Below are 230,686 nucleotides of genomic sequence, written 5' to 3'. Positions count from 1 at the left end.
CTGCGTGCGTTTGGTGCAGAATTGATTTTGACTCCTGCTGCTGAAGGCATGGCAGGCGCTATCGCTAAAGCCCAGTCTTTGGTGGACGAACATCCAGATACTTACTTTATGCCGCGCCAATTTGATAACGAGGCTAATCCTGAAGTTCACCGCAAAACCACTGCCGAAGAGATTTGGCGCGATACAGACGGTAAAGTGGATATTTTCGTGGCCGGTGTGGGTACGGGTGGTACGATTACCGGCGTGGGTGAAGTGTTGAAAAAATACAAACCCGAAGTACAAATCGTGGCTGTCGAGCCTGAAGCTTCCCCAGTATTGAGCGGTGGCGAAAAAGGCCCGCATCCGATTCAAGGTTTGGGTGCAGGCTTTATCCCCAGCGTTTTGAATACGACTGTTTACGACAGCATTTCCAAAGTACCTAACGAGGCAGCGTTTGAAACTGCGCGTGCTATGGCCGAAAAAGAAGGCATTTTGGTAGGTATTTCTTCAGGTGCGGCAGTATGGAGCGCATTGCAACTGGCCAAAAAACCTGAAAACGAAGGCAAGCTGATCGTTGTCTTGTTGCCATCATATGGCGAACGCTATCTTTCTACACCTCTGTTTGCCGATTTGGCATAATATAGGATTGTTGTTAAAAGGCCGTTTTCAGACGGCCTTTTTTACGTATGGGCTTGAGATATCGTATGAAATCTGTTGTAATTCAGTAAATGAGCTTTGAATACCGTTATTCAAAAGTTGGTTTCTTCAACGAATCATGCTTATAATGCGCATTATGAAAAAATACATTCTTCCTATCCTTGCTGTGGCGGCACTTGCCGGTTGTGAATCGATTTATGTTCCAACATTGAAAGAAGTGCCAGTTCGACCAACCAATGTCAAAAAGCCTAAGGCTGATTCACAAGTTTCAGCTACCGGTTATCATTTGGCTCCTTCGCATTGGGCAGATGTTTCCAAGATTCATGATGAAGCACGTCGCTTGAGTACCCAAGTGAGCCAAGGTAGTCTGACCAAAGTTCAGGCTGCCCAATATTTGAACCGCTTCCGTATCCAACAAGTGGGACGCAACTCCGTCGATGACAGTATGTATGAAGTTTATCTGCGTTCCGCCGTTGACAGCCAACGTGGTGAGATTACTACCGAGCAATCCAAACAGTACATCCAAGGTGCTTTGCGCGGTTGGCAACAACGTTGGAAAAACATGGATACCAAGCCAAGCAATCCTGCGTTTACCAATTTCCTGATGGAAGTTATGGGTATGCAACCTTTGAAATAAAAAAGTCATAAACTGAGAAGGCCGTCTGAATATTCAGACGGCCTTCTTTTTGTATTTATATATGTGTAGTCAAACTTTATCCAATTAAGAACCAAACAGCTTGTCAGCCGCTTGACGGGCTTTTTCTTGAATATCTTCGGTTAGATAATTTTTCATCTGAGAATAAACCAACGCAATGACGGCAATGTCATCACTGAAGCCAAATGGAATCAGAAGGTCGGGAATACTGTCGATAGGGCTGAGGAAGTAAACCAGTGCGCCGACAATAATCATTTTGGCGCGTTTGGGTGTATGTTCGGATTCCCAGAGATAATAAAGCGCATAAAGCTGGCGGACGACAGGTTTGCCCAAGCGTCCGGCAAAGCGTCCGAGTTTTTTCATGAAGCCAGATGTGTCTAAGTTTCGACGGCGGAAGGAGGGGATGTAGTCTTCCGGATCGGGGGTGTTTTGATGAGGGGAGTGTGTCATGATGCAGCTTCCTTATAAGGTATGGAAACATTGTTGGTGTTGCACTGTATTTTAGTCCATCTAGGGATGGATGAAATGTCTTTGAATGTATAACTATGTAAGAGTAGTGGTGATAATGCAATGGTAATAAGTTAAGAATGGCTTATGCCTTTGTAAAGATTAGGTATCAAGAGTGAGAATTTATCTCACAATAGATACAATTCTCAAACAATAATGATGTTATCGTAAGTGCTTTGATGGGGAGATGGCTTAATTGCAGGAAAGTAACAAAAAAGGCTAGCCACGCAAAAAAAAATCTAAGAATGATTGTTTGATTTTATTAGTCTTTTGGTAAAAATCATTAGAGCATTCATAAATTGCACTGTTCAAAATGAGATAAAACAGGTAAATTATGGTTTATGTAGCTTATTGTAGTGCTGAGCTATAGGTTTTGAGCTGATAATAAATCTAGAGGAACTGACCATGTCCGCCAAATCACGCCCGGTATTTTTGGAAATTCCGAATATCCGATTGCCCATACCGGGGATTGTATCTATTCTTCACCGTATCAGCGGCGTCGGCTTGTTTGTGATGCTGCCTGTTCTCTTGTATTTCTTCTCTGGAACGCTGGATCGCGAAGCGTCGTTTGAAGCATATCGTTCTGCTATCTCCAATCCGTTTGTGAAGCTGATCCTTATCGGTCTGTTGTGGGCATATCTGCACCACTTTTTCGCCGGTATCCGCTTTCTGTTTTTGGATGTACATAAAGGCTTGGAATTAAATACTGCCCGTGCTACTGCTAAAGTTGTATTTGCTTCTGCTTTGATTCTGACCGTCGTTTTGGGAGCTTTGTTATGGTAGAACGTAAATTGACAGGTGCGCATTACGGTTTGCGCGATTGGGCAATGCAACGTGCAACTGCGGTCATCATGTTGGTGTACACCGTAGTTCTTTTGGTTGTTTTGTTCACATTGCCTAAAGAATATTCGGCATGGCAGGCATTTTTTGATCAAACTTGGGTGAAGGTGTTTACCCAAGTGAGCTTCTTGGCCGTATTCCTGCATGCATGGGTAGGTATCCGTGATTTGTGGATGGACTACATTAAGCCTTTCGGCGTGCGTTTGTTTTTACAAGTTGCCACCATCGTTTGGTTGGTAGGCTGCTTGGTGTATTCAGTTAAAGTAATTTGGGGGTAAATATGAGTTTTCCTGTTCGTAAGTTTGATGCCGTGATTGTTGGCGGTGGTGGTGCAGGTTTACGCGCAGCCCTCCAATTGTCTAAATCTGGTTTGAATTGTGCTGTTTTGTCTAAAGTGTTCCCGACCCGTTCTCATACTGTAGCGGCTCAGGGCGGTATTTCTGCTTCATTGGGTAATGTGCAGGAAGACCGTTGGGATTGGCACATGTACGATACCGTGAAAGGTTCCGACTGGCTGGGTGACCAAGATGCGATTGAGTTTATGTGTCGCGCTGCGCCTGAGGCAGTGATTGAATTGGAACACATGGGTATGCCTTTTGACCGCGTAGAAAGCGGCAAAATTTACCAACGTCCTTTCGGTGGTCATACTGCCGAACACGGTAAACGTGCGGTAGAACGTGCATGTGCGGTTGCCGACCGTACCGGCCATGCGATGTTGCATACGTTGTACCAACAAAACGTCCGTGCCAATACACAATTCTTTGTGGAATGGACGGCGCAAGATTTGATTCGTGATGAAAACGGCGATGTCGTCGGTGTAACCGCCATGGAAATGGAAACCGGCGAAGTTTATATTTTCCATGCTAAGGCTGTGATGTTTGCTACCGGTGGTGGTGGCCGTATTTATGCTTCTTCTACCAATGCCTATATGAATACCGGTGATGGTTTGGGTATTTGTGCCCGTGCAGGTATTCCGTTGGAAGACATGGAATTCTGGCAATTCCACCCGACCGGTGTGGCCGGTGCAGGCGTGTTAATTACCGAGGGTGTGCGCGGTGAAGGCGGTATTTTGTTGAACGCCAACGGCGAACGCTTTATGGAACGTTATGCCCCAACCGTAAAAGACTTGGCTTCCCGTGACGTGGTTTCCCGTGCAATGGCAATGGAAATCTACGAAGGTCGCGGTTGCGGCAAAAACAAAGACCACGTATTGCTGAAAATCGACCATATCGGCGCAGAAAAAATTATGGAAAAACTGCCGGGCATCCGTGAGATTTCCATTCAGTTTGCCGGTATCGACCCGATTAAAGACCCGATTCCTGTCGTGCCGACTACCCACTACATGATGGGCGGTATTCCGACCAATTATCATGGCGAAGTTGTCGTTCCTCAAGGCGACGAATACGAAGTGCCTGTAAAAGGCCTGTATGCCGCAGGTGAGTGCGCCTGTGCTTCCGTACACGGTGCAAACCGCTTGGGTACCAACTCCTTGCTGGACTTGGTGGTATTCGGTAAAGCTGCCGGCGACAGCATGATTAAATTCATCAAAGAGCAAAGCGACTGGAAACCTCTGCCTGCTAATGCCGGTGAATTGACCCGCCAACGTATCGAGCGTTTGGACAACCAAACCGGTGGCGAAAATGTTGATGCATTGCGTCGCGAACTGCAACGCTCCGTACAACTGCATGCCGGTGTGTTCCGTACCGATGAGATTCTAAGCAAAGGCGTTCGAGAAATCATGGAGATTGCCGAGCGCGTGAAACGTACTGAAATCAAAGACAAGAGCAAAGTATGGAATACCGCGCGTATCGAAGCTTTGGAATTGGATAATCTGATTGAAGTAGCGAAAGCGACTTTGGTGTCTGCCGAAGCACGTAAAGAATCGCGCGGCGCGCACGCTTCAGACGACCATCCTGAACGCGATGACGAAAACTGGATGAAACATACCCTGTATCATTCAGATACCAATACTTTGTCTTACAAACCGGTACATACCAAGCCTTTGAGCGTGGAATACATCAAACCGGCCAAACGCGTTTATTGATGAGTTTTCAGACGGCCTTTATCTTGGAGGCCGTCTGAAACCTAACCATACCCACATTGAACTGCCTGAATCCATAATACAAAATCATTGGGCAGTTTATGAGAAAAGGAACACTTCTCATGGAAAAAATGAGTTTTGAAATTTACCGTTACAACCCGGACGTTGATGCCAAACCTTATATGCAACGTTACGAGTTGGAATTGGAACCAACCGACGTTAAACTTTTGGATGCTTTGGTGCGCCTGAAAGCACAAGACGATACATTGTCTTTCCGCCGTTCTTGCCGCGAAGGTATTTGCGGTTCTGACGGTATGAACATCAACGGCAAAAACGGCTTGGCATGTCTGACCGATCTGCGTGGCCTGAAACAGCCGGTTAAAATCCGTCCTCTGCCAGGCCTGCCTGTTATCCGCGACCTGATTGTGGATATGACCCAGTTCTTCAAACAATATCACTCCATCAAACCTTACGTTGTCAACGATAATCCTATCGATGCGGACAAAGAGCGTCTGCAAACTCAGGAAGAGCGTAAAGAGTTGGACGGTTTGTACGAATGTATTTTGTGTGCCTGCTGTTCGACTGCCTGCCCGTCATTCTGGTGGAACCCTGATAAATTCGTTGGTCCGTCCGGTTTGCTGAATGCTTACCGTTTCATTGCGGATAGCCGTGATACCATCACTAATGAGCGTTTGGATAACCTGAACGACCCATACCGTTTGTTCCGTTGCCACACCATTATGAACTGCGTAGACGTATGTCCTAAACACTTGAATCCGACCCGAGCCATCGGTAAGATTAAAGAGATTATGTTGAAACGAGCCGTTTAAGAAATGATGGTTTTTGACGATATTGCCAAACGGAAAATCCGTTTTCAAACCCGCCGGGGATTATTGGAATTAGATTTAATCTTCGGCAGGTTTATGGAAAAAGAATTCGAGCACCTGAGTGATCAGGAATTGTCCGAATTTTCCGAAATCCTCGAATTTCAAGACCAAGAATTGCTTGCCTTGATTAACGGACATTCGGCAACGGACAAGAAGCACCTGATTCCCATGCTTGAAAAAATCAGACAGGCATGATGTGTTATAGAGCTTGTTTGCGATACCGATCCGAACAAGCTCTTTCCATACGGAGGCCGTCTGAAAAAAAGACCGTGCCGCTTAGACGGCAACGAAAGCCCCAACCTACAAAGGAGTTTAAGAATGTCTAAATCAGTCAAGCTCACCACCCCAAATCAAGAGACCTTGGAACTGCCAGTATTGGAAGCAAGTATCGGCCATGATGTGGTTGATATCCGTACTTTGACTAAAAATACAGGTCTGTTTTCCTTCGACCCCGGATTCGTATCAACCGCAAGTTGCGAATCCAAAATCACTTATATTGATGGCGATGAAGGTCTGTTGTATTACCGTGGTTATCCTATCGAGCAGCTGGCCGAAAAATCTGATTACTTGGAAGTTTGCTACCTGTTGATTTACGGCGAACTGCCTACCCCTGAACAGAAAAAAGAATTTGATGCCACAGTCAGCCGTCACACTATGGTACATGAACAGCTGACTTGGTTCTTCCGCGGGTTCCGTCGCGATGCGCATCCGATGGCGATGATGGTGGGTGTGGTTGGCGCGCTGTCTGCGTTCTATCAAGACAGCTTGGATATTACCAATCCTGAACACCGTAAAATTGCGATTTACCGCTTAATCTCCAAAATTCCGACCATTGCGGCAATGTGTTACCGTTATTCCAACGGTTTGCCGTTCAATTATCCAAAAAATAACCTTTCCTATGCTGAAAACTTCTTGCACATGATGTTTGCCACACCATGTGAAGAATACAAACCTAATCCAGTATTGGCCCGCGCACTCGACCGCATCTTTATTTTGCATGCCGATCACGAGCAAAACGCGTCAACTTCAACCGTGCGTTTGGCTGGTTCTTCCGGCGCGAACCCGTTTGCCTGTATCGCAGCCGGTATCGCTTGCCTGTGGGGTGCTTCACACGGCGGTGCGAACGAAGCCGTCTTGAAAATGCTGGACGAAATCGGTGATGTGTCTAATGTTGCCGCATACATGGAAGGTGTGAAACAACGCAAATACCGTCTGATGGGCTTCGGTCACCGCGTATACCGCAATATGGACCCGCGCGCCAGCATCATGCGCGAAACCTGCTATGAAGTCTTGAAAGAGTTGGGCTTGGAAGACAGTCCGAAATTCAAGCTGGCGATGGAATTGGAACAAATTGCACTGAAAGACCCATTCTTTGTCGAACGCAAACTGTATCCAAACGTCGATTTCTACTCCGGCATTGTCTTGTCCGCGTTAGGTATTCCGACCGAAATGTTTACCGTTATCTTTGCGTTGTCCCGCAGTGTAGGCTGGATTTCACATTGGCATGAAATGATTAGCGATCCGACACTGAAAATCGGCCGCCCACGTCAACTGTATACCGGTGCGGAACGTCGTGATTATGTTCCGGTAGATAAGCGCTAACAGACAATATATTAATATATTGTTGAAAAGTCGTTTGAAAAAATCGAATTGTTGTTTTCAATGAGGTTGACCCGTAATTAATTAATTAAGTTGATAACAGGTAATTTGATTTAAAATAGGGTAGAATAAAGTGTCATTTCAGACGGCCTGAATTCCGTTCGGAGAACACGGGATTCTACCCTTTGTTTATATTTTAAAGAAAAGAGCTCACGCCATGATGGACGAAAAACTCAATTTCTCTTATCTGTTTGGTTCTAATGCGCCATACATCGAGGAGTTGTATGAAAAGTTTCTGGAAAACCCGGAATCTGTCGATGAAAAATGGAAACAGTATTTTACAGATTTGAGTAAACAGCCGGGCGCAGTCGCTGTCGATGTTGCCCACACACCGATTCGTGAATCATTTGCCACTTTGGCTAAAAAGAAAATTGCATCTGCTGTTGCAGGCGGTGTGGATGAGGCAATGATGAAAAAGCAAGTCAGCGTTTTGCGACTGATTTCTGCCTATCGTATTCAAGGCGTGGGTGCAGCCCAACTTGATCCGCTCAAACGTATTCCCCCTCAAAACATCGAAGCACTCGACCCTAAATTCCACGGTCTGTCTGATGCCGACATGGCGCTTCAATTCAATATGGGCGAGGGCGACTTTTCCGGTCAAGGCAAATTGCCCCTTTCCCAAATCATCAGCAATTTAAAACAAACCTACTGCGGCCACATCGCATTGGAATATATCTATATTCCCAATACTGAAGAGCGTCGTTGGGTGCGCAATTATTTTGAAAGCGTATTGTCCACACCGCATTACAATGCCGATCAAAAACGCCGCATTTTGAAAGAAATGACTGCCGCCGAAACTTTGGAACGTTATCTGCATACCAAATATGTCGGTCAAAAACGTTTCGGTGTCGAAGGTGGTGAAAGCGCGATTGCCGGTTTGAACTACCTGATTCAAAACGCCGGTAAAGACGGCGTGGAAGAAGTTATCATCGGTATGGCACACCGTGGCCGTCTGAATGTTTTGGTTAACATTTTGGGCAAAAAACCGGCTGATCTGTTTGCTGAATTTGAAGGCCGTGCCGAAATCAAATTGCCTAGCGGCGACGTGAAATACCACATGGGCTTCAGCTCCGATATCGCCACTCCGCATGGCCCGATGCATGTTTCTTTGGCGTTCAACCCGTCACACTTGGAAATTGTTAACCCGGTAGTGGAAGGTTCTGCGCGCGCCAAACAAAAACGTTTGGGCGAAAACGGCCGCGATAAAGTTTTGCCGGTATTGATTCACGGTGACTCTGCATTTATCGGTTTGGGTGTTAACCAAGCAACATTCAACCTGTCTAAAACACGCGGTTATACCACCGGCGGTACCGTTCACATCGTGATCAACAACCAAATCGGCTTTACCACTTCCGATACCCGCGATACCCGTTCTACCGTACACTGTACCGATATCGCAAAAATGGTTTCCGCTCCGGTTATCCATGTGAACGGTGATGACCCTGAACGTGTTTGCTTTGCCATCCAAGCCGCTTTGGATTACCGCAAAAAATTCCATAAAGACATCGTGATCGACGTTGTCTGCTACCGTAAATGGGGCCACAACGAGGGCGATGATCCGACCCTGACCCAACCGATGATGTACAAAAAAGTATCGCAACACCCGGGTGCGCGTGCTTTGTACACCGAACAACTGATTGCCGAAGGCGTGGTCACCCAAGCTGAGGCTGACGGTTACATCCAAGCCTACCGTGATGCTTTGGACAAAGGCGAACATGTTGAACAAACAACGCTGAGCAACTTCCAACGCACACAAATCGACTGGAGCAAATACCAAGGCAAAGATTGGCGCGAAAAAATCGAAACCGGTTTGCCTGCCGCCGACATCGAGCGTCTTACCGAGAAATTCACCGCCGTACCGGAAGGCTTTGCCCTGCATCCAACAGCAAAACGTGTGATCGAAGCACGTAAAGCCATGGCATCCGGCAAACAGCCTATCGACTGGGGTATGGCCGAAACCCTCGCATACGCAAGCCTGCTGACCAAAGGTCATGGTGTGCGTATCTCCGGTGAGGACTCCGGCCGCGGTACATTCTCACACCGTCATGCCGTTCTGCACGATCAAAAACGCGAAAAATGGGACGACGGTACTTATGTTCCTCTGCGCAACATGGGCGAAGGCTTGGGCGAGTTCCTGGTTATCGACTCTATCTTGAACGAAGAAGCCGTGATGGCGTTCGAGTACGGCTTTGCCTGCTCCGCTCCTGACAAGCTGACCATTTGGGAAGCTCAATTCGGTGACTTCGCCAACGGTGCGCAAGTAACTATCGACCAATTCCTGTCTTCAGGCGAAACCAAATGGGGTCGTTTGTGCGGCCTGACTACCATCCTGCCGCACGGCTACGACGGTCAAGGCCCCGAGCACTCTTCTGCACGCGTAGAACGTTGGTTGCAACTGTGTTCTGAGAACAATATGCAAGTCATCATGCCGTCTGAAGCGTCGCAAATGTTCCACCTCTTGCAACGCCAAGTTTTGGGTTCATACCGCAAACCGCTGGTGATTTTCATGTCCAAACGCCTGTTGCGCTTCAAAGGTGCAATGAGCCCGCTGGAAAACTTCACCGAAGGTTCGACTTTCCGTCCGGTTATCGGCGATACTGCCGAACGCGCAAGCAACGACAGCGTGAAACGCGTAGTCTTGTGTGCCGGTCAGGTTTACTATGACTTGGAAGCTGGCCGTGCCGAGCGTAAACTGGAAGATGATGTTGCTATCGTCCGCGTTGAGCAGCTGTATCCGTTCCCATATGAAGAGGTTAAAGCTGAACTGGCGAAATATCCGAACGCAAAATCTGTGGTTTGGGCGCAAGAAGAGCCGAAAAACCAAGGCGCGTTCTACCAAATCCGCCACCGCATCGAAGGCGTTATCAGCGAAGAGCAAAAACTGTCTTATGCCGGTCGTCCAAGCAGCGCATCGCCTGCAGTGGGCTACTCAAGCAAACACATTGCTCAATTGAAACAATTGGTTGAAGACGCTTTGGCGTTGTAAGCCTAGCGGCATTCCGTCTGAGGCTGCTCAGGCGGAATGCCCATATGCAGAATTAAAAACACACAACAGGCCGTCTGAAAGGGCCATTGGAGACACAAAATGATTATTGATGTAAAAGTACCTATGCTGTCTGAAAGCGTATCTGAAGGCACGCTCTTGGAATGGAAGAAAAAAGTTGGCGAAGCAGTTGCCCGTGACGAAATCCTGATCGATATCGAAACTGACAAAGTGGTTTTGGAAGTACCTTCTCCACAAGCCGGCGTATTGGTTGAAATCGTAGCGCAAGACGGTGAAACCGTTGTTGCTGACCAAGTTTTGGCCCGTATCGATACAGCTGCCACTGCCGCTGCTGAAGCACCTGCCGCCGCGCCTGCAGAAGCTGCCCCAGCTGCCGCTCCTGCTGCTGCACAAAACAACGCCGCTATGCCTGCCGCTGCCAAACTGGCTGCCGAGACCGGTGTTGACGTGAACGCATTGCAAGGTTCCGGCCGTGACGGTCGCGTCTTGAAAGAAGACGTACAAAATGCCGCTGCCAAACCTGCCGCAGCCGCTGCTCCTGCCGTTGCGCTTCCTGCCGGCGCACGTCCTGAAGAACGCGTACCAATGAGCCGCCTGCGTGCCCGTGTTGCAGAACGCCTCTTGGCTTCTCAACAAGAAAACGCTATTCTGACTACATTCAACGAAGTCAACATGAAACCAATCATGGACTTGCGTGCGAAGTACAAAGAAAAATTCGAGAAAGAACACGGCGTAAAACTGGGCTTCATGTCCTTCTTCGTTAAAGCTGCTGTTGCCGCCCTGAAAAAATACCCGGTTGTGAATGCTTCTGTTGACGGCAAAGACATCGTGTACCACGGCTACTTCGACATCGGTATCGCAATTGGCAGCCCACGCGGTTTGGTTGTACCTATCTTGCGCGATGCCGACCAAATGAGCATTGCCGACATCGAACAAGCAATTGTTGATTATGCGAAAAAAGCAAAAGACGGCAAAATCGCTATCGAAGATCTGACCGGCGGTACATTCAGTATTACCAACGGCGGTACTTTCGGCTCTATGATGTCCACCCCGATCATCAACCCGCCTCAATCTGCGATTTTGGGTATGCACGCTACTAAAGAGCGCGCTGTGGTTGAAAACGGCCAAGTTGTTGTCCGTCCAATGATGTATCTGGCTCTGTCTTACGACCACCGTATCATCGACGGCCGCGAAGCTGTATTGACTTTGGTAGCCATTAAAGACGCATTGGAAGACCCAGCCCGCCTGTTGTTGGATCTGTAATCGTTTCAGACGGCCTTTTATTTATTAATGAAAAGGCCGTCTGAATTTTTATTTAGATGTAGCGTAATGTAGTATCGTGCTACAATAGGCTCAACGAACGATTGAGGCCGTCTGAAACATTTGATTCGAATGAATCGGCAGATATGGACTTTCAGACGGCCTTTTCTTAAAACCATCAAAACGCAGTCATTCAAAATAAAAAAGAAACAAAAGTATCGTTTTTATTTTGAGATACTGCCAAAAGCAAAGGATGACACGATGTCTCAATATGATGTAGTAGTGATTGGTGCAGGCCCGGGCGGATACGTTGCCGCCATCCGTGCCGCGCAACTGGGTTTCAAAACCGCTTGCGTCGATGCAGGCGTTAACAAAGCTGGCGATGCCCCTGCCTTGGGCGGTACTTGCTTGAACGTAGGCTGTATCCCTTCTAAAGCCCTGTTGCAATCCAGCGAACATTTCCACGCAGCGCAACACGAGTTTGCCGAACACGGTATCACTGTCGGCGACGTAAAATTCGACGCAGCCAAAATGATTGAGCGCAAAGATGCCATCGTGACCAAACTGACCGGCGGCGTGAAATTCCTGTTCCAAAAAAACAAAGTAACCAGCCTGTTCGGTACTGCTTCCTTTGCTGGTAAAAACGGCGATGCTTACCAAATCGAAGTCGATAACAAAGGCGAGAAAACCGTTATCGAAGCCAAGCACGTCATCGTAGCCACCGGTTCCGTACCGCGTCCGCTGCCACAAGTCGCCATCGACAATGTGAACGTATTGGACAACGAAGGCGCATTGAACCTGACCGAAGTGCCTGCCAAACTCGGCGTGATCGGTTCCGGCGTGATTGGTTTGGAAATGGGTTCCGTATGGAACCGCGTGGGTGCGGAAGTTACCATTCTTGAAGCCGCGCCGACCTTCCTGGCTGCCGCCGACCAACAAATCGCCAAAGAAGCCTTCAAATACTTCACCAAAGAGCAAGGTTTGAACATCGAATTGGGCGTGAAAATCGGCGACATCAAATCCGAAGGCAAAGGCGTTTCCGTTGCTTACGAAACAGCTGCCGGCGAAGCTAAAACCGAAGTATTCGACAAATTGATCGTTGCCATCGGCCGTATTCCAAACACCAAAGGCCTGAACGCCGAAGCCGTAGGCTTAGAAAAAGACGAACGCGGCTTTATCAAAGTAGATGGCGAATGCCGTACCAACCTGCCTAACGTATGGGCAATCGGCGACGTGGTCCGCGGCCCGATGTTGGCACACAAAGCCAGCGACGAAGGTGTTGCCGTTGCCGAGCGCATTGCCGGTCAAAAACCGCATATCGACTTCAACAACGTACCGTTCGTGATTTATACCGACCCTGAAATCGCTTGGGTGGGTAAAACCGAAGAGCAGCTCAAAGCCGAAGGCGTGGAGTACAAAAAAGGTACTTCAGGTTTCGGCGCAAACGGTCGCGCATTGGCCATGGGCAAAGCCAAAGGTACGGTTAAAGTGTTGGCAGATGCCAAAACCGACCGTATCTTGGGCGTACACATGATCGGCCCGGTTGTCAGCGAATTGGTTACCGAAGGCGTGACTGCGCTCGAATTTTTCGCCAGCAGCGAAGACATCGCCCGCATTATCCATGCCCACCCAACCTTGTCCGAAGTGGTTCACGAAGCTGCCTTGGCGGCCGACAAACGCGCTTTGCACGGTTGATAGACATTAAGGCCGTCTGAAACTTTTCAGACGGCCTTAAGGCCTTCGACAAATTGAATGTTTCGATAGCTTCGTTCTCTGATTTATAATTCCGTCAGACAAACACACAGCATTTACATTCATTATGAACAAAGAAATAGTCGGTATTTTCTTTATACCGGCGGGCATCATCAGCATGTGTATGGCTGCATTGTGGCAGATGTATGTGATGATGACCGAAACTTATACGCTCAACCGTTTCAAAGATAAAGAATTGGTTTGGCGCGTGGCATTGTTGTTTATCAGTTTCAGCCTTGCCGTTTATCTGCTCTGCCCGAATTCGCGTAAAAAAGGCATTGTCTTTTTTATTCTCGGAGGAGGCGGTGCAACCATGTATCTGCTGGCGCGGATGTGGTTGCCCTTCAGTAAATAGTAGGGCCGTCTGAAAATATGGGATTGGCCGCAGGGCGATTCCTAAAACCCACTCACCTTAAGGAGAAATCCATGAATTTACACGAGTATCAGGCTAAAGAACTGCTGGCTAGCTACGGTTTGCCCGTACAAGGCGGTATTTTGGCACACAACGGCGAAGAAGCCGCTGCAGCTTACGACAAATTGGGCGGCAAATTCGCTGTTGTCAAAGCACAAGTACACGCCGGCGGCCGCGGTAAAGCGGGCGGCGTAAAAGTCGTTAAAAGCCGCGAAGAAGCTAAAGAAGTGGCTGAAAGCCTGATTGGTACCAACTTGGTAACTTACCAAACCGATGCCAACGGCCAACCTGTCAACAGCGTTTTGGTTTGCGAAGACATGTATCCGGTTCAAACCGAGCTGTACTTGGGCGCAGTGGTTGACCGTTCTACCCGCCGTGTTACATTCATGGCTTCTACCGAAGGCGGCGTGGAAATCGAAAAAGTTGCTGCCGAAACTCCAGAAAAAATCTTCAAAGTAACCGTTGATCCGCTGGTCGGCCTGCAACCTTGCCAAGCTCGCGAAGTTGCCTTCCAACTGGGCTTGAAAGACAAACAAATCAACGAGTTCGTCAAACTGATGACCGGCGCGTACAAAGCGTTTGTCGAAAACGACTTCGCCCTGTTTGAAGTAAACCCATTGGCAGTCCGTGAAAATGGCGACTTGGCCTGTGTGGACGGCAAAATTGGTATCGACAGCAACGCGCTCTACCGCCTGCCAAAAATTGCCGCTTTGCGCGACAAATCTCAAGAAAACGAACGTGAGCTGAAAGCTTCCGAATTCGACCTGAACTATGTTGCCCTGGAAGGCAACATCGGCTGTATGGTTAACGGCGCCGGTTTGGCGATGGCCACTATGGACATCATCAAACTCAAAGGCGGCCAACCTGCCAACTTCTTGGACGTTGGCGGCGGCGCAACCAAAGACCGCGTGGTTGAAGCGTTCAAACTGATTCTGGAAGACAAATCCGTTAAAGGCGTATTGATCAACATCTTCGGCGGTATCGTACGTTGCGACATGATTGCGGAAGCCATCGTGGCAGCCGTTAAAGAAATCAACGTCAACGTGCCTGTCGTTGTTCGTTTGGAAGGTAACAACGCCGAACTCGGCGCGAAAATTCTGAACGAATCAGGTCTGAAACTGACTTCTGCAGACGGCCTGAATGACGCAGCCGAAAAAATTGTTGCAGCCGTAAACGCCTAAGGAGAAAAGAATGAGCGTATTGATTAATAAAGACACCAAAGTATTGGTTCAAGGTTTCACCGGTAAAAACGGTACTTTCCACTCCGAACAAGCTCTGGCTTACGGCACTAAAGTTGTCGGCGGCGTTACCCCGGGCAAAGGCGGTCAAACCCACCTGAACCTGCCCGTGTTCAACACCATGAAAGAAGCCGTTAAAGAAACCGGCGCGGACGCATCTGTAATTTACGTTCCTGCTCCGTTTGTTTTGGATTCTATCGTTGAAGCCGTTGATTCCGGCGTAGGCTTGGTTGTTGTGATTACCGAAGGCGTGCCTACTCTGGACATGCTCAAAGCCAAACGCTATCTGGAAACCAACGGCAACGGTACCCGCTTGGTCGGCCCTAACTGCCCGGGCGTGATTACTCCGGGTGAGTGCAAAATCGGTATTATGCCGGGCCACATCCACCAACCTGGCCGCATCGGTATTATTTCCCGTTCCGGTACATTGACTTACGAAGCTGTGGCACAAACCACCAAACTGGGCTTGGGTCAATCAACCTGTATCGGTATCGGCGGCGACCCGATTCCTGGCATGAACCAAATCGACGCACTGAAACTCTTCCAAGAAGACCCAGATACCGACGCCATCATCATGATCGGTGAAATCGGCGGTACTGCGGAAGAAGAAGCAGCCGAATACATCCAATCCAACGTAACCAAACCTGTTGTCGGCTACATCGCAGGTGTTACCGCGCCTAAAGGCAAACGTATGGGCCACGCCGGTGCGATTATTTCCGGCGGTAAAGGTACTGCCGAAGAAAAATTCGCCGCTTTCGAAAAAGCCGGTATCGCTTACACCCGCAGCCCTGCCGAGTTGGGCACTACCATGCTGGAAGTGTTGAAAGCAAAAGGTTTGGCGTAAGACTTAAGTCTTTAAGCTGAATTGAAGAGGCCGTCTGAAGTTTTCAGACGGCCTTTTTTAATTTCATTTGGTTGTTTTTACATATTTGATACTTAATTTGATTGGAATTAATGCGATAGTCGGAGAGAAATGTTTATAATTGACTAACAGATAAACAGTCTGTAACCATATCAACCTATCTCAAGGAGAAAAACATGAAAAAACACGATTTTGAAGCACGTCGCGAGGCTTTGCTGAAAGACATCCGAGAAGTGATGGATGATGTGGAAGAATTGTACCGCAATGGTGTTGAAGCCGGTTCGGAAGAGGGCAGCAAAGCCCGGGCCAAATTGGAAGAAAAATTGGCTGTGGCCAAAGAGCGTTTGAGCCGTTTTGAAGAAGAGGCCGGCGAGCGTTTGCGCCATCATGCCGAGCGTGCGCGTGAAAAATACGAGCAGTTTGAAGAGGCGGCTCAGGAGCGTTTTAAAGAAGGCAAAGAGCGTTTTGCCGAATTTGAAGCCGATGCGGGCGAGCGGTTGAAACGCGGTGCCAAACATGCTGATGAAGTGGTGCATGAAAAACCATATTATGCGATGGGTTTTGCCGCATTGGCCGGTTTGGTTGTCGGTGTGTTGTTGAACCGCCGTTAATGTGAATATGTTAAGGCCGTCTGAACAGGTGTACACATGAAATCATGGATTTCATTGCGCCGTACAGACGGCCTTAGCCTTATGTTTCCTGAGAAAAAGGATAATCGAGATGGGGATTCGCCAACGTTTTGAACATGGCAAGGCTTTGTTGAATCAGGGCGCGGATTTGCTGCTGTTGCGTTTGCAGGTATTGAGCTTGGATTTGACGCGTCAGGCGGAGAATGTGTTCCGTTTGGCGGTTTGGCTGGTGTTGTCCGGCGCGCTGTTGATGGTGGGCTTGGTCGGTTTGCTGTTCGGCTTGAACCGCGTGCTGTCGGATGTGGCGGCGTTGTGGGTGTTTTTTGGCATTTTCTTCGTGAGCCTGCTGATTATTGCCGTATTGTTTCGCAAAGTATCGGCAGATTATCGGGAGCAGGGCAGTCGTGTGGCTGAGACCTTGCAGGATATTCGGACGGATATTGCGTATTTGCGCGGTGAAATAGACAAGGGTGCGGACGATGAAGCAACAGGAGTATGAAGAAGCGCGCGAGCTGCTGATTTTGGAAGCCAAGCTGGTGCGGCTGCGGATTGAGGCGGAAAATTTGAAACTGCGTAAAGTGGAAGAACGGGAGGCGCGGCAGTCCGATCGTTTGATGATGTTGGCCGATGTGGCGTTTCAGTTGAGCCAAACACGTTTGCTGTCTCAACGCGCTTTGTTTTCTACATCGCGCCGGCGGCATTGGATTTGGCTGGTATTGGCGGTCATGTTGGGCTTGTCGAGATAATCGGGAGCGGAGGGGTAGTCTAAACATTGTCTGCGGCGAGGTGTCGGATTGTGTGAGCCGCGTGTTGAGGACGCTGTGTTGTTGTGTTGCCGAGATTTAAACTTTATCTATGTTGAGTATTTTTTACAAAAGACACCGGCCGTCTGAACATTTCAGACGGCCTCAATGTTTGGAGTTTCAGATATAATGGCGGCAATTTTGAAATTGTTAAATGAAGGATAAGTGATGAACCGTTTGTATCCCCACCCGATTATCGCCCGCGAGGGCTGGCCGATTATCGGCGGCGGTTTGGCTTTGAGCCTGCTGGTGTCGATGTGCTGCGGCTGGTGGTCTTTACCGTTTTGGGTGTTTACCGTATTTGCCCTGCAGTTTTTCCGCGACCCTGCGCGTGAGATTCCGCAAAATCCTGAGGCGGTGTTGAGTCCGGTTGACGGCCGTATCGTGGTGGTCGAGCGCGCACGCGATCCGTATCGTGATGTCGATACTTTGAAAATCAGTATTTTTATGAACGTGTTCAACGTGCATTCGCAAAAATCGCCTGCCGATTGTACGGTAACGAAAGTGGTTTATAACAAAGGCAAATTCGTGAATGCGGATTTGGACAAAGCCAGCACGGAAAACGAACGTAACGCGGTGTTGGCGACTACGGCTTCTGGTCGTGAAATTACTTTTGTTCAAGTGGCCGGTTTGGTGGCGCGCCGTATTTTGTGCTACACCCAAGCCGGTGCGAAACTGTCTCGCGGCGAACGCTATGGCTTTATCCGCTTTGGTTCGCGCGTGGATATGTATCTGCCTGTCGATGCGCAGGCGCAAGTGGCGATTGGCGATAAAGTTACCGGCGTCAGCACTGTATTGGCGCGTTTGCCACTGACTGCGCCGCAAACTGAATCTGAGCCTAAAGCCGCAGCTCCTCAAGTTGCGCCAGCTTCTCAAGCAGCCCCGGTTGAAACAGTGGCAAACCCATCTACCGAGCAGCAGCAAATCGAAGCGGCGACGGCTAAAATTCAAGCGGCTGCGCAAGATGTGTTGAAAGATTAATAGTCAGTTTTAAATGATTGGTTAAAAAAAGAAAAAGGTTTTCAGACGGCAGTCTGAAAACCTTTTTTGTTTGCCTATCAAGTTTTAAAACTTCACGTTCACACCGCCGGTAAAGCTGCGTCCCATTTGCGGCGTATCAGAGAGGAAGCTGCTATGTGCGTAAACGGATTGGTTGAGCAGATTGTCGGCTTTGACGTACCAATTCCACTCGCCATAGCGCGTATTGCGGCGGTAGTTTGCGCCGAGGTTGAGCATGTTGTGTCCGGGCGTGCGCGTTTCGTAGCGGGCGAGTTTGTTTTGGGCGAACACGCGGTAGTAGTCCAAATTGGCATCGATGTGGTCGGTCAGCGAGGCTTTCAGGTGGACGCCGAGGCGAGCGGCCGGAACGCGAGGGGCGTTTTGGTCGTCCTGTGCGATGAAAGGGCGGTTGCCGTAGGCATCTTCCCTGCCGGGTAGGGACGGTAGGTTTTTCAGACGGCCTCGAACATAGTCGCCGGAAACGCCGATGCGGTAGCGCGGTGTCGGTTTAAAGTAGATTTCGCCTTCCGCGCCGTAGAAGTCGGCGCCGGATTGGTTATAGCGTACGAGCTTCATTTCGCTGTCGTCTTCGATGGATTTGGGGCCGCGTCCGTCGTTTAAGGTTTGGGCGTAGATGTAGTTGCCGAAACGGTTGCGGTAGAGTGCCAGATTGTATTGCCAGCGGTCGCCTTCGTAGCCCAGCGCGAGTTCGATGTTATTGGAACGCTCTTTGTTGAGGTGTTTGTTGCCGACTTCGAAGGTGTTGGTGGCAACGTGTTTGCCGTGTGCGTACAGTTCTTGCGTTGACGGCAGGCGTTCCTGATGGGAGGCGGTCAGGCTGAGTTTGTGTTGTGGCGTGAAATACCAGTTGCCCGAAAGTGCGAACGAACGGGCGGTTTGGCGGTGCGCACCGAGGTCGGGCAGGGGCTGGTTGTAGTAGTTTTCCCGATCAATCAGGGCTTTGTCGTATTGGATGGAGGCTTTTTGTTTTTCCACGCGTACGCCGCCTTCAAGTGAGAAGTTGTCCCAGTTTGCCTGTTCTACGCCGAAAAAGCTGTAATGGCGGACATTGTTGTCAATCAACATCGGTTGTTGGACGGTTTCGGGGAGGGCGGAAAGCGCGCTGGATTTTTGCCCCAAATATTGCACTCCCCAGCTGCCTTTCAGACGGCCTATGGGTTGGTGGCGCAACTCGATACGGGCGTTGTGTGTTTTGTTGTTGAAGAAGTTTTCTACTGCATCGCCTGCTTTTTCGTCGTGGTGGTAGTCGTTGCGGTTCAGGTGTACGCGCAGGGCTTCAAAACCGGGGAATGGCTGCTTCCATTCGGCGCGGAGTTCGTAGCGTTTGTTGCGCAGGTCTATCCACGGTTTGCCGTTGTGTGCATGGGCGTGTGCATTATCGTCGTCATGGAAGCCGCAGCTCAAGCCCGGGTTGTCGTAATCGATGTCTTCTTCGGTCAGCAGGTGCGGATAAAGCTGCAAATAGCGTTTGTTAATCAAACTCTTCTGCCAGATGATGTCGGCGTGGCAGTCGTCGTAGAGATGACTGTGCGCAGGCAGGCCGTAGCGGTCGCGACGGTCGCTATACGCCACGCCGATAAAGCCTTTTTCGCCTACCCAAGACAGGCCGATGCTGCCGGTTTTTGAATCGGCATGGCTGTCGGGCAGGCGTTTCAGACGGCCTTCTTCTTTTTGATAGCGCGGTACGGCGTAATCGCCTGATTTGCGGTACAAGCCTTCGGTATGCAGCACGGAGTTTTTGCCCAAGCCGATATTGATGCCTGCGGATGTCAGTTTTTCCAAATTGCCGCTGCTCAAACGCAATCCGGCTTCGCCCGATACGCCGTTTTCAGGCATTTTTTCGGGGATTTTTCCGTCGGCAACATCGACCAACCCCGCCACATTGCCCGAGCTGTATAAGAGCGTAACCGGGCCGCGCAGGATTTCGACCTGTTGCGACAAGGCGCTGTCCACCATCAGGGCATGGTCGGGCGAGAAGTCCGCCATGTCGCCCGTTTCGCCGTGATGGTTCAACACTTTAATCCGTCTGCCTGTTTGACCGCGAATAACGGGAGCAGATGCGCCGCCGCCGTATTGCGAAGCATGAATGCCCGGTACGCCGTCCAAAGCATCGCCCAAGTTGACGGCTTTTTGGCGCAAGGTATCGCCGGAGATGATTTTGTCGGAGGCAGTCGAAGTGTGCAGCAGCCCCGAAGTGGCGCGCGGACGGCTTTTACCGACGACGGTAACCTCTTCCAAGTCAACCGACTGCTCGGTTTCATGCGCTTGGGAGAGGATAGGGGCGCTGATTAAAAGAATAGATAAAACAATGGGTTTGAGTGTGGTTTGTGTCATTTTAGTTTCTCATCATATTTCGGAAGGCTGTTATTATATAACATTGCGCTATTTATATGATAAGATTTTTGAGAAAAAAGGCCGTCTGAAAACGAAGCGTGGTTTTCAGACGGCCTTTGGCTTGTATACAGGTTTAAATGAAAACGGAACAATCTTTCTGCTGCCTGGTTTTATTAAGACAGAAAATCACGGCAGATTATTTGTTTTCATTGAAAGCATTACTTGGTTTCAGCGGCTTTAGCACCTGCGGTTTCGGCGATCAAATCCAAGAATACCAGCGGCTTTTTGCCGATATTTTTGAGTGCATGGGACTGGCCGGGGCGGGCGATGGTAATGTCGCCGGCGCCGACTTGGGTCTGTTTGCCCGTGCTGTCGGTAAACAGGCCTTTGCCCGATACGATGATGTAAACGTCTTCGTTGTCGGTGTGTTTGTGTTCGCCGATGGATGCGCCCGGTGGCAGGGTCAGCCAGCCGATTTCTTTGAATGCGTCTTGGTCGGCGGTTTGATGGCGCGTGAAGGCAAAGCTGCCGAGCAACGGGCCTTGGCCTCCGGCTGCGTTTTTGCGGTTCCATTCTGCCAAGTCGGCTTTTTTGTACACTTGGATGCTGCGGTCGGTGGGGGTGGTTTGTTCGGCGGCTTGAGCGTTTAGAGATGTGCCGAGCAGAAGGGCGACAGATAATGCGGCAAATAGTGGTTTCATGGTGGTTCTCCGTTTGTCAGGTTGAGTCAGATAATGCGGATTCCGTTTTCAGACGGCCTGAAGGGTTGAAACGATTAACCCCGCAGGCTTCCCCCAAGATTTATTTCACATTGCGCAGATAGTTCAACAATAATGGAACAGGGCGGCCGGTCGCGCCTTTTTCACCGCCGGATTTCCATGCCGTACCCGCGATGTCAAGGTGTGCCCACGGGTAATCTTCGGTGAAGTAAGACAAGAAGGTGGCGGCGGTAATCGTGCCTGCACCCGGCGTGCCGATGTTGGGAATGTCGGCAAAGTTGGATTTGAGTTGGTCTTTGTAGGTCTCAAAGAGCGGCAGTTGCCATGCTTTGTCGTCCACGTTGCGGGAAGCGGCCAGCAGGCTGTCGACCAAATCCTGATTGTTACCCATCACACCGCTGACGTCATGACCCAAGGCGATGATGCACGCGCCGGTCAGGGTGGCGACGTCGATAACGGCTTTAGGTTTGAATTGTTCGGCGTAAGTCAATGCGTCGCACAAAATCAGACGGCCTTCGGCATCGGTGTTCAATACCTCGATGGTCAAGCCTTTCATGCTTTTCACGACGTCGCCCGGTTTGTTGGCTGCGCCGGAAGGCATGTTTTCACAAGTGGCGACGATGGCAATCAGGTTGATCGGCAGTTGCAGTTTGACGGCGGCGCAGAAGGTGCTGATGACGGTTGCCGCGCCGCACATGTCAAACTTCATTTCGTCCATGTTCAGGCCGGGTTTGAGGGAAATGCCGCCGGTGTCGAAGGTAATGCCTTTGCCGACCAAGACGACGGGGGCGGCTTCTTTGTCGGCCGCGCCGAAATAGCTCAGTTCGACCAAATATGGATCCTCAACGCTGCCTTTGGCGACAGACCAGAACGAACCCATATTTTCTTTGATGTAGTCTTTTTCAATGATTTTGGCGTGTGCGCCCAGTTTTTCGGCTTCGGCTTTGGCGGTGCGCGCTAAAAATTCGGGCGTGCACTCGTTCGGCGCGGCATTGCCCAAGTCGCGGCAGAGGCTTTGTCCGTAAACTTGCGCTTCGGCAACGCGCAGGGCTTCTTTGACGGCGGCTTCGTGTGCGGTGTGGAACACGGCTTCTGTAAATTTGGCGGGCTTGGCTTCTTTTTTGTAGCGGTCGAAACGGTAGGCGGAGTTGCCGAACGCGATGGCGAAGGCTTCGGCAACGGCAGCAGCTTGCGCTTCTTCAAAGGCGTGAACGTCCACATTGACCGTTTCTTGGTTTTGCGCCCATTTGGCGGCCTCGGCGGCGGCTTTGTTCAATGCGGCGCGGTCGGTTTTTTCGAGGCGGGCGACGGCGACTGCCTGCAAACCGTTGTCCGTCGGGATTTTGGTGTCGGCGAAATTTTGACCTTCTTCAAGGGAAGCGAAGAGGGCGAGGGCAGTCGGGTTGCTCAGTTGCGATGCTTCGGCGCAGACAAATAATTGCGCACCTGCCTGTTGAGCCTGCAAAGTTTCGGCTTTTGTGCTAAATTTCACGTTTATTCTCCTGATTGGAACGGTTGTCGGTTATTCAGACGGCCTGTTGACCAACCGTCCGAACAGATGAAAATCATTGTACTCCATTTGTGTCATGCCGTCTGAAGCCTTATGAATAAATATGGGTTTCCCATAAACCGTAGACCACGCTCAATCTTATGATTTACCAAAGAAACTTTATTAAAGAACTTTCCTTTACCGCCGTCGGCATCTTTGTCGTCCTCTTGGCGGTATTGGTGTCCACGCAGGCCATCAACCTGCTTGGCCGTGCAGCCGACGGGCGTGTCGCCATCGATGCCGTGCTGGCCTTGGTAGGCTTCTGGGTCATCGGCATGACGCCGCTTTTGCTGGTGTTGACTGCATTTATCAGTACGTTGACCGTATTGACCCGCTACTGGCGCGACAGCGAAATGTCGGTTTGGCTCTCCTGCGGATTGGCGTTGAAACAGTGGATACGCCCGGTCATGCAGTTTGCCGTGCCGTTTGCCATTTTGATTGCCGTCATGCAGCTTTGGGTGATGCCGTGGGCAGAGTTGCGCAGCCGCGAATATGCCGAAATCCTCAAGCAGAAGCAGGAATTGTCTTTGGTGGAAGCCGGCGAGTTCAATAACTTGGGCAAGCGCAACGGCAGGGTTTATTTTGTCGAAACCTTCGATACCGAATCCGGCATCATGAAAAACCTGTTCCTGCGCGAGCAGGATAAAAACGGCAACGACAACATTGTTTTTGCCAAAGAGGGCAATTTTTCGCTGACCGACAACAAACGCACGCTTGAATTGCGCGACGGCTACCGTTACAGCGGTACGCCCGGCAAAGCCGATTACAACCGCGTTTCTTTCCAACACCTCAGCCTGATTATTAGCACCACGCCCAAACTTATCGACCCTGTTTCACACCGCCGTACTATTCCGACCGCCCAACTGATTGGCAGCAGCAATCCTCAACACCAAGCGGAATTGATGTGGCGTATTTCCTTGACTGTCAGCGTTTTGTTGCTGTGCCTGCTTGCCGTGCCACTTTCCTATTTCAATCCGCGCAGCGGCCACACCTACAATATTTTGATTGCCATCGGTTTGTTTTTGGTTTACCAAAACGGGCTGACCTTCCTGCGCAACGCCGTGGAAGACGGCAAAATCCATTTTTGGCTCGGACTGCTGCCCATGCACATCATCATGTTTGTGATTGCCGTCGTCCTGCTGCGCGTGCGCAGTATGCCTAGCCAACCCTTCTGGCAGGCGGTTGCCAAAAGTCTGACATTGAAAGGCGGAAAATGAACCTGATTTCACGTTACATCATCCGTCAAATGGCGGTTATGGCGGTTTACGCCCTCCTTGCCTTCCTCGCTTTGTACAGCTTTTTTGAAATCATCAACGAAGTCGGCGATCTTGGAAAAGGCAGCTATAACGGCGCAAAATTGGGGCAGTATGTTTTAATGCAGATGCCTGCGCGCGCGTATGAACTGATGCCGCTCGCCGTTTTGATCGGCGGCCTGATTTCCCTCAGCCAACTGGCTTCCGGCAGCGAGCTGACCGTTATCAAAGCCAGCGGCATGAGCACCAAAAAGCTGCTGTTGATTCTGTCGCAGTTCGGTTTGATTTTCGCCATTGCCACCGTCGCGCTTGGCGAATGGGTTGCACCCACGCTGAGCCAAAAAGCCGAAAACATCAAAGCCGCCGCCATCAACGGCAAAATCAGTACCGGCAATACCGGCCTTTGGCTGAAAGAAAAAAACAGCATCATCAACGTGCGCGAAATGCTGCCCGACCATACGCTTTTGGGCATCAAAATTTGGCAGCGCAACGATAAAAACGAACTGACCCAAGCGGCAGAAGCCGAATCCGCCGTTTTGAATCCCGACGGCAGTTGGCAGCTGAAAAATATCCGCCGCAGCATATTGGGCGAAGATAAAGTCGAGGTTTCTACTGCCGCAGAGGAAAACTGGCCGATTTCCGTCAAACGCAACCTGATGGACGTATTGCTCGTCAAGCCCGACCAAATGTCTATCGGCGAATTGACTACCTACATCGACCATCTGGAAAAAAACAACCAAAATACCCAAGTCTATGCCATCGCATGGTGGCGCAAGCTGGTGTATCCCGTTGCCGCATGGGTGATGGCGCTTGTTGCCTTCGCATTTACCCCTCAAACCACGCGCCACGGCAATATGGGCTTGAAACTTTTCGGCGGTATCTGTCTCGGTTTGCTGTTCCACTTTGCCGGACGGCTCTTCGGCTTTACCAGCCAGTTGTACGGCGTGCCGCCGTTTTTGGCCGGCGCATTGCCGACGGTTTTGTTTGCACTGTTGGCGGTGTATCTGATACGCCGTCAGGAAAAAAGATAAGGCAAAATAAACTTCAGGCCGTCTGAAAGGCAATCTTCAGACGGCCTGAGTATTTTGTGTGCAAAAAACAAAATGCTAAAGTAAAATAATACCTTTCCAAACCAATACGGCTATTGAAAATGTCCCAAACCATCTGCTTGAATATGATTGTCAAAAACGAAGCGGCAATCATCGAAGAAACACTGGCCAACATCACCGACCACATCAAACTTGACTACTATGTCATCAGCGATACCGGCTCGACCGATGATACCGTCGGCGTGATCCGCCGCTTTTTCGATGCAAAGGGCATCGCGGGCGAGATTCATCATGATGGTTGGCAAAATTTTGCATACAACCGCAATCAGGCGTTGAAACACGCAAAAGGTAAAACCGATTACGTGTTGATTTTTGATGCGGACGACCGCTTTGAAGGCAAATTGGAATTGCCCGAGCTGACCGCCGACCGCTACCGCCTCCGCATGAGAAATGCTACGGGCAGCGTGATTTATTACCGTCCGCTGTTGTTGCGCAATGACGGCACATTCTACTGGCGCGGCGTGTTGCACGAATTTATCGAAACCGACAAACAAGATACCAGCGAAGCCACGCTTCATGGCGACTATACGGTCCTCAGCGGCCGTTTCGGCGCGCGCAGCAACATGGCGAACAAATACCTGCTTGACGCCGTTTCTTTGGAAAAAGCGTTTTACAGTCCCGAAGATGAAGACCTGAAACCGCGTTACGCCTTTTATGCGGCGCGTTCTTATTGGGACTCCGATATGCCCGAGCGTGCAAGCGAATGGTTTAAAAAACGCATCGAGTTGGGCGGTTGGATCGAGGAAGTGTCGGTTTCTTACCAACAGCTGGGCGAGTGCTACAAATTAATGGGCAAACGCGATGAAGCTTTGGCGACTTGGTTGGCAGGCTACGATTACAACCCGCGCCGTGCCGAGTGTCTCTATCTTGCGCAAACCATGCTGCGTCAGGAGGGAAAATATCGCATTTCCCATGCAATCGGCCTGATGGCGAAACGCATTCCGTTTCCGAACGACGATATTCTTTTTGTCCAAAGCAATGTTTATCAGTTGGACATCGATTATGAATTGTCGGTTACCGCCTATGCGGCCGGCGATTTGCGCCAAGGCTATGAGTCTTGCCGACACTTGCTCTTGCTGAATGTACGCGAGGCATTGACCACAGTGACCATGCAAAATATGTGGCTCTACCGCGAATACGCGCAAACCGAAACGCGTGAAGTGTTGGAGCAGTTGGTGGCCGTCATGCAGCCTTATGCCGCGCAGGGCGGACGTTTGGCGGAAGTAACCGAATATTTTGCCGATATTTTGAAAAACCGTTAATCAGGACTTTGACCCAGCTGTCAGGCCGTCTGAAAGGAAATTTTTTGAGCAAGCGCAATCTGTTTTCCGTCGATAAATCTTTGGAAAAGCCCGAACGCGTCCTCTTGGTCGGCGTGATGCTGACGGCGGACTATTCCGGCGCAAACGAAACGCGCGAGCGCGGCTTTCAGACGGCCTTGACCGAAGCGGCAGAATTGGTGGGCGCGGCCGGCGGCGATTTGGTTTCTATCGAAACTTCGCGTCGCGATAAACCGCATCCGGCTTTGTTTGTCGGTACGGGCAAGGCGGAAGAATTGGCGGCAGCGGTCAAGCAGCATGATGTCGGGTTGGTCGTGTTCAACCACGAACTCACGCCGACACAAGAGCGTAATCTGGAAAAAGAGCTTCAATGCCGCGTCCTCGACAGAGTGGGTTTGATTTTGGCGATTTTTGCCAAACGCGCCCAGTCGCAGGAAGGTAAGTTGCAGGTGGAGTTGGCTCAGTTGAACCATTTGAGCGGACGGCTGGTGCGCGGTTATGGACATTTGCAAAGTCAGAAGGGCGGCATCGGCTTGAAAGGGCCGGGCGAAACCCAGCTGGAAACCGACCGCCGTTTAATCGGGCAAAAAATCACGGCATTGAAAAAACAGCTTGCCGATGTCCGCAAACAACGTGCCACGCGCCGCAAATCGCGTATGAGCGGCCGTCTGAAAACCTTTGCCATTGTCGGCTATACCAATGCCGGAAAATCCAGTCTGTTCAACCGTTTGACTAAAGCGGACGTATTGGCGAAAGACCAGTTGTTCGCCACTTTGGATACCACTGCGCGCCGGCTGTTCCTGTCGCACGAGGCGAGCGTGATTTTGACCGATACCGTCGGCTTCGTCCGCGATTTGCCGCACAAGCTGGTGTCAGCGTTTTCCGCTACTTTGGAAGAGACGGCGATGGCGGATGTGCTGCTGCACGTCGTTGATGCGTCCAATCCCGATTTTGAACGGCAGGTGGACGATGTCAACGACGTCTTAGAAGAAATCGGCGCGCATGAAATTCCGCAATTGGTGGTGTACAACAAAATCGATTTGCTGCCGTCGGGTATGCGTGAAGCAGGCATTTTGCGCGACAACTCAGGGCATGCCGTCGGTGTGAATGTTTCCGTTGCCGAAAGTTTGGGCCTGGACGGTTTGCGCGAAGCAATGATTGAATTGGCCGTACAGCCAAGTGCTTGATAGTATGGAATGAAACAAGGCCGTCTGAATCTTCAGACGGCCTTACCGTAAAATTCTAAATCTGAGGATTATGCCGACAGAGGGCTTTTCTTTTTGAACACGCTTTCGTAAAGCATCCAAGCGGCGAGGCTCAGGTATACGGTGCTGGACAAAATGCCGATAACGGCAAAAATAGGCATAAGGCGATCAATCATGGTGAGGTTTCCCAATAAGTTAGTTTTATAAGTAAATGTGTGTTTTTTGATTTCCGTCTTCGCGGAATGCCTAAAGTATGCTGCTTAAATGGATTGAGGTCAACAAAGAATGTATCGGGATTTTTAAAAAAGTTCCATTTTTACATTAAAATAATCGGAAGTTTTTAAAGATAAACGGTATTTATATATTACCGTTCATCGTTTGATGAACGGTCAATACTTTGTTTTCCATATTTTTTACAAAATCCGACAGCCTGTTAATTCAAAATTGAATGAAAAGAGGCGGAAAAACGCTTTTTGCTAAAATGTAACACCCTAGGACGGTTGTTTCAGGCCGTCTGAAAAATAAATCGAACACATGATGACATCTCCCACACATCCCCAAAAAAACTGTTTCCATTGCGGACTTGAAGTCCCCGAGCATCTGCATCTGACGGTTCGTTTTGAAGACGAAGAACATGAAACCTGCTGCGCCGGCTGCCAAGCGGTGGCGCAGAGTATTATTGATGCCGGTTTGGGCAATTATTACAAACGGCGTACCGCCGACGCGGAAAAATCCGAATTGCCGCCGCCGGAAGTGTTGTCGCAATTAAAGCTGTACGATTTGCCCGAAGTGCAGGCGGACTTTGTCGAGGTAGGCGTTGGGGATGAACGCGAGGCGGTATTGATGCTGGGCGGCATTACCTGCGCCGCGTGTGTGTGGCTGATTGAGCAGCAGTTGTTGCGCATGAAGGGCGTGGTGCGTGTGGATTTGAATTACAGCACACACCGCTGCCGCGTGGTGTGGGACAGCGCCCACATCGAATTGTCGGATATTTTGCTGAAAATCCGCCAAACCGGTTATACCGCTGCGCCTTATGATGCGCAAAAAATCGAAGCGCAGGCGCAGAAAGAGCGCAAGCAGTTTATCGTCAGATTGGCCGTGGCCGGTCTGGGCATGATGCAGACGATGATGTTTGCCCTGCCAACCTATTTTTACGGCGGCGACATCGAGCCGCTTTATTTGGAAATCCTGCATTGGGGCGGCTTTTTGATGGTGTTGCCCGTTGTGTTTTACAGCGCGTTGCCGTTTTACCGCGGCGCCTGGCGCGACTGGAAAAACCGCCGTGTCGGCATGGATACGCCGATTGCCATTGCCATTGTGATGACCTTTATCGCCGGTATTTACAGCCTGGCCACCAACGCAGGGCAGGGCATGTATTTCGAATCCATCGCCATGCTGCTGTTTTTCCTGTTGGGCGGGCGTTTTATGGAACAGATTGCCCGACGCAAAGCAGGCGATGCGGCGGAGCGGTTGGTCAAACTGGTTCCGGCATTTTGCCACCGTTTGCCGGCTTATCCGGAAAGCGAAGCCATCGAGGAAGCCGCGGTCGTCCGCCTCAATATCGGCGATACGATTGTTGTGAAGCCCGGCGAAGTCATTCCGGTGGACGGTACGGTTTTGTCCGGCGAGAGCGAAGTCAACGAAGCCATGTTGACCGGTGAAAGTTTGCCTATCGTGAAAAGGCCGTCTGAAAAAGTAACCGCCGGCACGCTCAACACCAGCAGTCCTTTAATCATCCGCACCGACCATACCGGCGGCAACACGCGCCTATCCCATATCGTCAAACTGCTCGACCGCGCGCTGGCGCAAAAACCGCGTGCCGCCGAGTTGGCCGAAAAATACGCGTCTAGTTTCGTGTTTGGCGAACTTTTGCTTGCTATTCCCGTTTTTATCGGCTGGGCTTGGTATGCCGACGCGCACACCGCCTTGTGGATTACCGTTGCCCTGCTGGTCATCACCTGCCCGTGTGCCTTGTCGCTTGCTACACCGACCGCGCTGGCCGCTTCGACCGGTGCGCTGGCCAAAGACGGCATTCTCATCAGTGGTAAACAAAGCCTGGAAACGCTTGCCCAAATTGACGATGTCGTGTTCGACAAAACCGGTACGCTGACCAAAGGGCAGCTTTCCGTCAGCCGTATGTTGTCCGCAGGCCGTCTGAACGAAGCCCAAGCCCTTGCCGTTGCCCAAGCATTGGAGCAGCAATCCGAACACCCCATCGCCCGTGCCATTTTAAACCATACGCTTTCAGACGGCCCTGTATCCGCGCTTGATGTGAAAGTGCAGCAACGGGTCAACCGCATTGGACACGGCGTCAGCGCGCAAATCGAATTGGATGGCGAAACCCAAGTTTGGGCTTTGGGCAAAGCGGCGTTTGTTTCGGAAATTGCCGGTAATCTGCCTGAAACATTTGCCCATATCGACCACACAGGCGGCATTATTTTCTTGGGTAATCAAAGCGGTTTTCAGACGGCCTTTTTGCTGGAAGACCAAATCAAAGACAGCGCCGCTGAAATGTTGCAAAACCTAAAACAACACGGTATCCGTCTGCACCTTTTAAGCGGCGACCGTCAAGCTGCCGTCGCCCAAGTCGCGCAAGAGCTGGGTTTGGATGCCTATCGTGCCGAAGCCACGCCGGAAGACAAGCTGGCCTATGTAGAAAATCTGCAAAAACAAGGACGTAAAGTCATGATGATCGGCGACGGGATCAATGATGCCCCCGTCCTTGCCCAAGCCGACGTGTCGGCCGCTGTGGCCACGAGTGCCGATGTGGCGCGAGACGGTGCCGATGTGGTTTTGCTTAATGACGATTTGAACGTTTTGCCTGTGATGATGGAACAGGCACGCCGCACCCATCAAATCATCCGCCAAAACCTGACTTGGGCGAGCGCATACAATCTGGTTGCCGTTCCGCTGGCTGTGTTTGGTTACGTGACCCCGTGGATCGCCGCGCTCGGCATGAGTTTCAGCTCGCTGCTGGTGTTGGGCAATGCCTTGAGATTGTTGAAAACCAAAAAGGCCGTCTGAAAACGGCAGATCCATTGCCTAAACGAAAGAATACGCCATGCCTAAAGCCACTTTTTATACACACGTCGCCCAACCGGCTGCCTTTGCCTGCCGCCTGATTGCGCGCGCCATACGCGATGGCGGGCAGATTTTGGTGTGGTCGGATTCTGCTGCGGCAGTGCAGCAACTAGACGTTGATTTGTGGCAGCAAATTCCCGAAAGCTTTATTCCGCATGAAGTCTGGTTGCCTACCGACCCCATGCCGTCTGAAACGCCGGTGTTGCTTGCGTTTGGAAACGCATTGCCGAATATTCCACAGGATTGCACGGTTTTAAACCTGTCTGCCGATTTCTGGAGCCAAGCCCCGGCCATTCCAAACCGTATCCTTGAAATTGTGGGCAACAGTTTAGAAGATTTGGCCGAAGCCCGAGACCGTTTCCGAGCTTATCGTCAGAGCGGATTTGAGATTGAGCATTTTTCGAGAGAAGGAAAGGATTGAGTGTTGAAGATATTCAAGGCCGTCTGAATATAAACAAAGGGACATTTTGATGATGTCCCTTTGTTTTTTAGATTGATTATCGGAAGGCTTCATGCCATATGCCATAAAATATGAGGCAACAGCAGAAAGCGTAGAAATAGTGGAAAAAGCGTTCGAAAAGGGAAGTATTGGCAAGATACCATTGAACAGACTGATGGTGGTGTTGGGGATTTTTGAGGATTAAGTTAGGGAAACGGACAATCAAAGGTACGGCAAGCAAGTCAAACAGATTGAGGAAGATAGTAACCAATAATGAAAAACCGATTGTCTCATGAAATACGTCGAATGGCTGCAATGACAGGGTGTGTGCAAATAGGGAGGTCAGGGCAGATTTGTTGGACATCCATAAATAAAACAGCCCACCGATAGACAGGTAAAGCGCAAACCGGACCCATATGGATAGTTTGCGTGGCAAATAGAGGATAAAGAATAAGTTGAGCAGGATAAAGAAAATAGGAAAAACGGATTTCATGGGTTTGTTTGCTTACAGTTTGGTATTTAAAGCTGCTAAGGGAAACGCATTACTGCTTGTATGAAGGGCTACCAGCCATTCTATTTTAGGCCGTCTGAAAAAGATTTGCGTAAGGGCAAGGGTTTCAGACGGCCTTAAGTTTTTTGAAGTCAAAATCCGATGGTTCAGAATTAGGTTTTTGCGACCGCATTGGCAAAATAGCGGTTGGATACCGGATTGAAGATGAGGAGCAGCAAAACAGGGTGGAGTATGGATTGAATAATGATTTGTTGAGAACTATAGCTCGCCATATCGCTATACACCATGATCAACGAAGCGGCCGCCAGCACAACAGCCAGCCAACGGGCAGAACGGTTGCCTGAAAGCAGGCCGACGGCAATAAATACCGGCAAGGAAAGGAGTATGAAGTATAGGGGCATAGACAGCCACCAAGGCAGGAAAGGGAATGCCGAGGCTGCAACCTCTATCAGTACATCGCCCGAATAAATCGCAAGAGCAACGGTGGTAAAGCAAGTAAGGGCAGTTAGGATGAAATAGAGAACGGTGGCGATGGTAACAGGGATTGGACGTTTCATGTAATAAAAGCCTTGGATAGAATATCGGGGATAAGGATTAAAATCGGTATCGGCCAAACCTTGTCATTGAAGGTAATGGCCGTCTGAAAGCAGGCTATTCGTCTTTCTCAAATGAAGAAAGCTTGATAATGGCAGGCTGGAAGACTGCAACCAAATAGAGAATGATAGGAAGGATGAGATACGTAAAAGGAATATCTGCGCGAAATATTGCAATTAGAAAGGCAAGGTATAAGGTCAGCAGGGCAAGGAAAATAACGCTCTTTTTCCATGTCGCTTGGCAGATTTCTTTTGCAGTCGGTTGCTTATAGCGGACTTTTTTGTGGCAGGTCGGACATTCTTTAATACTTTTCAATCCTTTGAATGCACTACCTCGAATCGGATTGGAACAATGCGGGCAAGAGAATGGGGATGGTTTCATTATTTTTTTATCGGGCTGGATAAGGCATTGCCCATCCGGAAAAGCGGGTTGGATGGGCAACGTATATGTTTATTCGTCTTTTTCAAAAGATGAAAGTTTGTTTTGAATCGGGATAATGTAGTAGACGAGAAAGCCGATAACTAATACCGTACTGATATATGGGGGGAATGTACCAAACAGGCTGATCATTATTGCCGCTACGATGCAGACAACGACTACAAAAATAGCGAAAGGTTTCAGCAAAGCTTTGAAATATTCGCCGACAGGCGGCTTTTTGAATTTGACTTTTTTATGGCAGGAAGGGCATTCTTTGACTGCGGCCAATCCTTTAACTAATCCGCCTTTGATTGGGGCATGGCAGTGAGGGCAGGGGAGAGAAGGATTAAGATTGTTCATTGTATTCAATCTGACTTAGGGTTTGGAAAGGTGGTATCGATATTGCCGATACCACCATTATTTATCGGAAACAATAGGCTTATTGGGAATATTTTTTACCTAAAGCTTCGGCTGCTTTTTGTAATTCTTGATTGGCTGCACGCAGGGTTTCTTGCAATTTTTGAGATTTTTCTTGGAAATCATTGGCAAATTTGAGCGAATCTTTATCTTTGCCGTTGATAGTCAGCTCAGAAGCATGTTTGCCGGCATAAATCATCATGTTGTTGGCAGCACTGCTGACTTGTAATGCACGATCCAGAACTGCTTTGATTTCAGGATCTTTGATGTCGAGGGCAGCTGCGCTCTGATGGAATTGTTCCAGTGCGGCAGTCAGTTTGTTCATCTGCTCCAAAGCTTCTTTTTCTTTATTTTGGTTAGCCAAGTTTTGCAATTCTAGGCCTAGCTGAGTAATTTTTTGAGCTTCTTCACCGGTTGTGAAGTGAATGAATTTTTGCAATTCGGCAAGACCGTCTGGAGATTTTTTATCGGAAATGACGATAGGTTCGGCCAGTTTAGGATCTGCTTCCGGGAATTCACTCAGGGCTTTTTCGTATTTGTTGGCCGAACTTGATTCGCTTTGGGCAACTTGTTCTGCCGGTTTGTCGCTGCTGCCTTTATTGCCGGAGTCGCCGCAGGCTGCCAGCAGGGAAGCGGACAAGATCAGCATACCGAATTTGTTTAATACGTTCATATTAGGATTCCTTCTTAAGTTAGGGGAAACGGGGAAATTTGTTTTTATTGATGAGTGTAGATAATTATTTGTACTTTTGTTCTATTTTATTACAAATTTGTTTATTTTTCATAAATTAGGTTAAGTGGTATGTTTTTGGAATTAAACGGCAAAGATGGATGGTCGTAAAATATTGAACATATAATGAAATTAACAAGGGTAATAAGGTTGGCTATGCTGTTTTGAACTAAAGTAGATTTTTTATTAAGATATTGTTGGTTGATGCGATAGGAATAAAAAAAGGCCGTCTGAAACAATAAAGTTTCAGACGGCCTTTTGATTGGCTGGAATTAGTTGCCCAAGTCGAATGCTTTATGCAGAACGCGGGTGGCCAGTTCCATGTATTTTTCGTCAATCAGGACGGATACTTTGATTTCGGAAGTTGAAATCATTTGGATGTTGATGCCTTCTTCTGCGAGGGTGCGGAAGATTTTGGCGGCTACGCCGACGTGTGAACGCATGCCCAAGCCGACTGCGGAGACTTTGCATACGGTGTCGTCGCCGTCGATGTAGGCTGCGCCGATGCTGTCTTGGCGTTGTTGCAGGATTTCGATGGTTTGTTTGTAGTCGCTGCGCGGTACGGTGAAGGAGAAGTCGGTTGTGCCTTCGCTGCCGACATTTTGGATGATCATGTCGACTTCGATGTTGGCATCGGCAACTGCGCCGAGGATTTGGTAGGCAACGCCGGGTTTGTCGGGTACGCCGCGTACGTTGATACGGGCTTGGTTTTTGTCGAATGCGATACCGGTTACGGCTGCTCTTTCCATGTTGTCGTCCTCTTCAAAGGTAATCAGGGTGCCGTCGCCGCCTTCTTGCAGGCTGCTGAGTACGCGCAGGCGCACTTTGTATTTTCCGGCGAATTCTACGGAGCGGATTTGTAAAACTTTTGAACCGAGGCTGGCCAATTCGATCATTTCTTCGAATGTGATCGTGTCCATGCGGCGTGCTTCGGGTACGACGCGCGGGTCGGTGGTGTAAACGCCGTCTACGTCGGTATAAATTTGGCATTCGTCGGCTTTGAGGGCTGCGGCAAGTGCAACGGCGGAGGTATCGGAGCCGCCGCGGCCGAGGGTTGAGATATTGCCTTCGCTGCTGATGCCTTGGAAACCGGCTACGATAACGACTTTGCCCTCGGCGAGGTCGGCACGCATTTTTTCGTCATCGATGCTTTCGATGCGGGCTTTGGTGTGGGAAGTGTCGGTTTTGAGGGCAACCTGCCAGCCGGTGTAGCTTTTGGCGTCAACGCCGATGTCTTTCAGGGCCATGGCCAGCAGGCCGATGGTTACTTGTTCGCCGGTGGCAAGGACGACGTCCAGCTCGCGCGGATCGGGATGTTCTTGCATTTCGTGCGCCAGGGCGACCAGTCGGTTGGTTTCGCCGCTCATGGCGGATACGACGACTACGATGTCGTGTCCTTCGGCGCGGGCTTTGGCGACACGTTTGGCTACGTTTTTGATGCGTTCGGGCGAGCCTACTGATGTGCCGCCGTATTTATGTACGATTAACGCCATGTTTCGTGCTTTCTTGTGGGGTTTGTCGGGCAGCTTGGTTTGCTGGAAAAAGGGTTATTATTACTATTTTTTACATGAAATTCAAGGATGGGACGCGCTTTTTTGAGTAAATGCGCATAAATGGGCGGGGTTAAAAAAGGCCGTCTGAAATCTTTCAGACGGCCTTGTTGCTTATCGGGACAAAAGGGCGGCCTTTTGGTGTTGGACCAATTCGGCAATGCCTTTATGCGCGAGGGCAATGAGTTTGCCCAATTCTTCGATGCTGAACGGTGCGCCTTCGGCCGTACCTTGGATTTCGATGATTTTGCCGGATGCGGTCATGATGATGTTGACGTCGCTGTCGCAGCCTGAGTCTTCGGGATAGTCCAAGTCCAGAAGCGGTACGCCGCCCACCACGCCGGCGGAAACGGCGGCAACGGCTTCGCGGATGGGGTTTTCGCTGATGAGGCCGTCTGAAAGGAGTTTGTCCACGGCGATTTGCAGGGCAACGTAGGCGCCGGTAATGGAGGCGGTACGCGTGCCGCCGTCGGCTTGGATGACGTCGCAGTCAATCAGGATTTGGCGTTCGCCGAGTTTTTCCATATCGACGACGGCGCGCAGCGAGCGGCCGATCAGGCGTTGGATTTCTTGTGTGCGGCCGGACTGTTTGCCTGCGGCGGCCTCGCGGCGCATACGGGAGGCGGTGGAAGCCGGCAGCATACCGTATTCGGCCGTTACCCAGCCTTGTTCTTTACCGCGCAGGAACGGTGGGACATTTTCGTCGATGGAGGCGGTGCAAATTACTTTGGTGTTGCCACACTCGATAAGGCAGGAACCGTCGGCGTGGGGAAGAAAGTTTGGGGTGATTTTGATGTCGCGAAGGCTGTCGGCGGCGCGGCCGGTGCGTGTGTAGTCGCTCATGATGGTCCTTTGGGGAAATAAAAAACAGGTTGCCTTGAATTATAGAGGAATTTGGCGGCAAAGGCCGTCTGAAAATCGTCGGTCGGGTGTGTTATAGTATCCGTACTTTCACTCGTATTTGGAAACGGAGTAAAACCATGGCTACAAGACGAAATATTCAAATCCACAGCATGACCGGCTTTGCCAATGCCGCAGGCGAATGCGGCGGCAAGCGGATTAATTTGGAAATCCGCGCGGTCAACCATCGTTATTTGGATGTCCAATTCCGTATGCCGGAAGAGTTGCGCTATTTGGAAGGCGCGTTGCGCGAACAGATTGCCGTGGCCGTGGCGCGCGGTAAATTGGAATGCCGTATCCAGCTGCAGGATGCCTCCTCGGGCGGACAGACTTTGGAGGTCAATCAGGATTTGGTTGCCCAACTGGCGCATTTGAACAAAACTTGGCGCAAGGAGCATGATTTTGCCAAATTGAGCGTGGCCGATGTTTTGCGTTTTCCCGGTGTTTTGGCGGGTCAGGGCGAAGATGCCGAAGCTTTGGCCAAAGGCGTTAAAGATTTATTGACCAGCGCGTTGAAAGAGTTTGCAGCCGCCCGCAAACGTGAAGGTAAAAAACTGGGCGAACACCTGCTGCAACGCCTGGACGGTATGGAAGAGATTGTGGACGCTTTGAACGAATTGTTCCCCAGCCTGCTGCAGGCGCATATAGACAAAGTCAAAGCCCGTTTGGCAGAAGCCGTCGGCAATATCGACAATGACCGTTTGCAACAGGAATTTGCTTTGTTCATTCAGAAATCCGATGTGGATGAGGAATTCAGCCGTTTGCGCACCCATATCGCCGAAGTGCGCCGCATCGTTACCGAAGGCAAGGGCAGCGTAGGCAAACGTTTGGATTTCCTGATGCAGGAGCTCAACCGCGAGGCCAATACCTTGGGCAGCAAAGCCATCGCCGCCGAATGCACGCAAGCGTCGGTTGAACTGAAAGTCTTAATCGAACAAATGCGCGAACAGGTTCAAAATATCGAATAAATCGATAATGAACAGATAAAACAAGGCCGTCTGAAAAGTTTCAGACGGCCTTAATGCTACTGTTTTGCTTTTGAAATTTGTTGCAAATCCCAAATCTGTATTAAAACAGGTGTAGATTGAGTGGAAAATCTAACAAATATCTTTGAATTTGGAAAAAGCTGGACAGGACTTAATAGTCTTTCAAAGTGCCATTATGATTCATCGGGCGTCAAATACCAAACCATAAATTTGTAAAAGCTACTCCAATGCCTTAGCTGATCTGTACCTAGCAAGTATTGCTCACCCAAGCCACAATCCCAAACGCTATTATCTTCAGTATTGTAAAAATAACCCCCTTCTCCTTCCCCGGTTGTAAAGAGAATATAATTTTTTGGGATATCCCAATACTCATGAACCATGATTGCTCCATCAAAGCTGTCAGGTGAACATGGATCAACAAGTTCACTATAGCTATCAATTAGTGATCCTAAAAAATATTTGGTATAAAGCTCATAAAATTCACTATCAGGTCTTACGCCCAAAGATAATAAAACATCATGGGTAAGTTTTTGGTCATCTAAATTTTTCTTTATTATTTCAGGATGTTTCTGCTGAGATAATAACAACTCAACCTGCTCTTTTAAATTCATTTTTTATTTCCTTTCAAGTTGTTGTAATTTAACTTCCCTGTATCGCTTTGGTCTTTTGCAAAATTAAATTGGAGGCATTTAAAACATAAGACATCACTATTTTTCTGGCGGCAAAGACTACTTGATACTTATAAGCTACGATTGTCGTTATATTTTATGTTTAATTTGATGAAATGACAGTTTTTCTATTTTCGTTGTCAGAGTTATATGAATAAGTTAATATCTGTTAAATTATGGCAATTATTGTCATGATAAGAACATACAAAGGAGTAAAAACATGAACTTTCTGACCGCAGTCAGTCGGCAAATGACCCGCTTCACCGCCCTGATCATCATTCTTGCCTCCATTATCGCCTTTATCGAACCTGCTACGTTTTCATGGGTAAAAGGCGATACGCAAGTCGTCGTACTCGGCATCATCATGCTCGGCATGGGCATGACTTTGGGCAAAGAAGATTATCAAATTCTGGCGCAGCGTCCGCTCGATATTTTTATCGGCGCAATCGCCCAATACACGATTATGCCCCTGCTCGCCATCGGTATTGCCAAAGCCTTCAATCTTTCGCCCGGATTGACGCTGGGTCTGGTTTTGGTCGGTACCTGCCCGGGCGGCGTTTCGTCCAATATCATGAGTTTTTTGGCTAAAGGCGATGTTGCTTTTTCGGTCGGCATGACCACGGTTTCCACTGTCCTCGCGCCTGTGATGACGCCGCTGTGGATGACTTATTTGGTCGGACAAACTGTCGAAATGGACGGCTGGGGCATGTTTAAATTTATGCTGCTCGTTACCCTGTTGCCTGTTGTCATTGGTTCGGTGGCCAATATTTTGCTGCACAAAAAACACTGGTTTGAAGACGTGCGCGCGATTATGCCGGCCGTTGCCGTTGCCGCATTCGCGTGTATTGTCGGCGGCGTTGCGGCCGTCCACGGCCACCGCTTCGCCGAATCCGCTTTGGTCATGATACTCGCCATCGCCGCACACAACATCGGCGGCTATATCCTCGGCTATTACAGCGGTGCGTTAACCGGCATGAATACCGCCAAAAAACGCACCCTTGCCATCGAAGTCGGCGTACAAAATGCCGGACTTGCTACCGGCTTGAGCGCTAAATTTTTCCCCGGCAATGCCGAGTCTGCCGTTGCCGCCGCCGTTGCCTGCGTTTGGCACTCTGTATCGGGAACGATTTTGGGCAATTTGTTTGCATGGTGGGACAAGCGTAAGCAATAAGCCGGTAAACATTGCCAAATAATAAAAGGCCGTCTGAAACATTTCAGACGGCCTTTTGATTGTTTTTGAAATCAATGCGCTTTATGTGTCGTGCCGTACACGATTTTGTCCGTTAACGCCATAGCGAGGGCGGAAATCAGGAAGCAGATGTGGGTAATGCACTGCCACATGATTTGTTTTTCGGTCAGGTTGGCGGCGTTGAGGAAGGTTTGCAGCAGATGGATGGAGGAAATGCTGATGATGGACATCGACAGCTTAACCTTCAAAACCGATGCGTTAACATGGCTGAGCCATTCGGGCTGGTCGGGGTGTTCGTTAACGTGGAGGCGGGAAACGAAGGTTTCGTAGCCGCCGATAATGACCATGGTCAGCAGATTGGCAATCATCACAACGTCAATCAGGTTTAACACGGCCATCATGATGGTGTTTTCATCCATGATGCCGAGATTGGTGACCAAATGCCATAAGGATTTGAGGAATTTGTAGGCGTAAATGCCTTGGGCGACAATCAAGCCCAGATAAATCGGCAGTTGCAGCCAGCGGCTGGCGAAGATGAAATGCGCGAAGATGCCCATTCGGTCGCGGGGCGTGTGTTTGGTCGGGGTAGAATGTTCCATAATATGTTGTGTTTGGGAAAGACAGGGGGCGGCATTTTAATGGAAAAATTTTCAAGCTGCAATTTGAGTGGCTGAATTTAAAAAGAAAGGCCGTCTGAAAACAGGATGTCGGCTTTTTGTTTTCAGACAGCCTTGTAGGTTGTCAGGTCGGGCAAACACGCGCAAAATGGCTTTGCTTTTTAGAGATGGACATTATGCTTGCAGATTCGTTTTTTTATTATCTGGTGTTGGTCGGCTTTGCCGCCGGGCTGATGGACGCGGCGGTTGGCGGCGGCGGGCTGTTGCAGATTCCCGGATTGTTCAACCTATTGCCAAACTCTACGCCTGTGGCTTCGGTGATGGGCATCAATAAATTTGCTTCCTGTTGCGGAACGTTGACCGCGACGGGGCAATACCTGCGCCGAATCCCCGTGCCGTGGAAAATGCTGCTGCCTGCCGCGGCGTTGGCGTTTGCCGCTTCCTATCTGGGCGCGAAAACGGTGGTGTATTTCCCCGTGCAATACATGAAACCGGCAATGTTGGTCATCATGATTGCCATGTGTCTGTACACTTTTTTGAAAAAAGACTTGGGGCAGACGGTGCGCACTGAAAAGCTGACGCGCCGCGAAACTTTATGGGGCTTGTTTTTCGGCGCGTTAATCGGGTTTTACGACGGCATTTTCGGGCCGGGAACGGGCAGCCTGCTGGCTTTCGTGTTCGTCCGCTTTTACGGCTACGATTTTCTGGCGGCAAATGCTTCGGCAAAGGTCATCAATTCGACCACCAATCTTGCCGCGCTGACGTTTTTTATTCCCCAAGGCCATGTTGCGTGGGCATGGGCGATACCGTTGGCGGTAGCGAATTTATGCGGCGGCATGGTCGGCGCGCGCTTGGCAATACGCGGCGGAACCAAGCTGCTGCGTTACGGGTTTATGTTGCTGCTGTGCCTGACCATTGGAAAGTTTGCTTGGGATTTATTGGGTTGATATCGAATGAAAAAAGGCCGTCTGAAACTTTCAGACGGCCTTTGGATTTTACAGTTTAACCGAATGCTCGCGCGTTTCGTGGAACACGATGTCCGGCCAGCGTTCCTGCGTCAGATTTAAGTTGACGCGGTTAGGCGCAAGGTAGGCGAGGTTGCCGCCTGCGTCTATCGACAGATTGCCTGCGTTGGCTTTTTCAAACTCCGCCAGCTTTTTCTTGTCTTCGCACGATACCCAGCGCGCCGACCAGATGGATGCGTTGTCGAACACGGCTTCTACGCCGTATTCGTTAGCGAGGCGCGAGGTAACGACTTCAAACTGCAACACGCCGACCGCGCCCAAAATCAAATCTGCGCCGCTCATCGGTTTGAAAACCTGCACCGCGCCTTCTTCGCCGAGCTGTTGCAAACCTTTTTGCAGTTGCTTGATTTTCAGCGGGTTTTTGATGCGGACGCTGCGGAACAGTTCGGGCGCGAAGAAGGGGATGCCGGTGAACGCCAGTTGTTCGCCTTCGGAGAAGCTGTCGCCGATTTGGATGTTGCCGTGGTTCGGGATACCGATGATGTCGCCGGCGTAGGCTTCCTCCACCAACTCGCGGTCGTGCGACATGAAGGTTACCACGCTGGAGGCGGCGATTTCGCGGTTGATGCGCAGGTGTTTCATCTTCATGCCGCGCTCGAATTTGCCGGAGCAGACGCGCAAGAAGGCGATGCGGTCGCGGTGTTTCGGGTCCATATTGGCTTGGATTTTAAAGATAAATCCGGAAAACTTCGGCTCGTCCGGCTCGACCATGCGTACGGTCGCATCGCGCGGTTTCGGCGCGGGCGCCCATTCAATCAATGAATTGAGGATTTCCTGAATACCGAAGTTGTTAATCGCAGAGCCGAAGAATACGGGCGTGAGTTCGCCGGCGAGAAATTCGTCGAGATTGAACTCGTTGGAAGCGGCCTGCACCAATTCGATTTCGTCGCGCAACTGTTGGATTTCCAACGGAAAGCGTTGTTCCAATTCAGGATTGTCGATGCCTTTGATGATGTCGAACTCGTGCGGCAGGCGCTCGCCGCCCGCTTCAAAGAGATAGATTTCATCGTTCAGGATGTGGTACACGCCTTTGAAGTTTTTGCCCATGCCGATTGGCCAGGTGACGGGCGCGCAGCGGATTTGCAGGATGTTTTCCACTTCGTCCAGCAATTCCAAAGAATCGCGCACTTCGCGGTCGTATTTGTTCATGAACGTGACAATCGGTGTATTGCGCAGGCGGCAGACGTTCAAGAGTTTGATGGTTTGCGCTTCCACACCTTTTGCCGCGTCGATGACCATCAAGGCGCTGTCCACGGCAGTCAATACGCGGTAGGTGTCTTCGGAGAAGTCTTGGTGTCCCGGCGTGTCCAAGAGGTTGACGGTGTGGTCTTTGTAGTCGAACTGCATCACGCTTGATGCCACGGAAATGCCGCGCTGCTTCTCGATTTCCATCCAGTCGGAGGTGGCGAATTTGCCGGTTTTCTTGCCTTTTACCGTACCCGCGCTCTGAATCGCACCTGAAAACAGCAACAGTTTTTCGGTCAGCGTGGTTTTACCCGCGTCAGGGTGGGAGATGATGGCAAACGTGCGGCGGCGGCGCACTTGGTCGAGGATTTCTTGGGACATGGTTTTCTTTGCAAAAAGTTTCAGGCCGCTTTTTCAGACGGCCTGAAGGATATGGGTGTTGGAAAACAGGCTAAAATAAGGGCGTGTGCGACACGCCCTGCAATAGATTGAAAGATGCGGAATTGTACAAAAAAATGCTTGATAATTCAATGTTTGCACCAAACCAAAGGCCGTCTGAAAAGTTTCAGACGGCCTTTGGTTATGAATCGATGATTAAATATCCATCGGTTTCCATTCCGCGCCTTTTACCGGCGGCAGCCATGATTGCGTACCGCTGGAGGCAAATCCCCACAAGGTGTCGGGGAGGCCGTAATGGTCGGCGCGCGTCGGGTCGAGTTGCGTTCCGATTTCAGCTTCGCGGCCTTCGCGGATTTGCGTGGCGATGTGCGGATTAATCATCACGGTTTTGCCCAATGCGATAAATTCTGCCCAGCCGGTTTCATAGGCGGCCAAAATTTGGTCGGCGGTAAACAGGTTGCCCACGCCGATAAGCGGCAGTTTGCCGTTGATGCGTTCGTGGATAAACTGCATACGGGTTTGGGCGGTATCGCCGCCGCGACGGATTTTTTTATCAAATTCCCACAGGGAAACGTGCAGATATTGCAGCGGTTTTTGTACCAATGAGTCAATCAGTGCGCCGGTTTCGGTCATGGTTAAGCCGTCGTCGCCTGGTTCTTCGGGGGAGAAGCGGTAGCCGATAATGAAGTCGTTGCGCTGGTGTTTTTCGCGGACGGCAACCACGGCATCGACAACGGCCAGCGGGAAGCGCATTCTGTTTTCCAAGCTGCCGCCCCATTGGTCGTTGCGGCGGTTGCTTTGGGCTGAGTAAAACTGTTGGATTAAGTAGCCGTTCGCGCCGTGGATTTCCACGCCGTCAAAACCGGCACGAAGCGCCAAATCGGCGGCTTGCGCATAAGAGGCGATGAGTGCTTCGACTTCTTCTGCGGTCGCTTCGCGTGCGTGTTCGGCTTCGCTGGCGGAAGCGCTGATTTTGTCGAGACCGTCCAAAAGTTCATCAATAGCTTTGGAACCGCCGTGATGGATTTGCAAAATCGCTTTTGCGCCTTGCTGTTGCAGGATTTGTGCGGTTTCTTTCAGACTGTCGAGGCAGTGTTCGCCTGTGGCTTCAGGTTGGCCGTGAAAGGCTTTGCCGTCTTTTTGAACCAAAGTGGCGGCAGTGATAAACATGCCCATATCGCCTGCGCGGTTGCTGAGGAAGGTGCGCTCTTGGTCGCTGATTGAACCGTCGGCTTGTGAGCCGAAATGGGTCATGGGGGCGACGGCAAGGCGGTTTTTGATGGTTACGCCGTTATTGAGGGTGTATGTTTGAAAGAGTGGGGCGTATTTTGGATTCATGAGATTTTGCTCTTGATAAGTGAATGGTTGGCAGAGGATTGGGCCATTCGGGAAATTATCAAGTAAACAGGCCGTCTGAAAGGTTTCAGACGGCCTGTTTATTCTTTAAGCCTTAGGATTAAAGATTAGGATTGACAATGATTTTTACTGCGGATTCGTTGTTGTGGATCAAGCGTTCGAAGCCTTCGGAAATCAATTCGTCCAGTTTGATGCGTTGGGTAATGAAAGGCTCAAGGTTGATTTTGCCTTCTTCAACCAATTTGATGGTTTCGGCGTGGTCGTTGCAGTAAGCGATGGTGCCGCGCACGTCCAGCTCTTTCATCACGACGCTGTGGACGTTGATGGTAGCGGGGTGGCTCCAAATGGATACGATGACGACTTTTGCAGTCGGACGGCAGGCTTCGACCATGGTGTCCAGCACTTTGTTCACGCTGGTGCATTCGAATGCGACATCTACGCCTTCGCCGTTGGTCAGTTTTTTCACTTCTTCAACGACGTCGACTTCGGACGGGTCGAGGATGTAGTCGGCCACACCGGCTTCGCGTGCTTTGTCTTTACGCGCTTTGCTCAATTCGGTGATGATGACTTTGATGCCTTTGGCTTTCAGTACGGCAGCCAACAGCAAACCGATTGGGCCTGCGCCGCCGACCAATGCGACGTCGCCTTCTTTCGCGCCACTGCGTACATAAGCATGGTGGCCGACAGACAGAGGCTCAATCAAAGCAGCTTGGTCCAATGGGATTTTGTCGGAAATAGGGTGTACCCAACGGCGTTTAACGGCAATTTTTTCAGACAAGCCGCCACCGCAGCCGCCCAAGCCGATGAAGTTCATGTCTTTGGAGAGATGGTAGTTGCTGCCTTCGCCGGTCGGTACGTCGTCGCGGATGATGTAGGGCTCGACAACAACGTGTTGGCCGACTTTGATGTCATCCACGCCTTCGCCTACGGCATAAACCACGCCGGAGAACTCGTGACCCATAGTGACTGGCGCAGACTCGCCGGAGATTGGGTGTGGGTGGCCGCAAGGCGGAATGAAAATCGGGCCTTCCATGAATTCGTGCAGGTCGGTACCGCAGATACCGCACCAAGCAACATTGATGCCGACAGTACCCGGAGCGACGGTTGGCTCGGGAATGTCTTCGATGCGGATGTCGCCTTTGTTGTAAAAACGTGCTGCTTTCATTGTAACGCTCCTTTTTTAAAGTGGAGGCCGTCTGAAAAAGACGGTCAATTAGGGAAAGGGAAGCAGTGTGGCGTGTGAAGTGTTTTTATTGATATGTTTTATATTTGTTATTTTACTACTGATAATATGGAAATGGTTTGTCTTTGCTCAAATTAAAGTTTGTAAATGAAAAAAAGGCCGTCTGAAATGGATAATCTGTTTTCAGACGGCCTGGGGTCAATGGTTTGAATGCGTTATGGTGTAGGATTGTTACTTTTGCCGCGCTTCAAATGTTTTTGGTAGGCGACGACGTAATCGGCCTTGCTTAAGCCCGCCAATACGCGGATGTGGGCGGCGGCGGATTTGGACATGGACTCCAAGGTATAGCCGCCCTCCAGTACGGAAACGACGCGTCCCTGACAGCTTGCCGTTGCTTGGACGATTTTGTGCGTCAGCCAGGCAAAATCGGCTTCATGCAGGTTCAGACGGCCTGTTTCGTCTTGTTTGTGCCCGTCAAAACCTGCCGAAAGCAACACTAACTCGGGGCGGAAGGCTGTGAGCTTGGGCAGCCATTGTTCGCGGATGGTTGTGCGGAAGATACGGCTGCCTGTGCCCGGTTTGAGGGGCGTATGCAGCATATTTTTATTTCCGGCGTATTGTTCCGCCTGAGGGAAGGGGAAGATGTCGGTTTCAAACAGGTTGAAAAACATCACGCGCGGATCGTCTTGGAGAATCTCCGCCGTACCGTCACCGAAGTGGGCGTCGAAATCGATGACGGCGATGCGTTGCAGGCGGTATTGGGCAATGGCGTGCATCACGCCGGCGGCAACATTGTTGATCAGGCAAAATCCGCCGGCGCTGTTGCTGTGGGCATGGTGGCCTGGCGGGCGGATGGCGCAGAAGGCATGCCAGGCCTTTTTGTTCATCACCATATCGACTGCCTTGACGACGGCGCCGGCCGCAAAACGGGCGGCTTGGAGGGAGTCGTGGCAGATGACGGTATCGTCGTCGATACGGTGGATTTTACCGGGGAGCGGCTGGGCGGCTTCCAACTCGTGCAGATAATTGCGCGAGTGGACCAATGCCAGCTGCGCATCTTTGATTTCCGGTGCTTCGGCGGTTTGCAGGCGACGCCAAATGCCTTCTTGTTTTAAGGCGGTTTGAATGGCGCTGATGCGTTCTGGCCTGTCGGGATGGTTGGGCCCCGGCTGGTGCTGTAGGAATATCGGATGCGAAATCCATACGGTGCGGGCGTTTTTGCCAAACAAACGGCGCAGGCGGGTGCTGATGCGCCAAAGGATTTTTTTGAACATGGAACGGTATGTGTCGGACAAGTCGTAAAGACTGCTAAATATGGTTAATAAATACGGAAATACTTGGAAATTTTTCAGACGGCCTTTAGAATAGCTCAATTTTGCAGTCCAACCAATGTGTTTGATTGCAGTGTGCAGTTTTTTACTTAATCTAAAACTTGAAAGAACGGATATATTATGAATCAAGCAGTGGCTCAATTTGCCCCTTTAGTGCTGATCATGGTGGTGTTCTACTTCCTGATTATGCGTCCTCAACAAAAGAAATTCAAAGCGCACCAAGCGATGTTGGCCGCTTTGAAAGTCGGCGATAAGGTTGTTTTGGCAGCAGGTTTCAGAGGTCGTATTACCAAAGTCGGCGAACAGTTTTTTACCGTCGACATCGGTCAAGGTGCGAAAATCGAAGTGGAAGTTGAGCGCAACGCGATTGCTGCGAAAGCCGAATAATCCGTTTTTTTGCAAAAAGCCGCCTCATTTTCCGAGCGCGGCTGTTTGCCTTTATAAATAAAGCAAAGGTTTACCATGAACCGTTATCCTTTATGGAAATACCTGCTGATTGCGTTCACGATTGTGGTTGCGGCTGTTTACTCGCTGCCTAACCTTTTCGGTGAAACGCCTGCCGTACAGGTATCGACCAACCGACAAGCCATCGTGATCAACGATCAAACCCAGTCTAAAGTGGATGCCGCGCTGAAACAGGCGGGTATTCAGACTGATGGTATGTTCATCGTCGACAACTCGCTGAAAGTGCGTTTCAAAGATACCGAAACGCAATTGAAAGCGCGTGACGTCATCGAAAATACTTTGGGCGAGGGCTATATTACCGCGCTCAACCTGTTGGCAGACAGCCCTGAGTGGATGGCGAAAATCAAAGCCAATCCGATGTTCTTGGGTCTGGACTTGCGCGGCGGCGTGCATTTCACCATGCAGGTGGACATGAAAGCTGCGATGCAGAAAACGTTTGAACGTTATTCCGGCGACATCCGCCGCGAACTGCGCCGCGAAAAAATCCGTACCGGCACGGTGCATCAGACTGAAAACGGTCTGACCGTGCCTTTGCAAGATGCTGCCGATGTACAAAAAGCCTTGCCTCAGTTGCAAAAATTGTTCCCTGAAGCCACGCTGCTGCCGGACGGCAACAATATCGTGCTGACTTTGTCTGAAGAGGCAATCAATAAAGTACGTTCTGATGCGGTTAAACAAAACATCAATACGTTGCACAACCGTGTGAACGAATTGGGCGTAGCCGAACCGGTTATCCAACAATCAGGCCTTGACCGCATTGTCGTACAGCTGCCGGGCGTGCAAGATACTGCCAAAGCCAAAGACATTATCGGCCGTACCGCGACTTTGGAAGTGCGCATGGTGGAAGACGATCCGATCAAACTGCAAGAAGCCTTGAACGGCAATGTGCCGACCGGTTACGAATTGCTGTCAAGCGGTGGCGATCATCCGGAAACTATCTTGGTCAACAAACAAGTTGAACTGACCGGCGACAACATCAACGACGCGCAACCTAGCACTGACCAAATGGGTGCACCTTCTGTGAGTCTGAGATTGGATAGTGCAGGCGGCAGTATTTTTGGCGAATTGACTTCGGCCAATGTGGGTAAACGTATGGCTATGGTGTTGATCGACCAAGGTAAATCCGAAGTCGTCACTGCACCTAAAATCCTCGGCGCAATTACCGGTGGTCGTGTAGAAATTACTGGCAGTATGACAAAAGCCGAAGCTGAAGATACTTCATTATTGTTGCGTGCCGGCTCGCTGGCTGCGCCAATGCAAATTGTCGAAGAACGTACCATCGGTCCGTCATTGGGTAAAGAAAACATTGAAAAAGGTTTCAATTCCACCTTGTGGGGCTTTGCCGCCGTTGCAGCGTTTATGGTGGTTTACTACCGCCTGATGGGTTTCTTCTCTACCATTGCCTTGAGTACCAATATCTTGTTCCTGGTGGGTATTTTGTCTGCCATGCAGGCAACGCTGACCTTGCCGGGTATTGCCGCCTTGGCCTTGACCTTGGGTATGGCGATTGACTCCAACGTGTTGATTAATGAACGTATCCGTGAGGAATTGCGTGCCGGTGTTGCACCGCAGCAGGCCATCAACCTCGGTTTCCAACACGCTTGGGCAACCATTGTCGACTCCAACTTGACCTCCCTGATTGCCGGTATCGCTTTGTTGGTATTTGGTTCCGGCCCGGTACGCGGTTTTGCGGTTGTACACTGTATCGGTATTCTGACTTCGATGTATTCATCCGTGGTCGTGTTCCGTGCTTTGGTCAACCTGTGGTACGGCCGCCGTCGCAAATTGCAAAATATTTCCATCGGTTCGGTATGGAAGCCGAAAGCTGAAATGGCAGAAGGCAAGGAGTAAAACATGGAATTATTTAAAATCAAACGCGATATTCCGTTTATGAGCTACGGCAAACTGACGACTTTTATTTCGTTGGTTACGTTTATCGCCGCCGTGTTCTTTTTGGTAACCAAAGGTCTGAATTTCTCCGTCGAATTTACCGGCGGTACGGTGATGGAAGTCCAATATCAGCAGGGCGTGGATGTGAATAAAACACGCGAACGCCTCGATACGCTGAAAATGGGCGATGTACAGGTTCAGGCATTGGGTACGAACAAGCACATCATGATCCGCCTGCCGAACAAAGAAGGCGTAACGTCTGCCCAGCTGTCCAACCAAGTGATGGATTTGCTGAAAAAAGACAATCCTGACGTTACCTTGCGCCAAGTCGAATTCATCGGCCCTCAAGTCGGTGAAGAATTGGTCACCAATGGTTTGATGGCATTAGGCTTCGTGGTGGCAGGTATTATTATTTACTTGTCCATGCGTTTTGAGTGGCGTTTTGCAGTATCGGCGATTATTGCGAATATGCACGATATCGTGATCATTCTCGGCTGTTTCGCCTTCTTCCAATGGGAATTCTCATTGACTGTCTTGGCAGGTATTTTGGCAGTTTTGGGTTATTCCGTGAACGAATCTGTGGTTGTGTTTGACCGTATTCGTGAAAACTTCCGCAAACCGCATATGCGCGGCCATACTGTTCCGGAGGTTATCGACAACGCGATTACCGCTACCATGAGCCGTACCATCATTACCCACGGTTCGACCGAGGCAATGGTTGTTTCTATGCTGGTGTTCGGCGGTGCGGCCTTGCATGGCTTCTCTATGGCGCTGACCATCGGTATTGTGTTCGGTATTTACTCTTCCGTATTGGTTGCCAGCCCGCTTTTGCTGATGTTCGGTTTGAGCCGTGAGAACATTGCCAAAGAAGTGAAGAAAAAAGAAGAAGTGGTAGTTTAATCGCTGCAATACTTCGATAAAGGCCGTCTGAAAATTGATTGAATCAGTTTTCAGACGGCCTTTTGTATTTAAATTTCAGAATGTTTTATTTTGATGAAATCAGAGGGGATAAATGTGAAAGAAAAAGAAAAAATAGGAACAATATAATTTTGTGATGAATCAAGTTTATTGTCTGATGTCCCCTTAATTGCTTGTCAGTCCCAATATTTTAAAACATAATACTTTTGCCCCCGATGCTGGAGTTTTACTACAAGTACATGATTTGCAAAAAATCTGTCGGGTGTGCAGACCCTGCCAATCAACCTCAAATAAGGAAGGTTAAGAATGAAAGTAACCAGTTTCGGCGAAGTGCTGTGGGACGATTTTCCAAACGGAAAAGTATTGGGTGGCGCCCCCTTGAATGTTGCTGTCCGTTTGCAGTCTTTGGGTATCGATGCTGCCATCATCAGCCGTCGCGGCGATGATGCCGATGGCGAGGAATTGCTGCGCCAGGTCCAAAGCAAAAACGTCAATACTGATTATTTGCAGGTTTGCCAAGAATGCGCGACCAGTTTGGTAAAAGTACACTTGGACAAGTCTGGCAGTGCGTCTTATGAGATTGTTTATCCTTGTGCGTGGGACAGAATTGCGAATAATAATGCGGCAATCAAGCGAGTGGCAGAATCCGATGCGTTCGTTTTTGGCAGCTTGGCAACCCGTGACGAGGTTTCGCGTAAAAGCTTGGACGCTTTATTAAAAGAAGCCAAATTCAAAATTTTTGACGTTAATCTGCGCAAGCCGCATTACGATATTGACCGCTTGTTGGAGACCATGAAACAGTCCGATATGGTCAAACTCAATGATGATGAGCTGTATGAGTTGGCTGCGGCTTACGGCTCTCCTTATCACAGTATCGAGCAAAATATCGGCTACCTTGTTAAGCTGACCGGTGTCAAAATCTTGTGTGTGACTTTAGGCAGCCATGGAGCGGTTTTGTATAAGGACGGCGAGGTGTACCGCCATTGTGGTTTCCGCGTTAAAGTGGTGGATACTGTCGGTTCGGGCGACAGCTTTCTTGGCGGTTTGACTTACAAATTGTTGAACAATGCTCCTCCTCAAGAAGCCATTACTTTTGCTTGTGCGTTGGGCGCGTTGGTTGCTTCGCGTCATGGTGCAACGGCGGATATTTCTTTGGAAGAAATTGAAGCGTTTATGAATCCGGCTTGATGCTTCGATAATAGATATAAAAAGGCCGTCTGAAAAACCATTAAATCAGGTTTTCAGACGGCCTGAGTATTTTCAGGCTTTACCAATAAGTGGTAAAGCATTCCAGGTTAGTATTTTTCGGGCCGCCGCCTTCTTCTGTCGGCGAGCCAATCATCATCAGGCCGATGATTTTGTCTTTGTCGGTACACTCAAACGCTTCGCGCAACAATGGGCTGTTGACCCACATGCCTGTAATCCAAACATTGTCGAAGCCCTGGGCTGATGCGGCCAGTTGTAATGCGTAGGCAGCGCATCCGGCAGTCAGCATTTGCTCCCATTCGGGTTTGGGTTTTGCCACTTCACGGTTTGGCACGAATGTAACGCCGATAATCATGGGCGCCATGTTGCCGACGCGTTCGGCTTTTTTCATGGCGTCATCGCCGAAGTTGAGTTCGGTAACGGTCTTGCTCAAAAGCTCGCGGAAACGTTGCAAGCCGGTCTCGCTTTGAATCACAGTAAAGCGGTAAGGGCGCATATTGCCGTGATCAGGAACTTGTGTTGCCGCTTGCAGCATTTGTTCCAGTTGCTCGGCATTGGGTGCCGGAGCCGTCAGTTTTTTGGAAGAGCGACGTGTGGTCAGAAGATTTAAGGCATCCATGTTTTATTCTCTCTTGTGAACTTGAATGAGAATAATTATATAGCGGAAAGATAAATAAATCAGCAAAAGACTGAGGCCGTCTGAATTCAGGTTTCAGACGGCCTTTGGGTTTTACAGGATACCGTTGTTTTGCGTATTTTCAGTAATCAGTGCTTTGCTGATTTCGTCGGCGGTGTAGCTCTTACCGCTTTCAAATACAAAGCTGTCGATATTATTGTTGGCAATATCATGGATGGTCAGGGTTTCGCCTGTATCTTTGATGGTTAAGACCCAATCATTGCCGGTTTTCAACTGTAAATCTTTCAGCGTCAGCCCTTCTTTGAAACGGACTTGGGTATCGCTGCCACCATACGGATTAAAGGTGTCGTTGCCGCTGCTTCTACCAAACATGATAACGGTGTTGTCGGCACCCGGGTCGGTAATGGTGTCGTTGCCGCCGGCCGTATCAACGATGTTGATGCCTCGGCCCAAAGTAATGGTTTCATCGCTGCGGTTGCCCCTGTATTCGACAACAGAAGTATAACGCGACAAATCTAAATCGCTGTTGTCACTATCGGCATGGATGGTGTGGTTGAAGTTGTTGTACACATCCCGGTTGAGTTCTTCAACGGGTTGGCCGGTGTATTGGACGATGTTTTTGTTGCCGATCATGTGCGGGATAGACAGTTTGAAGTGGTTGATCAGTTCGCCCGTGCTGTATGAGGCATTGCCGTCAAACTGAAACTCGGAAATCGCCCCATAAATACCGCTTTGATTTTTGATGGTCAAAACATCGTCTGTGCCTTTGATGTGGATATGCCAAGTGTCGCCATCCAGCAGGGGGGGAGATACAAATTGGTTGCTGTCGGGCAGGTCGGCAATATCGGTTTTGTCGTAACCTTTTTCAACGGTAATTTCAAGGTCGTCAAGGGTAATGCCGCCGCTAAATTTCACGGTGTTGGCGTTGAGCGTGTGCAGGCCGGCCTCGTTGTCGAAACCGAAGTTGTAGTCGAAAATGGTGTCGTGTCCGTAACCTTTTCCGAAAACATAGGTGTCGTTGTGTTCGCCGCCTTCCAGATAATCATTGCCTGCGCCGCCGTCGAGTAAGTCTGCGCCTACATGGGCATAGAGTTTGTCGTTACCGTTGCCGCCGTAGAGTTTATCGTCGGAAGCGGGTTCGTTGCCGTAATAGGTTTCGCTGTGTTCGCGCAAGATGTCATCGCCATCGTGGCCATAGAGGATGTCGCGGCCGTCATTGCCACCGTCGATTTCATTGTTGCCTGCATCGCCATGCAAGGTATCGTCGCCGTTTGTACCGACAAATTTGATGGTTTCGGCTTTCAGGGCTTGGAAGGCTTGCTGGAACTGCGCGGCAGTGTAGGTTTGGTCGCTGAACTGGAAACGGTCGATGGAAACGCTGCCATCTGCGCCGATTTGGTTTTGAATCAGGGCTGAACCTTGCTCCGACGTAATTTCCCAGCTTTGACTGCCGTCGTCATTATGAATGGTCTTCAGGTTGAGCTTGGTATTGTTCAGACCGTCTGAAAACTTGAGGGTATTGATGCCTTGGTTGTCGATAATGGTATCGTTGTCGCCGTAGATATAGGTATCGTTTCCGGCGCCGCCTTTCAGGATGTCTTTGCCGTTGCCGCCCACCAAAACATCATCGCCAGCATCGCCATTGATGGCATCGTTACCATCGCCGCCATCCAGATAATCGTTGCCGTCGCCGCCATTGAGGTTGTCGTTGCCGCCCATGCCGTAAACGGTATCATCACCGCGTCCGCTGTTGAGGCGGTTGCGGCCTTCGTTGCCGGTCAGGATGTTATTGCTGTTGTTGCCGGCGGCAAAAATATTGGCCGAGCCGGTCAAGGTAACATTTTCAACGTGGGTGGCAGCAGTATATGAAATGCTGCTGAATACGGTGTCTTCGCCGCCACCAGCTTGTTCGATAACCACGTCTTTTGCGTTATCAACATAGTAAGTGTCATTGCCGTCCCTGCCTTCCATGATGTCGGCACCGGCTTTGCCGTCGATAATATCGTCGCCGGATGTGCCGATCAGGTGGTCATTGCCGTCGCTACCATTGATAGTCTTACCGCTTTCGGTATGCTCAGTCAGGGAAATATCGAAATATTTGGCAAAGCTGTTTACATCCAGTTTTTGTGTGCCGATGATGAATTGGGAGACTGCCGGCGTTGTACCGTTTTGCGTGTATTGGTTTTGGATGGTTAAAACGGCATTGCTGTTTTTCACGGCAATCAGCCAGTCTTGACCGCCGGTTTCGTTGTTTCGGACTTCGACGGTTAAATTGTTAAGGCTCAGGTCGGTATGGAAGCGGATGCTGTTGTGGCCTTGGTTGTCGATGATGGTGTCTTGTTCGCTTTTGGCAGAGAAAAGGTAGGTGTCGTCGCCTTCGCCACCCTCAAGCACATCGTTGCCTGCTTCGCCGTTGAGGGTGTCATTGCCTGTTTCGCCGAAAAGACGGTCGTTGCCTTCGCCGCCGTTGATGAAATCGTTGCCGCCGCCGCCGTAAACGATGTCGTCGCCGCGGCCGCTGTTGAGTCGGTTGCGGCCTTCATTGCCGATGAGGATGTTGTTGCTGTTGTTGCCTGCGCCGAAGATGTTGGCCGTACCGGTCAAAACAAGGTTTTCAACGTAGTTGGGGAGGGTATAGCTGACGCTGCTGTAAACCGTATCATCACCGCCGTTTGGGTCTTCAATGATTGTATCGTCGCTGCGGGTGACATAATAAACGTCATCCCCGGGCGTGCCTGTGGTTGTTTGGGCAAGGAGGGAAGGTTGTAATTGCTCTGCATGTCGTAATTCAAATTGCGCATTGCGGATGCGGGTTGCTTTTTCGGTTGTCATGATATTTTCTTTAGATATTGATGAGAGTAACAAGGAAGTAAACGTATCCGGCATATGGCCGGTATTGCTTAATTTGTATTGTGTTTAGGCTATATATACTAGTGCCGAAATTTGATAAAAACAACAAAAACATTAAGATATGACAATAATTAGAGAGCCTTGTCGGGCCGTGTTTGCCGTCCCTTCTTTTACTAAATGGTTTTGCCTTGTTTGATTGTTTTGTGCCTTCTATACCACACATTGATTTCTATAGTTTCAAACTATGAAGAGTGTAAAAAGGCCGTCTGAAAAAAAGAAGCAGGTTTTGCATTACAAAACCTGCTTCTGATTTTTCAGACGGCCTGTCTGATTACAGTGTACGGGCAACTTCGACGATGTCGAAACATTCGAGTTGGTCGCCTTCCATAATCTCGTTGTAGCCTTTGATCATCAGACCACATTCGAAGCCCATGCGGACTTCTTTGACATCGTCTTTGTAGCGTTTCAAAGAAGACAGCTCGCCGGTATGGATGACCACGTTGTTGCGGATGAGGCGGACATGGGAATCGCGTTTGACCACGCCGTCGGTAACCATACAGCCTGCAATGTTGCCGACTTTGGAAACGGAGATGACCTGACGGATTTCGACCATACCGGTTACTTGCTCTTTCTCTTCCGGAGAGAGCATACCGCTCATGGCGGCTTTCACGTCGTCGATGGCATCGTAAATGATGTTGTAGTAACGGATTTCCACGTTTTCATTTTCAGCCAGTTTGCGTGCGGAAGCATCTGCACGGACGTTAAAGCCGATGATGAATGCGCCGGAAGCGATGGCCAAGTTGACATCCGATTCGGTAATGCCGCCCACGCCGCTGTGCAACACGTTCACTTTCACTTCGTCGGTGGACAGTTTTTTCAGGCTGCCCGCCAAAGCTTCGTAAGAACCTTGTACGTCTGCTTTGATGATGACCGACAAGGATTGGGCTTGGTTTTCGCCCATGTTGTTGAACATGTTTTCCAGTTTTGCGGCCTGTTGTTTGGCCAAGCGCACGTCGCGGTATTTGCCTTGACGGAAGAGGGCGATTTCGCGCGCTTTTTTCTCGTCGGCCAACACCATTGCATCTTCGCCTGCATTCGGTACGTCGGACAAGCCGAGGATTTCGACAGGGATAGACGGACCGGCTTCGTTAATGGCTTTGCCGTTTTCGTCAACCATCGCACGGATTTTACCGAATGCAGTACCGGCCAGCAGCATATCGCCTTTTTTCAGCGTACCGCTTTGCACCAAGAGGGTGGCAACCGCACCGCGGCCTTTGTCCAAACGTGCCTCAACGATGATGCCTTTGGCTGGTGCATCGACAGGGGCGGTCAGTTCCAAAACTTCGGCTTCGAGCAAGACGGCTTCGAGCAAGGCGTCGATATTGATGCCTTTTTTGGCGGAAACGTCAATAAATTGTACATCGCCGCCCCATTCGTCCGGCACGACTTCGTGTGCGGTCAACTCTTGGCGGATGCGCTCTGGATTGGCAGCTTCTTTATCGATTTTGTTGACGGCAACTACCATCGGCACGCCCGCTGCTTTGGCGTGGGCAATGGCTTCGATGGTTTGCGGCATCACGCCGTCGTCGGCTGCTACAACAAGAATCACGATGTCGGTTGCTTTCGCACCGCGCGCACGCATGGCGGTAAACGCTTCGTGACCCGGAGTATCCAAGAAGGTAATCACGCCGCGCGGGGTTTCAACATGGTATGCACCGATGTGTTGGGTAATGCCGCCCGCTTCGCCTTGTACCACTTTGGCGCGGCGGATGTAGTCCAGCAGGGAGGTTTTACCGTGGTCGACGTGACCCATGACGGTAACCACCGGCGGACGCGGCAATGCTTCGGCTTCCACGGCTTCTACGCCTTCATCCAAGAATGCCTCTGGATCGTCGGCAGCAGCAGGTTTGCCGATGTGGCCGAGTTCTTCCACCACAATCAGGGCGGTGTCTTGGTCAATGGATTGGTTGATGGTGACCATCATGCCCATTTTCATCAGGGCTTTGACCACTTCCACACCTTTAACAGCCATTTTGTGCGCCAAATCGGCAACGGTAATGGTTTCGGGAACCAAGACTTCGTGAACGACAGGTTCGGTCGGTGCTTGGAAGGCGTGTTGGTTCGGCTCGAGTTTGAGTTTCTTGCCTTTTTTACCGCTGCGTACACGCTCGTCGTCGCCGTTGCGTGCATTGTTGCGGTCGCGACCGCCTTTGCCGCCTTTGCCTTTGGCGTTGCGGCCTTGGTTCTCTTCGTCACGATCGCGGCGGTCGTCTTTTTTATTGCGCGCGTTGTGTTCGGATTTGCCTTCGCCGGTTGAGGCTTTGGTTTTTTCGGCAGATTTGTTGCGTTCGCCTGATTTGGATTTGGCTTCTTTGGCAGATTTTGCTTCTTGTTCGGCCTGTTGTTTCATGGCTTCGCGGCGTGCTTGACGCTCTTGTTTTTCTTTCAACAAAGCCTCTTGATGCGCACGCAGGGCGGCGGCACGACGGGCTTCTTCATCGCGTTGAGCCTGTTCTTCCTCGCTGACGACAGGTTGTGGTACGGCAGGCGCGGCAGGTTTGGCTGCCTTTTTCGCCTCTTTGCCTTTACCGCCTTTGTCTTGTTTGGCTTTGGCAGGTTTTTTGGCTTCGGCCGGTTTTTCAGATTCAACGGATTTTTCAGACGGCTTGTTGTCTGCTTTGGCTTCTACTTTAGCTTCTGCGGCTTCAACCGGTTTGGCTTCTTCTTTTTTGGCTTCGGCAGGCTTGCTTTCTGCTTTTGGTGCGGCTTTGGCTGCTTTCAGTCTGGCTGCTTCGGCCTCTGCTTTGGCGCGGGCTTCGGCTTTTGCGGCTGCTTCAGTTTTGGCTTTTTCTTCGGCAGCTTTGGCGGCTGCTTTTTCTGCTTCGGCTTTTTGGTTTTCAGCCGCTACTTTGGCTTTGGCTTCCGCAGCCAATTCTTCGGAAGAAGGAATGGTAACGGCACGGCTGCGGCGGCGTGTTTCCACTTTTACGCCGTCAACGGTGCTGACTTCGGTTTTTTTGCGGCGGATGCTGATGGTGCCGCTGTTGCTGCCGTTTTTCTTTTGCAGGTAAGCGGTCAGCAGTTGTTTGTCGTCAGTGGTCAGGCTGTCATTACCGCTGTTTTTGTTGACGCCGGCTTCTTTCAATTGTTTAAGCAAATCATCGACGGGGCGGTTTAGTTCGGCGGCAAATTGTGCTACGGTTGTATTACTCATTCAGTACCCCCTTAGTTGTTTTCTTCAGTAAACCAGTGTTCGCGTGCAGCCAAAATCACTTTTTTGGCTTCTTCTTCGTCAACACCGGTAATTTCGACCAATTCGTCAACAGACAATTCGGCCAGATCGTCGCGTTGGGTCACGCCTGCTTCGGCAAGCTTGCGCAACATATCGGAATCTACGCCGTCCAGATTGCGCATGTCTTCAGACACTTCACCCAGTTTTTCTTCTGCGGCGATGGTCATGGTCAGGATGGCGTCGCGTGCGCGGTTGCGCAGGGTTTCAACGATTTCTTCGTCAAAGCCTTCGATGGCGAGCAATTCTGCCGCCGGAACGTAAGCCACTTCTTCCAATGTGGCAAAACCTTCTTCAACCAAAATATCGGCGGTTTCGTCGTCGATGTTCAAGTGGGTAGTGAAGAGGTTGCGGATAACGGCGTCTTCGGCGGCATTGCGCTCGTCGGCTTCTTCAACGGTCATGATGTTCAGCTGCCAGCCGGTCAGGATGGAAGCCAGACGGACGTTTTGACCGCCGCGGCCGATGGCCAGCGCCAGTTGGTTTTCATCAACAATCACGTCAACGGCGTGTTTGTCTTCGTCAATCACGATGCGGCTCACTTCGGCAGGAGACAGCGCGTTCATCACGAATTGGGCTGGCTCGGGAGACCACAAAACGATGTCGATGCGTTCGCCGGACAATTCGTTGCTCACGGCGTTGACACGCGAACCGCGCACGCCGATACAGGTACCTTGCGGATCGATACGTTGGTCGTTGGCTTTAACGGCAACTTTGGCGCGTTGGCCTGGGTCGCGTGCTACTTCGCGGATTTCCAACAGGCCGTCTGCAATTTCAGGCACTTCGTTGGCGTAGAGTTTGGCCAAGAAGTCGCCGCTGGTACGGCTCAAAATGACTTGTTTGCGGCCGGTATTGCCGATTTCGTCCACACGCAGGAAGAGGGCGCGGATGCGGTCGCCGCTGCGGAAGTTTTCGCGCGGAATCATTTCTTCGCGCGGAATCAGGGCGTCAAGTTTGCCCGCGACGACTTCAACGATGATGCCGTGGCGCTCGACGCGTTTTACGGTGCCGGAAACAATGTCTTCTTTAGAAGCGAGGAATTCGTTCAGGTTTTGCTCGCGCTCGGCATCGCGGATGCGTTGCAGGATGATTTGTTTGGCAGTTTGCGCGGCTTGGCGGCCAAAGCCTTCGTTTGGCAACTGTTCTTCGTAGTATTCGCCGATTTGGATGGTGGTGCCGGGAATTTCTTCTTGGATTTCCTCGATGGTTTTTTCTACGTCGGGGTAGGTGTAGTCTTCATCGGCAACAATCAGCCAGCGGCGGAAGGTTTGGTATTCGCCGGTATCGCGGTCGATTTCGACGCGCACGTCCATGTGTTCGCGGTCGGCTTTTTTCTTGGCGGCAGTAGAGAGGGCGAATTCAAGGGCTTTGAATACGACTTCCGTTTCAACGTTTTTTTCACTTGCCAGCGCTTCGGCCAGCTGTAACATTTCGCGACTCATTTTCTAGAATCTCCAAGTAATCGGTTTTTAAAATTTAAATTCGGGGCGCAAACGGGCTTTGTCGATGTTGCTCAATTCGATTTGGGCGGTTTTGCCGTCGAAAGAGACGGTAACGATGTCGTTTTCGCAAGATTCGATGCGGCCGATGAAGTTTTTCTGACCATCAATCGGCAGGCGTGTTTTGATTTTGGCGTTCTGGCCGGCAAAGCGCACGAAATCGGCGGCTTTTTTCAACGGTCGGTCAAGGCCAGGGCTGGAGATTTCCAAGCGTTTGTAGTCGATGTCTTCAACCATAAACACGCGGCTCAGATGGTTGCTGACAGTGGCGCAGTCTTCGACGGTGATGCCGCCTTCTTTATCAATGAAAATGCGCAAATCGCCTTGCGCGGTCAGTTCGAAATCGACCAGCTCGTAGCCCAAGCCGGGCAGGGTTTTATCAAGAATGCTTTGAATATCCATGCTTCTCCAGAAGTACATAAACAAAAAAATGGCCGCGCGGCCATTTTTCGTGTGATTTGAAAAATTGGCCTATTATAACTGTTTTCCAGATAAAAGAAAAGCGTTGATTTGGCGTGGATTTTTTGAAGTGATTGCTTAAATGGAAGGGGTGGGGATGAGGCCGTCTGAAAAGGGAATTGTTGACAAGTTTTGATGTGGCTTTTCTGAAATTTTTTTGGAAAACAAAGAATTGGTATTGCTTTGTTTTCAGACGGCCTTGGATTTCTTGATTTTTCGTGCTTGCACAATGTGCAAGGCGGTTCTACAATTTCTTCATACCCTCCGAATAAGAAAGATGGCCGCTATGTCCGCACACCCGATTTATAATTTTTCCGCAGGTCCTGCCGTATTGCCGGAAGCCGTATTGCGTACCGCGCAACAGGAAATGCTCGACTACAACGGTACGGGTTTCCCCGTGATGGCGATGAGCCACCGTTCGGATATGTTTTTGAGTATTCTGCATCATGCCGAACAAGACTTGCGCCAGCTTTTGAATATTCCGTCCAACTATAAAATCCTGTTTTTACAGGGCGGTGCGACCACGCAATTCAATATGGCGGCTATGAATTTGGCACATGGTTTTGCGACTGCCGATGCGGTGGTAACGGGCAACTGGAGCCGTATTGCCTATGAACAGATGAGCCGTTTGAGCAATGCCGAAATCCGTTTGGCCGCGCATGGCGGCGAGCAATATGCCTATAAAAACCTGCCTGCGGTTGAGGATTGGGATGTCAACCCGAATTCCGCGTTTGTTCATTTTGCGATTAATGAAACCGTAAACGGCTTGCAGTATCAAAACGTCCCCAAACTTTCAGACGGCCTGCCGCCGCTGGTGTGCGATATGTCGAGCGAAATTTTGTCGCGTGAGTTTGATGTATCCGATTACGGCCTGATTTATGCCGGCGCACAAAAAAATATCGGCCCTGCCGGTGCGACTGTGGTCATTATCCGCGAGGATTTACTGGAGCGTTGTCCGAGCGATATTCCCGATGTGTTCAACTACCGTTCGCACATCAACCGCGACGGTATGTACAACACGCCGTCCACCTATGCGATTTATATGTCGGGCTTGGTGTTCCGCTGGCTGCAAACGCAGGGCGGTGTGAAGAAAATTGAAGCGGTCAATCGAATGAAGGCGCAAACCTTGTATGAGGCGATAGACGGCAGCGGCGGTTTTTACATCAACGATATTCATCCTGATGCGCGTTCCAAAATGAACGTGGTCTTCAAAACCGCAAGCGAGGATTTGGACCGCCGCTTTGTGTTGGAAGCCGAGTTGCAGGGCTTGTGCCTGCTCAAGGGCTATAAAACCGTCGGCGGTATGCGCGCCAGCATTTACAATGCGATGCCGCTTGAAGGTGTGAACGCGTTGGCCGAATTTATGAAAGATTTCCAACGACGTTACGGTTAAGATGAAGATATAAAAAGGCCGTCTGAAACTGGGTTTCAGACGGCCTTTTGATTTGGACAAGCCTTATTCGGTCACTTCTTCAGTAATGCTGTCGCGGTAAATAGTGCTGTCGTAAGTCGGAACAGGAGGCGGCAGCAGGCTGTCGAGTGTCAGCGCGGACGGGTTCAGCGTAGGATAGCCACTGAAGGTTACGGAATAACCGCCGTTGCCGGTACTGCGGACTTTGGCATGCGCGCCCAACGGGAAAGTGGTTTTGTTGGTGATGTGGCCGAATGGGAAGCCGGTCAACACAGGAATCTTGGCGGTGCGCGAAATGTGGTTGACGACGGCGGAGAAGTCGTAGCTGGAGTCGTACACGTCGCGGATGGTACCCATGCGGAAATCGCCGAAGATGATGGCGCGTTGTTTTTGCAAAACACCTGACAGATAAAGCGTATTGAGCATACGCTCGATGCGGTAAGGCTGCTCGCTGACGTCTTCGATAAAGAGGATGCCGCCTTGAATATCGGGCATGTAAGGCGTACCGGCGAGGGAGGCGAGAACGCTGAGGTTGCCGCCCCACAATGTGCCTTCGACGTTGACATCGGCGCGTTGGATGGTCGGAACATCAACGATGTTGACGTTGTTGGTCGTGCCGCGGATGAAGGAATCCATAGTAAAGACGCTGGGGTCTGCTTTGCCGAATTCGCTGTACACCATCGGGCCGGCAAAGCTCATCATATTGCCTTTGGCCAACAGGGCGAGTTGGACGGCGCAAACGTCGCTGAAGCCGAAGAACAATGTGCCGCGTTCGCGCATTCTGGCGCCGAGTGAGGCAAAGTCGATTTGCGGCAGGATGCGTGCCGCGCCGTAGCCGCCTCGCAGGCCCATCAAGACTTTAGGCGTTTCAACGCGGCCGCTGGCAACGTCTTGGAAGTCGGCGGCGCGTTGGGCGTCGCTGCCGGCAAAGCGTTGGTAACGGCGGCTGCCTGCCTGTTGGTTGGTTACGGTAAAGCCTGCGTTGTAGAGGCGGGTCAGGCCGGTGGTCACGCGGGTGGGGTCTTCGGCGAAGCCTGACGGCGCAACAACGCGCAGGAGGTTGTCGCCGGAACGTGGCGGATGGGGTTGCTTAGGTTGCACGGTTTGGGCTTTCGCGGTGGTGGAAGTAGTTTTGGTTTGCGGCGTGGTTGTCGTGCCTGTGCCGCAGGCTTGCAACAATCCTGCGCCTGCCGCGGCAGAGCAGGTGCGCAGGAAATGGCGGCGCGTGGTGGAAGTCATTGAGGTTTTCCTTTCGTTATATGTTCAGACGGCCTGAACTTGGCGTGTCGAGCCTTGCAGGCCGTCTGAAAGTTTAAGCGATTAAGTTTTTGATTTGTTGCGGCCAATTTTCGGGCAGGGTCATGCCGTGTTCGCGTACGGGCGCGGCCCAAATCGGCGCGGGGAAGTTGGCGTCGTTTTCAAAACGGGCGATGACATGCCAATGCAAGTGAGGCACAACATTGCCGAGGCTGGCCAGATTGATTTTGGCTGGGCGGAAGACTTGGCGCATTGCGGCTTCAACCTGATACACCATTTCCATGATTTCGTTGCGTTCGGCAGGAGAAAGGTCGGTCATCTCGGAAACATGGTTATTCCAAATAACGCGGCAGAATGCCGGTGCGCCGGCTTCGTTGTGAACGGCGATCACGCGCAGGTTTGGCGTTTGCAGCAAAATGTCTTCGTTGTCGGCAGTGCAGATGGGGCAGGTCATGGTTTTCTCTTTTTCAGTCTGAATAGGAATCGGGTGATTGCCATCAGGATTTTTAGAATGAGGTAAATAGCAGTCAGCGTGATGAATGTGAACAGCCACGGTTCAGGTATAAACCACCAAAATAAATAGGCGGGCGTGATTAAGTCGGCACATTCTTCGGCACTCTTAACGTGATCGCACAAGCCAAAGCGAAAAAAATCATCGACATCATGAAACGGTGAATAGGCGAACATAAGTGCTATTGGTGTCACACAAATCGATGCAATGATGGCAATCCAAAACAACGGCTTGAGATGTTTGAGTGCAGTCATGGACGAAGTGTTATGCAAATTTTGCCGCCCCTTGATTGGCGAGCTCGTCGGCTTTTTCGTTTTCAGGGTGTCCGGCGTGGCCTTTTACCCACGTCCAGCGGACATCGTGCTGTTGAACCAGACTATCCAGTTCTTTCCATAAATCATCGTTTTTGACCGGTTTTTTGGCGGCGGTTTTCCAGCCGTTTTTTTTCCAGCCGTGTATCCAGCTTTCCATGCCGTTTTTGACGTATTGCGAGTCGGTGTAGATGACGACTTGGCAGCGGCGTTTTAGGGATTTCAGGCCTTCGATGACGGCGGTCAGCTCCATGCGGTTGTTGGTGGTTTCGGCTTCGCCGCCGAACAATTCTTTTTCGTGTGTGCCGTAGCGCATAAATACCCCCCAGCCGCCTGCGCCGGGGTTGCCTTTGCATGCGCCGTCTGTGTAGAGGTAAACGGGTTTATCCATGGGCATGTCTTTGTCGAATAAGGCGGTATCATAACATAAGGCCGTCTGAAATATCGGCAAATACGGTTTGCGCGTGTAAAATACCCTGCACGTTATTGCTCGTTAAGTGGCGCGGGATTGGCGTTAGTTAAGGATAGAGGAATGTCGAAATCCAAGACTATAAATGTGGTTAATTAATCGGAAGATATGGCTAATTTAGGAGGAAATCGAAATAAAGGATTGAATGAAAGGATTTCTAATCGCCAAAAAGATCATTACATCAACGAGCAAGAAAATAAAAATGTTTATAAGGTAACAGCGCCAATTGATTTTAAGTAGAAAAATATGAGAATTATATTTGAGTATTATTTTAATGAAGTAAAAAAAGAATTTATTCCAACATGTGACTCAGAGTTCAAGGGGGATTATACACCGTTAATATCTTATTTGAATGATGACTTAGGAGATAAAAGTGAATATAAAGAATTTCTTAAGGATATTCTGAATATTTTGATAAATAATAGAGAAGAGGATATATCTTCTAATTCTTGGGGAGTGGATGTAGTAGGAGATGATGTTTATATATTCTTTTTATATGATTCAGATAATAAGCAATATCAAATTAAACTACCTAAAATAGAATTTATCTTTATTATTAGACGATGGATTGATTTTTTAAATAAATCGATTAAGGACCCAAACTACCAAGAAGTTATTGACTCAGAGGATGCTTATAAATGGCAGTCATGATCGGTAGACATTCCGCCTTGGGCAATATATGTATTGATCGGATTTCAAATGGTGTATATCTTGCACAAAGTGCGAGGCGCCAACCGAAACCTTGCAGTTTAAAAGCGACAAGAGCGTGATTGCCATTCAGAAAGCCTTGGCAGAAGCTGTGTTGAAACCGTCAAAATAGAAAGGAAATATGATGAGCGAACAGCAAGAATTGTTTTGTTACAAACAGATGCCGGTGTGGACGGAGGACGAGATTCCCGAAGCCTTGTTGTCCAAACACAATACTGCCGCCGGTACTTGGGGCTGCCTCAATGTCCTCCAAGGCCGTCTGAACTTCAATGAAGTGGACGAGGCGGGCAATATTACGGCCACGCACGAGCTGACGCCTGAGAGCGGCGATTGGATTATCCATCCGCAAGCATGGCACTTTATCGCGCCGCAAACGCAAGACACGGAAATCCAACTGTCGTTTTACTGCGAGGCGGCGGACTATTTCAATAAGAAATACGGCATGAGCGCGACGCATTCGGCCGTCCGCGCCGCCGAAGGCATCGTGCCTGTCGGCAAGGTTTTGGATATGGGCTGCGGTCAGGGCCGTAATGCGCTGTATCTGGGTTTGAAAGGTTTTGACGTTACCGCTGTCGATAATAATCCCCATGCGGTTCAAAACGTGGAAGAGCTGGCGCGTATTGAAGAGTTGAATGTCCGTGCGTTTGAATACGACCTCAACGCCGCCAATATTCAGGAAAACTTTGATTATATGGTGGCGACCGTGGTGTTTATGTTCCTGATGCCGCGTTATGTTCCTGACGTGATTGCCAATATGAAGGAACACACCAACCCCGGCGGCTACAATCTGATCGTTTCTGCGATGGATACGGAAGATTTTCCTTGTCCGATGCCTTTCCCGTTCAAGTTTGGCGAGGGCGAGCTGCGCGAATACTATAAGGATTGGGAATTGGTGGAATACAAGGAAGAGCTGGGTTCGATGCACGCGAAAGACGAATTCGGCAATCCGATTCAGTTTAAATTCGTTACCATGCTGGCGAAGAAACCGCAATAAAGGTTTTGCCGTCAAAAGGCCGTCTGAATTCAGTTTTCAGACGGCCTTTGCCGTAATCAATCCACAATCTTTTTACCCAAAATCACCACGTCTGCCAACATGGTTTCCAAATCGCAGACTTGCGGCAGCCGCCCCTATTCTTCAAAACCGAAACGGTGAAACAGGTTCAGGCTCGGATAGTTGTGGCCGAACACAAGCGCGATGACGTTGCGGATGCCTAAGGACGGCGCGCGTTCGAGCATGTGCCGCAACAGGATTTTGCCCACGCCTGCGCCGCGCATATCGTGGCGGACATAAACGCTGACTTCTGCGCTGATATGGTAGGCGTAGCGAGGATGGTAGTCGCTGAAACTGCCCCAGGCCAATACGGTGCCGTCGGTATCGTAAAGGGCGTAGATCGGGCGTTTGTCCGTGTGTGCGGCAAACCACATTTCGCGTTCGGCAACCGTGGTCGGCGACAAATCGGCCGTGGATTGGCGCGTGGCCACGGTGCTGTTGTAAATATCGACGATGGCGGGCAAGTCTTGGCGCAGGGCAGGGCGGATGGTGTATTGCATTTCAGACGGCCTTTTATTGAATCAGTTTGGAGATAGTCTTAAAGGCCGGATGTTTGGCATCGCCGAGCAGTTGGAACAAAATACTTTCGACATTGGAAACGGTAATGCCTTGACGGCTCATTTGCGCCAAACCATTGTCGCGGTTGGCCGTCGTGCGCGAGGCGGTGCATTCGAAAGGCAGGGATACGGCGTAACCTTGCGCTTTCAAATCCAAGGCCGTCTGAAGCATACAGATATGAGCTTCTGCGCCCACTAAAATAACGTTTTTGATGTCGTTTTTGCGTAAGATTTCCTGAATTTCAGGTAAAAACGCTGAGAATCGGGTTTTCTCGACAACCGGCGTGCCTTCGGGCAACAGCAGCGATACGGCGGATACAGTGTTGCCCAAACCTTTCGGATATTGTTCGGTTACGGCAAAGGGGATGTTCAAAGCCGTCAAGCCTTGAATCAGCGGGCGGCAGCGTTCCAACATTTCGTCCGCGCCGGAAAGGGTGGGCAGCAGGCGTTCTTGAATATCGACAATCAGACAAAGCGTATTTTTGGGGTTCATGGCTTTTCCTTTCAGACGGCCTTTACAGCAAAATCGTTGAATCAGAATGCAATCATATAACAAGCCGCTGGAAAAGTATTGCAGCTTGCCCTGTTTTAAAGCCCGAAATTCTTTTAAAATACCGCCTGATTTGAATTGATAGAGACCGACAACATGAATTTATACCAAACCGTCGAACGTGAAGCCCAAGCAGCCTTTGCCGCTGCCGGTTTGTCCGACAGCCCCATTGTTTTGCAGCCGACTAAGAATGCTGAACACGGCGATTTCCAAATCAACGGCGTGATGGGTGCGGCGAAAAAAGCCAAACAAAATCCGCGCGAGTTGGCGCAAAAGGTCGCTGAAGCATTGGCAGGCAACGCCGTGATTGAAAGCGCGGAAGTCGCCGGCCCCGGCTTCATCAATCTGCGCCTGCGCCCCGAATTTCTCGCCCAAAATATTCAGACGGCCTTGAACGACGCGCGTTTCGGCGTAGCGAAAACCGACAAACCGCAAACCGTCGTCATCGACTACTCTTCGCCCAATCTTGCGAAGGAAATGCACGTCGGCCATCTGCGTTCCAGCATCATCGGCGACAGCATTTCGCGCGTATTGGAATTTATGGGCAACACCGTTATCCGCCAAAACCACGTCGGCGACTGGGGTACGCAATTCGGCATGTTGGTCGCTTATTTGGTTGAGCAGCAAAAAGACAATGCTGCGTTTGAGCTGGCGGATTTGGAGCAGTTTTACCGAGCCGCCAAAGTGCGCTTTGACGAAGACCCTGCCTTTGCCGACACCGCGCGCGAATATGTTGTGAAGCTGCAAGGCGGCGATGAAACCGTGTTGGCGTTGTGGAAACAGTTTGTCGATATTTCGCTCTCGCACGCCCAAGCCGTTTACGACACACTGGGCTTGAAGCTGCGACCCGAAGACGTGGCAGGCGAGTCGAAATACAACGACGATTTGCAGCCCGTGGTTGATGATTTGGTCAAGAAAGGCCTGGCAGTCGAAGACGATGGCGCGAAAGTCGTGTTCTTGGACGAGTTCAAAAACAAAGAGGGCGAACCTGCCGCATTTATCGTGCAAAAACAAGGCGGTGGCTTCCTTTATGCTTCCACCGACTTGGCGTGCCTGCGCTACCGCATAGGCCGTCTGAAAGCCGACCGCCTGCTGTACGTCGTCGACCACCGCCAAGCCCTGCACTTTGAGCAACTCTTTACCACTTCACGCAAAGCAGGCTATCTGCCGGAAAATGCAAAAGCCGAGTTTATCGGCTTCGGCACCATGATGGGCAAAGACGGCAAACCGTTCAAAACGCGCAGCGGCGACACCGTGAAACTGGTTGACCTGCTGACCGAAGCCGTCGAGCGCGCCACCGCTTTGGTGAAAGAAAAAAATCCCGAATTGGGTGCGGACGAAGCGGCAAAAATCGGCAAAACCGTCGGCATCGGCGCGGTCAAATACGCCGATTTGAGCAAAAACCGCACCAGCGATTATGTGTTCGACTGGGACGCCATGCTCTCGTTTGAAGGCAACACCGCCCCCTACCTGCAATACGCTTACACACGCGTGCAAAGCGTATTCCGCAAAGCCGGCGAATGGGACGCAACCGCGCCAACCGTTTTGACCGAACCTTTGGAAAAACAACTGGCCGCCGAGCTGCTGAAATTCGAAGATGTGCTGCAAAGCGTGGCGGACACGGCGTATCCGCACTACCTCGCCGCCTACCTCTATCAAATCGCCACCTTGTTCAGCCGCTTCTACGAAGCCTGCCCGATTTTGAAATCAGAAGGCGCAACCCGCAACAGCCGCCTGCAACTGGCGAAGCTGACCGGCGACACGCTGAAACAAGGCTTGGAATTGTTGGGTATTGATGTATTGGATGTGATGTAAGTTTTTGAATGAAAACGATGAAAGGCCGTCTGAAACTTTGCGGATTGCAAGGTTTCAGACGGCTTTTTTTATGCTTTGAAAAATATTGTGGTACCGTTGTTTGAACCTAAGCGATTTTGAATTTGCTCAGGTAATGCGTTCAGACGGCCTTATCTTTATTTCAAATTGCTTGCCAACAGCCAAGCCTGTGCTTCGGTGGCGTCGCTGAAATATTTGGGATGTTGGTTGGTCAGGAGGCTGGAAAGGCGCGCGCCGAGTTTGATCCAAATGTCGTCGGTAATGACGGCAACGCGGCCAAAGTCGGTTTCGTGTTGGTTGAGGAATTTGATTTGCTCGACCGCCATATCGATGGTGAAGTCTTTCAGCATGGACAAATCCAACAGGATGTCGGGCAGATGGATTTTTTGTTTTGCGGCCAACAAGGCTTCTTCCAATTGGCGGAAATCGTCCAAAGTGAACTCGTTGTACAGCGCTACGTTTAAGCCGTAAGATTGTTCGCGGATGGAAATCATGGTGTTCTCCTTGTTAAATTATTGCTTCATCAGAAATTTTTTGATTGAGGCCGGAGTAAAGCTGCTGAACACGCCGCCTGCAACAATGATAACCATGCCGATAGCTTCCTGCCAAGTGATTTTATCGCCGAAAAGCAGTACGCCGGACAGGGCCGAGAAAACGACGGTCAGGTAGGAAAGCGAGGCAACGGTAAATTTCTTGCCGACCTTGTAGGCGCGGGTCATGGCCAATTGTGCAATCATGGCGGAGATGCCGATGCCGGCCAGATAGGGCAGGGAAGACACGGTCAGCGGATGCCAGCCTGTGATGGTGCTCCAGACTGCGCCCATAATCAGGCCGGTAAGCGAGAGGTAAAACACCACGCGCCAGCCCGGTTCGCCCAAAAGCGAGAGTTCGCGCACCTGCAAATACGCCCAGCCCGACATGGCGCCGCCTGCCAAACTGACCAGTGCGGCAAACTCCTGTCCGCCTTGAAAAGATGGGTTGAGCAAGAGGATAACGCCGATAAAGCCCATAACCAAAATGGCTTGGGTATAAAGTGTAATTCGTTCTTTTAAAATGAAAAATGAAAAAATGGCAAGCCAGATGGAGGACGTGTAGTTGAGCGTGACGCCTGTTGCCAGCGGCAGGTGCATGACGGAATAAAACGTGCACATCATGGCAAGCGTGCCGATGACGCTGCGGTTGAGATGGGTTTTCCAATACGGCGTGGAAAACGTGTTGCCTTGCGCTTTGGCCATGATGCCTAAGAACAGGGTGGAGACCAGCATGCGCCAAAAGACCAGCTCGCCGCTGGAAAAGCCGAATTGCGTTGAGGCGGCTTTGATGGAGAGGTTCATGACGGTAAAGCCGAGCGCGGCAATAACCATCCATGCCGAGCCGAGCGGATCTTTTCTGACGGTTTCCATTTGATGGTATGTAAAGCGGTTTTATTAATAAGAGAATATTATACAGGCCAATCAGGCCGTCTGAAAAATATCGTTGGGTTTCAGACGGCCTGTAGATTAAGAAATGAGAATTATTATTGAACAATATAGTGGTTTTTTGTAGAATGAAAGCCCTGTTTTCAAGAAAGGCTTGTTATGAAAGTTGCCAATATTGCTGCCGTATTGCTGTCCGCTTTGTTTTCCGTTGCCGTTTCTGCTGCGCCTTTGGGAGAGGTTTCTTCTGAAAACGGTAAGATTTTCAGCGGTGAAAATTACATGGTCGTTAAGAAAGACATGAAAAAAGGGGAACAGATTAAGCCGCACGATCATCCGGGTTTTAAAACGTTGATTTTTGCCGTTGGAAAAGGAAGCTTTGACGTAACCTTGAATCAGAAGGAAAAACATACGGTCGGAGCAGGCTCGGTGTTGCGGTTTGGCGGCGATGTCGTGATTGAGGCCGTTGCAACGGAAGATGCGGATGTGGCAATTACTTTAATTAAGTAAGCCGATTAATCATAAAAGGCCGTCTGAAAGATAATGTTTCAGACGGCCTTATTTATTCAGTCAACCGTTGCCATTAAGCACAAATCAAATAGATGAAACCGGAGCCGAAGATATCTGCCAAGGCGTGAATCAGGAAAAACGGCAGCAGGTTTTTGACTTTGTATTTGTAGAAGAAGTAGTACATCAAGCCGAAAACGACGCCGATAACGGTTGCCCAAAGCATGCCTTGGTAAGTATGGAAGGAGATGCGCACCAAGGTCGAATAAGCCAATGCCTGCCATTTGTATTTGTCTTCCACGCAGGTCAAAAGGCCGAGAAAACAGAATTCCTCATAAAAGCCGTTTAAAAGGCCGTAGAGGATGGCCATCGGTGCAAGGGCGGCAAATTTGTCGAAGATGGATAATGGTTTGATGTATTGGAAGATTTCAGTGGTAAAGTAATTGTAGCCGCCGCTTAATGAAGTTACCGCATCGGCGGTTAAGCCCATCAGGATAAAAATCACAGGCGTCCAAAACAACACGCCTAAATTAAAACGAATCGGCAATTGTTTGAAGTCGAAACGGCGGATAATGAGGTAAATCAGAGCAATAGCAAGCAGCGTCAACTGCAGGCTCATGTTTTCCGAATAAGCCACGCCGGTTACCGCAGTATCGCGCGCCTCTTCGGCAGCGGCGGCCGTTTCCACTTGCGGCATCAGGCTGGCGATATAAAGTTGGGTGGAGCGGTAGGCAAATTGACCGAACAGGATGGCGGTTACAATCAGCATATCAAACCAGCGTAAATGGCGCAAAGGCTCTTTAGGGTGGATGGCGGCGAGTATGCTCATATTCTCCTCTTTAATCTAATAAATAGCGGTGCGCAATAGTTACATAAATATACAAAAATCGTCAACAATTATCACAATAAAACATGAATTAAAAATCGAGCTGTTTCAGACGGCCTGAAGTGCTCACAAAATGCCGTATTTTCTAAAGGGTTTATCTTCAAAAGTATGGCATAATCACTTTATTGCAAACCAAGGAATCTTATCGTGAGTATTTCTCTGTCCCAATATCTGCTCTACCTGCAATATATGTTGGCAGGTATCGCCATGACCGTTGTTTTTGCTGCCGTATATCTGCGGATTACACCCGTTGAGGAATTGCGCCTGATTAAAAACGGCAACCTTGCCTGCGCCTTATCATTTGGCGGCGCGTTGGTCGGTTTCTGTTTGACACTGGCTTCAAGTATTGCCCACAGCGTCAGCTTCATCGATTTTATCCTGTGGGCCCTTGCCGCAGCCGTGATTCAGATTTTTGTCTATTTCGCCGCTACCATGATGATTAAAGGCGCTACCGCAGAACTCATCGGCAACAATGTCGCCGTCGGCGCGTTGTTTGGCGCAGTGTCCATTTCGATTGGCATTTTGAACGCTGCTTGTTTGACTTGAATGCCCATACCTTGAAATTTGTATCCTGATTTATTTTATTTATTTCATAAGGAGTTGAAATGTTCAACTTTATCAAGAAACAGTTTATCGACGTCATTCAATGGCCGAATCCTGACGACAGTCTGCTGATGTGGCGTTTTCCGATTGCCGATGAGGAGATCCAAAACGGTGCGAGCCTGACTGTGCGTGAGGCGCAGATGGCGATGTTTGTCGATGAGGGCGTAACCGCCGACGTGTTTGGTCCGGGGCGTTACACGCTTAATACGCAAACGCTGCCGGTGCTGACTAACTTGAAAAACTGGGACAAGCTTTTTGAGTCTCCGTTTAAATCGGATGTTTACTTTTTCAATACCAAACAACAGCTTGCACGAAAATGGGGTACGTCTCAACCTGTTACCGTGCGCGATGCTGAGTTTGGCGCGGTGCAACTGCGTTCGTTCGGTATGTATTCTTACCGCATCAGCGATCCGGCAAAATTCTTCAAAGAAGTCAGCGGTGTGGTGGCACAATACAGCGGCGTAGATTTGGAAAACCAGCTGCGCAATATTGCAGTCACCCAATTGGCGGCTGCGTTTGGCAGCTCCGGTATTCCGTTTTTGGATATGGCTGCGAACCAAGTTTTGCTGTCGCAAAAAATTGGCGAATTGCTCGGTGCGGAATTTGCCAAGCTGGGTTTGGCGCTGGAAAACTTTACGGTTGAAAGTATTTCCTTGCCTGCTTCTATCCAGGCTGCGTTGGATAAGAAAATTTCGATGGGCGTTATCGGCGATTTGGGACGCTACACCCAATATCAAACCGCCGAATCCATCCCGCTTGCGGCACAAAATGAAGGCGGACTTGCCGGAATCGGTGCAGGTTTGGGCGTAGGTGCCGGTATTGGTCAGGCGATGGCGGGTGCCATGTCTGGCATGATGCAGCCGAATGCGCAACAGGCTCAACAAAATGTTCGGCCGGCTGCCGAAGATCCGCAGGCGAAATTGTTAAAACTCAAGTCTTTGCTCGATGGCGGTTTGATTTCGCAAGAAGATTTTGATAAGGCCAAGGCTGAAGTGTTGAAACAGCTGATTGGTTAATCAATTGAAGGCCGTCTGAAAAATATCATTCAAAAGAAGCGTTGAGCTGCTTCTGTGAAGTGAAAAAGTTTTCAGACGGCCTTTCAAATGATTTGATTAAGCCTGTCCGATTTCAAAAACGTTAAGGCCGTCTGAAACATCCCAACTCATCCTGAAAAAGCAAACCCATGTCTCAAACTCCTTTCTTCAAAACCGACTGCCCAAGTTGCGGCGCACCTGTCGAAGCGCATTCTGCTTCCGCCGTGACGCTGGTGTGCGGCTATTGCAACAGCATGCTGGTGCGGCAAGATAACGGCGTTGTCGACTCCGGCCGCGATTCCGCGTTGCTGGAAGATTTTAGTCCGCTGCAAATCGGAACCAGTGGCACATTTGTCGCACAACGCTTTACCTTGGTCGGACGGCTTCAGGTGCAATACGACGATGGCGCGTGGAACGAATGGTATGCGCTGTTTGACGACGGCAGGGCCGGTTGGCTTTCTGAGGCGGGCGATTTGTATGTGATGACCATGCCGGTCGAAATCGATAGTCCGCCGAGATTTGAAGACACGCGAGCCGGGTTTAGCGAGCTGATTTTTCAAGATAAACGCTATATTGCCTCCGATGTCCGCAACATCAGCTTGAAACATGCGGCCGCGCAGGGTGAGTTGCCGTTTGTTTTGAAAGAGGATACAGAAAATCGGGTTTCCGACTGGCGTTGCGAAAACCTTTTCATCACGCTCGATTACAACAGAGAAACACCCGAAGCTTTCTTCGGGCGGATGGTAAACCTAGATGATTTGAAGCTGGAAAACACGCGCCACGAAGATGAAATTAAAGAAAGCGCAGGCCGTCTGAAAGGCAGTATTACTTCAGAAAACTGTCCTAACTGCGGCTCGTCCATTCATTGGGTGAACGGCCTGACCTCTCATCTGAACTGTCAAAGTTGCGGCAGCGAATTGGCAGTCGGCAAAGATAAAGCGGAGCTTATTACCGCCAACGCCATGCGAACGGCGCAGCAAAGCCTGTTTACCCTGCCCGTCGGCAGACAAGGCCGTCTGAAAAATCGCGAATTTTACGTTATGGGCGCAGTCAGATACGCCGAAACCGACGCACAGGAAACATTCGAAAACCTGTTCAGCGGCCTCAACCGTACGCTCACGCCCGAAGGACAATGGTCGGAGTATCTGCTTTACAACCCTACACAGGGTTTCTTATGGTTGGTTGAATCTGATGAAGGTTGGAATATTTCCGAAACCTTGAATGATTGGCCGCGCCTCGACCGCAACCGCCAACCGCAAGGCTATGGCAAACTTTATGACTATGGCGGACAGGTTAAGGTTGCCAGCGGAGCGTTTTATTGGCGTGTCCGAAGCGGTGATTTGAACTATTACAGCGATTACCGAGACGGACAAAGCCGTAAGATTGGTTCCGAACTAAACAGTCACGAAATGGCATGGACTAGAAGTGCCCCAATTGCTTATCGGGAGATTGCAGATGCGTTTAATCTGACCAGCCAAGCTCCGCATTACACTGCAAACATGGCAGCGGACGGCATTGATAAATCATTAAGAATCATAATGACCGCCATCTTGGTTGTCGTCAACCTCCCTGCGCTGCTGACCGGCGACAGTTCTGCTGCACTTACCGTCATCTTTATAGGATGCTGGTTGTTGTGGACCATGGGCAAAAAAGACGAGGACGAGGATTAATATGTCAAGAATCACTTACATCATTTTCAGTACCATCATCATCGTCATCTCCATGATCATCAGCTACGGCTCTTCCGACTCCGACGGCTCGCGTATGCACTCCGGCAGCCATTACGGCGGCAGCGGTTTCTCCGGAGGCCATAAATGACCCATGCGCCCGGTAATCATGGCCTATTGGACTTATACGGTTGCGATGAAGCCATCTTAAAAGATGAAGGCCGTCTGAAAACTGCTTTGATGGCTGCCGCACAGTCTGCGGAAGCCACCATATTGACCGAACATTTTCACACCTTCGGCGGCGCAGGCGGCGTAACCGGCGTTTTGCTGCTCGCCGAGTCACACATCAGCATCCACACTTGGCCTGAACACCGCTTCGCTGCTATTGATGCATTTATTTGCGGCGGTATGAAATTGGAAAAAGTGAAGGAAACCTTGTGCAGGGAGTTGGCGGCTGAAAGAGCTGTTTGGACGGTTGCGCAACGTGGCGAAGGTATACTGGACGATATACAACCATCGGTTGAACAATAAAATCTGTTAGGCCGTCTGAAAGCATATTCAATCCGTTTTCAGACGGCCTTAAACCTTGTGCTGATTAAACTGAAATATTGACGTTATATGGAAAAAACGCCTTTTTTTAAAACCGATTGCCCAAGCTGTGGTGCGCCTGTGGAGGCGTATTCCGCTACTGCCGTGACGCTGGTGTGTGGCCATTGTCACAGTATGCTGGTTGCTAGAAGCGGTAAGGGGAAGAGCGGATATTTTGTTGCCAATTCTGGGCGTAATTCTGCGTTGCTGGAGGATTTTAGTCCGTTGCAGATTGGAGCGAGAGGCGTTTTTGATGATCGGAAATTTACGCTGATTGGGCGATTGCAGGTACATTACGATGTCGGCGCATGGAATGAATGGTATGTCTTGTTTGATGACGGGCAGACCGGCTGGCTTTCCGAGGTTGGCGATTTATATGCGATGACATGTTTGCTTGCCCAGAAGAGGAGACGGGGGCCGAAAAATTTTAAGTCGGTGAAAGCCGGATCCAGTTCGTTGATCTTTAATGGCCAAACCTTTATTGCGTCAGACGTCCGCACCATACATTACCGTAATACCGATGCGCAAGGCGAGTTGCCGTTCAACCTATCTGGGAATCAAGCGACAGGCGAGGTTTGCGACTGGCGACGCGGCAATTTGTTTTTGACCTTGGATTATTCGACTTTTCCAATGGACTCCTACTTCGGACGCATAGTCAGTTTGGACAGTTTGAAGCTGGAAAATAAGCGTAGTGATGATGAAATCCGTGAAAGTGCAGGCCGTCTGAAAGGAGAGATTCTTTCTGAAAACTGTCCTCATTGCGGCGCTCCTGTCCATTGGCCAAGTAGTGTTACTTCTTTCCTTTTATGTCAGTCTTGCGGCAGCAGTTTGAACACGACAAAAGATACTGTTGCGTTGATGAAGGCGAATGTCCAAAGGAAAGAACAAGAAAACCTGTTTACGCTTTCCATTGGTACGAAAGGCCGTCTGAACGATACAGAATATCTGATTATCGGGGCTGTAAGATTTGCCGAAATATCGTCCTATAACCAAAATCAGTCCGAATACTGGACGGAATATCTGCTTTATAACACTCAACGAGGGTTTGCCTGGCTGATTGAGTCTGGAAAACGCTGGCGGCTGTCAGAAACCTTACACACATGGCCGGACTTTGATTCAAGTGGCAATCCTGCCGGTGAAATGTTGATTGATCATTACCGCGGGCGGGTCGAGGCAGCGGCTGGCGCTTTTTATTGGAAAGTCAAACAAGGCGATTTGCTTCATTACAAGGAATATAGCGGCAAGAAAAGTTATGGCCGGAATGTCATTCTGTGTTTCGAGCAGAGTAAGGATGAAATTGTCTGGAGTAAAAGCAGCCCTGTGTCTTACCGTCAAATGAGAAAGGCATTCGGCCTGTCTTTTGATACTAAGGAGATACTCTCTTACTGGCTGAAGGGCGATAATAGAAATGTTGGGAGTAGAGATAATGTAGCCCGTATCATTGCTATGCTGATTCTTATCATCGTCAACCTTCCGGCCTGGCTGTCGCCGCACCTACGTAGCCCTGTCGGCATAGTGGTCAGTCTGTGTGCGTTGGTATGGATATGGATTTCTGACAGATATAAAAACGATCGTGATTACGAAGAAGAACGGGTAGGGACGATTATTTTCTTTGCTTTCATCATTTTCCTTACCGTCTTGTTCAACTATGTCCAAGCTGAAGACAGCGACTCATCGCATTCCGGCAGCTCCTATCATGGTTATTCGGCAGGACATAAATAACGTGAGATCTGTTTAACTTCATTGTACCGTTTCATTTTTATTTTTTCAGACGACCTTTTTATAAAACATGCTAACCCGCCGTCAATTTCTCAGTTACACCGCCGCGCTTGGCGCTACTTCTGCTTTTTCTTGGCAAACTTACCAATACCTCAACCGCAAACCGCCGGTTTCTATTAACCGTGTCGGCTTGCCGTTGGGGCATTTGTTACGCGACGGGGAATTGCTCAGTCCGCCGACCCGTCGGTATGAATGCAATACGCTGATACTTGGCGGCGGTGCGGCGGGTTTGGGGGCGTTGTGGTATTTGGCGAAGCATAATCACCGCGATGTATTGTTGGCGGAAGGGTTTGAACGCAATGGCAACAATGCCGCCTATACGTCTTCAGACGGCCTGAAAGCGCCGAGCGGTGCGCATTATTTGGCTTTACCGTCGAAAGAAAGCGTGTATGTGCGCGAGATGTTGGCGGATTTCGGTATCTTGCAGCCGGACGGCAGCTTTAGGGAAACCGATTTGGTCTATGCGCCCGAATCGCGCCTCTTATATCAGGATAAATGGGTGGAACATTTATTGCCGAAAGAAGATGCGGATTCCAAACGGTTTTTTGATTTAATCGGCCGTCTGAAACAGGCTTACGGCAATGACGGTAAGAAAATTTTTGCCATTCCGATTGCGTTGTCATCGGTAGATGAAACATGGAGAAAACTCGATCATCTGACGTTTCAACAATGGCTTGAGCAAGAGGGCTACCACTCACCCGAGCTTTTGTGGTATCTCGATTATTGTTGCCGCGACGATTACGGACAGGGCATCGGGCAAGTGTCTGCCTTTGCCGGACTGCATTATTTTGCCGCCCGCAACAGCGCGGAAACCGTCCTCACTTGGCCTGAAGGGTTGGCACATCTTTCTGAAAACCTGCGCCGTCATGCCGGTTTGCAGGAAGGCTGGCAGTGGCCGTCTGAAAACCGTATCCGTTTGGAGAAACCTGCTTCCGTCAACGCATCCGCCGTCAAAATCAAACCGCTTTCAGACGGCCGGATTGAAGTGTGGCTGCGTGATAATGCAAAAGGGGAAACCGTTGCCGTCACTGCGCAACACCTTATCTCCGCCATGCCGCTGATGGTTGCCGCCCGTATTATTGAATCTCCCGAACAATTTGGTCTGGATATTCCCGAATACGCGCCATGGCTGGTTTCTAATTTTGAACTGCACAGTTTCCCGAAAGAAAAAAACAACAGCGAACTTGCGTGGGACAATGTGGTTTACGGCAGCCAAGGGTTGGGCTATGTTGTTGCGACCAACCAGTTTATCCGGGTTGCCCGTCCTGAACGCACGATTTTTACCGCCTACGCCGCGCTCAACCACGATACGCCACAAGCCGTCCGCCGTCAGCTGCTTGAAGCAAGCGACGAAGAGCTGCTCCGGCTAGCCGCACAAGATCTGCTTACCGTTTACGGCGAAGGCTTTTGGCGACACGTTTCCCATGTTGACATTACTGTCCGCGGGCATGGCATGAGCGTACCGAAACCCGGCTATTTAAGCGATGAGGCTTTATTAAAAATCAGAAATCGAAATGCTGGATTATTGTTTGCACACAGTGACTTAAGCGGCTATTCGGTATTTGAAGAGGCTTTGTATTGGGGTGTGGAAGCAGCACGGAAAGTGTTGGCTTAATTGATATAAAAAGGCCGTCTGAAATCATATTCAGACGGCCTTTACTCTTCTTTTAACCTATAACCTGATTAGGCTTTTGGTTTCAAAGCGGCAGCTTCACGAGCCAGATGGGTGATGGTATCCCAGTCTTTGTTTTTGATGGCTTCTTTCGGAGTCAGCCATGAGCCGCCGACGCACAAGACATTAGGCAGCGCCAAGTATTCGGGGGCAGTTGCCAGGCTGATGCCGCCGGTCGGGCAGAAGCGCACGTCGGCGTAAGGACCGTACAGGGCTTTGAGCATGGCTTTGCCGCCAACGACTTCGGCAGGGAAGAGTTTGAGGGTATCGATGCCGTGTTCCAAAGCCAGTTGGACTTCGCCCGGAGTGGCAACGCCGGGAATCAGGGGAATGCCGCTGTTGTGGCTGGCTTTGGCGAGGGATTCATGCAAACCCGGGCTGATGGCGAAAACCGCACCTGCGTCTTCGACGGCTTTGAGTTGCTCGGGGTTGGTAACCGTACCTGCGCCGACGATGGCGTTGGGCACTTCTTTGGCAATCAGGCGGATGGCGTCGAGGCCGACGGGGGTGCGCAGGGTGATTTCGAGGGTGGGGATGCCGCCTTCGACAAGGGCGTGGGACAAATCGACGGCGGTGCTTAAGTCGTCAATCGCCATCACAGGCACAACTGCGCCGGCGGTCAGGATTTCGCGTGGGGTCAGTTTGGACATTTCGGTTCTCCAAGTGGGATAGGGGCATTTTTGTTGAGGTCAAACGGGAAGGGGCTAGGTTTTCAGACGGCCTTTTTGAAAAATGGGAGACGTTGATTATTCGCGGGCAAAGCCCACGCTGCGTCTGGTCCGTTTAAACAGTTTCAATAATTTTTCAGACGACCTTCTGTTTTAAAAGGCCGTCTGAAACGGACATCAGGCAAATTCGCCGCCGAAGCTCATGGCACCGGTTTCTGCGCTGCTGGTCATGCTGCGGAAGTTGGCGAAGAGTTCGCGGCCGCAGCCTTGTTGGTTCGCGCTCAAGTCGATGTGTTCGACTTCACGGGCGTTCCATTCGGCTTCGTCAATTAGGACATTGAGTTCGCCGGTAACGGAGTCGAAGCGGATCAGGTCGCCGGTACGGATTTTGGCGATATTGCCGCCCATCAGGGCTTCGGGCGTCATGTGGATGGACGCGGGTACTTTGCCGGACGCGCCGGACATACGGCCGTCGGTCAGCAGCGCCACTTTGAAGCCGCGGTCTTGCAGAATGCCCAAAGGCGGGGTCAGTTTGTGCAATTCGGGCATACCGTTGGCGCGCGGGCCTTGGTAGCGGACAACACACACAAAATCGCGTTCCAACTCGCCGCGTTCAAATGCAGCCAAAACTTCGCGTTGGTCGTTGAACACGATGGCGGGTGCTTCGATGATGCGGCAGCCTTCGCGCACGGCGGACACTTTAATTACGCCGCGTCCGATGTTGCCTTTCATCAGGCGCAGACCGCCGTCCGGGGAGAACGGGTTGTCGGCTTTGCGCAGGATGTCTTCATTGCCGCTGGTTTCAGGGGCTTCGCGCCATTCGAGTTTGCCGTCGATGAGGAAAGGCTCTTTGGTGTAGTGGCGCATGCCGTGTCCGACGACGGTATCGACATCGTCGTGCAACAGGCCTGCGTCCAGCAATTCGCGGATAACGAAAGGCAGGCCGCCGGCAGCGGTAAAGTGGTTCACGTCGGCTTTGCCGTTGGGGTACACACGAATCAGCAATGGAATGATAGAAGAAATTTCATCAAAGTCGTCCCAGTTCAAAATCACGCCTGCGGCGCGCGCCATGGCAACGAGGTGCATGGTGTGGTTGGTCGAGCCGCCGGTCGCCATCAGGCCGATCAGGGCGTTGATGAACGATTTTTCGGTCAACATTTCGCCCAAGGGTTTGATGGTACCGTTTTTAATGCCGCGCGCGAGGTGTCCGGCAGCGTAGCGGGTCAGGGCTTCGCGCAGGTCGGTGTAAGGGTGGACGAAGGCGGCGGCAGGCAGGTGTACGCCCATCATTTCCATCATCATTTGGTTGGAGTTGGCGGTGCCGTAGAAGGTACAAGTACCCGGGCTGTGGTAAGAACCCATTTCGCTTTCAAGCAGGGCATCACGGCCGACTTTGCCTTCGGCGAAAAGTTGGCGGGTACGGGCTTTTTCCTTATTGCCGATACCGCTGGACATCGGGCCTGCAGGGACGAAGATGCCTGGGATATGGCCAAACGACAACGCACCAATCATCAAACCCGGTACGATTTTGTCGCATACGCCCATAAACAGGCCGCCGTCAAACATTTGGTGCGACAGACCGATGGCGGTACTCATAGCAATCACGTCGCGGGAAAACAGCGACAATTCCATACCGGCGTAGCCTTGCGTGATGCCGTCGCACATGGCGGGCGTGCCGCCGGCGACTTGGGCGGTCGCGCCGTTTTTTTGTGCTTCGTCTTTAATTTGGTCGGGGAAGTCTTTAAACGGCTGGTGTGCGGAAACCATATCATTGTAGGCAGTGATGATGCCTAAGTTGGGGACGGTTTCCTGAAGCATTTCGATTTTGATGCTTTTAGGCATGGAGGCGTAGCCGTGTGCCAAGTTGCTGCAGCCGAGCTGGTTGCGCTCTAAGCGTCCCATCTGTTTGGCGCTGCGGATTTTCGCCAAATATTTCTCACGCGTCGGGCGGCTGCGCTCGATGATGCGCTCGGTAATTTCGGCGAGTTTCGGGTGAATAGGAGTGGGGTTCATGTGCGGTCTCCTGGCTAAACGATATGATAGGGATTTTGTTTGCGCGTTTCTGATTTTTGTATTGGGTGTTTTCAGACGGCCTAGAGCTGTGGGAATAAATAATGAGTGCCGTCTGAAATGTTGAAGATTTCTCTTCGAAGCGTCTGTGTATTATAGTACAAATTCTGTAATTTTGTTGCAAAATAATTCGCTAAGTGGAAGAAATTTGATTTAAATCGAGGTATGGTCAATTCGTAAAATGGTGGGCTGCAAAAGTCATCAAACTTTTATGTTAAATCAAACAATTTGTAAAAATGAGAATGGACAAAATCTGTAGCCATGTGTAGTATTACTACTCATTAGCCCGCTTGTTTGAAATTTTGGTGCAGGCGATTGGTTTTTTACTGCTTATTGCTTAAAGGCTTTTGATTTTAATTGATTTTTATGGATGACGACAGTCCAAAAGTTTTGAAGCAAGCTTCCTCAACGAGAGATGAAACAATGAGTACACAGACAAATTTTGATTTGGTGTTGTTTGGCGCGACCGGCGATTTGGCAATGCGTAAACTTTTGCCTTGCCTGTATCAGGCGCATGTAGCCGGTTTGCTTCATCCCGAAGGTCGTATTTTGGGCGTAAGCCGCAGCGAATTGGATACCGCCGGCTTTTTGGCCAAAGTGGAAACGAATTCTAAAATCCATGTCAAACAAAACTTCTCAGATGAAGCGTGGGCGTCGTTTATCCAACGTATCGAGTATTTAAAAGTCGATGTTACAGAGAAAGGCGATTTCATTGCCTTGGGCGACTTGGTAAAAGCACGCAAGAATACTGAAAATGTCGTGATCTATCTCTCAACTGCGCCGAAATTCTTTGCACAAGCCTGTGAAAACCTTGCCGAAATTGGTTTGAATGCCGATAACGTGCGCGTGGTTTTGGAAAAACCGTTGGGTACGGACTTGGCCTCTTCCCAGCAAATCAATACAGATGTGGCCCGTTATTTCAAAGAAGAACAAATCTACCGTATCGACCATTATTTAGGTAAAGAAAGCCTGCAAAACTTGCTGGCCTTGCGTTTTGCCAATGTGATGTTCGAGCCTTTGTGGAACAACAAATATATTGAAAGCGTACAGCTGACCATCGCCGAACAGTTGGGCGTGGAAGAGCGCGGCGAGTTTTACGACATTACTGGCGCATTACGCGATATGGTGCAAAACCACTTGATGCAAATGCTTTGTATGACTGCGATGGAAGCTCCGGCGAGCTTGGATGCCGATGCCGTGCGCGACGAGAAAGTGAAAGTCATCAAATCTCTGAAACCGCTGACCATCGAATCCGTTAACGAAAATGTTATTCGCGGCCAATATGTTGCAGCAAACGGCATGAACGGCTATCTGGAAGAAGTCAACGTTCCGCAAGACAGCTTTACTGAAACCTATGTCGCCATCAAAGCCGAAATCGAAAACGAGCGTTGGAAAGGCGTACCTTTCTATCTGCGTACCGGCAAACGCATGGCAGGCAAAGTGGCGGAAATCGTGTTGAACTTCCGTCCGCTGCAAAACCATATTTTTGACAACAGCCAACCTGCGCCGAATCGTTTGGTTATTGAACTACAACCGACCGAATCCGTCCGCCTTTACACTCAAGTGAAAACCCCGGGTGCAGGCAACAAAGTTGAAGTTACGCCGATTGGCGTGGACTTGGGTACAGCCGTAGAGGGCCGCCGCGCCGAGGCTTATGAGCGCCTGCTGCTGGATGTAATTAACGGCAAACTCGCTTTGTTCAACCGCCGCGACGAACTCGAAGCCGCTTGGGAATATGTGATGCCGATTTTGGAAAACTGGGCGAACAATACAACGCCTCCACATGCTTACGAAGCCCATTCTTGGGGTCCTGAAGCTGCACGCGCGCTGTTGGCCCGTGACGGCAACAAGTGGCACGAAGAGCAATAATTTTTCTTTCAGACGGCCTTGTTTTCCAACAAAAGGCCGTCTGAAACCATGAAAGGACGAAACATGTTTGTTTGGCACGAACAAGAAAACGCTGCAACTGCCGCGCAAGCTCTCGCCGATGCCGTTGCCGCTGCATTGCAAGCCGCGTTGAATGAGAAAGGCCATGCGGTTTTGGCCGTTTCCGGCGGTCGTTCGCCGATTGCGTTTTTCGAAGCTTTGTCGCAAAAAGATTTAAATTGGCAAAATGTCGGCATCACTTTGGTGGACGAGCGTATTGTCCCGACCACGCATGCCGACAGCAATACGGGCCTGGTGCGCGAATATTTGCTCAAAAATAACGCGGCCGTTGCTACATGGATTCCAGTTGTTGAAGACGGAAAATCTGAAACTGAATTACAACCTGAAGTTGTCGTTGCTTACGCATTGAAACATTACAAGCAACCTGACGTGCTGGTGTTGGGCATGGGTTCAGACGGACATACGGCGTCGTTGTTCCCTCAAGCACCTCAATTACAGGCCGCAATCAATGAAGCCGATGACCCGACATTGATTCATACCACGCCGGTTACCGCGCCGCATGAGCGCGTAAGCATGACTTTGGGTGCGATTGCCAAAACGCCGAATGTGTTTTTGGCCATTCAAGGCGCAGAGAAAAAAGCAGTATTTGATAAAGCTGCCGCAAGGGCCGATACCGAATATCCGACCAGCCTGATTCTCAATCATCAAGGAATTAACTGCCATGTCTACTATGCACACTGAAGCTTATCCCCGCCTGGTCGCCGACATCGGCGGTACGAATGCCCGTTTTGCGCTTGAAACTGCCCCGCAAGTGATTGAGAAGGCTGAAGTTTTACCTTGTAAAGATTACGATACCGTTGTTGATGCCGCCAAAACTTATTTGGAACGCGCAGGCAGTCCGAAAGTTTTGCACGCCGCCTTTGCGATTGCCAATCCGATTTTGGGCGACTGGGTGCAAATGACCAACCACCACTGGGCGTTTTCCATCGAGACCACCCGTCAGGCTTTGGGTTTGGAAACCTTGATTCTGTTGAACGACTTTACCGCCCAAGCTTTGGCCGTGACCAAAACCGAAAAGAAAGACCTGGTACAAATCGGCGGGCAAAAGCCCATCGAATTTGCGCCTAAAGCCGTCATCGGCCCGGGTACAGGTTTGGGTGTCAGCGGTTTGGTGCACAGCGCCGCAGGCTGGGTGGCTTTGTCAGGCGAGGGCGGCCATACCAGCTTTCCGCCGTTTGACGATATGGAAGTGTTGATTTGGCAATACGCTAAAAACAAATACGGCCATGTTTCCGCCGAGCGTTTCTTGAGCGGCGCGGGTTTGAGCCTGATTTACGAAGCATTGGCCAAACGCGACAACATCAAGCAATACCGTCTGAAGCCGTCTGAAATTACCGATAAGGCATTGAGCGGGACTTCTCCGCTTTGCCGTCAGACTTTGGATATTTTCTGCGCCATGCTGGGTACGGTTGCTTCCAATTTGGCTTTGTCTTTGGGTGCGCGCGGCGGCGTGTATTTATGCGGCGGCATTATCCCGCGCGTGTTGGATTACTTTAAAACGTCCCCGTTCCGCAGCCGCTTTGAAAATAAAGGCCGCTTTGAGGCTTATCTTGCCGCTATTCCCGTGTATGTCGTATTGAGCGAGTTTCCAGGCATCGTCGGCGCAGCGGCGGCATTAGACAATCATTTAAATAACGTTTAAACACACAAACGGCGGTGCAGGGCAGGGGTGGAGAAAACCCTTGTCCTGAACGTCAAAAAATCAAAGGGTAGAGTATATGTTAAGCAAAATCAGCGAATCATTGTCCAACCTCTCCGGTGCAGAACGCAAAGTTGCCGAATCTGCGCTGGCCGAGCCGAAATGGTTCGTTCATGCCGCCGTGGCGGAAATCGCCGAGCGTGCGTCCGTCAGTCAGCCGACAGTAATCCGTTTCTGCCGCAGCCTGGGTTACAAAGGCTTGCCTGAGTTCAAACTTGCTTTGTCTGCCAGCATCGGCCACGAAGGCATGCCTTACGTTCATGAAGAATTGAACGCCGATGACAACATGAGCAGCGTGGTCGAAAAAGTATTGGGTAATGCCGCAGCCTCCCTCTTGGGCGAGCGCCGCTTCCTGAAAGAATCCGAGCTGGAAAACGCGATTGCCATTCTGATGCACGCGCGACGCGTTGAGTTTTATGGTGTCGGCAATTCCGGCATCGTTGCCCAAGATGCGCAACACAAATTCTTCCGCTTCGGTATGTCCACCGTTGCCTATGTCGATACGCATACCCAGCTGATGGCGGCTTCCGTATTGACCGAGCAGGATGTGTTGGTGGCGATTTCCAATACCGGCTCGTCTATCGAATTGCTGGATGCGGCCAGTATCGCCAAAGAAAACGGCGCATCCGTTATCGCGCTGACCCGCAATGATTCGCCGTTGGCCCAAATGGCCGACTGCGTATTGAGCATTGCCACTCAGGAAAATGCCGAGCTTTATACGCCTATGGTGTCCCGCCTTCTGCAATTGGCCGTTATCGACATTCTTGCCATCGGCTTGGCCTTACGCTTGGGCGATACCGCCAGCACGCAACTGCAAAAAAGTAAAAAAAGCATACACAACAAACACATCGAATACGATAAAGATTGATTCTTCACTGACATTTTCAGACGGCCTCGCCTCATATCCAGGCCGTCTGAAACCTCAAAAAACGGAAACCACACCGTTCCCGTTTCAGACGACCTCACGGCCGTTTTCTCAACAAAACTGTCCACTATCCAGGAGAGCATCCGATGAAACACCTTCACGATTTACCGGCTTGGTCAAAATTATGGATACATTTTGACGAAACCAAAGAACAACACATGCGCGAAATGTTCGATCAAGATCCCGAACGTGCCGAGCGTTACTGGCTGCAGGTTGGCGGCCTGACGCTGGATTATTCCAAAAACCGCATTAACGACGAAACCATGGCACTGTTGTTCGAGCTGGCGCGTGAAGCAGGCGTGCCGGAGCGGATGCAACAAATGTTCCACGGCGAAAAAATCAATACCACCGAAAACCGCGCCGTTCTCCACATTGCCCTGCGTAACCGCACCAATGCCCCCATCGTCGTAGACGGCGAAGATGTGATGCCTAAAGTCAACCATGTCCTGCAACGCATGGGCGAATTTGCACACGAAGTCCGCAGCGGCAGCTGGTTGGGCTATACCAACCAAGTCATCACCGACGTCGTCAACATCGGTATCGGCGGCTCCGACCTCGGTCCGCTGATGATGTGTACCGCGCTCAAACAATTCGGCCATCCGCGTTTGAACATGCACTTCGTCTCCAACGTGGACGGCTCCCAACTGCGCGACGTATTGTCCAAAGTCCACCCTGAAACCACCCTCTTCATCATTGCCTCCAAAACCTTCACCACCCAAGAAACCCTGACCAACGCCCTGACCGCGCGTAAATGGTTCTTGGATCATGCAGGCGATGAAAGCGCCGTGGCCAAACACTTCGTTGCCGTATCGACCAACCAAAAAGCCGTAGCCGAATTCGGTATCGATACCGCCAATATGTTTGAATTTTGGGACTGGGTCGGCGGACGATACAGCCTCTGGTCAGCCATCGGCCTGCCGATTATGCTGTATCTCGGCGAAGAGAACTTCATCGAAATGCTCAACGGCGCGCACCTGATGGACCAACACTTCATCAATACGCCGCTAGAGCGCAACATGCCCGTCATCCTCGCCCTCATCGGCATCTGGTACATCAACTACTACGGCGGCGGCAGCCACGTCATCGCCCCTTACGACCAACACCTCCACCGCCTGCCCAAATTCATCCAGCAGCTCGACATGGAGAGCAACGGCAAACAAGTGACCCTTGACGGCAAACCGGTCGGTTACGAAACTTCCCCGATTATTTGGGGCGAAACCGGTATCAACGGCCAGCACGCATTTTTCCAACTGCTGCACCAAGGTACGCACATCACGCCGATTGACCTCATCGCCTCCCTTGAGAAACGCAGCAATTTGCAAGGCCATCACGAAATCCTGTTGGCCAACGTTTTTGCCCAAGCCGAAGCCTTTATGCGCGGCAAAACCCCAGACGAAGTCCGCGCCGAACTCAAAGCCCAAGGCATGGAAGCAGAGCGCATCGAGGAGCTGGTTCCGCACAAAACCTTCTCCGGCAACCGCCCGACCAACCTCATCCTCATGGACAAAATCAACCCGCGCAATATGGGCAGCCTGATTGCCATGTACGAACACAAAACCTTCGTCCAAGGCATTATTTGGGGCATCAACAGCTTTGACCAATGGGGCGTAGAACTCGGCAAACAATTGGCCAAAACCATTCTTGCCGAATTGAACGGCGAGACTGAAGTGCAAAAACACGACAGCTCGACTACACGTCTGATTAATCTTTATTTGAACGCCAACAAATAAAGCATTTAGTTAAATACCAAGGCCGTCTGAAACTTTCAGACGGCCTTTTGTTTTATTCCGGATCATCCGTAAACGCATTTTCCCGAAATATCGGTACAAATGTGAAAAGATACAGTACGAATACGACGATGGTCAGAATCGCGGGGATGGTAATGAAAAATATCGGGTTCACGTTCATTAAAAAGGTGCGCGAGACGGCGGCCATAAAGAGCAGGGGAACGGCAATGCGGCAGAGCTTGGGGTAGTCGAGTTTGGTAAAACCGCTATGCCACAGACCGGCGGTCAGCCACACCATCATCACGCCGCCCATCATGCCGCCGAGGGTAATCAGGTGTAATGGAGCAGAGGAGGGCAGATTTTGCAGTTTCGCCGCACCTGTCCACAAATAGCCTGCGGCAGCAAAAAGTTGGAGCAGGTAATAGGTGCGGACGTAATGTTTGCGCAGGAGTTCGTGATGGTGAAGCTCACGCAGCTTGGCAAGCAAGATAAAGCCGACGGCAAGCGCGGTAAAACCGGCGGTTTGCGTTGGCAGCCAAAGTTCGGCGGCGGCGTGCAGCAGCAAGAAAGTAATAGCGATGTTTTTATAAACGATATTTGGAATAAAAACAGGGTCTTTCAGACGGCATTCTTTCAGGGCTTCCGCACCCAAAAGAATGCTGACGCGGACGGATACGAACATGACCGCCGCCATATTCAGATGCACTTGCGCGCGCAGCAGGTTTAAATCGCCGCTGACGGCATAGGCCGTCTGAAAAACGGTAAACGCGGCGAGCAGCATTAACAGGGCGAAGTTGTCAGTGTTGCGGTCGAGCCAAATCAGCCAAGCGCAAAACAGCAGCAACACCAGCCAATAGGCGGCAACGAAAAACGAGGCAGTTTGCGGCGAAAAGGGCAGTATGGTGGATGCGGCGAGCAACAATGCCGCCATCAAAGTAGCAACAGGTTTCAGACGGCCTTGATAGCCCGTCCATTCGAGCATGGCGGCAGTCAGGAAGCCGCCGTATGCCGCAGGCAGCATAAGTTCTAAGAAGATTTGGCGGTGCAAAATGACGGCACTAGGGCTGATGAAAAACACTAACGCGCCGAGTATGGCAAGTACTGCCGCACCGACAAAAAATGGCCGCATGGGGTGGGTGAAAAATTTATTCATAGCTTGGTTTGATTCTGCATGAAGATGCTTTCGGATATGGGTTTATTGGGTGGACAGGGCCGTATCTTTTGCCAAAGAGGCAAGCCTGTGGCCTGCTTGCCCTCTCCCTAACCCTCTCCCACGGGGAGAGGGTTAGGGAGAGGGCAACGAACCGCAAGGTTTGTCAGATACTCAAATGCCCGTATCATTCATATTATTGATATTATTGTTCGAATTGTATTATTTTCAATAATAATAAATAACCCTAAACCAATATAAATAACAGCCATTATCCAACGACTAAACTTCTCTATAATTTCACCAACACCTGAAATATTAGCCAATCTTTGTGCTGTATATACTAAAACAAAAATCAATATTAAAAATACAAGAAGAGTAACTAATAAGTCGACAAGATCTAAAGTCACAAAGTAAGGAACAAAAAGTCCAATATTATCTGCACCACAACTAGCAACTGTAACCAAAGCAACAATACCGACTAATTTTGACAACCCTTTTTCATCCAATTCTTTTTTAGCTCTTTTTTCGCCCTCACAATCGTCGTAAATAGCAACTTTAATACCTAAGTAAATCGGTATTAAACCTAATAAACCCAACACCCATTTTTCCGGAACATAATTCAAAACAAAAGCTAGAAATAGACTAACTAATATTAAAATTACAGAACCTAAATATTGTCCGATATAAATATCTCGATATTCTTTTCTAGTATTTGCTCTAGCAAAAAATATTAATAGTATTACCAACAAATCTACTGCTGTAGCAATATATAAAACAGCAGCAGTAATCACAGTCGAAAACATAAAGCACCTCATAATGAATCCCCTGCCTCCTTGGCACCACGGCTTTTTCAAAAACCGAATCGCGTTCGGATAACAGATTCGTATCTTTCGCTAAAGAGGCAAGCCTGCGGCTTGCTTACCCTCTCCCTGGCCCTCGCCCCGTGGGAGAGGGTTAGGGAAACGAACCGCAAGGTTCGTCAGATACTCAAATGCCCGTATCATTCATAATAACGAATCCCCTGAAACTCCCTTGCCACCACGGCTTCTTCAAAAGCCGAATCGCGTTCGGACAGCGGCGAGGGCAGGGTAATTACGTTTTGCACGTTCATGCCCTTAGCGGAAAGCAGCATGATTTCATGGCTCAGGCGTGCGGCTTCGAAGCGGTCGTGCGTTACCAGCATACACGCCATGTCCTGCCGCTCGATTTTTTCCACCAGCATGGCGACCAAAATATCGCGCAAATCGCGGTCCAAACCGACAAACGGCTCGTCCAGCAAGGCAAGGTCGCAGCCGCACAGCAGCAGGCGCAAAAACGCTACCCGTTTCGCCATGCCGCCGGACAATTCGGTCGGATATTTGTTCAAATCGCCCGCAGTCAGCCCGACTTTCGCTGCCAGCGCGATGATTTCGCCTTCATCGGGTTTGTCCATAAAAATCGCGATATTCTGCATCGCGGTCAGGTTTTCAGGCAGGCGGTTTTCCTGAAACAGAAAACCCGTTTTGCGGAAAGTATTGCGTATCGTGCCCGATTTCGGCGTTTCCAAGCCCGCAATCAGCCGCAAAACCGTCGTCTTGCCGCAGCCGCTCGGTCCGAACAAAGCCTTCACTTCGCCATGTTGCAGGTTCAAACTGAAATCGCGCACGATGGGGTCGCGGAGAATTTCAAAACGCACGTTTTCAAGACAGAGCATCATCTCCTCCACGGCATAAACAAAATTTCCAAAGGCTTGGTAATAAGGTATTCAAACAGCGACACAAACACGATAACCAGCACCACATAAGCCATCACCGTCGAAGTCTCCAGCATCGCCCTTGCGTCCGCAATCCGCGCGCCCACACCTTCGCTCGCACCCAAGAGTTCAGCCATAATCACCACCTTCACCCCCATCGCCACCGCCACGCCGATGCTGGAAATCACATAGCCCGTCAGATGCGGGATATACAGATAACGGATTTTTTTCAGACGGCCTAATTTATAAGCGTCAAACAACTCCTCATGCTGCTTGTTCACGCTCGCCATCCCGACCGCCGCACTCGCAAACGTCAGCGGCGCAACCAACACAATGATGGTAAACAACACGCTCGGATTGCCGAAACCAAACCAAAACAACGCCATCACCACCCAAATAATCGGCGGCATCGCCAACAAAACCGTAATCACAGGCTTGAGCAACGCCATCGCCGTCTTAAAACTGCCCGCCACCAGCCCCGCCGCCAATCCCGCCGCCAGCGCAACCGAAATGCCCACCACCGACCGCCACAGCGAAATCCCGATTTCGTTTTCCTGAAAATGTTTCAATAAATCCAAAGACTTTTGAAACACCTCCACCGGCGCAGGCAGCATAAACTCACCGAACACGGCACTGCCCCACGCCCACAACGCCACCACCACCATCGCCACACTCAGACCGGCAAAGCCGCTCCAAAGGTAGTCAATGATGTAAAACACCGCAGGCTGCGGTTTGCGGATTTTGTCGGTTTTAATCATGGTTTGTGTGTTGGTTGGTGGGGAAGGTTTGGGGATGATAGGCCGTCTGAAAAGGAAAGGCTGGGCTATACAGAACACTGTAATCCGGCAAAACGGCTTAGTTTCTCAATTGGTGTTTTTCAGACGACTTTGGTTTGGTATTTTGACAGGTTACAACTGCGGTAAAGCTAACCTACGGTTGTCAAACTTTAAACTTAAAAACTTGGGTAAACAAATCTCTCTTATCATCCGTAACATAAACAGGTAAATGGTAATCCGAAGTTAACTGTGTAATGACCGTACTTGATGGATGTCCATATAGATTCTTTGAACCAAATGATATTGGAGAGATTATTCTACGCCATCCTTCACTAAAGTCGTTGAAGAAGTCAATATCAAATCCATTTTTGCTGCCATGATGTGGAACTTGTATTGTATTAATTGGTAGATAATATTTATCCCCTTTTATCTTCGCTATAAAGTCATTACCAATTGTTTTTAAGTCAACATCACCAGTGTAAATACATCCAATATTGAGCTGATCATTCAGAGGATGAAAACAAAACTGATTAAACCAATATGAGTGGAATATAAAACATTTACTCATTAAATTCTTATTTAAATTATTTGGAATGATGTTAGAATATAAAACTAATGAATTTTGATTAATATTTCCACTTATTTTCTTATAGCAATCTCTAATTTTTTTTATATTTTTATTTGTGTAGTCAATATTTTTTAATTCTTTTATTGATATACTGTTTTTTCTAAATTCTCTTATTAATTCTTTATATCTTGTTTTGTCTTTGTAGTTGTATGGTTTATAAATCCAAAAGCTCTGTGTGTTAATAGAAAAGCTAATATTTTTTCCACTCTTAAATTTTGATTCATCTTCAATAATTTTAGTTATATCATATATTTCCTGATTGGAATTGTCATCTATATCAACAGCATCCTCTTCAATATGAATAATTTTCGTTCCTTCTCCAAAGAAGTCATTTGGATTGCTGATAATTTTTAAAGAATTTTCATAATCTTTGCCTAATGCCTTGTAGACTGAAATTAGGATAGATCTACACGTATTTGAAAGTAAAGGCATAATTACTGTTCTAATTTGATGTACACTTTTTTTTAAAATATCAATTTTATTAACATGGTCACTATCAAAGTGAGAAATAAATAAAATATCTATATTTTCATTTTTATTAAAACTACTTGAAATTACTGGATTAACATTGCTTGATACTGAGCCGCAATCATATATTACATTGAATTTTTTATTTTTTGTTGTAAATGTTTCACTATAAAATCCTCCTTGTCCTACAGGATAAAAAGTTCTTTGCATTTTTATAATCATAAAATCACCTGTAAAATATTTCTAATTAACTAGCAGGTTGTATCATGATGCAACATTTCGCACAAGTTTAATGGTTTTTTTGAGTTTGAGAACTTAACCGATAGTTCTGAATTTTTAAAATATTTGTGTACAGTTCCATGCATTATCTAAAAGGCCGTCTGAAAAATAGAAGATTGAATAAATACCCGCAATTATTCTACACTTTCAGACGGCCTTTCTCCCATTTTAAGCCAAGAAGAACCCATTATCCGGCAGCTTGCCGCCCAAAAGTTTCGGGTTGAACTGCATCAGGATTTCGTAAAATTTCAAAATCTCGTTCTTCACTTCGCTGCCTTTGGTTACCGTCAGCCGCGCGCCGTCCAAGCCTATGACTAGGGCGGGTTCGGGGGCGGGGAGGTAGTTTTTGCCGATTTTCGCCGCGCTTTGGCGGTTGGCCAGTATCCAGTTGAGTGCGTTTTTCAAATCCTGATGGAAGATGTCGAACTGCGCTTTGTGTGCGTGGAAATATTCTTCGTTGGCGATGATGCCTGCCATCGGAATCAGCGGTTTGGTGTCAAACGCCTGTCCCCATGCTTTTACCAAATCAAAACCGAGCACGACGTTTACACCCATGGTTTTGCCTTTAAGCAGGCTGGCGGTTGCCATCGGTTCAGGCAGGATGGCGGCGTGGTAGTCCTTGCTCAAAAATAGGCCGACTGCTTCGGGCGGCGTGGCGGTGTAAGTGATGCCGACTTTGTGTGCGTCGATTTTCAGTTTTTTCAACAAGGCTTGCAGCACGATGTCGGGCATGTCGTTTTTAAACGGCACAAGGATTTTTTTGCCGACCAAATCCTGCGGCGAGGTAATCGCGCTACCTTTGCACATCAGCTGCGTGATGCCGTTGGTTAAAATATTCACCATGCCGACTTTCTGCCCTTGGTTGCGCAGGTTTACACCGACATTGCTCGGGCTCATCATGACTTTAAATTGTCCGCTTGCTACGCCTGCACGCAGTTGGTCGGGCGAACGCCAAATTTTCAGCGATACATCCGCCTGCTTCGCCAGCTTGCCTTGCAACGCCGCTACGGCGATGGTAACGCTGGGCATCGCCGGTGCGCCGTATACGGTAAATTGTTCTTTACCGGCTGCCAACAATGAAGGCGAAACGCCTGCGGCTGCCAGCGCGGCGGTCATTTTTAAGAAATCACGTCTTTTCATGTCCATTTTTTATCTCCTAATTCTTAATAAGCCAGTGTAGGCATTCTTTCAGACGGCCTGATTTTAAAAAGCCGCATGCAAACTCAACCAATATGTCCTGCCCGGTGCATACACCACGCTGGGCGACAGGGCGAGGACGTGGTCGCCGCTGATGTATTCGGCGTATTTTTTGTTGAACACGTTGTTCACGCCCAAGCGCAAGCCGTATTTGTCTTTGATGTTTACGCCTGCGTATACGTCGGCAACGGTAAAGCCTTTGGCGGCTTCGCGTTTGTCTATGCCCAGACCGCTTGCCGCGTCAAAATCGCCGCGCGTTTGTTTGGCGACAAAGCGTGTTGCGGTGCCGATGTTGTAGCTGCCGTAGGCAAAGTAGTTTTTGTAGTCGGCTTGGACGGCGGCTTCAAACGGACGGATTTGATAGAGCGGCCTGCCGTCAGTTTCGTTGTGTCCGTAGTTGTAGGCGGCTTTGATGCCTGCCGCCCAATGTGGATTGAAGTTGTAACGCGCGTAGGCCTGCGCGGTAAACAATCGTGCGTCCACGTTGCGTGTGATGATGCCGCCGCCTTTGGAAGCCGTGCCGCTTTGTCCGTGGGCGCGGTCAAAAATAATCAAGTCTTTGACTTTGTCCGCCACAAGCGTGCCGCCCACGTTCCAGCCTGCGCCTGCGAGCGAGTTCATATAGCCGTTGTAGTAGTCGTTGCGGCTGTCGGCGGTGAGCTTGATGCGGTTGTGTTTTTCGGTTTTCAGTAGGGGATTGCCTGCGATGGCGGCGGCTGGGGTTCGGTTCATCAGCGCGCCGTTCATGCGGTTTTGCACGATGGCGGCAAGCGAGTTGAAGCGTTCGGTGTTGTCGCCGATGCGTTCTAAGTGAGCAAGGGAAACGCTGTATTTTTGCGTTTCAGACGGCGTGAAATCGTATTTGAGTTCGCCCGACAAAGCATGACGGCGCACTTTGCCGTTGAAGTCGTAGCCGTAATGGGTTTTCCAGATTTGTTGTGATGAGGCGAAGGCAAGGTTGCGGTTCATCGGATGGGCAGGCTGCGCCGTATTTTTGCGAACGTCCGCTTCGTTGATTTCGTAGCTTAAGCCCAAGCCCAGTTTATGTTGGTCGTCAAATTTGTAAGACAAGGTATCGGCGATGCGCCAGCGGTCGAGGTGTACATCGGCGAAACGGTAGCCGTTGAGGAAGTCACGCATGGCGGTGTGGGTGTTGCGCTCGCCGTTTTGGCTGTCGTTGCGGTAGCTGACGGCGGCGGTGTTGTGAAATTTGCCGAAGTCCGCATCGTGTTTGAGCGAGAAATCATATACTTTGCGGTCAAGTTCTACGAACACTTGCTGCGGCGTGTTGTTTGGGCGCAGGGAGTAATTGTCGGCGTGGCGTTTGAGTTTGATGACGCCCGCTTCCGCGCTGACCGTATTGCTCAAATCGGCATTGCCCCAACGCGCGTTGAGTTTGGCGATATGGCGTTCGGTATCCAATGCGTCGTTGACGAACTGCGGCTGGCGGTCGTTGTTGATGTCGTCGTGTAGGTAGGTGAGGCGGTATTCCTGGTTTTCAGACGGCACGAAACCGAGTACCAAAGCTTGATTGAAACGGCTGTATTTCCAATCGGTCTGATTGCCGTCGCCGTCTTTATAGCCGTTGGCTTTGGTGTGATTGAAGTTGGCCACGCCGTACACTTTCGCCCCGCGCGCTTGCGCGGTAACGGAATTGTAAAAGCTTTTGCCGTAAAAGCCGCTGTTTGCTTTCAGCGGACGGAAGGCTTGATCTATGTTTTCGGTAACAAAGTAATGATCGCTGCGGTCGGTGCGGTCGAATTGGTTTTCGGGGAAATAGCCTTGTGCAGCGGTCGGAGCAATCGGTTTGGGAGGGGAAAAGGTTTTGACAGGCTGGATTTCATCAGAGTCTGCCAAGGTTTCGGCAAAGCCGTTTGTGGCGGCAAAACTGCTCATTAACAGGTAAACCAAATGTTTTCGTTTCATCTTCATCTCCTGATAATCATTTTTATTCATTATGCTCTTGGAGAAAAACAAAGTAAAGAAACGATAAGGTATTTATTGTCGATAAATACCTAGCGTAGAACACAAATCGGCAAGGAGGAAAATTTTTAGAAGAGGGGAGTGGCGGCGCAGGTTGTATTTAATTCTGCAATCGGGTTTTATCTTCTATTAATATTTCAGGTTGATAAAGCAAAAGGCCGTCTGAAAACCTCTCTCTTTTCAGACGGCCTTTTGCTGGGTATAATAAATTTACGAATCATTATTATTTCTGTTTAAATATAGGAGAAACGCATGAGTACCCGTACCGAACACGACACCATGGGCAATGTCGAAGTCCCGTCCGAAGCCTATTGGGGCGCGCAGACCCAGCGCAGCCGCAACAATTTCAAAATCGGTGGCGAAACCCTGCCGCAGCCGTTGATTTATGCTTTGGCGCTGGTGAAAAAAGCCGCAGCCGCCACCAATGTTTCCATCGGTAGGATTAAGCCTGAGCAGGCGGATTTGATTACGCAGGCGGCGGACGACGTGTTGAACGGCAAGCTCGACGGGCAGTTTCCTTTAGTGGTTTGGCAGACCGGCTCCGGTACGCAGTCCAATATGAACATGAACGAAGTGCTGGCGAACCGCGCCAACGAAATCGCCGGTACGGGTTTGGCGGCGTATCAGCCCGTCCATCCCAACGACCATGTGAACCACGCGCAATCGACCAACGACGCGTTCCCGACCGCCATCCACGTCGCCGCCGCGATTGAAATCAACCGCCACCTTATTCCGGCAGTAAAAGCCCTGCGCGACACATTGGACAAAAAAGCCAAAGAATTTGCCCCCATTGTCAAAATCGGCCGTACCCATTTGCAGGACGCGACGCCGTTGACTTTAGGACAAGAGTTTTCCGGATATGTTTCCCAGCTTGATCACGGTTTAGGCCGTCTGAACGATGCGCTTAAAGATTTGTATGAACTTGCTTTGGGCGGCACGGCAGTCGGCACGGGTTTGAACAGCCATCCCGAATACGCCGAAAAAGCCGCCGCCAAACTTGCCGAACTGTCCGGCCTGCCGTTTGTCAGCGCGCCGAATAAATTTGAAGCCTTGGGCGGACGCGATGCCGCCGTTGCCGCTTCGGGCGCACTGAAAACGCTGGCGGCAAGCCTGAACAAAATCGCCAACGACATCCGCTGGCTGGCAAGCGGTCCGCGTTGCGGTTTGGGTGAAATCAAAATCCCCGAAAACGAGCCGGGTTCGTCCATCATGCCGGGCAAAGTCAACCCGACCCAATGCGAAGCAATGACCATGGTGTGCTGCCAAGTGTTCGGCAACGACGTCACCATCGGAATGGCGGGCGCGTCGGGCAATTTCGAGCTGAACGTCTATATGCCCGTTATCGCTTACAACCTCTTGCAATCCATCCGCCTGTTGGGTGATGCGTGCAACAGCTTCAACGAAAACTGCGCCGTCGGCATCGAACCCGTACCGGAAAAAATCGACTATTTCCTGCACCATTCCTTGATGCTGGTTACTGCGTTAAACCGCAAAATCGGCTACGAAAACGCCGCCAAAGTCGCCAAAACCGCCTATAAAAATGACAAATCGTTGCGCGAAACCGCCATCGAATTGGGCTTGCTGACAGGCGAAGAGTTTGACGAATTGGTCGTTCCTGCCGATATGGTTCATCCGCGTTAAGCTTTAATAATGAAACATGCCGTCTGAAAATGTGTTCAGACGGCATGTTTTTATGCTGCGCTTGTCTTTTGTTCAAATAGGGCAAAAATCATTGGCGTCAGATTGACGACCATTAGAAACATTATTGAGCTCAAAAATGTACGCCAGGCGTAATGCCACGCTTCCGTTCTGTCTGCTTGAGGTAGGAGCGATGCAGAATAGCGGTTGTGTAGGGCTTTTGCGGTGTCATTGTTTTCCAAATAGTCCAACGAAAGTACCAACAATTTGCCCGTGTCCTTGTGTTGTAAGAATTTGGCATGCTCAACCCAGATGCCCGGTTTGGCGTATTCGCATAAAGATTCAATGCCGACGCAAGAGGCTAAGCTGTTTTGGTTGTTTTGCAAAATCGACAGCTCGTTTTTTTCAGCCTGCATGGTGGCGGCGGAGGTTTGATGAAGGTATGCGCTCATGCCGTTGCGCTCTATTGCTTGGAAATCATGGAGCTGGCTGAATCCGCCATTTTTCCAGGCGACGAATACGGCATAGCAGCCGCTGAATAGGCAGATCATAGCCAATTTCACGACAATGTTTTTCATCCTCGCTCCTTTGTTTGAATGGGTGGCAAAGTCAGGAGGCGTGTTTTCTCGTTTGAAGGTAAGTTTGGGTTTTATCTGTTTTTATTGTGAGGTTGAGTGTAACACAGGTAATCAAAAGGCCGTCTGAAAATTTTCAGACGGCCTTTTATTATGTGTTTAGATGGGTTTAAGCCAACAATTCACGCCAGCGTTTAATTTGGAAACGGACTTGTTCAGGCGCGGTGCCGCCCAAGTGGTTGCGCGCGTTTAAGCTGCCTTCGGGTGTCAGAACAGTGTACACATCGTCGGCAATCAAACTGCTGAAACCTTGCAGGACTTCGAGCGGCAATTCGCTCAAATCAACACCTGCTTCATCGGCATGGCGCACGGCCTGGGCAACGACTTCGTGGCTGTCGCGGAAAGGCATGCCTTTTTTCACCAAGTAGTCCGCCAAGTCGGTAGCCGTTGCAAAACCCTGCATGACGGCGGCGCGCATATTGTCGGGTTTGACGGTTACGCCGCGCATCATGTCGGCGTAAATCCGCAGCGTGTCGATAAGCGTGTCGGCAGTGTCAAACAGCGGCTCTTTGTCTTCCTGATTGTCTTTGTTGTATGCCAAAGGTTGCGATTTCATCAGGGTAACCAGGCCGATAAGGTGGCCAATCACGCGACCGGATTTGCCGCGCACCAGTTCGGGCACGTCGGGATTTTTCTTCTGCGGCATGATGGACGAGCCGGTGCAGAAACGGTCGGCAATATCGATAAAGCCGAAACGCGGGCTCATCCACAAAATCAATTCTTCGGAAAGGCGGCTCAGGTGAACCATAATCAGGGAAGCGGCGGCGGTGAACTCAATGGCAAAATCGCGGTCAGACACGGCATCGAGCGAGTTTTGGCAGATTTGCTCAAAGCCCAACAGCTCGGCGGTAATTTCGCGTTGAATCGGGTAGGTGGTACCGGCCAGCGCGGCGGCGCCGAGCGGCATACGGTTGACGCGTTTGCGGCAGTCGGCCATGCGCTCGAAATCGCGGCCGAGCATTTCGACGTAGGCGAGCATGTGATGCCCGAAGCTGACGGGCTGGGCGACTTGCAGATGGGTGAAACCGGGCATGACGGTTGTGGCGTTTTGTTCTGCCAAATCAACCAAGGCCGTCTGAAGGTTTTGAATCAGGCTTTGAATAACGGTAATTTGATCGCGCAGCCACAGGCGGATGTCGGTAGCGACTTGGTCGTTGCGGCTGCGGCCGGTGTGCAGGCGTTTGCCGGCGTCGCCGATTTTGTTGGTGAGGCGGCGTTCGATGTTCATGTGGACATCTTCCAAATCCAGCGACCAGGAAATCGTTCCTTCCTTGATTTCTGCTATAATCTCGGCCATACCCTGACGGATGGCGGAGAGGTCGTCTTCGCTCAAAACGCCCGACTGTGTCAGCATTTGCGCGTGTGCCAGCGAGCCTTGGATGTCCCATTCTGCCAGTCGTTTGTCAAAATCAATCGAGCCGGTATATTTTTTGACCAGCTCGGAAACAGGTTCGTTAAAACGGCCTGACCAGGTTTTGTCCTTGCTCATATCAGCATCCTTAAAATATAAATAAAAAAACAGGGTCTACGTCTTCAATATAGCAGACCCGTCTATACATTATGAAAGAAAACGGTTGAAATCATGTCTATTATACGTCAAATAAACCAGAATTTCGCAGTGCCGGATTTGCGCAATTCCGCAACTTTGGTGCGCCTGCTTATTGTTTTGTTAATCAGTTTGTTTATCTTTCCGTTGATGACGGTATCGGGCGTGCCTTATCCGGAACAGATTTTCCAACATTTTTCATGGGCTTGCCCCGTCATCCTCTTAATTTTACTTAAGGTCTATTTTTTACAGGCATTTGCGCCGTCCCTGCTTCGCTCGCAGTACAGCGTCGTGATTTCCTACGTCTCCAACCTGCTGATTTTTTTGTTTGTCGATGTAGTGATTTTGAAGACAGAGATGTGGCCGCTGATTCAACACTTCTTTTTACTGACCTTTTTTTGTTTCAGTTTCATGTACATCGAAGCCGCCCGCCGCAACAGCCTTGCGCCTTCCATTTCCGAAGCCAGGCTGAGCGCGTTGACGGCGCGTATCCGTCCGCATTTCTTGTTTAACAGCCTAAATGCCGCCATCAGCTTAATTCGTCTGCGTCCGTATGATGCGGAAACTCTGTTGGAAAATCTGGCCAACCTGTTTCGCGCACAGTTGCGTGACGGCAGTCAAAATAGTACCTTGGGGCAGGAAATCGAGTGGGCGCAGGAATATATTGCCATCGAGCAAATCCGCATGGGGCATATGCGCGTACAGGTTATGTGGCAACACCATGCACCCGACGATGCGGAAACGCCGCATCTGCTGCTGCAGCCGCTTTTGGAAAATGCCGTATTCCATGGTGTCGAATCCACCCACCGCCCAGGAATAATTACGGTATTAACAAAATTGGAAAAATCCTCTATTTTCATCAGTATCGAGAATCCGTGCGGAACGGAACCTAATGAAAATACCAAGCCGCATAAAGGCAATTCTATGGCCTTACGCAACCTGAAAGAGCGCCTGACTTTGATGTATGACACCGATGCAAAAATCAGAAGCATCCAATCAGACGGCCTGTTCCGCGTTGAAATCATCTTGCCGTACCGTAAAAAATCAGCCGAAGTTTCCCGTTTGTTTGGTTAAAACGCGTAGAAGAGGGCGGCTTGAGATAAATTGGACTATTAACACATTAAATAAAATAGTTTAAATTTATTACATTCAGTAACATAACTGTTCCCATTTTTTGAAAACTGGTCTATGATGCTTAAAAGGATTGTTTACAATCTTTAACTGCAAATCATTTGCAACTGCCCAGAAGAAAAAACAGAAAAAGGAACAAAGAGATGTTAGAAGCCTATCGTAAAGCCGCCGCCGAGCGCGCTGCCCTTGGTATTCCCGCCCTTCCTCTGACTGCTCAGCAAACCGCTGATTTGGTTGAGCTGCTGAAAAATCCACCTGCCGGCGAAGGTGAATTCTTGGTTGAGCTGTTGGCTCACCGCGTACCGCCCGGTGTGGACGATGCCGCCAAAGTCAAAGCTTCATTTTTGGCTGCCGTTGCCGAAGGCAGCGCATCCAGCCCGTTGATTTCCCCCGAATATGCGACCGAACTGTTGGGTACCATGCTCGGCGGTTACAACATCCACGCCTTAATCGAACTCTTAGACAACAACAAACTTGCGCCTATCGCTGCAAATGGTCTGAAACACACTCTGCTGATGTTCGACTCTTTCCACGATGTTCAAGAAAAAGCCAAAAAAGGCAACAAATACGCGCAAGAAGTATTGCAATCTTGGGCAGATGCCGAATGGTTCACTTCTCGTGCCAAAGTTCCTGAAAAAATCACTGTTACCGTCTTCAAAGTTGACGGTGAAACCAATACAGACGACCTCTCTCCCGCGCCCGACGCATGGAGCCGTCCCGATATTCCGCTGCACGCGCTGGCCATGCTGAAAAACCCGCGCGACGGCATCACACCTGACAAACCGGGCGAAGTTGGTCCGATTAAATTGTTGGAAGAACTCAAAGCCAAAGGCCATCCGGTTGCCTACGTCGGCGACGTGGTCGGTACCGGTTCTTCACGCAAATCCGCGACCAACTCCGTCATTTGGCATACAGGCGAAGACATCCCATTCGTACCGAACAAACGTTTCGGCGGCGTATGCCTGGGTGGCAAAATTGCTCCTATTTTCTTCAATACTCAAGAAGACTCAGGCGCATTGCCGATTGAAGTCGATGTTTCCGCGCTGAAAATGGGCGATGTCGTCGATATCCTGCCTTATGAAGGCAAAATCGTGAAAAACGGCGAAACCGTTGCCGAATTCAGCCTGAAATCCCAAGTATTGCTGGATGAAGTGCAAGCTGGTGGCCGTATCAACCTGATTATCGGTCGCGGTTTGACTGCCAAAGCGCGTGAAGCACTGAAATTGCCTGCTTCTACCGAATTCCGTTTGCCTCAAGCGCCTGCCGAAAGCAAAGCCGGTTTCACCTTGGCCCAAAAAATGGTCGGTCGCGCCTGCGGTCTGCCCGAAGGACAAGGCGTACGTCCGGGTACTTACTGCGAACCGCGCATGACGACTGTTGGCTCGCAAGATACTACTGGCCCGATGACCCGCGACGAGCTGAAAGACTTGGCTTGTTTGGGCTTCTCCGCCGATATGGTGATGCAGTCTTTCTGTCACACCGCTGCTTATCCGAAACCTGTCGATGTGAAAACCCATAAAGAACTGCCCGCCTTTATTTCCACCCGCGGCGGTGTGGCTCTGCGTCCGGGCGATGGTGTGATTCACTCATGGCTCAACCGTCTGTTGTTGCCTGATACAGTCGGTACCGGCGGTGACAGCCACACCCGTTTCCCTATCGGTATTTCTTTCCCAGCCGGCTCCGGCTTGGTTGCTTTCGCAGCAGCTACTGGCGTAATGCCACTCGATATGCCTGAGTCTGTATTGGTACGCTTCAGCGGCAAACTGCAACCGGGCGTAACCCTGCGCGATTTGGTAAACGCCATTCCGCTTTACGCGATTAAACAAGGTTTGCTGACCGTTGCGAAAGCCGGTAAGAAAAACATTTTCTCCGGCCGCATCCTCGAAATCGAAGGCCTGCCTGATTTGAAAGTGGAACAAGCCTTTGAATTGACTGACGCATCTGCCGAACGCTCCGCAGCAGGCTGTACTGTGAAGCTCAATAAAGAGCCGATTATCGAGTACATGAAATCCAACATTGTGTTGATGAAAAACATGATTGCCAACGGCTATCAAGATCCGCGCACTTTGGAACGCCGTATCAAAGCCATGGAAGCATGGTTGGCAAATCCGGAGCTGCTCGAAGCGGATAAAGATGCCGAATACGCCGCCGTGATTGAAATCAACATGGACGACATTAAAGAGCCGATTATTGCCTGCCCGAACGACCCTGACGACGTGTGCTTCATGTCTGAACGCTCCGGCACCAAAATCGACGAAGTGTTCATCGGTTCTTGTATGACCAACATCGGCCACTTCCGCGCAGCTTCCAAACTCTTGGAAGGTAAAACCGACATCCCGGTGCGTCTGTGGATGGCGCCTCCAACCAAAATGGATGCGAAAGAGTTGTCTGACGAAGGTCACTACGGCGTACTCGGCCGTGCAGGCGCGCGTATGGAAATGCCGGGTTGCTCATTGTGTATGGGTAACCAAGCACAAGTACATGAAGGCGCGACTGTAATGTCTACTTCTACCCGTAACTTCCCGAACCGTTTGGGTAAAAACACCTTTGTTTACCTCGGCTCGGCTGAGTTGGCAGCAATCTGCTCCAAACTGGGTAAAATCCCGACTGTTGAAGAATACCAAGCCAATATTGGTATCATTAACGAGCAGGGCGACCAAATCTACCGCTACATGAACTTCAACGAAATCGACAGCTACAACGAAGTAGCCGAGACCGTGAATGTTTAATGTAACAAGGTAAACCGATTTTCAGACGGCCTTAAATAACCGAGGCCGTCTGAAACGGATAAATAAAGGACGTGTTCATCACGTCCTTTTTATTTTAGGTTTAATAAAAGGCCGTCTGAAAGTATATTTCAGACGGCCTTTTAGTACAAAACAGCGTGGTTTATTTTACGCCAAAACCAGGCTGGAGCAGGGCGCAAGGCTGACGCTCGTGACGGCTGCGGCGTGTTCTGCCGGCAATTTTGCCGCAGGCAATACCCGGGTCATTTTTGTCTTCTGTTTTTTTCGAGTTTTTGTCCGACTTGCTCGCATATTCGCTGCGTTTGTTTCTGTCATCGCGGCGGGAGCGGCTGTCGTTGTGTTGATTATGGTGTGTTTCAGCTTCATCTTGGTTGCCGTTGCCCCACCAATGCGGCTCGAAGCCTTCGATGCGTTCTACTTTCAAATCGCTGCCGGTCAGTTCTTTAATGGCTTCAAACATTTTTTGTTCGGTTTTATCCATCAAGGAAATCGCAACGCCGTCAGCACCGGCCCGGCCGGTACGTCCGATGCGGTGGACGTAGTCTTCGGGTTGGGTCGGCAACTCGTAGTTGATGACGAAAGGCAACTCGGCAATATCCAGGCCGCGCGCGGCAACGTCGGTGGCAACTAAAACGCGTAATGTGCCTTCTTTAAAGGCATTGAGGGTTTCCAGTCGGCTTTGTTGGGATTTGTCGCCGTGGATGGATTGCGCGGCGATATTGCGGCGGACGAGGTCGCGGGTAACTTGATCGACGCTTTGTTTGGTTTTGCAGAAAACAATAACTTGATTCATATGCAAATCAACAATCAGGCGTTCGAGCAGATTGCGCTTTTTAAGTGCATCAACGGCAATGATGTGTTGCTCGACATTGGCGTTGGTGGTGTTTTGCGCGGCCACCTCGACCATTTCAGGTGTGTGCATAAAATCTTGTGCAAGCTTGCGGATAGGCGGTGAGAAAGTGGCGGAGAAAAGCAGGGTTTGTCGCTGTTTGGGTAACATCTGCATGATTTTGCGGATATCGTCGATGAAACCCATATCCAGCATACGGTCGGCTTCGTCGAGTACAACGATTTCAACTTTGTTTAAATTTATGTTTTTTTGTTTGACGTGGTCGAGCAGTCGGCCAACCGTAGCAACAACGATTTCGCAACCGGCGCGCAAGTCGGCAGTTTGTTTGTCCATATTGACGCCGCCGAAGAGGACGGTGTGGCGCAAAGGAAGGTTTTTAATGTATGCCTGTACGTTTTGATCGATTTGATCGGCCAGTTCGCGGGTCGGGGTCAATACCAGCATGCGGACGGGGTGCATGGCCGGGGAGGTGCTGGATGTGGCGTAGCGTTTCAGGCGTTCGAGACTGGGCAGCATAAAGGCGGCGGTTTTGCCTGTGCCGGTTTGTGCTGCGGCCAAAAGGTCGTGTCCGGCCAACGCCTTAGGAATGGCTGCGGCCTGGATAGGCGTCGGGTTTTCATAACCCTGATCGGTCAGGGCAGAGACTAATTCGCTGCCTAAACCGAGTGAAGAGAAAGGATTCATGATAGCGGCTTTCTGTTCAGACGGCCTTTTGCATAATAAGGCCGTCTGAAAAAATCTGATTCTGAAATGGACAAACCGCAGTATGGTGTCGATTCTGCGGTTTGAAAAAAATGGGGTACGGAAAATCCGTCAAGTAGTCCATTATGCCATAAAACGAAGGACTCCCCAAATGATGGCGACAGCTTTGATTGGCCTGATTTTGATATTTTAGAGTCTAAGAGAAGAAAAATAAATTGATCGGCAAGGTTTTGAGTTTATTGAGGATTAAGCATTTGTCTTAACGTCAATAGGATTAATTTATCAAAAACTTACAGGCTAAAATGAAACTAAATTGGAATTGGGTACTCAATATTGAGGTGCAGGGCTGGTTGACAGCCTGTATCTCCCGTTTAACGGTAAACCATAAAATTAAAATTTAGGAATATACAATTATGAAAACTTTATTGATCGCTCTTGCAACCGGTAGCTTGATGTTGGCAGCTTGTTCTTCTTCCAAACCTGCTGAAGAAGCGGCAGCGCCACGCGTCACTGTTGAAGAAGCAATGACCCAATGCCAACAGGCATCTGGTGAAAATGCTGACCGCGCTGTGTTTGATGCCTGCATGAAAGACAAAGGCTATCAACGTACCGCTGAATCAGCTGCTTCCGAGCCTGCTGCCTCTGAACCGGTAGCAGCACCTGAGGCTGTTGCTCCTGAAGCTGCTGCATCCGAGCCTGCTGCTAAAGCCGCTCCTGCAAAAAAAGCTGCTAAAAAAGTGAAAAAATAAGCTTCATAAAATTCAAGGTAGTCTCGCTCATCAATACTCCGGATGAAAGCAGGCTGTAGAGCAACTTGAAGACAAAGGCCGTCTGAATATGTTTCAGACGGCCTTTGTTTTTCATGTATAAGGCCATCATTAGAAAATATGGTTTTGGTTTTATTAAGAAAATAAAAAAGACGTGTAATGGGTACACGTCTTTTTCGAAGAATAAACCTTATTGCTTGTATTCGCTGCCGTCTTCACGGAAAAGTTTTGGCTGATCGCCTTTTTCCACGACCTCTTTATTGATGACGACTTTGGCTACGTCTTTCAAATCTGGCAGGGCATACATGGTGTCTAAGAGGCAGCGTTCGACGATAGAGCGCAGGCCGCGCGCCCCTGTTTTGCGTTCCATTGCCAGTTTGGCGATGCTGCGCAAAGCGTCTTCTTCAAACTCAAGGCCGACATCTTCCATTTCAAACAAGGTTTGATATTGTTTGACCAAGGCATTTTTCGGTTCGGTTAAAATGTTAACCAAAGCATCTTCGTCCAATTCTGCTAATGTGGCAATCACAGGTAGACGGCCGATAAGTTCGGGAATCAAGCCGAATTTAATCAAGTCTTCAGGCTCGACGGTTTCAAACAGGGCTGAAATATCGGCGTTTTCATCTTTGCTGTGCACCGCTGCACCAAAGCCGATACCGCCTTTTTCAGTACGTTGGCGGATGACTTTTTCCAAGCCGGCAAATGCGCCGCCGCAGATAAAGAGGATGTTGGTGGTATCAACGTTGATGAATTCTTGGTTCGGATGTTTGCGTCCGCCTTGAGGAGGAACGCTGGCTACCGTGCCTTCAATCAGTTTCAGCAAGGCTTGTTGCACGCCTTCGCCGGATACGTCGCGCGTGATGGACGGGTTGTCGCTTTTGCGTGAAATTTTATCGATTTCATCGATATAAACAATGCCGCGCTGGGCTTTTTCAACGTCAAAATCACATTTGCCCAAAAGTTTGGTGATGATTTGCTCGACGTCTTCACCGACATAACCGGCTTCGGTCAAAGTTGTGGCATCTGCCATGACAAAAGGTACATCCAGTTTGCGCGCCAAAGATTGCGCCAACAGGGTTTTACCTGAGCCGGTAGGGCCGATGAGCAGGATGTTGGATTTGGACAATTCCACTTTGCCTTCCGCTTTCGGGTGGCGCAGGCGTTTGTAGTGGTTGTAAACCGATACCGCCAACGCTTTTTTTGCGTGTTCCTGGCCGATAACGTGGTCGTTGAGGTTGGCAACGATTTCGGCAGGGGTAGGCAGTTTTTTCTCGGCGTTTTCTTCTTTTGCTTTGGCAAATTCGTTTTCAATCTCGCCGGACTCGTTGTCTTGCAGCATCAGGCCGCAAGTTTCCACGCATTCGTTGCAGATGAAGGCGTGTTCGCCTTCAATCAGATTTTTAACGTCGTTTTCAGACTTTCCGCAGAATGAACAGGTGCGTTTTTCTTCAGACATAATAATTTCTTCGTATGGTTGTATGGAGGCTGTGTTGTAAAGGGGGAACAGATATTTCGGGCGTATTGCCGGATTGAGGGAATGCCTCTGACAAAGGTGCCTAAGTATAATGACTATCTTGTGTTTTTTCAAATCAGAGCAGGTATCGCGCCGTATCGTCTGAGAAACAGATGAGGGCACTGGATTTGAATATCTCGCAAACAAACGCAAAGTTTTCTCAACTCGCTTTACAATTGCCGAAAAATTTAACAGAATGTTGAATTAAATGTATTTTTTTGAATTGGCAGATATGAAATTCTATAAAACTTTAGGAATGGTATGGACAGGTGTGGCATTGGCCTTTGCTTCTGCGCCTGCCGTTGCCGATGATATGGATGTATTGGGACAATTTTTAGAGCAAAATTTCCCAGTTCAAAATGACCCGATGGAAGCTTTTGCGTTGAGCCATGCCGACCAAGTCGAAGCTCAGGCTGCTTTGGCCGGTCCTTTGCTTTCTTCGCAATCTGCTTTGATTTTCAATAATAAAACCGGTGAAGTGCTGTATCAGAAAAACCCTGATCGTGTCATGCCGATTGCCTCTATTTCCAAATTGATGAGCGCAATGGTGGTTTTGGATGCGCATCTCGATATGAACGAGCCTATCACGATTACCGAGGCTGAAATCGACCGTTTGAAAGGTACGGGCAGCCGTTTGAGCATCGGCACGACGCTGACGCGCGGCGAGTTGTTGCATTTGAGCCTGATGAGTAGTGAAAACCGTGCTACCCATGCATTGGGCCGTACCTATCCGGGCGGTATGAGTGCGTTTGTTGCGGCCATGAATGCCAAAGCGCAAAGCCTGGGTATGACCAGCAGCCGTTTCTATGAGCCTACCGGTCTGAATTTCCAAAATGTTTCCACTGCACGCGATTTGAACCGTATGGTTGCGGCAGCCAGCAAATATCCGTTAATCCGTAAAAATTCGACTTCAAATTACGGCTCGGTGTTGACGGCAAACGGCCGCCAAAACTACAAAAACTCCAACGCCTTAGTGCGTGAGGGCAGCTGGAATATCGAATTGCAGAAAACCGGCTATATCCGTGAAGCCGGACGTTCTATGGTGGTTAAGGCCAATGTACAGAATCAGCCGATTACCATCGTATTGCTCAACTCTCCGTCTTCTACAACCCGCGTGAACGATGCGCGTAAGATTGAGTCTTGGATGTTGCAGCGCCGTTCTTAAATGTTACGCTTAAAGGCCGTCTGAAACCGTTCAGACGGCCTTTTGTGTAAAGTGTATTAAATTTGGGTACAATGTCGTTACATTAACTTAAAAACACAGAGAGAAAACATGTTGAAAAAATGGAATAAAAAATATTGGGCCGGCATGGGCGTGATTTTGGCGTTGACCGGCTGTACTTCTGTAGCGGATATGGTTGGCTACGATACTGCGACTTTAAATGAAGACGCAGCTAAAAGTTACTCACAAGTCATTCAAAACGCACGTGGTCAAAAAGCTTTGGATGTTTCATCTCCAACCGCTCAACGCGTTCAACGCGTGTTTGCACGTCTGCGTCCTCATGCTGAGCGCGCCAACAAAACCGGTGTGCCTTTCAACTGGCAGATGAACGTTATCCGCAGTGATGAAATGAACGCATGGGCCATGCCGGGCGGTAAAATGGCCGTGTACACTGGCATAGTAGAAAAATTGAAGCTGACGGATGCTGAAATTGCCGCTGTTGTCGGCCATGAAATGACCCATGCTTTGTTGGAACACAGTAAAAAAGCTTTGGGTGGACAAGTATTGACCGGCTTGGGCGGTTCGATTTTGGCCAGCTCAACCGGCGTGGATGGCGATTTGGTTGGCTTGGGTGCAGATTTGTTGGCAACCAAACCGTTCTCACGCCATCAGGAGAGCGAGGCGGATGCTGGCGGTGTGCGTTTGATGGCTGAAGCAGGCTACAACCCTGAGGCTGCGGTAAGCGTGTGGGAAAAAATGAACAAAGTACAGGGCGGCAGCTCATTGTCTATTTTGTCGACCCACCCGACTAATCAGGCGCGTATCAATGCAATCCGCAAAATGTTGCCTGAAGTGATGCCGATTTATCAGAAAAACAAACGTTAATTCGATGTATTGATGATTTTGCCGGTTTGAACAGATGATTCAAACCGGCAAAGTTTTATGGTTTCAGTCTGACAGTTTGGCAAATTTATCCCAATTTGCTTGAACGTAGGCCGCTGCGGCTTCCAAGTCTTCGTCGGCAACGTCATAATAATCGCCGTCAAGCTCTTCAAAATCGGGGAAAGCTTTACGGATTTCGTCGAAATCCCTTTGCTCGTCTGCCATTTTTTCAATGGCTTCGCCGTGTTTTTCGTACAGGGCTTTGGCTTTGTCTAGGATTTTCGGTATCGGCTTGATGCGCCAGCGGCGCAGGCTGTCGGCAACCGGGTTGCAGAAGATGTATTCTCCGTATCCTGAAGCGATAAGCTGAACAAAGCCGCCTTCTTGAACTTGGCTGTCGAGGTAGCAAAGGGCTGTCAATGTATGCTGTTCGTCATTGAGGCTAGACATTTCCTCGTCGCCTGTCTGTTCGGTGTGATCCAAATAGGCTGCACTGAGTGTATAAAGAAATGAAGCGGAATCGGAAGTATCGAAATCTTGAAGGCGGAGCAGGGTAGTCATCATCAAAGGCCGTCTGAAAAAAGTGATTATATAATGTTTTCAGTCTGAACCTAGCGGCCGTTTTGCTTTACAATATCGGAAGATAAGAAAACATAGTGAGGAACCAAACCATGAGTACACAGTCTGAAAAAAACGTTGTAGTCATCAAGCCGCAGGATTTGCCGCTACATTGCTCCGGCCCTAATCATGAAACATGGAACGGCCATCCGCGCGTGTTCTTGCCGATTCAGTCCAACAGTGAGATTGAATGCCCGTATTGCGGCACTTATTACCGTCTTGATGGCGAGATTCCGCATCACCATTACTAATCTATGCCTATGTTGAACAAAATCATCTGCGCTTTGTGCGTGGGTTTGTGCGCTGCGTGCGGCTCGTATAAAGCCGTGCGCCCTGACGCGCCTTTACCGGTCATTGCACAGGCGCAGACGTATTCTGTCCGTTATCAATCCGCACAAGGTCGGACGATTACTGCAATTTATATCAACAGCCACAGCCCGATGATGGTTGAGCTGCGTGAAGGCAATACGGTTGAGAAACTGGTGCAAGTCCGCTTGCGCAGTCAGGGTGTCGAGTACGCCAATCCAAGCTCGCGTTGGCAGATTGGCGATGGGTTTGCAGTGCTGATTCGCGGCGGGAAAGAAGTTGTATTTAAAGAGATTGTGGAATAGGGCGGTTTAGCCTTTAGCCAAATATTTGATTAAAGGTTTGGGCAAACCATAATCTGCCAAATGTTCCGATGATACCCAAAGGCCGTCTGAAAGATGTTCAGACGGCCTTTGTTGCGTCTGAAAAGGGGTAATCATCAATAAGCGGTGGGTCAGGCGGTGGGTAAACGTGGTTTGTTCTTCGAGGCCGTCTGAAACAATGCCGAAGCGTTCGGCGTAAGCATACAAATCGTCTAATTTTTCAAAACAGGGTACGCAATACAGACCGCCCCAAATGCCCTTGGCAGGGCGTTTTTCAAGCAATAATGCGCCGTTTTGGTTACGAATAATCAGCCAGTAAAGCGGCAGGGTATGTACTTCAAGGGCGGTTTTTTTGCGCGGCAGCTCGTCAATACGGTTTTGCTTTTTTGCTTCGCAGATGTCTGCCATAGGGCATTGATGACACAAAGGTTTTGTCCGTTTGCAGACGGTTGCGCCCAAGTCCATCAAGCCTTGCGTGTAGGCAGGCATATCGGCGTTTTCAGACGGCAGCAGGCTTTCGGCGAGCGACCAAAGCGAGTTTTCAAATTTTTTGTCTTGCGGATTGCCGTCGCGGGCGAACACGCGGCAGAGAACGCGTTTGACGTTGCCGTCCAAGATGGTTTCGCGGCGGTTGAAAGCAAAGGCAGAAATGGCGGCGGCGGTACTTCTGCCTACGCCGCAGAGCGTTTCCAAGTCTTTGCGCTCCGACGGAAACGTGCCGCCGAATTGTTCGACGACTTGTTGCGCGGCTTTGTGCAGGTTGCGTGCGCGGCTGTAATAGCCCAAGCCCGCCCATAAAGATAAAACCTCGTCTTGCGGCGCGGCGGCAAGTGATTGTACGGTTGGGAATTTGGCTAAGAAACGCGGATAGTAGTCCAATACGGTAGCAACCTGCGTTTGCTGGAGCATGATTTCTGAAAGCCAGACGGAATAAGGATCTTTGACCTGCCAAGGCAAATCGTGACGGCCGTGTTGCCGTTGCCAATCAATGAGTCGTCGCGCGAAGGATGTGGGTGTGTTCATTAATATTTTCTTTTTAATTATTTATTTTAAAAACAGTATGTTACACTATAACATACAAAATAATAATCAGGATTGACTTATCTGGCGGAGGGGTATATAAATATAGTTAACGTGGATTTACGCAGTATTGTTAAAGTTTATTAACCACTCAAGGAGATTCACATGAAAGCAATGGTTTATCACGGCGCAAACGACATCCGTTTTGAAGAAAAACCCCGCCCTCAAATTATCGATCCGACCGATGCAGTCGTCAAAATCGTTAAAACCACGATTTGCGGTACCGACTTGGGTATTTGGAAGGGTAAAAACCCTGAAGTTGCCGACGGTCGCATTCTCGGTCATGAGGGCATCGGTATTGTAGAAGAAGTCGGCGATGCTGTAAAAAACATCAAAGTCGGTGATAAAGTCATTATTTCATGTGTCAGCAAATGCTGTACTTGCGACAACTGTAAAATCCAACTTTATTCACACTGCCGCAACGGCGGTTGGATCTTGGGCTATATGATTGACGGTACTCAGGCCGAATACGTCCGTACGCCTTATGCCGACAACAGCTTGGTTCCGCTGCCTGACAACGTCAATGAAGAAGTTGCCTTGCTGTTGAGCGATGCTTTGCCGACCGCCCACGAAATCGGCGTGCAATACGGTGATGTGAAACCTGGCGATACCGTATTCATCGCAGGTGCAGGCCCTGTCGGTATGTCTGCGTTGTTGACTGCGCAACTGTATAGCCCTGCCGCCATCATCGTTTGCGATATGGACGAAAACCGTTTGAAACTAGCGAAAGAATTGGGCGCAACCCATACCATCAACCCTGCTTCCGGCGATGTGAGCAAGCAAGTTACTGATATCGTTGGCGAAGACGGCGTAGATTGCGCCATCGAAGCGGTCGGTATCCCTGCGACTTGGAATATGTGCCAAGACATTGTGAAACCCGGCGGCCATATTGCTGTGGTTGGTGTGCATGGTCAATCCGTTGATTTCAAACTGGAAAAACTGTGGATTAAAAACCTTGCCATCACAACGGGCCTGGTTAACGCGAATACCACCGAAATGCTGATGAAAGCCATTTCCAGCAGCTCAGTGGATTACACCAAAATGATGACCCACCATTTCAAATTCAGCGAATTGGAAAAAGCTTACGATGTATTCAAACATGCTGCTGAAAACCAAGCCATGAAAGTGGTTTTGGAAGCGGATTGATTTGAAAATCGCTTAATATGCTGTTAATTAAAGGCCGTCTGAACATTCAGACGGCCTTTTTGTATGGTTTTATTTTTTCTTCAACCAAACGCCGCTTTCGATATGGTGGGTAAATGGGAATTGGTCGAACAGGGCGGCGCGTTCGATGGTATGGGTTTGACAGAGCGTGTCGAGGTTGGCACGCAGGGTCTCAGGGTTGCAGGAAATATAGAGAACGTTGTCGAATCGGGCAACCAATTTGAGCGTCTCATCATCGACACCGGCGCGCGGAGGATCAACGAAAATAGTTGAAAAATCATAGTTTTTCAAGTCGATGCCTTGTTCTTGCAGGCGGCGGAATTCACGGTTTTGCGTGTAGGCCTCAGTAAACTCTTCCGCAGAAAGGCGGGCGATTTTGAGATTGGTAATTTGGTTGGCTTCAATATTCCACTGGGCGGCGTTGACGGAAGTTTTGGAAACTTCGGTTGCCAGCACTTGATTGAAATGTTGCGAAAGCGGCAGGGTGAAATTGCCGTTGCCGCAATATAGCTCAAGCAGGTCTTTGCCTAGGTTTTGTGCGGCATCACACGCCCAAGTCAGCATTTTTTGACACACTTGGGCATTGGGTTGGGTAAAGCTGCCTTCGATTTGACGGTAGCGGAAGGTTTTGCCGTTGACCGTCAATGCTTCGGTTACGAAATCTTGGCTCAATACGATTTTTTGTCCGCGGCTGCGGCCGATGATGTGGATGCCCAAATCGTGCGCCAGCTCTTGCGCGGCTTGTTGCCATGCTTCGTTCAGCTTCTTGTGGTAAATCATGGTCACCAGCATTTCGCCGCTTAAAGTGGATAAAAATTCGACGGCGTACCAGCGGTTTTTCAGCTCGGGATGATTGGATGCGGCTTCAATCAGTTTCGGCATCAATGCATTGATGGATTCGGACGCGGCAGGAAATTGGTCACAACGGATCAGGCTTGCCCCGCTTGCCTTTTGCCCGCGTTCAAACATGGCGTAAAACATTTCGCCGCCCTCATGCCAGATACGGAACTCGGCACGCATCCTGTAATGCTGTTCCGGAGATTCAAAGACTTCGATTTCAGGGCAATCCAGTCCTTGGAAAAGTTGCTGAAGATATTGCTTTTTGTCGGCTAGTTGTTGCTGGTAGGCAGTCATCGGGGCAGTCTTTCAGAAAATAATGGCGAATTATAATATAGTTGGCGCAAAGATACGAAAGGCCGTCTGAAACATCGGTTTCAGACGGCCTTTGATTTCAAAGCATCAGCTTGTCAATCAGCCTTGCATTTGTTTGGCTTGAACGGCAGTCAGGGCGATGGTGAAGACGATGTCTTCAATCAATGCGCCGCGGGACAAGTCGTTAACCGGTTTGCGCAAACCTTGCAACAACGGGCCTACGCTCAGGACGTTGGCGCTGCGTTGTACGGCTTTGTAAGTACAGTTGCCGGTATTGAGGTCTGGGAAAACCAAAACGGTTGCTTGACCGGCAACAGCGCTACCCGGAGCTTTGGATTTGCCGATAGATGGAACGGTAGCTGCATCGTATTGCAACGGACCTTCGATAGCCAAATCAGGGCGTTTCTCTTTCGCCAGTTTGGTGGCTTCGATCACAGCATCGACATCAGGGCCGCTGCCTGAGTTGATGGTGGAGTAGGAAATCATGGCCACTTTTGGATCGATACCGAAAGCTTTGGCGCTGTCGGCAGATTGGATGGCGATGTCGGCCAGTTGCTCAGGCGTTGGGTTCGGATTAACCGCGCAGTCGGCAAATGCTAATACTTGGTTAGGCAGCAACATGAAGAATACGCTGGATACGAGGCTTGCACCCGGAGCGGTTTTAATCAGTTGAAGGGCAGGGCGGATGGTGTTGGCAGTGGTGTGGACTGCACCGGAAACCAAACCATCCACGTCGTTTTGAGCCATCATCATGGTGCCCAGTACGACGGTATCTTGCAGCTGTTTGCGGGCATCTTCAGGAGTCAGGCCTTTGGATTTGCGCAATTCGCACATTGGCTCGACGTATTGCTCAACCAAAGAAGCAGGATCAATGATTTCCAAAGAATCAGGCAGGGAAATGCCGCGCTCTTTCGCTACGGCTTCAACTTCTTCGCGGGTAGCCAACAGTACGCAACGGGCGATGCCTTTTTCGTGACAGATGGCGGCAGCGGCGACGGTACGCGGTTCTGCGCCTTCAGGCAGAACGATGCGCATATCGGCTTTGCGGGCAAAATCGATCAGGTTGTAACGGAATTGGGCTGGAGACAGGCGTTTGGCTTCGCGTTTAGCCAAAGCGGATACATCTTGCAGTTTGTCGCTGGAGCCGAAGAAAGTCAGGCCGGTTTGCTCGGCAACTTGTGCGCCTAAAGCAGCGGCTGCGCCGTCAATGATAAAGCCTTCCAATAAGCCCGGGGAGTTGGTGTAGAGCTGTTTGGTGAGGTTTAATTGTTGGGCGATGGCGGCTGCGTCGGTGTTGTCGGATTTCAGCGCCAATACAACGCCTGCGTCCAAAGACAGCGCCAATTCAACGTTTTTGCCTGCCAAGAACAATTTGTCTGCATCAGGAGTGATGCCTTCGATAACGAGGTTATCTGCGTTCAATGCTGCAACTTTACCGACAAGTGCGTCAAACCAGTCGTCGCTCTTGCCTTGAGCCAACAGGGCTTCTGTAGTGGAGTCAACGGCTTGGAAAACTTGTGCATTCAATGCCGCTGCAAATGCTTTTGCCGCTGCATCGGCGCTCAGGCCGGTAGATACCGGTGCGATCAGGATTTTTGCCATTTTGTGTCCTCTCTTTCGTTAATTGTAGAAGGGTGTTGCTGGGGCGCAGCTGGTGCTGCATTTTATCACTTTGGGATTAACATATATACGGTCATGCTGACATATGCCATCAGGCCGTCTGAAAAGTATAAACGTAACGGACTAAATCCATCAATCCCCCATTGCCGCCAAAAGCTCGGCTTGATGTTCGGCAATCAGAGCGTTGGTAATTTCTTCCAAATCGCCGTCCATCACGAAATCCAGTTTGTGCAGGGTGAGGTTGATGCGGTGGTCGGTCACGCGGCCTTGGGGGTAGTTGTAGGTGCGGATGCGTTCGCTGCGGTCGCCGCTGCCGATGAGGGATTTGCGTTCGGCGGCTTCTTTGGCTTGTGCTTCGCGTTTTTGCGCGTCGTTCAGGCGGGCGGCGAGGACTTTCATCGCCTGCGCTTTGTTGGCGTGTTGGCTGCGGCCGTCTTGGCATTCGACCACCATGCCGGTGGGCAGGTGGGTGATGCGGACGGCGGAGTCGGTTTTGTTGATGTGCTGACCGCCCGCGCCGGATGCACGGAAGGTGTCGATGCGCAGGTCGGCGGGGTTCAACTCGATGTCTTCCAGTTCATCCGCTTCGGGCATGACGGCGACGGTGCAGGCGGAAGTATGGATACGGCCTTGGCTTTCGGTGGCAGGGACGCGCTGTACGCGGTGGCCGCCCGATTCGAATTTCAGACGACTGTACGCGCCCAAACCGACGATACGGGCGATGACTTCTTTATAGCCGCCCAACTCGCTTTCGTTGGCGGAAACGATTTCGACCTGCCAGCGGTTGCGCTCGGCGTAGCGGCTGTACATACGCAGCAAATCGCCTGCAAACAGCGCGGCTTCGTCGCCGCCCGTTCCGGCGCGCACCTCGATGAAGATGTTTTTGTCGTCGTCGGCATCTTTGGGCAGCAGCAGTTTTTGCAATTCGGTATCGAGCGTGTCGATTTTGGCTTTCGCCGCTTCGATTTCTTCGGCGGCAAAGTCTTTCATTTCAGGGTCGGACAGCATTTCTTCGGCATCCGCCAAGTCACTTTGCGCCAGTTGATAGTTTTGGAACACTTCGACCACGGGCGTCAATTCGGCGTGTTCGCGCGTGAGTTTGCGGTAGTTGTCCATATCGGACGTGGCTTCAGGCTGTCCGAGCAAATGCGTGACTTCTTCCAGTCGGTCGCTGAGTTGTTGTAGTTTTTCTAAGATAGACGGCTTCATAAATTTTCCAAAATACGGATGCCGTCGAGTGGTCTGCAACGGCGAAATAAGGCGTTATTATAATGGGTTTGAATGAAAATTCAAAAAGATATGATGGATTGGAAAGGCCGTCTGAAACCTGTTTTGAAGTTTCAGACGGCCTTTTTTCATATGTACTTATTTAGGCGCAGCCAAGATGCCTGTTTGGTTCAGCAGGAACAAAACGGTAAAGCCGGTCAAATAAATCAAACCGATAATGGCGAGGAAGTTCATGCCCATGGTCAGTTTGTGGCGTTTGTCGCCTTTGACGAGGCGGTAGTTCAACCAAGCGAACACGGGAGCGGCAACGAAAGCGGTAATCATGGCGAATTTGAGCAGCTCGGCCATTGCGCTGTTGAACCAGAAAATCACGGCCAAGCCTGAGCCTGCTACCCAAATGTTCCATGCAAACAATTCGGCATTGCCGGTTTTGTCTTTGCCGCGCAGCAGGCGTACCGGTTCGGCAATCGCGCGCGCGTAGCCGTCCACTACGGTAATCGTCGTGCCGTACATACAGGCAAAGGCGATAAATGCCACTAATGGACGAGACCAGTCGCCGATGGTCACGGCGTACATATTAATCAGCTGGCCGACATATTTGCCGCCCGCCATTTGCACTTCTTCGCCGTTGCCGTATTGGACATATGCACCCAAGGCGAGGAAGACAACCGCCAAAATCGCGCTGGTAATGTAGCCGACGTTGAAGTCGAAAATGCCGTCGCGGTAGCTGGAAGGGTTGATGCGTTGTTTTTCGGTAACCCACAAAGAGTTGATGGCGGAAATTTCAATCGGCGCAGGCATCCAGCCCATCAGCGCGATGAGGAAGCCCAAGCCTGCCAGTGTCCACGGGGTAGGCTCGATAAAGTCGGGTTTCATCTGCATGCCGCGAGACATGGCCACGGCGGCTGCGGCGACGGTGGCGATGGTCAGGCTGACGATGATGATTTTGGAAACGTTGTCCAATGCTTTATAGCGGCCGCTTGCCAAAATCAGCAGGCAGGAAACCATAATCATGACGGACACCATGCCGGCATCGAAAGTCAGCGACGGGATCGCCATTTTGACGATGGCGGCGGTAACGATGGCGACCGCACCGGCATTAATCGTTGCCGATGCAATACACAAAATCAAAAATACCCACAAATAAACGCGGCTTTTTTCGGCATAGCCCTCAATCAGGCTTTTGCCCGTGTCCAGCGTGTAATGTGCGCTGAAGCGGAAAAACGGGTATTTGAACAGGTTGGTCAGAATAATAATCAGCGCAAGCTGCCAGCCGTAAAGTGCGCCTGCCTGCGTGGAGGCAATCAGGTGCGAGCCGCCGACTGCCGCCGAAGCCATCATGATACCCGGGCCGAGAGCATTGATTTTGCTCTTCCAGGTGGAAGCGTGTGTATGTTGTTCAGTCATAATTAGTTTCCGCCTTTTTCAGACGGCCTTATTATCAAAAAAAAGCATATTTTAACGTAAATAAAAAGTTTGCCCAATAATATGCGTAATACTTTTTATCAATCAAAAGGAAAATACGGTGTTAAAAAGCCGAGATGACGGAGTGAGCGATATTTTGTGCCAAAAACATTTTTTCAGACGGCCTTGTATCGCTTTTTATTCATGAACATGGGGTAGGGAGGGCTGAGTGTGTCCGTTTGGAAACGGAACGGCCGGGCAAGACTTTTTGATGCATTGAGGCCGGCATATTAAGGGGAAGTATGGAGCAGGGAATCCACGTTTTGCTCGGTTATCTCGGCCAGTTGTGCCAGCGGTACGCCGCGCAGTTCGGCGGCAATTTCGGCGATACGGCGGATGTTGGCCGGGGTATTGGTTTCGTGGCCGAGCATAAAGGGGCTGTCGGTTTCGAGAACAAAATCCGTGTCGTCTAAGGCTTGTAAGGCGGTACGGACTTTTTTGGCATTGGGATTGAGCAACAGCGAGCCTATGCCGATTTTAAAGTTGAGTTTTACCAAAATCCGCGCTTCTTCTACGCTGCCGGAGAAAGCGTGGACAATACCGCCTTGTGTGAAACCGGCGGTTTTGACGGCGGCGGCAATGGCGGCGGCGGCTTTCAGATTATGAATGATGACGCGGCGGTTGAGGTGTTGGGCGAGGATAAGTTGGCGGATAAAGACGTCGGTTTGTGTGTCGCGTTGCGCTTGGGTTTGCTCTTTTCCATAAAAATCCAAACCGATTTCTCCAACCCATGCTTGCGGATGTCGGATTAATTCGGACTCTAATTCTTGGAATGCAGCTTCGTTGAGGCTGTCTGAAAACCACGGATGAATGCCCAAAGCGATATGGATGTTTTCAGACGGCCTTTCCAACTGCGCAACGGAATGCCAATCCTTGGGGGATGTAGCCGGTACGATAAAACGAGCTACGCCGGCGGCTTGCGCTTCGGCAAGTACGGCAGACAGCGTGTCGGCAAGTTTAGGATCGGCAAGATGGCAGTGGGTGTCGGTGAAAGTCATGTTTAATGGCGGTTTACAGCAGATTTAATTGTCGTAATTCTTGTTGCACCTTATCTGCATTCCAGTCATGTGATACGGCAAGGGTCATCAGCGCAGTGGCGGTTTCAAGGTTGCATTTGCCGCCGTTGATGATACCTGCCTGACGCAAAGCATCGCCTTGGGCATAGACTGCGGCGGCGCAACCTTGCGGCACTTGGCTGATGTTGAGCAGTAACTTGCCTTGTTGTGTAAAGGTTTGGACGGCTCGGACAAACGCATCGTTGCTCGGTGCATTGCCGTGGCCGTAGCTTTGCAGGATTAGGGCTTGGGCGGAAAGTTGGGGCAGGCCGTCTGAAAGTTCTTGTGCGGCATAACCGGGAATCAGCGTGCGGACGGAAACTTTTGCTTCAGGATTTGGAAGACGCGGTTTGAGGCTGTCTGAATGTTGGGTCGGGGCGGTACGGATATTGTGCCAACCTTTGTTTTCCTCCCATTCGGCGAGTGCGCCAAAATGCAGGTTGTCAAAACCTGCGGCGGTTTCGGTGCTGACCTTGCTGCTGCCGACGGCTGGGAAGAGCTTGCCGTTAAAGGCAATCGCCACTTGTTTGAGTTTGAGCGAGAAAGAAGAAACGGCGGTAGCAAGGTTGCGCGGCGCATCGCTGTTGGCGGCATCGTAAGGCCATTGCGAGCCGGTCAGGATAACGGGTTTGTCCAAACCTTGCAGCGAAAGGGCGAAGAGGTTGGCGGTGTATGCCATGGTATCCGTGCCGTGCAGCACCAAAATGCCGTCATAGTCAGGCAGCTTGGCGATAATAAGCTCCAACCAGTCGCGTTGGTTTTGCAGCGTTACTGCGGAAGAATCGATGAGCGGCTGGCAAACGTGCCATTCGAAATCAAGGCCGTTTGAAAAGGGGGCAAGGGCTTTATCGACGAGAGCGGTGTCGGGGCGCAGGCCGGCGCTGCTTTGGGTCATGCCGATGGTGCCGCCGGTGTAGAGGACGAAGATTTTTTGTTTCATGGTGTTTCTGATGAATGATTGAGGCCGTCTGAAAGCGGGGAAGTGTTTCAGACGGCCTGGAATGGTTTATTGATTGGCTTGTATTTTGGCTTTTGCAGCGCGTTTTTCGTGCAGTTTCTCGCGGAAGAAGGTGTGGCGGCGGTGTTTTTTCCACCAAATCCAGCCGACAATGACTGCGCCGATGCCCAGTACGATAAAGATACCTGATTGCAGGCTGTGCATTTTTTTCATCAGCCAGTCGGTATTGCGTGCGCCGTATTCGCCCAAATAAATCCAAACCGGAACGGAAATCAGCGCGGCCAAACCGTCCATCAGGATGAAGCGCAGGTAGGAAACCTTGCGGCTGATGCCTGCGGTCACGAAAACGGCGGTACGCAGGCCGGGCAGGAAGCGGGCGACGAATAAAACCCAGTTGCCGTATTTGTCGAATTTTTCCTGTACTTGGGCATAGCGTTTGGGCGTCATCACGCGCGCAATCGGTTTGAATTTAAGGATTTTTTGTCCCCAAATCCGGCCGGCCGCAAACATAAAGCCGTCGCCTACCAATACGCCGAGCATGCCGACGGCAAACATAATATGCGAGTTGGTATAACCCAGGCCGGAAATCACACCACCGGTTACCAGCGTCAAATCTTCAGGAATCGGCACGCCGAAGCCGCAAATAACCAAAACGAAAAACACGGCCGCATAGCCGTATTCAACGAAAAAAGATTCTAAAAATGCAAACATGGCCGCCGTCCCACGATAGATATTGATTGATGACTGGATTAAGTTGGAATTCTACCAAAGATAAGGCCGTCTGAAAGCAATCACAAGCAGATATTGTTCAAATTTGACGGTAGTTTGCAAAAAATATGGAAATTCGGACGTGGAAAGTTGGGATTTGAACAGATTTGGCAGGTACAATAGCCGCTGGTTTATCTTTCAAACCCGAAATGGCGGTCTGCTTTCAGACGGCCTGTTCAGGAAAATGAAATCATGAAATACAGAGATTTGCGAGAATTTATCGCCGGATTGGAAGCCGATGGCAAACTCAAGCGCATTCAGCATCCGGTGTCGCCGCATTTGGAAATGACCGAAATCGCCGACCGCGTGCTGCGCGCCGAGGGGCCGGCGTTGCTGTTTGAAAACCCGATTAAGCCCGACGGTACGCGCTACGATTATCCCGTGTTGGCGAATCTGTTTGGCACGCCCGAACGCGTGGCGCTGGGCATGGGCGCGGACAGCGTGTCCAAGTTGCGTGAAATCGGTAAAACTTTGGCATATCTGAAAGAACCCGAACCGCCCAAAGGCATTAAAGACGCGTTTTCCAAATTGCCGCTGCTGAAAGATATTTGGAGCATGGCGCCGAACGTGGTGAAAAACGCGCCGTGTCAGGAAATCGTGTGGGAAGGTGAAGACGTTGATTTATATAAACTTCCGATTCAGCATTGCTGGCCGGAAGACGTTGCGCCGCTGGTCACATGGGGCTTGACCGTCACGCGCGGACCAAACAAAAAACGCCAAAATCTCGGCATTTACCGTCAACAGTTAATCGGCAAGAACAAGCTGATTATGCGTTGGCTGTCGCATCGCGGCGGTGCGCTGGATTATCAGGAATTCCGCAAACTCAATCCTGATACGCCGTATCCCGTCGCCGTTGTCCTCGGTTGCGACCCTGCCACCATTTTGGGCGCAGTAACGCCTGTTCCCGATACCTTGAGCGAATACCAGTTTGCCGGACTGCTGCGCGGTTCGCGGACGGAACTGGTGAAATGTATCGGCAACGATTTGCAAGTGCCTGCCCGTGCTGAAATCGTATTGGAAGGCGTGATTCATCCGAACGAAACCGCGTTGGAAGGCCCATACGGCGACCACACGGGCTATTACAACGAGCAGGATCATTTCCCCGTGTTTACGGTCGAACGCATCACCATGCGCGAAAACCCGATTTACCACTCTACCTACACAGGCAAACCGCCCGATGAACCCGCCGTTTTGGGCGTGGCGTTGAACGAAGTGTTTGTGCCGCTTTTACAAAAGCAGTTCCCCGAAATCACTGATTTCTACCTGCCGCCCGAAGGCTGCTCCTACCGCATGGCGGTGGTTAGCATGAAAAAACAGTACGCCGGACACGCCAAGCGCGTGATGATGGGCTGCTGGTCGTTCCTGCGCCAGTTTATGTACACCAAATTCATCATCGTGGTCGATGACGATGTGAACGTGCGCGACTGGAAAGAAGTCATTTGGGCGGTAACCACCCGCATGGACCCAGTGCGCGATACCGTTTTGATGGAAAACACGCCCATCGACTACCTCGACTTCGCCAGCCCCGTCAGCGGACTCGGTGGCAAAATGGGTTTGGATGCAACTAACAAGTGGCCGGGTGAAACCAACCGCGAATGGGGTCGTGTGATCAAAAAAGACCCTGCCGTTACGGCCAAAATCGATGAGATTTGGGAGCGTTTGGGTTTGTAGATGTCATTTCTATTGGAATTTATACTTCAAATCGTGATGGAAATGATTGGGGCAGTGTTTGAAGGTACGGTAGAAATATTGAGGCTTGATTGGAGCAAAAGAAAACTCTCCAAAGAAGGCTTGATAATGTTAACCGTATGGTCTGCCGTCATTGTTGCACTGATTGTGTATATAGTTATTCCTAAGTAAACATCTTATTCTGACAATACATCTGTTAAAAGGCCGTCTGAAACTTTTTGGGTTTCAGACGGCCTTTAATTTGAAAATTTAGCGTGGTTTGAGCCACTTCCATTGTTCTTGTATGGTTTCTTGCAGGGCTTTTTGTTTTTCTGCCGGTGTGTTCATGCCATTGGTCAAACGGCTGTAGTCAAGGGTAATGGAAGGGTTTTGTACGGTTCCGCCGATTTTGAGGGGAATCGGTTTGTTTTTGGGTTGCAGTACGTTGCTGATAAGCAGGTTTTCGGACAGCTTTTGGGTATTCAAATCGGTATAGCCGCTGCTGACAACGTGCAGGCTGTCGGAAAACAGTTCGGTATTGATATGATGGCTGATGCCTTTCTCGATTTCGCTATTGAGAATGAAATGATGGAAAGGGGTTTTGAGGTTGCTGTTGTCAATTTTTTCCGAAGAGATGCCGTTTTTCAGAATGCTGTCCATATCGATGCCGTGCCATGCGCCGTTGGTAATATCGAGGAGCAGGCTGCCGTTTAGGGCTTGTATCATTTGGGTGCGGTCGTTGCCGGAAGTTTGAATGTCGATAACGGCGTCGCCGCTGCCGCTGAAGCTGTGGAAGCCAAACAAGTCTTGCAGCAGAGGCTGAATTTGTATGCCTTTTGCGTTTTGTTGGAGGTGGTAGGAAGCGGGTTGGGTGGCTGCAATACTCAGTCCGCCCTCTGTTTTGCCGCCATAAAGCCCGGCTTTGAAACGGTGCAGGGCGATATGTTCTTTATCTGCGGTAAGCAGGGATTCGACGTTTTCAAGTTGCAGGCCGGCAGTTTGAATGGTGCCGATTTGGAGGTTGGCCTCAATGTCGGGCAGCCAGGATTTGGCCAGCAGGGAAGGAAGACTGAGCGACGGCTGGGTTTTCAGGTCTTCTAAATAAGGGGTCAGATTAAGTTTTTGTAAGGCGATACCGGCGTCAAGGTGCGGGCGCGGTTGGGCGTCGCGTTGGTATTTAAAAGCCAAGGCGAGGGCCTGCCTGTCAAATGCGCCTTTCAGACGGCCTTCCCATATATTCAGGCTGAAGTTGGCCTGCCCTTCGAGTGTGCTGATGAAGCGTGGACGGGGAAGGCGGTTGATGGTGTCTTGCAGGGTACTGAGGTGCAGTTTGGGCGCATCGATGCCTTTACCTTTTTGCCAAACCAACGGGCTGGAAAAGGTAAAGTTGGTTTGGAGGCGGTCGTTTTTATGGCTGCCTTTGAGTTCAAAATTGGCGGCGGTCAAAACGGTTGCGTAGAGGTTGGCTTTGTCCAGTTTGAATGAACCGTCCCATTGGTTGTTTTCACTGCCGGCGGTCAATGCGCCGTTGAGTGTGTTGAGGTGTAAATAGCCGTTTTTGAATTGCAATAGGGGTGAACGTGCGTTGATATGCAAGTTTTGAAAGCCGCTTTCGGCTTGCAGATTGAAGTCGCGGAGTAGGGCGGTTTGGTTTTGCCAATTAAGGCTGCCTGCAATTTGGGCATCCAGCTTGTTTTTGAGTAATACGGTTTGCAGGTTCAGCTTAAGGGCGGGAACACTCCAACCGGCATTGTTGGGTATCAGATAGCCTGCACCCTGCCAACTGATAGGATTGCCGATGTTTTGCAGTGTGCCGCTGATGTCGAAGGGGCGGCCGTCTGAATCGGCTTGCTGCAGGGAAAATTGCAGATTGTTTAAGGCAATATTTTGCTCTTTAGTGTGATAACGGATGCTGCCGTTATTGATGATGATGCGGTTGAGCTGGAAACTTTCTTTTGACGATGGGTCTTGTTGCAGGCAGGCGGGCAGATGGTGTTTTGAGTCCAGTGTCAGTGTCGGGTTTAAAAGAATCCATTTCTCAAGAATGGGGGCATCCGACCATAGGCTGCTCCAACCAAAGCCCATTTTGGATTCGGCGATGTTCAGCGTCGGTGTGTCAGGTTCGGAAGAGGAAAGGCTGAGGTCTTTTAAGATTAGCGTGGGACGCGGCAGCCATTTTCTGCCGATAGTGGCGTTGTATTTGATTTGGCAGCCATGGGCGGAAAAGTTTTTTTGTATGAATGCGTCGATGTTTTCTGTGTTGAATATGCGGAACATTAAGGCACTCAATACCGCCGCGAGGCATAAAAGCGCGGTAATGCCGAAAACCAGGGTTTTCAGCCAAAATTTTCCTGAGTGCAACATGGAATGAACAGACAATTCAGATTCTCGCTTTGATGGGAGCTTTAAGGAGTGATTGGGAGTTTAAGCCTTGCTGCTTAAGCGTGTGGAAGTATAACACAGAGTGGGCCTATGTTTCAGACGGCATGGGCATGTGAATAAAAACACCGCCCAAAGGCGGTGTTGATTTTAAGCATAAATTATTTACGCAGACCCAGGCGGGTAATCAGTGAACGGTAAGTATCAGGCTGAGTACGGCGCAGGTAAGACAGCAGGCGACGACGTTGGCTAACCATTTTCAACAGGCCGCGACGGCTGTGGTGGTCTTTAGGGTTGGCTTTGAAGTGAGGAGTCAGGTCGTTGATGCGGAAAGTCAACAGAGCGACTTGTACTTCAGAAGAACCGGTATCGCCTTCTTTGCGTTGGAAATCTTTAACAATTTGTGCTTTTTGTTCTACGGTCAATGCCATGATGGATAACTCCGAAAATAAAAGAACCTTTTCAGGTTCGGACAAGTTTGCCAAGCCAAACGACCTAAGCAAACTCCTAAGTGCCTTTTTATAAAGACGGGCGGATTATGCCACAATTTGTCTTTGTGTGCCACATCTTTTCAGACGGCCAAAAAAAGCGGCGATACCTTCCAGTACCGCCAAAGCTGCTTTGGTGATAAAACTAAACTTTATTTGCTTGCGCAGCGGAAGCCTAAGTTATTTAAAACATATTTGGATTGCAGGCTGGTACGGATGCCGTAACGCAAGAAAGCAGCATAGTTGGATGGGTCGCTTGAGCCTACGGATGCGCCGCTACAGAACATTTGTGTGTTGGATGAGCCGGCTGAGAGTTGGCTGCTGTTGAAGTCTTCAGTCCATTCCCAAATCAGGCCGTGCATATCGTATACGCCCCAGTAGTTGGGTTTGTTTTTACCGATGTCGTGCAGGCCGTTGCGGCCACCGTCTGCATACCAATCCAAGATGGTGCGGTTGTAGCCGGGTTCGGCAGAGCCGTCTTTTTGAGTGGCAGAGGCCAAGCCTGCAAATTCCCACTCGTCAATAGTCGGCAGGCGTTTGCCTTTGGAAACGCAGTAGGCATTGGCGGCAAACCATGAAACATTGGTTACCGGATGTTTGAGTTCACTGGCCTTAGGTGCATAACTGTTGCTGCCGTTTTTTACCCAATGTTTCAGGTAAGCTTTTTCAGCTTGTTTAGAGCTGATTTTGTCTTTTTGCCATTGTGGATGTGTTTTCAAAAATTCGGCAAATTCGGCATTGGTTACAGGATATTTGTCAAGTTGGAAGGGCTTGACTTTAATAAGGGAAGTCTCTTTTTTGAGATAGAGAGGGCGATAGCTGCCTCCTTCGATTTTTACCATTTCGGCTGCAAATGTATTGCCGCAGATTAAGGCACTGCCTAAGAGGAGGAGTCGTATGAGTTTCATGGTACGCCCTTATTATCGTTTGAAAACAGAAAATTTATTTTTAAGATAGCCTAATCATAATAAGGCCGTCTGAAAAATCAATCTGTCTGATTGAATAGGAAGATTAATTGTGATGGAAGCCACTGCGACTCTAAGAGAAGAGCAGCAGTGGCTTGGCGTATTAAACCGAGGGATTATTTAGCGGCTTCAGAAGCAGCAGGTGCGGCAGACGCAGCTGCTGGAGCAGAAGCGGCTGCACCGGCAGGTTGGTAAACGGTGTCGCTCAGTTTTTTGGTCATGATTTCAGGGTTTTCATCACCCTCAACTTTCAATTGACCCAAAGCACCTTTGTTGAACGCACGGAAGATAGAGTGGTCAACCAAAGTGTAGCTACCTGGAATGTCGACTTTGAATTCGATCATGGCGGCGCCACCGGCAGGAATCACAGTGCTTTGTACGTTTTCGTTAATCAGTTTACCACCTTCAACATATACTTTGTCGAAGATTTCGCCGATAACGTGGAAAGAAGATACCAAGTTAGGACCACCGTTACCAACGTACATACGAACAGTTTCACCAGCTTTGGCTTTCAGGGCATTGTCGCCGGCGATAGAGCCCACGTGGCCGTTGAATACAACGTATTCAGGTTGTTCAGCAATCGCTTTATCCATATCGAAAGGTTGCAGGCCTTGAGCACCTTTTTTACCTTTAGTATAGAAGTCGCCTTGTACGATGTAGAACTCTTTGTCCACTTTAGGCAGACCTTCTTTAGGTTCAACCAAGATCAAACCGTACATACCGTTGGCGATGTGCATACCTACAGGAGCAACGGCACAGTGGTAAATGTACAAACCGGCTTGCAGAGCTTTAAAGCTGAAAGTAGAAGTGTGGCCTGGGGCAGTGAAAGAAGCTTCTGCACCACCGCCTTGACCGGTAGCAGCGTGGAAGTCAACGTTGTGAGGAACGGTAGAAGAAGGATTGTTAGAGAATTCTACTTCTACGGTATCGCCTTCGCGTACACGGATCATTTGGCCCGGAACGTCGCCGTTGAATGTCCAGTAGTGGTATTCAACACCGTCTTCCATAGTCATGGTTTTTTCGACGGTTTCCATTTTAACGCGTACTTTAGCCGGATGATCGCGATCGATTGCAGGTGGAACTTCCGGAGCGTGAGTCATGATGGCATCGACTACAGGCAATTCTGAAGAAGGAGTCTCGGCAGCAGCTTGTGAGTCAGAAGAAGCAGCAGGAGCTTCGGCAGAAGCGGTGGCAGCCGGAGTTTCAGCTGGTTTAGCAGCTTGTTCGCCGCATGCGGCCAGTGCAAATACAGAAGCGATAAGTGCAGCTAAGGTTTGGCGTTTCATGTTTAAAGTTTCCTTATTGTAAGAAAAGTTAAGTATCCTGATAGGATGGTTTGAAATTTTGTATGATTATGTAGGCGCTTGTTTGGGTGTATTTTGACATAAATCAAATTGTTCAATGAATATGAATCTTTTAATCCTTAAATACTCCTTTAGTAGTATAAAAAACTAAACCGAAAAGTTTATTTTTGTGTGAAAATGTTAGTGTGGGCTTAACACAAAATATAACAAGGGAGGAGTTATACAGGATAATAGGAATCAATATCATATAAGTTAATGGTTTTAAAGGAATATTATTGACAAAATATTTCTTTACTTTTAAAACCGTGATACAATCTTTAACATTCATATTTGATGAATTAATACCCAACCACTTTTTACCAAAATCAAGGAGTACTCAAAATGGGACAGTACAAGAAGCTTTGGTACTTGCTGTTTGCCGTACTGGCAGTATGCTTTACCATTCTTGGTTATATGGGTAGCGAGGTCTATAAAAAGGCTCCGCCATACCCTGAACAAGTCGTTTCTGCATCCGGCAAAGTCCTGATGACCAAAGACGATATTTTGGCAGGTCAATCTGCATGGCAAACTACCGGCGGTATGGAAGTTGGCTCTGTATTGGGTCACGGTGCATACCAAGCTCCGGACTGGACTGCCGACTGGCTGCACCGCGAGCTGGTTGCATGGTTGGATCTGACTGCGCAAGAAACTTACGGTAAAAAATTTGACGAAGTTTCTCCTGAGGAACAAGCTGTTCTGAAAACCCGTTTGGCTGACGAATACCGCAACCAAAGCCGTATTAAGGAAGACGGTTCTGTCGTTATCAGCGATACCCGCGTGAAAGCGATCGAAAGCATTCTGCCTTACTACCACGGTGTATACAGCGACGATCCTAAGTTCCAAACCACTCGCGAACACTTTGCAATGAAAAACAACACATTGCCAAGCCAAGAAGCGCGTGAAAAACTGTTCAACTTCTTCTTCTGGACTTCTTGGTCTGCTTCGACCAACCGTCCTGACGAGAACTTCACTTACACTAACAACTGGCCGCACGAGCCTTTGATCAACAACGTACCGACTACTGAAAACTACATGTGGTCTTTCACCAGCGTGGTATTGTTGCTGATGGGTATCGGCTTGCTGATGTGGGGTTACTCTTTCTTGACCAAACACGAAGAGGTTGAAGTACCTACTGAGGATCCTATTTCCAAAGTACAACTGACTCCTTCTCAAAAAGCGTTGGGCAAATATGTATTCCTGACTGTTGCACTGTTTGTCGTACAAGTACTGTTGGGTGGTTTGACTGCTCACTATACTGTCGAAGGTCAAGGCTTCTACGGTATCGATACCGCACTGGGCTTTGAAATGGCCGACTGGTTCCCATATGCGTTGACCCGTACTTGGCACATCCAATCCGCTATTTTCTGGATTGCAACCGGCTTCCTGACAGCAGGTCTGTTCTTGGCTCCGATTGTGAACGGCGGTAAAGATCCTAAATTCCAACGTGCCGGTGTGAACTTCCTGTACATCGCCCTGTTCATCGTAGTCGGCGGTTCTTATGCAGGTAACTTCTTTGCTTTGACCCACATCATTCCGCCTGAGCTGAACTTCTGGTTCGGTCACCAAGGTTACGAATACTTGGATCTGGGTCGCTTCTGGCAACTGTTGCTGATGGTCGGCTTGCTGTTGTGGCTGTTCCTGATGCTGCGTTGTACTGTCTCTGCCTTTAAAGAAAAAGGTACAGACAAAAACCTGTTGGCTATCTTCGTAGCTTCTATGGTCGGTGTGGGTGTGTTCTATGCTCCTGGCCTGTTCTACGGTGAAAAATCTCCAATCGCTGTGATGGAATACTGGCGTTGGTGGGTGGTTCACCTGTGGGTAGAAGGTTTCTTCGAAGTGTTCGCTACTGCCGCCTTCGCATTCATCTTCTACAACATGGGCTTTGTCCGCCGTAGTACTGCTACTGCTTCTACTTTGGCTGCTGCTGCAATCTTCATGTTGGGCGGTATCCCAGGTACATTGCACCACTTGTACTTCTCCGGCTCTACCTCTGCTTCTATGGCAATCGGTGCATGTTTCTCCGCTTTGGAAGTTGTACCTTTGGTTCTGCTGGGTCGTGAAGCTTACGAACACTGGTCTTACCAACATCTGTCCGACTGGGCGAAACGTCTGCGTTGGCCTCTGATGTGCTTCGTAGCAGTTGCCTTCTGGAACATGATCGGTGCTGGCGTATTCGGCTTCCTGATTAACCCGCCGATTTCCCTGTTCTACATCCAAGGTCTGAACACTACTGCAGTTCACGCTCACGCGGCTCTGTTCGGTGTGTACGGTTTCTTGGCTCTGGGCTTCGTATTGCTGGTTGCACGTTACCTGAAACCTAATGCTCAATTTGACGACAAACTGATGACTTGGGCATTCTGGCTGTTGAACGGCGGCCTGGTGGGTATGATTGCCATCAGCCTGTTGCCGGTCGGCGTGATTCAAGCTTATGCTTCTATCACTCACGGTCTGTGGTATGCACGTAGCGAAGAATTCCTGCAAATGGAAATTCTGGATACCCTGCGTTGGGTTCGTACCGCTGCTGACTTGATCTTTATCGGTGGTGCTGTCTGCGTTGCTATCCAAGCTACCAAAATCGTATTCAGCCGCGATAAATAATCTTAAGCTGAATTAAATCGAAGGCCGTCTGAAAAGTTTTCAGACGGCCTTTCTGTTATAATTTCAATATTCTTAAATCGACAAGACAAAACATTATGTTTAACCAAGCTGCTCAAGAGCTGACCACTGTTCGCGATTTGCTGCGTTTCGCCGTCAGCCGTTTTAACGATGCCGGACTGTTTTTCGGACACGGAAGCGATAATGCCCATGACGAGGCAGCCTATCTGATTTTGCACACTTTGAATCTGCCGTTGGATACGTTGGAGCCTTATTTGGATGCCAAATTGTTGCAAAGTGAGAAGGAAGAAGTATTGTCCATTCTCGAACGCCGCGCAGTGGAGCATATTCCTGCCGCGTATCTGACACATCAAGCATGGCAGGGCGAGTTTGATTTTTATGTCGATGAGCGCGTCATCGTGCCTCGTTCTTTTATTTATGAATTGCTTGGCGACGGTATCCGTCCTTGGATTGAACATGATGAGTTGGTGCATCGAGCTTTGGATTTGTGTACCGGTAGCGGCTGTTTGGCCATTCAAATGGCGCATCACTATCCTGATGCACAAATCGATGCCGTTGATTTGAGCTTAGATGCTTTGGAAGTAGCGGCCATCAATATCGAAGATTATGGCTTGGAAGACCGCATCAGCTTGGTGCATACCGATTTGTTTGAAGGTTTGGATGAAACCTATGACTTAATTGTTTCCAATCCGCCTTATGTTGATGCGGAATCTGTAGAAGCATTGCCCGATGAGTACCTGCATGAGCCGGAATTGGCTTTGGGTAGCGGAGAAGATGGTTTGGATGCTACACGTCAAATCATTTTGCAGGCTGCGAAATATTTGAATCCGAAAGGTGTATTGCTGGTTGAAATCGGCCACAACCGCGAAGTATTGGAGGCGGCTTATCCGGAATTGCCGTTTACTTGGTTGGAAACCAGCGGTGGCGACGGGTTTGTATTCTTATTAATCCGCGAGCAATTGTTGGGTGAAGAATAAATTGTTTTAATGTAATTGAAATAGAGGTCGTCTGAAAAAAATTCAGACGGCCTCTATTTTGTAATGTCTTTAATGTTTTAAGAAAATACAAACGCCTATGATATGTCGGCTGTGAAATCCAAGCAGAGTTTGAAACTCTGGCTTATAATATTTGTCATAGATTTAAATGCCGGTAGATTTTTATTACTGACTTTTTGTAGAACATATACTGCCAAACCCAATATTATGAATAATTGTTTAAAATCAGGCCTGTTGGCTGCTGTTTTATTCAGTATGCCCGTTGCCGCCTTTGCCCAGCAATATACCGTTTATTTCAATCAAAACGGTAAACTGACGGCAACCATGCCTTCGGTTGCTTATGTCCGTCAATACAAAATTGCGGCAGGCAAGGCGCAGGTTCAGGATTTTTACTATCCATCAATGAAAAAATATTCTGATCCGTACGAGATACCTGCTGGTCAGATTAAGGTTTTTGTGCCGGCGTTGGACAACGGTACGCTGACTCTGTGGCATTTCAACGGGCAGAAAAAGATGGTTGGCAGCTATCGCAACGGCAAGCCGCACGGCGAGTGGATTAACTGGTATCCAAACGGCAAAAAATCTGCGGTCATGCCTTATCAAAACGGCTTGAGTGAGGGCGTAGGCTCTCGTTATTACCGCAACGGCGTTAAAGAAAGCGAGATCCAATTCAAGCACGATAAGGCCAACGGTCATTGGAAACAATGGTATTCAGACGGCAGCCCGAAAACCGAAATGATGATGAGCAATGATAAACCGACGGAGATTATCAGTTGGGATGAAAATGGCCGCATTGTGTCTGAATTGAGTATTCGCAACGGCAAACGCAGCGGCATTATTTTGGATTGGTATGATGATGGTGCGAAGAAATCCGAGTTGGTGTATAAAGACGACCAGTTGGTGAAAAAAACCTTTTGGGATACAGACGGATACGTTCTCGAATAATTTTAACAATAAAAAACCGCAGGCTGATCGGCTTGCGGTTTTTTGTGTGTTACATACAGCCTTTGTTTTGGCATAGGGTAAATAACGGCGCGCCGCTTTCGCGGATTTTTTTGCCGCCGTCCAAGTCGGTAAATTCCAAAATAGCAGCCGTTTCGATTACTTCGCCGCCCAGTTTGCGGATCAGCTCGACACCTGCCAGCATTGTGCCGCCGGTCGCCACCAAATCATCTACCAACAAAACGCGTGCGCCCGGCTTGATGGCATCGGTATGGATTTCTACCGTTGCTTCGCCATATTCCAAAGCGTAACTTTGAGAAACCGTATCAAACGGCAGTTTGCCTTTTTTACGAATGGGAACGAAGCCGACATTCAGTTGATAGGCCAAAGCCGCGCCAATGATGAAACCGCGCGCGTCCAAGCCTGCCACAACGTCAACTTTTTGCCCCATATAGCGGTAAACCAGCAAATCAACCAGCAGGCGGAAATATTCTGCGCTTTGCAGAACGGGAGTAATGTCATGAAACAAAATCCCTTTTTGCGGCCAGTTTTCAATTTTACGGATTTTGTCCGCCAAAGCTTCTACGCCCATTACTTCAGGATGAATCAACATTTCGACATTCCGAAATCAAAAAGTTTTTAACACGCCATTGTAGCGGTCATATGCAAACTTGCCAAATTAATCGATACAATAGCCAAATTTTGCAACTGGCCGTCTGAAATTCCGAGAAACATTGTGTTGTGTTATAATTTACAGATACATACCATCGGCTGAATTACCATGCAAAATCACAAAAAAGGCAATATTTTCATCATTTCCGCCGCTTCGGGCACAGGCAAAACGACTTTGGTGTCGCGCCTGTTGAAAAATCATGACGATATCCGTGTTTCCGTTTCTCACACCACGCGCCAGCCACGCGAAGGAGAGGTGCATGGCGTGCATTACCACTTTGTCCCCAAAGACGAATTTGAATCACTGATTGAGCAAAGGGCCTTTTTGGAACACGCCAATGTGTTCGGTAACTATTACGGCACCAGCATCGCCGGCGTAAATTCGTTGAGCGAAGAGGGCTATGATGTGATTTTGGAAATCGATGTGCAAGGTGCGGCGCAAGTGCGTAAATCGTTGCCTGAAGCCAGCAGTATTTTTATTCTGCCGCCTTCCTTTGAGGTATTGGCGCAACGTTTGATCGGCCGTGGTACGGATAGCGAAGAAGTCATTCAAACACGCCTGTCCAAAGCCCGTCATGAGATTGAACAATCTGTTTTGTTCGATTACGTCGTCGTGAATGACGATTTGGATCGTGCCGAAGCCGATTTGTTCCACATTATTAAAGCAGGCCGTCTGAAAAAATCCGCCCAGCAGGGATTTATCTCAAACCTGTTGGAAAATTCGTAAAAAACAGCGAAAATAACCGTTTTATTTGAAACATAGAAAGAAAGCAAGCAAACATGGCCCGTATTACTACTGAAGACTGCACAGGTAAAATCCCTAACCACTTCGACCTTACCCTCGTTGCCGCCCGTCGCGCACGCCAATTGGAAAACGGCAATACGCCTTTGGTTGACGACATCCGCAACAACAAACCAACCGTAACCGCCCTGCGCGAAATCGCAGCCGGACAAATCGGAACCGAGCTTTTGACACGCAACAAATAAAACAACCGGCAAACCGATAAAACCGCCGTGCGGACTGTATCGGTGCAATATAACAACCGATACAGTCTGACGGCTTAAAAAAATAGCCATAAAAGGCCGTCTGAAAATGCCAGCCCCACTGCCTACCGCTCCTTATGACCCGTTGACAGCAGAAGCGCGCGATCTTCTGTTTCGCACCGCATCTTATCTCAATGAGAATGAACAGGCCGAGCTTGAAAAAGCCATTGCCTACGCTTTTCATGCCCATGACGGACAAACCCGTAAGAGCGGTGAACCCTACATCACCCATCCCCTTGCCGTTGCCACGCAGCTTGCGATTTGGCACATGGATGTTCAGGGCCTTTGCGCAGGCGTTATGCACGATGTGTTGGAAGATACGGGTGTAACCAAAGTCGAAATGGCGGCGGAATTCGGCGATACCATTGCCGAAATGGTAGACGGCCTCTCCAAACTGGAAAAACTCAAATTTGAAGATCATGCCGAACATCAGGCGGAAAGTTTCCGCAAACTGATCCTCGCCATGACTAAAGACGTGCGCGTCATCGTCGTCAAACTGGCCGACCGATTGCACAATATGCGCACGCTCGGCTCTATGCGTCCGGACAAACGCCGCCGCATCGCCAAAGAAACCCTCGAAATTTATGCTCAAATCGCCAACCGCATCGGTCTGAACAACGCGTATCAAGAGCTTCAAGACTTATCGTTCCAAAACCTTCACCCAAGCCGCTACGAAACCCTGAAAAAAGCCATGGACAACAGCCGCAAAAACCGTCGCGATGTTGTCGGCAAAGTGCTGCGTGCATTCAGTCAGCGTTTGGTGGGTGCAAATATTGAAGCCAAAATCAAAGGCCGCGAGAAAAACCTATACAGCATTCATCAAAAAATGCTGGCTAAAAAACTGCGTTTTGCCGAAGTAATGGATATTTACGGCTTTCGGGTCATCGTCAACAGTATTCCTGCCTGTTATGCCGCATTGGGTGCATTGCATAATTTATACCAACCCAAGCCCGGCCGTTTCAAAGACTATATTGCCATCCCGAAAAGCAACGGTTATCAAAGCCTGCACACGACCTTGGTAGGCCCTTACGGTTTGCCGATCGAAGTGCAAATCCGTACGCGTGAAATGGATGCCGTAGCCGAGGGCGGTATTGCCGGCCATTGGATTTACAAATCCGGAGAAAACACTCCGGATCAGGCCGTCCTCCATATGAACCGATGGTTGAAAAATATTCTTGACCTGCAAGCCAGCAGCTCAAATGCCATCGAGTTTCTGGAACATGTCAAAGTCGATTTATTCCCCAACGAAGTCTATATCGTTACTCCGAAAGGCGATATTTTGACCTTGCCTAAGGGTGCAACGCCGATTGACTTTGCCTATGCCGTGCACACCAACATCGGTCATAAAACCGTTGCCGCGCGCATTAACAATGTCATGATGCCGTTGCGCACCAAGCTGAAAACCGGCGATACGGTCGAAATCATTACTTCCGAACATGCCAAGCCTAATGTGGCATGGTTGAATTTTGCTGTTTCCAGTCGTGCGCGCAGCGCCATCCGCCAATACGTTAAAAATCTGAATCGTCACGATGCCGTTGTTTTGGGTGAAAACCTGCTGCAAAAAGCTTTATCCAGCCTGCTGCCTAAAGATGTTTTGCTTTCAGACGACCTCAAAGAAAAATACCTTGCCGATTTGAATACCAAACAAACTTCGTTTGAAGAAGTTCTCTATAAAGTCGGTATGGGGCATACTTTGCCGATTCACGTTGCCATGCATATTGCCGAGTTGGCTGGCCAACATTTCGGCAGTGAGGTTAAACTCAGCCCGATTAAAGTCAACGATCAAGAGACCGGCCGGATTCATTTTGCCGAGTGTTGCCATCCGATTCCCGGTGATCCGATTCGCGCCTTATTGGTCAAAGACAAGGGCATGATTATTCACCGTGATACCTGCCAAACTTTGGTTAAAGCCGATCCGGAAGAGCAGTTGGATGCCGGTTGGGACAGTATGCGTAATCAAACGTATCGCACCATCCTCAACGTCAAATCCGAAGATGCTCATGGCTTGTTGGCTTCAATGGCGCAAGCGATTTCCAACTCGGGGGCGGACATCGAATCTGTCGATACGCCGACCAAAGCACAAGCAGGAACGGAAGGCTTTGTAGAATTTAAATTCACAATTAAAGTCAAGGACTTGGATCAGGTTAATCAGATTGTTCATGAGATGCATGCCAATCCGAATATCCGCAAAGTGATTCGAGGATAATCTCGTTATAAGCAAAGGCCGTCTGAAAGTGTTTTCAGACGGCCTTTTGAGTATGTACAAACAAACTTCTTTCAGTTTGTTTTGAAGAAAAATAATGCTTCAGATTGGATTTAACTCAACCAAAATCGGAAAACCAAGAAAAAAACTAAGACCAAAACGCCGGCCCAAACCAGCAACATGAATCCGGCCACTGCCTGACCCAAGCGGTAAACAGGGTTTTTGCGTTCGTCTTCGAGTAGGGGATTGGATGTATCGTGTGGTTTGTCGGACATGATGAAGCTCTGATTGGATTATTGAATGAAAGCGTAAGGGTACGCCGATAGCCGTAAAGATTCAAGTAGGAATGATTATTGATAGAAGTCTTCTTCATTCCACGCGGTTTTTAAGGCCGTCTGAATAGTGTCTGCACTAAAGCCGCGATACGCAAGGAAACGCGCTTGTTTTTGTTTTTCTTTCAAATCTTCAGCTTCTTGCTTGAATTTTTTACGCAAAACAGAAATGGCGGTTTGCAGCTCGTCCTCCCTGTCGGGCAGTAATTCCCGACAGTCATCCGCATCAATACCTTGTTGAGCCAAGGCTTGTTTGAGGCGGAGCGTGCCGTAACGGTTACTCTTGCTGTGAATATAGGCTTCAGCGTAACGTTGGTCGGATTGCCAATTTCGCTCAGCGAATTCGTCCAAAACCTTTTCCAATTCTTCTTCGCTTTCAGCGTGCGGAGCCAGTTTGCGTTTCAAACCGACGCGGCTGACTTCTTGACGGGAAAGAATATCCAAGGCGCGGGCACGTAAGGTTTTGGGAGGTTTCATGGGGATATGGAAGGGGAGGGATTTAACTACATTGAATTACATTTTCAGACGGCCTGATTAGGTAAAAGCACCGAAAAGGCCGTCTGAAAATAAAGCCGAATTATTCTTCGTCTTTGTTTTTTTGCGGTTGCAGATTTTCGTAGATTTCAGGCAGGGCGCGAATCAACAAATCAGGTTTGGTCGCTTTGTCTTGGGAGAGCAAGGTCATGTCGCCGTAGCCGAATGTTACGCCGACGCTGAAGCAACCGGCCGCTTTGGCGGCAATAATGTCATTTTTAGAGTCGCCCACCATCAGCATATTGGCAACGTCGATGCCCAAAACTTCGGCTGCATGTTGAAGCGGCAATGGGCTGGGTTTTTTCTCGGTCAGGCTGTCACCGCCGAGAACCAGGCTGAAGTAGCCGTCGAGATTGAGCTGTTTCAGCAGCTCTGCAGCCAGAATTTCATTTTTGTTAGTAATGACAACCAATGGAATCCCCAAGGATTTGAGCAGGCCGAGGCCGGCCTCAGTTTCAGGGTAGGGGCGGGTAAAGTCGCTCAAGTGCTCGCGATAATATTTCATAAAGAACACAAGGCCTTTTTCCCAGATTTCAAGATCGGCTTCTTTTTCGCGATCATGGGTAATGACGTGATGAACCAACTTGCCGATGCCGTCGCCGACATAACTTTCAACCGTTTGAGTGGGTAAAACAGGCAAACCCAGGTATTCGCACATAGCTTGGGCGGCGGCGGTCAAATCCGGAATGGAATCGCATAAAGTGCCGTCCAAATCAAAAGCAACGGCTTGAACGTGTTCTAAAGTAGCAGCGGTCATTAAATAGCTTTCTGTCATATCATTTAAGGCGTTATTTTAGCATTATTTCCCCGATTTGCCGATGTTTTGCCGATTTTTCAATGGCTGCTTGTTTAAATTGTTAACAATTTTTGCAGGCGTTGGGTTGGTTGTTTGTCGGGAAGGGTAGAAGTGATTTTGTCAACAAAAAGGGAACTCGGGTAGGTATTGAAAAACAAAGGGTTTGTATCGTTTTTGGAGAGGGTTTGAGAAATATTGGGGCTGAGCCGTCTGAAAAATTTGAGTCAAGGCGTCTATATTTTCAGACGGCCTCAAACTAAATTCATATATAAATGAATGGATTTGCTTTTTATTGACTACATGCTATTACATTTTCTCTCGTTTTTGTATATAGTAACAAGTATGGCTCTCGTCTAATCATGTGTATGAAAAGGAAAAATACATGTCCGCATCTGCTGTTAAAGAAACACTGAATCCGTTTGAAATTGCACAAAAACAAGTAAAAATTGCCTGCGATCGCCTGAATGCCGATCCGGCAGTATTTGAAATCTTGAAAAAGCCGCAACGTGTTTTGGAAGTGAACTTCCCTGTCAAACTCGACAACGGTACAGTAGAAAATTTCACCGGTTACCGTTCCCAACACAATAACGCCGTCGGCCCTTACAAAGGTGGCGTGCGCTTCCATCCCAATGTGAATCTGGACGAAGTCAAAGCCCTGTCAATTTGGATGACCATCAAATGCTGCGTAGCCGGTATTCCTTACGGCGGCGGCAAAGGCGGCATCACTTTGGATCCGCGCAATTATTCCGAAGCAGAATTGGAACGCATCGCCCGCGCTTATTCCGAAGCCATTTCTCCGCTGATCGGCGAGAAAATCGACATTCCCGCCCCCGATGTGAACACCAACGGCAAAATCATGTCTTGGATGGTTGATGCCTATGAAAACGTGGTAAAACATTCCGCACCGGGCGTATTCACCGGCAAACCGGTTGAGTTCGGCGGCTCTTTGGCACGTACCGAAGCCACTGGTTACGGCGTAAACTTCGCCGCCGTCCAAGCTTTGGAAAAACTGGGCAAAGACGTGAAGGGTGCCACTTACGCCATTCAAGGTTTCGGTAACGTGGGCTACCACACCGGTTACTATGCACACAAAGCCGGTGCGAAAATCGTTGCCGTATCTACTGTTGACGTTGCCATCTACAACGAAAACGGCTTGGATATGGAAGCAATCATCAAAGAATTCCAAACCAAAGGTTTCATCACCAACGAAGCCGGCTACGGCAAAGAAATCAGCAATGCCGAACTTTTGGCTTTGGAAGTGGACGTACTCGCCCCTTGCGCGCTGGAAAACCAACTGACTTCTGAAAATGCCGGTAAAGTCCGCGCAAAAATCGTGGTTGAAGGCGCAAACGGCCCGACTACTCCAGAGGCAGATGTTATCCTGCGTCAAAACGGCGTATTGGTTGTTCCTGATATTTTGGCAAACTGCGGCGGCGTGGTTGTATCTTATTTTGAATGGGTACAAAACCTGCAAGGCTACTACTGGGAGTTTGACGAAGTTCAAGAGAAAGAAACCGTGGTTCTGCGCCGTGCGTTCCGCGATATTTGGAACTTGGCTCAAGAATACGATGTTGACCTGCGTACCGCTTCTTACATGATGAGTATCCGTCGTGTTGAAAAAGCAATGAAACTGCGCGGTTGGTATTAATCGGTTGACCGATAGCTAAGACAAGGTCGTCTGAAACCTGTTTTCAGACGGCCTTGATGTTTTTGATAAGAGCCTTTACAAATTTTAATCCACCTTGATTCCATTTCAATCAAACTCAGCTATAATCCCCTTTTTTGACCTTTCCGGAAAAGACATAATCATGAACAAAACTTTCAAATTCAGCGCATTGGCTTTGTCTGCTCTGTTGGCGATGACTGCTTGCAACCAACAAAAAGACACTGCCGCCAAAGATGCTCCTGCTGCTTCCGCAGCTTCAAATGCGACTGCAGATGCTTCCGCCATCGGTTCTACTGCCCAACAAGCCAGCTACGCAATGGGTGTGGACATCGGCCGTTCATTGAAACAAATGAAAGACCAAGGCACAGAAATCGATTTGAAAGTCTTCACCGAAGCCATGGAAGCCATGTTTGAAGGCAAAGAAGTCAAAATGACTGAAGCCCAAGCTCAGGAAGTGATGATGAAATTCCTGCAAGAGCAACAAGAAAAAGCGGCTGCCAAACGTGCTGAAGATGCCAAAGCAAACTTGGAAAAAGGCGAAGCGTTCTTGAAAGAAAACGCGACTAAAGAAGGCGTGAAAACCAGCGCTTCCGGTCTGCAATACAAAATCACCAAAGAAGGCGAAGGTAAAAAACCGACTAAAGACGACATGGTTACCGTTGAATACGAAGGCCGTCTGATTGATGGTACCGTATTTGACAGCAGCAAAGCCAACGGCGGCCCAGTCAGCTTCCCTGTAAGCCAAGTCATTCCAGGTTGGACTGAAGGTATCCAACTCTTGAAAGAAGGCGGCGAAGCAACATTCTACATCCCGGCCAAATTGGCTTACCGCGAAGTTGGCGCCGGCGATAAAATCGGCCCGAACGCCACTTTGGTATTCGACGTGAAACTGGTTAAAGTCGGCGCGCCTGATGCTGCCGCACAACAACCAGTACAAGTTGACGTACAAAAAGTTCAATAATCCGAATCAAGGCTTACGCCCTTAAACAACGGATAAAAGGCCGTCTGAAAAAATTCCGTTTCAGACGGCCTTTGTTCCAAACCAACAAGGAATTATGATGAAAAATATCGTCATCCTTATTTCCGGACGCGGCAGCAATATGCAGGCGATTGTGAATGCCGATATTCCCGATGCCAACATTGCAGCCGTATTGAGTAACAACGAGACCGCAGCCGGATTGGCCTGGGCGGCAGAGCGCGGTATAGCCACCGACAGTTTGAACCATAAAAACTTCGACTCGCGTCTGGCATTTGATCAGGCCATGATGGAGAAAATCGATGCCTATCAGCCCGATTTGGTTGTATTGGCGGGCTTTATGCGCATTTTGACTCCGGAATTCTGCGCCCATTATGAAAACCGCCTGATCAATATCCATCCGTCCATCCTGCCTTCTTTCACCGGTCTGCATACCCATGAACGCGCATTGGAAGCAGGTTGCCGAGTGGCAGGCTGCACCATCCATTTCGTAACCCCTGAGCTGGATTGCGGTCCGATTATTTCGCAAGGCATTGTGCCTATTTTGGACGGCGATACCGCTGACGATGTTGCCGCACGCGTGCTGACGGTTGAACACCGGCTTTTCCCGCAAGCCGTTGCTGACTTTGTTGCAGGCCATCTGAAAATCGAGGGCAACCGCGTTTTGAATGCACAACGTAATGCCGCCGGTCAAAGCCTGCTGGCTTAATTAAAACACCATACACACAAGGAAAACATCATGAATCCGATTAAAACAACCCTGCTGACACTTTCCCTGCTCACTGCCTCTATCGGCGCACAAGCCGCTGAATTGCCGCAATCTGCCGTTTTGCAATACTCAGGCAGCTACGGTATTCCTGCAACCATGACCTTCACACGCAGCGGCAGCCAATACAAAATTGTTTCTACCATCAAAGTACCGCTTTACAATATCCGCTTTGAATCCGGCGGCAGCATCAACGGCACGACCTTGCATCCGTCTTACTACAAAGATGTACGCGGTGGTAAATTGTATGCCGAGGCCAAATTCTCCGGCGGCAACATCACTTACGGCAAAGCAGGTGATTTGAAAACCGAAAAATCCGGCCCGGCCATGGACTTGTTCACTTTGGCATGGCAACTGGCCGCCAATGACGTACGCCTGCCGTCAGGTTTGAAAATTACCAACGGTAAAAAACTGTACACCGTCGGCAGCATGAACAAAATCGGCAGCGAAAGCTATAAATTGAACGGCGGTACAACGCCTGTGAGCAAATATCGCGTCCGCCGCGGCGACGATACCGTTACTTACTCGTTTGCTTCCGATATCGACAATATCCCTGCGCAAATCAGCTATACCGATGACGGCAAAACCTACAACCTGAAACTGACTTCCGTCAAAATCAACGGTAAAGTAGTGAAACCGTAATCTTTGTTTATTCAAACAAGAAGGCCGTCTGAAAAGTTTTCAGACGGCCTTATCTTTACAGCAACACAATATCGTATTGTTCCTGCGTGTAGGCGGTTTCGACAGCCAGTGAAATCGGTTTGCCGATAAAGTCTATCAACATCGCCAGCGATTGCGATTCTTCGTCTAAGAACAAGTCGATGACATTCGGAGCGGCCAAGATGCGAAAGGCTTGGACATCGTAGCGGCGCGCTTCGCGGACGATTTCGCGCTGAATTTCGTAGCACACGGTTTGCGGCGTTTTCAGACGGCCCCGGCCTTGGCAGGAAGGGCAGGGTTCGCAGAGGATTTGGCTTAAGTTTTCACGCGAACGTTTGCGCGTCAGCTCGACCAACCCCAAACTGGTGAAACCGTTGAGGGTAACGCGGGTACGGTCGAAGGCGAGGGCTTTGGCAAGCTCTTGCAGGACGGCTTCGCGGTGGGCTTCCTGCGCCATATCGATGAAGTCGATGATGATGATGCCGCCGAGATTGCGCAGGCGAAGCTCGCGGGCGATGGTGTGGCAGGCTTCAAGGTTGGTGCGGAAGATGGTTTCATCAAAGTTGCGCGCGCCGACAAAGCCGCCGGTGTTGACGTCGATAGTGGTCATGGCTTCGGTGGACTCGATGATGAGATAGCTGCCGAAGTTGAGGTTGACGCGCGGTTGCAGGGCGCGGGCGATTTCCTGCTCGATATTGTGGGTTTCAAATAGGGGGCGTTCGCCTTTGAACAGCTCGATTCTGCCCAATGCACCTTGGACGTATTGCTCGGCAAACTGGGTCATGCGGCGGTGGTTTTCAGTGGAGTCAACCAGGATTTTGTGCGTATCGAGGCTGAACATATCGCGCAAAACGCGCAGGCTCAAAGGCAAATCTTGATACAGTAGGGTTTCAGGCGGTTGGATTTTCGCCTGTTTTTGAATGTGTTCCCACACTTTGGTCAGATAGTTGATGTCTGATTGCAGTTGGTCATCGGAAGCGTTTTCGGCGTTGGTACGGATGATGTAGCCGTGGCAGGCATTTTCGGGCAGCAGGTTGTTGAGGCGCTCCCTCAAACTGCTGCGTTCGGCATCATCCTCGATGCGTTGGGAAATGCCGATGTGGTCTTCTTGCGGAAGATGGACGAGGAAACGGCCGGCCAGTGAGATTTGGGTGGACAGGCGTGCGCCTTTGGTATTGATGGGGTCTTTGATGACTTGAACCAAGACGGACTGGCCTTCAAAGAGCATGTGTTCGATGCGTTGGGTTTCGTCCGGATTGCGGCGTTGTTCGAGGACATCGACGATGTGCAGAAACGCGGCGCGTTCTAAGCCAATATCGATAAACGCGCTTTGCATGCCGGGAAGGACGCGTTTGACGACGCCCAAATAAATATTGCCGACCAAGCTATGGCCGCTGTTGCGCTCGATGTGCAGCTCGCAGATATTGTTCTCTTCCAAAACGGCCACACGCGTTTCCTGCGGCGTGATGTTGACGAGGACGGTTTCGGGCGGACGCACGGCGTCCTTGGGGATGGGGATTCCTGAAAGCATGGGGATACCTGATTTTGAATAGAAAAACTTTTGCGAAGTGTTCTTCTTCAAAAAAACAAATGGCAAAAGTCATTCAGCGAAAGCGCTTATCATACTTTAATTATGGGTTTTCCGCATCTGCGCAGATGTTTATACCAAGAGGCCGTCTGAATGTTTTTTACAACCGTACGGCGGGAACACTTGTAAAATAACGCTTATGCCCATATAGTCATGAACATTGGTATTTTGGAAGAAATCATGCAAACTGTTACTGTTTATACCGGTCCATATTGCCCGTACTGCACCATGGCGAAAAGGCTGTTGCAAGCGGTGGGTGTGAAAGAAATCAACGAAATCCGCATCGACGGTAATCCGGAAGTTTTTGCCGAAATGCAGCAGCTTTCCGGCCAGCGCAGCGTGCCGCAGATTTTTATCGGCGACACCCATGTCGGTGGCTTTACCGATTTGTACCGCTTGCAGCAGGAAGGCAAGTTGGACGAATTACTGAATCCTTAACCCTTAACTTAGGAAAATAAAATGAGCGAAGAATTGCAACCCGTATTCAGCGTTGAGCGTCTGTATGTAAAAGACTTGTCTTTGGAAGTGCCTCACGCACCACAAATCTTCTTGGAACAAGGCGAGCCTGAAGTGGATATGCGCGTTTCTACCGGCAACACCAAACTGGAAGACGGCTTCTACAGCGTTGACGTTACCGTGACCGTGACTGCCAAACTGAACGAAGAGCGCACCATGTTCTTGAACGAAGTTACCCAAAGCGGCATCTTCCGTCTGGAAAACATTCCTGAAGAAGACGTACAACTGCTGCTGGGCGTTGCTTGTCCAAACATCCTGTTCCCTTACGCACGCGAAGCTATTTCCAACAGCGTAACCCGCGCCGGCTTCCCACCTGTACTGCTTGCTCCGATCAACTTCGAAGCAATCTACCAACAACAACAGGAAGCTAACGCTTAATCGCGTTATACCTAAATTAAGGCCGTCTGAAACATTGCGTTCAGACGGCCTTTTTTTATCTAAAAATCAGGACATAAGAAAAAATCTATAACAAAAAGTTCATATATTAATGCATCAGGTATATAATGATTCCGCCTATCATTACTATTATATTTTAATTTTATAGATTAAATATCATTTAAAATTAATAAATTATAATTTTTATCAAATAGGTAAGTAGATTTTATTAATTAAGGAAATAGTTGTGAAACCTGATTTTCAAATGAAAACAATCTGTTTGTTATTAGTACTGCCTTGCCAAACTGTTTTTGCAGATACGGGACATCAAGAAGTGGAACATGTAGACATGGATACGGTCAAGGTCAGTGGCAAACGGCAGGCACAAAGGAATACCGAGCGCAGTCAGTCTTATACAATTGGAACGATGGCAACAGCGACTGGCTTGCGTATTTCAGGCAAGGATACGCCGCAGTCGGTGAGCGTAATGACGCGTCGGCAGCTAGATGATAAAGCAATATATTCTTTAGAAGAGGCAATGAAAAACACTACGGGAATCAACGTGGTTCGCGATTCGGGCCTACAAACTCGTTTTTTGTCTCGTGGTTTCTATGTTGATCAGATTGGTGAAGACGGTATTACCACTAATGTGTCTGGACGTTCGGGCTATACGGCAAAAATCGATGTCTCTCCGAGCACAGACCTTGCTGTTTATGATCACATTGAGGTTGTCAGAGGTGCAACCGGTCTTACTCAATCCAATTCCGAACCGGGTGGAACCATTAATTTAATCCGTAAGCGGCCAACAGCTCTGTTTAAGCATACCGGTGAAATCAGTACTGACCATAGGGGCAGCAAGCGTTTGGCTTTGGATGTATCTGGAAGCTTGAATAATGAACATACGGTACGCGGTAGGCTGGTTGGTGTTCATGAGGACCACCGTTCTTTTAAAGAGGGTGTATGGAACAAGAAAGACATGGTTTATGGCGTGATCGATACGGATTTGAGTGATAACAGTATGCTGACTTTGGGTGGTACTTATCAGAAGAATAAAGATATTCCCGATTTTGCCGGCGTGATTTTACCTTGCGAGGATCAAAAAACTGCGGCCTTCAGCTCCAGTCCTGCCTGTAACAATCCTTTGAAATTGCCACGCAATACTTATTTGGGTGAAACTTCATGGTCACGCCTGAATGCTGATAAATACAATATTTTTTCCGGTTTCAAACATGTCTTTGACAATGGATGGCAACTCAATGCAGAAATTTCTTATACGCATAATGATTCAGATGCCAAAGTCGGACAATTTTTTCTGAAAAACGAACACGCGGCAGGTATTTCAGCATCTGAGGCAACGGGTTTCTTAACCGAGAAGGGGGAGGTTATCCCTTTTGAGCCTAAAGACAAGGCGTTGGCAAAATTAAAAGAATATCGTGATGGTGTCACTAAAACATATGAAGAGAAAAAAGCAGATTACATTGCCCATCGTTTCGATGCATCTGCTTTTGAACAATATCGCTCCCAAAGGGCGGCAGCACGTCGGGCAGGTTTTGATCAATGTATGCAGGACATTGGTTTGGATTTTCTGTGCAACGACTGGCAGGATCCGGGTGTAGAAGTAGATAAAAAAGAGTTTATTGATAAGGAGCTTGCAAAGCAAGGCATTGTTAACAATGCAGAAGGCCTGTTTCCCAACCGTCTATACGACTCAGCATACAATCTTCGCCACACATACAACCGCCGTTACAATTTCATGCCGTTGCACTATACCAAACACGATGTACAATGGGGTTTTAAGCTGGATTTAACAGGTAACTACCGCCTGCTTGGACGTGAACATGATTTCTTTGTCGGCTATGCGTATAACAATGAAAAAATCCGTTCTGCCTATACGGAAATATATCAAAACCGTTATTTTGTCCGTCCTCAAGGTTATGCAGGTGCAGGCAGTTGCGGCATTCATCCCGATGGTCCGGAGCGTAATCCTTTAGAAAAAGGTATTGTCGAGCCAGATTGGCATATTTATAATGAAAAAGGTAATAACAAAATCTATGTGCCGGAATGCAGTGGCGCGCATGTTACCAAATATACTCCCCGTTTGGATGCGGAGGGCAAGCCTGTCTGGACAGTCAACGACAATGGTGAGCGCGTAATGGTGCAAGATCCTGTTTACGAATTGGATGCAAATGGAAACAAAATACAGGAGCGGGATGAAGAGGGAAATTTGAAATGGGCAAACCAATATCTGAAAATACCGCTGTGGAAAACTGTTCAGGTTGCAGATGATCATGTTCCGGCGTTATACAATTATTCGAAATACCTTAACACGAATAAAACACATTCTTTGACTGTCAGCACCCGTTTTAATGCAACCAACCGTCTGCATCTCTTGGGCGGTATGCACTATACGCGCTATGAAACCACACAAACCAAAGAAATGCCTGTACGCTACGGCCAGCCTGCTACGGCATTTCAAACTGAGAGTAGTAACAAAATCGACAAAGAACACTACACCTCAAAAATGCAAAGTCATAGGTTCACGCCATATGCAGGCATTACCTACGACCTGACACCGCAACAAAGCTTGTATGCCAGCTATACTAAGATTTTTAAACAACAGGATAACGTTGATGTAACCAGCAAATCCGTTCTTCCACCACTCATCGGGACCAACTATGAAATAGGTTGGAAAGGGTCGTTCTTGCAAGGCCGTCTGAATGCTTCGCTTGCCTTATTTGTTTTACAGCAGAAAAACCGAACCGTTGTCGATTTCGGATTTGTTCCCGATACTAGTCGTAACGGAGGCTCATTCCAAACCATCGCCAAACCTGTGGGTAAGGTTAAGAGCAGCGGTGCAGAACTTGAATTGGCTGGCGAATTGTCGGAAAACTGGCGTATTTTTGTTGGCTACACATATAACAAAAGCAAGTATAAAAATGCTGCGGAAGTCAACGCGGAGCGGTTGGAGAAAAACACGAGTGCCGACCCGTATAACTTCAGTAACTTCACGCCGGTACATATGTTCCGCCTCGGTACAAGCTACCGCTTGCCTCAAACTAAATTAACCTTGGGCGGCGGAATATCCGCGCAAAGTCGCACAAGTAGCCTTTACAATATTCGCCAAGGAGGCTACGGACTTATAGATGGCTTTGTTCAATATGACTTTCACAAACACGGCAGAATCAGCCTGATCGGAACTAACCTGGCTGACAGGACGTATTTTGAAAACAACTACAACCGTACGCGAGGTCAAAACAATTTCTATGGCGAACCGCGGACAGTCAAACTGAAATTGGATTGGCATTTCTAGAGAGAATGGATAATGATTGGGTATGTAAACATTATTGGCTAAATTCCTGATAAAAGTATGGGTTGAATATCCTTCTTTTTTGAAAGCTGTTTCCTAACAATGGCTGAAGTTGATTCGATAGCCGGCGTATTTTCAAATATTAATTCGTTTCAAGTATTCAGCTTTGAAGGCCGTCTGAAACATTGCGTTCAGACGGCCTTTTTGTTTTCGGATAAAATACAGCAAACTTTCAATCAGCTGCCTTTTAAGATGACGCCCGAAACCCAAAAACAGCTCAAAATTACCGATGTTTCCGCTAAGAAGCTAGAGAAACTCAACCTCCATACCGCATGGGATTTGGTTTTGCATTTGCCGCTGCGTTACGAGGACGAGACGCACATCATGCCGATTAAGGACGCGCCTATCGGCGTGCCGTGTCAGGTCGAGGGCGAGGTCATCCATCAGGAAGTCACGTTTAAACCGCGCAAGCAGTTGATTGTCCAAATCGCCGACGGTTCCGGCAGTGTCCTTTTTTTGCGCTTCATCCACTTTTACGCCAGCAACCAGAAACAGATGGCGGTCGGCAAGCGCATCCGCGCCGTGGGCGAAATCAAGCACGGGTTTCACGGCGACGAGATGATTCATCCCAAAATCCGCGATGCCGAGAGCAGCGGTTTGGCGGAAAGCCTCACGCCGATTTATCCGACCGTAAACGGTTTGAACCAGCCCACTTTGCGCCGTATTATTCAGACAGCCTTGGACATTACGCCGTTGCACGACACCTTGCCTGATGCTTTATTAGGCCGTCTGAAACTGCCACACCTTGCCGAAAGCCTGCGCCTTTTGCACTCGCCGCCGCCGAGTTTCACCATCCATCAACTTTCAGACGGCGCGCTGCCTGCATGGCAGCGGCTCAAATTCGACGAACTTTTGGCGCAACAGCTTTCCATGCGCTTGGCGCGGCAGAAGCGTGTCAGCGGCACGGCAGCGGCATTGGGCGGAGATGGCACATTGACCCAAGCCCTGCGCCACGCTTTGCCGTTTGCCCTGACCGATGCACAAGAAAGAGTCGTGTCCGAAATCCGCCGCGACATGGCGCAAACCCATCCTATGCACCGCCTGCTGCAAGGCGATGTCGGCAGCGGCAAAACCATTGTTGCTGCTTTGTCTGCTTTGACGGCTATTGAATCCGGTGCGCAGGTGGCTGTAATGGCGCCGACTGAAATCCTTGCCGAACAGCATTTCATCAAGTTCAAACAATGGCTTGAGCCGTTGGACCTTGAAGTCGTCTGGCTTTCCGGCAGCCAGCGCAAAAAAGCCAAAGACGAAGCCAAAGCCAAACTCGCCGACGGCACCGTCAAAATCGCCGTCGGCACGCACGCCCTGTTTTCAGACGACGTCGAGTTTCAAAATCTGGGCTTGGTGATTGTGGACGAACAACATCGCTTCGGCGTCGCCCAACGCCTCGCCCTCAAAAACAAAGGGCGCGACGTCCACCAGCTGATGATGTCCGCCACACCTATCCCGCGCACGCTCGCCATGAGTTTCTTTGCCGACTTGGACGTATCCGTCATCGACGAATTGCCACCCGGGCGCACCCCGATTAAAACCCGCCTCGTCAACAACGTCCGCCGCGCCGAAGTCGAAGGCTTCGTCCTCAACATCTGCCGCAAAGGGCAGCAGGCATACTGGGTCTGCCCGCTGATTGAAGAAAGCGAAACCCTGCAACTGCAAACCGCCACCGAAACCCTAGCCCAGCTTCAGGCAGCCTTGCCCGAACTCAACATCGGCTTGGTACACGGGCGCATGAAGGCCGCTGAAAAAGCCGAAGTCATGGCGGATTTTGCCGCAGGCCGTCTGAACGTCTTGGTCGCCACCACCGTCATCGAAGTCGGCGTAGATGTGCCCAACGCCGCCCTGATGGTGATCGAACACGCCGAGCGCATGGGCTTGGCGCAGCTACACCAATTACGCGGGAGGGTAGGGCGCGGCGCGGCAGAAAGCGTGTGCGTCCTCCTGTTTGCCGAACCTTTAAGCGAACTCGCCAAAGCGCGGTTGAAAGTCATCTACGAACACACCGACGGCTTCGAAATCGCCCGCCAAGACCTCAATATCCGCGGTCCCGGCGAATTTCTCGGCGCGCGCCAAAGCGGCGTCCCTATGCTGCGCTTCGCTAACCTCGAAGAAGACCTGCACCTCTTGGAACAAGCGCGCGAAATCGCGCCCATGTTAATCGAACAAAACCCTGAAATCGTCGAAGCGCATCTGGCAAGGTGGCTTTCCAGCAGGGAAGGTTATTTGGGCGTATAAAATTTGCATGAAAAGAAAAAGGCCGTCTGAAAACAGACGGCCTTTGGTTTGGCTGGATAGAGGTTTAGAAACCTTGTGCCAACATAGCATCGGCTACTTTGACGAAACCGGCAATGTTCGCACCATTGACGTAGTTCACTTTGTCGCCGACTTTGCCGTATTTCAGGCAGGATTCGTGGATGTTGTGCATGATGTCGAACAGGCGTTGGTCGACTTCTTCACGAGTCCAAGACAGGCGGATGGCGTTTTGGCTCATTTCCAAACCTGAAGTTGCCACGCCGCCGGCGTTGGAGGCTTTGCCCGGAGCGTAGAGGATGCCGGCTTTGATAAATTGTTCGACCGCGCCCAAAGTTGACGGCATGTTCGCACCTTCGGCAACGACGTAGCAACCGTTTGCCAGCAGGATTTTGGCAGCGTCTGCATCCAATTCGTTTTGGGTGGCGCAAGGTAGAGCGACTTCGGCTGCGATGTTCCACGGTTTTTGGTTTTCAAAGTATTGCAGGCCTTGTTCTTTGGCGTAAGTGGCCACGCGTTCGCGGCGTACTTCTTTCAGCTCGATCAAAGCAGCCAGTTGTGCTTCGGTCATACCGCTATCAGGGAAGAGGACAAAGCCGTTAGAGTCGGAAACGGTCAATACTTTTGCACCCAGTTGGATGGCTTTTTCGGCAGCGTATTGCGCCACGTTGCCGGAGCCGGAAATCAACACGCGTTTGCCTTCGATACTGTCGTTGCGGGTTTCCAACATGGCTTGGGCAAAATACACGCAGCCGTAGCCGGTGGCTTCAGGGCGAATCAGGCTGCCGCCCCACTCGAGGCCTTTGCCGGTTAGGACGGAAGCAAATTCGTTGCGGATTTTTTTGTATTGGCCGAACAGATAGCCGATTTCGCGGCCGCCTACGCCGATGTCGCCGGCAGGAACGTCAGTATCGGCACCGATGTGGCGGTAGAGTTCGGTCATAAAGGCTTGGCAGAAGCGCATTACTTCGGCATCGGATTTGCCTTTAGGGTCGAAGTCGGAACCGCCTTTGCCGCCGCCCATAGGCAGGGTGGTCAGCGCATTTTTGAACACTTGTTCAAAGGCGAGGAATTTCAATACGCCCAAATCGACGGTAGGGTGGAAGCGCAAACCACCTTTATAAGGACCGATGGCGGAGCTCATTTGAATGCGGTAGCCGCGGTTGACTTGAACTTGGCCTTTGTCGTCCATCCAAGTGACGCGGAACATAATCACGCGCTCCGGTTCAACAATACGCTCAAGCAGGCTTTGTTGGGTGTATTTCGGGTTTTTCGCCAAAAACGGATCCAAACTCATGAATACTTCTTCAACGGCTTGGTGGAAGGGTTCTTGGTTGGGGTTGCGTTGTTTAAGATTGGTAAACAGGGTGTTCAGGTCAGTCATTTTTCAACTCCTATCGAGTGAGATGTTTCAATATTTATGTTTTGAAATATAACTGTAAAAAATTTACTTGCCAAGAAAAATTTTAACCGGATTGTTGACATTATTTTTTTACCAATTTGTAAAATTGGAATTATATTTTTAGAATTATTGAAAATTATGGATTATATTTCATATGTTAAAAATAATAAGCTATAAAGTTCTAAGTAATTAAACTAGAAAATTTCAAAATTTTTTTGTAAAAATTTTATTTGGCTCAAAATTTCTTGTAAATAAATGCTAAATTGTCAACATTATTAACGGATATACGCTAAGCCTAGAGGAAGGGTTGGTCCATTGCAGACAGAGAGGCAGGCTGTCTGAAAATTCGGTACAATACGCATCAAATTCCCACAACACATACATTAAGGAAACCCATGAAAGCCTATCACGACCTTATGCGCCATGTCCTCGACAATGGTATCGACAAATCCGACCGTACCGGCACCGGCACGCGTTCCGTGTTCGGTTACCAAATGCGTTTTGATTTGAGTGAAGGCTTTCCGCTGTTGACCACCAAAAAATTGCATCTGCGCTCGATTATTCATGAGCTGCTGTGGTTTCTCAAAGGCGATACCAACATCAAATACCTGAAAGACAACAACGTTTCCATTTGGGACGAATGGGCGGACGAAAACGGCGATTTAGGCCCGGTTTACGGCTACCAATGGCGCAGCTGGCCCGCACCCGACGGCCGCCATATCGACCAAATTGCCAATGTGGTGGAACAAATCAAGAAAAATCCCGACTCGCGCCGCCTGATTGTGTCTGCATGGAATCCGGCTTTGGTCGACGAAATGGCCTTACCGCCTTGCCACGCGCTGTTTCAGTTTTACGTTGCCAACGGCAAACTGTCTTGCCAGCTTTACCAACGCAGCGCCGATATCTTCCTTGGCGTACCGTTCAACATCGCCAGCTACGCATTGTTGACCATGATGATGGCACAAGTGTGCGGACTGGAAGCCGGTGAGTTTATCCATACGTTTGGCGATGCCCATTTGTACAGCAACCATATCGAGCAGGCCCGACTGCAATTAAGCCGCGATTTCCGAAGCCTGCCGACCATGAAAATCAATCCTGAAGTCAAAGACTTGTTTGCCTTCAAATTTGAAGACTTCGAGCTGGAAGGCTATGAACCGCATCCGCACATCAAAGCCGCCGTGTCGGTGTAATCCAAGCTAAAAAAACAAAAGGCCGTCTGAAAGTTCAGACGGCCTTTTGTTTAGGCAGGTTTATTGACGTTTCGCGCCATAGCCACCGATTAAATGTTCGGTTGCATCTTTGTTTTTCAAGCCGTAAGTGCCGCCAATTTCTGCAGCATTGGGACCGTAGAATTTGCCGTTCAGGTTGCCACTTAACTTGTCATCGGCCGTGCTGACTTTGCCGGAGAAGAGGTTGCCGTCTTTCCAGCTTGCCGTACCTTTGAAATCGTAGTTTTTATCTGCTTGGGATACACGCTTACCATTTTCCAAAGTATGGAAGTGTGAGTTTGACGTTTCAAAACGGACACCTTTGAGGCCGAAATCAACGATAGCCATGACATTGGAAGTCAACTGACGATTGTTCTTGTCGGTAACCACATAGGCAGTGGAAATACCTTTGTAGGTGGCTGTACCTTTAGCAGGCAGGGTAGTGAAGACAGTTTCATCGCCCAGGCTTTGGTAGCCTTGGTATACATGTCCTTTAGGGTCGGTGTAATGCGCGAAGGTTTGATATGTCCAGCCGGCCGCAGAAGGATCATGCAACACAATTTTGGTGCCGTCATCAAAATTGATGACATAGACACCGTCGAATTGTTTGTCAAAAACTAAGCCGTTTTTATCGGTGCGGAAGTAGGCTAAATTATCGCTGTCAATTTTATTAAAGGTTGCCAGATTAGTGCGATGTTGCAGATTTTTTTTGTATAAAGTGTCTAAGTCTCTAATTTTAGATTCAATTTCCTTTATTTTGTCATGATCAATTTGGCCAGACTCTGAGTTTTGTTCTTTTTTTAGATTTTCTTTTTCAGCTTCTAACTTTTTATAAAGTTCAACAATACGTTCATCCAAAGTTGATTTTCCGTATGCAAATTTGGTATTTTTCTCTTTGCCCGTTTGTTCGCTGACATCAGTTTGAGTATTGCCTTTTGAATATACTTTGGCAATAACAGAAGCGTAGCTTGTCCATGTAGGTTGGGTTGCGTTGCCATCAGTGGTCTTGTTAAATAACACAACGCCGTCCATTTTGACTTCATCATTGCTGTTAAAGTCAATAGAACTGATCAGACCATTTTGGTTACGGTCTTGATTGTCTGTTTGGAACATTTTGCCTGCGGCATCTTTGCGGATTTGTACGTTAGGGTTGGATTGCTGTGCACCTTTGGAGGAGATGAAATGTGTGTGCAAAGGCTGGCTAACGTTGGCCGGATCGATTGGATCTTCATCGGTCAGTTTGGCGAGGTTGTCGGCACTGTTGGTAAGCGTAGTAGACGGTGCTTTCGGAGTGTTGGCATTGTTGTTATTGTTGGCAGGATTGCCATTATTGCCGGCAGAGTTGCCGGTATTATTGGTAGGAGTCGCGCCGGTGCTTAAAGCAGATGAACCGCCGCCTCCGCCACCACCGCATGCGGACAAGATGGCCGCGCTGATGGCTGTAAAAACGATGGTTTTAAGTTTGGTTTGGATGTTTGACATGAGATTCCCTGTATAGTTATTCGCTTGATGAAAAGGTCGGAGATATCGTTTATCTGATTTTTAAACCTTTAAAGCCCGATAATAACCATAAATCATAAAAAAATAAACAGATTGTTTGCATTTCTGTACAAAAATTAATCAAAGGGCAGGTGGTTGGGTAGGTGTTTTTTTAGTTAATTGTTTTATATGAATTTCTTTTAAATAGTTTAGTGAGTTCAATACTAGTCTGTTTCTTTTTAACAAACTTTTCAGACGGCCTTTTGAGGATAAAAAAGCAGTCGGACTTTATGGATACTTTTCTCTCAACGGATAAGCGTATTTCCGTTAAAATACGCCTTCTTTTCCGATTCGAAACATTGCCATGCGCCTGACCCACATCAAACTTTCCGGCTTCAAATCTTTTACCGACCCGACCACGATTCATGTGCCGGGGCAGCTTGTTGCGGTTATCGGGCCGAACGGCTGCGGCAAGTCGAATGTGATTGACGCGGTGCGTTGGGTTTTGGGCGAGGCTTCGGCGAAGCAGCTTCGCGGCGAGAGTATGCAGGACGTGATTTTTAACGGTGCGGCGACGCGCCGTCCTGCGCCGAGGGCTTCGGTGGAGCTGGTGTTTGACAATAGCGACCACAGTTTGCAGGGTGCGTGGGGGCAGTATGCCGAGGTGAGCATCAAGCGGCAGCTGACGCGGCAGGGCGAATCAACTTATTTCATCAACAATCAGACCGTGCGCCGCCGAGACATTACCGATTTGTTTCTGGGTACGGGCGTGGGAGCGCGCGGTTATGCTGTCATCGAGCAGGGGATGATTTCGCGCATCATTGAAGCGCGGCCGGAGGAGTTGCGCGCCTATATCGAGGAGGCGGCGGGCGTGTCCAAATATAAGGAACGCCGCAAGGAGACGGAAGGCCGTCTGAAAGACACGCGCGAGCATTTGCAGCGTTTGGGCGATTTGCAGAACGAGTTGGCGCGTCAGGTGGAAAAGCTGGAAAAACAAGCCGAAACCGCCGAACGCTACAAATCCCTGACCGCGCAGTTGAACCAGCAACAGGATTTGCTCGATTACGCCCAATGGCAGCAATCGCTTGCCGCCGCCGACAAGGCGACCGCGCAGCATCAGTCTTTGCAGGCACAGCAGGACGAAACAGCCGCGCAGATTCAGGCGCTAAATGACGAAGTACACGCCTTGCAGACTGCCGAACAGGCGCAGCAGCAGGCGGTACATGAATTGAGCAACAAACGCAGCGTGTTGCGCGAGCAGATTGCTCGTTTGGAAGAACAAATCCGCCATCAGCAAAACCTGCACCAACGCATCGAACGCGACAAACAGGCGGCGCAGGCGCAGATGCAACGCATTCATCAAGAGCAGCAGCAAATCCGCGTCAAGCTGGAAGAAAACGAGTTGCAGGTCGAAGAAAAGCAAACTGAATTGGCAGAGTGGGCGATGCAGGTTGCCGAACACGAAGAGCGTCTGCCCGAATTGGAGGAAGCCCAAGCCACGCTCAACGCCGCCTTCCAAACCCAGCAGGACGAGGCAAACCGCATCCGCCGCGAGTTGGCGTTGAAGCAGCAGCAGCTTGCCCATGCCGAACAAACGATTGCCAAGCATGAAGAGCGTAAAGGCCGTCTGAAACAGGAAAACCAAGCTCTGAACCTGCCTAACGAGGCCGAAACCACTGCCGCGCAGGAAGCCGCTACCTTGTTGCAAAGCCAGCAAGAGCATTACGAAGAACAAATCATTGCCGCCGAAGAAGCCTTGCACGCAGCCCGCGAGGCGTTTCAGACGGCCTCAAACCGCTTCCAAAGCCTGAAGCAGCAACACATCACCTTGCAGGCGCAGCAGCAGGCGTTGGCGCAAATCCTGTCGCAACAGCAGGAAGCCGCCGACTTCTGGCAGGCAACCGACCACGCCGCCGCGCCGCAACTGTGGCAACACATCACCGCGCCCGCCGAGTGGCAGCACGCCCTGTCCGTCATCCTTGCCGAACGCCTGCACGCCCGCACCGTGCCGCACGGCTTCGTTCCGCCCGCACCTTTGCCGCAAGGGCAGGCGGCATGGCTTTCAGACGACCTCTCCGGCGGCATCAAAAAATCCCTGCCCGTACAGGCATTGCTGAACCAAATCCAAGCGCAGCCGCCGTTTCAGACGGCATTGCACCACTGGCTCGACGGCGTATTGTGCGCGCCCGATTTGAGCTACGCCCTCGTGCATCAAAGCGATTTGGGCGCACACCAAATCTGGCTCACACCCGAAGGCCATCAGGTCGATAAAGTCAGCGTCCTGCTCTATGCCAAGCCCGCGCAGGAAAGCCTGATTGCCCAAAAAGCGCGCCTCGACGGCATCGCGTCCGAACTGGAAAAACTTGCCCCCGAACTCTCCGCCGCCGAAGCCGCGTTCAAACAGGCGGAGGTTGCCGTACGCTCGTCCGAAGTGCAACACAAAAACCTGATGCAGCAGCAACAGCAGCACACGCGCCAATACAGCCAGGCGCAGCAACGCGCCGCCGAACTTCTGGCACGCACCAACCAAGGGCAAATCCGCCGCGAACACATCGGGCGCGAACTGGCGCAGTTGGCGGAAGAACAGACCGTGTTGCAACACGCGTCCGACGGTCTTTCAGACGACATCGTTACTTTGCAGGAAGCCGCCGCCGAACTCGAACACCAGCAGCAAACCACCGCGCACAGCCGCCAAGAGCAGCAAGGCCGTCTGAAACAGGCGCAGCTTGCCCTGTTGGAAGCCAACCGCCAATACGGGCTGGCCGAAGTCGCCGTCCACAAACTCAACCAGCAAAAACAAAACTACCAGCAGCAAATCGCCCGGCTCGAACAGCAAACCCTGGACTGGCAGGAACGCCAGCAAGAGCTTGCTCTCGCCTATGAAACCGAGTTCCAAAACGACGAGCAGCACATCAAGCTTGAAGAGTTGAGCGAAGCCGTACAGACTTTGGACGAAGAATATATTGTCGTACAGGAGAAACTCGCACAGATTCAGGAGCAGGGTAGGGAGCAATACGCTAAAGTGCAAACCCTGCAAACCCAGTTGCCACAGCTTCAGGCCGCTACCCAAACCGCCCTGTTGCAGCAGCAGGAAGCCCTGATTAACGCCAAACGCTACCATCAAAACCTGACCGAACGCGCCGCCGATTTGGACGCGCTCGAAGCGTTGGCGAAAGAATCGCCGAAAGTATTAAACAGCAGTATCGGCAGCCTCACCCAGCAAATCGAAGCCCTCGGCGCCGTCAACCTTGCCGCCCTGCAAGAACTCGAAGAAGCGCGCGAACGCGACGGCTACTACCGCAGCCAGAGCGAAGACGTGCAGGCAGCCATCACCCTTTTGGAAGAAGCCATCGCCCAAATCGACGACAAAACCAAAGCGCGTTTCAAAGAAACCTTTGACGCCGTCAACAGCAAAGTCCAAACCTTCTTCCCGACTCTGTTCGGCGGCGGCGAGGCCACCCTCAAAATGATAGGCGACGACCTTCTGACCGCCGGCGTATCCATCATGGCGCGCCCGCCCGGCAAGAAAAACAGCACCATCCACCTCCTCTCCGGCGGCGAAAAAGCCCTCACCGCCATGAGCCTCGTGTTCGCCCTGTTCAGCCTCAACCCCGCCCCGTTCTGCCTTCTGGACGAAGTCGACGCCCCGCTGGACGACGCCAACACCTCGCGTTTCTGCAACCTGGTCAAAGAAATGTCGGCGCAAACCCAGTTCCTCTACATCTCCCACAACCGCCTGACCATGGAAATGGCAGAGCAGCTCGTCGGCGTAACCATGCAGGAAAAAGGCGTATCGCGCGTTGTGGCTGTGGACATTAAACAAGCATTGGAAATGGCTGAGCCGAATTGAGGTAAGAACAAAGGCCGTCTGAAAGAATGAGGAAGAAATCCATAATTTCATCTTCCCATTTTTTCAGACGGCCTTTTTGTATTGGATAAAGCGTTATTGTTTTGACGTATTATCTTTGGCGCGTTGAGGTTGCCCCGAGCGTTGGTTGCTGCCGTTGACGGCATCGCGCCATGCTTTGCGTTCCGCTTCGATTTTGGCGGCTACTTCGTGAACCATGGTTTCTTGTTTTTTGACGGCCGGCTCTTCTGGAGTGTTGTCGGAAAAGTGGAGGCCGTACCACAAGGTGGCGAAAATACTGCAGACGAAGATAACGGCAATCAGGCCGATGATGGCCTGTTTGCCGGCGAGGGGTTTTTCGGGGGGAGGGACGAGGACATCGAAGCAGTCGGCGCAATCGAGGGCGAAGCAGACGTTTTCGGCTTCTTTGCGGCCGCGTCGGCCTTCTGTGATGTTGAAGGAGATGTGTTGCCCTTCGGCCGGAAGGCGGGTAAGGGTGGTGAAGGCGGCAAGGGCAAGAAAGATTTCTTGGCCTGTGTCTTCTATAGTAGCGGCTCCGAAGCCGCGCTTGTTGTTCCAGCGAGTAATCGTTCCGTAATAGCGCATAATGTATGTGGGGATATTATTGTAGGTAACAATTTTCGCTTTGACTGATTTTAAATCAAAAAGTTTAGTTATTGTCTTAATTTTACACTAGATTTGTCTTGTTGGAAGAAGACGGGCCGTCTGAAGGATTTCAGACGGCCTGTATGGTTTATGCCTACTTATTAAGCACTTTTTGGAAGGTGTCGATCAGGTGTTGCGCAATGGCACGGCTGCCGAATTGTTGCAGGCAATCTTGGCGCAAACGGACGGGATCGTAGTTGGCATAGTTTTTGTAGAGGGTGAGCAATGCTTTGGTCAGCTCCGGTATGTTTTCGATTGGCACCAGCAGGCCGTTGTCGGAAGTGACGATGGATTCGGGGCCGCCGCAGAGTGTGGCGATAACGGGTAAACCTTGAGACAGTGCTTCGATATAGACGACGCCGAAGGTCTCGGTACGGCTGGCGAGGACGAATGCGTTGCTGTGGCGCATGAGGTCTAGGGTTTGGTCGGTGGTCAATGCGCCGGTAAAGGTAACGGCGTGGTTGATGCCCAAGTTGCTTGCCAGCTGTTTCAGACGGCCTTCTTCTACGCCGCCGCCGCCGATTTTGAGTTTGAGCTGCGGATAGGTTTTGAGTGCTTCGGCAAAGGCAGGCAGGAGCAGGTCGTGGCCTTTGAGGTGGCGCAGGTGGGAGACGCTGCAGAAGGTAAAGTCTTGATTGTTTTTTTCGGGGAACTCGAAATCCTGTTCAAAATTACCGCCCAGCATATTGGGCAGGTATTGCCAGTCTGTACCGGCGTAGGTTTTTTCGAGAATGCGGCAGAAATCACGGCTGACGGCGAACCGGGCGGCGCTGTGGCGCACGGCTTCGTGCATGGATGGCCATTGGTTTTTGCGGACAAGGCCGCGTGAAATGGCGCTGCTGTGTTCGGTAATCACATAGGGAATGCCGTATTTTTTGAAGATGGCACAGGCCAAAATGGCGGCATAGTTGACGCAATGGGCATGAATTACGTCGGGTTTGCCGTTGTCGGCGATATAGGCTTCAAAAGCTTTCATGCCTGCGTTGACCCAGCGGATGCGGTCGATATCGACAACCGGACAGCGCGGGAAGAAATACATGCTGTCATAGGCGTAAGTGTTGAGTCCGCCTTGCTGATGGCGGCGCAGGCCGTAGAAGCGCGAGAAGATGGTTTTCGGCTGGCTTCTCAAGTAGCGGAACATGGGTACGACCATGCCGATTTTCATGCCTTCGCGTTGCAGGGCTTGGGCTTGAAGGCGGAAAAAGATTCCGTCCACGTCGGTTTCGGAAGAAGGATACCAAGAGGGGATAACGACAATATGCATGATGTGTTTTTTATGGAAGTAGATAACGGCGAGGCCGTCTGAAAAGAAAAGATATCTTTCAGACGGCCTTTTGTATATTTAGTTCAATCAGTTGCCGGCAACCGTCATTTTAGAAACCAAGATGGAGCCGATTTGGTTGGACGAACGGCGTAATGCGTCGTCTGCCACGCCGATGATGTCACGGTACATATCCTGCAAACGTCCGGCAATGGTGATTTCCTGAACCGGATAGGCAATGACGCCGTTTTCCACCCAAAAACCGGCCGCGCCGCGCGAGTAGTCTCCGGTAATGCCGTTGACGCCTTGCCCCATCAATTCGGTAACCAGCAAACCTGTCCCCATTTCTTTCAATAGGTCGGCCTGCGTGGCGTGGGTGTGGTTCAGATACAGATTGTGTGCGCCGCCGGCGTTGCCCGTTGTCTGCATGCCGAGTTTTTTCGCGCTGTAACTGCTGAGGAAATAGCCCTCGACGACGCCGTCTTTCACCACAAAACGCGGCTGCGTGGCCACGCCTTCGGCATCGAAATAAGTGCTGCGGAACGAGCGCAGGATATGCGGTTCTTCGCGCAGGCTGAGAAACTCGGGCAGCACCTGTTTGCCGATACTGTCAATCAGGAAGCTGCTTTGGCGGTAGAGCGCGCCGCCGCTGAGTGCGCCGATAAGGTGGCCGATTAAGCCGACGGCGACAGTGGTGTCAAACAGTACGGGATAGCTGCCAGTCGGAACGCTGCGGCTGTTCAGACGGCGTAAAGTCCGTTCGGCTGCGGTTTGGCCGATGAGTTCAGGCGCATCCATGTCTTCGTGACGGCAGGAAGAATCGTACCAATAGTCGCGCTGCATGCCGTGTTCGTCGCTGGCGACAACGCTGCAAGAAATGCTGTGGTGCGTGCTTTGCTGGTGTGCGGCAAAGCCGTGGGTGTTGCCGTAAACGTATTGGTAATGGCCGGTATGAACCGATGCGCCTTCGGAGTTTTCAATGCGTTTGTCCGTTGACAGCGCGGCCTGTTCGCATTGCTTGGCCAAATCAATGGCGGATTCGGTACTCAAATCCCATTCGTGGTAGCGGTCGAGGTTGCCGATATGGGTTGCCATCAAGGCAGCGTCGGCAAGACCGGCGCAATCGTCTTCGGCGGTATAGCGCGCAATATCGATGGCGGCTTTGACCGTATCTTGCAGGGCGCGTTCGGAGAAGTCGGCAGTGCTGGCGCGGCCTTTGCGTTGGCCGACATAGACCGTAATGTCTAAAGATTTGTCTTGTTGGAACTCGATTTGTTCGATTTCGCCCAAGCGCACGCTGACGCTTTGGCCGAGCGACTCGCTGAAATCGGCTTCGGCCGAGGTGGCGCCGGATTGTTTGGCCAAATCCAGCGTGTGTCCGCACAAGCGCAACAGCTCGTCCGGTGTGTGGTTAAACAGCATAAAAAGGTTTCCTGACAGGGTTTTGCGGCATTTTAACCGTTTCAGACGGCCACTGCAAAAATCGCACGGAAAGGCCGTCTGAAAACTGATAAAATAGGCAGATTCAGAAAATCAGGGAAACACAATGTTTGAACAAGAAGACGAATGGGTCAGCAAAACCCAAATGAAAAAGCAAATGAACGATTTGCAGGCTTTGGGTATGGAATTGACCAAGCTCTCCAGCGATACGCTGAAAAAAATCGGCTTGGACGAAGATTTGTTTGAAGCCATCGCCACCTATAAAAAAATCACGTCCAACAGCGCGCTCAAACGCCAAGCCCAATTTATCGGCCGCCTGATGCGCGATACCGACCCCGCGCCCATCGAAGCCTATTTGGCCAAACTGCGCGGCGACAATGCGGCACACAATGCCTTTTTGCAACGTGTCGAGCAGGCGCGTACCCGACTGTTGGCAGACGATGGCGCGATTACCCAATTTATGGCCGATTTTCCGCAAGCCGACGCCGGTAAATTGCGCACTTTAATCCGCAACACCAAAAAAGAGCAGGAACAAAACAAACCGCCGAAAAACTTCCGCGCGCTGTTCCAAGAAATTAAAGCAGTGATGGAGGCCGGTCAATCCGATGCTTCAGAAGAAGGGCAGGATTGGGAGGAATAAACCTTAAGGCCGTCTGAAAACGGATTGCGGTTTTCAGACGGCCTATATCGTAATACCGAAGGAGGATGACCATGAAATTTCGCCGCTTTGTACCCGCTTTGTTAATCAGTGCACTAATCCTGAATGGTTGTACTGCCTTTCTTTGGGGAGGGAACAACCCGTTCCATAAAACCACAACCGAAAAAACCGTTGCCAAAGACAAGATTCACGCATTTGGCGTGGTTGCCAAAGACAATACGCAATTGGAAACAGGCAGCTTGGTCATGATGGGCAAAAAATATTGGTTTGTCGTTAATCCTAAAGATTCGGCCAAGTTGAAGGCGGTCTTGGATGTTAAATTGGACAAACAGTTTCAAATGGTTCAGCAAAACCCAAGATATGCGTATGAGGCTTTGCCGGTCGAATTGAAATCCCCTGAAGCGCAAACTTTCCGTTCAAAATTCTGCCTGCGTTACGATACTCAAAAAGCCGCCGAGATTGCCAAGTTGAAACAGCTGGCGTTCAAGCCGGTCGAACTCGATGACGAAACTGTCTACACACGGTGTATTTCTACCGAAGGTCATTATTACGCAACGCCGAAAAATGTTGCCGAAGACCGCCGTTTTGATACTGCCGTCCCGGTCAGAATTTATTATACGGAAACCAAAAAAAGCACCGACGTTCAGAAGTTGACGGAGAATATCCTGCAAACACCATTCACATTGGCTTTGGACGCAGTCGGCGCAGTGATAGCAGTCCCCTATGTCGTAGTCAGTGAAATTATCGATGCTTCACGCAAATAATATCCAAGGCCGTCTGAAAACGGATTGCAGGTTTCAGACGGCCTGGCCCTTAAAATAAACGCTTAAAAATATTAATTTTTTCTCTTTAAACCCACACACCATGTCCGTCAAAATCCAAACACGTTCCATTAATCCGACTGTTTTTAACAACTTGCTTACTGCCGGTACCGATCCTTTGATTGCGCGGCTGTGTGCTGCACGTGATGTGCAAAGTCCGGCCGAGTTGGACGACAAGCTTGCTGCGCTTTTGCCGTATCAAACGCTGACAAACTGCGAAGCCGCCGCCGGCCGTTTGGCAGATGCGGTCGAGCGTCAGGAAAAAATCCTGATTGTCGCCGACTACGATGCCGACGGTGCAACGGCGTGTGCTGTCGGCATGAGCGGTTTGGCGGCGATGGGGGCGAAAGTGGATTTTCTTGTGCCCAACCGCTTTGAACACGGCTACGGCTTAACGCCCGAGCTGGCTGAAATCGCGGCAGAACAAGGCGTGGATTTATTGGTGACGGTGGATAACGGTATCGCCAGCATTGCAGGCGTGGCGCGGGCGCAGGAATTGGGTTTGGATGTGATTGTGACCGACCACCATCTGCCTGCCGAGACCGTACCCGACTGCATCATCGTCAATCCGAACCAAAAAGGCTGCGGCTTTCCCAGCAAAAGTCTGGCGGGCGTGGGCGTGATTTTTTATGTATTAATGGCTTTGCGTGCCGAACTGCGCCGCCGCAATTATTTTTCAGACGGCCTGAAAGAACCGAATCTGGGCGACCTCTTGGATTTAGTCGCACTCGGTACCGTCGCCGACGTCGTCCCTCTCGACCACAACAACCGTATCCTCGTATCGCAAGGTTTGAAACGGATGCGTTCGGGCAAGATGCGCCCCGGTATCCGCGCCTTGTTTGAAGTGGCGCGACGGGATTGGCGCAAGGCTCAGCCTTTCGATATGGGCTTTGCGTTGGGACCGCGCATCAATGCGGCCGGACGGCTGGACGATATGTCGGTCGGCATTGCCTGTCTGTTGGCGCGAGATGATGCCGAAGCGCAGGAACTGGCGGCCCAGTTAAACAACCTCAATATCGAACGCCGCGAAATCGAGCAGTCTATGCTGCAAGACGCGCTGAATGATTTTCCTGAAACCTTGCCTCCAGGGCAGACGACTTTGGTGGCGTATCGCGACGACTTCCATCAAGGCGTGGTCGGCATTGTTGCCAGCCGTCTCAAAGACCGTTTTTATCGTCCAACCATCGTGTTTGCGCCTGCCGACAACGGCGAAGTGCGCGGTTCGGGGCGTTCCATTCCCAATTTGCACCTGCGCGATGCCTTGGATTTGGTGTCCAAACGCCATCCCGATTTGATTTTGAAATTCGGCGGACACGCAATGGCGGCGGGTTTAAGCATACTTGAACACAATATTCCCGCGTTTCAGACGGCCTTTGAAGAAGCCGTGCGCGAGATGGTGTGCGAAGACGATTTGTCGCAAACCTTCATCACCGACGGCAGCCTGCCTGCCCACGATATTACGCTGGAACAGGCGCAGAACCTTGCCCGACACGTTTGGGGGCAGGGCTTCGCGCCGCCGAGTTTTACCGACGAATTTCACGTTGTCCGCCAGCAGCCTTTGGGCGCGGAGGGCAAACACAAAAAAGTCTGGCTGCAAAAAGACGGCTACGAATTTGAAGCCATGTTCTGGCGTTGCAGCGAAGACATTCCCGAATACATCCGCACGGTGTACCGCCCCGTTGCCAATGAATGGCGGAATAATCTCGAATTGCAGCTTTATATCGACTACTGGGAAGCCGCGTAAATAAAGGCCGTCTGAAGATGAAGAAACAAAAAACTTGGCTTGGCTTTTCTTTGGCGCTGCTTGCCACCATGACTTGGGGCTCGCTGCCGGTAGCGGCGCAACAGGCCTTAAAAGCCGTCGATGCGCCCACGCTGGTGTGGATACGCTTTTTAGTGGCTTCGCTGGTGTTGTTTGTGTTGTTGGGGCTGACCGGCAAGCTGCCGCGGCCGTCTGAATTTTCCAAGCAAACCTTATTTTTATTGGTGCTGGGCATTGTCGGTATTTCCGCCAACTTCGTGCTCGTTGCCATGGGTTTGCACTATATTTCGCCGACAACCACGCAGGTGTTGTGGCAACTCTCGCCCTTTACCATGATTTTGGTCGGCGTAGGCGTGTTTAAAGAAGCCTTTACGCGCTGGCAAAAAATCGGTTTGATGCTTTTGCTGACGGGTTTGGTCATGTTTTTCAACGACAAATTCGGCGAACTTTTCAGCTTGGGCAGCTACGCGGTCGGCGTAATCATGGCGGCTTCGGGCAGCATGATTTGGGTGTGCTACGGCGTGGCGCAAAAACTTCTGTCCAAACATTTCAATTCGCAACAAATCCTGCTCATGATTTATTTTTGCAGCAGCTTTGTTTTCCTGCCGTTTGCCGAACCGTCGCAAATCGCCCATATCGGCAATCCGTTTTTATGGGGCTGCTTTATTTATTGCTGCTTAAACACGCTGATCGGCTACGGTTCATTCGGCGAAGCGCTCAACCATTGGGACGCTTCAAAAGTCAGTATTGTTACCACGCTGATACCCGTATTTACCATGATATTTTCCACCATCGGCCATTATCTCGCCCCTGATTATTTTGCCGCTTCGGATATGAATATCGTCAGCTATGTGGGTGCCATGGTGGTTGTGGCAGGAGCCTTGCTGGCTGTGGCCGGAGAGAAAGTGATGGGGCTTTTTTTGAGAAAGATATAAAGCATTTATTGCGAAACAGAATAAACAAGGCCGTCTGAAACAGGTTTCAGACGGCCTTTTATGTTCTAAATCAGATTACTGTGAAACGCCGAATCAATAGAAGCCTTCGCGTTCTTCACGGGTGCTGATGTAGATATTTTTCACTTGGGTGTAGGCGGCGAGCATCATTTTGTGGGTTTCGCGGCCGATACCTGAAGTTTTGTAGCCGCCAAACGGTGCGCCGGCAGGCAGGCGGTTGTAGCAGTTTACCCAAACGCGGCCGGTTTCCAATGCGTTGGAAACGCGCAGGCAGCGGTTGATGTCGGTACTCCACACCGCGCCGCCCAAGCCGTATTCGCTGTCGTTGGCCATTTTGATGACTTCTTCTTCGGTTTTGAATTTAATCACGGTGGCAACCGGGCCGAAGATTTCTTCTTGGGCAACGCGGGCTTCGTTGCTGCTGGCCTCAATCAAAGTAGGCTCGACAAATTCGCCTTTGCCCAATTTGCCTTCGATTTTTTTACCGCCGGTAATGATGCGACAGCCTTCTTGTTCGCCGATTTTGACGTATTTCAAAATGGTCTCGAGTTGACCGGCATTGACTTGCGAACCCATTTGGGTGTCGTCTTCCCAAGGCAGGCCGACTTTAATTTTTTTGAATTCTTCAGCCAAAGCATTGACGAATTTGTCGTAAATGCCTTCTTGTACAAAAATGCGCGAACCGGCGCAGCACACTTGGCCTTGGTTGAACAAAATACCTTTTTGCGCGCCTTCGAGGGCTTTGTCGAAAGGCATATCGTCGAAGAAGATGTTGGCGGATTTGCCGCCCAATTCCAAAGTAGACGGAATCAGCAATTCGGCGGCGGCGATGCCGACGCGACGGCCGACTTCGGTTGAGCCGGTAAAGGCCAGTTTGTTGAAGCCTTTGTGGTGGAGCATGTATTCGCCGGATTTGGAACCGCGGCCAGTAATCACGTTCAACACGCCTTTAGGCAGCAAGTGGTTGATTTTTTGAGCGAAGGACAACAGGCTCAATGAAGTGCTGGAAGAAGGGTGGATGACGATGGTACAACCTGCGGCCAATGCCGGAGCGATTTTCCATGCGGCCATCAAGAATGGGAAGTTCCAAGGAATGATTTGGCCGACAACACCGATCGGTTCGCGTAAAACGATGGACAGGTCTTCGGCATCAAGCTGGGTTGCCGTGCCTTCTTCGCCGCGGATGACGCTGGCGAAATAGCGGAAATGGTCGGAAGCCAAAGGTACGTCGGCGGCGCGGGTTTCGCGGATGGGTTTGCCGTTGTCCAAGGTTTCTTGCAGGGCGAACAATTCGGCGTTTTCGTCAATTACATCGGCGATTTTGTTCAAAATGGCCGCGCGTTCGGAAGTCGTGGTTTTACGCCATGTTTTAAATGCTTCTTGCGCAGCGGCCACGGCAGCATCGACATCGGCGTCGGTTGCGTCTGTGAACTTGGCCAATTCATCGCCATTGGCAGGGTTGTAAGAGGATAAAAGTTTGCCTTCGCTACCTTTTGTCCATTCGCCGTTGATTAAAAGGCCGTATTCTTTATCAAACACATTTAAATCTTTTGCCATAATGCTGTCTCCTTAATGAATGGGAAGGCGTGTTTCTGCGCCATAAAAACAGCTTATGCTTTTTTCTTTTTAGGTTCAAGTACTAAAAATGAGAATATTCTCAAAATTTACGTTTGCAATGTTGTTTCATGTAGCAGGCCGTCTGAAAAATAAAGGATTTGATTGAAATGAAAGTATATTTGTTAATATATTTAAAGATTCAGACGGCTTGAATAGGATTTGTTATGGTATAACATCATAACTTATTGTTTTGAAAAAGATTATGGGTTGACGGTTTCGGACATGGGGAGTATTCTCATTTATAGCTAAACAGTTTTTTCGACACTCTAGGAGACGCTCCATGAAAATGCATGCTGTGGTAGTAAACAAAGATGTAGCAGGTGATGTAGAAGTTGTTGAACGCGAACTGCGTCCGCTGGAATACGGCGAGGCGTTGGTGGAAGTCGAGTATTGCGGCGTGTGCCACACCGACTTGCACGTTGCGGCAGGCGATTACGGCGATAAACCGGGTCGCGTGTTGGGACACGAAGGCATCGGTTTGGTTAAAGAAGTTGCCGACGGTGTGAAAAATCTGAAAGTCGGCGACCGTGTCAGTATCGCATGGCTGTTCCAAAGCTGCGGTTCGTGCGAATACTGCAATACCGGCCGCGAAACCTTGTGCCGCTCTGTATTGAACGCAGGCTATACTGCCGACGGCGGCATGGCGACCCACTGTATCGTGAGTGCCGATTACGCGGTCAAAGTTCCTGAAGGTTTGGATCCTGCGCAAGCTTCCAGCATTACTTGTGCCGGTGTAACCACTTATAAAGCCATTAAAGTTTCCGGCGTCCGTCCGGGCCAATGGATTGCGATTTATGGCGCAGGCGGTTTGGGTAACTTGGCAGTTCAATACGCGAAAAAAGTATTTGGCGCACACGTTGTTGCCGTTGACGTCAACGATGAAAAACTGGCTTTTGCCAAAGAAACCGGTGCAGATTTGGTAATCAATGCCGCCAAGGAAGATGCGGCTCAAGTCATCCAAGAGAAAACCGGCGGCGCACACGCAGCCGTTGTGACAGCCGTATCCGCTGCTGCCTTCAATTCAGGCGTTAACTGCGTCCGCGCAGGCGGTCGTGTCGTTGCGGTTGGCTTGCCACCTGAGTCTATGGATTTGTCTATCCCACGTTTGGTATTGGACGGTATCGAAGTGGTCGGCTCTCTGGTCGGTACCCGCAAAGATTTGGAAGAAGCATTCCAATTCGGCGCAGAAGGTTTGGTTGTGCCTAAAGTCGAATTGCGTGCTTTGGATGAAGCGCCTGCCATCTTCCAAGAAATGCGCGAAGGTAAAATTACCGGCCGTATGGTAATTGATATGAATAAAGAGTGCAGTTGCATTCATCACTAATCAAATGATTTTGTGACAAAAAGGCCGTCTGAAACTTTTCAGACGGCCTTTTTTATTGGATTGGATAACTTAAAGTGCAAAACCGCTTTCAAATACGCGTATTTCTCCGCTGACAGGATCGGTAAACTCAATTCTTTTGGCCAAAAGTTTTAAAGGTTTGTCGTAGTCTTCATCACCGGCCGCCAAGGGGGTAGGGTAAAGCGCATCGTTCATCAGCGGCATGTTCAAACTCATCATATGCACGCGCAGCTGGTGTTTCTTCCCGGTATGCGGCGTGAGGCGGTAGAGGCTGAATGCGCCGCGGTTTTCGATAAGCTCGATGGTCGTGTGGGCGTTGGGTTCGCCTTCTGTTTCACGCGTGAGGAAGAATTTTTCGCCGCGTTCCATTCGGGATAAAATATGCAGCGGATAGTCCAAATCCGTCCGCGTCGGCGCCACCGCTTCATAAGTTTTTTGCACAGTTTTTTCTTGGAACATGGTCTGATAATCGCGACGCGTGGCAGGGTTGAGCGAAAGCAGCATAACGCCTGCCGTATCTTTGTCCAAACGATGAATCGGCGTAATGTCTTCAACATTCAAATGCTGCAATTCCGGCCGCAAACGCAGGCGCGTGAGCAGGGTTTCCCGCAAAAATCTGCCGCTGGGGATGACAGGCAGAAAATGCGGTTTGTCCACCACAAGCAAATGCTCGTCAATATGCAAAATCTTTTCATCAAATGGAATACGCGGCTCGCTCTCACGGCTGGTTTCACGGTAATAAAACATCGTCTTGCCGGGTTCGAACAAAGTATTCTCATCAAACGGCACGCCATCTGCACCCACCACAAAACCGCTGTTCAGCCGCCGCCGCCAGTTTTCTTCGCCGACAAAGGTAAAATGAGCGCATAGAAAATGCAGCAACGGCAAGCCATAAAACTGTTTTTCATGTGGCAAAACCAAGTAGCTGGGTTTGACACCGTCTAAAAGGGGGAGGGGATTGGTACGTTTTTTCATGCGGCGGATTGTACTCGGTTTTTAGGATTTTTTCAGACGGCCTTGTTTTTATGGAAAATAAGTTCCTAATAATAGATATGTATTGATGCAGGTTTTGTGTTTAAATAGATTCTTCAAACGAGCAGAGAAACTGGTTTTGTTTGAGCTTGCTTTTATGGCATGAATTGAAGAAATGATAAAGAAGCAATATCTGAGAAAAGGAGAATATTATGCAGAGAAAAATCGGCATAATCATCATGTTATCCGTATTTTCCGTGTCCGCTATGGTGGGAGGGGAAGTTCTGCTTGGTAAGAATAATGCATACGATAATGAGTATGAACTTGTGGTAGAGCATGAAGTAAATGAAGAAGTTTCACAATTAAATCAAGACGAGTATGCCGCACATCCAATACGCAACGATAGCGGTGTCATGCAGTCAGGGAAAGCTGCTTCAGGCAGACAAGCTGTTTCCCAATACGGAAAACCTAATTTACCGCCTGTTCGCTTAAATCCGCATCCTTCACGACCTTGATTGCAAAATCAAAGGGCTGCTCCATTTGTTTGGACAGCCCTTTTGTTTTGTCGGCTCACTCACATTTTTGTTTGCGCAAAACAAGTTTGTAATCAGTTTTGATGCTGGTTTGATCGCCAATTATCTTAAAATCATCTATCAAACAACGGTTTTCTGTACATTTCAACGTGAAATCTGCACCGACTTTATGGCCGTCAAATTGTTTAAATGTCGCCCGGACGGTATGGGGAGAAGTGACCTTGACTTGCAAGGTTTTATGGAAGTTGTCAGGATGATCCTGACCAAAGCCCAAGTAGTAATGTATCGGCATGTCACATCCCATCTCCATATCGGGTTGCTTACGGATATTTGTGTCGAATTTATTGAATTGTCGGATGATTTTTTGTAGTTCAGGCGTGGTAATACGATTGTGTTCAGAGCCTAAATCCACTTTGGTCAGATAAACCTTTTTGACTAAATCTATTTTGGCTTGATTATTTGTGGCATTATTTGCAGCCATCGCTTGGTAGGATAAGCTGGTGGTTAACAAGCCGATAACAAAAAGAGAGCGTAGTGTTTTCATGATGTGCATAGGGATGAGATGAAAAGAATCCAAGTATAACGACATTGAATCTATATTGAATATATTTTTAAGAAATTAAAGTTGAAAGGCAGGGGAAGGATGGGAATCATTGAATATGATTCTGCAATCTGCTTTACAGGCCGTCTGAATGCGAAAACCGATTTTCAGACGGCCTTTTGATTTGTTCCCAAACTCACAAACCCTTAAAAATCAGCTATAATGCCCAACTATTTGATTTTCGCTTATCCCATATTGAAATGGCACAAAAAATTCAATCTGTAAAAGGCATGAACGACCTTTTACCTGTCGAGCAAAAAGATTTCAAACTGACGGCTGCGTTTTGGCAGGCGTTTGAAGATACGGTTAGTCGTTGGACACGCGCTTACGGCTATCAGCAAATCCGTACGCCGATTGTCGAGCAAACCGGTTTGTTTGTCCGCTCCATCGGCGAGGAAACTGATGTGGTCGGCAAGGAAATGTACACCTTCTCTGATTCAAACGATTCTTTGAGTTTGAGCCTGCGTCCTGAAGGTACGGCTTCTTGTCTGCGTGCGGTGGTCGAACACAACCTTCTGTACAACAGCCCGCAAAAGCTGTGGTATATGGGGCCGATGTTCCGCCGCGAGCGTCCGCAAAAAGGCCGTTATCGTCAGTTTCATCAGGTCGGTATCGAGGCTTTGGGTTTTGAAGGGCCGGATATTGATGCGGAAATCATCGCGATGTCTGCCGACTTGTGGGAAAAATTGGGCATTCGCGAATACCTGACTTTGGAAATCAACAGCTTGGGCAACCGTGAGGAACGTGCGGCACACCGTGCGGCATTGGTTGAATATTTGACCCGCTATGAAGCACAACTGGATGAAGACAGCAAACGCCGTCTGAAAACCAATCCTTTGCGCGTTTTGGATACGAAAAACCCTGATTTGCAGGAAATCTGCAATGCGGCGCCGCGTCTGGTAGATTACTTGGGCGAGGCTTCGCAAAACCACTATGCACGCTTCAAGGCGATGTTGGACGGTTTGGGTATCCAATATGTTGAAAATCCGCGCTTGGTCCGCGGTTTGGATTACTACAATCAGACGGTTTTTGAGTGGACGACCGACAAACTCGGTGCGCAGGCGACTGTGTGCGGTGGCGGCCGTTACGACGGTTTGATTGAAGAGCTTGGCGGCAAGCCTGCGCCGTCTATCGGCTTTGCGATGGGTATTGAGCGCCTGCTGCTTTTGGTGAGCGAATACGGCTCGTTGGAAGTGAACGCTGCGCCTGATGTCTATGCAATGCACCAAGGCGAAGGTGCGGACTTGCAGGTGATGAAATACGCGCAAGCCTTACGCACACAAGGTTTCAATGTGATGCAGCATTCCGGCTATCAGAGCCTGAAAGCGCAAATGAAAAAAGCAGACAACAGTGGCGCACGCTTTGCCCTGATTGTGGCTCAGGATGAGCTGGCAAACGGTACGGTTACTCTGAAAGATATGCAGGGCAAACACGAACAACAAACCGTTGCCGCCGCTGATTTGACAGACACTTTACAACAATGGAAGAACGCATAAATGGCAGCCCATTTGGAAGAACAACAAGAGTTAGACAACTTTAAATATTTTTGGAAACGCACCGGCCGTTGGATCTTTGCCTTGCTGATTGTGGCGGCTTTGGGGTATTTGGGTTACACCATTTACCAAGGCCAAAAAGCCTCGAAAGACCAGGAAGCCGCCGCCGTATTGGCGCAAATGGTGGAAAAGGCGCAGCAAAAAACCGACCCCAAAGCCATCAATGCCGATTTGGCCGAATTGCAAAAAAACTATCCTGATTCTATTTCGACAGCCCAAGCTACTTTGATGGTAGCAGCAACCGAGTTTGATGCCGGCCGTTATGATGTGGCGGAAGGTCATTTGAATTGGGTGCTGAAAAACCAAAATGCACCACTGGTTCAAGCTTTGGCGGCGCAGCGTTTGGGCGTTGTCCTGTTGCAGCAGAAAAAATACGATGCCGCCATCAATGCCCTGAATACTCAGGTTGAGGCTGATTTCGAGCCTTTGATGCTGGAAACCAAAGGCGATGTTTACGTTGCCCAAAATAAAACCAAAGAAGCCGTACAAAGTTACGAAGCTGCTTTGAGCAAATTGCCGCAAACCGCCGTGGGCCGCGAATTGCTGCAAATGAAAATCGACAGCTTGAAATAAGTTTGTTTGAAATCAAGGCCGTCTGAAGTTGCCATGACTTTTCAGACGGCCTACACTTATCCTTATCAACCGTGTTTTTAAAACACCTGCTTGTGTTCCGCTCCCGTTTTTAGGCGGCACTTGACACAGAAAGACTCCATCATGAAACCAACCATCGCGCTTGTCGGCCGCCCCAATGTCGGCAAATCTACCTTATTCAACCGTTTGACGCGCACCAAAGACGCGCTTGTGCATGACTTGCCCGGCCTGACGCGTGACCGACATTACGGTCATGGCAAAGTCGGCAGCAAACCTTATTTGGTCATCGATACCGGCGGTTTTGAGCCGGTTGTGGACAGCGGCATTTTGCACGAAATGGCGAAACAGACCTTGCAGGCTGTCGATGAAGCCGATGCGGTTGTGTTTTTGGTAGACGGCCGCACCGGTTTGACGCCGCAAGACAAAATTATTGCCGACCGTTTGCGCCAAAGCCCACGTCCTGTTTATTTGGCCGTGAATAAGGGCGAGGGCGGCAATAGGGCCGTGCTTGCTGCCGAGTTCTACGAACTTGCCCTGGGCGACCCTTATGTTATTTCAGGTGCGCACGGCGATGGTGTGTATTATCTAATTGAAGATATTTTGGAAACCTTCCCTGAGCCTGAAAAGGAAGAGGAAGAAGCGAAACATCCTGTTTTTGCTGTAATCGGCCGTCCAAATGTCGGTAAATCAACCTTGGTAAACGCCATCCTCGGTGAAGAACGCGTGATTGCCTTCGATATGGCAGGCACGACGCGCGACAGTATCCATATCGATTTTGAACGCGACGGTAAACCGTTTACCATCATCGATACCGCAGGTGTACGCCGTCGCGGCAAAGTGGATGAAGCGGTGGAAAAGTTTTCCGTTATCAAAGCCATGCAGGCAGTTGAGGCGGCAAACGTTGCTGTTTTGGTGTTGGATGCGCAACAAGATATCGCCGACCAAGATGCGACGATTGCAGGTTTCGCTTTGGAAGCAGGCCGTGCCTTGGTGGTGGCGGTCAATAAATGGGACGGCATCAGCGAAGAGCGTCGCGAGCAAGTGAAACGCGATATCAACCGTAAATTGTATTTCCTTGATTTTGCTAAGTTCCACTTTATTTCCGCGCTAAAAGAGCGCGGTATAGACGGTTTGTTTGAAAGCATTCAGGCTGCCTACAATGCGGCGATGATTAAGATGCCGACGCCGAAAATCACGCGTGTCCTGCAAAGCGCGATTGAACGTCAACAGCCGCCGCGCGCAGGTTTGGTGCGTCCGAAAATGCGCTATGCCCACCAAGGCGGCATGAATCCGCCGGTGATTGTGGTACACGGTAATTCGCTGCACGCCATTTCCGACAGCTACACGCGCTATCTAACCCAAACGTTCCGCAAAGCCTTCAATCTGCAAGGTACGCCGCTCAGAATTCAATACAATGTTTCGGAAAACCCGTATGAAAATGCGGAAGACAAACCGAAGAAAAAACCGCTGCGCCGTGTCAGCCTGAGCAACCGTATCGAGAAGCGCGAAGGCCGCAAGGAAGAGAAAAACCGCTTCAAGAAGAAAACCAAAGTCAGCGTAAAAAAACAATTCAGCAAATAAGCATAAAGGCCGTCTGAACGATTTCAGACGGCCTTTTATGATGGAATGTAAGTTATTTATTTTTCATAATATTTATCTATTGGATTTGCTGGAATCAAAATACATAAAATCGGGATTGGGAAGGGACGTGAAGATGAAAATGAAACAGTCGGTTTATCGGGAATTTCCCTTATTGCTGGATTCCTAAACGGTGTGATAGAAAAAAATAGTTGGTAATTTATTCTATTCGGGGCTACAATCCCATCAAACGCCGATTTTGGCGTCTTTACAATCATAATAATGGAGCTCAAGAATATGACAGCTAAAGGACAAATGTTACAAGATCCTTTTTTGAATGCGTTGCGTAAAGAGCACGTTCCGGTTTCAATCTACTTGGTAAACGGCATCAAGCTGCAAGGCCAAGTGGAATCATTTGACCAGTACGTTGTTCTGCTGCGTAATACTTCCGTCACTCAAATGGTTTACAAACACGCTATCTCAACAATCGTTCCTGCACGCGCAGTCAGCCTGCAACACGAAAACAAACAACCTCAAGCCGCTGCCGCAGCTGCTCCGGTTCAAGTTGAGACTGTGCAACAACCTGCCGAATAAATGATGTAACGCATTCCTGTTTTTCAATACCTTACCGCTTTTGCGGTAGGGTATTTTTATTTTCAGACGACCTTTATCATGCTGCTTGAAAACATTCTTCCCTTTGCCCACTCCCTGTTACGAAAAGCCTTAAAAGCAGGCGGCCGCGCTTTGGATGCGACGGCCGGAAACGGACATGATACTTTGCTGTTGGCGCAATTGGTTGGCGAAACGGGTAAGGTGTGGGCTTTTGATGTGCAATCTAAAGCACTGGCGCAGACTCAAGGCCGTCTGAAAGAAAACGGCGTAGATGGCCGGGTAGCCCTGATACATGACGGCCATGAAAACGTTTTATCTTATATCGACGAGCCTTTAGATGCCGCAGTATTTAATTTCGGTTGGTTGCCGGGTGGCGATAAAAGTTGTACGACTGAAGCGGCAAGCAGTATCCGTGCGCTGACGGATACTTTGGGTTTGCTGAAAGAGGGCGGCCTTGCTGTGGCGGTATTGTATCCGGGACATGAAGCCGGCCGAATAGAGGCTGAGGCGATTGTGCAATGGGCGGAAACTTTGCCGCAGGAAGCCTTTGCCGTGTTGCGCTATGGCTTTGTCAACCGCCGCAATGCGCCGCCTTATTTGCTGGCGGTTGAAAAGTTGCGTCAGAAATAGATGTTTGCGGTAAAATAGCCGCTTTCATTCCCTCTACCGACAAGAAACTGTTATGCAATACCTGTTCGTCAAATACAGCCACCAGATTTTTGTAACCATTACCATTTTGCTGTTTAACATCCGCTTTTTCATGCTTTGGCGTCATCCTGAAAAACCGTTGGCAGGCATTTGGAAAGCCATGCCGCATTTGAACGACACCATGTTGCTGTTTACCGGCTTGTGGCTGATGAAGATTACCCATTTTTCGCCGTTCAATGCACCGTGGCTCGGCATGAAAATCCTGCTGTTGCTGGTTTATATTGTGTTGGGCATGATTATGATGCGTTCGCGTCCGCGTTCGCCGAAATTTTATATCGTCTATATTTTGGCCATGTCGTGTGTTGCCACGATTGTTTTTCTTGCCAAAACCAAAACGCTGCCGTTTTAAAAGAGGCCGTCTGAAATGTATCCGCATTTTGCCGTTATCGCTTTGGGCAGCAATCTTGCCAATCCTGCCGAACAGGTTCGCGCCGCTTTGGCCGAATTGGACGCACATCCGCATATTCGGCTTGAAAAGGCTTCTTCCCTGTATTTGACTGCGCCGGTCGGCTATGACGATCAGCCCGATTTTGTGAACGCCGTGTGTACCGTGAAAACTTCATTGGACGGCGTGGCCCTGTTGGCAGAGTTAAACCGCATCGAGGCGGAATTTGGGCGCGAGCGTAGCTTCCGTAATGCGCCGCGCACTTTGGATTTGGACATCATCGATTTTGACGGTATCCGCAGCGATGACCCGCATCTGACCTTGCCGCATCCGCGCGCGCATGAGCGCAGTTTCGTGATGTTGCCGCTGGCAGAAATCCTTCCGGATTTTGAATTGGGCGAGCATGGCCGTGCGGCTGATTTGGCTCAGACTTTGGGCGGGCAGGGGATTCGCCTGTTAAAAGAATAAGGGCCGTCTGAAAAACAGGCTGAAACAAGAAAGGGCGTGTTGGACACGCCTTTTTTGCTATAAAATATTGTTGGAAAACACATTACAAAGAGTTACTATGAATCCTCGTTATATTGTTGTCGAAGGCGCCATCGGTAGCGGCAAGACTGCTTTGAGCCGCCGCTTGGCAGAGCATTTCAGCGCGTTGCTGTTGTCGGAGAATCCGGATCACAATCCGTTTCTCATGAAGTTTTACAGCAATGTTTCCAATAATGGCCTGGCCGCCGAGCTTTTCTTCCTGACGCGCCGCGCTGAAAGCGTGAATATTATTGAAGACCATTGTGCGCAAGGTGGAATGGTTGTGGCTGATTTTCTGCCGGAAAAAGACCGCATTTTTACGCCCATCGTTTTGAATGATGACGAGCAGCAGCTTTTTGCCGATATGAAGCAACGCATTCTGCCGCAATACGCGGAACCCGATGTGGTGATTTATCTGCAAACCGCTGTCGAAAACAACCGCAAACGCCTGCAAAAACGTCACGAAGGCATCATCAGCTTGTTTCCCGAAGGCTATTTGGGACGGGTGCATGACGAATACAGCCATTTCTTCCATTTGTATCAAAGCGCGCCTTTGCTGACCGTCAATGCCGATGAGTTGGATTTGGCCGGCAATGACGACCACTTCCAGCTTTTGTTGCGCGCATTGGAAGATTTTCAAGGTACGCGCAGTTATTTGAATTTAAGCGAAAAATAAACGCAGGCTAGGTTTAGGCCGTCTGAAAGGAATAATATGTCAAAATATCAATTCACACTCCCATCTTCTTCCGGCAGCGATTTTAACTCCGACGAACATTTGCCGTTGGTTGTCTATTTTTATCCTAAAGACAGCACGCCCGGCTGTACCACCGAAGGCTTGGATTTTAATACCCGATTGGAACAATTCAAAGCATTAGGCTATACCGTTGTCGGCATTTCGCGCGACGGCGTGAAATCGCATCAAAATTTTTGCACCAAACAAGGCTTTCAGTTTGAATTGTTGAGCGACAAAGAAGAAACCGTCTGCAAACTGTTTGATGTGATCAAGCTGAAAAAACTTTACGGCAAAGAATCCCTCGGTATTGAGCGCAGCACGTTTGTACTGGACAAAAACGGCGAAATCGCCCATGAGTGGCGCAAAGTCAAAGTGGCCGGACACGCGCAGGAAGTTTTAGATACAATCTCTCAAGCCTCTTAATAGGGCTTTGAAAACCTAAGGCCGTCTGAACGGATGTAAAGTCATGCCGTTCAGACGGCCTTTCAATCAGTTTGATGAATATGGACGATTTAATAGACAAATTGCTTGAATCCCTTTGGCTGCAAGACCGACTCAGCCACAATACGCTGCAAAGTTACCGCCGTGATTTGGTCAAAATCGCTGCGCGTTTGGCCGAGGGCGGACAGGATTGGTTGAGTGCCGATGAGTTTGCCCTGTCTGATGCCGTGTATGCGGAGGGGGAAAAAAACACGTCCCAAGCGCGGGCATTGTCGGCTTGCAAGCGCATGTACGGCTGGTTGGAAGAAACGGGCCAAAGGGCAGACAATCCCACCCGTTTTCTCAAAGCACCGAAATCGGAACGCAAATTGCCCACGCTGATTACCGAAGCCCAAATCGACGCGCTGCTGGCTGCGCCGGATGTGGACACGCCGCACGGACTGCGCGATAAGGCCTTGCTTGAAGTTATGTATGCAACAGGTTTGCGCGTGACCGAGGCCGTCAAATTGACGCTCAGCGATATCGATTTGCATCGCGGCAGTATCCGCACCATAGGCAAGGGCGACAAATTGCGTCTGGTTCCGCTGGGGCAGGAAGCGGTATATTGGGTGGAACGCTATTGCAACGAATCGCGCCCGGTGTTGCTGAAAAATAAAATTTGCGACGAAGTGTTTGTCAGCCAGAAACGCAGCGGCATCAGCCGTCAGCTTGCATGGATGATAGTCAAAGAATATGCCGAAGCGGCCGGTATTGCTTCGCTCAGTCCGCACGGTTTGCGCCATGCTTTTGCCACGCATTTGGTCAATCACGGCGTTGATTTGCGCTCGGTCCAGATGATGTTGGGACATTCCGACATCAATACCACGCAGATTTATACCCATGTGGCCAATATCCGTTTGAAAAACATGGTTGACGAACACCATTCCCGTTCATAAATAAAGGCGGCATTTTGAAGATGCCGCCTTTTGTTATCGTGGCCGTCTGAACGGTTATAAAGTTTACTATTTATAAAATAACAATCAAAATGCAAATTTACATAGAAAAATTTCAAAACAAAAGGACAGTGCCAATATTGCAATGCAAACCGTTTTTATTTATATTTACGTTCAAGAATAAATCCTACTCTCAATTACAGAGGGTAACAAAATTATTGGAGCACATCATGTTTGTCTGCATCTGCAATGCCATTACTGACCACGACATCAAAGAGACCATCGCCGCCGGTGCAACCACCATGAGTGATTTGCAGGCTCAATTGGGCGTGGCGACTTGTTGCGGTTGCTGCGGCGAATTGGCCGCATCGTTTTTGACTGCAAGCAGTGCTCAAAATACCGTGACTGCCGGTATTAACGTTCAGTCTTAATTTCAGAATATACACAAAGGCCGTCTGAAGGCGCTATCTCGCGCCTGCTCAGACGGCCTTTGTCATGCCTGTATGGTTTGGCGGCATTTTGCTATACAATGGCCGCTTTTGTCCCTCCGAGAGTAACCGCGATGAAACTGACCTTGATGTTTCGGGAATATTGCAGCCTGTGCCACAAAATGCGCGAACAATTAAAGCCTTATCAGGAGCAGTTTGGATTTGAGCTGGATATTGTCGATGTTGATGAAGATCCGGTTTTAGAAGAAAAGTACAATGAGCTGGTGCCTGTTTTGCTGGATGGCGATACCGAAATCTGCCATTGGTTTTTGGACGAAGAAAAACTGAAAGCGCATTTGAGCGCGTAACAAACCATTGACCATATTATCTTTCAGACGGCCTTTGGCTGTTTATGCCGTCTGAACCTTGATTTTATTATGACTGAAAAACTTTCTCCCGATGCGCTGATTGAAGCGGCGCTGTTGACGCAAGTCGAACCCTTAAATGAAAAAGCCATGCGCGAATTGTGCGTGCCGCCGTTGTCGCAAGACAAGCTGATTGACGTGTTGGCTCAACTAAAGGCCCGCTGGCAGGGCAGGGCTTTACAACTGGTGCATACCCATGAGGGCTGGCGCTTTCAAATTGCCCAAGCCGCATTTGAACGGCTGGGCAGCCTGCAAGAGCAGCGCGCGCCGCGTTATTCCCGCGCCGTGATGGAAACGCTGGCGATTATTGCCTATCAACAACCGGTAACGCGTGGCGATATCGAAGGCATACGCGGCGTGGCGGTGTCGCAAAATGTCATGCAAACCTTGCAGGATAGGGGCTGGATTGAAGTCATCGGCCACCGTGATTCTGTCGGCCGTCCGGCATTGTGGGCAACCACGGCAACATTCTTAAGCGATTTGCGTTTGGAAAGTTTGGAAGAATTGCCGCCGCTGACTGAATTGGGCGAGCTGGTGTTGCCCGATTTGATGGAAACGCCGCCGACAGGCGATGAGGAAGCTGAAGAATCAGTAGAGCCTGAAAGCAGGCTGATTAATTGATTTTTAAATGTAAAGGCCGTCTGAAACAATCGTGTTTCAGACGGCCTTTGTGTTGGTTATTCTAGCGTTTTATGGCATTAAATGAACGCTCTATATTATTGAATACGTCAGCCGGGGTAACAATATAGCGTGGTGTATTGGGCAGTTTCTTAAAAAATAATTTGTTTAAAATAAATATCTTAGATAAATTATAAGAAAAATCTGATTCAAACTACAAAAAATCTTAGTTATAATCAGCATATCTAAAGCTATTCCGCATAAGCGCGGGTGATTTACTAAGGAATACTGCAATGCTGTTGGCACTTTCTTTGCGTGATTTTGTCATTGTTGAAAACCTGAATCTTGATTTTCAAAACGGCTTTACCGTTTTAACGGGCGAAACCGGTGCAGGCAAATCGATTACTCTGGATGCGATTGGCCTGTTGTTGGGCGATAAAGCCGATTACAGTCAAGTGCGCAGCGGCGCCAAAGAAGCGCAGTTGTCGGCTTTGTTCGACATCAGCAGTTTGCCCGAATTGAAAGCGCAGCTGCAGGAGCAAGGTCTTTTGGAAGAAGATGCGGAAGAGCTCAGCATCCGCCGTATTATCGATGCCAAGGGTAAAAGCCGCAGTTATATCAATAACCAAGCGGCAACGCTGGCGCAACTGAAGGCCATTGGCGAGCAGTTAATCGATATTCACGGCCAAAACGCCCATCATTCGTTGAATCAAGAGTCTGCGCAACGCGAGTTGTTGGACGCATTTGCCGGCAGCAAAGAGCAGGCGGAAACGGTCAAGCAGCTTTATCAAAATTGGGTCAATGCGAAAAAAGCCCTGCAAGAAGCACAAGAGCAGGCAGAAACCATGGCCATCGAGCGCGAGCGTTTGGAATGGCAGTTTAATGAATTAAACCAATTGGAGCTCAAACCCAACGAATGGGAAACCTTAAGCCAAAGCCACGACAGCCTGGCGCATTCGGCCGAGTTGCTGCAAACCGCCGAGCAGGTGGGCGAAAGCATAGACGGCGACAACGGCATCCAACGTCAAATCTACCAATGCCAAAAACTGCTGGGCAATCTGCAAAACATTGAACCGCGCTTTGCCGAAAGCCTGAATATGTTGGCAAGCATTGAAGCCGAGTTGGGGGAAATCAGTGCCAATATGCGCGATGTGGCCGGTCGCAGCGATATCGATCCGAATGAATTGGCCGTACAAGAAAGCCGTATGAGCGAATTGATGAGCATGGCGCGCAAATACCGCATTGAGCCGGAAGAGTTGCCGCAAAAGTTGGCGGAAATTGACAAGCGCCTGCAAAATCTGCAAGCGGCTGCCGATTTGGAAGCCTTGGAAAATACGGTTGTGCGCAATCTTGCCGAATACCACGAAGCCGCTCACGTTCTCTCTGCCATGCGCCATCAGGCGGCCGGCCGTTTGGGCGAAGAGACCACCGAGCATATGCAGCATTTGGCCATGAAGGGCGCACGTTTTGACATCGTCTTGTTGCCGTCTTCGCCGACCGCGCATGGTCTGGAGCAGGTGCAATTCCAAGTGGCGGCAAATAAAGGCAATCCGTCCCGTCCTTTGAACAAAGTGGCTTCCGGCGGCGAATTGGCGCGTATCAGCTTGGCTTTGCAAGTGGTTGCCAGCCAATACACGCAAGTACCGACATTGATTTTTGACGAAGTGGATACCGGTATCGGTGGCGGCGTCGCCGAAATGGTCGGTAAAGCTTTGCGTGCCTTGGGTAAAAAACATCAAGTCTTGGCGGTAACCCATCTTCCCCAAGTCGCCTCTTGCGGTGAAAACCATTGGCAGGTGCGCAAACATAGCGAAGGCGAACAAACCGTCAGCGAAATCAGCGTATTGGATCATCATCAGCGCATTGAGGAAATCGCGCGTATGTTGGGCGGCGAAATCATTACCGACACTACACGCAGCCATGCCGCCGAACTCTTGCATCTGGCCGCCGCCTAAAAGCCTTAAGGCCGTCTGAAAATGAAATTCAGACGGCCTTTTCCGTATTTTGCGCTCTTTCAGACAAGCAGAATACAAGGTATGATTATAGCGTCTGTTTACAAGGAAATTTTGATGAAAGTCCTGTTTATCGCCGATCCGATGGCAAGTTTTAAAACCTATAAAGACACTACTTACGCCATGATGCGTGAAATGGCAAAGCGCGGTTGGCAGCTTTTTCATACCTTGAGCGGAGAATTATCCGTCCGTGAAGGCTGGGTGGTGGCTCAGGCAGCGGCATTTGAGTTTGTCGGTGCGAAGAACGATGACGATCACGAATGGTTTAAAGCAGAGGCAAAAGTTCAGACGGCCTTAAAAGATTTTGATGCGGTCATTATGCGCACTGATCCGCCGTTTGATATGCAATATTTGTACGCAACCCAATTTTTGACATTGGCACAGCAGCAGGGCGCAAAAGTATTTAACAGCGGACAAGCAATGCGCGATTTCAATGAGAAATTGGCTATTTTGAACTTCAGCCAGTTCACCGCGCCCACTTTGGTAACCACACGTTCTGCCGATGTCCGTGCCTTTTTGAAAGAACACGGCGACATCATCATCAAACCTTTGGACGGTATGGGCGGTATGGGCATTTTCCGCCTGACCGAATCCGACCCCAATATCGGCAGTATCCTTGAAACCCTGATGCAGCTTGATTCACGCACCATCATGGCGCAACGCTATATTCCTGAAATCGTACATGGCGACAAGCGCATTTTGATTATCGGCGGGGAAGTTGTTCCGTATGCTTTGGCGCGTATTCCGCAAAACGGCGAAACGCGCGGCAACTTAGCTGCCGGCGGTCGCGGCGTGGCGCAGGAATTGAGCGAGCGCGACCGTGAAATTGCAGAAACCCTTGCGCCTGAATTGAAGCGCCGCGGTATTTTGCTTGCCGGTTTGGATGTCATCGGCAGCAACCTGACCGAAGTCAACGTAACCAGCCCGACCGGTTTCCAAGAAATCATGAAGCAAAAAGATTTCGACGTTGCCGCCATGTTTGCAGATGCCGTGGCATCTTGGGCAAAATAATAAACCTTAAGGCCGTCTGAAAATTGACCCGACCGTTTCTTTTCAGACGGCCTTTTTATGTTGAGAATATGATGGAACCATCTTCCTACGCATCTGAAAAAAAAGGTAAAAACGGCATCAAACGCATCATCAATGCGTTTGGTTATTCCAAAGACGGACTGGCTGCCGCGTACCGTTATGAAAGCGCATTTCGCCAAGTTTTTTGGTTAAACCTGATTTTAATTGTCTTGGCTTTGTTCCTTGATTTCGGACCGGCCATCAAAATGGTGCTTGTTGCCGCATCGTTTATTTCATTGATTACCGAATTGTTTAATACCGCCGTCGAAGCAGCCGTTGACCATACTTCTACTGAAAAACACGAGCTGGCCAAACGTGCCAAAGATGCCGGCTCGGCCGCGCAATTGATGGCTTTGTTCATGTTGTTTATTGTTTGGATTATTGCATTAACTGCTTAAAAATGTGGTAATATGGTAATTCGTTAGGATTAGATAGTATTAATTAATCTATATCAAAGTTTTCAGACGGCCTTTGGTTGTAAGATGAAGGCTGTATATCCCAGCCATTTGGCAAACACAAGGAGCAAAACATGAAAAAATTAATGGCAACCCTGATTCTGGCAGGCTTGGCAACTTCCGTATCTGCAGCCGGTATCCATATCGAAGACGGTTGGGCGCGTGCCACTGTCGAAGGTATGAAAATGGGTGGCGCATTCATGAAAATCCAAAACGATGAAGCCAAACAAGACTTCTTGGTAGGCGGCAGCAGCCCTGTTGCAGAACGCGTTGAAGTACATACCCATATTAACGACAACGGCGTTATGCGTATGCGCGAAGTTAAAGGCGGCGTGCCTTTGGCTGCAAAAGGCGTAACCGAGCTGAAACCGGGCAGCTACCACGTTATGTTCATGGGTCTGAAACAACAATTGAAAGAAGGCGAAAAAGTGCCTGTAACCCTGAAATTCAAAAACGCCAAACCTCAAACTGTCGAGCTGGAAGTGAAAACCGCGCCTAAAACCGAAATGCAGCACGACCACGGCGCACACGGTGGCGCACATCAGCACTAATTGCTTGAATTTGCATATAAAGGCCGTCTGAAAGTCATTGGGCTTGCAGACGGCCTTTTCTGTCGTCAAATCAAAATGTGCTAAAATCACGCTTTAAAAAATGTATTTGAAACCCACATTCCCCTCATGAATACTCACAACACACCAGCAAACATCATCGTCGGCCTCTCCGGCGGCGTCGATTCATCCGTTACCGCGGCCCTGCTCAAACAGCAAGGCCATCAAATCAGCGGCGTGTTCATGCAGAACTGGGAAGATGACGACAACGACGAATATTGCAGCATCAAACAAGATTCCTTCGATGCCATTGCCGTTGCCGACATCATCGGTATTGACATCGACATCGTCAATTTCGCCGCACAATACAAAGACAACGTATTTGCCTATTTCCTCAAAGAATACAGCGCAGGCCGCACGCCGAATCCGGATGTCTTGTGCAATGCCGAAATCAAATTCAAATGCTTTTTGGACTACGCCATAGAGCAGGGCGCCGATACCATTGCCACCGGACACTATGCCCGCAAAGAAGTTCGCAACGGTGTGCATTACCTGCTCAAAGGCTTGGATCAAAATAAAGACCAAAGCTATTTCCTATACCGTCTCAAGCCTTTCCAACTCGAGCGCGCGATTTTCCCATTGGGCGAATTGGAGAAGCCTGAAGTCCGCCGTCTCGCCGAAGAATTCAAATTACCGACCGCAACCAAAAAAGACAGTACCGGCATCTGCTTTATCGGCGAACGCCCGTTCCGCGAATTTCTGCAAAAATACCTGCCGACCAATAATGGCAAAATGGTGACCCCTGAAGGCAAAGTGGTTGGCGAACACGTCGGCTTGATGTTTTACACGCTGGGTCAACGTAAAGGCTTGGGCATCGGCGGCGCAGGTGAGCCGTGGTTTGTTGCGGCCAAGGATTTGACCAAAAACGAACTGATTGTCGTACAAGGCCATGACCATCCTTTGCTTTATACGCAAAGCCTGGTTATGAACGATTTGAGTTTCACATTGCCCGAACGCCCGAAAGAAGGCCGCTATACCTGCAAAACGCGCTACCGTATGGCTGACGCGCCTTGTATGTTGCGTTACTTGGATGATGAAACCATTGAGCTTGTTTTTGACGAGCCGCAGTGGGCAGTAACCCCAGGCCAATCTGCGGTACTGTACGACGGCGATGTGTGCTTGGGCGGCGGCATCATCATGTCCACCGACAAGCCTGTCATCATTACTGCTTAACACAAGGGCCGTCTGAAAACGAAGCGGTAGATTAAATCAAGCCTTTCAGACGGCCTCCATTCTAAAAACGACTAAAACAAAGACTGATCAACATGGAAAAACTCTGGCTCAAAAGCTACGAACAAGGTGTCAATGCTGAAATCGACATCACGCAATACAGCTCCATCAGCGATGTATTCCGTCAAAGCGTCGAAAAATTTGCGGACAAACCGGCTTTTCAAAACATGGGCAAAACGCTGACTTATGCCGAAGTGGGCAAGTTGGCGACCGATTTTGCGTCTTACCTGCAAAACGTATTGAAACTGCCGCGCGGTGAGCGTGTGGCGATTATGATGCCGAACGTTTTGCAGTATCCGATTGCACTTTTCGGTATTTTGCAGGCAGGTTTGGTGGCAGTGAATACCAATCCGCTTTATACGCCGCGCGAATTGGAGCATCAGTTGAAAGACAGCGGCGCGACAACGATTGTCGTGTTGGAAAACTTTGCCAATACGCTGGAGCTGGTGTTGCCGCGTACACAAATCAAACATGTGATTGTCGCATCGATCGGCGAGATGTTCGGCATGATTAAAGGCGCGTTGATGAACTTCGTCATCCGCAAAGTGAAAAAAATGGTGCCGGAATACCGCATTCCCAATACCGTGACTTTTCAGACGGCCTTGAAGCAAGGTGCAGCAAATACGTTCAAGCCCGTCGAATTGACGCGCGATGACACAGCCTTGCTGCAATATACCGGTGGCACGACCGGTTTGGCGAAAGGTGCCGTCCTCAGCCACGGCAATATCTGCGCCAATATGTTGCAGGCAAAAGAATGGATTAGAAACAGTCTGCGCGAAGGCGAAGAAACGGTTATTGCCGCGTTGCCGCTTTATCATATCTTTGCCTTGACGGTAAACCTGATGATTTTTGCGAATACCGGTTCCAAAATCATCCTGATTACCAACCCTCGCGATATGAAGGGGTTTATCGGCGAATTGAAAAAAGAGCCGATCAGCGTGTTCATCGGTGTGAATACCCTGTTTAATGCGATGGTCAACCGTCCGGATTTTGCCGAAGTCGATTTTTCCCGTTTGAAGCTGACTTTGGGCGGCGGTATGGCAACGCAAAAAGCCGTGGCGGAAAAATGGAAAAAAATCACCGGTACGCCGATTGTGGAAGCTTACGGTTTGACCGAAGCCAGCCCGGGCGTATGTTGCAATCCTTTGAATATCGAGGCTTACAGCGGCGGTATCGGTTTGCCGGTTCCTTCGACCGAAGTCGAATTACGCGATGCGGACGGCAAAGAAGTGCCTATCGGACAGCCGGGTGAATTGTGGGTGCGCGGCCCGCAAGTGATGAAAGGCTATTGGAACCGTCCGGAAGAAACCGCCAAAGCAATCGATGCACGCGGCTTTTTGGAGACCGGTGATATTGCCGTGATGGATGAAAAAGGCTGGCTGAAGCTGGTGGACCGCAAAAAAGATTTGATTGTGGTATCCGGTTTCAATGTATATCCGAACGAAATCGAAGAAGTGGTGGCCAGCAACGACAAAGTCTTGGAAGTCGCCTGTATCGGCGTGGCAAGCGAGAAAACCGGCGAAGCGATTAAAGTTTTCGTCGTACGCAAAGACCCGTCTTTGACCAAGGAAGAACTGATCGATTTCTGCCGTAAAGAGCTGACTGCTTACAAAGTGCCGAAAGACATCGAATTCCGCGACGAGTTGCCAAAATCCAACGTCGGCAAAATCCTGCGCCGCGAGCTGCGCTGATATATAGAATCAGTATGATAAGGCCGTCTGAAAACGCTGTTTTCAGACGGCCTGAAGCTTTTGCCGTTTGCCAGAATATGCTGCTTCAAGTTAAAATCACACATTCCAACATGGGTATCACATCATGACTAAATTTATTTTCGTAACCGGCGGCGTTGTATCTTCTTTGGGTAAAGGTATCGCCGCCGCTTCTATTGCTACTATTCTCGAGTCGCGTGGCTTGAACGTGACCATGCTTAAACTCGACCCGTATATCAACGTTGACCCGGGTACCATGAGCCCGTTTCAACACGGTGAAGTATTCGTGACCGATGACGGCGCGGAAACCGACCTTGACCTCGGTCACTACGAGCGTTTCATCAACGCTACCATGACCCGCCGCAACAGCTTCAGTACCGGCCAAGTCTATGAAAACGTGATTGCCAAAGAGCGTCGCGGCGACTATTTGGGCGGTACCGTACAAGTGATTCCGCACATTACCGATGAAATCAAACGCCGCATCCACGAAGGCGCGGCCGGTTATGATGTGGCGATTGTCGAAATCGGCGGTACAGTCGGCGATATCGAATCGTTGCCTTTCTTGGAAGCCATCCGTCAAATGCGCAGCCAGCTCGGCCGCAACAATACATTGTTTGCCCACCTGAGCTATGTTCCTTACATTGCCGCCGCCGGCGAAATCAAAACCAAACCGACCCAGCATACCGTTAAAGAAATGTTGAGCATCGGTTTGCAACCCGATATCCTGATCTGCCGTATGGACAGAGAAATGCCTGCGGACGAGCGCCGTAAGATTGCCCTGTTCTGTAACGTTGAAGAACGCGCCATCGTGGGCAGCTACGATGTGGACAGCATTTACGAATGCCCGGAAATGCTGCACAACCAAGGCATCGACAATATCATTACCGAGCAGCTCCAACTGAATGTCAAACAAGCTGATTTGACCGAATGGAAGAAAATCGTTCACGCGATTCAAAATCCGAAACACACCGTCAAAATCGCAATGGTCGGCAAATACGTTGATTTGACCGAGTCCTACAAATCGCTGATTGAAGCCCTGAAACACGCCGGTATTCATACTGAAACCGACGTACAAATTACCTTTGTCGACAGCGAAAGCATCGAGAAGAGCAATGGCGACGTTTCCATGCTCAAAGACATGGATGCGATTTTGGTGCCGGGCGGTTTTGGTTCACGTGGCGTGGAAGGCAAAATTGCTGCCGTACGCTATGCGCGTGAAAACAAGGTACCATACTTGGGCATCTGCCTGGGCATGCAAATCGCCTTGATCGAATACGCCCGTGACGTTGCAGGCTTGAAAGGTGCGAACTCTACCGAGTTTGACTTAAAATGCGCCGCGCCTGTCGTTGCCCTGATTGATGAATGGCAAACTGCAGACGGCAGCGTCGAAACCCGTGACGAGTCTGCCGATTTGGGCGGCACCATGCGTTTGGGTGCGCAAGAAGTTGACCTCAAACCGGGCAGCCTTGCCGCAAAAATCTACGGCAGCGAACACATCCGTGAACGCCATCGCCACCGCTACGAGGTCAACAACAACTATGTTCCTCAGTTGGAAAAAGCCGGTTTGGTCATCGGCGGCGTATCCGCAGGCCGCGAGCGTTTGGTTGAAACCATCGAATTGCCAAATCATCCTTGGTTCTTCGCGTGTCAGTTCCATCCGGAATTTACTTCCAATCCGCGCAAAGGCCACCCTTTGTTTACCGCGTTTGTGAAAGCCGCGTTGGGTAACAAAAAAGCCTGATTGATGTGATTGAAAAAGCACCCGTTTCCGGGTGCTTTTTTGTTTTCAGACGGCCTTAGAAGTTATTTGTCTTCATTGACTTCGCGGTCGTTCAAAGGTTGTACGGGACGGTTGTTTTCGCCGCCGATAATGTCGCGCATGGCTTTGAACTGCGTCGCATCTGCTTGAACCGGAGTTTTTAAGACAACCCAAGTCACGTTTTCGCTGCAAGGCGGCGTTGTCAGCGAGCCTTTCAGCTGGAAGGACTTGCTATCTTTAGGCAGCAGGGCTTGGATATTCAAGTTTTTCAAATCTACGGATTCGCCCGCTTTCAGTTTTTTGGCAGTGAGTGCGGACAAGGCAGGGTTGTTTTTGCCCGGTTTAAATACAGAGCCGATGACCGCCAAAGTACCGTCTTCGGCTTGATGGACGAAATGCGCTTCCATCGGGAAATGTTTGCCTTTGAAAGTATGTTCGCTCGGCGTATGGAAGTGGAATTGCTTGAAGGTATAGGTTTTACCGTTAATCACGATGGTTTGGGCCTTGCTTTGCGGCGTAGCTTGAAGGGTATGGCCGTTATTTTCTACTTTGTAGTCGGCGACGTTGTAACGGTATGCCGGTTGTTTGCCTTTTACTGCTTTTGTTGTGGAGAAGTCCACTGGAGATTGCTGTTTGCCTGTTTTGCAGACAGCAAAGTCTTCACTCAAATCGCCCCAGTGTGCAGCATCGTTTTCACCTGTGTAAGACCAATGTGCATGATGGGTTTCAGCGGATACCGTTGCAGCGGAGACAGCCATGAGCAAAGATAAAAAGAGGTGTTTGTTCAACATAAAGGCTCCTATTTATTCACATTAGGTAAAAGGAAAAATTCATACCAAATAAATTGTTGATATAAAAAAACTTCTTCATAAGAAGAAAGTTAATGATAGTGGCAATTTGGGAATGTTGGGTTGATATATGGCAAACATTTATCAAGCAATCATTTTTGATTAAATGATTGCAATAAGAGGGTTGATTGTCTTTGTTGTCACTTTGAATAGGAGAGGCCGTCTGAAATTTCTTTCAGACGGCCTGTTTTATTTGATTATGTTGTAAAAAGTCTAAACTCTAATGAATAAAAGTATTTCTCAAGATGAAAGTAGTTGTTTGTAGCGTTGGAAAACATTAATATTGCTAAACGTGTTTTCACGAGATTTTAACTTTGTTTTGGAGAGAATAATGAAAAAATCAATTATCGCTTTGGTTATTGCCGGTTTGCCGCTGGCTGCATCTGCAGAAGTGATTCTGTATGGTCAAATCAAAAGCAGCGTGACCGTCGGTCAGGTCAAAATCAAAGGTGATGCAGGTTCTGAAACCAGCTCTACCGCAACCAGCATCAATGACAATACCTCCCGTATCGGTTTCAAAGGCAGCGAAAACTTGGGCGGCGATTTGAAAGCCATTTGGCAAGTTGAACAAAAAACAGCCATTACCGGCGATTCCCAAGGCTTTGCCACTCGTGATTCCTTCATCGGCCTGCAAGGTAACTTCGGTAAGATTCGCGCCGGTAAGCTCAGCAATATGCTGAATGAAATGGATACCATCGATCCATGGATGTACAAAACCAATGCCGCAGGCTTGGGCATCTTTACCCGTACCGGCAACCGTAACGCCGCTGTACGCTACGACAGCCCGGATTTCGGCGGATTCAAATTCAACGTGTCTTACGCACCGCGCGACAACCGCAATCCTTCAGACAAATACACGCACACCAAACCGGCCAAAGACCAATACACCGGCGGCGTGAGCTTCTCTAAAAACGGCTTTACCGCCAATGCAGCTTACGGCCACTACAACGGCGCGTACACCGACAAGTCAGGCAAAGTCAAAGCGGCGCAAATCGCCAAAGTTGAAACTTATTACGATAAAGACAATCTCTTTGTCGGCGGCGGCGTACACTATGCCAAAGGCCATGAGACAGGCAACGAATATTTAGGCTATTTCACCGATGGTTTTAATGAGTACAAGGGTAGTGACATCACTACTGATTCAGGCAAAGCGGAAGCCGTGAAAGTGGTTGATGCAGCGGTAACTGTCGGCTACAAATTGGGCAATGTTACACCACGCATTACTTACGCGCATGGCTGGCCTGCCAAGGGCGTAAACAGCGGCGAAAAATTGGTGGATAAATTCGACCAAGTCGTTGTCGGCGGCCAATACACCTTCAGCAAACGCACCGGCGTAGTCGCCCAACTGGCGTATCTGAAAGTCGGCAACAAAACCCGCCTGACTGCTGCCAACAAAGGCGGTATTGAACAAAAAGCCGCTTCTGTGGGCCTGTATCACAAATTCTAGGCCGTCTAGAAAGACAAGGCCGTCTGAAAAATTTCAGACGGCCTTTTTGTTGATTAAACAGGTTTATTTGTCGTGGTTGGTCAGTGTTGTGCCGTGACGGCCGCCGCGTTCTTTCAAACGTTGTACCAAGCCTTCGACCGTTGTCGGCATACCGTCGATACAGAATGCCTGATACAGCGCAGTGTGCAGGGCGTCGTTGCGGCTGAACGCATTGCCGATCAGCTTCCAATCGCCTTTGCGCGGTTCAATCCAGCGGCGGTTTACTGTGTCGCCGTAAGCGAATACTTTGTAAGACGAACGCTTGTCGTTGCTGTAAGTAAAGGACGTGCGGGCGCAATAGAGGCCTTCGACGGAGAGGTTGTCGTAGCCTTTGTCGGAGCGCACGTTCAAGACGTAGCGGATGCTGTTGTCAGGCGCAGGCATGATTTGCAGGCTGCTGAGCAGGATTTTGGGCTGCTTGCCGTAAGTTTCGTTGACATAGAGGTCGAACCAATCCCCCGATTGGGTATCAGGCAGGGGCGGCAACTCGGCTTTGTGTTCTTTAAATTCGCGTGCGGCAACTTCTTCAGGGCTTTCCTGATAACGCGTGTTGGTCAGCGTATCCTTTTGGCTGAAACCCAAAGCAAATGCTTGAGTCGCGGCAAGGCTGAGAGCGAGAAGGGCAAAACGGCGCATAGACAGCTCCAAAGTGAAAAACGGCTTTATTTTATGGGCTTGCAGGGTGGGGTGCAAGTAAGTGCGGTATAATTGACGTTAATTCTGATTAATATGACGAGTTTTCATACTAAGGACATAGCGGTAAAAATACAGGAAGGTTAATCGATCGCAAAGCAGCTTTGAAACAACGATTTAATCAAGAACAAGATAAATGCTAAGGGGAAAATATGAAATTAGACAATGTACTAAGTGAGTTAATAGAGCTATATTCAAGAACAACCCCATTTCCTTCAAATAAATTAGAATTTTCATTTGAAGAGCTGGATATTTCATCCTCATCTTTTCAAGGGGAGCTTTTATATTATTATCAGCATGTCCAAATGAAGGGAGATTGCTATTTTGGAAATAGTAATTTCAATTTAATATTGCTGCCTTTACATTCTGAATTTACAACAGTCGAACATTGGGCTTTGCAAGATTATGAAGAATTTATAGATGGGAAATATCAAATTTTTGCTTGTACAGATAGTGATGCCATTATTTTTTGCGATGTAACTCATTTAATGTCTCCTGTATATGCAGGAAGACCAGGAGACCCGAATTTTTATCAGTTGAGTAATAGTCTGACAGAATTTTTTATGTTTTACATTGCTTTCACAAAGATGCAACAAACAAGAGAATTTGAAACATCTACTGAGTATTTTGCAGAAACATCCATATTGATTGAAAAATATATTTCTAAAAATTCACAAAATACCGCAAAAAAATTTCTTTTACATTAAAAATGCTGAATTCCCTAAAATAGTTAAAAGTTAAATTTATCATTGCGTTAGTTATAGCTGAATAGTTGTGCCGCTGTTGGTAACGCGGCAATAAAACCTAACCCCAATACACCTATGGAGCCTTATGAATACACAAACTCTGGATGTCATCGGTTTGAAATGCCCGCTACCGATTTTGCGTGCCAAAAAAGCTTTGGCGCAAATGCAGGAGGGCGAAGTGCTGACCGTATTGGCCACCGATGGCGGCGCGCCCGGTGATTTTGAAGCGTTTTGCCGTCAGACCGGACATGTTTTGTTGGAATCGAGCGAGGCCGACGGCGTGTTCAAGCTGGTGTTGAAACACAAATAAAGGCCGTCTGAAATGTCTAAAGCCGTCGCGTTGTCTGCCGCCGTATTGGCTGTTTGCCTGAGTGCATGCGGCAATGAAAGTGTTTTGCCGCAGAGCGCTGCCGATTATGCTCAAAATGTAACCGACTTATTCCGCCAAAGCTGCGTGGCCGCAGACGGCGATGCCGCCCTTGTCGGCGAGTTTGCCAATGCCAACAAACTGGTTTTATTGTCGAAAAAAGAGATTGCCGATTTGCCTGCCGGAATGATGGATTTGGAGGCATTAAGCATTTGGAAGAAAACGGTAAACGGCGCAGATTATTATTTGAGCCTGACTGAAGACAGTTGCAGCGTGCGTACGGCCAAAGCCGATGACCATCTGATTTTCAAACAATTTTTGGCTTTAGCAGAAAATCCGCCACAAGGTTTGAACGCTGAGTTGCGTGCCGATAATTTGTCGGAAGCCCCGTTGCCTATGCGCCAGATTTCCTACGCATGGCGCGCGTCCGGCAGTCCGAAAGAAACCTTGCTGACCGTTAAAACAACGTCGTCCGAGCATTTTCCGGTACAGGCTGTTTTTTATTTGACCCATCATTCTTACGACAATAAGGCCGCCGTTTTACCTTAGATCGGTTGACGATTGAAACATCAAATTAATAGAAACCGTTACCGCCGAATAAAGGCCGTCTGAAACATTATCAAACCAAACCACTCGAAAGTAAGCTATGCAAACCCTGACCATCATCCGCCCCGACGATATGCACTTACACCTGCGCGACGGCGACGCGCTCAAAGCTGTTGCCCCGTACACCGCCCGACAAATGGGCCGCGCGGTTATCATGCCCAACCTCAAACCGCCCGTTGTCAGCGTTGCCGATGCCCTAGCCTACAAAGCGCGCATTATGGTCGCCCTGCCTGAAGGCAGCACCTTCCAGCCGTTGATGACACTTTATTTGACCGACAACGCCACCCCCGAACTCGTGCGCGAAGCCAAGGCTGCCGGTATTGTGGCTTTCAAACTCTATCCGGCAGGCGCGACCACCAATTCCGATTCCGGTGTAACCGACTTGTTCAAACTCATCCCCGTGTTGGAAGAAATGGCGAAGCAGGGCATTTTGTTCTTGGTTCACGGCGAAGTAACCGACCCTGAAATCGATATTTTCGACCGCGAGGCTGCCTTTATCGAGCGCGTGATGAAGCCCATTTTGGCGCAAGTGCCGAATCTTAAAGTCGTGTTCGAACACATCACCACTGCCGAGGCCGCCCGACTGGTATTGGAAGCAGGCGATAATGTGGCCGCGTCCGTGACGCCGCAACACTTGCTGCTCAACCGCAACGACCTTTTGGTCGGCGGCGTGCGCCCCCATCATTTCTGCCTGCCCGTACTCAAACGCGAAACCCACCGTCAGGCATTGGTTGCCGCCGTTACCGGCGATAAGGCGCACAAATTCTTCCTCGGCACGGATTCTGCGCCACATGCTAAAACTGCCAAAGAAAATGCTTGCGGTTGCGCCGGTATGTTTAGCGCGATGACTGCCATCGAGCTTTACGCCGAAGTGTTTGAGAAAGCAGGTGCGTTGGACAAACTGGAAGCCTTTGCTTCTAAAAACGGCCCGCGTTTCTACGGCCTGCCTGAAAATTCCGATACCATCACCTTGGTCAAACAAACGCAAACCGTACCTGCCAGCGTGCCTTACGGCGATGGCGAGCTTGTACCGATGAGGGCCGGCGGTGAGATTGAATGGACGGTGCAATATTAAATTTGCCGTCAATAAGGCATAAAAAGAAACAACCTGCTTGAAAGGGCAGGTTGTTTCTTTTTATGGTCGTTCAGACGGCCTATTATGGGGAGGAAAGACAGACGAGGCCGTCTGAAAACCGGATTATATTGTGTGTTTATTCGGTCAACATGAGTTTCAGCGCTTCCCAAGCCTGCGGCAGTTGGGTAAAGCCGTCCGAAGCCATCAAATGGCCGCCTTCGGGAATATGGGTAACAGGGCTTTTGAGCTTGGCCGCCATATCCAAAGTCAGTTCGGGCGGAACATGGGTGTCGTTGTCGGAAACCAGGCAGTGCTTGGGCATGTCGATTTTTCGCAGAATGTCGAAATCGGGGGACGCTGCTTTAATGTAGGCATCGAGCGCAGGTAAGGGCGGCAGCGTATTGGCAAAACCGGCGGCAAGCAGCAGGCCGCCGATTTTTTGCGGCTGTTGGCGGCTGAGGAAGTGAAGGAGGGTAATGCAGCCGAGGCTGTGACCGACTAGGAAGGTATGGGCATCGGGCTTGCCGATGTGCTGGTCAAGGGTAAACTGCCACGCGGTCGTGCTTGGTTTGTCGGGATTAGGCATGGCGAGGGAGATTGCTTGTGCGCCGGTGCTTTTGATTTGGGCGCAAAGCCAGTCAAACCAGTTGCCGTGCGGATTGCCTTCAAAGCCATGTACGATATAAACGCGTCGGTTCATGTTTCTCCTCCTTCAGACGGCCTGAGACTTTTGTCTAAATCTCTGCCTGCAAGTGTTTATTATACCATGTTTGTTTATGTTTTATTGTTTGTCGCTTTGTCAGGATTTTTGATTAAGCTTTTGTTGTTAAATGATATTTGCAAGAATAATAAAGCAAACAACACGGCAGGGGCGGATGGCTTTGCCGTGTTGTTCGGGTTTGAAATATATAGGGGCCGTCTGAAAAAACGGTTTAGAAATAGCCTTGTTTTTTGCGCTCTTCCATTGCCGCTTCCGATACGCGGTCGTCCATGCGTGTGGCGCTGCGTTCGGAAATGGTCGCGGCGGCGGTTTCCGCAATGATGTCTTCCGGTGTGGCGGCGGTGCTGGCAACCGGGCAGGTGCAGGAAATATCGCCGACGGTACGGAAGCGGACATCGCGGATTTGGGCAACTTCGCCTTCGCGTTTGGGGGTCAACGGGGTAACGGGAACAAGCAGGCCATTGCGTTCGACAACTTCGCGCTTGTGGGTGTAATAAATCGGTGGCAGGGCGAGTTTTTCGCGTGCGATGTATTGCCAGATGTCCAATTCCGTCCAGTTGGAAATCGGGAACACGCGCATGTTTTCGCCTTGGAACAGGCGCGTATTGTAGAGCGACCATAATTCAGGACGTTGGTTTTTAGGATCCCATTGGCCGAACTCGTCGCGGAAAGAGAAGATGCGTTCTTTGGCGCGCGCTTTTTCTTCATCGCGGCGCGCGCCGCCCATCAGTGCATCAAAGCCTTGTTCTTCAATGGTTTCAACCAGTGTAACGGCTTGGGCGGCGTTGCGCGAATCGGTTTCGCGGCGCAAGACGACGCTGCCTTTGCGGATGGACTCTTCTACGCTGCCGACCACAAGTTGTACGCCGGTGCGTGCGACCGTGTCGTCGCGGAACTGGATGACTTCGGGGTAGTTGTGGCCGGTATCGACGTGCAGGAGTTTGAACGGCAGTTTCAGCGGGCGGCCTTCGATTTGGAAGGCTTTGACGGCAAGCGCCAGCAAGACGACGGAGTCTTTACCGCCGGAAAACAGCAGGGCCGGGTTTTGGGCGTTGGCGATCACTTCGCGGATGATGTAGATGGATTCGGCTTCGAGCCAGTCGAGGTGGTGGTTTTGGATGGACATTTTTTCTCTCTTTGCAATCTTGGCGATAGCCGATACTTTAGTGAGGCCGTCTGAAAAAGGGAAAGAATGGTTTGTTTGTTGCAAAGATGTTTTTGTTATATTGCCCGAGTGTGTTTTCAGATGGCCTTTGCGCTTTAACTTATTTTTAACCCGATTTCTCTGACGAAGTGCCTGTCTTCGCGTACACTTTGGTTTTTTAGAAATGAGAATGGTTTATGTATCACGGCGAGAGATTTAATGCGTACAGCCATTTGGCCGGTTTCTTATTGGCAGTGGCGGCGTTGGTGCTGATGCTGGTGAAAGCGGTGGAATCGGCGGACGGCTATCGGATTGCCGGTGCACTGACTTACGGAATCTGCCTGCTGCTTCTGTATTTGGGTTCAACCTTATACCACAGTATTCCGCAGCCGAAGGCCAAGGCGATTTTGCAAAAGGTCGATCATTGCATGATTTATCTTTTGATTGCAGGCAGTTATACGCCGTTTACGCTGATTACCCTGCAGGGCGGCTGGGGCTGGTCGCTTTTCGGCGTGTCGTGGGGGCTGGCTTTGCTGGGCATTGTTCAGGAGCTGACGATCGGGCGCAAAAGCGAGAAGCGGCTGCTGTCGATGGTGATTTATGTGTTGATGGGCTGGCTGATTGTGGTGGCGGTATGGCCGCTGATAAAATCGCTTTCGGTGGGCGGATTATTTTGGCTGGTGTTGGGCGGCGTGTTGTATAGCGCGGGGATTTATTGGTTTATCAACGATACGAAAATCCGCCACGGCCACGGTATTTGGCACTTGTTTGTCTTAGCAGGCAGTTTGACGCAATTTATCAGCATTTATTTTTATGTGTTGTAGTTTCAGACGGCCTGAAATAAAAAAAACCTCTCAGTTTGACTGAGAGGTTTTTGTTTGTCGTTAATCAGGGTTTTTGTCGTGGAATTCGTGGAATTCATAGTTGTAGGTTAACTCTTTGCCTGCTTTGGTTTGCGCCAGATAATCGTCGTAAACCGCACGGATTTCCTTACGGAGCAGGAAGAGGGCGATTAAGTTCGGCAAGACCATAAAGCCGTTGAACATATCGGACATGCTCCAAACCAAATCCACTTTGCCCAATGTGCCCAATACGATGGCCACCAAAACCAGTGTGCGGTAGATGCCCAAGTGTTTGCCGCGGAACAGGAAGCGGATATTGGATTCGCCGAAGTAATACCAGCCGATGATGGTGGTGAAGGCGAAGAAGGTCAGACAGATGGCGAGCAGTTGCGAACCAAAACCCGGGAAGGCTTTGTTAAACGCCAGTTGGGTAACCGCAGCGCCGGTTTCGCCGGAAAGGTTGGCATCGGTCAGCAGGATAATCAGCGCGGTTGCCGTGCAGACCATCAGCGTATCGATAAAGATACCGATAAACGCCGCCATACCTTGTTGCACAGGGTGTTTGACGTTGGCGGTCGCATGAGCGTGCGGGGTAGAACCCATACCGGCTTCATTGGAAAACAGGCCGCGTGCCACGCCGAAACGGACGGCCTCGCGCATACCGATACCGGCCGCACCGCCCAATACCGCTTCAGGATTAAAGGCGGCAACAAAAATATGGCTGAACATCGGAATGATGTGGTCGGAGAATTTGAACAAGATAATCACGGCACATAAGATGTAAATTACCGCCATAAACGGCACGACAAATTGCGCGATACCGGCAATGCGGTTGATGCCGCCGATGATAATCAGGCCGGCGAGTACGGCCACAGCAATACCGACTGCCATCGGCGGAATATTAAAAGCCAAATTCATGGCCGAGGCGATGGAGTTGGATTGGGTCGCGTTGCCGATAAAACCCAGCGCGATAATCAAGGCGATGGAGAAAAAGCCGGACAGGAAACGCGCCGCGCCCCGGCCGATTTTCGGGGTCAGGCCGTGCGTGATGTAAAACGCAGGGCCGCCGATGTATTTGCCGTGGCTGACCACGCGGTATTTTTGCGCCAAAACGGCTTCTGCAAAAATGGTAGACATGCCCAAAATGGCAGACAACCACATCCAAAAAATGGCACCCGGGCCGCCGGCGGTAATCGCAGTGGCTACACCGGCAACGTTACCGGTACCGATTTGCGCGGAAATCGCCACGGCAAGCGCTTGGAATTGAGACAGGGATTTGCCTTCGTGGTCTTTGTCTTTTTTACTGAACAAGCCGCCGAAAACGGATTTGAAACCTGTTCCTAATTTGGTAATTTGCGGTGCGCCCAAGTACAGGGTAAAAAACAGGCCGATGCCGATTAAGGCATAAATCAGCAAGTAGTCCCAAAGAACCAGATTGACTGCACCCACCAGAGCAGACAATATTTCTTCCATAATATAACCTTTAAGAAAAACAAATAAAAAGAAAATGATACGGGCAACTACTCCCGTTCATTTTCGCGGTTGGCAACAAGGGCGAGCAGGCCGTTTTGCCGTTTAATACCGGTTAAGTTGTTAACAATCCTGACCGATTTTGTCATCATACCGTAAACCTTCGTGAATTAAAACGAAAAACTGACAAAGGTTTGCCGCAAATATGCATCTTTAAAAAAGATTCTTTGTTTTTCAGACGGCCTGTTTTTGCAAATATTCGGGCCGTCTGAATATTTTGGGTAAAGACAACTTATGATAAAATGCACGCCTTACAAATAAAGCACATCCCGCCTCAGCGCGTGAAAAAACGAAAGGAATCAATATGGCAGGTCATAGTAAGTGGGCAAATATCCAACACAAAAAAGCCCGACAAGATGCCAAACGTGGCAAAATCTTCACCCGTCTGATTAAAGAAATTACCGTTGCTGCCCGCATGGGCGGCGGCGATCCCGGCGCAAACCCGCGCCTGCGCCTGGCTTTGGAAAAAGCCGCTGAAAACAATATGCCTAAAGATAACGTGCAACGTGCCATCGATAAAGGTACGGGCAATCTGGAAGGCGTTGAATACATCGAGTTGCGTTACGAAGGCTACGGCATCGGCGGCGCGGCTTTGATGGTGGACTGTCTGACCGACAACAAAACCCGTACCGTTGCCGACGTGCGCCATGCGTTCACTAAAAACGGCGGTAACTTGGGTACCGACGGTTGCGTAGCGTTCAACTTCGTTCATCAAGGCTATTTGGTGTTTGAACCGGGCGTTGACGAAGATGCGCTGATGGAAGCGGCTTTGGAAGCCGGTGCGGAAGACGTCATCACCAACGACGACGGTTCCATCGAAGTGATTACCGCGCCGAACGACTGGGCAGGCGTGAAAGCGGCATTGGAAGCCGCAGGTTACAAATCCGTTGACGGCGACGTTACCATGCGCGCTCAAAACGAAACCGAGTTGAGCGGTGAAGATGCGGTTAAAATGCAAAAACTGATTGATGCATTGGAAGATTTGGACGACGTACAAGACGTTTACACTTCTGCCGTGTTGAATCTGGACTAATGGTTTAAAGAATAAAAGGCCGTCTGAAATTTCAGACGGCCTTTTTATATTGAAACCAATCAGATTTTTCTGGTTTTCCAACAAGCCCAAAGCAGCAGCAATACCACGAAGCTGAAATATAAAATACTCCACACCGGCAGGGCGACGCCGAATAGATAGTCCGGCTCGGCGCAGTTGCCAAAGCCGCGGACGATGGGTTCAAACCAATCGAATAAAGGCCAGTCGCGCAGGCGGAAGGTCCAAGGTGCGCCGCAGGAAGGGGCAGTGCCGGGCGGCAGGCTTTGCAACCAAATTTGATAGGCGGCGACACCGGCGCCGTAAACGGCCGGGGCGGCAATCAACAATGCCGAGAGCGAACGGGCAAATTTGGAAGATTGAGAACTGAACGCCGTAATAATGGCCAACAGCCCGACACCCAATACGCACAAGCGTTGCAGGATGCACAATACGCACGGGTTCATGCCCAAAACGTATTGGGAAATAAAGGAGCCGCAGGCGGCAAATATGGAGAGGACGACTAAAAATAAAACAGTCTTGCGGAAAAAGTTCATAAGATAAAACCTTTCAGACGGCCTGGACGCAAAACAGCCGATAAATAATGTTTACTTTAACACAAAACGCATATGCTTTTTTTAGTTTGACGGTTTTTTGCGTATGTTTGTTGATGTTGCGTAACCATATACATAGAAACAAAATGTGTCGTACAGAAAAGGCCGTCTGAAATGTTCAGACGGCCTTTAGGGGAGAGACGTTTTATTTTTTCCCGTGAGATTTTTTGACATCTGCTTCAGTAATCGTACCGCCGCCATTATTAAAGGCGTTCATGATGTAAGTGGCAACGGCGGCGACATCGGCATCATTGATGGCGGTAGAAGGCATGAAGCCGTTGTAAGGTTTGCTGTTCACTTTAATCGGGCCGTTGATGCCCTTGGTCATGCTTTGCAACAGGACTTGCGGTTTTTTGTTGATATAGTCGGACTGGAACAGTGGCGGGAACATGGCGCCACGGCCTTCGCCCTTTTTGCCGTGGCAGGCGGCGCAGTTGGTTTCGTAAATCTTTTGTCCTTTGCTCATCAGCGTGGCATCAGCGGCAAAAGCGGTTGGGAGGCTGAGTGCGGTCAGAAGGAGCAGGATAGGGCGGAGTGCAGTCATGATGTGTTCCTTTTTGAGTAGTGTTTTTGATGGCTACACGCTTGGTTTGCGTTTGAATAACTTGATGATAACGCTAAAGGCCGTCTGAAAGTGGATTTTTCAGACGGCCTTTGGTTTAGGTCAAATCCAGCCTTGCAGATTGGCCCGGCTTAATTGGGCAAGTGCGGCAATCCAGTCGGCGGAATCGTTGAGGCAGGGGATGTAACGGTATTCTTTGCCGCCGGCGGCGTGGAATTGTTCGCGTCCCATAATGGCGATTTCTTCCATGGTTTCGAGGCAGTCGGCCATGAAACCGGGGCAGAAGACGTCGAGTTTGGTCGTGCCTTGTTTCGGCAGCTGATCAAACAGGGCTTGCGTGCTGGGCTTGACCCATTGGGATTTGCCAAACTGGCTTTGGAAAGAAACGATGTATTCTTGTTCGGACAAGCCCAATGCCTGCGCCAACAGTTTGGCGGTATGGTGGCACTCGTCAGGATAGGGGTCGCCGTCGTCGTGATGCTTTTGCGGAATGCCGTGGAAACTCAACATCAGTTTTTCGCCGCGTCCGTTTTGGGCCCAATAGGCTTCGATATGCTGCTTCATGGCTTGAATATAGGCGGCATCGTCGTAATAACGGGAAACGGTGCGGATACTCATTTGGTTGCGTTGCAGCAATAATTCTTGAAACACTTTGTCCAAGGCCGCGCCGGTAGAAGAGCCGGCATATTGCGGATAAAGCGGGATGACCAGCAATTTGCCCACGCCTTGGGCTTTGAGTTCCGCCAAAACGTCGGTAACGCTCGGGTTGCCGTAAGTCATGGCATGACGGACGATGACATCGGGTAAATGTTTGGTCAGGGCTTCTGCTTGGCGGTGTGTGTAAACCTCAAGCGGCGAACCTTCTTTAAACCAAACTTTTTCATAGGCATGCGCGCTTTTTTTCGGACGAAAAGTCAATACCAAGCCGCGCAATATCGGTTGCCATAAGAGCTTGGGCAGTTCGACAACGCGTTGATCAGACAGAAATTCTTTCAAGTAAGGCTTGACTGCGGCAGCAGTGGGCGCGTCAGGCGTGCCGAGGTTGAGCAGCAGGACGGCGGTACGGTTTTGTGCGGTATAGGCTAGGGCCGGTTCGGTATGGAAACGGGACATGGTTGTGCTTTATTAATGATGAATATTGAGGCCGTCTGAAAAGTAGTTTGAATCAAAACCTGCTTTCAGACGGCCTTTAAAAGGATTAATCCACACCGCGGGCGCGGTTTTCATGGAATTGCGCCTGCCAATCGGCAAATTTGCCTTGTTCGATGGCTTCGCGCATTTCGGCCATGATGACTTGGTAGAAGTGCAGATTGTGGATAGTGTTGAGCTGTGCGCCCAAAATTTCGCCGACTCGGTGCAGGTGGTGCAGGTAGGAACGGCTGAAGTTTTGGCATGCGTAGCAGGTGCAGCTTTCATCAATCGGACGCTTGTCGAGTTTGTGTTTGGCGTTTTTGATTTTCAAATCGCCAAAACGGGTAAACAGCCAGCCGTTACGCGCATTGCGGGTGGGCATGACGCAGTCGAACATATCCACACCGTGTGCCACGCCGTACACCAAGTCTTCAGGCGTACCGACACCCATCAAGTAATGAGGTTTGTGTTCCGGCAGGATAGGGCCGACGGCGCGCAACATGCGGTACATTTCGGGCTTGGGTTCGCCAACGGACAAGCCGCCGATGGCCAAGCCGGGGAAGTCGAGTTCTTCCAAACCTTTCAGCGATTCTTCACGCAAATCTTCATACATCGCGCCTTGTACAATGCCAAACAGCGTATTTGGGTTTTTCAGATCTTCAAAAGCCTTTTTGCTGCGCTCCGCCCAGCGCAGGCTCATTTGCAGCGATTTTTGCGCTTGGCTGTGTGTTGCTTCGCCAGGGGTGCATTCGTCCAACTGCATCACGATGTCGGAATTCAACACAGTTTGGATTTTCATCGACACTTCTGGCGAGAGGAACAGTTTGTCGCCGTTGATCGGGCTTTGGAATGTGCAGCCTTCTTCGGTCAGCTTGCGCATATCGGACAACGAGAATACTTGAAAACCGCCCGAGTCGGTCAAAATCGGCTTGTCCCAGCCAATGAATTCGTGCAGGCCGCCGAATTGTTCGATGACTTCCAAACCTGGACGCAGCCACAGATGGTAAGTGTTGCCTAAGATGATTTGTGCTTTGATGTCATGCAGGTTTTGCGGGTTCATCGCTTTGACCGAACCGTAAGTACCGACCGGCATAAATACCGGCGTTTCGATTTTGCCGTGGTTCAGTTCCAAAGTACCGCGTCGGGCATGACCGTCTTTTTTGTGTAAGGTAAATTTGAGCATAATAATAAGAGATTGGACGTTCGCGTGTGTGCGAAATGAAAGGGCAGATTATAAAGGATTTTTCGTTGGTTGACGGCTGGATTTTATCTTTGTCAAAACAATGCTTCAGACGGCCTGAATAATAGAAGAAATAAAAAATGAGGCATAAATCAAACAAAAATATCCAGGCCGTCTGAAAAGTATTTACGAATGCTTGCAAAAGGGAACACGCTTCGTTACAATAAGCGACTTAGATGAAGGCACATAGCTCAGTTGGTTAGAGCACCACCTTGACATGGTGGGGGTCGTTGGTTCGAGTCCAATTGTGCCTACCAAATTTCCATAACGGCTTTATGCCGTTATTTTTTAATGTTTTGGAGCTTTCTGATGTTGAACATTACCTTGCCGGACGGTTCAGTCCGCCAATATGAATCACCCGTTACCGTGGCGCAAATTGCAGCGTCTATCGGTGCAGGTTTGGCAAAGGCAACGGTAGCGGGCAAGGTTAACGGTAAATTGGTGGATGCTTGCGATCCGATTACCGAAGATGCCCATGTTCAAATCATTACGCCTAAAGACAAAGAAGGCGTGGAAATTATCCGCCACTCCTGCGCGCACTTGGTCGGTCATGCGGTCAAGCAGCTCTACCCTGATGCCAAAATGGTTATCGGCCCGGTGATTGAAGACGGGTTCTATTACGATATCGCAACTGAAAAACCATTTACGCCTGATGATGTAGCCGCCATCGAAGCGCGCATGAAAGAGTTGATTGCACAAGACTACGACGTCGTTAAAGTGATGACGCCCCGTGCAGAAACCATCAAAATTTTCCAAGATCGCGGTGAAGAGTACAAATTGCGTCTGATTGAAGACATGCCTGAAGTGGAAGCAATGGGTATGTATCATCATCAAGAATACGTCGATATGTGCCGCGGTCCTCACGTTCCCAATACCCGTTTCTTGAAAAACTTCAAGCTGACCAAACTGGCAGGCGCATACTGGCGCGGCGACAGCAACAATGAAATGTTGCAACGTATTTACGGTACAGCCTGGGCAAGTAAAGACGAATTAAAAGCCTATATCCAACGCATCGAGGAAGCGGAAAAACGCGACCACCGTAAGCTGGGTAAACAATTGGATTTGTTCCATCTGCAAGATGAAGCGCCAGGCATGGTGTTCTGGCATCCTAAAGGCTGGGCTTTGTGGCAAGTGATTGAGCAACATATGCGCAAAGAGCTGAATGCTGCCGGTTATAAAGAGGTGAAAACGCCTCAGATTATGGATAAAACCTTCTGGGAAAAATCTGGCCACTGGGAAAACTATAAAGACAATATGTTCGTGACCAGTTCCGAAAAACGCGAATACGCGGTTAAACCGATGAACTGTCCGGGTCATGTGCAAATTTTTAATAACGGCTTGCGCTCATATCGCGATTTACCGATGCGTTTGGCTGAGTTCGGTTCTTGCCACCGCAATGAACCAAGCGGTGCGTTGCATGGTCTGATGCGTGTTCGCGGTTTTGTGCAAGATGATGCGCATATCTTCTGTACCGAAGATCAAATCGTTGATGAAGCACGCGCATTCAATGAGTTGCTGGTTCGCATTTACAAACAATTCGGCTTCCATGATGTTGCCGTGAAGTTGTCCCTCCGCCCTGAACAACGTGCAGGTTCTGATGAAGTTTGGGATAAAGCCGAACAAGGCCTGCGTGATGCATTGACCGCTTGCGATGTAGAGTGGGAAGAATTGCCTGGCGAAGGCGCATTCTATGGTCCTAAGATTGAGTACCATGTCAAAGATGCTTTGGGTCGTTCTTGGCAGTGTGGTACCTTGCAGTTGGACTTCGTATTGCCGGAGCGTTTGAATGCAGAATATGTAACCGAAAACAACGACCGTGCGCGTCCTGTAATGTTGCACCGTGCTATTTTGGGTTCGTTGGAGCGCTTCATCGGTATTCTGATTGAAAACCATGCAGGCTCATTCCCATTGTGGCTTGCGCCGGTTCAAATGGTGATTATGAATATCACTGAAAACCAAGCAGATTATTGTCGCGAAGTAGCTGCCAAGTTGCAGGCAGCAGGCTTCCGTGTCGAATTGGATTTGCGTAACGAAAAAATCGGTTACAAAATCCGCGACAACAGCCAATACCGTTTCCCTTATCAAATCGTTGTCGGCGATAAAGAGAAACAAGAAAACAAAGTTGCGGTACGCCGCAAAGCAGAAGACTTGGGTTCTTTGAATGTCGATGATTTCATTGCACAATTGCAGCAAGAAATCACCGACGCCCTCGTCAATCATTAATTTTTATAGGAGTATTCATCATCGCTCAAGAACGCGAAGCACGAATCAATGGTGAAATTACCGCCAAAGAAGTGCGATTAATCAGTGAGTCAGGCGATCAGCTTGGTGTCGTTTCAGTTCGTGAAGCTCTGGCTATGGCCGAAGAGCAGGATGTCGATTTGGTAGAAATTTCCCCGACTGCCAAACCGCCTGTATGCAAACTGATGGATTACGGTAAATACAAATACCAACAAGCCAAGAAGCGCGACGAAGCCAAGAAAAACCAAAAGCAGGTACAAATCAAGGAAATTAAATTCCGTCCGGGTACAGATGAGGGCGACTATCAAATCAAGATGCGCAACATCAACCGCTTCCTTGCCGATGGTGACAAAGTCAAAGTAACATTGCGTTTCCGCGGTCGTGAAATGGCTCACCAACAATTGGGTGCCCAACTGCTTGAGCGCGTAAAAGAAGATTTGGCAGAAGTAGCGCAAATCGAGTCCTTCCCTAAAATGGAAGGTCGTCAAATGGTGATGATGATTGCGCCTAAGAAAAAATAAAGCTATAATCCAAGGCTTATTTCGATTGCCGCTCGAAATAAGGTTTAATTAGCGGCAAAAACCGTGGTATTTTGGGTTTCAAGCGTTTGAAATTTATTTCAAAACCCCCTTATACCTTATCTAATAACGAATGGAGTTTTCCAATGCCTAAAATGAAAACCAAGTCTAGCGCGAAAAAACGCTTTAAAGTACTGGGTAACGGTGGTGTAAAACGCGGTCATGCGTTCAAAAGTCACATCCTGACCAAAAAAACCACTAAAACTAAACGTCAATTGCGCGGCACCGCTATGGTGGATTCACGCGATTTGGCTTCTGTTGCTAAAATGTTGCCCTACGCTTAAGGAGTTTAGAATATGCCACGCGTAAAACGCGGTGTTACCGCTCGTGCTCGTCACCAAAAAGTCTTCGCGTTAGCCAAAGGCTACCGCGGTCGTCGTAAAAACGTTTACCGTGTTGCCAAACAAGCGGTAATGAAAGCCGGTCAATACGCATACCGTGACCGTCGCCAACGCAAACGTCAATTCCGTCAACTGTGGATCGTTCGTATCAACGCAGGTGCTCGTGAAAATGGTCTGTCTTACAGCAAATTCATGAACGGCCTGAAACGCGCTGCTATCGAAATCGACCGCAAAGTATTGGCTGATTTGGCTGTATTCGACAAAGCTGCATTTGCACAATTGGTTGAAAAAGCTAAAGCTGCTTTGGCTGCTTAATTCGATAAGATTATTTAAAAAGGAAGCTTATGCTTCCTTTTTTCTTTTCCAGAAGAAACTCTATGTAGTTGATTTTCTTTCTTTAAACTCTATTTTTTTATACTGATTTGCGATAAAATAGGCCCCTCTTATCAAACGGATTGGCCGCACTAATACAAAAGGCCGTCTGAACAGGTTTGAAATCAAACCCAACAGACGGCTTTGTTGTTTCAGACGGCCTGCCATCAACAAACAGACGATAAACCACCATGGAAAATGTAAACCGTATCGTTGCAGAAGGTATTGCCGCTATTGAAGCCGCGCAAGACTTCAATGCCTTAGAACAAATTAAAGCACGCTATCTTGGTAAAACCGGCGAATTGACCGGTCTTTTGAAAACTTTGGGTCAAATGTCTCCTGAAGAGCGTAAAACCATAGGCGCGCACATCAATGAATGCAAAAATCAGTTTCAGACGGCCTTTAATGCCAAACGCGATGCTCTGAATGAAGCCAAGCTGCAAGCCCAATTGGCTGCAGAAGCCTTGGATATTACTTTGCCGGGCTGTGCACAAGAGCATGGAGGTTTGCATCCAGTTACTTTGACTTTGCAACGTGTGGTTGAGCTGTTTCACGGTATGGGTTTCGAAGTGGCGGACGGCCCTGAAATCGAAGATGATTTCCATAATTTCCAAGCCTTGAATATTCCTGCAAATCACCCCGCGCGTGCGATGCAAGATACCTTCTATGTTGAAAACGGCGACGTTTTGCGTACACACACTTCGCCTATTCAAATCCGCTATATGCTCGACAAAAAAGAGCCGCCTATCCGCATTATTGCTCCCGGCCGCGTTTACCGTGTGGACAGTGATGCCACTCACTCGCCTATGTTCCATCAGGCCGAAGGTTTGTGGGTGGAAGAGGGTGTCACTTTTGCCGATTTGAAAGCAGTGTTCACTGACTTTATCCGTCGCTTCTTCGAACGCGATGACCTGCAAGTGCGTTTCCGTCCGTCTTTCTTCCCGTTTACTGAGCCTTCTGCCGAAATCGACATTATGGGTGAAAACGGTAAATGGTTGGAAGTTGGCGGTTGCGGTATGGTACATCCTAACGTTTTGAAAAATGTGAATATCGACCCTGAAAAATATACCGGTTTCGCTTTCGGTATCGGTCTCGACCGCTTTGCCATGTTGCGTTACAACGTGAATGATTTGCGACTGTTTTTTGATAACGATTTGGGGTTTTTAAAACAGTTCGATTAATTTGAATTTTGATTTTTTTCTGTTGTCTTGGTTGTAATTGTGTACTAAGGCAAAATGTTTTGGGCAGGCTGTTATGGCAAAAATTTCATCACTTACTGTTAGTGGTTATAAATCCATCCGTGAATTGAAAGATTTTCAATTTAAAAATTTGAATATTTTGATTGGAGCAAATGGTGCAGGTAAGAGTAATTTTATTAGCCTGTTTCGTATGCTGAATGCGATTTATGAGCAACACTTGCAGCTCTATGTGCAGAAACAGGGAGGGCCTGATGCTTTATTACATTTTGGTAGGAAAGAAACAGAAAGAATCCACGCAGAATTTTATTTTGATTTAAATGGGTACAAAATTAATTTAACTCCTACTAATGATAATAGATTGATTTTTGAATCTGAGATAAGTTGGTTTAAGGGAGTTTATTATTCTAATAGCCCAAGTGCCTTATTGGGATTGGGACATGACGAATCGAAATTAAAAGAAGCCAAAGATGGATACTCTCTATATGTTCGTCCAGCTATTGAAAGTTGGCGTGTCTATCATTTTCACGATACTAGTGAAACAGCTAAGGTCAAACAAAAACATGCTGTTAACGATAACCTAAAGCTTAAAACGGATGCTGCTAATTTAGCAGCATATCTACGCATGTTGTATAACAAATACCCTAAAGAATACAGAAGGATAGTGGAAAATATCCGTTTGGTTCTGCCGTTCTTCTCCGATTTTGTCCATCGAGAGGGTGAACCGGAATATATAGAATTAGAATGGATGCAGGTTGGTAAAACAGATACGCCTTTGAAAGCACATGTACTTTCAGATGGCAGCTTACGCTTTATCTGTTTGGCAACACTCTTATTACAGCCTAGTCAATTGTTGCCAGATACCGTATTGATAGATGAGCCTGAATTGGGTTTACATCCTTACGCTATTACTGTGTTGGCTGACATTTTTAAGCAAGTAGCTGAGTCTAAACAGTTAATTGTGTCTACGCAATCTGTTGAATTAGTTAATGAGTTTAGTCCTGAAGATGTGGTGGTTGTAAATCAGAAAGATGGAGCTTCTGAATTTGAGCGATTATCACAGGAGAATTTAGCAGATTGGTTAGAGGAATACGCTCTGGGAGAGCTCTGGAAGCAAAATGTTTTTGGAGGTCGACCTTGATGAAAACTATTATTATATTGACTGAAGGCCAATGTGAAGAAACTTTTATTCGCGATGTGGTTGCCCCTGCGTTTGGTCATTCAGAAACTTTTCTTGAAGCACGTTGTATTCCTACTTCCAAATCTTGTAGTGGCGGTGCAATTACAATTGATCGCTTTATGCGTTATGTTCGCAATACTTTACGACAACGCCAAGATACCTATGTTTCAACTATGCTTGATTTATATGCATTAGATACGGACTTTCCAAATTATGGAATTGCTTTATCTTCTTCTGATGTTTATCAGAAAGTGGATATACTGGAAAAGGGGCTATTGAGGAAAGTGGTTGATGAAATTGGCTGTCGCCAGGAACGTTTTATTCCCTATATTCAACCCTATGAATTTGAAGGCCTACTTTTTTCAGATGTAGAGGTTTTGAGCCAGCAAGAACCGGGATGGGGATCATATTTAGATTGTTTAAAGGCGATTCGGTCACAATTTGATACGCCTGAGCATATCAATAATAGTTATGAAACAAAACCTTCTAAACGGTTAGAAGGATGTTTAAGAAATCCTTCTTATAGAAAAACAAGGCATGGACCATTAGCAGCTAAAAACATTACTCTTTCAGTAATTGAACGTGAATGCCAACATTTCCACACTTGGATGGAAAAATTAAGAAGTTTATAACTTATGCTAAAACCCGACAAAAGGCTGCCGCCTTGGAAAGCCTCCTGCGTCCCCAAACAAACAGGTCGTCTGAAAACAAAATCTGATAAAAAAGTTAATTAGTTGATTGAGAACATAACATGCAATTCTCCTACTCATGGCTGAGAACCCAAGCCAATCCTGATCTTTCTGCCGATAAACTGGAACATCTTTTGACCATGGCCGGTTTGGAAGTGGAAGAAATCGATACTGCCGCCCCTGCTTTCAGTGGCGTGGTTGTTGCTGAAGTAAAATCCGTTGAGAAACATCCTGATGCAGACCGTTTGAACGTTACCCAAGTTGATGCCGGTACAGGCGAGTTGGTTCAGATTGTTTGTGGTGCGCCGAATGTCAAGCCGGGCATTAAAGTGCCGTGTTCGTTGCCGGGTGCCGTTTTGCCGGGCAATTTCAAAATTAAGCCGACTAAAATGCGCGGCGTACCATCAAACGGTATGCTGTGTTCGACCAATGAACTGGGTTTGCCTGATGATGGTGTGGATGGTCTGCACATTCTGCCTGAAGATGCGCCTGTCGGTACCAATATCCGCGAATACTTGGATTTGGACGATACGCTGTTTACGTTGAAAATTACGCCCAACCGCGCTGATTGCTTGAGCGTTAAGGGTATTGCGCGTGAGGTTTCTGCGTTGACTCAATGTGCGTTTACGCCTGTCGAAATTCAGACGGCCTCTATCGGCAGTGAGAAAAAACAGGCTGTCCGTATTGATGCACCGGCTGACTGCGGCCGTTTTATCAGCCGCGTTATTGAAAATGTCAATGCGAAGGCGCCTACTCCAGATTGGATGAAACAACGTTTGGAACGCAGCGGTATCCGCAGCATTTCCGCATTAGTGGACATCGGCAACTATGTCATGCTGGAAATCGGTCAGCCAATGCATGTTTTCGATGCCGACAAGCTGTCGGGCAGTTTGATTGTCCGCCGCGCTCAAAATGGCGAGACGTTGGCGTGTCTGAACGAGAAGACCGTTACTTTGGCTGACAATACACTGGTGGTTGCTGATGAAAAAGGTGCGTTGAGCTTGGCCGGCTTGATGGGCGGCGAGGCAAGTGCGGTTTCTGATGAGACGCAAAATATTGTATTGGAAGCGGCTTGGTTTGCCCCGGAGATTATTGCCGGTAAATCCCGTCAATACGGTTTTGGTTCGGATTCTTCTTTCCGCTTTGAACGCGGTGTGGATTACCGCTTGCAAGCTGATGCTATTGAGCGTGCTACCGAATTGGTGTTGCAAATTTGCGGTGGCGCGGCCGGTGAAATGGTTGAGGCACAAGGCAAATTGCCTGAGGCAAAACAGGTCGAATTGCGTTTAGGCCGTCTGAAAACGGTATTGGGCGTTGAAATTCCTGCCGAGCAAGTCGAAATTATCTTGCAACACTTGGGTTTGCAGCCTGAGAAAACCGCAGAAGGCTTCCGTGTCACTTCTCCTAGCTTCCGTTTCGACATCGAAATCGAAGCCGATTTGATTGAAGAAATCGGCCGTGTTTACGGTTATGAAAATATCCCTGACGACTATACTTCAGGCCGTCTGAAAATGTTGGCATTGCCTGAAACCAAACGCCCGCGTTTTGCTGTTTATAATGAAATGGCGGCACGCGGTTACCGCGAAGTGGTCAGCTATGCGTTTGTGGATGAGCAATGGGAGCAAGACTTTGCTGCCAATACCCATCCTATCCGCCTGCAAAATCCGTTGGCGGCGCAGTATGCCGTCATGCGTTCTACGCTTATCGGCGGTTTGGTGGAAGTTTTGCAAAACAATTTGAACCGTAAGCAAAACCGTGTACGCGTGTTTGAAATTGCCCGCGTGTTCAGCAAAGATACGGCTGATCAATTTGTTCAAAACGAACGTATCGGCGGTTTGTGGTATGGCTCCGTGTTGCCTGAGCAATGGGGCGAGAAAACACGCAACGTAGATTTCTACGATATGAAAGCCGATGTTGAGAGTCTCTTGAAAAACAAAGAGGTATCCTTTGTGAAGACCGAACATCCGGCATTGCATCCTGGACGTGCCGCCAATATTGTTTCAGACGGCAAAGTAGTTGGTTTTGTCGGCGAGTTACATCCGAAATGGCTGCAAAAATATGATTTGCCACAAGCGCCGCTGGTGTTTGAAATCGATATGGATGCGGTATTGGGCCGTGAGAAAACCCGTTATCAGACCGTATCCAAATTCCAGCCTGCACGCCGAGACTTGGCATTTGTAATGCCTGAAGCTGTGACGCATGATGATTTGTTAAATGCCCTGAAAGCGGCGGCGAACAAGCTGGTTCAAGAAATCAGCGTGTTTGACGTTTACCGCGGTACGGGCGTGCCTGAAGGCATGAAGAGCGTTGCCGTCAAAATCATTTTGCAAGATATGGAAAACACGCTGACAGATGAAGTCATCGAGCCTTTGGTTGCGAAAATGATTAAAGCGGCAGCCGAAAAAGACGCACAGCTTCGTGCTTAAAACAAGATAAAAGTTGTTGCCAAAAATTGCCAATCATATTTGATTTTTTGGTGAGGACTTGATTTTTAAAAGAATTTTGGTAATAATTGCACCAGTTTGAATGAAGGTAAACACATGACACTAACTAAAGCAGAATTGGCCGATATTTTGGTCGACAAAGTCAGCAACGTCACCAAAAATGATGCCAAAGAAATCGTCGAGCTCTTTTTTGAAGAAATTCGCAGCACTTTGGCGCGTGGTGAAGAAATTAAAATTTCCGGTTTTGGCAATTTCCAATTGCGCGATAAACCTCAACGCCCGGGCCGTAACCCTAAAACCGGCGAAGAAGTGCCGATTACCGCACGCCGTGTGGTAACTTTCCATGCCAGCCAAAAACTCAAAGGCATGGTGGAGCATTACTATGACAAACAACAATAACCCGGTTATTCCTGCCAAGCGTTATTTTACGTTGGATGAGATGTGCCAATTGGTGCAAATCAGTCCGGCTCAGTTTGCCCAATGGCAACATGAAAATAATGTTGTGATTGGATACGGTGGCGATCGATATACGCGCTCAGATGTCGTTAAGTTGTTGAAACTGAAAGATACGTTTGAACCGTATATCGATACGTTCAGCCGTGGTGCTTTGGATGCAAACGGCAATCCTGCTGCCAATGCAGAAGAAGTCCGTCATGGTCTGATGCAGGTTTTGTCTGATTTGGAGCGTCATCTTGGTTCTGAACAACAAAACCACCATGTCGAGCCGTAATCGATAAGAAAATTGTGATCAAAAGTGCAAAGGCATACAAGATTTGCATAATTGATTCTAATAAAGGCTGTTTGAATGATTTTCAGACGGCCTTTATTGTTTTATATTGCTTTCAAAATATCAGAATCTTGATTGCAAATGATTCTATGAAATAGCCGTAAATGTTATACTTAGCCTCTTGTTTGCCGATTGGGAAGAAACAGTCATTAGATAATGCGGATGGATGCCGCCTTTTCATGGCAGACTGAGGTTTTTAAAACAAATGTAACGGCAGAATAAATAGGCTGCCGGACAACATTCAAATCGATGAAATGGATAGCAGGAAATGAGCAGAATCCAACAAACTTTCTCAGCGCTCAATGGCGCAAAAGCACTGATTCCTTATATTACGGTGGGCGATCCCAGCCTTGAGACAACCTTGGCATTGATGCACAGCCTGGTGGCTAATGGTGCTGATATTTTGGAACTGGGTGTGCCGTTTTCTGACCCGATGGCGGATGGTCCGACTATTCAACGTGCGGCTGAACGGGCGTTGACAAATCATGTTTCTTTGCACGACGTATTGGAAACAGTACGATTGTTCCGCCAAACCAATGATAAAACGCCGGTTGTGTTAATGGGCTATTTGAACCCCATACATAAAATGGGCTATCAGGCGTTTGCGCAAGCGGCTGCCGAGGCAGGCGTAGATGGCGTGTTGACCGTGGATTCTCCGGTAGAAACCATTGCGCCTTTGCATGAATCGTTGAAAGCGCAAGGTATTGATTGTATTTTCCTTATTGCGCCGACCACAACTGAAGAGCGTATTCAAATGATTGCCAAAGTAGCCGGTGGTTTTGTGTATTATGTATCGCTCAAAGGTGTAACCGGTGCGGCAAGTTTGGATACTGAAGAAGTTTCGCGTAAAATAGAGCTTTTGCGCAAATATATTGATATTCCGATCGGTGTCGGCTTCGGCATTAATAATGCGGAGAGTGCGCGTAAAATTGGCGCGGTAGCGGATGCCGTTATTGTCGGCAGCCGTATCGTCAAAGAGATTGAAAGCCACGCAGGTAGCGAGGCTGAAGCGGTAGGCGTGTTGGTTAAAGAGTTGAAAGACGCGATTCGCTAAATTTTTTATTCCATTATTTCAGACGGCCTTACATTCAACAGGCCGTCTGAATTCTGAATTCCAAGGAGTCATTCATGAGCTGGCTAGATAAAATTCTTCCTCCGAAAATTAAAAACCGAAGCAGTTCGTCCAGTGTCCCTGAAGGCCTGTGGCACAAATGTCCGTCTTGTTCGGCAACCGTTTATTCAACCGAGTTGAAGCAAAACAGCGAAGTCTGCCCGAAATGTAATCATCACAATCCGCTTTCTGCGCGCGAACGTTTGAATCTGCTTTTGGATGAAGAAGGCCGTGAAGAGATTGCAGCCAATATTAAACCGACCGACCCGCTGAAATTCAAAGACAGTAAAAAATATCCCGACCGCCTCGCGGCTGCACGTAAAGCAACCGGCGAAGACGATGCCTTGGTTGTTATGAAAGGCACCATGAACGGCCTGCCTGTCGTGGTGGCTGCGTTTGAATTCCGTTTTATCGGCGGCTCTATGGGTTCGGTCGTGGGTGAGCGTTTCGTTCAGGGTGTACGTCGTGCCGTTGCAGATAATTGTTCGTTTATTTGCGTGACGGCTTCCGGTGGTGCGCGTATGCAGGAAGGTTTGAACTCTTTGATGCAGATGACGAAAACCAGTGCAGCTTTGCATTTGCTGACTGAAAAACGTCTGCCGTTTATTTCCGTATTGACCGACCCGACCATGGGCGGCGTATCTGCCAGCTTTGCCTTCTTGGGCGATGTGGTTTTGGCAGAACCGAATGCTCTGATTGGTTTTGCAGGTCCGCGCGTTATCGAACAGACTGTACGCGAAACCTTGCCGGAAGGTTTCCAACGTGCAGAATTCTTGTTGGAGAAGGGCGCAATCGACCAAATCGTCGATCGCCGTTCCATGAAAAAACGTATCAGTGATTTGATTACTTTGTTGCGTCATGAAGGTAAAGTAACTGCTGCTTGATTGGCACAATAAGAAAGGCCGTCTGAAAATAATATTTCAGACGGCCTTTTTGATTATTGATGATTAAGCAGTCAATGCGGCTTTCAAAACCTTATTGACTTCACCCATGTCAGCTTTGCCGGCCAGACGGGTTTTCAATACCCCCATGACTTTGCCCATATCGGCCATGCCCGATGCACCAGTTTCTGCAACGGCTGCTTCAACGGCAGTTTTGATTTCTTCTGCAGACATCATTTGCGGCAGGTAGCGGTTGAGGATTTCGATTTCTGCGTTTTCTTTGTCAGCCAAATCTTGACGACCGGCTTCGATATAAATTTTGGCGCTGTCTTTGCGCTGTTTTACCATTTTGGTCAGAATGGAGATGACTTTGGCGTCATCGGCTTCAGTACGCTCATCTACTTCAAATTGTTTGATGGCGGCATTAATCAGGCGGATGGTGCTTAAAGATACTTGGTCTTTGGCACGCATGGCGGTTTTCATGTCTTCGGTTAATTGTGTTTTTAGGCTCATAATGTTCTCACTTTATATCAATAAAAAGAAGCCGTCTGAAAAACAAAACACACCGCAAAGCTGCCCTTGCGGTGTGTCGTTTATCACAGGGCAGGCCTGTAATTAGTACATTTTAGGAGGCAGTTGTTGGCTGCGCAGACGTTTTTGCAGACGTTTGGCTGCAGCAGCTTTTTTGCGTTTGCGTTCGGTAGTTGGTTTTTCGTACGCTTCACGGGCGCGCAACTCGGTCAACAGACCGGTTTTTTCTACGGCACGTTTGAAACGACGCATGGCAACTTCAAATGGTTCATTCTCTTTAACACGAATAGCTGGCATTTTATTTCCTTTAAATTTTGTTCAATCAAACCGTTTTAAGAAATAGGGGACGGCTTGTCATAATGGGGTAGTTGTTGTATCGCTGGTTTGCCGAGGGCAGGGCGGGATACTCGCCGTGATGTAAACATCACCTCCTAACAAGTCGGCTTTTGCCGTGCAAGTGACCTTTTCGGTCAGAAATAATCGGGCGATTATCTTATAAATCCGATAGTCTGTCAAGGTTTCAGGCCGTTTGAACGTTTGATTCTGTCGCACTTTTCAGACGGCCTATCGGGTATTAATAACGGCCGGGAACCGTACCCATACGTTGTTTCAACGAAGTTTGCGGTTCGTTGAACAATGACGCGTAATAAGTCGCATTGGTCATGACTTTTTTCACGTAATCACGGGTTTCGGTGAATGGGATGGTCTCGGCGTAAATCGCGCCTTCCAAAGGCGAAGAAGCCTGCCAGTTACGGGCGCGGCCTGGGCCGGCATTGTAGCCTGCGGTGGCCATCACTTCGTTATTTTGCAGGCGGCGTTTGGCATCTGCCATGTACCAAGTACCCATGCGGATGTTGCCGTCCATGGTGTAGAGTTCGCTGCTGCTCATGCCGATTTTGCCGGCGATTTCGCGGGCGGTCGCAGGCATGACCTGCATCAGGCCTTGTGCGCCGACGCTGGATTGCGCGCCCATGACAAAGCGGCTCTCTTGGCGAATCAAACCGTAAACCCATGCCGGGTCAATGCCTGCCTGTGCGGCATAGCGGACGGTCAGGTCTTTAAACGGAGAGATATAGCGCAGTTTGTAGTTGAGTTTGTGGTCGGTACGGTCGGCGCTGTTGATCGCCATGTCGTAGAACTGGTTGTCGAAAGCGACTTGCGCGGCAGTCAGCAGGTTGTCTTCGTTGAAATCGCGGGTGGCAAAACGCCATTCTGCCTGTGCCTGACGGCGCATTTTAGAGTCGCCGTTGCTTTGGCTGTTTTTAAACAGAACTAATGCGCGTTTGATGGCGCCGTCTTCGCTCATGCGGCGGACATCTTTGGCATCGGCATCGGAAACGTTGTTGCGCGTATTGATGCGGCGGCCCAGCTCTTCACCTGCCAATACAGCGTAGAAATTGCGGCCGGAAGCGGCGGCTTTTTCATACATTTCTTTGGCTTGGCTGCTTTTGCCTTGTGCGGCAAAGCTGCGGCCCAGCCAATATTGCCATGTCGGGTCTTTTTGCAGTTTTTCAGGCATATGCTGAATCACGCTTGCCAATTCGTCCCAACGTTGCAGGCGCAAAGCGGCGCGTGCGTACCATTCCAATTGCTCGTCAGTCAGTTGCTTGCGGTCGGAAACGCGGCCGTAGTAGCTCAAAGCAGTCGGCATGTTTTGGCTTTGTGCATGGTAGTGGCCCAATACGCCCCATGCGAAGCTGCGTTGTTCGCGGCTGAGGCTGGGTTCCATGTCGGACAGGGTGGCGACGGCAGAAGCGGATTTGCGTGCATCTTTGCCGATTACGCTCAACAGGCTGTATTCGGTCGCACCTTGCGCGCCACCTTCAAACGGGCTGCCCAATGCGGCGGCTAGGTTGCGTGCATCCGTGGTTTGGCTGTTGCTCAACAAGCCGCGCACGCGACGCCATGCGTCGTTGGTGTTCAGACGGCCTGAAGCTGCCGCGCTTTCAACCAAGCGGGTACAACCGGCAGGCAGTTTGCCGGTAACGCGAACCAGCTCGGCGGCTTTGCTGTCATTGCCGCTGCTCAAATCGGCATAACATTGCACTTCTTGTGCGACGCCGGCGGCGTTCAATTTGCTGAATTCTTGACGGAACAAATCCCATTGGCCGCGCGCGCCCAAGGTTTTCAGCCATTCGTTGCGGACGTTTTCAGCCATTGCACTGTCGCTGGCTTGGGATAAAAATTGTTGTACCCAAGCATCGTCGCCGCGTTTGGCGGCATCGATGGCGCTTTGGTATTGGCTGTAATCGGACAGGACTTTGGATTCGCTGTCGGCGCGGCGTGAAGGAATAGAAGTGGATTTAGGCTGAACGACGCTTTCGGTTTTCGAAGCAGTCGGTGTGTTTTGGGTGGCGCACGCCGATAAAACAGCGGCGGTAATCAAGCTGAGGGAGAGAGGGAAAAGACGTTGAACGTTCATTGGATACCGTGTCGTTTTTAGAATCAAAATAGCTGCTTATTTTAAATGATTTATGCGGAATAACCGAACTACAAACCGATATTTACATTTTCAAAGCCCGGAAATGACTCAGGCCGTCTGAAATATGAAACACTTTTGAGGTATTCCTAATTCAGACGGCCTGTTATGAAGGAAGTCGTCAATCGGGTTTGTGCTCGATATAGTCTTGCGGTTTGTCGGCTTTGCCGGTGCGCGTAACCGTGTATTCGCCTTCGATAATGTCTTCATCATCTTTGGCAGGGCCGTAAGTTTGGCGGCTTTGGAAAGACTGTGCAGAAGAAACGGGCGTATTGCCTTTAAACGGAATCAGCAAGAGTAGGGCGACGGCGGTTGAAATAAAACCTGGGCTGAGCAGGAAAACCGCGGCGGCGGTATGGCGAATCGGCCACAGCATTTGATAGAGGGAAATGTTTTGGCCGCTGCGGACGGCTGCACCTGCGAGCAAAAGGCCGGAAATGCCGGTATGGCGCAGCATAAAGATACCGCTGATAAAGCTGACGGCCATCACAAACAGCGTCCAGCCGCCGCCTATCCAGTCGGCAACCCAGACGATGGACATGATTTCCAAAAAGATTAAAACCAAAAAACCGATTCCAAAATACTGCATAAGTGTTTGTTCCTTCATTCAACGGATAGTGTCGATTGTGTTTTATCTAGATAAAGATAAACCTTATTTTTTCAAGCAAATGCTGTGTGAAAAAGGGTAAACGGACGATGAGGTCGTCTGAACGGAGATAAAAATAAGACTGATGTTTCAGACGGCCTTTAGATATTCTATCGCATCACATTGTTCCAATCGCTTTCAAAATAGCTGACGAGAATTTGGTTGTTCAAATAATTTGCTTCAACCTTGCGCCTTGCCATATCGGGCGGAAAACGGAACATTTCGGCGGCGGTTTGGGCGTTCAGATAACGCGTGGGGACGTCGAATTTTTGCGGGACGGGGAATTGCTTATCAAATCCTGCCAGCACAAATCCCCATTCGCCGAAGGAGGGGACGTAGACATGATAGGGCGCGGTGTTCAACTTAGCCGCTTCGAGGGTGGCGACGACCGACCAGTAGGCATTGGGTGCGAAATAAGGCGAAGTCGATTGCACAACAATCTTGCCCTGCGGCTCAAGATGGCGGGCGACGAGGCGGTACATGGGGACGGAGTAGAGTTTGCCCAGCGAGAAATTGGAGGGATCGGGCAGGTCGATGATGATGACGTCGAATTTTTCAGACGACCCTTCCAGCCATTTGGCGGCATCGTCGTTGATGACGTGCATTTTGGGGTGGGATAGCGAGCCTTGATTGAGTGCGCTCAAGGTGGCGGAGGTTTTAAAAGTAGCGGTCATGTCGGGGTCGAGATCGACCAAAGTAACATTTTTAACTTGCGGATATTTCAAGACTTCGCGTGCCGCCAAGCCGTCACCGCCGCCGAGAATCAGGACGCGTTCGGCATTGGGCACCATCTGCATGGCGGGCAGAACGAGTGCTTCATGGTAACGGGCTTCGTCACGTGAGGAGAATTGCAGGTTGCCGTTGATATAGAGGCGGGTGTCGTCTTTCCAGCGTGTCACGACCAGCCGTTGGTAGGGAGAATGGCTTTGATAGACGACGGGATCGCCGAAATAGCTTTGTTCGGCTTTGAAGGAAATGCGGTCGGCGTAGGCGAAGGTGATGGCGAGGATGGACAAGACAATCAGCGCACGCAGGCGGATGGCGCGGTAGCGTGGCAGTTCGGCTTTAAACACGCGCGCGGTCAGGTAGGCGACGGCGGCGTTGAGGATGCCGAACAATAAGGCGGAACGCGCCATGCCGAGTTTGGGGGCGAGCAGGAGTGGAAATAATAACGAGACGGCAAGTGCGCCCAAGTAGTCGAAGGTCAATACTTTGGAAACGAGTTCTTTAAATTCTGCCCCTTTTTGGTTTAACACGCGCATAACCAACGGGATTTCCATGCCGACGACCGCGCCGACAATCAGCACAAAAGCGTAGAGCAGGGTGCGGAACGGTGCGGCGGACAAACCGAAGGCCACAAATAATGCCAGCGCGGAAATGCCACCGATGATGCCGACTAGAAGTTCGATTTCGATAAATCGGTGCAACACGTCTTTATCTTTGATGTATTGGGTCAGGTGCGCGCCTATGCCCATCGAGAAAAGATAAAGCCCGATGACGGAGGAAAACTGCAAAATACTGTCGCCCAAAAGATAGCTTGCGAGCGCGGCGATGATGAGCTCGTAGGCGAGGCCGCAGCTGGCGACGATGAAAACAGAGATAATGAGGGTACGGTGGGCATTCATGATGACGTTTTTGTGGCTTGAGTGTGGGCAATGTAATGATTTTTAAGGTGGGCTGCAAGTTTATTTATAGGATGTAGAAAAGGCCGTCTGAACAAATTGTTTCAGACGGCCTTTAATCTGTCAGGCATTAATAGCGGTGTTTGAATACCATGCCCACTGCGTAAGAAGATTTTTTCGGCAAATCTTCGTCGTATTTCGGATTGACACTTTCTTTCAACCAGCCGGCGCCGAGTGTGGCGGTTGTCCGTTTGGAGAAGCTGTAATCAGTGCTGACGGCGACGTGTTTGTAGTTTTCGCCGATGGAGCTTTTACCGTAGGCAAAGCCAATTTGAGGTTTGAAATTGCCTACTTTGTATGAGCCGGACACCATAAATTCTTTGGTGTTGTTGATTTCTTTGTCGTAAGAACCGGCTACGTTGCCTGCCGCATCTTTCCATACGCCCCAGCAACTGAAGCCGTCGCAAGTGTTTTTGGCGTATTGGAACGCGGCATCGACGGAGATTTTGTCTTTGCTGTATCCGGCCATGAATGCATGGGCTTGGAAGTCTTTGGTTTCGGTTGGAGAGTCGTTGGGTGCGTATTCGGCAGCGTAGTGCGCGTTAAAGCCGTTGTTGGGGTGGTAGTAGTCCACGCCCCAGCCGAAGACCCAGTCGCCGTCACGTTTTTTGTCCGGATTCCAGTCGTTGTTGTTACGCGCGGCATTGGAACCTGGGGAGACGTTGAATTTGAATTGGAAACCGTTTTTCCAAGGCGATTCATAAGCCATGGAAACGCGGCGTTGGCCGAAACGGGAAATTTTGCCGAATTCCAAAATCGGGCTGTTGGTGTCGAACGGGTTCAGATAGATGCTGTTCATAGGGGTACTGATGTAACCCATTTTGACGGTGCCGAGGTTTTTGTAACTGTTGAGCGCAACGTATGAGTCAGCAGTACCCCAGCCGCCCCAGCGGTCGGAATCGAAGTAAATAAAGGAGCCAAGTTGCCATTTCAACCATAAGTCGTTGTTGAGCGGTACTTCATCGGAGAGATAAAGACTGGAACTTTTATCGGAAATGGTTGTAGAGGTTACACCGGTTTTATTGTTGTGTTCGACCTCGGTCATGATGTAGATGGTACCGCTCATTTTAGGTTCGGCGTGGGCGAAGCTTATGGAAGAACCGATGAGGGTAGTGGCAACAAAACAAGATAACTTGTTCATTTTGTTCTCCTTTTATGTCTTTTTCTTAATTGGGGACGGGAAATTCGGATAATCTTATTTGACAAATTATAAAAAATCAATACATTTGTAACTTATCGTAGGATAAATTGAAAAATAGTTTTCAGTTACGTATTTTTGTGTTAATTTGCCAACAATCTTAGGCGGCTGCTTTTATTTCGATGGTATAGGTAGTTTTAAACACTATTTTTATATCTGGAAATAGAGGATTTAACTGGGTTTGAAAACCTCAAATATTTGTAGTTAAGTGTAGTTTGAATAATCAGGCCGTCTGAAAAAGAAGAATACCCAAAAGAAGGAATGAAATATGGCCGGAAAAACCTATCCGCTGTTGGCTGCATCATTGGCCGCCGTATTTGCGTTGTCGGCGTGCAGCCGCGATGTCAAACCCGCCCCTGAGTTTAAGCGTACTGATTATGAGCGCGTGGTGGTCAGCAACGGCGTCGAGCCGGGCACGCTGGACCCGCAGATGAGCGGCGATATGGCGGCGGGTGCGATTATCCGCCAGCTGATGGATGGTTTGGTCGGTACGGATGCCGAAGGCAAAACCATTCCTGCTTTGGCGGAAAGATGGGAAAGCAAGGGCGAGCGTGTCTGGACTTTCCATCTGCGTGATGCCAAATGGAGCAATGGCGATCCGATTACTGCCGAGGATTTTGTGTACAGCTTCCGCCGTCTTGCCGATCCGGCTACGGGCGCACCTTTCGGCAGCTATTTGGTCGATGCCCAAGTGGAAAATGCGGAAGATATATTAAACGGCAAAGCCAAGCCTGAGACATTGGGCGTCAAGGCGTTGGACGCAAAAACCCTGCAATTTACGCTGATTGCGCCCGTACCTTATTTCCCCGATATGCTGATTCAGCAATTCACTTTCCCGGTGCACCGCGCCACTGTCGAAAAATACGGCAACAAGTGGACGCAACCCGGTCATTATGTTTCCAGTGGCGCTTATCTGTTAAAGGATTGGAAAGTCAACAGCCACATCAATATGGAACGCAACCCCAATTATTACGATAAAGACAAAGTAGCCATTCCGAAGGCGGTTTTCTTGTCAGGTAGCGGCGAGTACAACCGTTATCGCGCCAATGAAATTGATGTGACTTACGGCATTCCCAGCGATCAGGTCAAAGTGGCGGATATTGAGTTTCCGGGACAAGTGAAACGTACAACTTCTTTGTGCAGCTGGTATTTGGAGCCGAACCACGAAGCGGCGCCGTTTAATGATCCGCGCGTCCGCAAGGCGCTCAATATGCTGACGCGCCGCGACATCGTCGTCAAAGTGGGCGGCCGCGGCGACACGCCTGCGTTCCAATTGACTCCGCCGCAAATGCAGGGCGTGATTCCTGTTTATCCTGAGTGGAAGGAATGGACGCCTGAAAAACGTATCGAAACCGCACGCAAACTGTTGAACGAAGCAGGCTACAACGATGACCATCCGCTTGAGTTCGATATTTTGTACAGCACCAGTGAAGCGTCCAAAAAACAAATTACTGCCGTGCAGTCGGTGTGGAAAGCCGCGATTCCGTTTATCCGTCCGACTTTGTCCAACGAGGAATGGAAAACTTATTTGGATACGCGCGCGCAAGGCAATTTCAAGGTTTCGTTCAGCGGCTGGTGTTCCGATTTTAACGATCCGGCGGGTATGCTCAATATCTTGAAATCCAACAACTCAAACAATGCATTCCGCTACAAAAGCGCGGCGTTTGACGCATTTATGAACAATACGCTGAAAGATGGCGTCAGCAAGGAAGCGCGCAGCCAGCTCTATGCCGATGCGGAGAAGCAGCTTCAAGAAGACGCTGCGCTGATTCCGCTGTATCATCAGGTTGAAGTGCGTATGGTCAAACCCGATATTATCGGCTATTCCGACAAAGACCCTTTGCGGAACTATACGGTCAAGAGCTGGTCGTTCGCACCGAAAAAATAGATTGATGATAGACAGCACAAATTTTCAGACGGCCTTGATGACAGGGGCCGTCTGAAACAATAGGAGACATAACACATGAAATCTGTACAACAACGTTTGTCCGCTTTACGCGAAGCCATGAAAAAACATGGCGTGGACGCGTTTGTCATTCCTTCCGCCGATCCGCACCTTTCCGAATACCTGCCCGAGCATTGGCAGGCGCGCCGCGATTTTTCCGGTTTTACCGGTTCGGCCGGCACTTTGGTGGTAACCGCCGATAAAGCTGGCGTGTGGACGGACAGCCGCTATTGGGAACAGGCCGGCCAACAGCTTGCGCCAAACGGCATCGAGCTGCAAAAAATGGGCGTTGATGCGCCTTATACCGAATGGTTGGCGCAAAATCTGCCCGAGGGCACAGTGGTCGGCGCGCCTGCCGATATGTTCGCACTCAGCGGCGAGCGCGGTTTGAAACAGGCACTTGCCGCCAAAAACATCCGCCTCGAATATCCTGAAACCTTGTTGGACGAAGTGTGGGACGACCGTCCTGCATTGCCTACTCCGGAAATCTACGTTCACCATCCCGATTACGTTTCCGAAACTGCGGCCGAAAAACTGGCCCGTATCCGTGCGGCCATGAAGGAGCAGGGTGCAGATGCGCATTTGGTTTCTTCTTTGGACGACATCGCTTGGATTACCAATCTGCGCGGCGACGATGTGCCGTTCAACCCCGTGTTCTTGTCCCATCTGTTTATCAGCCAAGATAAAGCCGTATTGTTTACCGATGCAGGCCGTCTGAAAGCCGAATCTGCCGAAGCTTTGAAAGCGGCAGGTTTTGAAGTGTTGCCTTATGCGCAAGCGGCAGACTATTTGGCTGGCGTTAAGGGCGCATTGTTGATTGATCCGAATAAAACCGCCGTCGGTACTTTACGCCGCCTGCCTGAAGACGTTCGTTTGATTGAAGCCATCCACCCAAGTACATTCTTCAAATCGGTTAAATCCGATGCCGACATCGCCCATATCCGCAATACCATGGCGGAAGACGGTGCGGCATTGTGCGGCTTCTTTGCCGAGTTTGAACAAATCTTGGCAGACGGCGGCGAATTGAGCGAGCTGGACATCGACGGCATGCTCTACAAACACCGCAGCCAACGTCCCGGCTTTATTTCGCCAAGTTTCGACACCATCGCCGGCTACAATGCCAATGCCGCCTTACCGCATTACAGCGCGACACCGGAAAACAACAGCAAAATCAAAGGCGACGGTATGTTGCTGATTGACTCCGGCGGTCAATACTGGGGCGGTACGACCGACATCACGCGCGTAGTGCCTGTCGGCAATCCGAGTGCGGCCATGAAACGCGACTACACTTTGGTGTTGAAAGCGCATATTTCTCTGGCGGAGACCATTTTCCCTGAAAACATCAAAGGCCCGATGATTGATGCCATCTGCCGCAAATCGCTCTGGCAGGCACAATGCGATTACGGTCACGGTACAGGTCATGGCGTGGGCTATTTCCTCAATGTGCATGAAGGCCCGCAAAGCATTGCCGTTGCCGCCGTACCGCAACCGCATCACGCGATGAAGTCAGGTATGCTGACTTCCAACGAGCCGGGTCTTTACCGTCCGGGCAAATGGGGTATCCGTATCGAAAGCCTGGTCATCAACCGTCCGGTTGAAAACCCAGAGGAAACCGAGTTCGGCAAATTCCTGTATTTTGAAACCGTTACCCTCTGCCCGATCGATACGCGCCTCATCGATACCAAGCTGATGACCGGAAGCGAAATCGAATGGCTGAACCAATATCACGCCGAAGTGCGCCGCCGTCTCGAGCCTTTGACAGAAGGCGCGGCCAAAGCATGGCTGATCGAACGCACCGAACCTTTGGCGCGTTAACGTGAAAGGCCGTCTGAAACGGCGGATACAAAGTTTCAGACGGCCTGATAACAACAATTATCTACAAACTACAAAACCTTACCCGACTCCGAATAAAAACAATAACCCGGTCGGAATAGAGAGAGAAACCGGCGCGGCGACGTTACAGATGCCTGCTGCCATTCATCCGATTTCCGCTTCAGGTCAGCTTTGTTTTCACGAGTCCGGTATGTTCAGACAGGACAGCCTGATTATGTTGAAATTCATCATCAAACGGATATGTGCTTCCATCCCGACCATGCTGGTGTTGATTACCGTATCGTTTTTCCTGATGCGGCTCGCACCGGGCAGCCCGTTCACAGGCGAACGCAATTTACCGCCTGCGGTCATGGCCAATATTGAAGCCAAATATCATCTCAATGATCCGATGTACCTCCAATATTTCCACTACCTCAAGCAGTTGGCGCAGGGGGATTTGGGGCCGTCGTTCAAATATAAAGATTTCAGCGTTAATGAGTTGCTTGCCCAATCCCTGCCGGTATCGGCGGAACTCGGCTTCTACGCCTTTTTGATTGCCGCCATCTTCGGCATGTTTATCGGCATCATCGCCGCCTTAAAACAAAACAGTTGGCTGGATTATGCGCTGATGAGCGGTGCGATGACCGGTATCGTCGTTCCCAGCTTTGTGATGGCGCCGGTATTGGTGCTGGTGTTTGCCGTCAGACTGCAATGGCTGCCTGCAGGCGGCTGGAACGATGGCGCACTGATGAACTTGATTTTACCTGTCGTTACTTTGTCCATCGGTTATGTGTCCAGTATCGCGCGGATTACGCGCGGCGCGATGATTGAAGTATTGAACAGCCCCTTTATCCGCACGGCACGCGCCAAAGGCCTGCCCATGAGCCGTATCATTCTGCGCCATGCGCTGCGTCCGGCCATGCTGCCGATTGTTTCTTTCTTAGGCCCGGCATTCGTCGGCATCATCACCGGCTCCATTGTGATTGAAAACGTGTTCGGTATTCCCGGCGTCGGACAATTGTTTGTCAACGGCGCGCTCAACCGCGACTACGGCATGATTTTGGGTTTGACGATTTTGGTGGGCATTATGACCATTTTGTTTAACGCCATCCTCGATATCCTGTATGCCATTATTGACCCGAAAATCCGTTATTAATCCCATTTGCGCAAAGGCCGTCTGAAACGTTCAGACGGCCTGAAGAAAGAAGAAAAAGCGAGAGAGAACATTATGTTATTCAAAAAGAAGCAGACTCAGGCCCTTGCAGAGGCAGCAGAATACGCCCAAGTACACGGCAAAAGCCTGTGGAGCGACGCATGGCGGCGTTTTAAACAGAACAAAGCGGCGGTGTACAGCATTATCATCCTGTTGCTGATCAGTATTTTTGTGATTGTGGCACCATGGATTGTCCGCTACACCTACGACTTCACCGACTGGGACAATATGCAGATTCCACCGTCCTTTTCTACTCATCACTATCTGGGTACAGATTTGCTCGGCCGCGATTTGCTGTCGCGTGCGGCAACCGGCGGACGTATCTCCTTGCTGGTCGGTGTGGCCGGCGCATTGGTGGCCGTTGTCATCGGTACGCTTTACGGCGCGATTGCCGGCTTTATCGGCGGTAAGCTCGATTCACTGATGATGCGCTTTTTGGAAATTTTGAACGCATTTCCATTTATGTTTTTCGTCATTCTGCTGACCACATTCTTCGGCCGCAACCTGCTTTTGATTTTTGCCGCCGTGGGTTTGGTGTCTTGGTTGGACGTGGCGCGTATCGTGCGCGGCCAAACCTTGAGCTTGAAGCATAAAGAGTTTGTCGAAGCGGCGCGTGTGAGCGGCGTGGCAAAACGTAAAATCGTAACACGCCACATTATTCCGAATGTTTTGGGCGTGGTGATGGTGTATGCCTCTTTGTTGGTGCCGGGCATGATTATGTTTGAATCCTTCTTGAGCTTCTTGGGCTTGGGTGTGCAAGAGCCGATGACTAGTTGGGGTTCGATGCTGCAAGAAGGCGCGATTTCGATGGAAGCCGCACCATGGCAGCTGCTCGTACCGAGTTTCTTCCTGGTAACCACTTTGTTCTGTTTCAACTTTATCGGCGACGGCCTGCGCGATGCGCTTGACCCGAAAGACCGCTAAACCACAACCAAAAGGATAATCAAAATGACAAAACAGTTACTGGTTGTAGAAAATTTGGACATCAATTTCGAACTGCATGAAAAAACCGTGCACGCCGTGCGTAATGTCAGCTTTAAAGTGGCAGAGGGCGAAACATTGGCTTTGGTCGGCGAATCCGGTTCGGGCAAGTCGGTAACGTCCATGTCCATCATGCGTCTGCTGCCTGAAAAATTTGCCCGATATAGCAAAGATTCGCGCATTACGTTTGACGGCATTTCCATTTTGGATGCCGATGAGAAAACCTTACGCGATTTGCGCGGCAACCGCATCAGCGTGATTTTCCAAGAGCCGATGACTTCCCTCAACCCATTTATGCGCATCGGTACGCAGCTGATTGAAGCGGCGCGGGTACACAATAAAAAGCTCGGCAAAAAAGAGGCAGGACAAAAAGCATTGGCATTGTTGCAACGGGTTGGCATCAAAGAAGCCGAACGCCGCATGAAGCAATATCCGCACGAGTTTTCCGGCGGTCAGCTGCAACGCATCATGATTGCCATGGCGCTCATCAATGAACCCGACCTGCTGATTGCCGATGAGCCGACCACCGCTTTGGATGTAACCATTCAAGCCGAGATTCTCGATTTGCTCCATGACTTGCAACAGCAAATGGGCATGGCGATTATCTTCATTACCCACGATTTGGGTTTGGCGGAACACTATTCCAAAACCGTCTGCGTCATGCGCAACGGAGAAATTGTCGAACGCGGCAAAATCAAAGAAGTATTTGCCCATCCGAAACACGAATATACTGCCGAACTCATCAATGCCATTCCCAAAGGCATGAAAGAGCCGGAAGAAAACAACGCCGGTGTGTTAATCGAAGCCGATAATGTCCATGTTTCTTTCGTATTGAAGCAAAACTTTTTCGGCAAACCGCTCAAAACTTTTGACGCCGTCAAAGGCATCAGCCTCAAAATTAAAGAAGGCGAAACATTGGGCGTTGTCGGCGAGTCCGGTTCCGGCAAATCCACGCTGGGCAAAGCCGTCATGCAGATGCTGCCTTATACCGGCAATATTTCCTTTGAAGGCAAAGACCTGAAAAACTATACCGCCGAAGAAGCACGCCGTCTGAAATCGCAACGGCAAATTGTGTTCCAAGATCCGTTCGGTTCGCTTTCCCCGCGTCTGACCGTTGGCGAAATTATCGGCGAAGGTTTGACGGTTCATCATCCTGAAATGACCAAAAAAGAACGTATCCAGCGCGTTTTGGAAGTCATGAAGGAAGTGTCCCTGCCGCTTGACGCGCTCAACCGTTATCCGCACGAATTTTCTGGCGGCCAGCGTCAGCGTATCGCCATTGCACGCGCCGTTATCCTGCGCCCGAAATTCATCCTTTTGGACGAGCCGACCTCTGCACTTGACCGTTCTGTACAATCCAAAGTGGTCGAACTTTTGCGCGATTTGCAGAAGAAATACGGCCTGACTTATATGTTCATCAGTCATGACCTGTCTGTCGTGCGCGCCGTCAGCGACAATGTGATTGTGATGAAGCAGGGCGAAATGGTCGAGTACGGCAGCGCGGATCAGATTTTCCACCATCCGCAAAACGACTACACCAAACGTTTGATTAACGCCGCGTTTGATTTGTAGAAAAGGAAAAGGCCGTCTGAAAAGAGATTTTCAGACGGCCTTTTTAAGCGGAGGCTTTTTTCATTTAATTAGCGCTGCTATTGCCTATGCCTTGGCGGCATCCAATGCCTGTGCCAAGTCGGCAAGCAAATCATCGATATGCTCGATACCCACGCTCAGGCGTACCATGTCGGGGCTGACGCCTGCTGCGGCGAGTTCTGCATCGTCAAGCTGACGGTGAGTCGTTGTAGCAGGATGGGTAGCCAGCGATTTGGCATCGCCGATATTCACCAAACGCAGGAAGAGTTGCAGTGCGTCAATGAACTTCGCGCCGGCTTCACGACCGCCTTTAATGCCGAAACTCAGCAAACCGGAGGCTTTTCCGCCGTAGTCGCGGTCAATCAAGGCTTTATACGGACTGTCGGGCAGGGCAGGATAGTTCACCCATTCAACCTGCGGATGTTTCTTTAAGAATTCGGCTACTTTTAGGGCGTTTTCGCAATGACGTTCCATACGCAGGGCGAGGGTTTCCAAACCTTGAAGCAGTAAAAATGCGCTGTGCGGAGACAGGGCGGCACCGGTGTTACGCAATGGGACGACACGGGCACGGGCGATATAGGCGGCCGCACCAAAATGTTCGCAGTAGTTTACGCCGTGGTAAGACGGATCAGGCTGATTGAAGGTTTTTTCAAAACGCGGATTGCCTGCCCATTGGAATTTGCCGCCGTCGATAATGGCACCGCCAATCGTTGTACCGTGACCGCCGATGTATTTGGTCAGGGATTGGATAACGATGTCGGCGCCATGCTCGATGGGGCGGAACAATGTGGGCGTAGCGACTGTGTTGTCCACCATCAGTGGCAGCCCTTGAGCGTGCGCGGCTTGGGCGAATGCTGGAATATCAACGACATTGATGGCGGGATTGCCGATAGATTCGCAATACACCAGTTTAGTACGGCTGTCGGTATTGGCGGCGATTTCTTCGGGTTTGGCTGGATCGATAAAGCGTACTTCAATGCCTTGGCGCGGCAGGCTGTGGGCAAAGAAATTGTACGTGCCGCCGTAGAGGGTTTTGGTTGCAATGATGTTGTCGCCTGCTTCAACCAAGGTTTGAACGGCATAGGTAATTGCAGCCATACCGCTGGCGACAGCCAATGCGGCGATACCGCCTTCCAAACGGGCAACGCGTTCTTCCAAAACGGCAGTGGTCGGGTTCATGATACGGGTGTAGATATTGCCCGCTACATCAAGGTTAAACAAGTCTGCGCCGTGTTGCGTATTGTCGAAAGTGTAGGAAGTGGTTTGGTAAATG

At 49.6% G+C, this 230,686-nt stretch carries 209 protein-coding genes, 1 tRNA gene and 2 pseudogenes (2 of these 212 only partly in view); 125 read left to right on the top strand and 87 right to left on the bottom strand.

Going from position 1 to position 230,686, the window contains the following annotated elements:
* Both cysK and RRV97_RS06460 read left to right on the top strand, forming a co-directional pair.
* Positions 1-618, top strand: partial view of a cysteine synthase A gene (gene cysK, locus RRV97_RS06465; protein ID WP_315611054.1) — the 3' portion only. The gene continues 315 nt to the left of window position 1, outside the view; the window shows 618 of its 933 coding nt (coding positions 316-933); the start codon falls outside the window, past its left edge; its stop codon occupies positions 616-618.
* Between the two features lie 154 nt (positions 619-772).
* A complete protein-coding gene (locus tag RRV97_RS06460; RefSeq protein WP_371444493.1) occupies positions 773-1,273 on the top strand; it encodes a membrane lipoprotein lipid attachment site-containing protein in 501 nt (166 codons plus the stop codon).
* Between the two features lie 84 nt (positions 1,274-1,357).
* Here RRV97_RS06460 and RRV97_RS06455 read toward each other — a convergent pair whose 3' ends face one another.
* Positions 1,358-1,741 carry a YkvA family protein gene (locus RRV97_RS06455; protein WP_049329785.1) on the bottom strand — a complete coding sequence of 128 codons (384 nt, stop codon included), beginning with the start codon at positions 1,739-1,741 and terminating at the stop codon, positions 1,358-1,360.
* 462 nt (positions 1,742-2,203) lie between these two features.
* On the opposite strand from RRV97_RS06455, the gene sdhC reads away from it, so the two are divergent.
* The 16 genes from sdhC to RRV97_RS06375 all read left to right on the top strand — a co-directional run bounded on the left by sdhC (position 2,204) and on the right by RRV97_RS06375 (position 18,166).
* Positions 2,204-2,581, top strand: coding sequence for a succinate dehydrogenase, cytochrome b556 subunit (gene sdhC, locus RRV97_RS06450; protein ID WP_003686156.1), 378 nt, complete (start codon positions 2,204-2,206; stop codon positions 2,579-2,581).
* The gene (sdhD, locus tag RRV97_RS06445; protein ID WP_004519264.1) at positions 2,575-2,916 is read left to right on the top strand and encodes a succinate dehydrogenase, hydrophobic membrane anchor protein; all 342 of its coding nucleotides are present in this window, start codon (positions 2,575-2,577) and stop codon (positions 2,914-2,916) included. Before sdhC ends, sdhD begins: the two co-directional genes overlap by 7 nt.
* A gap of 2 nt (positions 2,917-2,918) precedes the next feature.
* Entirely contained in the window at positions 2,919-4,682 is a 1,764-nt protein-coding gene (gene sdhA, locus RRV97_RS06440; RefSeq protein WP_315611053.1) for a succinate dehydrogenase flavoprotein subunit, read from the top strand.
* Between the two features lie 119 nt (positions 4,683-4,801).
* Complete coding sequence (locus RRV97_RS06435; RefSeq protein WP_002241462.1) at positions 4,802-5,509, top strand: succinate dehydrogenase iron-sulfur subunit; 708 nt, start codon at positions 4,802-4,804, stop codon at positions 5,507-5,509.
* A gap of 3 nt (positions 5,510-5,512) precedes the next feature.
* Entirely contained in the window at positions 5,513-5,761 is a 249-nt protein-coding gene (locus RRV97_RS06430) for a succinate dehydrogenase assembly factor 2 (protein WP_003678830.1), read from the top strand.
* A 123-nt stretch (positions 5,762-5,884) separates the two neighbouring features.
* Positions 5,885-7,168, top strand: a complete 1,284-nt coding sequence (gltA, locus tag RRV97_RS06425; protein WP_315611052.1) for a citrate synthase — start codon at positions 5,885-5,887, stop codon at positions 7,166-7,168.
* Positions 7,169-7,382: 214 nt separating this feature from the next.
* On the top strand, positions 7,383-10,211 hold the full coding sequence (locus RRV97_RS06420) for a 2-oxoglutarate dehydrogenase E1 component (protein ID WP_188211514.1): 2,829 nt from the start codon (positions 7,383-7,385) through the stop codon (positions 10,209-10,211).
* Positions 10,212-10,310: 99 nt separating this feature from the next.
* Positions 10,311-11,492: a 2-oxoglutarate dehydrogenase complex dihydrolipoyllysine-residue succinyltransferase gene (gene odhB, locus RRV97_RS06415; protein ID WP_002217383.1), complete on the top strand. Its 1,182-nt coding sequence runs from the start codon at positions 10,311-10,313 to the stop codon at positions 11,490-11,492.
* 258 nt (positions 11,493-11,750) lie between these two features.
* On the top strand, positions 11,751-13,184 hold the full coding sequence (gene lpdA, locus RRV97_RS06410) for a dihydrolipoyl dehydrogenase (protein WP_003745605.1): 1,434 nt from the start codon (positions 11,751-11,753) through the stop codon (positions 13,182-13,184).
* A gap of 124 nt (positions 13,185-13,308) precedes the next feature.
* Positions 13,309-13,596: a hypothetical protein gene (locus RRV97_RS06405; protein ID WP_002242554.1), complete on the top strand. Its 288-nt coding sequence runs from the start codon at positions 13,309-13,311 to the stop codon at positions 13,594-13,596.
* Between the two features lie 71 nt (positions 13,597-13,667).
* Positions 13,668-14,834 (top strand): ADP-forming succinate--CoA ligase subunit beta, encoded by a 1,167-nt coding sequence (gene sucC, locus RRV97_RS06400; RefSeq protein ID WP_049352726.1) that lies wholly within the window; start codon positions 13,668-13,670, stop codon positions 14,832-14,834.
* Positions 14,835-14,844: 10 nt separating this feature from the next.
* Positions 14,845-15,735: a succinate--CoA ligase subunit alpha gene (gene sucD / locus RRV97_RS06395; protein ID WP_003678822.1), complete on the top strand. Its 891-nt coding sequence runs from the start codon at positions 14,845-14,847 to the stop codon at positions 15,733-15,735.
* A gap of 194 nt (positions 15,736-15,929) precedes the next feature.
* Entirely contained in the window at positions 15,930-16,364 is a 435-nt protein-coding gene (locus RRV97_RS06390; protein ID WP_315611051.1) for a YqjD family protein, read from the top strand.
* Between the two features lie 109 nt (positions 16,365-16,473).
* Positions 16,474-16,881, top strand: a complete 408-nt coding sequence (locus tag RRV97_RS06385) for a phage holin family protein (RefSeq protein ID WP_295697042.1) — start codon at positions 16,474-16,476, stop codon at positions 16,879-16,881.
* Complete coding sequence (locus RRV97_RS06380; protein WP_315611050.1) at positions 16,862-17,128, top strand: hypothetical protein; 267 nt, start codon at positions 16,862-16,864, stop codon at positions 17,126-17,128. Before RRV97_RS06385 ends, RRV97_RS06380 begins: the two co-directional genes overlap by 20 nt.
* A 225-nt stretch (positions 17,129-17,353) precedes the next feature.
* Positions 17,354-18,166 (top strand): phosphatidylserine decarboxylase, encoded by an 813-nt coding sequence (locus RRV97_RS06375; RefSeq protein WP_315611049.1) that lies wholly within the window; start codon positions 17,354-17,356, stop codon positions 18,164-18,166.
* 84 nt (positions 18,167-18,250) lie between these two features.
* Here the strand turns inward: RRV97_RS06375 and znuD are convergent, their stop codons facing one another.
* The 3 genes from znuD to RRV97_RS06360 all read right to left on the bottom strand — a co-directional run bounded on the left by znuD (position 18,251) and on the right by RRV97_RS06360 (position 22,750).
* Positions 18,251-20,539 (bottom strand): TonB-dependent zinc receptor ZnuD, encoded by a 2,289-nt coding sequence (gene znuD, locus RRV97_RS06370; RefSeq protein ID WP_315611048.1) that lies wholly within the window; start codon positions 20,537-20,539, stop codon positions 18,251-18,253.
* Between the two features lie 218 nt (positions 20,540-20,757).
* Positions 20,758-21,240: a cupin domain-containing protein gene (locus tag RRV97_RS06365; RefSeq protein ID WP_315611047.1), complete on the bottom strand. Its 483-nt coding sequence runs from the start codon at positions 21,238-21,240 to the stop codon at positions 20,758-20,760.
* A gap of 100 nt (positions 21,241-21,340) precedes the next feature.
* Positions 21,341-22,750: a leucyl aminopeptidase gene (locus RRV97_RS06360; protein WP_315611046.1), complete on the bottom strand. Its 1,410-nt coding sequence runs from the start codon at positions 22,748-22,750 to the stop codon at positions 21,341-21,343.
* Positions 22,751-22,908: 158 nt separating this feature from the next.
* Here RRV97_RS06360 and lptF point away from each other — a divergent pair, with 158 nt between their 5' ends.
* From lptF to hflX, 4 genes are all read left to right on the top strand, one after another.
* A complete protein-coding gene (gene lptF, locus RRV97_RS06355) occupies positions 22,909-24,024 on the top strand; it encodes an LPS export ABC transporter permease LptF (RefSeq protein ID WP_003686055.1) in 1,116 nt (371 codons plus the stop codon).
* Positions 24,021-25,091, top strand: a complete 1,071-nt coding sequence (gene lptG, locus RRV97_RS06350) for an LPS export ABC transporter permease LptG (protein ID WP_315611045.1) — start codon at positions 24,021-24,023, stop codon at positions 25,089-25,091. Before lptF ends, lptG begins: the two co-directional genes overlap by 4 nt.
* 119 nt (positions 25,092-25,210) lie before the next feature.
* Positions 25,211-26,431: a glycosyltransferase gene (locus tag RRV97_RS06345; RefSeq protein WP_315611044.1), complete on the top strand. Its 1,221-nt coding sequence runs from the start codon at positions 25,211-25,213 to the stop codon at positions 26,429-26,431.
* A 44-nt stretch (positions 26,432-26,475) separates the two neighbouring features.
* Entirely contained in the window at positions 26,476-27,636 is a 1,161-nt protein-coding gene (gene hflX / locus RRV97_RS06340) for a GTPase HflX (RefSeq protein ID WP_315611043.1), read from the top strand.
* Positions 27,637-27,704: 68 nt separating this feature from the next.
* Here hflX and RRV97_RS06335 read toward each other — a convergent pair whose 3' ends face one another.
* Positions 27,705-27,830 (bottom strand): hypothetical protein, encoded by a 126-nt coding sequence (locus RRV97_RS06335; RefSeq protein ID WP_003678791.1) that lies wholly within the window; start codon positions 27,828-27,830, stop codon positions 27,705-27,707.
* 361 nt (positions 27,831-28,191) lie between these two features.
* On the opposite strand from RRV97_RS06335, the gene RRV97_RS06330 reads away from it, so the two are divergent.
* Together RRV97_RS06330 and RRV97_RS06325 are read left to right on the top strand one after the other, a co-directional pair.
* Positions 28,192-30,678, top strand: a complete 2,487-nt coding sequence (locus RRV97_RS06330) for a heavy metal translocating P-type ATPase (RefSeq protein WP_315612241.1) — start codon at positions 28,192-28,194, stop codon at positions 30,676-30,678.
* 37 nt (positions 30,679-30,715) lie between these two features.
* Complete coding sequence (locus RRV97_RS06325; RefSeq protein ID WP_070608039.1) at positions 30,716-31,156, top strand: DNA polymerase III subunit chi; 441 nt, start codon at positions 30,716-30,718, stop codon at positions 31,154-31,156.
* A gap of 76 nt (positions 31,157-31,232) precedes the next feature.
* On the opposite strand, the gene RRV97_RS06320 is transcribed toward RRV97_RS06325, so the two are convergent.
* The 7 genes from RRV97_RS06320 to rph form a co-directional block, all read right to left on the bottom strand.
* Positions 31,233-31,667 (bottom strand): hypothetical protein, encoded by a 435-nt coding sequence (locus RRV97_RS06320; RefSeq protein WP_315611042.1) that lies wholly within the window; start codon positions 31,665-31,667, stop codon positions 31,233-31,235.
* A gap of 170 nt (positions 31,668-31,837) precedes the next feature.
* Positions 31,838-32,242, bottom strand: coding sequence for a hypothetical protein (locus tag RRV97_RS06315; protein WP_315611041.1), 405 nt, complete (start codon positions 32,240-32,242; stop codon positions 31,838-31,840).
* Between the two features lie 94 nt (positions 32,243-32,336).
* Entirely contained in the window at positions 32,337-32,660 is a 324-nt protein-coding gene (locus RRV97_RS06310) for a dimethyl sulfoxide reductase (RefSeq protein WP_315611040.1), read from the bottom strand.
* Positions 32,661-32,729: 69 nt separating this feature from the next.
* Positions 32,730-33,056, bottom strand: a complete 327-nt coding sequence (locus RRV97_RS06305; protein WP_188213775.1) for a purine permease — start codon at positions 33,054-33,056, stop codon at positions 32,730-32,732.
* Between the two features lie 79 nt (positions 33,057-33,135).
* Positions 33,136-33,786, bottom strand: a complete 651-nt coding sequence (locus tag RRV97_RS06300) for a hypothetical protein (protein WP_315611039.1) — start codon at positions 33,784-33,786, stop codon at positions 33,136-33,138.
* Between the two features lie 329 nt (positions 33,787-34,115).
* The gene (locus RRV97_RS06295; RefSeq protein ID WP_003745649.1) at positions 34,116-35,336 is read right to left on the bottom strand and encodes an aspartate kinase; all 1,221 of its coding nucleotides are present in this window, start codon (positions 35,334-35,336) and stop codon (positions 34,116-34,118) included.
* Between the two features lie 171 nt (positions 35,337-35,507).
* Positions 35,508-36,236 carry a ribonuclease PH gene (gene rph, locus RRV97_RS06290; protein WP_063068012.1) on the bottom strand — a complete coding sequence of 243 codons (729 nt, stop codon included), beginning with the start codon at positions 36,234-36,236 and terminating at the stop codon, positions 35,508-35,510.
* A 137-nt stretch (positions 36,237-36,373) separates the two neighbouring features.
* On the opposite strand from rph, the gene RRV97_RS06285 reads away from it, so the two are divergent.
* Positions 36,374-37,261, top strand: coding sequence for a YicC/YloC family endoribonuclease (locus RRV97_RS06285; RefSeq protein WP_315611038.1), 888 nt, complete (start codon positions 36,374-36,376; stop codon positions 37,259-37,261).
* Positions 37,262-37,452: 191 nt separating this feature from the next.
* Here the strand turns inward: RRV97_RS06285 and RRV97_RS06280 are convergent, their stop codons facing one another.
* Entirely contained in the window at positions 37,453-37,890 is a 438-nt protein-coding gene (locus RRV97_RS06280; protein ID WP_315611037.1) for a hypothetical protein, read from the bottom strand.
* 277 nt (positions 37,891-38,167) lie between these two features.
* On the opposite strand from RRV97_RS06280, the gene RRV97_RS06275 reads away from it, so the two are divergent.
* Positions 38,168-39,118, top strand: coding sequence for a bile acid:sodium symporter family protein (locus tag RRV97_RS06275; protein WP_049323853.1), 951 nt, complete (start codon positions 38,168-38,170; stop codon positions 39,116-39,118).
* A 71-nt stretch (positions 39,119-39,189) separates the two neighbouring features.
* On the opposite strand, the gene RRV97_RS06270 is transcribed toward RRV97_RS06275, so the two are convergent.
* On the bottom strand, positions 39,190-39,735 hold the full coding sequence (locus tag RRV97_RS06270; protein WP_070823916.1) for a TIGR00645 family protein: 546 nt from the start codon (positions 39,733-39,735) through the stop codon (positions 39,190-39,192).
* Positions 39,736-39,929: 194 nt separating this feature from the next.
* Here RRV97_RS06270 and RRV97_RS06265 point away from each other — a divergent pair, with 194 nt between their 5' ends.
* A complete protein-coding gene (locus RRV97_RS06265) occupies positions 39,930-40,700 on the top strand; it encodes a sulfite exporter TauE/SafE family protein (RefSeq protein WP_315611036.1) in 771 nt (256 codons plus the stop codon).
* A 48-nt stretch (positions 40,701-40,748) separates the two neighbouring features.
* On the opposite strand, the gene RRV97_RS06260 is transcribed toward RRV97_RS06265, so the two are convergent.
* The 4 genes from RRV97_RS06260 to RRV97_RS06245 form a co-directional block, all read right to left on the bottom strand.
* Positions 40,749-42,344 (bottom strand): peptide chain release factor 3, encoded by a 1,596-nt coding sequence (locus tag RRV97_RS06260; protein WP_049323856.1) that lies wholly within the window; start codon positions 42,342-42,344, stop codon positions 40,749-40,751.
* Positions 42,345-42,557: 213 nt separating this feature from the next.
* Positions 42,558-43,700, bottom strand: coding sequence for an NADH-dependent flavin oxidoreductase (locus RRV97_RS06255; RefSeq protein ID WP_315611035.1), 1,143 nt, complete (start codon positions 43,698-43,700; stop codon positions 42,558-42,560).
* Positions 43,701-43,818: 118 nt separating this feature from the next.
* Positions 43,819-44,883: a 2,3-butanediol dehydrogenase gene (locus RRV97_RS06250; protein ID WP_003745670.1), complete on the bottom strand. Its 1,065-nt coding sequence runs from the start codon at positions 44,881-44,883 to the stop codon at positions 43,819-43,821.
* Between the two features lie 233 nt (positions 44,884-45,116).
* Positions 45,117-46,175 (bottom strand): histone deacetylase family protein, encoded by a 1,059-nt coding sequence (locus RRV97_RS06245; protein WP_315612240.1) that lies wholly within the window; start codon positions 46,173-46,175, stop codon positions 45,117-45,119.
* A 177-nt stretch (positions 46,176-46,352) separates the two neighbouring features.
* Between RRV97_RS06245 and yajC the strand changes: the two genes are divergently transcribed.
* From yajC to RRV97_RS06225, 4 genes are all read left to right on the top strand, one after another.
* Complete coding sequence (gene yajC / locus RRV97_RS06240; protein WP_315611034.1) at positions 46,353-46,619, top strand: preprotein translocase subunit YajC; 267 nt, start codon at positions 46,353-46,355, stop codon at positions 46,617-46,619.
* A gap of 75 nt (positions 46,620-46,694) precedes the next feature.
* Positions 46,695-48,548: a protein translocase subunit SecD gene (gene secD / locus RRV97_RS06235; RefSeq protein ID WP_315611033.1), complete on the top strand. Its 1,854-nt coding sequence runs from the start codon at positions 46,695-46,697 to the stop codon at positions 48,546-48,548.
* Between the two features lie 3 nt (positions 48,549-48,551).
* Positions 48,552-49,487, top strand: coding sequence for a protein translocase subunit SecF (gene secF, locus RRV97_RS06230; RefSeq protein WP_003686183.1), 936 nt, complete (start codon positions 48,552-48,554; stop codon positions 49,485-49,487).
* A gap of 324 nt (positions 49,488-49,811) precedes the next feature.
* Positions 49,812-50,693, top strand: coding sequence for a carbohydrate kinase (locus RRV97_RS06225; protein WP_315611032.1), 882 nt, complete (start codon positions 49,812-49,814; stop codon positions 50,691-50,693).
* Between the two features lie 79 nt (positions 50,694-50,772).
* On the opposite strand, the gene RRV97_RS06220 is transcribed toward RRV97_RS06225, so the two are convergent.
* From RRV97_RS06220 to rimP, 5 genes are all read right to left on the bottom strand, one after another.
* Positions 50,773-51,330, bottom strand: a complete 558-nt coding sequence (locus RRV97_RS06220) for a nitroreductase family protein (RefSeq protein WP_315611031.1) — start codon at positions 51,328-51,330, stop codon at positions 50,773-50,775.
* Between the two features lie 111 nt (positions 51,331-51,441).
* On the bottom strand, positions 51,442-54,180 hold the full coding sequence (locus RRV97_RS06215) for a calcium-binding protein (RefSeq protein ID WP_315611030.1): 2,739 nt from the start codon (positions 54,178-54,180) through the stop codon (positions 51,442-51,444).
* A 349-nt stretch (positions 54,181-54,529) separates the two neighbouring features.
* The gene (gene infB, locus RRV97_RS06210) at positions 54,530-57,412 is read right to left on the bottom strand and encodes a translation initiation factor IF-2 (RefSeq protein ID WP_315611029.1); all 2,883 of its coding nucleotides are present in this window, start codon (positions 57,410-57,412) and stop codon (positions 54,530-54,532) included.
* Between the two features lie 11 nt (positions 57,413-57,423).
* Positions 57,424-58,929: a transcription termination factor NusA gene (nusA, locus tag RRV97_RS06205; protein ID WP_036493524.1), complete on the bottom strand. Its 1,506-nt coding sequence runs from the start codon at positions 58,927-58,929 to the stop codon at positions 57,424-57,426.
* A gap of 27 nt (positions 58,930-58,956) precedes the next feature.
* A complete protein-coding gene (gene rimP, locus RRV97_RS06200) occupies positions 58,957-59,388 on the bottom strand; it encodes a ribosome maturation factor RimP (RefSeq protein WP_003745685.1) in 432 nt (143 codons plus the stop codon).
* Positions 59,389-59,731: 343 nt separating this feature from the next.
* Here rimP and serC point away from each other — a divergent pair, with 343 nt between their 5' ends.
* On the top strand, positions 59,732-60,838 hold the full coding sequence (gene serC / locus RRV97_RS06195; RefSeq protein ID WP_315611028.1) for a phosphoserine transaminase: 1,107 nt from the start codon (positions 59,732-59,734) through the stop codon (positions 60,836-60,838).
* Positions 60,839-60,901: 63 nt separating this feature from the next.
* Here serC and RRV97_RS06190 read toward each other — a convergent pair whose 3' ends face one another.
* The 4 genes from RRV97_RS06190 to rnhA form a co-directional block, all read right to left on the bottom strand.
* Entirely contained in the window at positions 60,902-62,095 is a 1,194-nt protein-coding gene (locus RRV97_RS06190) for an LD-carboxypeptidase (protein WP_315611027.1), read from the bottom strand.
* 73 nt (positions 62,096-62,168) lie between these two features.
* On the bottom strand, positions 62,169-62,567 hold the full coding sequence (locus RRV97_RS06185) for an HIT family protein (RefSeq protein WP_036491586.1): 399 nt from the start codon (positions 62,565-62,567) through the stop codon (positions 62,169-62,171).
* The gene (locus RRV97_RS06180; protein WP_315611026.1) at positions 62,564-62,878 is read right to left on the bottom strand and encodes a hypothetical protein; all 315 of its coding nucleotides are present in this window, start codon (positions 62,876-62,878) and stop codon (positions 62,564-62,566) included. The genes RRV97_RS06185 and RRV97_RS06180 overlap by 4 nt, the downstream gene beginning before the upstream one ends.
* A gap of 10 nt (positions 62,879-62,888) precedes the next feature.
* Entirely contained in the window at positions 62,889-63,326 is a 438-nt protein-coding gene (rnhA, locus tag RRV97_RS06175; RefSeq protein WP_070608012.1) for a ribonuclease HI, read from the bottom strand.
* A 324-nt stretch (positions 63,327-63,650) separates the two neighbouring features.
* Between rnhA and RRV97_RS06170 the strand changes: the two genes are divergently transcribed.
* Entirely contained in the window at positions 63,651-64,055 is a 405-nt protein-coding gene (locus RRV97_RS06170; RefSeq protein WP_315611025.1) for a DUF5376 family protein, read from the top strand.
* A gap of 181 nt (positions 64,056-64,236) precedes the next feature.
* A complete protein-coding gene (gene tehB / locus RRV97_RS06165; protein WP_315611024.1) occupies positions 64,237-65,106 on the top strand; it encodes an SAM-dependent methyltransferase TehB in 870 nt (289 codons plus the stop codon).
* A gap of 56 nt (positions 65,107-65,162) precedes the next feature.
* Here tehB and RRV97_RS06160 read toward each other — a convergent pair.
* Together RRV97_RS06160 and RRV97_RS06155 are read right to left on the bottom strand one after the other, a co-directional pair.
* Positions 65,163-65,663: pseudogene (locus RRV97_RS06160) on the bottom strand (GNAT family N-acetyltransferase).
* A gap of 13 nt (positions 65,664-65,676) precedes the next feature.
* Complete coding sequence (locus tag RRV97_RS06155) at positions 65,677-66,213, bottom strand: isochorismatase family protein (protein ID WP_315611023.1); 537 nt, start codon at positions 66,211-66,213, stop codon at positions 65,677-65,679.
* A 153-nt stretch (positions 66,214-66,366) separates the two neighbouring features.
* On the opposite strand from RRV97_RS06155, the gene argS reads away from it, so the two are divergent.
* Positions 66,367-68,085: an arginine--tRNA ligase gene (gene argS, locus RRV97_RS06150; RefSeq protein WP_315611022.1), complete on the top strand. Its 1,719-nt coding sequence runs from the start codon at positions 66,367-66,369 to the stop codon at positions 68,083-68,085.
* Positions 68,086-68,240: 155 nt separating this feature from the next.
* Here argS and RRV97_RS06145 read toward each other — a convergent pair whose 3' ends face one another.
* Complete coding sequence (locus tag RRV97_RS06145) at positions 68,241-68,597, bottom strand: STAS/SEC14 domain-containing protein (RefSeq protein ID WP_003745709.1); 357 nt, start codon at positions 68,595-68,597, stop codon at positions 68,241-68,243.
* 18 nt (positions 68,598-68,615) lie between these two features.
* Entirely contained in the window at positions 68,616-69,506 is an 891-nt protein-coding gene (locus RRV97_RS06140; protein WP_315611021.1) for a DMT family transporter, read from the bottom strand.
* A 174-nt stretch (positions 69,507-69,680) separates the two neighbouring features.
* On the opposite strand from RRV97_RS06140, the gene RRV97_RS06135 reads away from it, so the two are divergent.
* Positions 69,681-70,028 carry a hypothetical protein gene (locus tag RRV97_RS06135; RefSeq protein ID WP_036491610.1) on the top strand — a complete coding sequence of 116 codons (348 nt, stop codon included), beginning with the start codon at positions 69,681-69,683 and terminating at the stop codon, positions 70,026-70,028.
* A 73-nt stretch (positions 70,029-70,101) separates the two neighbouring features.
* On the opposite strand, the gene RRV97_RS06130 is transcribed toward RRV97_RS06135, so the two are convergent.
* Entirely contained in the window at positions 70,102-70,854 is a 753-nt protein-coding gene (locus tag RRV97_RS06130) for a CPBP family intramembrane glutamic endopeptidase (protein WP_315611020.1), read from the bottom strand.
* Between the two features lie 204 nt (positions 70,855-71,058).
* Between RRV97_RS06130 and RRV97_RS06125 the strand changes: the two genes are divergently transcribed.
* The 7 genes and pseudogenes from RRV97_RS06125 to RRV97_RS06095 all read left to right on the top strand — a co-directional run bounded on the left by RRV97_RS06125 (position 71,059) and on the right by RRV97_RS06095 (position 78,197).
* Positions 71,059-71,457, top strand: a complete 399-nt coding sequence (locus RRV97_RS06125) for a DUF350 domain-containing protein (RefSeq protein ID WP_039861961.1) — start codon at positions 71,059-71,061, stop codon at positions 71,455-71,457.
* Positions 71,458-71,516: 59 nt separating this feature from the next.
* Positions 71,517-72,530 carry an SPFH domain-containing protein gene (locus RRV97_RS06120; protein WP_315611019.1) on the top strand — a complete coding sequence of 338 codons (1,014 nt, stop codon included), beginning with the start codon at positions 71,517-71,519 and terminating at the stop codon, positions 72,528-72,530.
* A gap of 167 nt (positions 72,531-72,697) precedes the next feature.
* Positions 72,698-74,215: pseudogene (locus RRV97_RS06115) on the top strand (DUF4178 domain-containing protein); the annotation flags it as partial.
* A gap of 4 nt (positions 74,216-74,219) precedes the next feature.
* A complete protein-coding gene (locus tag RRV97_RS06110) occupies positions 74,220-74,366 on the top strand; it encodes a hypothetical protein (protein ID WP_315611017.1) in 147 nt (48 codons plus the stop codon).
* The gene (gene speD, locus RRV97_RS06105; protein WP_315611016.1) at positions 74,363-74,746 is read left to right on the top strand and encodes an adenosylmethionine decarboxylase; all 384 of its coding nucleotides are present in this window, start codon (positions 74,363-74,365) and stop codon (positions 74,744-74,746) included. The genes RRV97_RS06110 and speD overlap by 4 nt, the downstream gene beginning before the upstream one ends.
* Before the next feature lie 87 nt (positions 74,747-74,833).
* Complete coding sequence (locus tag RRV97_RS06100) at positions 74,834-76,525, top strand: DUF4178 domain-containing protein (RefSeq protein ID WP_315611015.1); 1,692 nt, start codon at positions 74,834-74,836, stop codon at positions 76,523-76,525.
* Positions 76,526-76,592: 67 nt separating this feature from the next.
* On the top strand, positions 76,593-78,197 hold the full coding sequence (locus RRV97_RS06095; RefSeq protein ID WP_315611014.1) for an NAD(P)-binding protein: 1,605 nt from the start codon (positions 76,593-76,595) through the stop codon (positions 78,195-78,197).
* 68 nt (positions 78,198-78,265) lie between these two features.
* On the opposite strand, the gene RRV97_RS06090 is transcribed toward RRV97_RS06095, so the two are convergent.
* Together RRV97_RS06090 and edd are read right to left on the bottom strand one after the other, a co-directional pair.
* The gene (locus RRV97_RS06090) at positions 78,266-78,904 is read right to left on the bottom strand and encodes a bifunctional 4-hydroxy-2-oxoglutarate aldolase/2-dehydro-3-deoxy-phosphogluconate aldolase (protein WP_315611013.1); all 639 of its coding nucleotides are present in this window, start codon (positions 78,902-78,904) and stop codon (positions 78,266-78,268) included.
* 195 nt (positions 78,905-79,099) lie between these two features.
* Positions 79,100-80,935: a phosphogluconate dehydratase gene (edd, locus tag RRV97_RS06085; RefSeq protein WP_070849347.1), complete on the bottom strand. Its 1,836-nt coding sequence runs from the start codon at positions 80,933-80,935 to the stop codon at positions 79,100-79,102.
* Between the two features lie 480 nt (positions 80,936-81,415).
* Between edd and zwf the strand changes: the two genes are divergently transcribed.
* The 5 genes from zwf (at position 81,416) to pgi (ending at position 87,293) form a co-directional block, all read left to right on the top strand.
* The gene (gene zwf / locus RRV97_RS06080) at positions 81,416-82,861 is read left to right on the top strand and encodes a glucose-6-phosphate dehydrogenase (protein WP_315113280.1); all 1,446 of its coding nucleotides are present in this window, start codon (positions 81,416-81,418) and stop codon (positions 82,859-82,861) included.
* Positions 82,862-82,924: 63 nt separating this feature from the next.
* Positions 82,925-83,620, top strand: a complete 696-nt coding sequence (gene pgl, locus RRV97_RS06075; RefSeq protein WP_049322098.1) for a 6-phosphogluconolactonase — start codon at positions 82,925-82,927, stop codon at positions 83,618-83,620.
* Positions 83,601-84,581 (top strand): glucokinase, encoded by a 981-nt coding sequence (locus tag RRV97_RS06070; RefSeq protein WP_003745741.1) that lies wholly within the window; start codon positions 83,601-83,603, stop codon positions 84,579-84,581. The genes pgl and RRV97_RS06070 overlap by 20 nt, the downstream gene beginning before the upstream one ends.
* 76 nt (positions 84,582-84,657) lie before the next feature.
* On the top strand, positions 84,658-85,506 hold the full coding sequence (hexR, locus tag RRV97_RS06065) for a DNA-binding transcriptional regulator HexR (RefSeq protein WP_315611012.1): 849 nt from the start codon (positions 84,658-84,660) through the stop codon (positions 85,504-85,506).
* A gap of 143 nt (positions 85,507-85,649) precedes the next feature.
* The gene (gene pgi, locus RRV97_RS06060; protein WP_315611011.1) at positions 85,650-87,293 is read left to right on the top strand and encodes a glucose-6-phosphate isomerase; all 1,644 of its coding nucleotides are present in this window, start codon (positions 85,650-85,652) and stop codon (positions 87,291-87,293) included.
* A gap of 52 nt (positions 87,294-87,345) precedes the next feature.
* Here the strand turns inward: pgi and RRV97_RS06055 are convergent, their stop codons facing one another.
* The 7 genes from RRV97_RS06055 to RRV97_RS06025 all read right to left on the bottom strand — a co-directional run bounded on the left by RRV97_RS06055 (position 87,346) and on the right by RRV97_RS06025 (position 95,449).
* Entirely contained in the window at positions 87,346-88,443 is a 1,098-nt protein-coding gene (locus RRV97_RS06055; RefSeq protein WP_315611009.1) for an NnrS family protein, read from the bottom strand.
* Positions 88,444-88,631: 188 nt separating this feature from the next.
* The gene (locus RRV97_RS06050) at positions 88,632-89,246 is read right to left on the bottom strand and encodes a CadD family cadmium resistance transporter (protein ID WP_167435446.1); all 615 of its coding nucleotides are present in this window, start codon (positions 89,244-89,246) and stop codon (positions 88,632-88,634) included.
* A 197-nt stretch (positions 89,247-89,443) separates the two neighbouring features.
* Positions 89,444-90,136: an ATP-binding cassette domain-containing protein gene (locus RRV97_RS06045; RefSeq protein ID WP_315612239.1), complete on the bottom strand. Its 693-nt coding sequence runs from the start codon at positions 90,134-90,136 to the stop codon at positions 89,444-89,446.
* The gene (locus RRV97_RS06040) at positions 90,136-90,933 is read right to left on the bottom strand and encodes an ABC transporter permease (RefSeq protein ID WP_009310823.1); all 798 of its coding nucleotides are present in this window, start codon (positions 90,931-90,933) and stop codon (positions 90,136-90,138) included. Before RRV97_RS06040 ends, RRV97_RS06045 begins: the two co-directional genes overlap by 1 nt.
* Positions 90,934-91,114: 181 nt before the next feature.
* Complete coding sequence (locus tag RRV97_RS06035; RefSeq protein ID WP_315611008.1) at positions 91,115-92,269, bottom strand: hypothetical protein; 1,155 nt, start codon at positions 92,267-92,269, stop codon at positions 91,115-91,117.
* A 225-nt stretch (positions 92,270-92,494) separates the two neighbouring features.
* Positions 92,495-93,472 carry an ABC transporter substrate-binding protein gene (locus RRV97_RS06030; protein ID WP_315611007.1) on the bottom strand — a complete coding sequence of 326 codons (978 nt, stop codon included), beginning with the start codon at positions 93,470-93,472 and terminating at the stop codon, positions 92,495-92,497.
* Positions 93,473-93,529: 57 nt separating this feature from the next.
* Complete coding sequence (locus tag RRV97_RS06025) at positions 93,530-95,449, bottom strand: TonB-dependent receptor (RefSeq protein WP_315611006.1); 1,920 nt, start codon at positions 95,447-95,449, stop codon at positions 93,530-93,532.
* Between the two features lie 309 nt (positions 95,450-95,758).
* On the opposite strand from RRV97_RS06025, the gene fumC reads away from it, so the two are divergent.
* Positions 95,759-97,147 (top strand): class II fumarate hydratase, encoded by a 1,389-nt coding sequence (fumC, locus tag RRV97_RS06020; RefSeq protein WP_315611005.1) that lies wholly within the window; start codon positions 95,759-95,761, stop codon positions 97,145-97,147.
* 50 nt (positions 97,148-97,197) lie between these two features.
* Here fumC and RRV97_RS06015 read toward each other — a convergent pair whose 3' ends face one another.
* On the bottom strand, positions 97,198-97,722 hold the full coding sequence (locus RRV97_RS06015) for a hypothetical protein (RefSeq protein ID WP_315611004.1): 525 nt from the start codon (positions 97,720-97,722) through the stop codon (positions 97,198-97,200).
* Positions 97,723-97,888: 166 nt separating this feature from the next.
* Positions 97,889-99,268, bottom strand: a complete 1,380-nt coding sequence (gene argH, locus RRV97_RS06010; RefSeq protein ID WP_315611003.1) for an argininosuccinate lyase — start codon at positions 99,266-99,268, stop codon at positions 97,889-97,891.
* A 93-nt stretch (positions 99,269-99,361) separates the two neighbouring features.
* On the opposite strand from argH, the gene RRV97_RS06005 reads away from it, so the two are divergent.
* Both RRV97_RS06005 and acnB read left to right on the top strand, forming a co-directional pair.
* Complete coding sequence (locus RRV97_RS06005) at positions 99,362-100,399, top strand: sensor histidine kinase (protein ID WP_311476282.1); 1,038 nt, start codon at positions 99,362-99,364, stop codon at positions 100,397-100,399.
* 200 nt (positions 100,400-100,599) lie between these two features.
* Positions 100,600-103,185, top strand: a complete 2,586-nt coding sequence (gene acnB, locus RRV97_RS06000; RefSeq protein ID WP_315611002.1) for a bifunctional aconitate hydratase 2/2-methylisocitrate dehydratase — start codon at positions 100,600-100,602, stop codon at positions 103,183-103,185.
* Positions 103,186-103,345: 160 nt separating this feature from the next.
* On the opposite strand, the gene RRV97_RS05995 is transcribed toward acnB, so the two are convergent.
* On the bottom strand, positions 103,346-104,737 hold the full coding sequence (locus tag RRV97_RS05995; protein WP_410505871.1) for a DEAD/DEAH box helicase: 1,392 nt from the start codon (positions 104,735-104,737) through the stop codon (positions 103,346-103,348).
* Positions 104,738-105,168: 431 nt separating this feature from the next.
* Here RRV97_RS05995 and RRV97_RS05990 point away from each other — a divergent pair, with 431 nt between their 5' ends.
* Positions 105,169-105,504 carry a hypothetical protein gene (locus tag RRV97_RS05990; protein WP_003745772.1) on the top strand — a complete coding sequence of 112 codons (336 nt, stop codon included), beginning with the start codon at positions 105,169-105,171 and terminating at the stop codon, positions 105,502-105,504.
* Between the two features lie 208 nt (positions 105,505-105,712).
* Here RRV97_RS05990 and clpX read toward each other — a convergent pair whose 3' ends face one another.
* Positions 105,713-106,978 carry an ATP-dependent Clp protease ATP-binding subunit ClpX gene (gene clpX, locus RRV97_RS05985; RefSeq protein WP_315611001.1) on the bottom strand — a complete coding sequence of 422 codons (1,266 nt, stop codon included), beginning with the start codon at positions 106,976-106,978 and terminating at the stop codon, positions 105,713-105,715.
* A 313-nt stretch (positions 106,979-107,291) separates the two neighbouring features.
* Between clpX and RRV97_RS05980 the strand changes: the two genes are divergently transcribed.
* Both RRV97_RS05980 and RRV97_RS05975 read left to right on the top strand, forming a co-directional pair.
* Positions 107,292-108,200, top strand: coding sequence for a serine hydrolase (locus RRV97_RS05980; RefSeq protein WP_410505886.1), 909 nt, complete (start codon positions 107,292-107,294; stop codon positions 108,198-108,200).
* Positions 108,201-108,308: 108 nt separating this feature from the next.
* Positions 108,309-109,082 (top strand): M48 family metallopeptidase, encoded by a 774-nt coding sequence (locus tag RRV97_RS05975; RefSeq protein WP_049348957.1) that lies wholly within the window; start codon positions 108,309-108,311, stop codon positions 109,080-109,082.
* Between the two features lie 63 nt (positions 109,083-109,145).
* Here the strand turns inward: RRV97_RS05975 and RRV97_RS05970 are convergent, their stop codons facing one another.
* Positions 109,146-109,640 (bottom strand): DMP19 family protein, encoded by a 495-nt coding sequence (locus tag RRV97_RS05970; protein ID WP_315611000.1) that lies wholly within the window; start codon positions 109,638-109,640, stop codon positions 109,146-109,148.
* Positions 109,641-109,750: 110 nt separating this feature from the next.
* On the opposite strand from RRV97_RS05970, the gene RRV97_RS05965 reads away from it, so the two are divergent.
* Together RRV97_RS05965 and RRV97_RS05960 are read left to right on the top strand one after the other, a co-directional pair.
* Positions 109,751-109,948 carry a zinc-finger domain-containing protein gene (locus RRV97_RS05965; RefSeq protein ID WP_003745781.1) on the top strand — a complete coding sequence of 66 codons (198 nt, stop codon included), beginning with the start codon at positions 109,751-109,753 and terminating at the stop codon, positions 109,946-109,948.
* Positions 109,949-109,951: 3 nt separating this feature from the next.
* Positions 109,952-110,308 (top strand): hypothetical protein, encoded by a 357-nt coding sequence (locus tag RRV97_RS05960; protein WP_315610999.1) that lies wholly within the window; start codon positions 109,952-109,954, stop codon positions 110,306-110,308.
* Positions 110,309-110,314: 6 nt separating this feature from the next.
* Here the strand turns inward: RRV97_RS05960 and mutY are convergent, their stop codons facing one another.
* On the bottom strand, positions 110,315-111,349 hold the full coding sequence (gene mutY / locus RRV97_RS05955; RefSeq protein ID WP_315610998.1) for an A/G-specific adenine glycosylase: 1,035 nt from the start codon (positions 111,347-111,349) through the stop codon (positions 110,315-110,317).
* A 162-nt stretch (positions 111,350-111,511) separates the two neighbouring features.
* On the opposite strand from mutY, the gene RRV97_RS05950 reads away from it, so the two are divergent.
* Positions 111,512-112,552: a zinc-dependent alcohol dehydrogenase family protein gene (locus RRV97_RS05950; protein ID WP_315610997.1), complete on the top strand. Its 1,041-nt coding sequence runs from the start codon at positions 111,512-111,514 to the stop codon at positions 112,550-112,552.
* Between the two features lie 69 nt (positions 112,553-112,621).
* Here RRV97_RS05950 and trmA read toward each other — a convergent pair whose 3' ends face one another.
* The 7 genes from trmA to RRV97_RS05915 form a co-directional block, all read right to left on the bottom strand.
* Positions 112,622-113,704, bottom strand: coding sequence for a tRNA (uridine(54)-C5)-methyltransferase TrmA (trmA, locus tag RRV97_RS05945; RefSeq protein WP_315610996.1), 1,083 nt, complete (start codon positions 113,702-113,704; stop codon positions 112,622-112,624).
* Positions 113,705-113,821: 117 nt separating this feature from the next.
* Complete coding sequence (gene pta, locus RRV97_RS05940; RefSeq protein WP_315610995.1) at positions 113,822-115,324, bottom strand: phosphate acetyltransferase; 1,503 nt, start codon at positions 115,322-115,324, stop codon at positions 113,822-113,824.
* Positions 115,325-115,474: 150 nt separating this feature from the next.
* Positions 115,475-116,551, bottom strand: coding sequence for a peptide chain release factor 1 (gene prfA / locus RRV97_RS05935; RefSeq protein WP_009174477.1), 1,077 nt, complete (start codon positions 116,549-116,551; stop codon positions 115,475-115,477).
* Between the two features lie 156 nt (positions 116,552-116,707).
* Positions 116,708-117,976, bottom strand: coding sequence for an Nramp family divalent metal transporter (locus RRV97_RS05930; protein WP_004519380.1), 1,269 nt, complete (start codon positions 117,974-117,976; stop codon positions 116,708-116,710).
* A 287-nt stretch (positions 117,977-118,263) separates the two neighbouring features.
* Positions 118,264-119,031, bottom strand: a complete 768-nt coding sequence (locus RRV97_RS05925; protein ID WP_315610994.1) for a TatD family hydrolase — start codon at positions 119,029-119,031, stop codon at positions 118,264-118,266.
* Between the two features lie 13 nt (positions 119,032-119,044).
* Entirely contained in the window at positions 119,045-120,028 is a 984-nt protein-coding gene (locus RRV97_RS05920) for an asparaginase (RefSeq protein ID WP_315610993.1), read from the bottom strand.
* Between the two features lie 66 nt (positions 120,029-120,094).
* Positions 120,095-120,757 carry a DedA family protein gene (locus tag RRV97_RS05915; protein ID WP_315610992.1) on the bottom strand — a complete coding sequence of 221 codons (663 nt, stop codon included), beginning with the start codon at positions 120,755-120,757 and terminating at the stop codon, positions 120,095-120,097.
* A gap of 249 nt (positions 120,758-121,006) precedes the next feature.
* On the opposite strand from RRV97_RS05915, the gene ubiD reads away from it, so the two are divergent.
* Positions 121,007-122,485: a 4-hydroxy-3-polyprenylbenzoate decarboxylase gene (gene ubiD / locus RRV97_RS05910; RefSeq protein WP_315610991.1), complete on the top strand. Its 1,479-nt coding sequence runs from the start codon at positions 121,007-121,009 to the stop codon at positions 122,483-122,485.
* A gap of 267 nt (positions 122,486-122,752) precedes the next feature.
* Here ubiD and RRV97_RS05905 read toward each other — a convergent pair whose 3' ends face one another.
* The 4 genes from RRV97_RS05905 to nirK all read right to left on the bottom strand — a co-directional run bounded on the left by RRV97_RS05905 (position 122,753) and on the right by nirK (position 127,600).
* The gene (locus RRV97_RS05905) at positions 122,753-124,846 is read right to left on the bottom strand and encodes an AsmA family protein (RefSeq protein WP_315610990.1); all 2,094 of its coding nucleotides are present in this window, start codon (positions 124,844-124,846) and stop codon (positions 122,753-122,755) included.
* Positions 124,847-125,022: 176 nt separating this feature from the next.
* Positions 125,023-125,292, bottom strand: coding sequence for a 30S ribosomal protein S15 (gene rpsO, locus RRV97_RS05900; RefSeq protein WP_036491726.1), 270 nt, complete (start codon positions 125,290-125,292; stop codon positions 125,023-125,025).
* 209 nt (positions 125,293-125,501) lie between these two features.
* Positions 125,502-126,257 (bottom strand): formylglycine-generating enzyme family protein, encoded by a 756-nt coding sequence (locus tag RRV97_RS05895; protein WP_003745813.1) that lies wholly within the window; start codon positions 126,255-126,257, stop codon positions 125,502-125,504.
* A gap of 173 nt (positions 126,258-126,430) precedes the next feature.
* Positions 126,431-127,600 carry a copper-containing nitrite reductase gene (gene nirK / locus RRV97_RS05890; protein ID WP_188213621.1) on the bottom strand — a complete coding sequence of 390 codons (1,170 nt, stop codon included), beginning with the start codon at positions 127,598-127,600 and terminating at the stop codon, positions 126,431-126,433.
* A 399-nt stretch (positions 127,601-127,999) separates the two neighbouring features.
* Here nirK and RRV97_RS05885 point away from each other — a divergent pair, with 399 nt between their 5' ends.
* From RRV97_RS05885 to RRV97_RS05875, 3 genes are all read left to right on the top strand, one after another.
* Positions 128,000-130,255: a nitric-oxide reductase large subunit gene (locus RRV97_RS05885; RefSeq protein ID WP_003745817.1), complete on the top strand. Its 2,256-nt coding sequence runs from the start codon at positions 128,000-128,002 to the stop codon at positions 130,253-130,255.
* Between the two features lie 95 nt (positions 130,256-130,350).
* Positions 130,351-131,250, top strand: coding sequence for a 50S ribosomal protein L3 N(5)-glutamine methyltransferase (gene prmB / locus RRV97_RS05880; RefSeq protein ID WP_315610989.1), 900 nt, complete (start codon positions 130,351-130,353; stop codon positions 131,248-131,250).
* A gap of 225 nt (positions 131,251-131,475) precedes the next feature.
* The gene (locus RRV97_RS05875) at positions 131,476-132,213 is read left to right on the top strand and encodes a toxin-antitoxin system YwqK family antitoxin (protein WP_049322129.1); all 738 of its coding nucleotides are present in this window, start codon (positions 131,476-131,478) and stop codon (positions 132,211-132,213) included.
* Between the two features lie 49 nt (positions 132,214-132,262).
* Here the strand turns inward: RRV97_RS05875 and RRV97_RS05870 are convergent, their stop codons facing one another.
* A complete protein-coding gene (locus RRV97_RS05870; RefSeq protein WP_003745823.1) occupies positions 132,263-132,823 on the bottom strand; it encodes an adenine phosphoribosyltransferase in 561 nt (186 codons plus the stop codon).
* Positions 132,824-132,991: 168 nt separating this feature from the next.
* On the opposite strand from RRV97_RS05870, the gene gmk reads away from it, so the two are divergent.
* The 3 genes from gmk (at position 132,992) to RRV97_RS05855 (ending at position 136,132) form a co-directional block, all read left to right on the top strand.
* Positions 132,992-133,609 (top strand): guanylate kinase, encoded by a 618-nt coding sequence (gene gmk / locus RRV97_RS05865; RefSeq protein WP_003745825.1) that lies wholly within the window; start codon positions 132,992-132,994, stop codon positions 133,607-133,609.
* A 53-nt stretch (positions 133,610-133,662) separates the two neighbouring features.
* The gene (gene rpoZ, locus RRV97_RS05860) at positions 133,663-133,869 is read left to right on the top strand and encodes a DNA-directed RNA polymerase subunit omega (RefSeq protein ID WP_003682294.1); all 207 of its coding nucleotides are present in this window, start codon (positions 133,663-133,665) and stop codon (positions 133,867-133,869) included.
* Positions 133,870-133,975: 106 nt separating this feature from the next.
* Positions 133,976-136,132 (top strand): bifunctional (p)ppGpp synthetase/guanosine-3',5'-bis(diphosphate) 3'-pyrophosphohydrolase, encoded by a 2,157-nt coding sequence (locus tag RRV97_RS05855; protein WP_315610988.1) that lies wholly within the window; start codon positions 133,976-133,978, stop codon positions 136,130-136,132.
* 110 nt (positions 136,133-136,242) lie between these two features.
* Here the strand turns inward: RRV97_RS05855 and RRV97_RS05850 are convergent, their stop codons facing one another.
* From RRV97_RS05850 to RRV97_RS05840, 3 genes are all read right to left on the bottom strand, one after another.
* Positions 136,243-136,404 (bottom strand): hypothetical protein, encoded by a 162-nt coding sequence (locus RRV97_RS05850; RefSeq protein WP_003745829.1) that lies wholly within the window; start codon positions 136,402-136,404, stop codon positions 136,243-136,245.
* Between the two features lie 75 nt (positions 136,405-136,479).
* Positions 136,480-136,938 (bottom strand): recombination regulator RecX, encoded by a 459-nt coding sequence (recX, locus tag RRV97_RS05845; protein WP_315610987.1) that lies wholly within the window; start codon positions 136,936-136,938, stop codon positions 136,480-136,482.
* A 100-nt stretch (positions 136,939-137,038) separates the two neighbouring features.
* Positions 137,039-137,752 carry a phosphoglycolate phosphatase gene (locus tag RRV97_RS05840; RefSeq protein WP_315610986.1) on the bottom strand — a complete coding sequence of 238 codons (714 nt, stop codon included), beginning with the start codon at positions 137,750-137,752 and terminating at the stop codon, positions 137,039-137,041.
* Between the two features lie 421 nt (positions 137,753-138,173).
* Between RRV97_RS05840 and RRV97_RS05835 the strand changes: the two genes are divergently transcribed.
* From RRV97_RS05835 to RRV97_RS05820, 4 genes are all read left to right on the top strand, one after another.
* Positions 138,174-139,439 carry a Glu/Leu/Phe/Val family dehydrogenase gene (locus RRV97_RS05835; RefSeq protein WP_049331560.1) on the top strand — a complete coding sequence of 422 codons (1,266 nt, stop codon included), beginning with the start codon at positions 138,174-138,176 and terminating at the stop codon, positions 139,437-139,439.
* A gap of 160 nt (positions 139,440-139,599) precedes the next feature.
* Positions 139,600-140,418, top strand: coding sequence for an FKBP-type peptidyl-prolyl cis-trans isomerase (locus RRV97_RS05830; RefSeq protein WP_003745836.1), 819 nt, complete (start codon positions 139,600-139,602; stop codon positions 140,416-140,418).
* A 97-nt stretch (positions 140,419-140,515) separates the two neighbouring features.
* Entirely contained in the window at positions 140,516-141,142 is a 627-nt protein-coding gene (gene purN, locus RRV97_RS05825) for a phosphoribosylglycinamide formyltransferase (RefSeq protein WP_315610985.1), read from the top strand.
* Between the two features lie 30 nt (positions 141,143-141,172).
* Positions 141,173-141,841 carry a DUF3108 domain-containing protein gene (locus RRV97_RS05820; RefSeq protein WP_070584289.1) on the top strand — a complete coding sequence of 223 codons (669 nt, stop codon included), beginning with the start codon at positions 141,173-141,175 and terminating at the stop codon, positions 141,839-141,841.
* 55 nt (positions 141,842-141,896) lie between these two features.
* Here the strand turns inward: RRV97_RS05820 and RRV97_RS05815 are convergent, their stop codons facing one another.
* Positions 141,897-143,390 (bottom strand): ribonuclease E/G, encoded by a 1,494-nt coding sequence (locus RRV97_RS05815; RefSeq protein ID WP_036491908.1) that lies wholly within the window; start codon positions 143,388-143,390, stop codon positions 141,897-141,899.
* Positions 143,391-143,627: 237 nt separating this feature from the next.
* On the opposite strand from RRV97_RS05815, the gene grxC reads away from it, so the two are divergent.
* From grxC to recG, 4 genes are all read left to right on the top strand, one after another.
* On the top strand, positions 143,628-143,885 hold the full coding sequence (gene grxC / locus RRV97_RS05810) for a glutaredoxin 3 (protein WP_003684090.1): 258 nt from the start codon (positions 143,628-143,630) through the stop codon (positions 143,883-143,885).
* A gap of 21 nt (positions 143,886-143,906) precedes the next feature.
* Positions 143,907-144,341 (top strand): protein-export chaperone SecB, encoded by a 435-nt coding sequence (secB, locus tag RRV97_RS05805; RefSeq protein ID WP_003745844.1) that lies wholly within the window; start codon positions 143,907-143,909, stop codon positions 144,339-144,341.
* Positions 144,342-144,603: 262 nt separating this feature from the next.
* Positions 144,604-147,648, top strand: a complete 3,045-nt coding sequence (locus RRV97_RS05800) for a TonB-dependent siderophore receptor (RefSeq protein ID WP_315612237.1) — start codon at positions 144,604-144,606, stop codon at positions 147,646-147,648.
* A 249-nt stretch (positions 147,649-147,897) separates the two neighbouring features.
* Positions 147,898-149,937 (top strand): ATP-dependent DNA helicase RecG, encoded by a 2,040-nt coding sequence (gene recG / locus RRV97_RS05795; protein ID WP_315610984.1) that lies wholly within the window; start codon positions 147,898-147,900, stop codon positions 149,935-149,937.
* 64 nt (positions 149,938-150,001) lie between these two features.
* Here the strand turns inward: recG and gdhA are convergent, their stop codons facing one another.
* Positions 150,002-151,336 (bottom strand): NADP-specific glutamate dehydrogenase, encoded by a 1,335-nt coding sequence (gdhA, locus tag RRV97_RS05790; protein WP_003745850.1) that lies wholly within the window; start codon positions 151,334-151,336, stop codon positions 150,002-150,004.
* 413 nt (positions 151,337-151,749) lie between these two features.
* Between gdhA and RRV97_RS05785 the strand changes: the two genes are divergently transcribed.
* Positions 151,750-152,544, top strand: coding sequence for a thymidylate synthase (locus RRV97_RS05785; protein WP_070713092.1), 795 nt, complete (start codon positions 151,750-151,752; stop codon positions 152,542-152,544).
* 60 nt (positions 152,545-152,604) lie between these two features.
* On the opposite strand, the gene RRV97_RS05780 is transcribed toward RRV97_RS05785, so the two are convergent.
* The gene (locus RRV97_RS05780; protein WP_315610983.1) at positions 152,605-154,044 is read right to left on the bottom strand and encodes a transferrin-binding protein-like solute binding protein; all 1,440 of its coding nucleotides are present in this window, start codon (positions 154,042-154,044) and stop codon (positions 152,605-152,607) included.
* A 361-nt stretch (positions 154,045-154,405) separates the two neighbouring features.
* On the opposite strand from RRV97_RS05780, the gene smc reads away from it, so the two are divergent.
* Entirely contained in the window at positions 154,406-157,891 is a 3,486-nt protein-coding gene (smc, locus tag RRV97_RS05775; RefSeq protein WP_315610982.1) for a chromosome segregation protein SMC, read from the top strand.
* Positions 157,892-157,984: 93 nt separating this feature from the next.
* Here the strand turns inward: smc and RRV97_RS05770 are convergent, their stop codons facing one another.
* From RRV97_RS05770 to pmbA, 3 genes are all read right to left on the bottom strand, one after another.
* Positions 157,985-158,494 carry a cold shock domain-containing protein gene (locus RRV97_RS05770; RefSeq protein WP_315610981.1) on the bottom strand — a complete coding sequence of 170 codons (510 nt, stop codon included), beginning with the start codon at positions 158,492-158,494 and terminating at the stop codon, positions 157,985-157,987.
* Between the two features lie 154 nt (positions 158,495-158,648).
* On the bottom strand, positions 158,649-159,818 hold the full coding sequence (locus RRV97_RS05765; RefSeq protein WP_315610980.1) for a glycosyltransferase: 1,170 nt from the start codon (positions 159,816-159,818) through the stop codon (positions 158,649-158,651).
* Positions 159,819-159,905: 87 nt separating this feature from the next.
* Positions 159,906-161,237 (bottom strand): metalloprotease PmbA, encoded by a 1,332-nt coding sequence (pmbA, locus tag RRV97_RS05760; RefSeq protein WP_315610979.1) that lies wholly within the window; start codon positions 161,235-161,237, stop codon positions 159,906-159,908.
* A gap of 124 nt (positions 161,238-161,361) precedes the next feature.
* Here pmbA and yjgA point away from each other — a divergent pair, with 124 nt between their 5' ends.
* The 4 genes from yjgA (at position 161,362) to RRV97_RS05740 (ending at position 165,431) form a co-directional block, all read left to right on the top strand.
* Entirely contained in the window at positions 161,362-161,895 is a 534-nt protein-coding gene (gene yjgA / locus RRV97_RS05755) for a ribosome biogenesis factor YjgA (protein WP_003745867.1), read from the top strand.
* Positions 161,896-161,966: 71 nt separating this feature from the next.
* Positions 161,967-162,677 carry a hypothetical protein gene (locus RRV97_RS05750; RefSeq protein WP_315610978.1) on the top strand — a complete coding sequence of 237 codons (711 nt, stop codon included), beginning with the start codon at positions 161,967-161,969 and terminating at the stop codon, positions 162,675-162,677.
* 100 nt (positions 162,678-162,777) lie between these two features.
* Positions 162,778-164,478: a single-stranded-DNA-specific exonuclease RecJ gene (gene recJ / locus RRV97_RS05745; protein ID WP_315610977.1), complete on the top strand. Its 1,701-nt coding sequence runs from the start codon at positions 162,778-162,780 to the stop codon at positions 164,476-164,478.
* Positions 164,479-164,495: 17 nt separating this feature from the next.
* A complete protein-coding gene (locus RRV97_RS05740; RefSeq protein ID WP_315610976.1) occupies positions 164,496-165,431 on the top strand; it encodes a DMT family transporter in 936 nt (311 codons plus the stop codon).
* A gap of 93 nt (positions 165,432-165,524) precedes the next feature.
* On the opposite strand, the gene RRV97_RS05735 is transcribed toward RRV97_RS05740, so the two are convergent.
* The gene (locus tag RRV97_RS05735; protein ID WP_315610975.1) at positions 165,525-167,006 is read right to left on the bottom strand and encodes an aldehyde dehydrogenase family protein; all 1,482 of its coding nucleotides are present in this window, start codon (positions 167,004-167,006) and stop codon (positions 165,525-165,527) included.
* Between the two features lie 340 nt (positions 167,007-167,346).
* On the opposite strand from RRV97_RS05735, the gene adhP reads away from it, so the two are divergent.
* Positions 167,347-168,390 carry an alcohol dehydrogenase AdhP gene (gene adhP, locus RRV97_RS05730; RefSeq protein WP_079453675.1) on the top strand — a complete coding sequence of 348 codons (1,044 nt, stop codon included), beginning with the start codon at positions 167,347-167,349 and terminating at the stop codon, positions 168,388-168,390.
* 69 nt (positions 168,391-168,459) lie between these two features.
* Here adhP and RRV97_RS05725 read toward each other — a convergent pair whose 3' ends face one another.
* Entirely contained in the window at positions 168,460-169,383 is a 924-nt protein-coding gene (locus RRV97_RS05725; RefSeq protein WP_315610974.1) for an RluA family pseudouridine synthase, read from the bottom strand.
* 209 nt (positions 169,384-169,592) lie between these two features.
* On the opposite strand from RRV97_RS05725, the gene RRV97_RS05720 reads away from it, so the two are divergent.
* Positions 169,593-169,895, top strand: coding sequence for a hypothetical protein (locus RRV97_RS05720; protein WP_315610973.1), 303 nt, complete (start codon positions 169,593-169,595; stop codon positions 169,893-169,895).
* 55 nt (positions 169,896-169,950) lie between these two features.
* Here the strand turns inward: RRV97_RS05720 and RRV97_RS05715 are convergent, their stop codons facing one another.
* A complete protein-coding gene (locus RRV97_RS05715; RefSeq protein WP_315610972.1) occupies positions 169,951-170,457 on the bottom strand; it encodes a hypothetical protein in 507 nt (168 codons plus the stop codon).
* Positions 170,458-170,714: 257 nt separating this feature from the next.
* On the opposite strand from RRV97_RS05715, the gene hisS reads away from it, so the two are divergent.
* The 20 genes from hisS (at position 170,715) to RRV97_RS05615 (ending at position 188,866) form a co-directional block, all read left to right on the top strand.
* Positions 170,715-172,010 carry a histidine--tRNA ligase gene (gene hisS, locus RRV97_RS05710; RefSeq protein ID WP_315610971.1) on the top strand — a complete coding sequence of 432 codons (1,296 nt, stop codon included), beginning with the start codon at positions 170,715-170,717 and terminating at the stop codon, positions 172,008-172,010.
* Entirely contained in the window at positions 172,011-172,640 is a 630-nt protein-coding gene (locus RRV97_RS05705) for a YfgM family protein (RefSeq protein ID WP_049322720.1), read from the top strand.
* A 141-nt stretch (positions 172,641-172,781) separates the two neighbouring features.
* The gene (gene der, locus RRV97_RS05700) at positions 172,782-174,239 is read left to right on the top strand and encodes a ribosome biogenesis GTPase Der (protein WP_036491802.1); all 1,458 of its coding nucleotides are present in this window, start codon (positions 172,782-172,784) and stop codon (positions 174,237-174,239) included.
* A 294-nt stretch (positions 174,240-174,533) separates the two neighbouring features.
* The gene (gene hfq, locus RRV97_RS05695; RefSeq protein ID WP_036493792.1) at positions 174,534-174,830 is read left to right on the top strand and encodes an RNA chaperone Hfq; all 297 of its coding nucleotides are present in this window, start codon (positions 174,534-174,536) and stop codon (positions 174,828-174,830) included.
* 78 nt (positions 174,831-174,908) lie between these two features.
* Positions 174,909-175,478 carry a class I SAM-dependent methyltransferase gene (locus RRV97_RS05690; protein WP_315610970.1) on the top strand — a complete coding sequence of 190 codons (570 nt, stop codon included), beginning with the start codon at positions 174,909-174,911 and terminating at the stop codon, positions 175,476-175,478.
* Between the two features lie 52 nt (positions 175,479-175,530).
* On the top strand, positions 175,531-175,905 hold the full coding sequence (locus RRV97_RS05685; protein ID WP_036491806.1) for a SirB2 family protein: 375 nt from the start codon (positions 175,531-175,533) through the stop codon (positions 175,903-175,905).
* A 15-nt stretch (positions 175,906-175,920) separates the two neighbouring features.
* The gene (folK, locus tag RRV97_RS05680; protein WP_315610969.1) at positions 175,921-176,409 is read left to right on the top strand and encodes a 2-amino-4-hydroxy-6-hydroxymethyldihydropteridine diphosphokinase; all 489 of its coding nucleotides are present in this window, start codon (positions 175,921-175,923) and stop codon (positions 176,407-176,409) included.
* 97 nt (positions 176,410-176,506) lie between these two features.
* Positions 176,507-177,142 (top strand): deoxynucleoside kinase, encoded by a 636-nt coding sequence (locus tag RRV97_RS05675; protein ID WP_250600014.1) that lies wholly within the window; start codon positions 176,507-176,509, stop codon positions 177,140-177,142.
* A 36-nt stretch (positions 177,143-177,178) separates the two neighbouring features.
* Positions 177,179-177,622, top strand: a complete 444-nt coding sequence (locus tag RRV97_RS05670; protein WP_315610968.1) for a peroxiredoxin — start codon at positions 177,179-177,181, stop codon at positions 177,620-177,622.
* Positions 177,623-177,696: 74 nt separating this feature from the next.
* Positions 177,697-178,575: a site-specific tyrosine recombinase XerD gene (xerD, locus tag RRV97_RS05665; protein ID WP_410505870.1), complete on the top strand. Its 879-nt coding sequence runs from the start codon at positions 177,697-177,699 to the stop codon at positions 178,573-178,575.
* 227 nt (positions 178,576-178,802) lie between these two features.
* On the top strand, positions 178,803-179,003 hold the full coding sequence (locus RRV97_RS05660) for a (2Fe-2S)-binding protein (RefSeq protein ID WP_003681978.1): 201 nt from the start codon (positions 178,803-178,805) through the stop codon (positions 179,001-179,003).
* A gap of 131 nt (positions 179,004-179,134) precedes the next feature.
* The gene (locus tag RRV97_RS05655; protein WP_036472354.1) at positions 179,135-179,368 is read left to right on the top strand and encodes a glutaredoxin family protein; all 234 of its coding nucleotides are present in this window, start codon (positions 179,135-179,137) and stop codon (positions 179,366-179,368) included.
* A gap of 69 nt (positions 179,369-179,437) precedes the next feature.
* The gene (gene scpB, locus RRV97_RS05650; protein WP_036491824.1) at positions 179,438-180,046 is read left to right on the top strand and encodes an SMC-Scp complex subunit ScpB; all 609 of its coding nucleotides are present in this window, start codon (positions 179,438-179,440) and stop codon (positions 180,044-180,046) included.
* A gap of 290 nt (positions 180,047-180,336) precedes the next feature.
* The gene (recN, locus tag RRV97_RS05645) at positions 180,337-181,998 is read left to right on the top strand and encodes a DNA repair protein RecN (protein WP_315610966.1); all 1,662 of its coding nucleotides are present in this window, start codon (positions 180,337-180,339) and stop codon (positions 181,996-181,998) included.
* Between the two features lie 114 nt (positions 181,999-182,112).
* Entirely contained in the window at positions 182,113-183,066 is a 954-nt protein-coding gene (gshB, locus tag RRV97_RS05640; RefSeq protein WP_315610965.1) for a glutathione synthase, read from the top strand.
* Positions 183,067-183,137: 71 nt separating this feature from the next.
* Complete coding sequence (locus RRV97_RS05635) at positions 183,138-183,521, top strand: diacylglycerol kinase (RefSeq protein ID WP_049322731.1); 384 nt, start codon at positions 183,138-183,140, stop codon at positions 183,519-183,521.
* A 131-nt stretch (positions 183,522-183,652) separates the two neighbouring features.
* On the top strand, positions 183,653-184,129 hold the full coding sequence (locus RRV97_RS05630) for a copper chaperone PCu(A)C (protein WP_315612217.1): 477 nt from the start codon (positions 183,653-183,655) through the stop codon (positions 184,127-184,129).
* 126 nt (positions 184,130-184,255) lie between these two features.
* Positions 184,256-185,359, top strand: a complete 1,104-nt coding sequence (mnmA, locus tag RRV97_RS05625; RefSeq protein ID WP_315612216.1) for a tRNA 2-thiouridine(34) synthase MnmA — start codon at positions 184,256-184,258, stop codon at positions 185,357-185,359.
* 92 nt (positions 185,360-185,451) lie between these two features.
* Positions 185,452-187,107: an AMP-binding protein gene (locus tag RRV97_RS05620; RefSeq protein WP_315612215.1), complete on the top strand. Its 1,656-nt coding sequence runs from the start codon at positions 185,452-185,454 to the stop codon at positions 187,105-187,107.
* A 124-nt stretch (positions 187,108-187,231) separates the two neighbouring features.
* On the top strand, positions 187,232-188,866 hold the full coding sequence (locus RRV97_RS05615) for a CTP synthase (protein WP_315612214.1): 1,635 nt from the start codon (positions 187,232-187,234) through the stop codon (positions 188,864-188,866).
* 62 nt (positions 188,867-188,928) lie between these two features.
* Here RRV97_RS05615 and RRV97_RS05610 read toward each other — a convergent pair whose 3' ends face one another.
* A complete protein-coding gene (locus RRV97_RS05610) occupies positions 188,929-189,675 on the bottom strand; it encodes a carbonic anhydrase family protein (protein WP_315612213.1) in 747 nt (248 codons plus the stop codon).
* A gap of 388 nt (positions 189,676-190,063) precedes the next feature.
* Here RRV97_RS05610 and RRV97_RS05605 point away from each other — a divergent pair, with 388 nt between their 5' ends.
* A complete protein-coding gene (locus tag RRV97_RS05605; protein WP_315612212.1) occupies positions 190,064-191,179 on the top strand; it encodes a porin in 1,116 nt (371 codons plus the stop codon).
* Between the two features lie 63 nt (positions 191,180-191,242).
* Here the strand turns inward: RRV97_RS05605 and RRV97_RS05600 are convergent, their stop codons facing one another.
* On the bottom strand, positions 191,243-191,854 hold the full coding sequence (locus RRV97_RS05600; RefSeq protein ID WP_188209281.1) for a CNP1-like family protein: 612 nt from the start codon (positions 191,852-191,854) through the stop codon (positions 191,243-191,245).
* Between the two features lie 209 nt (positions 191,855-192,063).
* On the opposite strand from RRV97_RS05600, the gene RRV97_RS05595 reads away from it, so the two are divergent.
* From RRV97_RS05595 to pyrC, 4 genes are all read left to right on the top strand, one after another.
* Complete coding sequence (locus RRV97_RS05595) at positions 192,064-192,618, top strand: hypothetical protein (RefSeq protein ID WP_315093932.1); 555 nt, start codon at positions 192,064-192,066, stop codon at positions 192,616-192,618.
* A gap of 124 nt (positions 192,619-192,742) precedes the next feature.
* Positions 192,743-192,967: a sulfurtransferase TusA family protein gene (locus RRV97_RS05590; protein WP_003681929.1), complete on the top strand. Its 225-nt coding sequence runs from the start codon at positions 192,743-192,745 to the stop codon at positions 192,965-192,967.
* 12 nt (positions 192,968-192,979) lie between these two features.
* Positions 192,980-193,573, top strand: a complete 594-nt coding sequence (locus RRV97_RS05585) for an NMCC_0638 family (lipo)protein (RefSeq protein WP_315612211.1) — start codon at positions 192,980-192,982, stop codon at positions 193,571-193,573.
* Between the two features lie 97 nt (positions 193,574-193,670).
* Complete coding sequence (pyrC, locus tag RRV97_RS05580) at positions 193,671-194,705, top strand: dihydroorotase (RefSeq protein ID WP_315612210.1); 1,035 nt, start codon at positions 193,671-193,673, stop codon at positions 194,703-194,705.
* A 136-nt stretch (positions 194,706-194,841) separates the two neighbouring features.
* On the opposite strand, the gene RRV97_RS05575 is transcribed toward pyrC, so the two are convergent.
* The gene (locus tag RRV97_RS05575) at positions 194,842-195,405 is read right to left on the bottom strand and encodes an RBBP9/YdeN family alpha/beta hydrolase (protein WP_314595579.1); all 564 of its coding nucleotides are present in this window, start codon (positions 195,403-195,405) and stop codon (positions 194,842-194,844) included.
* A gap of 232 nt (positions 195,406-195,637) precedes the next feature.
* Positions 195,638-196,552: a sulfate adenylyltransferase subunit CysD gene (cysD, locus tag RRV97_RS05570; RefSeq protein WP_003745946.1), complete on the bottom strand. Its 915-nt coding sequence runs from the start codon at positions 196,550-196,552 to the stop codon at positions 195,638-195,640.
* Between the two features lie 215 nt (positions 196,553-196,767).
* On the opposite strand from cysD, the gene trhA reads away from it, so the two are divergent.
* Positions 196,768-197,394 carry a PAQR family membrane homeostasis protein TrhA gene (gene trhA / locus RRV97_RS05565; protein WP_315612209.1) on the top strand — a complete coding sequence of 209 codons (627 nt, stop codon included), beginning with the start codon at positions 196,768-196,770 and terminating at the stop codon, positions 197,392-197,394.
* Positions 197,395-197,454: 60 nt separating this feature from the next.
* Here the strand turns inward: trhA and RRV97_RS05560 are convergent, their stop codons facing one another.
* Positions 197,455-198,885 (bottom strand): alanine/glycine:cation symporter family protein, encoded by a 1,431-nt coding sequence (locus RRV97_RS05560; protein ID WP_004519462.1) that lies wholly within the window; start codon positions 198,883-198,885, stop codon positions 197,455-197,457.
* 361 nt (positions 198,886-199,246) lie between these two features.
* Here RRV97_RS05560 and RRV97_RS05555 point away from each other — a divergent pair, with 361 nt between their 5' ends.
* Positions 199,247-199,975, top strand: a complete 729-nt coding sequence (locus tag RRV97_RS05555; RefSeq protein ID WP_003745951.1) for a YebC/PmpR family DNA-binding transcriptional regulator — start codon at positions 199,247-199,249, stop codon at positions 199,973-199,975.
* Positions 199,976-200,034: 59 nt separating this feature from the next.
* Here RRV97_RS05555 and RRV97_RS05550 read toward each other — a convergent pair whose 3' ends face one another.
* From RRV97_RS05550 to tgt, 4 genes are all read right to left on the bottom strand, one after another.
* Complete coding sequence (locus RRV97_RS05550; RefSeq protein WP_315612208.1) at positions 200,035-200,526, bottom strand: disulfide bond formation protein B; 492 nt, start codon at positions 200,524-200,526, stop codon at positions 200,035-200,037.
* Between the two features lie 202 nt (positions 200,527-200,728).
* Positions 200,729-201,127, bottom strand: a complete 399-nt coding sequence (locus tag RRV97_RS05545; protein ID WP_315612207.1) for a cytochrome c — start codon at positions 201,125-201,127, stop codon at positions 200,729-200,731.
* A 120-nt stretch (positions 201,128-201,247) separates the two neighbouring features.
* Positions 201,248-202,258: a ferrochelatase gene (hemH, locus tag RRV97_RS05540; RefSeq protein ID WP_315612206.1), complete on the bottom strand. Its 1,011-nt coding sequence runs from the start codon at positions 202,256-202,258 to the stop codon at positions 201,248-201,250.
* An 85-nt stretch (positions 202,259-202,343) separates the two neighbouring features.
* The gene (gene tgt, locus RRV97_RS05535; protein WP_315612205.1) at positions 202,344-203,459 is read right to left on the bottom strand and encodes a tRNA guanosine(34) transglycosylase Tgt; all 1,116 of its coding nucleotides are present in this window, start codon (positions 203,457-203,459) and stop codon (positions 202,344-202,346) included.
* Positions 203,460-203,696: 237 nt separating this feature from the next.
* Between tgt and RRV97_RS05530 the strand changes: the two genes are divergently transcribed.
* From RRV97_RS05530 to accD, 13 genes are all read left to right on the top strand, one after another.
* Positions 203,697-203,773, top strand: a tRNA-Val gene (locus tag RRV97_RS05530).
* A gap of 52 nt (positions 203,774-203,825) precedes the next feature.
* Positions 203,826-205,739: a threonine--tRNA ligase gene (gene thrS, locus RRV97_RS05525; protein WP_188213662.1), complete on the top strand. Its 1,914-nt coding sequence runs from the start codon at positions 203,826-203,828 to the stop codon at positions 205,737-205,739.
* A gap of 17 nt (positions 205,740-205,756) precedes the next feature.
* Positions 205,757-206,278 carry a translation initiation factor IF-3 gene (infC, locus tag RRV97_RS05520; protein WP_079453755.1) on the top strand — a complete coding sequence of 174 codons (522 nt, stop codon included), beginning with the start codon at positions 205,757-205,759 and terminating at the stop codon, positions 206,276-206,278.
* A gap of 143 nt (positions 206,279-206,421) precedes the next feature.
* On the top strand, positions 206,422-206,619 hold the full coding sequence (gene rpmI, locus RRV97_RS05515; RefSeq protein ID WP_003675505.1) for a 50S ribosomal protein L35: 198 nt from the start codon (positions 206,422-206,424) through the stop codon (positions 206,617-206,619).
* 12 nt (positions 206,620-206,631) lie between these two features.
* A complete protein-coding gene (rplT, locus tag RRV97_RS05510) occupies positions 206,632-206,991 on the top strand; it encodes a 50S ribosomal protein L20 (protein WP_003675502.1) in 360 nt (119 codons plus the stop codon).
* Positions 206,992-207,239: 248 nt separating this feature from the next.
* A complete protein-coding gene (pheS, locus tag RRV97_RS05505) occupies positions 207,240-208,229 on the top strand; it encodes a phenylalanine--tRNA ligase subunit alpha (RefSeq protein WP_315612204.1) in 990 nt (329 codons plus the stop codon).
* Between the two features lie 73 nt (positions 208,230-208,302).
* Positions 208,303-209,385, top strand: coding sequence for an AAA family ATPase (locus tag RRV97_RS05500; protein ID WP_315612203.1), 1,083 nt, complete (start codon positions 208,303-208,305; stop codon positions 209,383-209,385).
* Complete coding sequence (locus RRV97_RS05495) at positions 209,385-210,056, top strand: DUF4276 family protein (RefSeq protein WP_315612202.1); 672 nt, start codon at positions 209,385-209,387, stop codon at positions 210,054-210,056. The genes RRV97_RS05500 and RRV97_RS05495 overlap by 1 nt, the downstream gene beginning before the upstream one ends.
* 119 nt (positions 210,057-210,175) lie before the next feature.
* The gene (pheT, locus tag RRV97_RS05490) at positions 210,176-212,539 is read left to right on the top strand and encodes a phenylalanine--tRNA ligase subunit beta (protein WP_315612201.1); all 2,364 of its coding nucleotides are present in this window, start codon (positions 210,176-210,178) and stop codon (positions 212,537-212,539) included.
* A 114-nt stretch (positions 212,540-212,653) separates the two neighbouring features.
* Positions 212,654-212,956: an integration host factor subunit alpha gene (locus RRV97_RS05485; RefSeq protein WP_003680933.1), complete on the top strand. Its 303-nt coding sequence runs from the start codon at positions 212,654-212,656 to the stop codon at positions 212,954-212,956.
* A complete protein-coding gene (locus RRV97_RS05480) occupies positions 212,940-213,287 on the top strand; it encodes a hypothetical protein (RefSeq protein WP_315612200.1) in 348 nt (115 codons plus the stop codon). The genes RRV97_RS05485 and RRV97_RS05480 overlap by 17 nt, the downstream gene beginning before the upstream one ends.
* A 325-nt stretch (positions 213,288-213,612) precedes the next feature.
* Positions 213,613-214,398 (top strand): tryptophan synthase subunit alpha, encoded by a 786-nt coding sequence (gene trpA, locus RRV97_RS05475; RefSeq protein WP_315612199.1) that lies wholly within the window; start codon positions 213,613-213,615, stop codon positions 214,396-214,398.
* 74 nt (positions 214,399-214,472) lie between these two features.
* On the top strand, positions 214,473-215,339 hold the full coding sequence (gene accD / locus RRV97_RS05470; RefSeq protein WP_315612198.1) for an acetyl-CoA carboxylase, carboxyltransferase subunit beta: 867 nt from the start codon (positions 214,473-214,475) through the stop codon (positions 215,337-215,339).
* A gap of 63 nt (positions 215,340-215,402) precedes the next feature.
* On the opposite strand, the gene RRV97_RS05465 is transcribed toward accD, so the two are convergent.
* The 6 genes from RRV97_RS05465 to RRV97_RS05440 form a co-directional block, all read right to left on the bottom strand.
* Positions 215,403-215,849, bottom strand: a complete 447-nt coding sequence (locus tag RRV97_RS05465) for a GatB/YqeY domain-containing protein (protein WP_311476510.1) — start codon at positions 215,847-215,849, stop codon at positions 215,403-215,405.
* A gap of 102 nt (positions 215,850-215,951) precedes the next feature.
* A complete protein-coding gene (gene rpsU, locus RRV97_RS05460; protein WP_003680926.1) occupies positions 215,952-216,164 on the bottom strand; it encodes a 30S ribosomal protein S21 in 213 nt (70 codons plus the stop codon).
* A gap of 277 nt (positions 216,165-216,441) precedes the next feature.
* A complete protein-coding gene (locus tag RRV97_RS05455; protein ID WP_315612197.1) occupies positions 216,442-218,289 on the bottom strand; it encodes a lytic transglycosylase domain-containing protein in 1,848 nt (615 codons plus the stop codon).
* A 178-nt stretch (positions 218,290-218,467) separates the two neighbouring features.
* Positions 218,468-218,935 (bottom strand): FxsA family protein, encoded by a 468-nt coding sequence (locus RRV97_RS05450; RefSeq protein ID WP_315612196.1) that lies wholly within the window; start codon positions 218,933-218,935, stop codon positions 218,468-218,470.
* A 167-nt stretch (positions 218,936-219,102) separates the two neighbouring features.
* A complete protein-coding gene (locus RRV97_RS05445) occupies positions 219,103-220,617 on the bottom strand; it encodes a polyamine aminopropyltransferase (RefSeq protein ID WP_315612195.1) in 1,515 nt (504 codons plus the stop codon).
* A gap of 127 nt (positions 220,618-220,744) precedes the next feature.
* Positions 220,745-221,815, bottom strand: coding sequence for a porin (locus RRV97_RS05440; RefSeq protein ID WP_315612194.1), 1,071 nt, complete (start codon positions 221,813-221,815; stop codon positions 220,745-220,747).
* A 325-nt stretch (positions 221,816-222,140) separates the two neighbouring features.
* Between RRV97_RS05440 and RRV97_RS05435 the strand changes: the two genes are divergently transcribed.
* From RRV97_RS05435 to RRV97_RS05415, 5 genes are all read left to right on the top strand, one after another.
* Positions 222,141-223,760 carry an ABC transporter substrate-binding protein gene (locus RRV97_RS05435; protein ID WP_049323491.1) on the top strand — a complete coding sequence of 540 codons (1,620 nt, stop codon included), beginning with the start codon at positions 222,141-222,143 and terminating at the stop codon, positions 223,758-223,760.
* 75 nt (positions 223,761-223,835) lie between these two features.
* Positions 223,836-225,632 (top strand): aminopeptidase P family protein, encoded by a 1,797-nt coding sequence (locus tag RRV97_RS05430; RefSeq protein WP_295846968.1) that lies wholly within the window; start codon positions 223,836-223,838, stop codon positions 225,630-225,632.
* A 232-nt stretch (positions 225,633-225,864) separates the two neighbouring features.
* Positions 225,865-226,785 (top strand): oligopeptide ABC transporter permease OppB, encoded by a 921-nt coding sequence (gene oppB, locus RRV97_RS05425; protein WP_036490316.1) that lies wholly within the window; start codon positions 225,865-225,867, stop codon positions 226,783-226,785.
* Positions 226,786-226,857: 72 nt separating this feature from the next.
* On the top strand, positions 226,858-227,766 hold the full coding sequence (oppC, locus tag RRV97_RS05420) for an oligopeptide ABC transporter permease OppC (RefSeq protein WP_003683112.1): 909 nt from the start codon (positions 226,858-226,860) through the stop codon (positions 227,764-227,766).
* Between the two features lie 24 nt (positions 227,767-227,790).
* Positions 227,791-229,395, top strand: a complete 1,605-nt coding sequence (locus RRV97_RS05415; protein ID WP_070873854.1) for an ABC transporter ATP-binding protein — start codon at positions 227,791-227,793, stop codon at positions 229,393-229,395.
* An 84-nt stretch (positions 229,396-229,479) separates the two neighbouring features.
* Here the strand turns inward: RRV97_RS05415 and RRV97_RS05410 are convergent, their stop codons facing one another.
* Positions 229,480-230,686 carry the 3' portion of an O-acetylhomoserine aminocarboxypropyltransferase/cysteine synthase family protein gene (locus tag RRV97_RS05410; RefSeq protein ID WP_315612193.1) on the bottom strand. The gene runs 71 nt beyond the window's last position, so only the last 1,207 of its 1,278 coding nucleotides appear in the window; the start codon falls outside the window, past its right edge; the stop codon is at positions 229,480-229,482.

Origin of the sequence: Neisseria sp. DTU_2021_1001991_1_SI_NGA_ILE_055, from assembly GCF_032342915.1 — a bacterium.
GTDB lineage: Bacteria > Pseudomonadota > Gammaproteobacteria > Burkholderiales > Neisseriaceae > Neisseria.
The sequence above is the reverse complement of the archived record's forward strand: the minus strand, read 5'-3'. Positions and strand labels throughout refer to the sequence as shown.

Coding starts and splice junctions, on each gene's coding strand:
- RRV97_RS06390 (WP_315611051.1), top strand. CDS start 15,930: ATGAAAAAACACGATTTTGAAGCACGTCGCGAGGCTTTGCTGAAAGAC.
- argS (WP_315611022.1), top strand. CDS start 66,367: ATGAATTTATACCAAACCGTCGAACGTGAAGCCCAAGCAGCCTTTGCC.
- RRV97_RS06245 (WP_315612240.1), bottom strand. CDS start 46,175: ATGTTCAAAAAAATCCTTTGGCGCATCAGCACCCGCCTGCGCCGTTTG.
- RRV97_RS05465 (WP_311476510.1), bottom strand. CDS start 215,849: ATGAGCCTAAAAACACAATTAACCGAAGACATGAAAACCGCCATGCGT.
- secB (WP_003745844.1), top strand. CDS start 143,907: ATGAGCGAAGAATTGCAACCCGTATTCAGCGTTGAGCGTCTGTATGTA.
- sdhD (WP_004519264.1), top strand. CDS start 2,575: ATGGTAGAACGTAAATTGACAGGTGCGCATTACGGTTTGCGCGATTGG.
- nirK (WP_188213621.1), bottom strand. CDS start 127,600: ATGAAACGCCAAACCTTAGCTGCACTTATCGCTTCTGTATTTGCACTG.
- RRV97_RS06300 (WP_315611039.1), bottom strand. CDS start 33,786: ATGAACGTATTAAACAAATTCGGTATGCTGATCTTGTCCGCTTCCCTG.
- trhA (WP_315612209.1), top strand. CDS start 196,768: ATGTATCACGGCGAGAGATTTAATGCGTACAGCCATTTGGCCGGTTTC.
- RRV97_RS06405 (WP_002242554.1), top strand. CDS start 13,309: ATGAACAAAGAAATAGTCGGTATTTTCTTTATACCGGCGGGCATCATC.
- RRV97_RS05450 (WP_315612196.1), bottom strand. CDS start 218,935: ATGCAGTATTTTGGAATCGGTTTTTTGGTTTTAATCTTTTTGGAAATC.
- gltA (WP_315611052.1), top strand. CDS start 5,885: ATGTCTAAATCAGTCAAGCTCACCACCCCAAATCAAGAGACCTTGGAA.
- RRV97_RS06255 (WP_315611035.1), bottom strand. CDS start 43,700: ATGAATCCAAAATACGCCCCACTCTTTCAAACATACACCCTCAATAAC.
- recG (WP_315610984.1), top strand. CDS start 147,898: ATGACGCCCGAAACCCAAAAACAGCTCAAAATTACCGATGTTTCCGCT.
- RRV97_RS06155 (WP_315611023.1), bottom strand. CDS start 66,213: ATGAACCCCAAAAATACGCTTTGTCTGATTGTCGATATTCAAGAACGC.
- RRV97_RS05495 (WP_315612202.1), top strand. CDS start 209,385: ATGAAAACTATTATTATATTGACTGAAGGCCAATGTGAAGAAACTTTT.
- RRV97_RS06315 (WP_315611041.1), bottom strand. CDS start 32,242: ATGAAACGTCCAATCCCTGTTACCATCGCCACCGTTCTCTATTTCATC.
- RRV97_RS05590 (WP_003681929.1), top strand. CDS start 192,743: ATGAATACACAAACTCTGGATGTCATCGGTTTGAAATGCCCGCTACCG.
- RRV97_RS05830 (WP_003745836.1), top strand. CDS start 139,600: ATGAACAAAACTTTCAAATTCAGCGCATTGGCTTTGTCTGCTCTGTTG.
- RRV97_RS05870 (WP_003745823.1), bottom strand. CDS start 132,823: ATGTTGATTCATCCTGAAGTAATGGGCGTAGAAGCTTTGGCGGACAAA.
- RRV97_RS06070 (WP_003745741.1), top strand. CDS start 83,601: ATGTCTACTATGCACACTGAAGCTTATCCCCGCCTGGTCGCCGACATC.
- gshB (WP_315610965.1), top strand. CDS start 182,113: ATGAAAGTCCTGTTTATCGCCGATCCGATGGCAAGTTTTAAAACCTAT.
- RRV97_RS05930 (WP_004519380.1), bottom strand. CDS start 117,976: ATGACTGAACAACATACACACGCTTCCACCTGGAAGAGCAAAATCAAT.
- RRV97_RS05445 (WP_315612195.1), bottom strand. CDS start 220,617: ATGAATGCCCACCGTACCCTCATTATCTCTGTTTTCATCGTCGCCAGC.
- RRV97_RS05960 (WP_315610999.1), top strand. CDS start 109,952: ATGCCTATGTTGAACAAAATCATCTGCGCTTTGTGCGTGGGTTTGTGC.
- RRV97_RS05550 (WP_315612208.1), bottom strand. CDS start 200,526: ATGAACTTTTTCCGCAAGACTGTTTTATTTTTAGTCGTCCTCTCCATA.
- pmbA (WP_315610979.1), bottom strand. CDS start 161,237: ATGCTGTTTAACCACACACCGGACGAGCTGTTGCGCTTGTGCGGACAC.
- RRV97_RS05855 (WP_315610988.1), top strand. CDS start 133,976: ATGCCAGCCCCACTGCCTACCGCTCCTTATGACCCGTTGACAGCAGAA.
- RRV97_RS06090 (WP_315611013.1), bottom strand. CDS start 78,904: ATGTCCAAACTGACCCCACGCGAAATCCTGACCGCCGGCGCAGTTGTG.
- sdhA (WP_315611053.1), top strand. CDS start 2,919: ATGAGTTTTCCTGTTCGTAAGTTTGATGCCGTGATTGTTGGCGGTGGT.
- lpdA (WP_003745605.1), top strand. CDS start 11,751: ATGTCTCAATATGATGTAGTAGTGATTGGTGCAGGCCCGGGCGGATAC.
- RRV97_RS05820 (WP_070584289.1), top strand. CDS start 141,173: ATGAATCCGATTAAAACAACCCTGCTGACACTTTCCCTGCTCACTGCC.
- scpB (WP_036491824.1), top strand. CDS start 179,438: ATGACTGAAAAACTTTCTCCCGATGCGCTGATTGAAGCGGCGCTGTTG.
- sdhC (WP_003686156.1), top strand. CDS start 2,204: ATGTCCGCCAAATCACGCCCGGTATTTTTGGAAATTCCGAATATCCGA.
- RRV97_RS05595 (WP_315093932.1), top strand. CDS start 192,064: ATGAAATTAGACAATGTACTAAGTGAGTTAATAGAGCTATATTCAAGA.
- pta (WP_315610995.1), bottom strand. CDS start 115,324: ATGGCAAAAATCCTGATCGCACCGGTATCTACCGGCCTGAGCGCCGAT.
- RRV97_RS05850 (WP_003745829.1), bottom strand. CDS start 136,404: ATGTCCGACAAACCACACGATACATCCAATCCCCTACTCGAAGACGAA.
- hfq (WP_036493792.1), top strand. CDS start 174,534: ATGACAGCTAAAGGACAAATGTTACAAGATCCTTTTTTGAATGCGTTG.
- RRV97_RS06130 (WP_315611020.1), bottom strand. CDS start 70,854: ATGAGCATACTCGCCGCCATCCACCCTAAAGAGCCTTTGCGCCATTTA.
- RRV97_RS05455 (WP_315612197.1), bottom strand. CDS start 218,289: ATGAACGTTCAACGTCTTTTCCCTCTCTCCCTCAGCTTGATTACCGCC.
- RRV97_RS06385 (WP_295697042.1), top strand. CDS start 16,474: ATGGGGATTCGCCAACGTTTTGAACATGGCAAGGCTTTGTTGAATCAG.
- RRV97_RS05990 (WP_003745772.1), top strand. CDS start 105,169: ATGAAAACTTTATTGATCGCTCTTGCAACCGGTAGCTTGATGTTGGCA.
- RRV97_RS05815 (WP_036491908.1), bottom strand. CDS start 143,390: ATGCTTTCAGGAATCCCCATCCCCAAGGACGCCGTGCGTCCGCCCGAA.
- RRV97_RS05440 (WP_315612194.1), bottom strand. CDS start 221,815: ATGAACAAGTTATCTTGTTTTGTTGCCACTACCCTCATCGGTTCTTCC.
- RRV97_RS05560 (WP_004519462.1), bottom strand. CDS start 198,885: ATGGAAGAAATATTGTCTGCTCTGGTGGGTGCAGTCAATCTGGTTCTT.
- RRV97_RS05780 (WP_315610983.1), bottom strand. CDS start 154,044: ATGTCAAACATCCAAACCAAACTTAAAACCATCGTTTTTACAGCCATC.
- RRV97_RS06310 (WP_315611040.1), bottom strand. CDS start 32,660: ATGAAACCATCCCCATTCTCTTGCCCGCATTGTTCCAATCCGATTCGA.
- mutY (WP_315610998.1), bottom strand. CDS start 111,349: ATGAACACACCCACATCCTTCGCGCGACGACTCATTGATTGGCAACGG.
- RRV97_RS06005 (WP_311476282.1), top strand. CDS start 99,362: ATGTCTATTATACGTCAAATAAACCAGAATTTCGCAGTGCCGGATTTG.
- RRV97_RS06215 (WP_315611030.1), bottom strand. CDS start 54,180: ATGACAACCGAAAAAGCAACCCGCATCCGCAATGCGCAATTTGAATTA.
- RRV97_RS05770 (WP_315610981.1), bottom strand. CDS start 158,494: ATGCGCTATTACGGAACGATTACTCGCTGGAACAACAAGCGCGGCTTC.
- RRV97_RS05585 (WP_315612211.1), top strand. CDS start 192,980: ATGTCTAAAGCCGTCGCGTTGTCTGCCGCCGTATTGGCTGTTTGCCTG.
- tgt (WP_315612205.1), bottom strand. CDS start 203,459: ATGCTCAAATTTACCTTACACAAAAAAGACGGTCATGCCCGACGCGGT.
- RRV97_RS06375 (WP_315611049.1), top strand. CDS start 17,354: ATGAACCGTTTGTATCCCCACCCGATTATCGCCCGCGAGGGCTGGCCG.
- RRV97_RS06335 (WP_003678791.1), bottom strand. CDS start 27,830: ATGATTGATCGCCTTATGCCTATTTTTGCCGTTATCGGCATTTTGTCC.
- RRV97_RS06050 (WP_167435446.1), bottom strand. CDS start 89,246: ATGTTTTCGACTGTGATTACTGCTGCTGTTTTATATATTGCTACAGCA.
- accD (WP_315612198.1), top strand. CDS start 214,473: ATGAGCTGGCTAGATAAAATTCTTCCTCCGAAAATTAAAAACCGAAGC.
- speD (WP_315611016.1), top strand. CDS start 74,363: ATGACCCATGCGCCCGGTAATCATGGCCTATTGGACTTATACGGTTGC.
- RRV97_RS05840 (WP_315610986.1), bottom strand. CDS start 137,752: ATGACCGCTGCTACTTTAGAACACGTTCAAGCCGTTGCTTTTGATTTG.
- yajC (WP_315611034.1), top strand. CDS start 46,353: ATGAATCAAGCAGTGGCTCAATTTGCCCCTTTAGTGCTGATCATGGTG.
- RRV97_RS06455 (WP_049329785.1), bottom strand. CDS start 1,741: ATGACACACTCCCCTCATCAAAACACCCCCGATCCGGAAGACTACATC.
- infB (WP_315611029.1), bottom strand. CDS start 57,412: ATGAGTAATACAACCGTAGCACAATTTGCCGCCGAACTAAACCGCCCC.
- RRV97_RS06345 (WP_315611044.1), top strand. CDS start 25,211: ATGTCCCAAACCATCTGCTTGAATATGATTGTCAAAAACGAAGCGGCA.
- RRV97_RS05575 (WP_314595579.1), bottom strand. CDS start 195,405: ATGAACCGACGCGTTTATATCGTACATGGCTTTGAAGGCAATCCGCAC.
- RRV97_RS05430 (WP_295846968.1), top strand. CDS start 223,836: ATGAAATCTGTACAACAACGTTTGTCCGCTTTACGCGAAGCCATGAAA.
- recN (WP_315610966.1), top strand. CDS start 180,337: ATGCTGTTGGCACTTTCTTTGCGTGATTTTGTCATTGTTGAAAACCTG.
- RRV97_RS05485 (WP_003680933.1), top strand. CDS start 212,654: ATGACACTAACTAAAGCAGAATTGGCCGATATTTTGGTCGACAAAGTC.
- RRV97_RS05715 (WP_315610972.1), bottom strand. CDS start 170,457: ATGAAAACACTACGCTCTCTTTTTGTTATCGGCTTGTTAACCACCAGC.
- RRV97_RS06120 (WP_315611019.1), top strand. CDS start 71,517: ATGTTCAACTTTATCAAGAAACAGTTTATCGACGTCATTCAATGGCCG.
- RRV97_RS06140 (WP_315611021.1), bottom strand. CDS start 69,506: ATGGAAACCGTCAGAAAAGATCCGCTCGGCTCGGCATGGATGGTTATT.
- acnB (WP_315611002.1), top strand. CDS start 100,600: ATGTTAGAAGCCTATCGTAAAGCCGCCGCCGAGCGCGCTGCCCTTGGT.
- RRV97_RS06015 (WP_315611004.1), bottom strand. CDS start 97,722: ATGAAAAACATTGTCGTGAAATTGGCTATGATCTGCCTATTCAGCGGC.
- RRV97_RS06095 (WP_315611014.1), top strand. CDS start 76,593: ATGCTAACCCGCCGTCAATTTCTCAGTTACACCGCCGCGCTTGGCGCT.
- edd (WP_070849347.1), bottom strand. CDS start 80,935: ATGAACCCCACTCCTATTCACCCGAAACTCGCCGAAATTACCGAGCGC.
- yjgA (WP_003745867.1), top strand. CDS start 161,362: ATGTTTGAACAAGAAGACGAATGGGTCAGCAAAACCCAAATGAAAAAG.
- RRV97_RS06325 (WP_070608039.1), top strand. CDS start 30,716: ATGCCTAAAGCCACTTTTTATACACACGTCGCCCAACCGGCTGCCTTT.
- RRV97_RS06045 (WP_315612239.1), bottom strand. CDS start 90,136: ATGCTCTGTCTTGAAAACGTGCGTTTTGAAATTCTCCGCGACCCCATC.
- RRV97_RS05660 (WP_003681978.1), top strand. CDS start 178,803: ATGTTTGTCTGCATCTGCAATGCCATTACTGACCACGACATCAAAGAG.
- RRV97_RS05920 (WP_315610993.1), bottom strand. CDS start 120,028: ATGAAACAAAAAATCTTCGTCCTCTACACCGGCGGCACCATCGGCATG.
- RRV97_RS05800 (WP_315612237.1), top strand. CDS start 144,604: ATGAAAACAATCTGTTTGTTATTAGTACTGCCTTGCCAAACTGTTTTT.
- RRV97_RS05720 (WP_315610973.1), top strand. CDS start 169,593: ATGCAGAGAAAAATCGGCATAATCATCATGTTATCCGTATTTTCCGTG.
- RRV97_RS05435 (WP_049323491.1), top strand. CDS start 222,141: ATGGCCGGAAAAACCTATCCGCTGTTGGCTGCATCATTGGCCGCCGTA.
- RRV97_RS06270 (WP_070823916.1), bottom strand. CDS start 39,735: ATGGAACATTCTACCCCGACCAAACACACGCCCCGCGACCGAATGGGC.
- secF (WP_003686183.1), top strand. CDS start 48,552: ATGGAATTATTTAAAATCAAACGCGATATTCCGTTTATGAGCTACGGC.
- RRV97_RS06180 (WP_315611026.1), bottom strand. CDS start 62,878: ATGACTGCACTCAAACATCTCAAGCCGTTGTTTTGGATTGCCATCATT.
- RRV97_RS06320 (WP_315611042.1), bottom strand. CDS start 31,667: ATGAAATCCGTTTTTCCTATTTTCTTTATCCTGCTCAACTTATTCTTT.
- pyrC (WP_315612210.1), top strand. CDS start 193,671: ATGCAAACCCTGACCATCATCCGCCCCGACGATATGCACTTACACCTG.
- RRV97_RS06285 (WP_315611038.1), top strand. CDS start 36,374: ATGGCTACAAGACGAAATATTCAAATCCACAGCATGACCGGCTTTGCC.
- rimP (WP_003745685.1), bottom strand. CDS start 59,388: ATGGATATTCAAAGCATTCTTGATAAAACCCTGCCCGGCTTGGGCTAC.
- RRV97_RS06035 (WP_315611008.1), bottom strand. CDS start 92,269: ATGATTATAAAAATGCAAAGAACTTTTTATCCTGTAGGACAAGGAGGA.
- oppB (WP_036490316.1), top strand. CDS start 225,865: ATGTTGAAATTCATCATCAAACGGATATGTGCTTCCATCCCGACCATG.
- RRV97_RS05610 (WP_315612213.1), bottom strand. CDS start 189,675: ATGTTGAACAAACACCTCTTTTTATCTTTGCTCATGGCTGTCTCCGCT.
- RRV97_RS05690 (WP_315610970.1), top strand. CDS start 174,909: ATGCTGCTTGAAAACATTCTTCCCTTTGCCCACTCCCTGTTACGAAAA.
- RRV97_RS05630 (WP_315612217.1), top strand. CDS start 183,653: ATGAAAAAATTAATGGCAACCCTGATTCTGGCAGGCTTGGCAACTTCC.
- nusA (WP_036493524.1), bottom strand. CDS start 58,929: ATGAGTCGCGAAATGTTACAGCTGGCCGAAGCGCTGGCAAGTGAAAAA.
- RRV97_RS06135 (WP_036491610.1), top strand. CDS start 69,681: ATGAAAGTTGCCAATATTGCTGCCGTATTGCTGTCCGCTTTGTTTTCC.
- mnmA (WP_315612216.1), top strand. CDS start 184,256: ATGAATACTCACAACACACCAGCAAACATCATCGTCGGCCTCTCCGGC.
- RRV97_RS06025 (WP_315611006.1), bottom strand. CDS start 95,449: ATGAAACGAAAACATTTGGTTTACCTGTTAATGAGCAGTTTTGCCGCC.
- smc (WP_315610982.1), top strand. CDS start 154,406: ATGCGCCTGACCCACATCAAACTTTCCGGCTTCAAATCTTTTACCGAC.
- RRV97_RS05995 (WP_410505871.1), bottom strand. CDS start 104,737: ATGAATCCTTTCTCTTCACTCGGTTTAGGCAGCGAATTAGTCTCTGCC.
- hexR (WP_315611012.1), top strand. CDS start 84,658: ATGTTAAGCAAAATCAGCGAATCATTGTCCAACCTCTCCGGTGCAGAA.
- fumC (WP_315611005.1), top strand. CDS start 95,759: ATGAGTACCCGTACCGAACACGACACCATGGGCAATGTCGAAGTCCCG.
- thrS (WP_188213662.1), top strand. CDS start 203,826: ATGTTGAACATTACCTTGCCGGACGGTTCAGTCCGCCAATATGAATCA.
- prmB (WP_315610989.1), top strand. CDS start 130,351: ATGTTTAACCAAGCTGCTCAAGAGCTGACCACTGTTCGCGATTTGCTG.
- RRV97_RS06055 (WP_315611009.1), bottom strand. CDS start 88,443: ATGAATAAATTTTTCACCCACCCCATGCGGCCATTTTTTGTCGGTGCG.
- RRV97_RS06190 (WP_315611027.1), bottom strand. CDS start 62,095: ATGACTTCCACCACGCGCCGCCATTTCCTGCGCACCTGCTCTGCCGCG.
- sucD (WP_003678822.1), top strand. CDS start 14,845: ATGAGCGTATTGATTAATAAAGACACCAAAGTATTGGTTCAAGGTTTC.
- lptF (WP_003686055.1), top strand. CDS start 22,909: ATGATTTACCAAAGAAACTTTATTAAAGAACTTTCCTTTACCGCCGTC.
- RRV97_RS06030 (WP_315611007.1), bottom strand. CDS start 93,472: ATGGACATGAAAAGACGTGATTTCTTAAAAATGACCGCCGCGCTGGCA.
- trmA (WP_315610996.1), bottom strand. CDS start 113,704: ATGACTGCCTACCAGCAACAACTAGCCGACAAAAAGCAATATCTTCAG.
- RRV97_RS05615 (WP_315612214.1), top strand. CDS start 187,232: ATGACTAAATTTATTTTCGTAACCGGCGGCGTTGTATCTTCTTTGGGT.
- pgi (WP_315611011.1), top strand. CDS start 85,650: ATGAAACACCTTCACGATTTACCGGCTTGGTCAAAATTATGGATACAT.
- RRV97_RS05950 (WP_315610997.1), top strand. CDS start 111,512: ATGAAAGCAATGGTTTATCACGGCGCAAACGACATCCGTTTTGAAGAA.
- cysD (WP_003745946.1), bottom strand. CDS start 196,552: ATGTCCATCCAAAACCACCACCTCGACTGGCTCGAAGCCGAATCCATC.
- RRV97_RS05480 (WP_315612200.1), top strand. CDS start 212,940: ATGACAAACAACAATAACCCGGTTATTCCTGCCAAGCGTTATTTTACG.
- RRV97_RS06185 (WP_036491586.1), bottom strand. CDS start 62,567: ATGACCTGCCCCATCTGCACTGCCGACAACGAAGACATTTTGCTGCAA.
- argH (WP_315611003.1), bottom strand. CDS start 99,268: ATGAGCAAGGACAAAACCTGGTCAGGCCGTTTTAACGAACCTGTTTCC.
- rpsO (WP_036491726.1), bottom strand. CDS start 125,292: ATGGCATTGACCGTAGAACAAAAAGCACAAATTGTTAAAGATTTCCAA.
- RRV97_RS06430 (WP_003678830.1), top strand. CDS start 5,513: ATGATGGTTTTTGACGATATTGCCAAACGGAAAATCCGTTTTCAAACC.
- purN (WP_315610985.1), top strand. CDS start 140,516: ATGAAAAATATCGTCATCCTTATTTCCGGACGCGGCAGCAATATGCAG.
- RRV97_RS05415 (WP_070873854.1), top strand. CDS start 227,791: ATGACAAAACAGTTACTGGTTGTAGAAAATTTGGACATCAATTTCGAA.
- gmk (WP_003745825.1), top strand. CDS start 132,992: ATGCAAAATCACAAAAAAGGCAATATTTTCATCATTTCCGCCGCTTCG.
- RRV97_RS05765 (WP_315610980.1), bottom strand. CDS start 159,818: ATGCATATTGTCGTTATCCCCTCTTGGTATCCTTCTTCCGAAACCGAC.
- RRV97_RS06365 (WP_315611047.1), bottom strand. CDS start 21,240: ATGAAACCACTATTTGCCGCATTATCTGTCGCCCTTCTGCTCGGCACA.
- rpoZ (WP_003682294.1), top strand. CDS start 133,663: ATGGCCCGTATTACTACTGAAGACTGCACAGGTAAAATCCCTAACCAC.
- RRV97_RS05895 (WP_003745813.1), bottom strand. CDS start 126,257: ATGAAACTCATACGACTCCTCCTCTTAGGCAGTGCCTTAATCTGCGGC.
- RRV97_RS05970 (WP_315611000.1), bottom strand. CDS start 109,640: ATGACTACCCTGCTCCGCCTTCAAGATTTCGATACTTCCGATTCCGCT.
- lptG (WP_315611045.1), top strand. CDS start 24,021: ATGAACCTGATTTCACGTTACATCATCCGTCAAATGGCGGTTATGGCG.
- RRV97_RS05835 (WP_049331560.1), top strand. CDS start 138,174: ATGTCCGCATCTGCTGTTAAAGAAACACTGAATCCGTTTGAAATTGCA.
- der (WP_036491802.1), top strand. CDS start 172,782: ATGAAACCAACCATCGCGCTTGTCGGCCGCCCCAATGTCGGCAAATCT.
- RRV97_RS05605 (WP_315612212.1), top strand. CDS start 190,064: ATGAAAAAATCAATTATCGCTTTGGTTATTGCCGGTTTGCCGCTGGCT.
- odhB (WP_002217383.1), top strand. CDS start 10,311: ATGATTATTGATGTAAAAGTACCTATGCTGTCTGAAAGCGTATCTGAA.
- RRV97_RS05740 (WP_315610976.1), top strand. CDS start 164,496: ATGAAGAAACAAAAAACTTGGCTTGGCTTTTCTTTGGCGCTGCTTGCC.
- RRV97_RS06330 (WP_315612241.1), top strand. CDS start 28,192: ATGACATCTCCCACACATCCCCAAAAAAACTGTTTCCATTGCGGACTT.
- RRV97_RS06420 (WP_188211514.1), top strand. CDS start 7,383: ATGATGGACGAAAAACTCAATTTCTCTTATCTGTTTGGTTCTAATGCG.
- RRV97_RS05705 (WP_049322720.1), top strand. CDS start 172,011: ATGGCAGCCCATTTGGAAGAACAACAAGAGTTAGACAACTTTAAATAT.
- RRV97_RS05725 (WP_315610974.1), bottom strand. CDS start 169,383: ATGAAAAAACGTACCAATCCCCTCCCCCTTTTAGACGGTGTCAAACCC.
- RRV97_RS06280 (WP_315611037.1), bottom strand. CDS start 37,890: ATGAATTTAAAAGAGCAGGTTGAGTTGTTATTATCTCAGCAGAAACAT.
- znuD (WP_315611048.1), bottom strand. CDS start 20,539: ATGACACAAACCACACTCAAACCCATTGTTTTATCTATTCTTTTAATC.
- RRV97_RS06380 (WP_315611050.1), top strand. CDS start 16,862: ATGAAGCAACAGGAGTATGAAGAAGCGCGCGAGCTGCTGATTTTGGAA.
- RRV97_RS06435 (WP_002241462.1), top strand. CDS start 4,802: ATGGAAAAAATGAGTTTTGAAATTTACCGTTACAACCCGGACGTTGAT.
- RRV97_RS05980 (WP_410505886.1), top strand. CDS start 107,292: ATGGTATGGACAGGTGTGGCATTGGCCTTTGCTTCTGCGCCTGCCGTT.
- RRV97_RS05600 (WP_188209281.1), bottom strand. CDS start 191,854: ATGCGCCGTTTTGCCCTTCTCGCTCTCAGCCTTGCCGCGACTCAAGCA.
- hemH (WP_315612206.1), bottom strand. CDS start 202,258: ATGTCCCGTTTCCATACCGAACCGGCCCTAGCCTATACCGCACAAAAC.
- RRV97_RS06260 (WP_049323856.1), bottom strand. CDS start 42,344: ATGTCCCAAGAAATCCTCGACCAAGTGCGCCGCCGCCGCACGTTTGCC.
- RRV97_RS05885 (WP_003745817.1), top strand. CDS start 128,000: ATGGGACAGTACAAGAAGCTTTGGTACTTGCTGTTTGCCGTACTGGCA.
- pheS (WP_315612204.1), top strand. CDS start 207,240: ATGGAAAATGTAAACCGTATCGTTGCAGAAGGTATTGCCGCTATTGAA.
- RRV97_RS05635 (WP_049322731.1), top strand. CDS start 183,138: ATGGAACCATCTTCCTACGCATCTGAAAAAAAAGGTAAAAACGGCATC.
- oppC (WP_003683112.1), top strand. CDS start 226,858: ATGTTATTCAAAAAGAAGCAGACTCAGGCCCTTGCAGAGGCAGCAGAA.
- RRV97_RS05670 (WP_315610968.1), top strand. CDS start 177,179: ATGTCAAAATATCAATTCACACTCCCATCTTCTTCCGGCAGCGATTTT.
- recJ (WP_315610977.1), top strand. CDS start 162,778: ATGTCCGTCAAAATCCAAACACGTTCCATTAATCCGACTGTTTTTAAC.
- RRV97_RS06170 (WP_315611025.1), top strand. CDS start 63,651: ATGAGAATTATATTTGAGTATTATTTTAATGAAGTAAAAAAAGAATTT.
- RRV97_RS05925 (WP_315610994.1), bottom strand. CDS start 119,031: ATGACTTTCACCGACACCCACTGCCATCTTGCCGATCCTAAACTTGCC.
- RRV97_RS05555 (WP_003745951.1), top strand. CDS start 199,247: ATGGCAGGTCATAGTAAGTGGGCAAATATCCAACACAAAAAAGCCCGA.
- rpmI (WP_003675505.1), top strand. CDS start 206,422: ATGCCTAAAATGAAAACCAAGTCTAGCGCGAAAAAACGCTTTAAAGTA.
- RRV97_RS06265 (WP_315611036.1), top strand. CDS start 39,930: ATGCTTGCAGATTCGTTTTTTTATTATCTGGTGTTGGTCGGCTTTGCC.
- RRV97_RS06295 (WP_003745649.1), bottom strand. CDS start 35,336: ATGGCGTTAATCGTACATAAATACGGCGGCACATCAGTAGGCTCGCCC.
- rpsU (WP_003680926.1), bottom strand. CDS start 216,164: ATGCCAGCTATTCGTGTTAAAGAGAATGAACCATTTGAAGTTGCCATG.
- pheT (WP_315612201.1), top strand. CDS start 210,176: ATGCAATTCTCCTACTCATGGCTGAGAACCCAAGCCAATCCTGATCTT.
- RRV97_RS06305 (WP_188213775.1), bottom strand. CDS start 33,056: ATGAACAATCTTAATCCTTCTCTCCCCTGCCCTCACTGCCATGCCCCA.
- hisS (WP_315610971.1), top strand. CDS start 170,715: ATGGCACAAAAAATTCAATCTGTAAAAGGCATGAACGACCTTTTACCT.
- RRV97_RS05785 (WP_070713092.1), top strand. CDS start 151,750: ATGAAAGCCTATCACGACCTTATGCGCCATGTCCTCGACAATGGTATC.
- RRV97_RS06220 (WP_315611031.1), bottom strand. CDS start 51,330: ATGGATGCCTTAAATCTTCTGACCACACGTCGCTCTTCCAAAAAACTG.
- secD (WP_315611033.1), top strand. CDS start 46,695: ATGAACCGTTATCCTTTATGGAAATACCTGCTGATTGCGTTCACGATT.
- RRV97_RS05675 (WP_250600014.1), top strand. CDS start 176,507: ATGAATCCTCGTTATATTGTTGTCGAAGGCGCCATCGGTAGCGGCAAG.
- rph (WP_063068012.1), bottom strand. CDS start 36,236: ATGAGCGACTACACACGCACCGGCCGCGCCGCCGACAGCCTTCGCGAC.
- RRV97_RS05655 (WP_036472354.1), top strand. CDS start 179,135: ATGAAACTGACCTTGATGTTTCGGGAATATTGCAGCCTGTGCCACAAA.
- RRV97_RS05750 (WP_315610978.1), top strand. CDS start 161,967: ATGAAATTTCGCCGCTTTGTACCCGCTTTGTTAATCAGTGCACTAATC.
- RRV97_RS05905 (WP_315610990.1), bottom strand. CDS start 124,846: ATGTTGCACTCAGGAAAATTTTGGCTGAAAACCCTGGTTTTCGGCATT.
- RRV97_RS05735 (WP_315610975.1), bottom strand. CDS start 167,006: ATGGCAAAAGATTTAAATGTGTTTGATAAAGAATACGGCCTTTTAATC.
- RRV97_RS05500 (WP_315612203.1), top strand. CDS start 208,303: ATGGCAAAAATTTCATCACTTACTGTTAGTGGTTATAAATCCATCCGT.
- grxC (WP_003684090.1), top strand. CDS start 143,628: ATGCAAACTGTTACTGTTTATACCGGTCCATATTGCCCGTACTGCACC.
- RRV97_RS06275 (WP_049323853.1), top strand. CDS start 38,168: ATGAACTTTCTGACCGCAGTCAGTCGGCAAATGACCCGCTTCACCGCC.
- prfA (WP_009174477.1), bottom strand. CDS start 116,551: ATGAAGCCGTCTATCTTAGAAAAACTACAACAACTCAGCGACCGACTG.
- tehB (WP_315611024.1), top strand. CDS start 64,237: ATGAGCGAACAGCAAGAATTGTTTTGTTACAAACAGATGCCGGTGTGG.
- RRV97_RS05875 (WP_049322129.1), top strand. CDS start 131,476: ATGAATAATTGTTTAAAATCAGGCCTGTTGGCTGCTGTTTTATTCAGT.
- RRV97_RS05620 (WP_315612215.1), top strand. CDS start 185,452: ATGGAAAAACTCTGGCTCAAAAGCTACGAACAAGGTGTCAATGCTGAA.
- RRV97_RS05545 (WP_315612207.1), bottom strand. CDS start 201,127: ATGACTGCACTCCGCCCTATCCTGCTCCTTCTGACCGCACTCAGCCTC.
- RRV97_RS05975 (WP_049348957.1), top strand. CDS start 108,309: ATGTTGAAAAAATGGAATAAAAAATATTGGGCCGGCATGGGCGTGATT.
- ubiD (WP_315610991.1), top strand. CDS start 121,007: ATGAAATACAGAGATTTGCGAGAATTTATCGCCGGATTGGAAGCCGAT.
- RRV97_RS06145 (WP_003745709.1), bottom strand. CDS start 68,597: ATGATTTCCATCCGCGAACAATCTTACGGCTTAAACGTAGCGCTGTAC.
- RRV97_RS06460 (WP_371444493.1), top strand. CDS start 773: ATGAAAAAATACATTCTTCCTATCCTTGCTGTGGCGGCACTTGCCGGT.
- sucC (WP_049352726.1), top strand. CDS start 13,668: ATGAATTTACACGAGTATCAGGCTAAAGAACTGCTGGCTAGCTACGGT.
- RRV97_RS06110 (WP_315611017.1), top strand. CDS start 74,220: ATGTCAAGAATCACTTACATCATTTTCAGTACCATCATCATCGTCATC.
- serC (WP_315611028.1), top strand. CDS start 59,732: ATGTCCGCACACCCGATTTATAATTTTTCCGCAGGTCCTGCCGTATTG.
- RRV97_RS06250 (WP_003745670.1), bottom strand. CDS start 44,883: ATGAAAGCAGCACGTTTTTACAACAAAGGCGACATCCGCATCGAAGAC.
- RRV97_RS06100 (WP_315611015.1), top strand. CDS start 74,834: ATGGAAAAAACGCCTTTTTTTAAAACCGATTGCCCAAGCTGTGGTGCG.
- adhP (WP_079453675.1), top strand. CDS start 167,347: ATGAAAATGCATGCTGTGGTAGTAAACAAAGATGTAGCAGGTGATGTA.
- RRV97_RS06040 (WP_009310823.1), bottom strand. CDS start 90,933: ATGATTAAAACCGACAAAATCCGCAAACCGCAGCCTGCGGTGTTTTAC.
- rnhA (WP_070608012.1), bottom strand. CDS start 63,326: ATGGATAAACCCGTTTACCTCTACACAGACGGCGCATGCAAAGGCAAC.
- RRV97_RS05685 (WP_036491806.1), top strand. CDS start 175,531: ATGCAATACCTGTTCGTCAAATACAGCCACCAGATTTTTGTAACCATT.
- RRV97_RS06225 (WP_315611032.1), top strand. CDS start 49,812: ATGAAAGTAACCAGTTTCGGCGAAGTGCTGTGGGACGATTTTCCAAAC.
- RRV97_RS05965 (WP_003745781.1), top strand. CDS start 109,751: ATGAGTACACAGTCTGAAAAAAACGTTGTAGTCATCAAGCCGCAGGAT.
- zwf (WP_315113280.1), top strand. CDS start 81,416: ATGAGTACACAGACAAATTTTGATTTGGTGTTGTTTGGCGCGACCGGC.
- xerD (WP_410505870.1), top strand. CDS start 177,697: ATGAATATGGACGATTTAATAGACAAATTGCTTGAATCCCTTTGGCTG.
- gdhA (WP_003745850.1), bottom strand. CDS start 151,336: ATGACTGACCTGAACACCCTGTTTACCAATCTTAAACAACGCAACCCC.
- RRV97_RS05915 (WP_315610992.1), bottom strand. CDS start 120,757: ATGTTTGCATTTTTAGAATCTTTTTTCGTTGAATACGGCTATGCGGCC.
- folK (WP_315610969.1), top strand. CDS start 175,921: ATGTATCCGCATTTTGCCGTTATCGCTTTGGGCAGCAATCTTGCCAAT.
- trpA (WP_315612199.1), top strand. CDS start 213,613: ATGAGCAGAATCCAACAAACTTTCTCAGCGCTCAATGGCGCAAAAGCA.
- pgl (WP_049322098.1), top strand. CDS start 82,925: ATGTTTGTTTGGCACGAACAAGAAAACGCTGCAACTGCCGCGCAAGCT.
- rplT (WP_003675502.1), top strand. CDS start 206,632: ATGCCACGCGTAAAACGCGGTGTTACCGCTCGTGCTCGTCACCAAAAA.
- recX (WP_315610987.1), bottom strand. CDS start 136,938: ATGAAACCTCCCAAAACCTTACGTGCCCGCGCCTTGGATATTCTTTCC.
- clpX (WP_315611001.1), bottom strand. CDS start 106,978: ATGTCTGAAGAAAAACGCACCTGTTCATTCTGCGGAAAGTCTGAAAAC.